Source organism: Corallococcus sp. AB011P, assembly GCF_003611605.1.
In the GTDB taxonomy this organism is placed as follows: domain Bacteria; phylum Myxococcota; class Myxococcia; order Myxococcales; family Myxococcaceae; genus Corallococcus; species Corallococcus coralloides.
The window spans coordinates 1-230,686 of sequence record NZ_RAVX01000012.1 but is presented as its reverse complement, the minus strand read 5'-3'; the positions used below and the strand labels follow the sequence as shown (position 1 = coordinate 230,686).

Genomic DNA, 230,686 nt, shown 5'->3' with positions numbered 1-230,686 from the left:
CGTACGGCCAGCGGCACCAAAGTGGTGCAGTCCCGGCAGAGGGCCTTGTAGAGTCGGGAAGCCCTGGAACGTCTCCTCCTCTCCGCGATGGTCTTGTTTTGTGCCCCGGTCTGGGCGGCTTCGCTGGAGCTGCTCGGCCCGGACGTGCCCGTGCCTCCGGAGGGCTTCACGGTCGCGGTGGTGCGCCGGGACGCCGGGGGCCAACCGGTGGCGTTCACCCCGTCCTCCGTGACGGCGGAGGGCGCGGCGCTCAAGCCCGGACCGGACGCTCCATCGCTGCGCACCTACGTCGTGGTCCCGAAGGCCCAGGCGCGCGAGGTGGTGGTGCGCGTGAAGGGCGACGGCGAGGAGGCCCAGGCCCGCTACGACGTGGGGCCGCCCGCGAGCCACATGGAGCTGTCGCTGGAGCCCGCGCTGCCGGTGAAGGGGCGCGACATGGAGGCGACGCTCACTGTGAAGCGGCTGCGTGCGGATGGGACGCCGGATGACAGCGGCGCGCCGCCGGTGCTGCGCGCGAGCACCGGTCAGTTGGAGGGGCTCAAGCACACGGGGCCGGGTACGTACACCGCTCGCTACGTGCTGCCTCCAACGCGCCTGCCCGAGGCGGCCATCCTGGTGGCGCTGTCCGCGTGGCCGCATCCCCAGTCGGTGCATGGCGCGTACGGGCGGCTGCTGGTGCCGCTGGCGTCGTCGGTGAACCTGCCCGGCAAGAGCGAACCCGGAGGCCAGGTGTCGCTGGAGGTGGCGGGGACGCGCTTCGGGCCCGTGCCGGTGGACGCGCAAGGGCACTTCGTGCTGCCGCTGGTGGTGCCTCCCGGCTATCCGCAGGCCCAGGGCGAGGTGAAGGACCTGTCGGGCCACGTGGAGCGCATCGCCATCGACCTCCAATTGCCGCCCACGGATGGACTGGCGTGCGTGCTCAATCCGCAGCGGCTGCCCGCGGACGGCGTGTCCCAGGCCCGGCTCTTGTGCGCGACCAGCGATCCGAAGGGGCAGCCCGTCGCGGATGCGCGCGTCACGGTGAAGGCGAAGTACGGCCGGCTGGACGGGCCCGTTCGCGACACGAACGGCATGCTCGAGTGGCGCTACACGGCGCCGCGCACGCTCGCGGCGGATGAGCGCATCGAGGCGGCATGGCCTCAGCGGGGCCCGGGGTCGCGCGAGTCGCTGCCGATGCAGTTGGTGCAGGGCGCGGTGCGCGACGTGACGGTGTCGCTGTCCGAGCCGATGGTGCACGCGGGTTCGGTGGCGCGGGTGGTGGTGACGGCGCGGGACGCGGCCGGGCAGCCCCGGCCGGAGGCGAAGGTGGTGGTGATCTCGGCCGAGGGGAGCGTGGGGCCGGCGGTGGAGTCTCCGCCGGGGACGTTTACTGTCCCGTGGACCGCGCCGGAGAACGCGTACCAGGTGAGCACGGACGTGATGGTGCGCGCGTACGGTCCGCTCGGGACGGAGCCCGCGCGGCTCGCGGTGTGGCGGCAGGGCACGGGGCTCGTCGCGGGCGTGGTGGACCTGGCCGGCTGGCCGGTGCCCCGGCAGCCGCTGCTCATGAACGGCCTGACGCGGACGACGGGGGAGGACGGGACGGTGTTCGTGGGTGGGATGGCGCCTGGCAAGGTGCGCGTGTCGCACGCCGTGTGGCCGGGGCTCGACGTCACGGTGCACGTGCTGGGCCCCCAGGGGCCGGTGTTCCCGGGGTCCGAGCCGCTGGTGCCCGCGCGCATCGATGCGCCGGTGAAACTGGCGCCGCGGCTGCCGGTCAACGTGCGGGTCCGCGTGGAGGGCGCCCGGGTGACGTGCTGGGTGGAGGCCCCGAGCGGCCAGGTGCTGAAGGACCGCCCGGTGCACGTCGCGCTGTCCGAGGGCGAGCGGGGTGAGCTGTCCGTGCAGGACGGCCTCACGCGCTTCACCGTGCACGGCGCGAAGGGCCCCGTGAGCGTATCCGTGGCGGACGTGCGCACCGGCGTGACGGCGGTGGAAGAGGTGCGGCCTTGAGGGCTGGGGCGTCGCGGAGGGCCTCGGTGCCGGGCGCCGCCGCGGGCTTCTTGCTCGCGCTGCTCCTGCTGTCGACCGTGGTGTCCGCGCAGTCGCTGTCGTCGGACCTGCCGACGCAGGCGTCGACCATCGCCGGGCGCGTCTGCGTGGACGTGGACGCAGATGGGCTCTGTGGACCCGATGAGCCCGGGCTCGCGGACGTGCGCCTGGTGCTGGCCACCGGCCGCGAGGTGCGCACCGATGCCTTCGGCCGCTACCACCTCACCGGCGTGGACTCACGCGTGCCGGACCTCATCGGCGGCCCGCACCTGCGCCCCGGCCGCCATGCGCTGAAGGTGGATCCGCGCAGCCTGCCGGCGTCCAGCCAGGTGGTCCCCCGCGTCGCGACCGTGGAGGTGCCCTGGGGCGCCGCCGCCCTCCAGGACTTCGCCGTGCGCCCGCCACCCACGCCCCCCCGCGCGGCCCCCACCTCCGCCCCGGGCCGGCCTCCCGAAGCGCGCGCCGCCGACCACGGGAACCTGCGCTTCCTCATCAGCGGCCAGGCCTCTCCCGGAGACCGGGTCCGCGCGGGCGACGTGGACGCCACCGTGCAGGACTCCGGCGCGTGGCTCGCGAGCGTGCTGCTGACGCCGGGCTCGAACGTCATCGCCATCACCACCACCTCGCCCGGCGGCACGGTGGAGTTCGCCCAGCAATCCTTCGACGTGGTTCGGCGTGGTGAGCACGGCTGGATCGTCATCCCTCACGAGAAGGTGCGCCTGGGCGCCGTGCGCGGGCTGTCCCCGGACGTGCCCCTGCCCACGGGAGACACCTACCTGCGTCTGGAGGTGGTCCCCGGCACCCAGGTGAGGACGCCTGACACCCAACTCGTCGCGGGCCCTGAAGGCGAGGTCCGCCTGCCCGTGCGGCTCGTGCCGGGACGCAACACCATCCCCATCTCGATGGCTCCTCCACAGCAGCGCTGGAGCGCCGTGTCCGTGACCGTCGAAGCGCGCGCCCAGCCCTTTGTCGTGGGCCTGCTCGACGTGGAGGCCAGCCTCGCGCCGGCCGGCGGGGGCTTCCGGCTGCGGGGCCGCGGTGCCCTCCACGGTGAGGCCCAGCTGGGACCCGTGCAGGTGGTGGGCGAGCTGGACCTGACCGACACCGACCTGCGCCAGTTGGACGACGCGCCGCTCGTGGACTGGCTGCGTCCCCGCAGGCCCGAGCGCTTCGACCGCTGGCCCGACCCCGACCTCGCGCCGGCGGAGTGGGGCGACAATTCCGTGTCCCTCACGCCCAACCCCGCGGAAGGGCGCCTGCGCCTGGAAGCGCGCCACGAGCAGTACGGCCGCGCGGGCTTCGGCACCTACCGCGCGCTCATGCAGGACCGCGAGGTGGGCCGCTACCACCGCCCCCTCTTCGGTCCCTACGCGGAGTTGCGCGAACAGCTGGGTCCCGTGAGCGTGGGGCTGGACGCGTTCGCTGGCGGGCTCGTGGACCCCACGCGAGGCCTGGCCGCGACGCCCGCGCACGAGGAGCTGAGCGCTACCGGCGGCAGCCTCTACTACCTGGGCGGCGGCACCGTGGCGGAGGGCTCCGAGCTGGTGCGCGTGGAGGTGCGCGACGGCGTCACCGGTCTGCCGCTGGGCGAACAGCACCTCATCCGGGGCCGCGACTACGACATCGACTACCTCGCTGGCCGCATCCTCCTCGCGCGCCCGCTGTCGTTCCTCATCGGAACATCGCTCCTGCGCACGGACGCGCTCTCCGAGGCGCCGGAGCCGGTGCTCGTCGTGGACTACGCCGTGCTGCACACGGGCGACCCGCGCGATTCGGTGGGCGGCGAGGCCTGGGCGCGCTGGCGCGACTCCACCGTCGGCCTGGCCGCCGTGCGCGAGCGCCGGCTGGGTGCGCCGTTTCAGCTCCTGTCGGGGCGGGGGCAGACGAAGCTGTGGGGCTACTCGCTCCTCGCGGAGGCCGCGAGCAGCCGGGGCCTCGCGGTGGAGCCCTCCGTCTTCGGCGTGTCGGACGACGGCGGCCTGTCCTTCCTCCGCCCGGTGGGCACGCAGGACGACCACGGCGGCGCGGTGACCCTGCGCCTGAGTGGACCTGGAGTCCTGGGGCCTGGTCACGGCGGCGCCGTGGCTGCCGTGTGGCGCGAGCGTTCCAAGGGCTTCTCCGATGGCGCGCACCTGGACGTGGCTCGCTTCCGGCAGCTGTCCCTGCGTGTCACCCAGCCCGTGGGTCCGGTGGCGCTCACGCTCCTGGGCGACGAGCGCCGCTCGGCGGATCCGCGCTTGCCCTTCGAGGACACGCCCTTCGGCGCCCGCACGCTGGGCGCCGCCGTGGCCTATGAGCACCACGAAGGAACCGTGCGCCTGGAGCTGCGCGACAGCTGGCTGCGTGCCACGGAGGTGCCCGGCCAGGGCGCCGCGCTCGAAGGCGGCCGGACGTCCCTGGGCGTATCGGTGTCCCGCATGCTGACGTCCCGCCTCACCGTGTCCGCGGGCCACCGGCAGCGGCTGCACGAGCGCGGCGAAGGCCTGGGCCGGATGAACGACACGTTCACCTCCGCGGGCGTGGCCGTGAACCTGGACAACGACACGTCCGTGGGCGTGAAGGGCGGCTGGGGGCCGGAGCTGGGCCCGCAGGCCTGGCTGGACGCGCGCGCGCGGCGCGGCCGCGAGACCTACTACGGCGGCTACTCCGTGGACGTGGACGGGCCGGACTTTGGGGCGGCCCGCGCGGTGACGGGGGCTCGCACGGAGGTGGGGGACGGCACCACCCTGTTCGTGGAGGACGTGAGCGCGCACGACGCCATGGCGATGCGGCGGGCCCGCGCCGTGGGCTTCCAGTGGGCGGCGGGACAGAGCGGCTTCAGCGCGGCTGCCCGCTATGAGCGTGGCGTGCGCAACCCGCTGGACATCGAAAGCGACCTCACGCGCGACGTGGCCAGTGTGTCCGCGCAGTGGTTGCGCGAGCGCTTCCGCGCGGACGTGCGCGCGGAGCTGCGCCACGAGGAGGGCACTCCCGTGCGTGGCGCCTCCGGCCCGGTGGACCGCACCCAGGTGGTGCTGGCGCTGGCCGCGGAGGGCCAGTTGATGAAGGACGTGACGGCCTCCGGGCGATTGGACTTCGCGCACACCGCGGGCCGGGAGGGGCTGGAGGCCCGGTTCGCGCAAGGGTTCGCGGCGCTCGTCTGGCGGCCTGGCCCGTGGCTGGTGGTGGCCCGCTACGGCCTCACGCGCGAGCTGTCCCCGGGTGCCCGCTTCGCGTTCGGAGACCGGGTGCTCCAGACGGTGTCGCTGATGCCGGCGGTGCGGCTGGGCGATCGGCTCTCCGTGGCGTCCGGCCTGCACGTCGGACGCGCCAGCCTGGGCGAGTCCTCGCGCTGGGTGTGGACGGGCACGCTGCGGCCCTCGGTGCGGCTGCTGGGCGGACTGGAGGTCGCGGTGGAGGCCGCCCGGCGCACGTCCGCGGCGGACGACCAGGGCCTGACGGCGCTCCGGCCGGAAGTGGCTTACCGGCTGGACGAGCGCCTGCGGGTAGCCCTGGGGTACACCGTCCTGGGCTTCAGCGGCTTGGGTCTGGAGGCCGAATCGGAGGATGCTCCGGATCGCCTCTATCTCCGGGCGGAAGTGGCCTGGTAGTCGCCGGGCAGAGGGATGACGAACGTGCGAGTCGGGTGGATCCTCCTGGGGCTGGGGTTGTGCGCGGGCGTGGCTCGCGCGGAGTGGACCCACATCGGGACCCAGGCGGGAACCCCGAGGGACGTGACCGTCTTCCGCCCCGGCTTCTTCGCCGTGGCGACCGACGGCCAGCTGTACGTGTCGCGCGATGGCGTCTTGACGACCCTGAACGTGGGCATGGCGGGCAGCTTCCTGCGCGGACCTACCTGTGTGGTGGGCATCCGTCTGGACGGGACGCTCCAGAGCGAGGGGGGCTGCTCGCCCACGGATGACAACAAGCGCCTATTCCCCAATGACGGCAGCGACTACGCGGTAAAGGCCGCACGCGTTACAGCCGACGGGGGCGTGGGGTATGCCGTCGCCGCCGAGGGGCCCTTACAGACACCGCAGTTCCGGACCTCGCTCCTCCCGAAAGAGGGAACGGCCGAGTGGGGCACCCTGCCGCCCCCGCTGCCGGACCTGAGCGCCCAGCCGCATCTCGCGGTGCTGGCCCCTCAGGCGGATGGGCAACCCCAGGCGCTGTTTTCCGTATCCACGGCCAAGGCGAACTTCCTCTGGTACCGGGGCACCAGCGCGGTGTCCTATATCGCCGCAGGCATCTCTGCTCCGAACCTGGCCCAGAGCGTGGTCCTTCTGCCGGGCTCCACGCCGGAGCAGCCGCTCGCGTTCTTCGGCAACGACTCGGGCCTGTTCCGAGGCACGCTGGGCGGATCCGCCTATCCGTTCGAGCCCATCCCGCTGGCGCCGGGTTCGGTCGACGCGCTCGCGCTTGATGTGACGAGCGGCTCCGTCGCTGGGACGGGCTTCGGGCTGCTGCTCCTCAAGCAGAAATCAGACGGCAAGGTGGTGGCATACAGCGCGGAGCCAACGGTTCCGCCTGCACTCCCGGGCACGCTCTGGCGGCAGAGTACGAACTCGCCCGCAAGCATCCCCCATCCCGCGTTGCGGATGGCCTGCGCGGACGCGTCCTACTGCGTGGCCATCCTCGACGGGCCCGCGCAGAACATCCTCATCTACCGGAACGCGAACCCTCCCAACGTGAGCGACCTGCCCTCCACCCTCAGCGTGAACGAGGGCGAGACAAAGGACGTGGAGCTCAAGCTGCGCGACCCGGACGGGGACGCGGTGCGGCTGTCAGCTACGGTGCGTGCGCCGGGCAGTCGGATCACCGTTGCTCAGGCTCCGCTCGACTCGCGCGAGGACAGCGGACTCAAGCTGAGGCTCACCGCGCCCGTGGGCATCTGTGCGTCCGAGACGTCATCCCTGGACGTGGTGGCCTCTGACGGCCTGCGCGCGCACGACACGCTGAAGACGATGGCGCTGGTACTGAACCACTCCATCAAGCCTGGCGCGCCCCAGGTGGAGGTGGAGGGCAACGACTTCTTCATGGGAGGGCCCTCCGGCACCTTCACCGCCACGCGAGGTGTCACCGGCTGCGAGCCCGTCAGGTACACCTGGACGGAGCCCCCCGGGGCACCCAAGCTCGACGTGAAGGCCGGCGTGGCCACGTTCACGCCCCCTTCAACCCTGGCGGACCGCTGCAAACCGGGCACGACCTCCTTCGACTACGAGGCGCGCGCGAACGACGGCGCGCTGACCTCGGATCCCACGAAGGTCCCGGTGCGGATCCACCCGTGGGGCCCTCCCGAGGCCCCGTTCACCAGCCCCTCGCGTGACGTCTTCTCCGGCGCGGCTTTGATTCCCCAGGCGACCCACCTGTGCGGAGGTTCTCCTGGAACGCCAGGACTGCCGCCGGTGTCGACGTTCTGGTCGGTCCTGGATAATCCCTCGGGCGCGACGGTGACGGCCCTCCAGGGGAACGACCGGCGTCCCGTGGGCCAGGACCCCACCGAGGGCCACTCCGTGCTGCTCGCCGGGGCGACGTGCGTGGACACCCTGAAGCTGAAGCTGCGCGCCTTCAACCGCATCACCGTGGACGGCTTCGTCCTCGACAGCCCCTCCTCCGACGTGGAGGTCTCGGTGAAGCCGCGCTGGGTGCCCCTGGAATCGGTGAGGACCCTGGTGGAGCTGGACCCCTCGGAGGAGCGCATGCTGCGCGGCCACGTGAAGACGGATCCGCCGCTCAACTGCACGGGCATGCGTCCCCTCACCACGGTGGTGACGCTGGAGGACCCGGCCGACCCCAGCAAGGTGTTCGACACGTGGACGGCCACCGGAGGCGGAGGCGACTTCGCGCTGGACCTGCCCCCCATGTGCGGCAGCGCCAACTACACCGTGCGCGCGCGCGTGCACGAGGGCACCGTCATGGCACCGGAGGCGACGACGGACTTCCCCCGCCAGGCGCGCGAGGTGGTGCTGGGCGAGCTGAGCGGTGAGCTCATCGCCACCTGCGGCGAGGGCGCCCGGGGCACGCTGCGCCAGACGATTCCGGAAGGGGCCTGCTCGGCGGTGAACCTGAAGTGGAACCCTTCCGGAGGGCCGGAGATGGCGGCGCTCGTCGCCCAGGGTGACTCGGTGTCGCTGGCCACGGTGGACACGCAGCTGGAGTCCCTGGTGGGCGAGCTCGTCACCCTGAACGTGTCGGCCGAGGGCGAAGGCGCGAGCGGGGCGGCGCGCGAGCACGCGGTGCGCATTGGCGCGCGGCCCTTCGTGACGGTGGAGCGGCGCACGGAGACGGGGGAGGGCATCAACTCCAGCCAGGTGGGCGTCACGGTGACGCTGCGCAACAACACCGCCTGCGACGTGAACTCCATCCACTACCGGGAGACCGTCACCGGTGCGCAGGTGGTGCCCCAGAGCGTGACGTTGAATGGCCAGCCGGTGACGCCGGTGGATGTGTCCGGGCAGCACTTCGCGGTGGATCCGGTGCCGCTGCCCGCGGGCGCGACCGCGACGCTCACGTACGTGGTGCGCACGGCGCTCCTGGCTCCGCCGAACTACTCTGGCACGGCGACGCTGCGCGAGGTCGTCGTGTCGCGGGCGGAGCCGCCGCCTCCCTCCACGTCGGGATGCGGGTGCTCCGGTGGGGGCTCGGGCGTGACGGCGTTCGGGCTGGGCGCGCTGGCCTGGGCCGCGCGGCGCCGGCGGGGCGTCAGAGCCCGAAGCTGATGCGCTGGCGGCGGTTGGGCGTCTGCTGCCGCTCCTCCAGCACGCCGGACAGCTCCAGGCCACGCAGGGTGGCCAGGGCCTCGCGCTCGGACAGGTCCGTGAGGGCGAGCAGGTCCTCCACCGTCTTCGTGCCGTCCGCGAACGCGAGCAGCATCGCCTGGGGCCCCGCCAGCTTCAGCTCGTGCAGGCCGTAGGGCGGATCCGCCGTGGGGAACAGGCGGCGTCCGGGCGCCATGCGCTGGCGCAGCGCCACCAGCGTCTCCGTGCGCGTGACGCCCTCCAGGATGAGGTCGCCGGGGAAGAGCGACAGCGGCACCAGGTCCGCGCGCTGCGGCCGCATGGGGCTGAACCCATAGCCGCCCTCCGTCCACGCGAAGGTGGACCAGAGGATGTCCTTCACCTGCTCCTCCAGCAGCTGGCGGCGCTGCTTGGGACTGAGCAGGCCGCGCTTGAGCAGGGCGTCGCCGGTGCGCAGCGAGTGCTCGCGCGCGTAGCCCGCGGCCTCCGCGAGCTGCGCCTCCGTGAGCGCGCCCTTGCGCAGGCAGAAGCGGCCGAAGCGCTCCGGGGCCAGGTTGGAGGCGGCGTACACCACGCGGCCCGCCTCGAAGTAGACGACCTTGAGGACGGTGCCCTGGCGCAGCTTCAGCTCGCCGTGGTGGCGCGCTTCGTAATACGCGTTGAGCAGCCGCGGCACGGACGTGTGCGCCAGGTCTCCGCCGAGCGACCACTCCGGCAGCTGGCGCCGCTGACGCACGGGCGCGGGAGCGGCCTCCGTCCACACCGCGTCGCGCTGCGCGAAGGGCAGGGGCAGGGCCTCCGACACGCCGGGGGCTTCTTCGGGGGGCGCGGGTTCGGCAGGCTCGGACGGGGAGAGGACGGACTCGAGCGCGGGCTCCTTCTCCGCGGACGGCTCCTGGACCAGCTCCTCCAGGACGAGCAGGTCCACCTCGTCGAGCAGCTCTCCGTGCGTCACGGGCGGCACGCCGGCGGCCTCCTCCAGCGCGTTGAGCACGGAGTCCAGCTCGAAGGGCTTCTCGAAGAAGGCGCAGGCGCCGTGGATCTGCGTGGCCTCCTGGGCGAAGCGGTCGCCCTTGTAGACACCGCTGACGGCGATGGCGGGGATGCCGTGCGCGCGCAGGGCTCCCAGCACCTCGCTGCCTCGGATGTCCGGCAGCAGCAGGTCCACCAGCGCCGCGTCGAAGCGCGAGTGGGGGCCCAGGGCCTCCAGCGCGGACTCACCCGTGAAGACGGTGAGCGCCTCATGGCCTCGGGTCTCCGCGACCGTGGCGATGAGGGAGGCGAGTTCCTGGTTGTCCTCCACGATGAGCAGTCGCGCCATGGGCGGGCAGACCCTACCATCAACCCCATGAAGGACGTTCAGGGCTTCCACCACGTGGCGATTCAAGCGAAGGACGTGGAGCGCGTGACGGCGTTCTATCGCGACCTGCTGGGCTTTCCGGAACTGAAGCGCCACTCGCGGGAGGACGGCACCCTGCGCAGCGTCTGGGTCGGCGTCCCAGGGGGCGCCTTCCTGGCCATCGAGTCGGTGGACGGGACGCCGGAAGTGGTGCCGTTCCGCCATCCGGCGCCGGGGCTGCTGATGCTCGTGTTCCGGATTCCCCGCGAGGCGCGGGGTGGGGTGGTGGAGACCTTGGCCCGCGCGGGCGTGCCGCTGGAGCATGAGACGCGCTGGACGCTCTACGTGAGGGACCCGGAGGGCAACCGGGTGGGGCTGAGCCACCATCCAGACGACTAGGGACGGGTGCCCGGCCGGGTGCTTGCGGAGGGTGACGGGGCATGGCTACAAGCGGCCCCATGCGCCTGGGTGAACTGCTCGTGAAGGACGGCCTCGTGTCGGCGGCGGGGCTGGAGGAGGCGCTGGAGTCGCAGGTGGTCCACGGCGGACGGCTGGGGACGAACCTGGTGGAGCTGGGGCTCCTGTCCGAGCAGGACCTGGCCAAGGCGCTGGGGCGGCTGCACAACTGCGCCTACGCGTCCGGGGAGATGGTGCCCGACCCGAAGGCCGTGGCGCTGGTGAACCCCAACGAGGCGGACGACAAGGAGTACCTGCCGATGCGGGCGGACGCGACGCGGTTGAGCGTCGCGGTGCTGAATCCGCATGACTTCACGACGTTGGACGCCATCGCGTTCAAGACGGGCAAGCGCGTGGTGCCGGTGGTCATCCCCGAGTTCCGGATGAACCAGCTGCTCCGGCGGCACGCGAAGGCGTTCCGGCAGCTGCGGGCCATCGACATGAATGCCGTCCGCCCGAGGCCCGCGAAGGGCGCGGCGGCGGAGCTGCAAAAGGCGGCGGAGCGGCCGCCGGACCTGATGAGCGAGGAGGAGTTCCAGTCCGTCTACGCGCAGGCGCTGCGCGGCGGCTCGGAAGCGGAAGCGGACGCGGACGTGCTCGAAGGGGAGATCATCATCACCGGCGAGGAGGTGGTGGAGGCGCCCGTGGCCGCGCCGCCCCAGGGCCGGCCCGCGATGCCGGCGCAGGCGCGTCCTGGAGCGCCCGTGTCGCCGCGAGTGGACATCCCCGCGCACATCGCTCCGTCCGTCCCGGTGCAGGGAGTGCCCGCGCAAGCAGCCCGAGCCGCGAGTGCGGCGGGGCAGGGCGCGGCGAAGCAGGGAGTGCCCGCGCACGTCGCGGGTCAGCCCGGAGCGCAGGGAGTGCCCGCGCATCTGGCGGGACAAGCCGGAGCGCAGGGCGTCCCCGCGCATCTGGCGGCCCAGGCGGGTGCGCAGGGAGTGCCCGCGCAGGTGGCGGCCCAGGCGGGAGCTTCCGCGCACGTCGCGGGTCAGGCTGGAGCGCAGGGCGTCGCGGCGCAGGTGCGTGGCGGACCGGGAGCCGCCGGCGTGCCCGCGCAGGTGGCGGCCCAGGCGGGTGCGCAGGGAGTCCCCGCGCACGTCGCGGCCCAAGCCGGAGCGACGGGCGCGATGCCCCCGGGTGCCGCCGCGACTCAGCCCGTGGCCGCGAAGCCGGTGGCACCTCCTCCCACGCCGCTCACGTTCCCGGAGGCCCAGGCGGAGCTGGGGCGCAGCTCGGACCGCGAGGACGTGGCCCGCACGGTGCTCCGCTTCGCGATGGGCAAGTGGCGCCGGTGCCTGCTGCTGTCCGTGCAGGGCAACCTCGTCACCGGCTGGCACGGCATGGGGCAGGGCGTGAGCGACGAAGGTGTCCGCCGCATCGGCGTGCCGCTGCGCGACCAGAGCACCTTCCGCCTCGTGCGCGACCTGCGCTCCCACTACGTCGGTCCGGTGAAGCGCGACGCGGCGATGGGCATGTTCTACCGCCTGCTCGGCGGAGGGTTCCCCACGACAGCGGTCATCCTGCCGCTGCTCGTGCGCGGCAAGGTCGTGCACCTGCTCTACGTGGACAACGGAGCGGAGCAGTTCACCCCGCCGGACGTGGGCGAGCTGCTCATCCTCTCCCAGGGCGTGGGCCGTTCGTACGAAGCGATGATGCGGCGTCGCAAGAGCGCGTAGCTCAATCGCCGCCGGTAGGCCGTTCAGGTGGGTGCGCCAGCACGGGCATCGCATCCGGACGGTCCCACAGGACGAAGTGGCTGCACCCGTCCAGCTCCACCACGTTGAGTCCTGGCTTCGCGCGCCCGGCGCTCTCCCGCATGGACGCGGACTCCAGCACCCGGTCCTTCCCCGGAACGAGCACCGTGCCGCGCCGCACGTTGCCGAACAGGGACGCATCGCGCGCCTGACTCCACGCTTCGATGTCACGCAGGTTGGCCATCATCGTCGCGACCCGCTTGGGGTTGAACGGGAAGGCCATGATGAGCTCGCGCTTGCGAGCATTCTCCAGCGGTCCCCAGGCGCCCCGGTTGTGCTTCGCGATGGGCGCGAGCCGCCACAGCGGGATGAGGAACGGCAGCAGCCAGAGCTGCGAGGGCGTCAGGCTCCGGTAGGGGCGGGCCTGCGGGAGCACGGGCGCCTCCAGTACGACCTCCACCCGTTCGAACAGGTCCGGCCGCAGCTTCGCGGCCTCCAGGACCACGGCCCCTCCGCGCGAATGTCCGTGGACGCGCACGACGTTCGTCCGGGGCAGGTGCTCCAGGGCCTGCACCAGCACCGCGGCGTCATGGGAGATGGTGCCCTCCGGTTCGGCAGGCACCTTCGCCCAGGGGGCGGGTTGCTCGCGCGGGTCGGTGATGGGCAGGTGGTAGTCGCAGCTCGTCAGCAGGATGAGCTGGAGGTCGGGCTCGCGGTAGTGGTGCGTGAAGTAGCGCATGTCCGCCACGAAGCCGTGCATGACGATGACCGTGGCGCGGGGCTGCTCGCAGCGCCGTTCGGCGATGACGGCCTTGCCCACCCGGTAGACGTGTCCATCGAAGGACTCGCTCGCGCGGGGCGTGCCCACCCGGTGCATCAACCACCAGCGCGCGGTGGGCACCAGCACTGCGACGCCAGCGAGGACTCCAAGAGCGACGGACATGCGTTCACCCGGGACGAAGGGGCACAGGCGCCAGGCGGCGGACGGCCCGTGACACGGCACTATCATATGGACCGTGTCGGCCTCCCGCCGCACTCGCGACGCGGAGCTTGCGATGAACGACGAGCCGGAAGAACGCCTGACCTGTCCCAGCTGCGGAGGGAGCTTCGGGGATTCCACCATCGAGCGTGGCATCGCCTTCACACCCTGTCTTCGGTGTGAACAGGCCATGGCGGCTGCCTGCTGTGCGCCCATCCCTGGGACGGCGTCTGGATGGCGCGTCCAGATTCTCTGGCGCGGGCCCGAACTGACGCTGAAAGAGGCGGCCTCCCTGCGGCAGATCCTCCCCGTCCACGCGAATGAGTCGATTCAGGGTGTGCGCGACCAATACCGAGCTCTGCCAGGGTGGACGGGGCGGAGACTCTCGCACCAGGAGATGCTCGAGCTCCGTGCGGCTGCGGAGGCCAGCGGTTTCACGGTGATCGCGGAGGAGGAGGACAAGCACGTGCCCCGGCTGCACCTGCCTCCTCATCCCGCGACGTTCTATGGCGTCGAGCTCAGCCCCTCGTTCTTCGAGAACGGCGCCCTCGCCACGATTTTCCGCGAAGCCCACGGCACCCTGGTGATTGCCAGCGAGAGCCTGCCCCTCGCGGAGTGTGTCCCGATTCCCCAGGAGCGAGGACGCCAGTTCCTCGATGAAGTCGCAAGCCTGGCCCCGTTGGAGATGACCGACTCGGCCGTCATCGGGATGGATGGAATCAGCCTCTATTTCCGCCTCCGTCATTCGAGCCAAGAGCGCGGTTTCGTCGCGTGGAGCCCGGACGCCCACCATGCGCCCCGGCATCATGCCCTGGTCCTGGCGCTCTTTCGGCTCGCGACCGAGCTGGCTCGCGAGGCCAACAGCATCGCGTTTCTGGAAGGCATCCACGGCTACCTGGATGCGGGGCTCCCCGTGAAAGTGTTCGAGGAGTCGCCGCGCCGCGTTCGTCTCTTTGGAGGGCTGTCGTCGTTGTCGTCCGAGGCCCTGGACTCGCTCTTCGCGGCGACTCCCCCAGAGACACCGCTGTTGATGGATCTGACGGGCTTCGAGGGAATGGGGACGCTGCTCTATCCGCGCTTCGCCCGGTTTCACCAGCGTCCCGGGGGGACGGTGTGGTGGGTCAACCGCATCGCCGCTCGTCAGTTGAAGGAGGCGGGAATCCCCGAGGCGAGCCTCTACACGGACCTGGAGTTGGCGAAGGCAGCCCTTGCCGCGCGCCCTACCTGACGGCGCTGAGGGTCCGGATCTGCATGTTGATCCACGGGATGTAGTTGGAGACGCGCGTGTAGATGCCGGGCAGGCCTGCCCGCGCACAGCCTACCCCGAAGCTCACGATGCCCTGGAGCACGAAGCCTTGGGAGCCGTTGACGACGAGCGGCCCGCCGCTGTCGCCCTGGCAGGTGTCCTTGCCCCCCTGCTGATACCCAGCCCCGAACATGGCACTCTCGTCGATGACGATTCCTTGTGTCCTGTAGCTGTTGGCGACGTCCCGATGGTTGAGGACGGGGACGCCCACTTGCAGCAAGATGCTGGACGTGTCGTAACCCCCCTCGCGTGTCAGGCCCCACCCCGCGACCGTAGCCATCGTGTTGTCAGCGACGCGCTCTCCGGAGGCCGGGAGGCAGACAGGGACGCGCGTGTTGCCGCCCGCGAGCTGAGGGCCCAGGTTGGGGCGCATGCCCGAGGACTGGCCGCAAGCCCCGGCGACGCTCGTGCCGAACTTGATGGGCTTGTCGAGCTTGAGGACGGCGATGTCGTTCAGCGTCCTGTTCGGATTGTACTGGGGGTGGTAGACGGCCACCGTCACCCGGGCTGTCACTTGCGTGGACGTGGGGCGGTACAGGTCATGCGCACCTGCGGACGCAGTGACGTTGGAGTAGCCGTCATAGACGCAATGGGCAGCGGTGAGGACGATGTCGCTCTCCTCCTTGGTGTTGCTCACCCGCACCAGGCTGCCCCCGCAGAAATGGCTGCCGTACTTCTTCTGCAGGCTGACAATCCAGGGGTGGGAGTTCGGCCGGGCCTCGACGCCTCCCACGATCTCCTGGTCCGTGTGACCCACTGTCTCGAAGGGGGCCTGATCGGCCTCCGAACCACCGCACCCGAGAAGACCGACCGCGACGACGACTCCGCTCATGAAGCGCATGCATCCTCCTGGAGTAAGTGCGGAGTGAGATAGCAATCGACATGCCGCGTTCATACGCCCGGGCTGTCGGGACGAGACGCGCACCTGGACGTGCGACGGCACGTCGTCTCCGTCGCCGTGTGACATGTCAGCGGAGGCGCATGACGCGTCAGCCGTGTCAGGCTGGGAGTGTCAGGGCTCAGCGTTCCATGGGGAGGAGCGCGTCGCGTGCGCGGGCCCCGGAAGGTCCGGGCACCACCAGCCTGCGAGCCTTCTGGAACAGCGGCACGGGTGGGTCCTCCGCCACGTACACGCCCCAGGAGTACTCGCCGGGAGCGAGGCCGGGCAGCACCACCTGCTGCGGGCTGCCCTCGCGCATGAGCACCGGATGCCTCAGCTCCCGGTCCCGCGCGACGACCAGCCGGTAGCGCGGCGCTCCGCCAATGGACTGCCACGCGAAGACCAGGTCCTCGTCGGCCTTCGGAGCCTCGTAGCCATCACGCGGCGTGACGAGCAGGCCCCGAGGCCGCTGGCGCTCCACGAAGACGCGGCGGGCGAAGCCGGGCTCACCGGGCCGTCCTTCCGAGTCCAGCGCGGACACGCGCCAGACGAACATGCCGGGCTCCGGCGGGACGAACGTGAAGGCCAGGCCCTCCACCTGCGTGTCCACGATGCGCTGGCGGAAGCCCAGGTCGCGCGCCACCTGCACCTGGTAGCTCCGAGCGTCGTCCAACGGCCTCCAGCTCAGCGGGATGCGCAGCTCCGGGCTCCACGCGATGCGCGCGTCCACGCCGGGGGAGAGACTGGTGGGGAAGGGCGGGCCGTCGTGCTCGGCGTCCTCCAGGCCGCGCGCGACGTCCAGCCAGTTGCCGGCCTCGAGCGTGCGGCGGTGCGTGCCCTCGGACAGCAGCAGCCGTCCGCGGGAGACGCTGAGATGCATGCCGCGAGCGGTGCGGGTGACTCGGAACTCCGTGGGGCCCGCGTGCGCTTCCACCAGCAGAGCATTGCCGCTCGCGATGCTGGCGGACGCCACCCCCATGTCCACCAGCTTCACCTCGCCGTGCAGGCCCACGAGCAGGTTGCCCGGGCTCACGTCGCGGTGGACCAGGTGCAGCGGTCGCCCGCCCAGGTCGCGCTGCCCGTGCAGGTACTCCAGCGCCTTGCCCAGCTCGATGGCGATCGTCACCGCCAACGCCACCGGCGGAGGACGCCCGCGCTGCCGCAGCGCCTGCACCAGGTCCGCGCCGTTGCGGCCGTGCACGTACTCCATGGCCATGAAGGGCCGGCCCGCGGCGCTGCCCACGTCGAACACCTGGATGACGTTGGGGTGCTGCAACGTGGCGCTCAGCCGCGCCTCGGTGAGGAACAGCTCCGACAGGCGCGGGTGACGCGCGTACTCCTGGAACACCAGCTTGAGCGCCACCAGCTTGTCCACGCCCTCCGCCATCGTGCGCCGGGAGAGGATCACCTCCGCCATGCCGCCCGTGCCCAGCCGCTGGAGCAGCTGGTACGGCCCGAACGCGTCGAACGGCCGCAACCCGCCCTGCCACGCCTCCGGGTCGCGCGCGTGCAGCAGCTCCAGGTGCGAATAGTCATTCAGCGCGGACGCGCCATCCACCGTGGAGCGCGGCCGGATGCCCACCGGCGTCGGCTCCTCCCGCCACGAGTCCGCGTTCCCCCCGGGAGCACCGGCGGACGTGCTCGCGGCGGGAGTCCCCACCGTCGCGTGAGCGAGCGGCTCGCGAGGGCTCAGCGGCAGCGGAAGGCAGCCCGCGTCCAGCGCGACGAACTTCGCGAAGTAGCCGCGCACCCAGCCGGACACGCCGTGCTCCATCACCCGCACGCGGCCGGAGACAGCGGGCCCGTCCCCCTGGAAGGCCACCTGGAGCGCGAACTCCGTCCCGATGGGTTGCGGCGTGTCCTCGGGAACGAACAGGCCGTGATCCGTCATGCTCTTCCACAGCCGCGCGCGCGACTCCGGCGCATCCGCGAACGGCAGCCGGAACAGCCGGCCCTTCCTCTTTGGCAGCTTCACGCCTGTGCCTCCCCCCTCGGATTGACGGTGCGCTGCGCGTCACGGCCCGCTTCGCGTCACGGCGAAGCGCTCAACGTCACCTGGATGGGCTCCGGCCGGTCGCCCACCATCACCTCGGCCCGCCACGTGGCGTGGCCCTCCAGCCGGACGCTCACCTGGTGGACCCCGGGTGCGAGCGGCAGCAGCGTCCCCAGGTGCCGCGCGAGCCCCATCGCTCTGCCGTCCACGAAGACGCGCGCGCGGTCCGGCACCACGTCCAGGCGCAGCCCCGTCGTCACCGGGCGCTCCACCCGCACCGCACGGGGCGCCGGCATCGGCGGACGGACGGCCTCCACCCGCAGGGCCGTCAGGGCATCCACGTCCCGCGAGACAGGCGCGCGAGCACAGGCGCAGGTACCAGCCATGAGGAGCGTGATGAGCAGACGTCTCGTATGCGGAGGCATGACAGGGATTGGGCGCGCGCGCGGGGGCCTCCGTCAAGGCACCGGCCCCCGCGTCGCAATCGCTGTTCCCACCCGTACAAGCCGGTGAAAGCAGCGCTCCCGGAGGTGTCTTCCGGACCCACCGGTCCGGGTCATTTTTCAGAGGGAGGCTGGGATGTTTCCAGGTGGACGGATGGCCCCCGTCCGCGGCGGGGGAGCCCGCGCGCGTGAGTGACGGCGCGTGTGTGCCGGGCGACCTGGGAGGTGGCTGGGTTTGAGAGGCATTGGACCCGGGTCCGGGTCCGGGGGGATCCACGCATGTCAGACGCCACCCGTAGCCTGCGACACGTTCCAGCCTGAATCCCACCCATGACGACCCGACATCCCATGCCCGCCACAGCGCCACGGACACCGGCCCCGTCCCTGCCACCCAGACCCTTCACCTCCGCGCGGGACGGCCTCGTGCGCCGTCAGCCCCAGCGCTTCGCGGACATCCGGCCGCTCCGGCTGGAGGACTTCGTGTCCGGAACGCCGCGCCAGCGGGAGTCCTTCGCGCGGCGGCTCGTCACCCACCTGTCCGAGCGCGGCTTCTTCTACCTGGAGCGCCCCTCGGCCTTCCTGGAGCGCCACGCCCTGGCGGGGCTGTTCGAGCGCTACGAGGCAACCTTCCAGCACGCGCTGCTTGCGCATCCGTACCTGCACGCGCTGCTGCCCGCGGCCTCGGTGTTCGAGACGGGCTACAACGCCACCTGGTACCCGGAGTCGCCGGTGGTGCGGCAGCCCATCGAGGCCTTCATGGCCAAGCCCGCGACGTGGACCGTGTTCCGCCGCCGCCTGGTGCCGGAGCCGGTGCGGGAGCTCCTGGAGGCCTCGGAGGACGCGTACGACGCGTGTCACGCCGTGGGCGTCGTGCTGCTGGAGGCGCTGGAGCTGGGCTACGGCCTGCGCGCCGGGGGGCTCACGCGGCTGTTCCGCCGCCGCACGGAAGGGGCGGTGCGGTTCGTGAAGTACCACGCGCCCAGCACCGCGCGGCGCAGGCGGGAGGTGGTGGCGCACGCGTCGGAGCCGCACTCGGACAAGAGCTTCTTCACCTTCAACCTGGGCGAGTCCCGGCCGGGGCTGGTGTGGCTGGACGGGAACACGCCGCGCCTCATGCCCAACGACGAGGGGCACTGGCTCATCACCTCCGGCCGCTTCTCCGAAGGGCTGACGCGCGAGCTGGACGCGCCGGTGCGGGCGTTCCGGCACACGGTGCACAACGACGGCGAGCGCGTGGTCATCCTGGGCTTCGTGACGCCCGAGGGCGACCTGCACGACCTGCCGCTGGACGCGTGGCCCGCGCCGCGGCTCGCGGGAGGCGCCCGTGACTGAGCGCGCGCGCAATGGAAGGGACGAGGGGCCGGAGCACGTCTTCTTCTCCCCGCATCCGGACGACGTGGCGCTGGGGGCGTACGCGAGCCTGCTCGGCGTGCCCCGGGGCATCGTGCCCACGCTCGTCACGGTCTTCTCCCAGAGCTGCTGGGAGTTCGTGCTGCCGGTGGACCCGTCTCGGGCCATGGCGGTGACGTCGCTGCGGATGGGCGAGGACCGGAGGTTCGCCCGGGCGCACGGGTTGGACCTGGTGCACCTGGGCTTCCGCGACACCAGCCTGCGCGCGCCACCGGGCGGCCCCACGGAGTCGGAAGAGGCGCGGTCGGCGCTGGCCTCACGCGTGCTGCTGGCGCTGGGCGAGGTGCTGGCGAGCGTGTCCCCGGACGCGGTCTGCTACGTGCCGCTGGGCATCTCCAGCCACGTGGACCACCTGCTGGTCCGCGACGCGGTGCGGGCCCTGCGCGGAGAGCGGAACGTCGTCTACTACGAGGACCTGCCGTACTCCGCGCGCCACCCGGAGGATGAGATCGTCGACTACGCGTGGGCGCTCGGGCTGTCGCCCCGGTGTCTGGACGTGACGACGCTGTGGTCCGCGAAGCTGCGCGGGCTGTCCTTCTACGCCAGCCAGCTGGAGCCCCAGACGCTGCCCGCGGTGGAGTCGCACGCGCGGCGATTGGGCGCCGGCCGGGGGCTGGCCGAACGCGTCTGGACGGTGGCGTCATGAGCACGAGGGAGCCCTGGGCGGAGGGGGACATGCTGGTGCACCTCTCCTACGAGGCCACGCGCACGCTGGGCGGGATGGGCGTGGTGCTGGAGCACCTGCTGTCCGAGCCCGAGTACCGTCAGGCGTTCCCTCGCACGCTGCTGGTGAGCCCCACGGTGCGGCCGTGCGGCCTGGGGAGCTACGCGCCGGAGGAGTCGCTGGCGCGCGACCTGGAGGCGCACGGCGAGGTGTTCTACAGCGGCCTGCGCCGGGACAACCCGGAGCGGTGGGCGCGCGTCTTCCAGCCGGTGGAGGCGCGGCACGACGTGTCGTTCATCTACGGGCGGCGCGACGCTCCGGGCGGTCCGGTGGAGGTGCTGCTCGTGGACCTCACGGACGTGCTCCGGGGCTACCGGGTGAGGATGGGCACGCTGCCGAAGTTCCTCGCGCGGCTGCACACGCTGCTCGGGGTGGACCTCCCCTTCGACTGCCGTGGGCCGCGTCCGGCGGCGTGGCGGGGGCTGTCGCGCGTGTGGCGCGAGCGCTTCGGCACGCGGCTGGGCGCGGCGCCCTGGGTCAACCGCCTGTTCCGGAAGGCGGTCCGGCACGGCCTCCTGGATGCGCCCGCGTTGGATCACGACGCGATGCTGGCCATCGTGCTCGCGGAGCCCGTCTTCGACGCGCTGGAGCGGCTGCGCCCGAAGGACGGGGCGGGGACGGTCATCCTGGCGCAGGAGCACCTGTCGCTGCCGCTCGCGTACAAGGCGCTGCTCGACGGGCGGCGCTGGTGCCGCACCGTGTATTACGCGGGCGAGGTGCGCACGCCCCGGGTGCTCGTGGAGTACGGCGAGGGAGGGCAGGGCGCGTCCGACGCGCGCTTCTACAACATCCAGCGCCTGGGGCTGGAGCAGGGGAAGACGCTGGACCAGGTGTACCCCGTGGGCACCTGGCCCAACTTCCAGATCCTGCGCAACGGCCACCTGTGCGACCGCGTGGGCGCGGTGAGCGCGTCCGTGGCGGACGAGCTGCGGTTCCTGGATGCGCGCTATGCGCTCCAGCCGGTGGCGGTGGTGCACCACGGGCACCGGCCCATCGAGACGGGCTGGGACGCGAAGGAGGCCGCGCGCGCGAAGGTGCTGGCCCATGCGCGCAAGGCGTGGGGGAAGGACTTCGGCCTGCTGCTCACGCACATCGCGCGGGACGAGGTCTGCAAGGGGCTCTGGCGCGACGTGGACGTATGCGAGCACCTGGCCACGCTGCTGCCACCGGAGCGCAAGCCCGCGCTGCTAATGATGGTGACGGAGTGGAACGAGGCGGAGCCGTCCGACAACCTGCGCGCCCTGAAGGCGAGGGTGGACGCGTTCAACGCGAAGGACGCGGGCCTGCACCTCGCGCTGGTGAACCAGCCCACGTGGCCCGCGGGCCTGGACTTCACGCGGGACGACCTGCACCGCGCCACGGACGTGTCCCTGGGGCAGTCGCTGTATGAGTCCTATGGCCTGGCGCAGCTGGAGGCCCTGGGCTGCGGCGCCATCTGCGTCATCTCCGGAGTCAGCGGCGCCCGGCGTGCCCTGAAGGCGGTGTGCGAGCGGCAGGGGCTGTCGGAGGCCGCGCATCCGAACCTCGTGGTGTCGGATCCGGTGGCGGATGCTCGGGCCGCGGGACTGGCGCACTCGGTGGAGACCTGGAAGGCGCTGCCCGCGGGCGTGCTGCGGGAGCAGGAGCTGCGCACCGCGGAGCGCGTGGCGGAGGAGGTGGTGCGCCGCCTCCCGCGCGACGCGCACGAAGGCCGCCTCCTGCTGGCGACCGGCTGGGCGCTGTCCGAGCGGCTGCGCTGGGAGCCGCTCATCCGCGAGCAACTGCTGCCGCTGCTGCGCTTCCCGAAGGAGGCGGCGCAGGACGTGTCCGACTGGAGCGCGGCCCATGGCTGAGCCTCACGCTCGCCGTCACGTGAAACCGGGTCCGTGCTCATGGCGTGCACGGCGCCCGGCGGAGACAGACTTTGCCCGGCGCGCATCGCCCGGAGCCCTCAACCCATCCCTTTCAGAGTGGAGCGCGGAACATGGCTGAGAACGAGCAGGCTCCGGCGCTCATCGTCGTGGCCCACCCCGAGGACGTCGTGCGGTTGTTCAGCACGGTGGCGCCGGGAGCGGACGTCGCGGTGGTGACGGAGGACGGGAGCGCGGGCCGGGAGCTGGAGGCCGTGGGCCGGGCCCTGGGCGCGCGCGGCACACACCTCTTGCTGTCCCCGTCGGAGGTGGGGCCGTGGTGCCGCGAGCAGCGCGCCCGGAGCGACGCCCGCGTCTACACACACAGCCCCCAGGAGGACGCCCCGCTGCACCGCGAGGTGGCGCTGCTCGTCAGCCGCGTCTTCGAGCGGCTGTGGGTGCCCGCCACGGGAGCCAGGCCCACCGCCTGCACGGTGCTGGACGACGCGGCCTTCCAGCGCAAGCTGGCGCTGCTCAATTCGCTCTACCGGGAGCGTCCGGACGGAGCCGCTTCCGGCGCGTGCACGGACCCCGTGCGAGACGGGCCCGGCATCGAGGCCTTCACCGAAGTACGGGCCGGGGACGTGGTGCGCGCCCTGTCCCTCACGAAGCCGGAGGTCTTCTCGGAGCTCGCGGACCCCTGGGGCTTCGCCCATTCCACCTACGAGGGCGAGCGCTTCGCCCTCACCGCGAAGATCCTCGGGACGCTGCTCCACGCGGGCCCACCCCGGAGCGTGGTGGACGTGGGCGCCTGCGAGGGAATGATGACCGAGCACCTGCTGGCGCTCTTCCCGGACGCGAACATCCGCGCCGTGGAGTCGGAGCCCCGCTTCGTCACGCGCCTGCGCGAGCGGTTGGGGGGGCTTCCGCGCGTGCGCATCGTGGAGGCCAGCGCGGAGGACGTGGCGCTGGAGGCGGACCTGGTGCTGCTGGCGGAGGTGCTCTACTACCTGTCCGATGACGCCAGCCGCGACCTGCTGGACCGGCTGCGCGCGTCCCACCTGCTCACGTCCTATGGCGGCGGCTTCGGCGCCCAGGTGCATGCGGCGCTCGCCAGGCGCGGATGGAAGTGCGTCCAGTCCGCGACTCTTCCAGGCCGCATCGAGCCGGTGGACGGCGCCGCGAGCCCGCTCCTCGTGCGCCGCGCGGGGACTGAAATCCGGCTCTGGGAACGGTGATAACAAGTATTCAGGGGTAGAAGTCCGGGTTTGTCCACAAGGAAGGCGGGCTTCTCTCCTGGAAGAGGCTGACGACGGAGCTTGTCGTGATTCCCGGGCTCGGGGATGTATGGACTTGCCTGCTTGAATACGCGTTGCCATTGGCACGGGAACTCTTCAGCATGACCGTGCATGGCCGCCCCGGTCGTCTCGCATGGCCCCGCGGATGCCCCGGCCCGGGCATCCCTTGAGGAGGGTCTGAAACACAGTGCGCTCCGGCGCCGGGCGTTGCCGTGGCTGGTGGGCGGCTGGCTCGTGGCGAGCGTGCTGGGGCTCGGACTCGTGTGGTCCCACGCGAACGCGGCGGGGCTCGCGGCCACGCCCCCTGTCCGGCTGCCGGAGCGGTTCACGCGGGCGCCGGGCGCCTGGACGCTGCTCGTCTTCCTCCACCCGCGGTGCCCGTGTTCCCGAGCGACGCTGGCGGAGCTGGCGAAGCTCCTGGACCGGCACGGCGCGCGGCTCTCCACGCACGTGTTCGTCTGGGCGCCGCGTGAGGCCCCGCCGGGCTTCGAGCGCTCGGAGCTGTGGACGCGCGCCGTGGCCCTGCCGGGGGTGGAGGTGGTGGCGGATGTGGACGGGCAGGTGGCGCGTGAGCTGGGGGCGCGCACCTCGGGGCAGCTGGTCCTCTTCTCGCCGGACGGCGTGGAGCGCTTCGCTGGCGGCATCACCCCCACGCGGGGCCACGAAGGTGACAGCGCGGGGGGAGATGCCATCCGGGACCTCCTGGACGCGGAGCTCTCCGGCCCCGTCACCGCGCCTGTCTTTGGCTGTGCCCTCGAGACACCCCTCACGCCCGCGGGTGATGACACGTGATGAGAATCCAGCTGTCCGAAGCAGCCGTGTCCGAGCGCGCGCGCCAGCTGTTCGACGCGCAGCGTCTGTCATTGGGCCGGCGGACGGACCGGACCTTCGTGGTCCTGATGGTGTTGCAGTGGCTGGGCGGCATCGCGGCGGCGGTGTACCTGTCGCCCCGGGCCTGGGCGGGATTGCAGAGCACGGTCCACTCCCACGTGGTGGCCGCGGTGGGGCTGGGCCTGCTGCTGGGCGGCCTGCCGGTGGTGCTCGCGTTCACGCGGCCCGGCCTCGAGTCCACGCGGCACGTCATCGCTGTGGGGCAGGCGCTGATGTCCGGGCTGCTCATCCACCTGATGGGCGGCCGCATCGAGACGCACTTCCACATCTTCGGCTCGCTGGCGCTGCTCTCCATCTACCGGGACTGGAAGGTGCTGCTCACCTTCAGCGGCGTGGTGGCGGCGGACCACTTCGTGCGCGGCCTGCTCTGGCCGGAGTCCATCTTCGGCATGCACGCCCGCGAGTCCTGGCGGTGGATGGAGCACACCGCGTGGGTGGCGTTCGAGGACGTGTTCCTCATCGCCTCCTGCGTGCAGGGCCAGCGCGACCTCCGGGAGTCCGCGCGGCGCGAGGCTCAGCTGGAGCTGTCCCGGAGCGCGGTGGAGGAGCAGGTCGTCCGGCCGCTGATGGGCTCCGCGGACGCGCTGCGTGCCTCGGTGACGACGCTGACGGAGTCCACCGGCGAGCAGCGCCATGAGCTGACGCGGCAGGCCCGCGCGCTGGAGGAGACGCGGGCGACGGCGGAGGAGATCCGCCAGACGTCGCTGCTGGCCTCGGAGCAGGCAGCGCGGGTGCTGGAGGCCACGCAGCAGGCCGGGGACGTGGGCGCGGCGGTGGAGGACGCCATCGGCCGGAGCGTGGAGGGGCTGGCGGACCTGCGCGCGCAGACGGCGGACCTCTCCGAGCGCGTCCAGGGGCTCGCGGCGTACACGGAGCGCATCGCCGGCATCACCCGGACGGTGCAGGACCTGGCGGACCAGTCCAACGTGCTCGCCATCAACGCGGCCATCGAGGCGGCGAGGGCCGGGGAGGTGGGCCGGGGCTTCGCGGTGGTGGCGCGGGAGATGCGGGGCCTGGCGTCCCAGTCCGTCACGGCCACGCAACAGGTGCGCGCGGTGCTGGAGGACACGCGCTCCCGAATCCAGGGGGTGGTGGACCTCACCCGTCAGGGCGGCGAACGCATGGGCCGGGGCATCGAGACCATCCGCGCCTCCGGCGAACGGCTGGGCATGCTGTCCGGGCTGGTGAAGGGCAACGCGGACGCGGTCCGCCAGATTTCGGCGTCGGTGAGCCAGCAGTCGGCGGGCGTCTCTCAAATCTTCAACGCAGTGTCGGACCTGACCGCGCTGATGCAGGCCTCGGTGGCCCGGGTGGAGGCCACCCACGCGGCGGCGGACCGCCTCCAGCAGGTCACCGACCAGGTCCACGGCGTCATCGCGCTGTATCAGGAGAGAACCTGAACGGTCACCGACACGCGGCCTGTCTTGGAGTACATGGACGCCATGAACTCCAGACTCCGTCGTTTTCTGTCGTTTTCCTCGGTTCCCCTCCTCCTGAGCTGCGGCGCTGCCGCGGTGTCGGACACGCCGGCTGACGCGCTGGCGGTGCAGACGCAGGAGCTGGCCTCGGGCACGCCCGCGGGCATCGGGGTGGTGCTGTTCCTCAATGAGTACGCCCTGACCTTCAACACGCTGGACACGCAGGTGCCGCTCAACGCGCTGGCGGCGCAGAGCATCATCAACTACCGCTACGGGCCGGACGGCATCCCGCACACGGCGGATGACAAGCGCTTCGTCTCCATCGAGCAGGTGGACGCGCTGCCCCAGGTGGGGCCCGCGGCGCTGGCGGCGCTGGAATCGTACGCCCGGGGCACGGGCCGGGTGGAGCTGCCGGTGGACGGCTGGGTGGGCACGTTCCAGGGCGTGTCGTTCAACGTCGCGGAGGCGCGCCGGGTGCTGGCGGTGGTGAACACGCAGTCGCTGACGGCGCTGCAGTCCACGTACAACGTGCCCGCGGCGGCGGCGAACGCGATGGTGGCGGCGCGGCCGTTCTACGACATCCTGACGCTGGGCCGGCTGCCGGCCGTGAACACGCTGGCGCTCCAGAACCTCAAGACGGCCACGCAGCAGGGCGAGGAAGGCGACCCCTGCACGGGCGTGGGGACGTGCGGGCCGAACCTCCACTGCGAGGGCAAGCCGAATGACGGCTCCAGCCCCTACGGCCGCTGTGTGACGACGCTGCCCATCCCGGGCGACCACACGTCGTGCTCGCGCTTCGTGCCGTGTCAGGAGGGGCTGGCGTGCCACGGCCTGGACTCGGGCGCGACGGAGGGCTGGTGCCGGCCGGCGTGGATGTCCGGCGAGTTCACGGCGTACTCGGACCTGACGCTGCAGGGGAACACGACGCCGCTGACGGCGACGCAGCCGGTGGTGGGCCTGGCGACGGTGCCGGAGGACATCACGGTGGAGCTGGACCTGGCGCACAACAACCCGTCCAAGCTGGTGCTCACGCTGGAGGATCCGGGCGGTGAGACGGCGCTCCTGTGGGACGGCCCCAACGAGGGCACGCCGCCCAAGCGCATCCCGGTGACGCGCGGCATCCCGCGTGACGGCTCCATCAACGGCCTGTGGAAGCTGCACATCGTCAACCCGTCGGGCGTGGGCAACGGCAAGCTGCGCGAGTGGAAGCTGAAGCTGACCAGCCGCTGGGACTGACGCGCATCCTTCGAGCCCATCGAAGGATGATTCGACGCCCGCGAGCCTTGTCCTCGCGGGCGTCCAGAGGGACTCGGGAAGCCTCCGGAGGTTTCCCGATGCCCGCGCCCTCGCAGCCTGTCGACAACGCACGCCTCCGTGGATGCGTGGCGGCGGACCCGTAGCGCGGTGTAGGGCGTTTTATCAGGGAATACAGGCTGTGCTATCACTGGGAGTCCCTCCAACCGGGAGCCTTCCGTGAAAGCACGTCTGTTGATGGTGTTCGCGTCGGTGTCGTTGGGCTTGCTTGCCGCGTGCGGCAACGTGGACATGGACTCCACGTCGCTGGCGCAGAGCGAGTCCGAGCTCGGCTCCGAATGTCCCTGTGGTGGCGTGGGCCCGTGGAACTGTCTGCCGTGTGCCTTCATCTGCGGTGACGGCATCTGTGACACCGCCAACGGCGAGTCCATCAACACGTGCGCCGAGGACTGCACGCCCGCGCCCTACTGTGGCGACGGCTGGTGCAACAACGGCGAGACGAACGCCACCTGCCCGTTGGACTGCGGCCCCGCCACGTGGTGCGGTGATGGTCTGTGCAACGGAAGCGAGACGGTGGCCAGCTGCCTATCGGACTGCGGGAGCCTGACGTGTGGCGATTACCTCTGCGAAGCCCACGAGATGGGCTGGTGCTTGGACTGCGGCCCCATCTGCACCGGTCCGAACTGCCCGCAGGTGCCGCAGGACCCGTAGCCACGGGGGCAGGGCGGCGCCGGGGGAATGTGAATCCCTCGCGCCGTCTGCCCGCCCGACGCCGCGCTTTCATCCAAGAACAAGAACCATGCAACGCATCCATCGTCGTTACGGGTCCGCCGCGGCACTGTCACTGGCGGGATTGCTGACCTTCGCCGGTTGTGAGCCGGAGGCCCGCGAGTCCGCCGCGGTTCCTCGTGAAGCCCTCTCCACCACGGTAGCTCGACTGGCCCTCGGGCTCGGAGGCGACACCTCCTGCGTCTGGGGGAGCGCGGACTGCAACCTGTGCAGCCCTGACGTGCCGCTGCGCTTCCAGGAGCTGAGGGATCACGGCGAGGTACTGGGCTTCCATCCCGGGCCGTTCAACCTCAACGTGGCCTACCCGGGCAGCAATCACTGGCAAGGCATCCAGCGGCTGTCGACCCGCTCGGGACGCCTCCTCGTCGTGTCCAAGCGGGATGACGCCCCCGGGGGCAACGTGGGCCACCTGGTGCACATGGCCACCCGCAACGGAGAGGGACGGCGCTTCCGCTCCAACCGGCTGAGCCCCACCATCAAGGAACCCGAGGACACCTCGCCGCCGGGCGCGGACGCGGCGGTGGCGGCGCTGCCGGTGCTGGACGGCTACCGCCACGGCGGCGGCATGCAGGCGGTGGGCGGCATCCTGGCGCTGCCCATGGAGGAGGGCCCCGGCCTGGGGCGCATCGCGCTCTATGATTACAATCAATCCCTGACGCCGAGCCCGTTCGCCTTCGTCCACGGTGAAACAGCGACCGCGGGCACGGCCTCGTTCACGAAGCTGTCGGACGGGCACTTCCTGCTCCTGCTCGGGCAGGTGGACGCGAACACGCTGGAGGTCTTCCGCTCCTCGGAGACTGACCTCCGCTCCGCGACCAACCAGTGGGTGCGCGTCGACAAGTGGCAGAAGTCGGAGCTGCAGGATGGGCAATGGGGCGCCTTCCAGAACCTCAACTTCGTGACGGACTGCAATGACTCACAGCTCTACCTCGTGGGTACGCGGCTGGGAGGCCTGCGTTGGGGCGCGGTGAGTGACGACTACGCGCACCTGTACCGGGTGCACCTGGAGGGCCACATGCGCCTGGAGCACGTCGCCTCCAAGCACCTGTATTGCAGCAACGACGGCTCGCGGCAGTGCAACCTGGACGCCGCCGCGGGCCTCTTCGTGGGGCCCGACCGCGGCCTCCTCCTCTACGGCACCGAGCACGCGGATGACGGCCCCGGTTCGACGGTGAAGCTGGTGGAGTTCCGCGGCATCTGGGCGGACACCCGCTGCCGCACGGACATCGGGCACGCCTACGTCGACTTCTACGACGACTCCGACTTCAGCGACCGCGGCTTCATCTTCGACTACGAGGACCAGGGCCTGAAGAACTGGGCGCGCTTCGACGACGTCGACAGGTTCAACGACAAGACCTCCTCGGTCCGCTGGTGCATTCCGCCGGGCTACCGGGTGCGGCTCTACGACGACTCGAATTACAAGGGCAGCTACAGGGACCTCGTGGGCGACGGCACGCTCCGCGAAGCCAACCTGAACAGCAAGGCCTGGGGCTTCAACGACAAGGTGTCCTCCGCGCGCTGGCTGAATGAGTGACGCGGAGGGCGGCTGGCGGTGCGGCGCGAGAAGGTGCTATCGCAGGAACCCATGCGACCACGCCTCGCGTTGCTCTTCCCTCTGCTGCTCTGCGCGTGTGCAAGCGGCCCGTCACGGCGCGCGGACGAAACCGGCGGGGAGCCCCTGCCGCGAAAGAGCCCCATGAATCCGGATGCCCCCTCTCTTGCGCGTGGTGAGGCGCTGTTGCGTCACGGCACCCGCAGCGATGCCGTCCTGCCGGCCGAACCGGCCCCCGCCGTCCAGGAACTCGGGGCCCTGGTGGGGTTCGGCCAGACCTGGACGTCGTGCTCGGCCCGGGCATCGGTCTACCTGTTCGACGGCTACTACGAAGCGAGCGCGGCGGAGGTGAGGCTGCTGAAACAGGTGCCCGAAGGACAGAAGGGATCCGGCACGGTCAACGGCGACTGGCTGATATGGGCCACCGCCGATGCGACGGACGAAGCCGGCCGCGCCGTCATCGAGCGGGTGGTCTCCTCCTTCGCGGGCGAGGAGTGAGGCCCTGAGTCATCAGGCGCCAGGGGCCCGCACGGGGGAGGAGGGGCGCTCCCGCCGGAAGTGGTTCTTCATCGCCCTCGGCTTGCTGGCCTGTTCGTGCCTGGGTGTGGTGGCGGTCAACACGGCCCGCAACTTCGCCCGGTTCGGCCAGCGCGCCCGCGCGGCGGAGTGCAAGTCGAACCTGAAGGCCTGGTACAGGCTCCAGCAGCGTCACTTCCAGGACACGCGGACCTACGAGCCGGTCTTCGCGAAGGTGGGCTTCGCGCCCGAGCGGGACAACCGCTACGCGTACTTCGCGGGCACGGGGCCGATGGAGGTTCGCGACCAGGAGCGAAGCGAGGTCCCTGCCGGGGCGGTGTCCATCGGCGTGGACACCTTCCGGTTCACCTACCTGCGCCCCATCGACGTGGAGGCGCTTCATCCATCCTTGAAGGCCCGGCTCGGCGTCACCGGCACGTGCCCCACCTGCGACATCACCCTGGCGTGCGTGGGCAACACCGACGACGACGCGACCCTGGATGTCTGGGTGCTCTCCACCGGCCCCCTGGACCTCCAGGACGTGGACGAAGATGCCGCCGAGCCCGGTGTCCCCGTGCAGCTCGTGGACGACACGAGGGACTGAGGACCCGGCGCAGTCACCTCCGGGGCCTTGCCGCTACAGTTTCATCCAGCGCTGAGCCAGGCTGAAGTTGCAATCCCATATCTGCGTGGCGGCCCCCGTCTCCGAACTCGCGTTGGAGACGTCCAGGCACCGGTCGACGGCGATGTTGCTGACCATCGTCCCCGTCTCAGGGAAGAACTGCCAGTGCTGGGCGAAACTGTCATTGCAGGTATAGATCTGCACCCGGGTGCCCTCGGCGGTGTTGCCGTTCCTCACGTCCAGGCAGAAGGCCGGGTTGACGCCGCTGCGCACCTCGCCGTTGGACGCGAAGTACCACTGCTGGCCGACTTCGTCGCTGCAGTCGAAGGACATGGTGGCCGTGCCATTGGCCGCGGTGTTGTTCCACACGTCCAGGCAGCGGTTCCAGTGCACGGAGCTGCGCAGCCGGACGAAGCGTTGCCACTTCTGCGCGTTGTTGCCCGTGCAGGTCCAGACCTTCACCCGGGCCCCGCTGGCGGTGCTGGAGTTGTGCAGGTCCAGGCACTGGGTCACGTCCAGCGCGGTGCGCAGCTCGTCCCCGACGGGGGGACGCGTCCACCGCTGCCGGGTGCTGCCGTCACACGGGGCAATCACCACGGAGGCGCCCTGGATGGGCTCGCCGGTGTTCACGCTCAGGCAGTAGTTCGTGTCCAGGCCGGTGCGGACCTCGCCGTTCGGCATCAGGTACCAGACCTGCGCCGCCGAATGGCTGCACGCGTAGCTCCACACGGGGTTGCCGTTGGCCACGATGCCGTTCTGCACATCCAGACAGCGGGTGCCCGCCGCCGCGGGGCGCAGGCGGACGCGCTCGGCGTACATCGCGTTGACGTCCGCGATGTCGGTGGCGGAAAGGGCGTTGCGCTGGGTGCTGAACAGGGACCCATTCGTCAGCGTCAGGGTCGGCAGCCCGTTGCGGGAGAAGGCGTAGGGGTCGTACTGCATGATGGAGCCCGTGTCGTAGGGCCCCACGTCGAAGCCGTGATCGCCGGTCTCCACATACGTCTGGAAGTTGAACTCGTTGCCGGGCTGGATGTTGGCCCAGTGGACCGTCAGAGCCGAGTCCCGGTCGTGCCGGCTCTGCTGGTGGAACAACCCCACGGCATGGCCAATCTCATGGATGGTGTTCCCCGTGGAGCAACCATCCCCCATCACGACCAACTGCTCGCCGCCAATGCGCCCGAGATGGGCCGCGCAGCCGCTGCCCCGCGTGAAGCGGACGTAGTCGGTCTGCGCGGTGCGGGCACTGAAGCGCATGGGCGTGCGCGTCTGCCAGTGCGCCATGGCGTCGAGCACCCGCTGCGGGTTGGGGACGTCCGGGTCGATGACATACGGAATGAACGAATCCGGCCAGCGATAGTCAGTCCACAGCTTGATGGCGCCCTTCGCGCTGCGGGTCCCATGGTCCTGGGCGCGGACCAGGATGTCGCCCTCCAGGACGGCGGTGCCGCCGAAGCGTTCGTAGGAGAGCTCCTGCTCTCCGCCAGGCAGGGCGACGGTGCCGCGGACGACCTTTCCCTGCTCGCCGGGAAACGCCAGCTCGGTGGCGAAGCCGGGCTCGGTGGCGAGAGGAGCCGGGGCCTCATCGGTGGAACCACAACCGGAGAGCATCAGGCCCAATGCCCATGACAATGACAGACACAGTCTGCTCGAAATCTTCATGATGCCCCCCAAGGGTTCGCGATGCGCTTCGTATACGTGCGCCATCGCAATTCCTGGTCACGCGCTCCTGCCCAAAGCCGGAGGAGGGACGGAGGCCCTGGGGTCATATAAGGGTTGACTAATATGAGTGCGGGCTGTAGTGAGTCCGTGAACGGAGGAGGTCCGCACATGCTTCACACCCTGATTGGCGCCCAGTTCCGCGCGTGTGTCGAACGCGATTACGAAGGCAAGCCTGCCCACGTGGTCGTCGCCCATCGTGTCTATCCCACCGACATGGAGGACCTGTGGGACGCGGTCACCAACGCCGAGCGCATCCCTCGCTGGTTCGCGCCCGTCGAGGGGCAGTTGCAGAAGGGGGGCCGCTATCAGATCAAGGGGAACGCGGGCGGGACCATCACGCGGTGTGACAAGCCCTCGGCGTTCGATCTGACCTGGGAGATGAACGGCGGCATGAGCTGGGTGACCATCCGCCTGGCGCCGGAAGGGAAGGGCACGCGGCTGACGCTCGAGCACATCGTGCACTCCGCGGACATCGAGCAGTTCTGGAGCCAGTTCGGTCCTGGCGCCACGGGCGTGGGCTGGGATTTGAGCTTCCTGGGCCTGGGCCTCTACCTGGAGACGGGCAAGGACGTGGCCGCGGAGGCCGCCGCGTCGTGGGGGACTTCCGACGAGGCGAAGACCTTCATGCGTGCGAGCGCCCAGGCCTGGGCCGACGCCCACGTGGCGGGCGGAGAGGCGCCGGACGTGGCCCGAGGGATGGCCGAGCGCACGGCCGCGTTCTATACAGGGGGCTGATGCACGCCTTCGACGTCCTCGGCGATCCGGTCCGCCGCCGCATCCTGGAGCTGCTCGCGGAAGGCGAGCACGCTTCGGGCGAGGTCGTGGAGGTGATCCAGCGCGAGTTCGGCATCACGCAGTCCGCCGTCTCGCAGCACCTGAAGGTCCTGCGGGACAACGGCTTCGCGACGGTGCGGGTGGATGGCGCCCGGCGTCTGTACGCCGTGGACGCCGCGCCGCTGGCGGAGGTGGACGCCTGGCTGGACCGCTTCCGTGCGTTCTGGACGCCGAAGCTGGACGCCCTGGCTACAGAAGTCGCGCGGGGGAAGAAAAAGCGGGGTGAGTAGGGAGCAGGCGCCCCCACGGCCCACGCCGTGTCGCTGGACGCGGCGAGCCACCCCCGGCAGCTTCTGGCTCCGGCTCCCTTCCCCCTGGAGCCCAAGGAGTCCAACGGATGAAGCTCAAGGCGCTCTGCATCGCCGTATCGCTGCTGGCCGTCCCTGGCGTGGCCGCCGCGCAAAGCCCCTTCGATTCGATCAAGAAGGCCGCGGGCGACGCCGGCAAGTCCACCGTGGAGAAGCGCGTCAACACGAAGCTCTCGGACGAGGGCCGCAAGAACCAGTGCAGCTTCAAGACGGGCACCGCGGAGCTGGCCCCCGGCTGCGACGCGAAGCTCAAGAAGCTCACCAACGCCCTCGTGGACGCGAAGAAGCAGCTCGTCGCGGCCGGCGTCAAAAGCTACAAGTTCGAGGTCTCCGGCCACACCGACTCGACGGGTGACGCCGCGAAGAACAAGACGCTCAGCGAGCAGCGCGCGGAGGCCATCGTCAAGGAGCTCGTCGCGCGAGGCATCCCCCGCGGCGAAATCACCGCCGTGGGCTACGGCTCCGAGCGTCTGCTGGTGAAGCCGGACAACACGGACGCGAAGAAGGCGCAGAACCGCCGCTACGAGCTCCAGGTCCGGCTGTAATCCCTCGCACGGATGAGAGAGGGCGGCGTCGGTGGCGCCGCCCCGTCCCTCAGGACTTCACCGCATCGAGGATGCTGGTCCCGCTCTGGGTGGGGATGAGGCGCTGGACCTTCCAGCCGGTCGCGGCGAGCAGTGCCTGGAACTCGTTGTAGGTGCGCTCGCGCCCGTTGGCGACCACCAGCATGTTGAGGTCCATCAGGTGGGTGATGTCGGGAGTCCGGTTGTCCGGAATCACCATCTCCACCACGAAGAGCCGGGCCCCGGAGGGGGCCGCCTCATGGAGCCGGCGCAGGAGGGTGGTGCAGGCGTCATCCTCCCAGTCATGGAGGATGTGCTTGAGCAGGTAGGCGTCGGCTGCCGGAATGCCGGGCTCGAAGAAGTTCCCGGCCACCACGTCCACCCGCTTTGCGAGGCCCCGGGACTCCAGGACGGGCTTCGCGCTTTCGGCGACCTGGGGCAGTTCGAAGAGGATGCCCCGGCAGGAGGGATGGGCGCGCAGCACCTGGGCCAGCAGATCGCCGTGGCTGCCGCCAATGTCCACCACGCGGGCGAAGGGGGAGAAGTCGACGTGCCGGGCCACCTGGCTGGCCACCATCTCGGACCAATCCCCCATGGAGCGGGCGAAGTGCTCCGCCTCCTCGGGGTTCCGGGCGAAGTGCTCCCAGATGTCGACGCCCAGCGCGGCCTGGATGGGAGAGCTCCCGGTGCGAATCGCCTCGGGGAGGTGTCCCCAGGGGAGCCAATGCGACGGGCTGCTCTGGATGATGGCCAGCTCCCTCAGTGAGCCAGGGACGTTCGCGCACAGGCCCTCGCCCAAGGGTGTCAGGGCGAAGGTCCGCTCGGCGAAGGCCACGAAGAGGCCCGTGGCGAGGCCGGCGCGCATCAGCCGGAACAAGGCCTCTGGGTGGACGCCCAGCTCGGCCGCCAGCGAATTGCTATCGCGGGCGCCTCCTGAGAGCAGGTCCGCGATTCCCAGGCGGGCCACGGTGCCAATGACCTGGGTGCGCCAGTAGCTGGTGATTGCCAGGTGGAGCTGCTGAGTGGGGGACAGGCTCTCGCCAAGCGTGTTTTCCATGGCGCGAGTCTACCGCCGGAATCACCGGAGTAGACTCTTTCCGTGGAAGGCGGATGCCACGAAAGGTCGTGCGGAATGTCGGCGCAATACGATGACATTGGCGTGAAGGTGGCGGACTGGGATGTCCTGCCCGTGCGTTCGGAGTACATCGAAGGCCACACCTTCTTCAAAGCGCTTGGGGCCGTGACGGGACAGTCCGTCCTGGACCTGGCCTGTGGTGACGGGCTGTACACGCGGCAGTTCCAGGCGCGGGGCGCTCACCGGGTGGCCGGCGTGGACATCTCGGAGGAGATGATTCGTGTCGCCCGGCAACACGAGGCGGCCCAGCCCGTGGGAATCGAGTACCACGTGTCGGACGTGGCGGACATGGCGCCGCTGGGTGTCTTTGATTGCGTGACGGCCGTCTATCTCCTGCACTACGCGAACTCGCCCGAACACCTGCTGCGCATGTGCCGGAACATCCACGCCCACCTGAAGCCCGGGGGCCGCTTCGTCACGTACACCTTCAACCCCGGGTTCAGCGCGAAGGGGCCCAACAGCACCCGCTATGGCATCACGATGTTGGACTTCCCGGAGTCGCCCCGGGAAGGGCAGGGCATCTCCGCGGAGCTGCACACGAAGACGCCCTTCACCATCCACTTCTCCCACTGGAGCCGGGACACGTACGAGCGCGCGCTGCGCGAGGCGGGATTCAACCACCTCACCTGGATGCGCCCGGAATGCTCCCCGGAAGGCATCGCCCGGTACGGCCAGGAGTTCTGGCAGGACTACCTCGACAACCCGCACGCGGTCGCGCTGCGCTGCGAGCGGTGAGTTTCCGCTGCCCGTGTGGCGCAGGAGGGGCGGAAGCGGCGGGAATCGAAGCCTCGTAGGCGGTTTGGTCTCTACTCGGACCGCCTGCCCCTAAACCTCTTCAAACTTCGTTCCCGTGGCGCCCATGCGCTCAAGTGCGTCGCGGATTTCCTCTCGGACGATCAGGACGATGGGCCACCCCCAAGCGCGGAACACCTTCGCGTCGCCTACCTGGGCGGCGTTAATCCGCATTCCCAAAATGTCTCGGTACTTTCCAACCTTCTCAGGGCGCCCGTCCTCCGGCGTCCACTTCTGAAATTCCTCGGTGGCCTTCTCGTCAATGCACTGAATGAGTTGGGTCGCCACGAGAATGAAGAACGGCTCAGGATGGCCCTCTATCTCCACGGGCAGTGTCTGCACTTCCTCGGGGGCTAGCTTCGTGAGCGCGGAAGCCACTCGGGCGTGGACCACCGGGGCCGCGAACGCCGCGAGTGAGAAATCAAGCGCCCTGCCGGGTACATCCATGGGAAGCTTCAAGCGTCCCATGTCTGGAAGTTGCTGGCCCCGATAGAACATCCAGGGGTCGTCCACCTCCCGGCCTTGAGCGTCGGTGGGAGCGCCGAGCACCCACCGGCCTGGAATGGTCATATCGTCGCTCAGATCGAAGTAGCGCCTTACCATGTGAGCCATTGTCGTGGTCCTAGGTGCCGGTGACCAGCTTATTCAGCTTGGTGCCCGGAGTGGCAATCTGCTCCCCCAGTCGGCCGAGTTCGGCTGTCAGCGCTTCGCGGCATTGCTGCATGGTTCGACACCCCTCCGTTGCGTCAGTCAGGCGCCGGAGAATGTGTTGATGGTACGCCTGCGGGTGAGGTCCCTTGTGGCCCTTGACGTGGACGATGTTCGCCGGGTCGTCCAGCGACATGCCCGCCCTATCGAAGATCCTCTGGAACTTGGGTGACCACGGGCCTTCATTGTTCGTGGCCTTCCACCACTTGTCCGTGGCGATGTGGTGGTCGTGGCCCTCCGCGTCCACCGGGGCGGAAGCCGTGCCCCCCAGGGCCCGTGCCGTCATGGCCACTGCATTGGGGGCGAGAGCCACCGTGATGGCCTCGCCCGTCACCGCCACCGCTCCCACTTCGCCCACGGCGGCAAGGCGGATACCCGCGCGGCCCCCGGCCACCGCCGCCGCCTGGGCGGAACCGGGCAGCGTCGGCACCTTCGAGGCAAAGCCCGCGGCCGTGTTACCGACGGCCACCGTCGCCAGCAGCGCGAAAGCTCGCGCCGCGTTCCGGCCCATCACCTTGCCGTAGCGCTCACCCGCATCGCGTAGTTCGTCAAACGTGGTGGCCCGGTCCGCTTCCTCCACCAGCAGTTTGAATCCCGCGATCAGCGTCCAGAAGGTGTCCACCCCGAGGTAGACAATGGCTGTCGCCGTCATCACGGCAGCCAGGCCCTTGCTCACTGGCTCGGGTACCGACCAGAGGACCAGGTAAAGGGTCATGGTCCACAGCGCCGCCGAGAGCGCTGCGTGCGGGTCGGCCATGCCTTTGAAGGCATCCAACATCTCTTCCAAGACAACACCTTGAGCCATGGCCATGGCCAGCGCATAGCGCCCGTCTCCGGTGACGGTGGGGCTCTCCGCCAGCAAGCGCAGACAGTCGCCCTTGCGCCCGGTGCGCTCACACCAACGCAGATATGCCCGTGTCAGCTCCACCTCCGCTGGCGGCATGTCGGAGGCCAGCGCAGCCCCCTCCAGTGGCGTCATCCGCCGGGTGCGCGGATCGAAGAGGTAGGTGCCGCCTCGGGCGTCCACTCCCATCAGGCGCCGCGCGGCCTGCTGGGGATTGGCCGGGAGCCTCACGCCCCGCGCCAGCCTCGCCACGGCCGCTTTGAACTCGCGCCGCTCCACCTCCACCGGCCCGGCTTCGCCGCTGCGAGGCGTGAAGACGACTGGCGGCCCCTTGCCCGTTTCCAAGCGCACCACGCGCCCAGAGGCACAGCCTGTCAGCCAAACCAACAGGAGTAGCGCGACAGCGCGATGTGTCCTCATCAAGTCCCCCAGCGGGAAAGCGCTTCATCCTCCAGGGCGAGGCAGGGCCACGACCAGAACCCAGCGGATCGGGCCTCCCCGAGCAGGTGCTGACCGCTGCTCACCGTCCGCGCTCGACGCGCCCCGAGGTGGCGCCGTGCTCGGATCGTAGCGGATGACTGGGAACCGACCGGGGGCCACGGTCCGAGGTAATTGGCAAGCTCATGCGAATGGACTGTAGAAATCCATGGGCTTGCCATCATCAACATCCTGATATGCCCAAGTGTTCTCGTGGGTCATTGTGACACGCGCTCTGCGTGTTTCCGCGGAGATCGACAGGCACACAAAAGTGAGTCCGCCGAAGCTGCCGAGCGACAAGGCAATGCTTAGCGAATTCGCTTTCTGCTCGATGTCGATCTGTTGAACGACCGTCGTGGCTGAGGTTTCACGAGCGGAGTACCGCTCCGTGAAACGCTGTAGGTCGGCGGACGTTCCGGGAACCCGGTGGAAGCCCGATACGTTCGTGAAGTGGAGACGCAGGAACGATCGATCTGCTCCTGCGCCCCTATCAGGAGGGTCAAGTATCAACACCAATATGCCGCTCAGTGGGTCGTGCTGATAGCTGAACAGGAGACTCTCCTGCGCTCCCTCCAACGCACCCGTACTGTCCTTGAACGGCCGTATCACCTGAGTCCCTCCTGGTTGTCGTGGCGGGAGACTGCCCTTGTCGGCATGTATGCCTGTCAGGGAGCTGAAGCACTCAGGTGCGGAGTCGACCTGCCGCACCGGAGCACGCGCTCCTCCTGACTTGGAGGGTCGTGGACATGCGCGAAGAAGTCACTTCGCCTTGATGAAGAACCGGTGCTCGGACCACCAGTCGAAGTGACCACGGCTGCGTGAGAAGGAGATGCCGCGATTGGCATCAAGGACCTTCTCCCAGATCGGGCCGCCGTCCTTCTTCTTGAGCTCGCCCGTCGGCTTCCCCAGCAGCTTCGACGCCGTGAAGTCGTTCACGCCCGAGGGCAGCTTGAACGCGAGCGGACCGTCGTAGTTCTTGCCGAGATGCACTTCGCGGATCACGCCGCCGCGCCCGACAGTGACGGTGATGCCGCGCTTCGTGTCCTTCAGCTTCCCCTGGGCCTTGGGCAGCTTCGTCGGCAGCTTCAGCTTCTTCAAATCCGCCGGCAGCTTCGCGTCGCTCACATGCCGGCCGAGCAGCGACACCAGCCCACGCGGAAGGGGCGCGAGCTTCTTCACGCCCTCGCTCACGACGGGCGCGGGCGTGGCTTCGCGCTGATAGGTCCGCACGTTGAACGTCGCGGGCTTCGGCGCCTGGACCTCCTCCTTCTCAAGCCACGCGCGCAGTGCCTCGCGCTCGTCGCCCTCATCGAGATCGTCCAGACGCGTCTTCCCCTTGCCGAGCGCGAGCAGGAACGCTTCGAGGCTGGGCGCGACGAGCTTCAGCGCGTCCGACTCCGAATCGAACAGCACCACGGGCGCCGGCTTCACGGTCGAGACGAGCGCGAGCAGCGAACCGTCCGGCAGCGAGAGGAAGCACCACGCGTCGCGCAGCCCGCCAGGCATCTTCGGTGAAATGAGCTCGAAGGTTCCGAACGCGCCGTACTCCTGCTTCGCGAGCCACTTCGCGAAGCGCGCGAGCAACGGCGGAACGGTCTGCCCTTTGGGCGCCTTCAGCTTGACGAAATACCTGCTCATGGAATGCCCCCTGTCCTCAGCGGCCCTGGAACCTGGGCGGACGGCGCTCGGCGAAGGCGGAGAAGGCCTCCGTCAAATCCAGTGACTGGAGGAACGCCGAGTTCCACACCGCCACGTAGCGCAGCCCGTCCGCGATGGACTTGTCCGCGCAGTACTCCATCACCTGCTTGGCGCCCTGGACCACGAGCGGCGGGTTGTCCGCGATGCGCCTCGCCGTCGCCCGCGCCTCCGTGAGCAGGGCCTCGGGGGAGGGGAAGACCTCGTTGACCAGGCCCATGCGCAGCGCGCGCGCCGCGTCCACGTCACCGCCGGTGTAGGCCAACTCTCGCGTGTTCCCCTCGCCGATGATGCGCGGCAACCGCTGGAGCGCGCCCAGGTCCGCGACGATGCCGACCTTCACCTCGCGCAGGGAGAACTTCGCCTCCTGCGAGCAATACCGGAAGTCACACGCGGCGATGAGGTCCATGCCGCCGCCAATGCACCAGCCATGCACCGCGGCGATGACGGGCTTCTTGCACCGGGCCATCCCTTCCGTGGCCTGCTGCATCTCCCCAATCAGCTTGAGCAGCCGGCTGCGCTCCAGCGCCAGGTTGCTCTCGCCGGTGAGCAGCGGCCCCAGGGACTCCATCATCCCCATCAGGTCCAGGCCGTAGGTGAAGTTCTGGCCCTCACCGCGGACCAGCAGCACGCGCACGTCGTCGTCGGCGTCCAGCGCGCGGAGCGCCTCGGGCATCTCCCGCCAGAAGTCGGGGCCCATGGCGTTGCCCTTGCCCGGGCCGGTGAGCACCAGCTCGGCGATGCCTTCGCCCTTCTCGATTCGCAATGACTTGTACGTGCCGTCCATCCGTTCCCTCCCAGGGAAGTGAGCGGATGGCACTTGAGCAGATGCCGCTCAGGCGGGCCAGAACCGGTGGCACTCCGCGCTCCATTCGGCATGGCGGGCGCGGCCGGACGTCCAGGTCTTGTAGCGGTAGTCATGCCGGCTGCGCTTCTGGAAGTAGAAGGACCAGCGCCCCGACTCCCGCACCCCGAACACGGTGCCGAACTGCATCAGCTCGTCCTGGTCCACCTTCCAGAACGACCGGAAGGCGTGGGTGCCCACGTGGTACCAGGAGGCGCCGCTCACGCCGCGTTCGTACTCGAGCTGGGCCGTGCCCGCCGTGCTCAGCATGCCGGGCATGTAGTCATGCATCGCCGCGGAGGCCGACGACTGCTGGCTGCCGCCCATGATCTTCCGGGCGGCGTTGAAGCGGGCCTCCATGACCTGCACCTTCGCCTGGTACCTCGCCGCGTCGTTGGGCGCGTTCGCCCCCGCCGAGTTCGCGTTCAGGTGGTACACCGTCGGCGAGGCGGGGTCGCCGGTGACGAAGATGGAGCACCCCTGGAGGGCGGCGGTGACGAAATAGTTCGCGTGCGAGCCCAGCCGCACGCAGTGGGTGCTGTCGAAGCCCCAGTGCAGGTAGTAGAGGTCGAAGGACTGCGCCACCACGGGGCCACCCACCTCCAGGGACAGCAGGTTGTGGTCCCCGTTGAAGATGACGCCGGTGCCTGGTTCGGTGATGGGGTTCGTGTTCTCCGACAGGTCGGCGGCCTCGTGCAGCGCCCCGCTGAGCACACAGCCCTGCGTGTCGTAGACCGTGGCCTCCAGTCCGTGAGGATCCAGGTTGCGCTCGTGCATCAGGCGCTTCAACCCCACGAGCGACCGCTGCTGGGACGGCGGTGGCGCGACCCTGAGGGCCGGAAAGACGGCCTGCTTCGAGGCCTTCTTCACCAGGTCCTGCGGCTTGTAGAGGGGAACGAGCGCCAGGGGCCAATCTCCGGGTTGGGGGCCGCGGGAGCATAGCGCCCGCGGGGCTGGATCAGGGCACGTCCATGGCCGTCGGGTCCGCCTTCCAGCGCTGGAGCTGTTCCTTGGAGGGAAAGCCCGTCACGCGGTAGCGCTCCGGGTACACGCCCAGCTCGGGCATCAGCAGCGTTCCGGCGTCGCGCACCACGAGATCCCATCGGACCGTCGCCGCCGGGGGCGCGTCCGGGCCCAGCGCCGCGTCCATGAAGACGATGACGTCCGCTCGCGGGAGCAGCGACTCGCCTTCATTGGACCAGACGGCCTGACCGAAGAAGCGTCCCCGGGCGTCCTTGGCCGGCACGAGGCTGGCGACGAAGACCTCGCTGTGCTCCTGCTCTTTCCGGAGCCGCTCGGTCTGTTCCTGGTAGCCGCGCACCCGGCTGGCGAACGCGAGGTTCTCCAGGATGCTCCGCGACGGGCTCTTTGGTCCGGGGAGGAAGGGCTTCCATCCGTCCGCGGTGAGGCGCAGCGCGTGCCCGTCCACGGGGCGCGGCGCCTGGACGCCCTCCAGGGCCGCCTCCGCCAGCGTGAGCAGGCCCGTGGCGTCGTCGGCGCCGGTGATGAGCACCGTGTCCCGGTTGGGGACCACCACCACCGGATCGCCCTTCACCTCGCAGCCGCGCACCACGTCGTCCAGCAGCAGCCGTGAGGCACCGTAGCTGTCATTCGTGAAGATGGCGCAGACACCCAGGGTCAGGTGCCTGAGCGGCGAGGCCTCCAGCCGCCGCAGGTTGGTCACCGCATCGGCGCGGGCCTGCTCGTAGGAGATGCCCCAGCGCGCCAGCTCCTCCGTGGGCACGTAGCGCATGGCGTCCGGAGTGTCCTGGACGAGCGCCTCCGCCAGCACCTCGCCCACCGGCCGCCAGGACACCGGCGCGGCCTCACCGGCCTGCTGGGAGAACGCCTCGAAGGTGTCGCGGGCGCGCACCACGAGCATCAGCAGGGGACGCGCCTGCGCGTAGCTGGCCGGGGCCTCCGGGAGCACGCCCGCCCGCCCCAACCGCGCGAGCACCTCGCCGCGCCGCTCGGGCCGGGTGTCCTGGTACTCGCGGTAGAAGTTCGTGAGGAAGAGGGACATCCCCAGACCGCCGTCCGGGGCGAAGCGCTGGATGAGGAACTGCTCCGGGTCGTACGTCAGCTCGCCCGTGGGGTCCGTGGCGCGGAGGGCCTCCAGGGCCTGCTGCGCGAATGCATCCCGGTCGCTCGCCTCCGGGGACAGCGCCTCATGAACCTCTGGCATTCCGTTGGCGAGGACCAGCGCGGCGACGAGCACCAGGGCCGACACACCGAAGCCGGCCACCTTCCACTGCGTGTTGCGTGACATGGGCCCGGCAGCAGACACCTGCCGGGCCGCATCGCGCAACCTGCCGCGGCGCGCGAAGTGGGGCTCGCGAGGCCCGGACGGATCCAGCAGTCACGCCTTGTGCGAGCCCACGCCCTTGATGCGGATGCGGACGCGCCGCCGCTCAGACGGGGAATACCTCGACGGGGAGTGTCTGCGGCCCACGGACGGTGAGGGATGGCGTCCAGTCAATGCGCTCCGTCCGCAGCTCCAGCCGGTCCACGTGGGACACCAGCTCCTCCAGGGCGACGCGTGCCTCCAGCCGCGCGAGCATCGAGCCCAGGCAGAAGTGGGAGCCATGGCCGAAGGAGAGGCTCGGCGAGCCCTCCCGTTCCAGGATGAAGCTATCACCCTTCGGGAAGTGGTCCTCGTCGCGGGCCGCGGAGGCCAGCGACACCAGGACCATGGACCCCTTGGGCAACTCCACTCCGGCAACCGTCACGTCCTGGGTGCACGTGCGCAGCGTGGCTACGGCGGTAGGCTCAAGGCGTAGGGTCTCCTCGATGAAGCGGGGAATGAGCGTGCGGTCCTCTCGCAGGCGGGGCAGCAGCTCCGGGTGCATCGCGAACATCCGCGCGCTCTGGCTGAGCAGATTGGCCGTCGTCTCCAGCCCCGAAACGAGCAGCAGGAAGAGGAACCCCATCAGCTCCTGGTCCGTCAGCGACTCCCCATCCACCCGCGCCCGGATGAGGTCGCTCACCATGTCAGTCCCCAGCTCGCGCCGCCGGTCGGCCAGCACCCCCTGGAGATACTGTTCCATCTCATCGAGGGTCCGGCGGCACTGCTCCATCAGCGCGGTGTCCTCTGGACGGGCGCCACCAATCGCGGCGATGTCGTTGGACCAGCGCTTGAAGTGCCGCTGCAGCGAGGGGTCCAAGCCGAGGAACCAGCCAATGACGGTGGCGGGAATGGGCATGGCGAAGGCGTCCACGAAGTCCACCTTTCGCTGCTCCACCATCCGGGTCGCGAGCTCCCGGGCGACGGCTCGGATGCGCGGCTCCAGTTGGGTCAGCGTCGCGGGCGTGAAGGCCCGGCTGACGAGCGTCCGCAGCCGTCCGTGCTTGGGCGGGTCCAGGAAGATGATGGACTCCGCGATGGGGTTGGGGCGCCCGAGCCACTCCGGGTCCATGGCCATGCGCAGCGCCTCCGACGAGAAGAGCTGCGTCGACTTGAGCACGTACTGCGCATCGTCATAGCGGGTGACCGCCCAGATGCCCCCCGGGTCCACCTGAACGATGGGGGCGCTGCGCCGCAACTCCGCCAGATAGGGATGGGGGTTGTCACAGACTTCGCGTGCCAGAAGATTGAGTCTGCTGTTCATTGAAACACGACCTCCGCTACCTCGGTTGGGTGCTACGGGAATCTGGGATGCCGGTGGGCCGGCCTTCACTCCATGGGCATCTGCTCCACGTCCATCCGGCCATGGCCTACGGGGTAGTCCCAGGCTGTCTCGGCCATGGCGCCCTCCGCGAAGCGCGTGTCGACGTAGTCCTCGAATGCGATGGGTTTTTCGATGAGCCCGTACTCGTGCATGAGCCCCTGCACGAGCTCGAAGTCGTCCTTGCGGGGGAGCAGGGGATTGAACCTCACCCGGCCCAGGGGACGCGTGAGGGCCCACTTCAAGAGCGAGGGAGGCTGGTTGTAGTAATAGCGCCCGACGAACTCGGCGGCGTACTCCCGCTCCGTCTGGCCTTTGTCCAGCCAGAGGCCGGAGCGGGCAATGCCATCCACCAGCACCTGGACGGCCTCGGGCCGCTTCTCGATGACGTCATCCCTCACGACGAGCACACAGGACATGTAGTCCGGCCAGTACTCGCGGGCATGGAAGAGGACCTCCCCGAAACCGCCCATCTCCGCCTGTGAAGGGAAGGGCTCTCCCATGACGAAGCCGTCAATGGCATCCGATGCGAGGGCCCCCGCGACGTCCGGAGGCGCCATCTCCAGGGTGCGCACGTCCGTGGGCCCCAGTCCATTCGCCTTGAGGGCGCGCAGCAACAACAGTCGTTCGTCCGAGAACCGGCTGGGAATGGCAATGGTCTTCCCCTTCAGGTCGGCCACGTGTTTCACGGAGCCTCCCCGTTTCACCACCATGGCGCTGCCATAGCGGTGGCCCAGGAACACAATCTTGATGGGTACACCCTGCGACCGCAGGGCGATGGCCAGTGGCGCGACGAGAAAGCCCGCCTGAATCCTGTTGGAGATGAGTGCTTCCTTTATCTCCGGGAACCCCTGGAACATCTTGGGGATGAACAGGTACTGCTCAAGCGAGTGGCGGGCGATGTAGTCCGTCACCGGGCACGTGAGGTGTCACGTGACTGGGATGTAGGCCACGTTGAGCTTGCGCTCCTGCTCGGGGCGCAGCTCGTTGACGACGCTGTCCCAGCGCGTGTTGATGGTGAGGTGCAGCACGGTGATGGTCAGCGTCCAGAGGGCCAGGGCCGCGAGCAGCTTGCGAGGAGGCATGGGGGCTCCGAGGGTGGAAGGAAGAAGGGTGGGTCAGGTTTCCCGGTGGTACGCCCAGCGTACGGAGCGGGCGCGCTCCAGCCGGCGCATGAGCACGTCCAGGCCCAGGCCGATGCTGCCAATGAGGAGGATGCCGGCGACGACCAGGTCGTAGCGCTTGCCGGCGTTGCGCGCGTCGATGATGAGGTATCCAAGTCCCGAGTCGACGCCAATCATCTCGGCTGCGACCACCACGAGCCAGGCAATGCCGAAGCTGAGGCGCAGGCCGGTGAGCGCGTAGGGCAGCGCCGCCGGGAGGATGACGCGGCGGATCAGTGCCACCCGGCCGAGCCCGAAGTTCTTCCCCGCCCGGAGGTAGATGGCGGGCACGTCCCGGACGGCGTTCATCGCGGCAAGGGTGAGCGGGAAGAGGGACGCCAGGAAGATGAGGAAGACGGTGGCCGTGTTGGCGATGCCGAAGAGGAGGATGGAGACGGGAATCCACGCCAGGGGGCTGATGGGGCGCAGCAACTGGCTGACAGGCCCGAGGAAGCGGGCGGTCGGGGCGTGCATTCCCATGAAGAGCCCGACCGGAAGGCCCACGGCCACCGCCAGCAGGTAGCCCATCATCACGCGGTGGAGGGAGTCCTGGATGTAGCCCGCCAGCCGGCCCTGACTCTCCAGCTCCCGCACGGCCAGCAGCACCTGCCAGGGAGTGGGGAAGGTGTTCGTCCCGGACAGCCGCACCGCCACATGCCATAGCAGCAACAGCAGCAGCCCGGTGAAGGTGGGCAGCAGCAGCGTCTCCAGCGCCTTGCGGTAGCGGCTCACGCGGGCTGGCTCCTCAGACCTGGTGCGCCACGCCGAGCTCGTCGAGCAGCTCGTCGCGGTATTGGAGGTAACGGGGCGCGCTGATGTCCCGTGGGTGCGGCAGGTCGATGTCCACCACCCGCTGGATGCGGCCCGGCCGTGCCGACATCACCACCACGCGGTCCGCGAGCTGGACTGACTCGTCGATGTCGTGGGTCACGAAGAGGATGGTCTTCTGCTCGGCGGCCCACAGGCGCAGCAGCTCCCGCCGCATGGTGTGGCGGGTGATGTAGTCGAGCGCGCCGAAGGACTCGTCCAGGTAGAGCATGTCCGGGTTGACGGCGAGCGCACGGGCCACTTCCAGCCGCTGCTTCATGCCGCCTGACAGCTCGGACGGGTGGGCGCGCTCGAAGCCCCGCAGTCCCACCAGCTCGACGTAGTGCGCGACACGCTGGCGGCGCTGCTCCGCGGGGAGGTGGTGGAGGCCGAAGGCGATGTTCTCCTCCACGGTGAGCCAGGGGAACACGCCGCGCTCCTGGAACACGAAGATGCGCCGTGGATCCGGTCCGGTGACGGGCTGCCCGTCGATGAGCACCTGGCCCCGGGTGGGCGCCAGGAAGCCGCCAATGACGTTGAGGAGGGTGGACTTGCCGCAGCCGGACGGGCCCAGCAGGCAGATGAACTCCCCTTCGCGGCACTCCAGCTGGATGTCCTCCAGCACCACCCGCTGGGTGCCCTCCATCGGGAAGGACACGGAGACGTCCGTGACACGCAGCTTGACGGGACGGGTGTCCTTGCGCGGCTCCGGAGTCGCGGCCTCCTGCGGGAGGACTCGCGCGGCGGTCGTGCCCCTCATTCGGTGTCTCCAATCATGTCACGCCCCCTCAGGAAGCCCCGGGCGGCCCGGGTGATGCTCCAGTCCAGCAGCAGCCCGATGAGCCCGATGAGCACCATGCCCGCGACGACCAGGTCGTAACGGTTGCCCGCGTTGCGCGAGTCCACGATGAGGAACCCGAGCCCCGAGTTCACGGCGATCATCTCCGCGGCGACCACCACGAGCCAGGCAATGCCCAGCGTGAGCCTCAGTCCGGCCAGCAGGTCGGGAAGCGAGGCGGGCAGCAGGACGCGCAGGAAGAGCTCCCGGGTGCCCAGTCCGAAGTTCTGGCCGGCGTTCACGTACACGGCGGGCACGTTGCGCACGGCGTTCATCGCCGTCAGCAACAGCGGCGTCAGCGAGGCGATGAAGATGATGAAGACGGCCGGCGGATCCCCCACGCCGAACCAGAGGATGGCGATGGGAATCCAGGCCAGGGGGCTGATGGGGCGGAGGAACTGGACGAAGGGGCCAAGCGCCCTGCCCGCGCGTGTGCTCCAGCCCAGGGCGAAGCCGAGCGGGACGCCCAGGCCCACCGCGAGCAGGAACCCCCAGGTGACCCGGAACAGCGAGGCGGCGACGTGCTTGAGCAGCACGCCCCGCGTGAGCAGCTCGGCCAGGCCGAGCGCCACCTGCCACGGCCGGGGCAGCAGTGGCGCGGCGGACAGGTAGAGGGCCACGTCCCAGGCCAGCACGAGCAGCACCAGCCCACCGGCGGAGCGCGCGGCCTCGCGGGCCTGGAGCCCCGAGGGCATCCGGAGCTTCATCACGGACGGTCCACGCCTGACCTCGGCCCGGCATGCCGCAGCACGGCCGCGAGCATCTCGTCGACATGGCGCGGCTCCGTGACGTAGTTGCTGATGGCGACTCGCAGATAGAGCTCGCCGCGCCAGTCCATCAGGGTGATGTAGCTGTGGCCCTCCTCGGTGACGGCGCGCTGCGCGGCGGTGTTCAGCGCGTTGCTCGCCTCGGGCGTGGGGCCCCGCAGGCGGAAGCAGCAGATGGGGAGCGTGGGCTCCATGAGGAGCTCGAGCCGCGAGTCCTCCCGGACGCGCGTGGCCAGGTGCCGTGTCGCCTCCAGCAGCCGGGACTGGAGTGCCTGCAGGCCGCCGCGCCCCAGGTGCTTCAACGTCAGCCACAGCCCCAGTGAGCGCCACTGCCGGGTGCCGTAGGGACTCATCTGGAACAGGTCCAGCTCTCCAAGCTCCTCCCAGTAGTGGCCCGTGGCGGTGAAGCTCTTGTAGAGCTCGGCCCCGTTCCGAACCAGCAGCGCGCCGAGTCCGAAGTGCTGGAACATCCACTTGCAGGGGTCCACCGTGAGCGAGTCCGCCTGCTCCAGCCCCTTGAAGAGCCCGGCGCAACCGGGGTGCAGGCCGAGCGCGCCGCCCGAGGCTCCGTCCACGTGGAACCACATCTGGTGCTCGCGCGCGATGGCGGCCAGCGCATCCAGCGGATCCACCGCGCCCGTGGGCGTCGTTCCCGCCATGCCCACGAGGCACACGGGCTTGAAGCCCTGGGCGACATCCTGGCGGATGCGCTGCTGGAGCGCCTCGGGGTCCATCCTCCCGTCGCGGTCCACCTCGATGAGGCGCACGGACTCCCGCCCCAGGCCCAGCAGGTCCAGCCCGCGCCAGATGGAGAAGTGGCCCTCCCGGGACATGTAGAAGGCGGGCTGGACGCCCAGCCCGGTGAGCCCCCGGGTCTGCACGTGGCGTCCCAGCACCATGTCCCGGGCGAGCTTGAGCGCGCTTGCGTTGGCCAGGGTGCCGCCACTGACGAAGATGCCGCCGGGCAGGGAACCCACGCCCCGGGGATAGCCGACGAAGTCCGCCAGCCAGGCCAGGGTCTCGGCTTCGATGACGGTGGCACCCGCTCCACCCCGCCACGCGCCGGGCACCTGGTTCAGGCCGCTTCCGAGCAGGTCTCCCAGCAGCGGCTGCAGCAAGGGCCGCGGCGACACGTAGCCGAAGTACCGGGGGTGCGCGAAGTTGCAGCAGCCGGCGGTGATGCGCACTTCCACCTCGCGCAGCGCCGCCTCCAGCTGTGTGGCCCCTTCCGGCAGCGGGCCCGGGTGCACGGCCTGCTCCCGGAGCCACTCCTCCGACGTCAGCACGGGCCGCTCCTCCGCGTGCTCGCGCGCGCGGGCAATCAGCCCCAGCACGTGTTGAAGCGCGTCGCCGAACTGCCGCCAGTCGTCATCCAGCGCCAGGGGCACTCCAGGGTCTCGGGTCGGCTCCATCAGGCGAAGGGCTCGATTTCCAGGCGGACGGACTCCTGGATGCGGCGGTGCAGGGCCAGCACCTCGTCCCGTGTCTCGCCACCAATGAGGTAGTAGGTGAGGTGCGGCTGCGCGGACTCGGGCAGCGCGTAGACGCGGTCCCCCGGCTTGTGCAGCACCACGTGGGTCATGAGGCCCGGAATGTCCCGGAAGACCTCCAGCCCGGTGACGCTCCGGAGGGTGCCGCTGTGCGGATAGACGACGCCGCCATAGAGCGCCGCCTTCCGCCGGGGCGTGCTGTTGGGTGCCTTGCCGCCCGACAGCATCCGCGCCACCTCGACGGGCATGTTGAAGCCCGTCAGGTGCTCGATGGCCTGCATGGTGTAACCCCCTCCCGGACGCAGGCCGGCCTCCAGGACGCGGGGGCCCTGCTCCGAGTAGCGGATCTCCACGTGCGCCGCGCCCACGGTGGCGCCCAGGGCCTTGACGGCGGCGATGGCCAGCCGTCCGAGCTCTGCTTCCTTCTCCGCGCCCAGGGACGTGGGGGACACGGACATCGTCTCCGCGAACCAGGGCCCCATGGCGGGGGCCTTCTCGAAGATGCCCGCGACGACGTACTCACCGCCGCCCATGAGGATGTCCACGTTGACTTCCGAGCCCTGGCAGAACTCCTGGGCCAGCACCTTCACGGCGCCGCGCCCGTACGCCAGGCGGTTGCGGTCACTCTGGATGTCGATGTCCACCGGGCGCGACAGCATGGTGCGCAGCCGCTCGCGGTACGCCTCGTACTGCTGGCGGTCGCGCACGAGCCCCACGCCCTGGCTGTTCATGGAGTCCGTCAGCTTGACGATGGCCGGAAAGCCCAGCTCCTGCTCGATGGCGTCCGCGGCGTGGTCCAGCTCCAGCAGGGGGATGGTGCGCGGGGCGCTGACGCCCGCGCGCGCCCAGCACTGGTAGGCCAGGTACTTGTTCCGGCTGGCGTCCGCTGCCTCGGGCGGGTTGCCGGGAAGCTTCAGCCGGGCCGCGATGGCGGCGCTCAGGTGCGTGCAGCCCTCGTACAGCGGGACGACGAAGTCGATGGGCTGCGTGCGGTGGAACGCCTCGACACCGGCGATGACCGCGGCGTCGTCGTGGAGGGGCGCGTCGATGACCGCCTCCACCGGGGCTCCGGGCGGCACGACGTCTCGCGGGCAGACCAGGACGACCTGGAGCCCCGCGCCGTGCAGGCTGTCGATGAGGTAGCGGTTGGGATACGGGTGGAGGACGCAGGCACGCCCTTGCAGCATGGAGGCTCTCCTTCTTCGTGAAACGGCGAGGTGGGGCCTGGGGCTAGGAGGCCGCGTGAGCCGGCTGCGTGGGCGCCCCGCCATTCACATAGTTGGGGTTGACGCCCGGGGCCTGGATGCCCGGCTGCGAGGTGTGGCCCTCGGCGACGTAGCGCGCGATGACGTCGTAGGCCGCGTCGGCCGTCATCTTCCCGTCACCCACGCCCAGCAGCGTGTCGACGATGGCGGGCTCGGGCGCGTAGGGGATGGGCCCCGGTCCCTTCCAGCCGTCGCGGAGCAGCTGCGCGTATTTGACCTCCTTCTCGATGATGTGGTTCCGGTCGATGCCCAGTGCGCCGCAGATGCGGAGGTTGCGGCTCATCCGCTCCTTGGAGAAGTGGGTGTGGCCGTAGCCCCGCAGGCGCTCGGCGACCATCAGCTCGTCGGGGTAGCGGAAGCCGTTGTTCTTCACATCGTGAGAGGTGGCGCTCGTCCAGGCCCCCTCCGGGATGAAGCCATCCTGCACCGCGGCCTCGTAGATCTTCGTCCCGGGCCACATGCAGAGGATGGAGAAGTACGTCTCCGTGAAGCGGCTGCGGATGGCGTGGTCGATGGTGGCCTTCAGCTCCTCTTCCGTCTCGTCGGGGAAGCCGACCATGTAGAAGCCACGCAGGAGGATGTCGTACTGGGCCGTGTAGTCGATGATGGGGTCCAGCTTCTCCATCTTCATGTTCTTCTTGATCCACTTCTGCAGCCGCGGCGCGGCCGTCTCGACGGCGTAGTGGATGCAGACGGTGCCGGCGGCGACCATCAGGTCCACCAGCTCCTTGTCCATGATGTCGCCGCGCAGGCCGTTGGGGAACGAGAAGCGGACCTTGATGCCGGAGTTGATGACACCGCGCATGATCTCCTTCGCGCGGTCCTTCCGGATGTTGAAGATGTCATCCAGGATGGCGAAGTGGGTGACGCCCTTCTCGCCGTGCAGCCAGAAGATTTCGTCCAGCACGTTCTTCACGCTGCGCTCGCGGCTCAGCTTGCCGAAGCCTTCGTGACAATAGGTGCAGCGGTAGGGGCAGCCGCGCTGGGTGAAGAGCGAGGTCCACGTCTCGCCGTTGGCGATGCGCATCGGGTTCTCGACCCTGGCGAAGCGGTCGAGGTGGACGTGCTGGTAGTCCGGGAAGGGAATGGTGTCCACGTCATCAATCCACGCCATGGGCGGGTTGATGACGACCTGATCGCCCTTGCGGTGGCCCAGGCCGCGCACCTTCTCGACCTCGCCGCGGCCCAGCAGGCGCGCCTCGATGAACTGCCTGAGAACCTCCTCGCCCTCCTGGCTCGCGGTGTAGTCCACCCCTGCGTGGTCCTTGAGGATGAGGGCGGCGGAGTCCGAGGCGTACGGGCCCCCGGCGATGATGGGCAGCGCGGGGAACTCCTTCTTCACCGCGCTCGACAGAATCTCCATGAAGTCCCGGCCGCTGGTCAGCGAGCGGATGCCGAGCATGTCGTAGTGCTGGCCGCGCAGCTCCTCGAGCACGACATCCAGCGGGTGCCGCTTCTGCTCCAGCAGCGCGAGCGGGAGCGACATCACCTTGACGGACGAGACCTCCGGGAGGTGCTGCTTGATGTACGCCGCCAGGTACTGCAGGCCAATGGGCGGGCTGGCGTGGGGAAACTTGTAGGCGGTCTGCAACGGAAGGTCGATGTTGTCGACGAGGAGCAGGTTGAGCATGGGAACTCCCTTGGGTTGGACAACAACAACAACGGTGGGGACCTGACGCCGTGGGGCCGGCCGTGTCAGCCGGTCTCGCCCAGGGCGGATGGGGGCTGTGTCTGGGAAAGGGCGGGGCCGTCATCCGACGGCGCGGACAGCCTGAGGTGGAGCCCGCCGCGGGCCCGGAGCACGAGCGTGGGCTCCAGCTCCACGGGGTGCCAGGGAGACAGCTCGAAGCGGAAGCGGGGGAGCAACTCGGCGAAGAGGATCTGCGCCTCCATCATGGCCATGCCCACGCCAATGCACTTCATCCGGCCGCCCCCGAAGGGAAAGTGCGCGTAGCGCGGGCGGTGCTCCGAACGGGACGGGAGGAAGCGATCCGGGTCGAAGCGGAGCGGGTCCTCCCACCACGCCGGGTCCCGGTGGGTGACGTACGGGCAGGTGATGATGTTGGAACCCTTGGGCAGGATGTAGCCGCCCAGCTCCACGTCCTCCTGGGTCTTGCGGTCCACGATCCACAGGGGCGGGTTGAGCCGGATGGCCTCGTTGAAGACGCGGCGGAAGTAGGGCATGTCCGCCGTGGCGGCGCCCCCTCCGCCGCCGTCCGGCAGGGCGCGCACCTCCGCGCGAAGCTTCCGCTGTACCTCGGGGTGGGTCGTGCAGGCGTGGAGCGTCCAGCTCATCGCGGATGCCACCGTGTCGAAGCCCGCGAGGAACAAGCCCTTGGCCTCCGCGAGGATCTCCGCGTCCGTGAGCTTGCGGCCCTCGGGGGTGGGGGTGTGGACGAGGATGGAGAGGAAGTCGCCCCGGTCCTCCGGCTTCAGCTCCTGGCGGCGCTCCTGGACGTGCTTCAGGATGATGCGGGAGATGTCCGCCGTCGCGGCCACCAGCCGCCGCATGCTGGGCGTGGGCAGCCACGCGGGCAGCGGCACCATGGCGGAGAGGCGGTCCGCCATGCTCTGGAGGCAGACGTACCAGGCGCGGGAGATGGTCGCGGACTCCTCCGCGTCGAAGGTACGCCCCACCAGGTAGATGGCCATCACGTCCAGGGCGTAGCGGGTGATCTCCTGCTGGGCGTCGATCTCCCGTCCCTGCATCCGGGCCTGCTCCCAGCGGGCCACCAGCCCCAGCGCGGACTCGCGCATCCGTCCGGCGAGCTGTTTCAGCCGCTCCCGGGCGAAGGTGGGCGCCAGGGCCTGCCGTTGGCGCCGCCACGGCTCGCCGTCGGCGATGATCATGCTTCCCCCCAGCAGGGGGTCGAACAGCGACGCGACGTCACTGCGTCCGAAGGTGCCACCCTCCAGCACCCGGCCCACATGCTCCGGGTGGAAGAGCAGATACAGGTTCACGGGGCCCATCCGGAGCCGGACGACGTCCCCATGCTCCCGCTTGCACCTCATCATGAGGTCCAGCGGGTGGTCCCGGAACTCGCGGGCGTTTCCCAGCAGCAGGTGGCCAAAGGGGCCAGGGGCTACGGCAGGCATGAGGGCGTCTCTTCGTGGGCGGTGGGAGGCCGGTGGACGGCGGCCGGCCTCCCTGGAGCGAGGGAAGGGTCAGCTGACGGCCACGTGCAACATGGCGAAGCTGCCGGTGAAGATCTTGGAGAGCTCCTGGATGGAGGGCGTGCGGTACTCGGGGTCCCCCATCAAGGTGCGGATGGTGTCCGGGGCGGGGAACTGGACCAACTCGAAGCCGTCGTACTGCCAGCCGTCGCGGCGGGGCGTGAGCCCGCTCAGCAGCACCTTGCCGCCATGCCTGGCGAGCGCCGGTGCCCGGGCCTCCACGTAGCGGCGCACTTCGGGCTCGCCCTTGCCCGCGTCCAGTTGGAAGGCGATGAGCAGCACGGCCGAGCCCGTGTCGTGAACCAGGTTGTCGAGCACCGACGTCACCGGCACGGAGGTGGGGCCAGGCGACGTCCGGGACACGGTGACGAAGTTCGCCGCCAGGTTGCCCATGACAGTGGAGGTCACCTTCGCGTGGAGCCTCTCGGGGGGGATGCTCGCGGACTGCGCCTGGTCGGACAAGGTCAGATACATGGTGTGGAACGGCTCCTGCTGGGTGGGGGTGGGACTGCGCTGAGGGAGGGGGCTCAAACGCTGAGCATGAACTCGCGGGTGCCGAGCGGCTCGCCATTGACGAGCAGTTCGATCAGGTGTTCGCCCGCGTAGTAGCGGCGCGTGGTGATGGGATGGATCTTGTGGACGCGCTTGAGCGCCACCTGCTCACCCGCGGCCAGCTGGCGCGTGGTCCATTTGAAGACCTTGGGGGACAGCTCTCCCGAAGCCTTGCGGTGGTGGATGCGATAGTCGATGACCAGCTTCTGGTCGCCACGCGCCTTGGAGTGCAGCTCGATGTGGAATTGAAGTTCTCCGCCAAGCTGGACGGCCTTCGACGACAGCTTGAAGGCCTTGAGCTCCAGGCGGGGCTTGGGGGTGAAGCCGAGCACGTCGAGCGCGCCCGGGTGCCCCTGCTTGACGAGCGTCCTGCTGGCATGGCGGACCAGCCACAGCGTCTCCGGACCCGGTGATTCGCTGGCCCACCGGCGGACAACGCTCACCACGGTGTCGGGGTGGTCCTTGGCGATGTCATTCAGGTTGTTCGCCACCGAGCGGCGGACGAACAGCGCGGGGTCCGCCTTGAGCTTCTCCAGCAACGCGAGCACCGGGGCCGGATCCTTCTGGAAGGCCGGCAGCCTCTGGGCCCAGGGCAGGCGCGGGCGCGTGCCCTCGGAGACGAGCCGGCGCACCGCCTCGTCCGGATCCTGCGACCACCGGTGAAGGTACTCGAGCACCCCTTCCGGATGGCGGAGCAGGAAGGGGCGGATGGCGAACTCGGAGGTGAACCGGGTCGTCAGCATGCGCATGGCGCGCATGGAGTCGTGCAGGTGGTCCAGCCCGTACTCCTCCACGAAGTGGCACAGCGGCCAGATGCGAAAGCCGCGCAGGGGCGTCAGGTGCCCCTGCTCGGAGCCCGCCATGACCTCCAGCTGGCGCAGCGCGGTGGGGTAGTCCTCCGCGAGGTGGCGGCGCAGCGTCCTCGCGAGGTGGCGGACGCGGTCCTTCATCTCCATCGACTCCAGCCCCTGGCTGGCCTCGCGAACGAAGACCTGGGCGTTCAGCCCGGGCACGGCGACCGCGCCGCGCTTGCCGAGGTCGAGGATGGCTTCCCTGTTGAAGAGGTCCTTGAATTGGGTTCCGGTGCTCATGGATGGGGGGTCGGGGTCAGAAGGTGCCCGTGCGCACGCCAGGCTTCTTTTCGAGCGCGTTCAGGGAGACGCCCGCGACCTCCCGCTGGGAGGACTCGAAGGCGTCGAGCATCATGTTGGGGGTCCACTGCTTGCCGCGTTCGCTCAGCTCCCAGGTGCCGGGCGTTTCGTAGATGAGGCCGCTTTCCTGCCAGGCCTTCCACACGTCCGCGGGGATGGTGTCGATGGCGGCCTGGTGTTTCTTGGAGATGCGGAAGAACTTGGGCATGAACACGGCGCCCCGGTTCTCGGGCCGCGCCAGCTGGCCGGAAAGCTTGGCCACGGGCAGTTGCCCCTGCTCCAGCATGGAGCAGTAGGTGTTGACCTCGCCGGTGTTCATGTACGCGACGCCGCTCAGGTAGCCCCGCGCCGAGGCGCCGACGGCCACGGTCTCCGCCGTGTGGTCGCCCTCGCCGCCGCCCCAGAGCAGCCGGAAGTACTCGCAGACCTTGTCGTACTTGGAGAAGACCTGGTCCGCGACGTCGTTGTAACCCAGCTCCCGCATGCGCCAGCGGATGTGCTCGGTCATGGCCATGTGCATGTCCATGCCCGGCTTGGCCGGAATCGTTCCCGCATCCATCGCGGCCCGGAACTTCTTGGGGAACGCGTAGTAGTGCAGGTTGTAGTAGTCCACGCTGTCGAAGTCCGCGGCGCGCAGGGCCGCCAGGTCGTCGTTCAGCGTGGTGAGGTTCTGCCCCGGCAGGTCGTACATCATGTCGACGTTGATGTCGTGGAAGCCCAGCCGCCGGGCATTCGCCGTGACGCGCTCCACGTCCTTGAGCGTCGCGACGATGCGGAACCGCTGCCGCTGGACCTCGTCATACGTCTGCAGCCCGAAGCTCAGGCGGCTGACCTTCCATTCCTTGAGCAGCTCGAGCAGCTCAGGGTTGCCCAGCGTCCGGGGCTCTCCCTCGAAGCTGATCTCCGCGTCGGCGGTGAGCCGGAGGTGGCGGTGGATGGCCTGCAGGATGCGGCCAATGTGCGCCACGGGGAGGATGGAGGGCGAGCCTCCTCCGAAGTACACCGCGGAGAAGGTCCGCTGGGCGATGGCGGGGCGGCGCGCCAGCAGCTCCACCTCCCGGCAGAGGCTGGTGGTGTAGCGCTCGTAGACGTCCTCTCCGCTCGCGATCTTGATGTGGAAGGGACAGAACTGGCACAGGTCGTGACAGTACGGGATGTGGACGTACAGCAGGCTCTCCGCCGGCCGGGCCACCTCCGTGTCCAGCATGGAGTCGAGCAGACCCTTGTGGGCACCCGGGGCATAGTCACCCTGGAGCAGCGGATAGAAGTAGTACGTGACGGGATGGAGGTCTCGGTACATGGGGCGACCCTTCCGGACGTGAGGCTGCTTCGAGGAACGGCTCAGGCCCTGCCGGCACGCGAGAGGATGCGGTCCGCGTTGCCATGGAGGATGTCGCTGGCGATGTCCGGGGGCAGGTGGGCCTGCTCCAGCTGCCCCATGAGCTTGCTGTAGCTGCCGACCACCGGCCAGTCAGAGCCGAACACCACCTTGTGGCGGATGTCGCGAAGGTCCCCGAGCACCGTGGTCAGCTCCAGCAGGGGCACCAGCGCGGTGTCGACGTAGAGGTTCTCGTGGCGAAGGACGAGCTCGCGGGCCTCCTGGTACCAGAGGGGCTTGCCCGCGTGCGCGAGGACGATGGTCAGCCGGGGGAAGCCCCGGGCGATGCGCTCGAAGTCCGAGGGCTGGATGTTCTTCTGCTCGGCGTCACGCTGGGAGGTGTGGCCGGTGTGGAAGATGATGGGGAGTCCGCCGCGCTCGCACTCGCCATACACGTCCCACATGTCCCGGGTGTACGGGTCGAAGGAGTGGTCGGCCGGGTAGAACTTGAAGCCCCGGACGCCCAGCGCGAGGCTCTTCTCGAACTCCTTCCGGGCATCGTGGAAGTTCGGGTTGATGCTGCCGAAGGGGATGAAGAAGTCCGAGCCGCGTGCCTTGCCGGCGATCATCTCGCTGTCGATGGAGAAGTTCGTGCCCGGCCCGCACTCGGCCAGCATGACGGCGCGCTGCACGCCATGGCGGCGCAGGTAGCGCTCCAGCTCGGCCGGCTCGGTGAACAGCCGGGTGATGTCTTCCCCTTCTTCCAGGGGGCGGCGTGTGAGCAGGCCCTGGATGTCGTCGCGAAGGCGGAAGAAGTCACCCGCATGGACATGGAAATCAATCATGGCGGCCTCGGACGGGGTGCGGGGCTAGTGGGATGCCAGCAGGGCAGGGCGGGACGGGGGCGCGAAGGCGGGCTGCGAAAGCACCCGCTGGACGAAGTCGCGCAGGGGCTGCACGTGTTCCTTCTCGCGCCACTCGGCGGCCAGGTCCTCGATGACGTGGTGCTCCTCGACGAGCCGGCCGTCGACGTAGTGGCGGACGATGGGGTGGAGGAAGGCGCTCTCCTTGGCGCGGTTCACGTCGCCGCGGTGGATGCGCTCGCTGGAGAACGGATCGGCGCCCGCCGAGTGCCCGAACTCCATCGTCAGCATCAGCAGCCCGGTGCCCTGGAGCGCCAGGTGCTCACGCGCGTAGTCGACGGAGAACTCCTCGCGCCCCACGCCCTGCCCGCCACCGGTCAGCTCCAGCACGTCACACAGAAAGCCCGGCTGTTGCCAGAGCGAGGACGTGGTGTTGATGCGGTCCAGCAGCCAGTCCGTGATCTCCTCCTGCCCGGAGACGGCCCGGGAGATGGGCCAGGGCTTGCCGTGATACCTGGACTCCAGGATGCGGCTCAGGGAGCGGATGTTGTAGCGGAAGCCGTGGATGAAGCCGGACATGTACTTCTTCAGGTCCCGCATCTGCATGATGGTGCCGGCGAAGAAGAGGCCGGGCACGTTCACCGACTCCCACTCGCTGGTCTGCATGGGAAAGCGGCGGCAGGGTGTCACCGCGGGGCGGCAGGCTTCGTCAAAGAGCGTGTTGTCGAACTTGAAGCCCGTGCAGAGGATGATCCGGTCGTAGCTCAGCGTCTCCACCTCGCCGCCAGCGTGCGAGTACTGGAAGGTGACTTCGTAGTGGTCACCGACGCGGTTGATGCCGAGCACCTGGGCATCCAGCAGCGCGTTCTGCATCTTGAGCTGGTAGGTGTCGAGGAGGTTGTTGTTGACCGCCCGGAGGTCCCCCACGAAGTGCGTGCGCCAGGCCAGGCGGATGGGCCTGGGGCTGGCCAGGTGGAGGACCGCCGCGCTCTCCATGAGGTGGTCCGCGGTCTCGAAGGCGGAGTTGCCCTTGCCGAGGATGAGGACGCGCTTGTTGCGGAACTCGGTGACGTCCAGGCTGACGGAGCCATAGCGGTCGGCGAGCTCCAGGCCGGGGATGTCCGGCAGGTTCTCCCGCGACACGCCGGTGGCGACGATGAGCCGGTCACACGTGAAGGTCTTCCCCTCGGCGGTGCTCAGCTCGAAGCGCTCCTTGCGCCGGATCACGGTGACGTTGACGCCGTACTGGATGTTCAGCGCGTGGCGCGAGGCGAAGGCCGAAAGGTAGGCGGGCATGGTGTCCGCCGGAGGGAAGTAGCTCTGTGAGAACTCCTTGAAGAGCGGCCCTTCGTGATTGTTGGACAGCAGGGAGTTCCAGTCCCAGCGAAGGTTCAGCTCGGGGTCCTCGTGGCCCGTGTAGACCTTGTTGATGGAGATGAGCTTGCGGTGGCGCGGGAAGGACTCGAAGAAGGTTCCCGGCGAGGAGCCTCGCTCGAGGATCCGGTAGTCCCGGCCGTTCTCCTTGAGGAAGTAACCAGCCTGCAGGCCTGCGGGACCTGCGCCCAGAACCAGATACTCGTGGTGTTCCATCGTCGAGGCCTTTCGCGAGTCGGGCAAACGTTCGTCTGGCGGATGTGGAGTCGGCGGAAGGGTCAATCCTTGATGCCGACAACCATGTGCTTCTCGTAGCTGGAGTGGTGGACGGGGCCTGGGAGGAAGCCCGCTTGTCGCAGCAAGCCGTGGTACTGCGAGGCGCTCCGGTGTCTGCCGCCCGTCTCCAGCAGCATGCAAAGGTCCATGAGCGCGGTGGGCAGGGGCCCGGTGCGCTGCTCGTTGAAGAGGCGCTCCAGGATGAGGACCCGGCCGCCCGGGGCCAGTGCCGCGTGGACCGAGCGGAGCAGGCGGACGCTCTGGAGATCCGTCCAGTCCGAGAGGATGAAGCCCAGCGCGTACACGTCCGCGCGAGGCAGCGTGGACTCGAAGAAATCGCCACCGGTGAAGCCCAGCCGGGTGGAGAGCCCATACTCGCTCCGCGTCCGGGCCACGGTGGGCTCCATCGCGGGTCTGTCGAAGACCTCGGCGGTCAGCGCCGGCCAGCGCTGGAGCGCGGCGACAGCGAACGAACCACTGCCACCCCCCAGATCCACGAGGTGACCCCCTCGCTCCAGGCGCAGGTGATCCACCAGCTCCGTGGCGGCCTGGTATCCCAGGCTCCACATGGCCCGGGCAAAGCGCTCCAGGGCCGCCGCATCCTGATACATGATGTCGAAGGGAGCCGCGCCTTCCCCGGGCAGCACCTTCTTCCATTGGGGAGCGCCATCCACCATGGCCTCGCCCAGGTGCTGGAAGGTCCGCGTCGAGAAATTCTTCAGCAGGGGAAAGACACCCCCACAGTAGAGACTGCTATCGCGTCTCAGGAAGGGGCGGACCGGGTCGGGCATGCGGTACCCGTCGCCTTCGCGCGTGAGCAATTGCAGACTGACGAGCGCGGTCAGGAGCCTGTCCAACGCAAGCGGCTCGGTCTTCACCTCCGAGGCAAGCGCTGGGCCCTCATGCGTGCCTCCCTGAGCGAGCCTGTCGAGCAAGCCCAGATCATCCGCTGCGAATAACACATGGCTGGCCATGAAGCCGAAAATGGCCCTCTCCAGCGCGGGCGGCGGCAGATGGCCATCTGGCTTTGGATTCTCAAGCATGGACCCCCCCGTGTCACAGCACTCAGCAACCCGAGCGCCTTCGTCGGTCAGCGGTGCCCCTACCAACTCCTGGCACCCACTGATGGAATGGCTTGATGCGTCAACGGCTGCTCGGGCACTGCGTCAGCCGGTGAACACTGACTTACTACAAGTGAAGGCTGCAATCAACATGGGTTGTCTGCTTTCGCGTGACTGTGAAGGTCGGAAAGGGCTGATTTGCAGGATGGGCGGATTTTTAATGGAGAAGACTCTCTTTGTGGTTGCGCCTGGGTCGGAATGGACAACGGGGCGCTCGGACTGCGGCTGCTTGAATCCGAGCGCCTCACGGAGGGCTTTGTCATCGCAACAATCCCTCGGCCTTCATGGCCTGCTGGACGCACGGTCGCTCCAGGATGCGTGCCTGGAATGCGCGCAGGGCTGGAAATGGCCCCAGGTCGACTTTGAGATAGCCGCACCAACTCAGCACGGTGAAGAGATAGGCGTCGGCGACCGTGAACCGCTCACCCATGAGGTACGGGCTGTTTTCAAGGGTGGGCTCCAGGGCCCTGAAGCGCTGGGCGAGCCGCGCGCGCGCGAATTGCTTCCCTGCCTCGGGGTAGGCCTCATTGACGAGGGACGCGAAGTGGATGTGCAGCTCCGAGGAGATGAAGTGGAGCTTCTCCTGGAGGCGGTAGCGCTCCAGGGTGCCTTGGGCCGGAGCAAGCCCACGCTCCGGGAGCCGGTCCGCGATGAACTGGAGGATGGCGGGGCCCTCCATCAGCAAGCTGCCGTCGTCGAGTTGCAGGACGGGGACATAGCCATGCGGGTTGATGACCTGGAAGTCCGCGCCCGTCTCCGTCCGCTGGTTGCGAAGGCTGACCCGCTCGAGTTGAAAGGGCAGACCGGCTTCGCGCAGCGCGATGTGAGGTGAAAGCGACCCGGTTCCCGGTGTGTAGAAGAGCTTCATGTGATTGGCATCCTCGATTCTGGACGGGAGGGGACGGATTTCTGCACGGCCGAACGCTGTCGCGCCACCTGCCAGTGAGGGGCGCATCGAATGTCCGGTGTATGTGCAAGGAAGCGCCTTGAGGCGCCAGCTCAGGGCTCGTTGAAGATGAGCAGGCCCCGTGAGGTGTCCACGACGTACACGTGGCCGTCCCCGGGAACGCGGATGCCAATGGCGCCTTCGAGCAGATCATCGCCCCGGTGCAGGTCGGACTCGCGGAACGTGTTGAAGTAGGCGATCTCGCGCGGCTGGGGGGGAACGGAGACGTCCAGCACGCGCAGCCCCTCCTGGTAGTAGGCGATGTAGAGCCGCTTGCCCTTGAGGATCATGTTGTGGATGGAGGTCTGCGGGCGCAGCTTGTAACGCCCCATGAGCTGGATGTTCGTGGGGTCCGTGACGTCCAGCACGCGCAGGTGGGCTCCCTGGTACTCGCCTCCCTCGAAAGCGACGGTCTTCCCCGCGAAGGTGCCCACCGCGCTCGCGTGACTGGTCGCGAAGCTGTTGTCGGACTCGAACGTGTAGTGGCCCAGCTCCTGTGGGCTCATGGGGTCCTTCACGTCGTAGACGACGTAGCCCGCGCTGAAGTGGTTGACGTAGAGCCGGTCCTGGTAGGCGAAGGAGTCATGCGCCGAGGGAATCGCGGACGTCGTGTCGGCGGCGGTGAAGCGATTGAGCAGGACGGGCTGGAGCGGCGTGGAGATGTCGAAGATGAGTGTCTCGCCGGTGGGGGCGGGACCCGGCGACACGGCATACAGCCGGTTGCCGTCCACGAACATCGTGTGGACATCGATGGGGCCGCGGCCGGGCACGCTGCGCACGAAGGTCGGGTCCTCGGGGTGGGTGATATCGAAGACGATGACGCCCGAGCTCTTGCTGGCGATGTAGAGCGCATCGTCCTTGGCCCAGGCCGCGTTCCAGTACGAGTCTCCCGGGAGGGTGATCCGCTTCGTGATGACAGGGTGGCTCGGGTCACGGACGTCGACCACCGCGAGCCCTCCTGGTGCCTGGGTGACCGGGTCGTCAATGGAGACGACGTAGGCGTGCTCGCGGTGGACATACACATCCACCGGGCGCACCGTCTGGACATGGGTCTCGGAGAGGAGTCGCAGCCCTCCCGAGGATTCGGACTCGCCCCGCGCCCAGGTCATCCTCGCGGCTTCGAAGGTGCCCGAGGTGGCGACCTTGCCATCGGTGCAGCGGGCGAAACACCCCGTCACCAGCCCGGACCCGGTGACGCCGCAGCCCGCGAAGACCAGGTTCCGGACGGTATCCCGGAAGGTGTATTGCGCGGAGACTCGGAAGCCTCCCTGGAGCTGCTGCCGCGTGACCGGAGCGCTCCGCATCGTCGGGAGGTGGTTCATGGTCGCGGTGCCGCCATCCTCGGGGACCCGGATGCCGGCGAAGTCCGCGAGGCCCGAGGCGTGGCGCATGTCCACCTGGTAGATGCCATGCGGCTCCAGGGTGGCGAGCGAGGCGGGGTCGCACTTCGACAGATCGAAGAGGGATGGGTCGTCGCAGTCGACGACGGTCCCCGGGGGCGGTGTGAACGCGCAGGGCGCGTACTCGCCCCGGTCGACCCAGTCCGTCGGGTCGACCAGGGGCGTATAGGTTCCGTCCCAGGTCTCCTCGGGAGGAGGAGGGGACGGCGGGGGCCCGGACGTGTCGGAGCAGGAGGACGACAGCAGGGCACAACCGAGGATGACCGCACGCAGGGCAGGGGACTCGAGGGCCATGCCCGGGAGTGTATAGCGTTGTGCCGGGTGAAAGGGATTCGCTCCCTGCTTTCGTGGCCCGAGCGTTCAATGGGCAGTCCGGCGTCAATCCGTCATCAGCACCATCAGCACCTGCGTCAGGGACTGTGCTTCGGTGTGCTTCGGATTCAGCCGCAATGCCTCGTCGACCACCGCCTGGGATTCCCCCAGCCGCCCCTCCTCCTTGAGGTGCGCGGCGTACGCGTAGAAGGCGTCCGCCGAATCCGGCTCCTTCGCGATGCGGTCCAGGAGTGGCTTCTCCTCGGCGTCAGGCGGCAGGAAGGCCGAATCGGGAGGGCAGGGGTCGCCGTACTGGCCCTTGATGCTCTTGGAATACGCACCCGGCGCGTATGCCTTCACCGCCTTCATGAGCTTCTTGATGTCCGTGTCGCCGCCCTTGGGGCACAAGCCGAGGACGGCGATGTACAGCCCCTTGTTGAGGCCGGGATAGTCATCCGACTTCGACACGCCCGGGAACCCGGTGGTCGACAGCCGGACCCAGAGCACCTGGGGCTTCAGCTTGTCGAGCGCGGCCTGGGCTTCGGCTTCGGTCTTCCCGCCGCCGACGATGACGATGTCATAGGTCCGCGGCTTGGGCTCTTTGGCCAAAGCCGTGAAGGGAAGACAGACACTGAGCAGGAGCAGGAGTCGTGAGGTCATCCCACGACTCTAGTTCAAACGCTCAGGCCTTCACCGTCTCGATGATGCTGGCCCCGCTCCGGGTGGGGATGATGCGCTCCACCTTCCAGGCGGTGGCGGTGAACAGCGCCTGGAATTCGTCCCGGGTGCGCTCGCGCCCGTCGGCGAGCACCAGCATGTTGAGGTCCATCAAGTGGGAGGGGTCTGGAGTCCGGTTGTCCGGAATCACCATCTCCACCACGAAGAGCCGTGCCCCGGAGGGGGCCGCCTCATGGATCCGGCGCAGGAGGGTGAGGGAGGCGTCATCCTCCCAGTCATGGAGGATGTGTTTGAGCAGATAGGCATCGGCTGCGGGAATGCCGGGCTCGAAGAAGCTCCCGGCCACCACGTCCACCCGGCTGGCGAGGCCCCGGGATTCCAGCGCCGTCTTCGCGCCTTCGGTGACCTGGGGCAGGTCGAAGAGGATGCCGTGGCAGGAGGGATGGGCGCGCAGCACCTGCGCGAGCAGATCGCCGTGGCTGCCTCCAATGTCCGCCACGCGGGCGAAGGGGGCGAAGTCGATGTGGTGCGTCAGTTCGCTGGCCACCAGGCCGGACAGATTGCCCATGGCCTGGGCGAAGTGCTCCGCCTCGTCGGGATTCCGGACGAAGTGCTCCCAGATGTCAGTGCCGAGGGCGGCCTGCACGGGAGCCCTTCCGGTGCGAACCGCCTCGGAAAGGTGTCCCCAGGGCAACCAGTGGGACTTGTCGCTCTGCATGATGGCCACGGCCCTCAGCGAGCCAGGGACGTCCGAGCGCAGCCCTCCGCCCATCGGTGTCAGGGCAAAGGTCCGCTCGGAGGGGGACTCGAAGAGGCCGGCGGTGATGCCGCCGCGCATCAGCCGGAACAAGGCGCCCGGGTGGACGCCCAGCTCGGCCGCCAGCGAATCACTGTCGCGGGCGCCTCCCGCGAGCAGGTCCGCGATCCCCAGACGGGCCACGGTGCCGATGACCTGGGTGATCCAATAGCCATTGATTGCCGCGAAGAGCTGCTGCGTGGGAGACGGATTCTCACTGGGCATGGTTTTCATGCCGCGAGCCTAATCCCGTTCCCATCGGCCGGGGCCGCCTTTCCTCCGGTGGATTGACGTCTGGATTTGACCGGGAGTACGACCGGGGGATGACCTCTCCGACCGTCCATCCGGCGCAGCTCATCGTCGACCTGGGTTTTGGTTTCATCGTCTCCGGCGCGCTGGCCACGGCGGCGGAGCTGGGCGTCGCGGACCACCTGGAGCAGGGCCCCAAGAGCGCGGCCCGGCTCGCGGAGGACGTGGGCGCGGATGCGGCGTCGCTGTACCGGGTGCTGCGGCTGCTGGCGAGCGCTGGCGTGTTCTCCGAGGACGGCGACGGCAACTTCGCGCTCACCCCCGCCTCTGAGCTGCTGCGCACCCAGGCCCCCGGCTCCCTGCGCAGCGCGGTGTTGATGCTCACGCAGGACATCTTCTGGGCACCGGCCGGCGCGCTCACGCAGACGGTACGGACGGGGACGAACGCCTTCGAGCGCATCTTCGGCAAGCCCTTCTTCGACCACCTCGCCAGCAACGCCGCGGCGGGCGCCACCTTCCACCGGGGCATGTCCAGCCTGTCGGACCTGGAGAACGGCCCCATCGCCCGCAGCTATGACTTCAGCGCCTGCCAGCAGGTGGTGGACGTGGGCGGCGGCCACGGCGGCTTCCTCATTGAAGTGCTTCGCTCCACGCCGTCGGTCCGGGGCGTGCTCTTCGACCACCGGCACGTCCTGGACGAGGCGCGCATCGCCTCGGAGGGGCTCTCCGGGCGCTGCGAGCTGGTGGCAGGGGACTTCTTCCAGACGGTGCCTTCCGGCGCGGACGCGTATGTCCTCAAGCGCATCCTCCACGACTGGAGTGATGAGGTGTGCGTGGACATCCTGCGTCACTGCCGCCGCGCGATGGCCGAGGGCGGCCGGGTGCTGGTCGTGGACACGGTCATTCCCCCCGGGAGCGCTCCGCACGGGGGCAAGGTGCTCGACGTGATGATGCTGGCCTCACTCCCGGGCCGGGAGCGCACCGAGGAGGACTTCCGCAAGCTCTTCGCCCAGGCGGGCCTGCGGCTCTCGCGCGTCATCCCCACGCCGGCCGCGCTCAGCATCACGGAGGCCGTGGCGGTGTAGGGCGCCATGCCTCAATGAAGGAGCGCATCAAGCATGCCTGTTGATGCGCTTCAGCGGGCCTACTGTGGGTGTGAGTGTGTTTTTCGATATTGCGAGTCATTCTCGATATCCTCCGATTCAAAGACAATCCGGTCTTGGGAGGATATCGCCATGCGCAGAACCGCTCTTCGTGCCGCTCTTGCCGTCGTCACCGTCGCGGGCATTGCCATCTCATCCACTGCCGCGTTCGCCGAGTCTGCGATCGACTGGGAGTCGGGCCTGACGTTCTACAGCGGCAACTTCGTGACGCCCGTGGCGAACTTCCCGGCCCCTGACGGCCAGTGCCATGCGTTCCCGGCCACCGCCGGCACCCTGGTGGGGTGGAGCAACTTCGAGAACGTGATCGCCTACCGGACGGCGGACTGCACCGGCCAGCAGATCTGGCTCGGCACGCTGCGGTCGTTCCAGCCGGGCGAGTTCGCGAGCTTCTCCGCCTACTGAGGAAGGCGTCACGACGGATGGGCGCCTCTTCCGGGGCGCCCATCTGTCGCGGCACGTCAGCGCAGCAGCCGCACGCAGATGGGCAGGTGGTCGGAGGGCTCTTGCTCCGAGGGCAGGGGCGTCCGCTCGTCCAGCTCTGGCAAAGGGTCCGGCGAGGCTCGCAGCGCGGCGGAGTGGAAGAGGAAGTCGATGGTCTTGGGGATGCCGTTCGCGTTGCAGGTCGGCTGATGCCGCCCCGCGTAGGCATCCCGCAGTCCGGCCGCTTCGAACGCCTGGACCAGCGGCTCTCCAGGCCGGGCATTGAAGTCGCCGCACACGATCCATAGGGCCTCCGGATCCTTGCGGACCCGCTCGTTGATCAGCTCGGTGGCCTGCTGCATGCCCTGGTGTTGCTCCACCGGCCGGTCGGGCCGGTCCCAGCGCAGGTGCGTGCACGCCACGCGCAGCCGCTCTCCGCCGACGTCGAAGTCCATGATCAGCGCCAGATGTCCGGAGATGCGTCCGTCCTCCAGCCGGTCCCGGAAGTAGTGGACCCGGTGGCCTGGACTCCGCTCCAGGCGGTGGAACACCGCGCAGCCATCGGGGCGGCCTTGCTGTTTCTGGGCCATCACGCCCGTGTATCCGTGCGGCGCAAGGCCCTCCTGGAGTGCGGCGAAGCTGTCGGGTTCCACCTCCTGGAGGCAGACGATGTCCGCGTCCAGGGCCGCGATGCGGCGGACCCGCGGTGCGTGTCGGCTTCGCGGCCGGAGCAGGTCCGCGGGCGTGTGCGGGAACCACTCGGGCTTGACGTAGGCATCCGCCAGGATGTTGTACGAGGCGATTCGCAGGTCCACCGTCATGCCGTCCATGCTGCCACGAGCGGCGGACGCTCGCGCTCGGACGTGAATCTTGCGAGGCTCGGGGAGCCCCCTAGGCTTCGCCGACCATGTCCACCCTGTCCCCGCTGCTGGAGCAGTTCAAGGTCCACCTCGAAGGTGAGAAGGGCGCGTCGCCGCACACGGTGCGCAACTACCTCATCGACCTGCGGGACTATGAGCGCTACCTCGTGGAGCGGATGAAGCTGTCGCTGCTCGCGGGCACGCACGCGGCCATCCGTGGCTACCTGGGCACGCTCGCGGTGGACCACGCGCCCACGAGCCGCGCGCGGCGGCTGGCGAGCATCAAGTCGTTCTACAAGTACCTGGTGCGCCAGAAGCTGCTGTCCGCCAGTCCGGCCAAGCTGGTGAAGAGCCCCAAGCTGCCGAAGTCGCTGCCCAAGGTGCTGCCGGTGGAGGAGGTGTTCGCCATCCTCGACATGCCGGACGTGGACACGGTGCTGGGGCTTCGCGACAAGGCCATCCTGGAGATGCTGTACGGCGGGGGCCTGCGCATCAGCGAGCTGTGCGGCCTGGACCTGCTGGGCGTGGACCGGAGCAGCCGCATCGTCCGGGTGATGGGCAAGGGCAGCAAGGAGCGGCTCGTGCCGCTCAACGTGAAGGCCATCCGCGCGCTGGAGGCCTACCTCGCGAGGCGCGGCGAGCTGCTGGCCGAGATTCGCGAGGGCCAGGACCCGGACGCGCTCTTCCTCAACTTCAAGGGCGGCCGGCTGACGGCCCGGAGCATCGCGCGGCACCTGGACGCGTACGTGCTGAAGCTGGCCCTGGCGCGCAAGGTGAGCCCGCACGCGATGCGCCACTCGTTCGCCACGCACCTGTTGGGCGGCGGCGCGGACATCCGCAGCATCCAGGAGCTGCTGGGGCACGCGAGCCTGTCCACCACCCAGAAGTACACCCACGTGACCTTCGAACAGTTGCAGGAGGTCTATGACGCCGCCCACCCGCGGGCGTGAGCAGTTGGGTTCGGTAGCAAACGGCCGCTGAACCCATCCGAACAACGGGAGTCCGGCGAGCGCGACGCCGGCCTACGGTTCCGGCATGACCGACGAAATGAAGTGCCCCGTCGCGCACGGCCCCCGCCGCGCACGCACGAACGCGCAGTGGTGGCCGGACCAGCTCAACCTCGCGATGCTGCACCAGCATTCCTCGCTGTCGGATCCGATGGTCGAGGACTTCAACTACGCGGCGGAGTTCCAGACGCTCGACCTCGACGCGGTGGTGAAGGACCTGCACGCGTTGATGACCGACTCGCAGGACTGGTGGCCGGCGGACTACGGCCACTACGGCCCGTTCTTCATCCGCATGGCGTGGCACGCGGCGGGCACCTACCGCATCTTCGACGGTCGCGGCGGCGCATGCTCGGGTGAGCAGCGCTTCGCGCCCCTCAACAGCTGGCCGGACAACGGCAACCTCGACAAGGCGCGACGCCTGCTGTGGCCCATCAAGCAGAAGTACGGCCGCAAGCTGTCGTGGGCCGACTTGATGATCCTCACGGGCAACGTGGCGCTGGACTCCATGGGCCTCAAGACGTTTGGCTTTGGCGGCGGCCGGGAGGACATCTGGGAGCCGCATTCCATTGATTGGGGACCGGAGTCCACCTGGCTGGGCGACGAGCGCTACAGCGGCGAGCGTGAGCTCTCGCACCCGCTGGCGGCCGTGCAGATGGGCCTCATCTACGTCAATCCGGAGGGCCCGAACGGCCGGCCGGATCCCGTCGGCTCCGCGCGAGACATTCGCGACACGTTCGCGCGCATGGCGATGAACGACGAGGAGACCGTCGCGCTCGTCGCCGGTGGTCACACCTTCGGCAAGTGCCACGGCGCGGGCCCGGTGCACCATGTTGGCGCGGAGCCGGAGGGCGCGAACGTCGAGGAGCTCGGGCTGGGCTGGAAGAGCACCTACGAGAGCGGCATTGGCGAGCACGCCACCACCAGCGGCCTGGAGGGCGCGTGGACGCCCACGCCGACGAAGTGGGACATGACCTACTTCGAGACGCTGTTCGGCTACGAGTGGGAGCTGACCAAGAGCCCGGCCGGCGCGCAGCAGTGGAAGCCCGTGGGCACCAGCGGCGATGGCACCGTGCCGGACGCGCACGTGCCCGGCAAGCGCCACGCGCCGATGATGACCACCGCCGACCTGGCGCTGCGCTTCGACCCTGTCTACGAGCGCATCTCCCGCGACTACATGGCCAACCCGGCGAAGTTCGCCGACGCCTTCGCACGCGCCTGGTTCAAGCTGACCCATCGCGACATGGGCCCCAGGTCGCGCTACCTGGGCCCGCTGGTGCCGAAGGAGGACCTGCTCTGGCAGGACCCGATTCCGGCCGTCGACCATGCGCTCATCGACGCCGCGGACATCGACGCGCTCAAGCGCGAGCTGCTCGGCTCCGGCCTTTCGATTCAGCAACTGGTCAAGACGGCCTGGGCGTCGGCGTCGACGTTCCGGGGGAGCGACATGCGCGGCGGCGCGAACGGTGCGCGCATCCGCCTGGCGCCGCAGAAGGATTGGGAGGCCAACGAGCCCGCCGAGCTCGTGAAGGTGCTCGGAAAGCTCGAAGCCATCCAGCAGAAGTTCAACGGATCGCAGCGCGGCGGAAAGCGCGTGTCGCTGGCGGACCTCATCGTGCTGGGCGGCACCGCGGCCGTCGAGTCCGCCGCGCGCGACGCCGGCCACAAGGTCACCGTGCCCTTCACGCCGGGCCGCATGGACGCCTCGCAGGAGCAGACGGACGTCGACTCGTTCCTGGTGCTCGAGCCGGCGGCGGACGGCTTCCGCAACTACGTTCGCGCGGGGGCCGAAGCGACGACCGCCGCCGCGCTCATCGACCGTGCGAGCCTGCTCACGCTCACCGCGCCGGAGATGACGGCACTCGTGGGCGGCCTGCGCGCGCTGGACGCCAACCACGGCCACACGCAGCACGGCGTGTTCACGAAGCGCCCGGGCAAGCTGACCCCGGACTTCTTCGTGAACCTGCTCGACATGCGCACCGCGTGGAAGCGCTCGGAGAAGGCGCCGAACCTGTTCGAAGGCCGCGACCGCGCCACGGGTGCGCTGCGCTGGACGGCGACCATCGCTGACCTCGTCTTCGGCTCGAGCTCGCAGCTGCGCGCGCTGGCGGAGGTCTACGCGGCCCATGACGGCGAAGCGCACTTCGTGCAGGACTTCATCGCCGCGTGGACCAAGGTGATGAACCTGGACCGCTTCGATCTGCCGGGGAAGAAGACGATCTGAGCGGCGGGTGATGCATTGAAGAGACGAGGGGCCCGGAACCTCGCGATTCCGGGCCCTGATGCACGCCTTGACCTTCGCGGGCGTGAAGAACGTATGAGGATCGCATCCTGCGTTGCACGGTTCCTGGTGGTGCTGCCGCTCCTCGGCTGTCCGGAAAGGACGCCGAAGGAAGCGCACGCGATGAAACCGAAGGATGAGTCCTGTCATGCCCCCAAGACCGCCCGTTCTTTCGTGGAGCAAGCACGGGAGGAACTGGGACCGGGCATGGTGGGCGCGGAGTTCGCTCCCGTGCTGCCGACGCAGTGGCCCCCGAAGGGGGGCGGACTCGAATACTTCGTCTACCGGCAGAGGCCGCTCCCGACCGGGCTGGTGAAATTCGAGGTTCAGGGGCCAACCGAGCGGGTTCATTTCGTCACGCCCGGTGCGAAGCCTCGCGTGGAATCGCTTGAACCCGTGGCGGCGCTCGGGGTCGAAGACATGACCGCGCGAGAGCCATCGGGCTTTTCCCAGAGCCACGTCGAGCGAGCGGAGCAGGCCCTGCTGGACGTGGTCGCCGGTTGCCGCTCCCTGGAGGGGGCCCGGGGCGACCTGGAGGGATACCTCGAATGGGTGGCGCAAAATCCACTTCAAGGCAGGGACCTGGAGCGGCGCGGTGACACGCTGTTCTCGTGGCTGCGGAGGCGCTGAACACCGGGGCGCACGGCAGGTGCGTGATGTCGGCGTGTCCGCCGGATTCCGGGTGACGTAGAGTGCCCGCGCGATGGACACCCCCTTCGACGGGGACTCCGCGAACCCCCCCGCGGCCCCCGGACGGATGGGCGCGCCTGAAGGACTGAAACATGAGCGACACCGCCCCGACCGCGGGCCTGGAATGGAGTGCCTCCCCTCGCGCGTCGTCGGTTGCACGGTGGGTGACCGCGGTGCTCGGCCTGGGCGTGATCCTCCTGGTGCTGCGCGGAAGCTCTCTGCCGGAGCCCGTGCCCGCCTCCGCGCCCGGGGAGCGGTTCTCCGCCGAGCGCGCCCGGGAACACCTGCGCTTCATCGGCGCGGAGCCCCACGCCCTTGGCACGCCCAGGCACGCGGAGGTGCGCGACTACCTGCAAGCGCGCCTGCGTGACGTGGGCGCGGAGGTCCAGCTCCAACGCGAGCCCGTCTTCGCGCCCGCCCAGGGCATCCCGCGGCCCGCAGCGAACGTGGAGAACGTCGTGGGCCGGCTTCGCGCGAAGGACGGCGCGAAGGGCACGACCGTGATGCTGGTGGCCCACTACGACTCCGTGCCCACGGGGCCGGGCGCGTCCGACAACGGCGCCGCCGTCGCGTCCATCCTGGAGGTGGCGCGCGCGCTCCAGCAGGGGCCCGCTCTCGCGGGGGACGTGCTGTTCCTGTTCACGGACGCGGAGGAGCAGCACCTGCTGGGCAGCACGGCCTTCGCGGCCTCCCACCCCTGGGCCCGCGAGTCGGGCGTGGTCCTCAACGTGGACGCGCGCGGCAACGCGGGGCCGCTCCTGATGTTCGAGGTCTCCCCGGGCGGTGGCTGGCTCGTGCGCAGGCTCGCCGAGGAGGCCCCCGACGTCGGGGCCGGTTCGCTCTTCACGGCCGTGTATCAGCGGATGAAGAACGCCACGGACTTCACGGCGCTGCGGCAGGGCGGTTGGCAGGGGCTGAACTTCGCCAACGTGGAGGGCACGCAGGCCTACCACTCGCGCAAGGAGACCGTGGACGCGGTCTCCGATGGACTCCTCCAGCAGCAGGGCGACACGCTGCTCGCGCTCACCCGGCGCATCTCCCGCGAGGCGTCCGTGCCGGAGGGCGAGGAGCTCATCTACTTCAACGCAGGCCCGCTGCGCGTCCACTACCCCCGGTCCTGGGCCGTCCCGCTGGTGGTCCTCTGGGGCGGCCTGTTCATGTTCGCCATCTTCCGGGCGCGCCAGCGCAAGCAATTGCGCCTGTGGGCCGTGCTGCGGGAGTCGGTGGTGCTGTTGCTCGTGGGCTTCCTGGCCAGCAGCCTCGCGCGGCTCGCGTGGCCGCTGCTGAAGGCCCTCCAGCCCGGCTTCCGCGCCCTCAGTCGCTCGGAGACGCAGGACAACGCGCGCTTCATCCTCGCGGTGGTGCTGTGGGTGATGGCGGCGATGGGCGTCGGGCTCTACCTCCGCCGGCGCGCGCCGGTGATGGAGCTGGCGGCGGGGGGCTGCGTGCCGTGGGCGGTGATCTGCATCGCGGTGAGCATCGTATTGCCGGGCGCGAGCGCGCTGTTCCTCTGGCCCTTCGCGGGCATGGTCCTGCTGCTCTTGTGGTTGGGAGGCCGGGGGACGGAGCCGCTCCCTCAATGGCACGTGCCGCTGTGGGGGCTGGCGGCGCTGCCGCTCCTGCTGTTGCTGCCCGGTGTGCTGGCCACGTTCTACACGGTGCTGCCGCTGGAGCGGGCCGCGGTGCCTTCCGACCTGCTGATGCTCGGCATCTGTCTGCTCGCGCCCGGCTGGCTGTGGTTGGCGGGACGGGGGCTGCCGTGGGCTTCGGGCGGGGCCGCGCTGCTGGGACTGGGCCTGCTGGTGTCGCTCGCCGCCGGTCAGCGCTTCGACGCGCGAAACCCGCGCCCCACGGGCCTGCTGTACCTGGTGGACGCGGACGCGAAGACGGCGCGCTGGGTGTCCTCGGATCCCGTGCTCAATGACTGGACTCGCGCGTACCTGGGCGGCGACCCGAAGCGGGAGGCCGTGGACGCGCTGCCGGAGGTGAAGGGGCCGTTCTGGTACGCGCCGGCTCCGGCGCCAGGGGAGGACATGCGGGGGCCCGCGGTCGAGACGCGGCAGGAGGCTGGGGAGGGTGGGCGCCGGAAGGTGTCGCTCCACATCACCCCGTCCCGCCCGGACGCGGCCTTCGTGGACGTGCAGGTGCTGCCCGGAGACGCGGTGGTCTCGGCGCGGCTCGCGGGTCAGCAGGCCCCGGGCGACACGCTGCGGACTCGCAACGCGGCCCAGGGCGTGCTGTTTCGCTACTGGGTGCCGTCCACTGGCGGCTTCGACCTGGAGCTGGAGCTGACGGCCAGCGGCAGCCCCACCGTGAGGGTGGGCGAGCACACCTACGCGGTGCCTGCGTCGGTGACGCAGGGGCTGCCCGCGCGCCCGGAGGACAGCATGCCGGTGCCCTTCGGAGAGGGCCTGGACGAGGGCACGCGCGTCACGCGGACGCTGCGGCTGGATGCCGCGGCGACGGAAGTCTCTCCCAGCCCCATGCCCTGACGGCCCTGGAACAATTTCGTGTCTCCGGAATGACTGACAGGCTCCGGGTGCGGCGGGTGTCGCACGACACGTATTGATTCATTCCGCCTCAATCATAGACACCTCTCGGAATGAGGTGACACCGCAGCGGACAGCCACGGCGCGCTACCCCACCGCGAGCCCTCGGGGCACGGTGGGCTCGAGCGCGGCGTGGAGGCGGAGCGCGGAGTCTCCCACTTCCTTCCTCCAGGCCATCCGCCAGGGCCGCCGCAAGGGCCCGGACGCGAGCCGCTTCACGACGAGGTCGCCCTTGCCCATGTGCGGGGTGGTGATCCACTCGGAGAGCACCGCGACGCCCAGGCCCGCGCGGGCCACGTCGAGGATGGCCTCCGTGAGCGGCAGCCGCTCCACGCGGAGCCGGGGCCGCTCGCGGCCGAAGACCTGCGTCATGAACCAGTGCGACTCCGCCGCGGGCGTCTGCCCCGTGAGCAGGGTGTGCTCGCGGAGGTCCTCCCGGGTGAGCGCCCGGCGGGACGCCAACGGGTGTGACGCGGCCACCACGAAGATGATCTCATCCGAGAAGAGCGGCCGGCTCTCCAGCCCGGCGCGAGGGACGGTCGACGTCGTGAGGAGCGCCACGTCCAGCTCTCCGGCCACCAGGGCGGGGACGGGGTCCTGGGTGTGCTCCACCGACAGCGACAGGTGAAGGCCCGGCAGGCTCTTGCGCAGCGTCACCAGCGCGGATGGCAGCCAGTGGTAGGCGGTGTAGCACTCGCACACGAGGCGCAGGCGGATGGACGGGGCCACCGGCGCGCGCACGCGATGCTCCAGGTCGCCCAGCTCCACAAGAATCCGCGTGGCGCCCGCGATGAGCTCCTGGCCCGCTGGCGTGGGCACGAGCCCACGCGGGGTCCGGTCGAAGAGTCGCGTGCCCAGCCGCTCCTCCGCCGCGAGCAGCGCGCGACTCACCGCCGGCTGCGTGAGGTGCAGCGCGGCCGCGGCCCGGGCCGTGGTGCCGGCGGAGGCCAGGGCCAGCACCACGCGCAGGTCGCGCACGTCGAGGCGAGGGGAGGGCGGGGTGATGTCATCCATGCATCGAGCCTATGCCAACGATGCGTTGGACGCATCCCTCCCGGAAGCGGAGAGTGGCGCTCGCCTTCTCGCGAAGGCCCACGTTCGACGTCCTGGAGGACATCCCATGCAGCTCTACTTCTCCCCCCTGTCTTGTTCGGTCGCGACCCGCGTCTGCCTGTACGAGGCGGGCACGGAGGCGACGTACATCGAGGTCGACTCGAAGACGAAGCGCACGCTCGATGGGAGCAACTACCTGGAGGTGCATCCGCTTGGGCTCGTCCCCGCGCTGCGCACCGACGACGGAGACGTGCTCACGGAGAGCGCCGCCATCCTGCAATACTTGGCCGGGGCGCTGCCTCGGGCGGAGCTCGCGCCGACCGACAACCGGGGGCGCGTGCGGCTCCAGCAGTGGCTGTCCTTCATCGGGACGGAGCTGCACAAGGCGACCTTCTCCCCGCTCCTCGACGCGTCGTCGCCCGAGGGCGCCAGGAGTTATGCCCTGGAGAGGGGGACCGCCCGGCTCGCCTACCTGGAGAAGCACCTCACCGGACGCGAGTTCCTGCTGGAGCGCTTCAGCGTCGCGGACGCGTACCTGGTGACGGTGCTCGGCTGGTGCGTGGCGACGCCCATCGACCTGAAGAAGTGGCCCGCGCTCAGCGCGTACTTCGCGCGCCTGCTGGAGCGGCCCAGCGTCGCGAAGGCCTTCTCCGAGGAGCGGAGGCTCTACATGGCCCAGCTCGAAAAGCGCAAGCCGGCTCCGTGACGGCGGCGGCGCGGTGCACAGGCAACAACTCCCTCCACCTCCTCCTGAAGCGATGGAGGAGGGGAGGGAGTCTCCGGCCCTGGGCCGCGTGTCCGTCAGGCCAGGGGCTGGGTGCCGGTGGGGCCGTTCCTCAGCTCCTTGCGCACCGCCTCGGCGACGCGCTCGCGGACCATGTTCGCCATGCGCTCGCGGAGGTCCTCACCCACGCGCTCGCGGATGGCGGACACCAGGGTCTCCGTGTCCACCGGGCCCGGGCCCTGCGCCTGGTAGCCGCCCACGTGCTGCTCCCCGAACCCGCCCCGCATCGTGTGACCCACCCCGCCCACGGCGCCCAGCGACTCGCGGAGGGCGTCACCCAGCCGGTCGCGCAGCGCCTCCTGCAGGTGCTCGCGGAGGTTGCTGGACAGCCGCTCGTGGAGCGCGTCGACCAGGCGCCCGCGGAGCGCCTCGGCGATGCGCTCGGGGTCCATCATCCCCACGCCCTGCGGCTGGAAGCCCATCATGCCCTGGGTGCGCTCGCTCATCCGGGCGCGCAGTTCGTCGCCCAGCCGCTCGCGCAGCGCGTCGCGCACGCGCTCACGCAGACCGGTCTGGACGCGCTCGCGGAGGGTGTCCGCGATGCGGTCGCGGAGGGTGTCCGCGAGGCGCTCCGGGTCGATCTGGCCCATCTGCAGCCGGCGCTCGGACAGCGCGGAGCGCAGCATGTCCGTCAGCCGCTCCTTCAACGCCTCGCGGATGCGCTCGCGCACGACGATGTGGATGCGCTCGGACACGTTGTCGGCGAGCCGGGTGCGGAGGGTGTCGGCGATGCGCTCGGGGTCCATCCCGAAGCCCTCCATGCCCATCCTCCGCTCCATCATCGCGGAGCGCAGCGCCTCGCCCAGCCGCTCCCGCATCGCGTCGCGAACGCGCTCGCGCACGACGTTGCCCAGCCGGTCGCGCAGGGCGTCCTCCAGCTTGACGCGCACGCGCTCGGCGATGCGCTGCGGGTCGAAGTGCCCGTGCCCCTGCTGCATGCTCATCCAATTCTCGGCCAGGGCGGTGCGCAGCGCCTCGCCCAGCCGCTCGCGGAGCACCTCGCGGGCGCGCTCGTGCACGCCGCTGACGATGCGCTCATGGATGACGTCGGTGAGGCGGTGGTGGATGGCCTCGGCGATCTGCTCCGTGTCGAACGGCATCCCGGCCCCTTCCCCCTGCGGCATGTTCGTCATGCGCTCACGCACCGCACCGCGAATCGCGTCGCCGACGCGCTCGCGGATCTCCGAGCCGATCCGCTCCTCCAGGCCGGACACGACGCGCTCGTGCACGGCGTCGACGATCCGAGCCTTGAGGGCTTCGGCGAACATCTGCTGCCCCTGCATGGAGAACTGTTCCTGATTCATTCAGCTGCCTCGTGGGTACCGCGGGTAGGACGGCGGGCGCGGAAGGTTTCGGCCCGCCGCGCGAGGCGAATGGATAGAGCCCGCGGCCCGGCGCGAACACGGGGCCCGGGTCTTGCGCGAGAGTTGGCTCACGCGCTCCAGACCGTGCTCGCGGGGAGGGCAGGCGTGCGCATCAGCCACTGGTGAACTGTGCGCCCTCCCGGCCATGCAGGCATTGGCTTCATCCCCGTGGAAGTCCCGGGGGTTGCGCGGCGTTCGTTGCCGGAATGAGTAAGTCCTTGCGGTGCGAGAAAGCACGCCCGGCCGTATGGCTGTGTGCCCTCCTGATGAGCGGGCTGCTGACCGGGTGCCCCCTCATGGCGAGCTATTCCGACGCGGAGGGGCCTCGCTACAGCGGGGACTACCGGCCCGTGCAACCCACCGCCGTGGAGGCCCCTTCCTCGGTCACCGTGGTGACATACAACCTCGCCTTCGCCGAGCAGGTCACCGAGGCGGTTGCGTCCCTGTCGAGCCCTCCGCTCGCGAACGCGGACATCATCGCGATGCAGGAGATGGACGCTCCCGCAGTGGAGCGGATCGCCCGGGAGCTGGGGCTGTCCTATGTCTACTACCCCGCCTCCGTGGCCAAGGACGGTGATGACTTCGGGAACGCCGTGCTGAGCCGGTGGCCCATCACCGCGGACCAGAAGATCAACCTTCCCTACGACGACCCGTACCACCAGCAACACCGCATCGGGGTGGCCGCGACGGTGGACATCCAGGGGACCCCCTTCCAGGTGGTCTCCGTGCACGGTGCGACCCCCATCGTCGGGCTGGGCGCGCGGCTGGACCAGGCGGAGACCGTCATCCATGCGGTCGAAGGCGCGGCGCCGGCGCAGGTCATCGCCGGCGACTTCAACACCTCCGACCCGGGGAGCCTGACGCAGACCGTGAAGCTGTTCTCGCAGTGGGGCTTCCAGTGGGCCTCCGAAGGGGTGGGGGACACCGTGGACTCCGTCATCGGCGGCCTGGCGCTCGACTCCGTCTTCGTCCGGGGGCTCACTCCGGTGGAGCGCGGCGTGGACCCGCGTCCCTCCGGGAGCGACCACCAGCCGGTCTGGGTGCGCTTCGCATGGCCGCGATGACGCCGAGGCCCTTCATGCGTGCGCTGTGGATGGGGGCGCTGCTCCTCTGCGCCCCCGGGTGTCTGAGCGGAGCGCGGAACCTGGGCGCGGCGACGACGCCCGTGGGGACGACCGAGGTCGGCGTCTCCGTGAACACGATTGCCTTCGAGCGCGGCCGGGAGCGGGCGTATCTGCCCAACCCCGAGCTCACCTTCCGCAAGGGGGCCGGCGAGAACTGGGATTGGGGCGGCCGCCTCACCTTGCTGGGCCTGGAGCTGGGGACCCGGCATCGGCTGGTGGAGCGCTCACCCTGGACCGTGTCGGTCGCTCCGAGCGCGGGCGTCTGGTACGTGCCCGTCACCAACAACTCCACGGAGCCCGTCAACTTCCGTCTGGGAGCCCAGACGCTGGTCGACTATCGGCTCAATGGAAGGTGGACCCTGACCGGGGGCGCGTCGCTGATGGGGGCCTTCGCGGGCCCGCTCACCGTCTTCCAGGGCAGGCTCAACGGCTCGCACCTGCTGGTCGCGCCGGGCGGTTCTCTGGGCGTGGCGTACCGGCTGAATCCCTCGCTCGAACTGCGGGCGGAGGGTGGCCTCGAGCTTCCGTTCGACGTGAGGGACGGCCGCCGTCAGCCGACCGGTTACGCCGGACTGACGCTCCGCTGGGGACGCACCTCCCGTCGCTGACGTGAGCGTCCGCGCGCGCTCGGCCCTCTTTGGCTGGGGTGTCGCGCGCAAGGTGACAGCGATGCATGGCCCCGGGACGGGTGGCTGGAGGGAGTGGAGGCACCAGCTTGCGCCCACTCTTTTCGCACCCGTTGGAGGGGGCCCATGTCCTTGCCGCGCCGCTGGCCGGATCCATTCGCCATCTGTCTTTGCTTCGGGCTGGGCTGGGTGTTGCTGGCGGGGGCCAGGGCTCCAGAGCCCGCCGCGCGGGCCCTGCCAGGGGGCTTCTCGTCCGAGCTCGTGGTGGGTGGACTGCACTACCCCACGACGTTCGCGCACTTGCCGGATGGGCGCATCCTCGTCGCGGAGAAGGCGGGGGTGGTCCGGCTGGTCAAGGACGGCGTCCTGTTGCCCACGCCCTTCCTGGACCTCGGCGCGCGGGTGAACAACCACCATGACCGGGGCCTGCTGGGGCTCGCGGTGGACCCCGCCTTCGCGCAGAACGGCTACGTCTACCTGCTCTACACCTACGACGACGATGCCACGGATGACGACGGGCCCAAGACGTCGCGCCTGGCGCGCTACACGGCGGTAGGGGACACGGCCTCGCCCGCCAGCGAGTCGGTGCTGCTGGGCACCGTGGTGGCCGGCTCCTGCAACGACCATCCTCCCGGCTCCGACTGCATCCCTTCGGACAGCGCGTCGCACTCCGTGGGCAACATCCGGTTCGCGCCGGATGGCACGCTCTTCGTGTCGCTGGGGGACGGGGCCCGCTTCGACGCGGTGGATGACGACGCGCTGCGGGCGCAGGACCTGGACTCGCTGGCGGGCAAGGTGCTGCGCGTGACGCGCACCGGCGAGGGTGTGCCGTCCAATCCGTTCTGGAATGGGAATGGCCAGGCCAACCGCTCGAAGGTGTGGGCGCTGGGGCTGCGCAATCCGTACCGCTTCAACCTGCGGCCGGGCACCGCCACGCCCTACGTGGGCGACGTCGGATGGAACGACCACGAGGAGATCAACGTCGCGACCCCGGGCGCGAACTTCGGCTGGCCCTGCTACGAGGGCTCGGGTCGCCAGCGCGGCTATGAGCCCAAGGCCGCGTGCCAGGCGCTGTATGCCCGGGGCCCGAGCGCCGTGCGGCCGCCGCTGTACTCCTGGACGCATGCCGAGGGCCAGACGTCCACGGGCGGCGCCTTCATCCAGGACCCGGCGTTCCCGGAGCAGTGGCGGGGCGCCTACTTCTTCGCGGACTACACCCAGCAATGGATCCGCGCGCTGCGGGTGGATGCGAATGATCAGCTCGTGCCGGACAGCGTGGCGCTCTTCGCCACCGAGGCGGGCGGCGTCGTCGACCTGAGCAGCGGGCCGGGCTCCCAGCTCCACGTCGTGGACATCCTCGCGGGTGAGCTGCGCCGCATCCGCTACCCGGCCAACAACACGCCGCCGGTCGCGGTGGCCTCGGCGACGCCGCGCGAAGGCGGGCCGCCCCTGCGGGTGTTCTTCTCCAGCGCCGGCTCTCGCGACATGGACGGCGACGCGCTCCAGTACGTGTGGGACTTTGGCGACGGCAACTCCGTGTCGGGCGTGGCGAACCCGGAGCACCTGTACGAGGTGGCCGGCCTCCACGTGGCCCGGCTGACCGTCAGCGACGGGCATGGCGGCAGCCACACGGCCTCCGTGCGCATCTCCGTGGGGAACCTGTCGCCGGTGGTGTCCATCCACTCGCCGTCGGAGGCGTTCCGCTTCAAGGTGGGAGACGTGGTGACGTTCGCGGGCTCGGCGAGCGACGCGGAGGACGGCGCCATCCCCGCCGACCGGATGGCGTGGACGCTCACCCTGGTGCACTGCACGCCGGGCGCGTGCCATTCCCATCCCTACGCCGAGGGCCAGGGCCCCAGCGGATCCTTCACCATCCCGGACCATGGCGACGACGTGCGCTTCGCGCTGACGCTGACCGCGACGGACTCCGCGGGGCTGACGGGCAGCCGGATGGTGACGCTGCTGCCCCTGAAGGTGCAGGTGACGCTGGAGACGTCGCCTCCCGGGCTGGAGTTGGTGTTCGACGGGACGGCCAGCCCCTCACCGCTGGTGCGCTCCGTGGTCGCGGGCTCCTCGCACGCGCTCTTCGCGCCGTCACCCCAGGGCCCCTACGGCTTCGTCGGCTGGTCCGACGGCGGGCCCGCGGAGCACACCCTCCAGGTGGGCACGGAGGACGTGGGCGTCACGGCCTTCTTCGAACCCGTCGGGCCCGCGGAGTGCCCGGCGGGGCAGTACCGCGCGGAGTACTTCACCAACCGGGAGCTGGCGGGCGTCCCGGTGGTGGTGCGCTGCGAGGGGGCACCGCTCATGAACTATTGGGGGGCGGGCAACCCCGTGGAGGGCGTGGGCGCGGATGACTTCTCCGTGCGCTGGACGGGGCGGTTCTACTTCGCGACGGGCCTGTACTTCTTCCTGGCCCAGGCGGATGACGGCATCCGGGTCTTCGTGGATGGCAGCCGCATCATCAATGGTTGGAAGGACCAATCCTCCACCAACTACATGCAGGCGCGCTGGATGCGCGCCGGTGAGCACACCGTCGTCGTCGAGTACTACGAGCACGACGGTGACGCCGTGGCCGGGCTCCGGTGGTTCCGGTAGCCCGGCGAAAGCGCTCGTGATTGCGCCGCCGCCGGAATAGAGGAGGCGCATGCCCGAGAAGAACGACGTCATCCGGACCGCCACCTGTGCCTGTGGACAGGTGGCGCTCGAGGGGCGCGGTCCGCCCATCATCCACGTCGAGTGCTACTGCGACGACTGCCAGGAGGGGGGCCGCCATATCGAGGCCCTTCCGAACGCGCCGTCGCCTCGCGGCCCCTTGGGCGGCACGGATTTCCTCCTCTACCGGAAGGATCGCCTCCGCGTCTCCCGAGGTGAGTCGCTCCTGTCGGGCTTCAAGCTCAAGGACGCTTCAGCGACGAGGCGGCTCGTCGCGACGTGTTGCAACTCGGGGATGTACATGGACATGGGCCCGGGGCCGCACTGGTTCTCGGTCTACCGGAACCGGTTCACCGGCGAGGTGCCCCCGTTGGAGCTGCGCACCTGCACCCGTTACAAGCCCGCGGGCGTGGAGCTCCCCAACGATGTTCCGAACCATCCGAGCTTCCTGTCGGTCAGGTTCATGACGAAGCTCTTCCTCGCGTGGATCCCCATGCTGCTGAAGCGCTGAGCAGGCGGCCCCCTCAACCCAGGGAGGCGGCGATCTCGAACCATCCTTCAGTCCGCGCCATCCGGCCGCTAGCTCATCGAAGCCCGCCTCCGAATCCAGCTCCACCCGGGAGGCGCGCAGCGCTTCGTTGAGGTCGCGCTCGATTGTCACGGTGCATCCTCCCGACGACCCTGGCGGCGCCACGTTCACCTCACTCTGGCGCCGGGAAGTGTAACGCGTTGGCGGCACCAGCGGGCGACGAGCGCCTCGTAGCCTGCGTAGGACAGCGGCAGGAGCAGGGCGAAGAGGAGGGTGAGCGAGGGCAGGGCGGGGTGGGCCAGGGGATCCCTCACGTGCGAGGCCATGGCGCGCAAGAGGCGGTCCGGCTCCGAGAGCACGTCCCAGCTGTTCCAGCGCTCCACGCGGCCCAGGTAGATGCCATAGCCACACAGGCCGGAGGTGATGGCGACGAAGGCCCACGCCGCCGTGCGGCCCCAGCGCTCTTCCAGCCACCGCTTCCAGATGTCCAGGGACAGCAGGCCCAGCAGCCACCCGGTGGCGGCGAAGAGGGCCAGGAGCGCGGCGTCGAACCAGAGCGGGACCACGGGCCGCTGACGCAGGTGGATGAAGTCGGTGACCAGGTAGGGCGCGTTGGGAAACAGCGCGAGCCAGCCAAGCGCCAGCGGGGCCAGGAGCCACGGACGGCCCAGGCCTCGCACCATGAGCCCGCGTGCGATGAGGGCCAGGGTGTACGGCGCCCAGGCCAGGAACAGGTTCCACGACAGGAAGGCGAAGCTGGCGCGCTCGCTCCAGTCGAGCCGCAGGGCCAGCAGGTCCACCGCGAGGATGCTGCACAGGATCGCGGGCAGCAGTCCGTGGCGGCTCGGGATGGAGGCGAAGGGGGAGTGCGGTCGGGACATGGTGGCGTGTGGCGACCCAGCCGCGCACCGTGGCGGAACGGCCACGGTGCAACGGCTCCGGGAAGGGCGTGGACCCGGAGCGCCGTCATTGGAGCCCTCGGGCCTGCCCTTGAGCAATGCGCGGGCCAGGGCCAGACGCCACCGTCCGCCCCGGCCGCGCCCGGCGCTCAACAGTCGAGGTCGTACGTCTTGACGTCATCGTTCGGCGCGACGACCCGAAGTGTGTTGCTGCCGTCGTACGTCGCGGTGAACGTCCCTTCGCTGGTCTCCACCTGCACCATCCCCGCCGTGGGGCACTGGTGGTCGCAGCGCTGGTAGCCGGACACGGTCGCCGTCGAGTTGAGCCCGCCCTTCGTGGCCTGCGACGTACTGTCCACGGTGATGCACCCGCTGCCCGCCGTCCAGGTGACCGTGCTCTGGGACGTTCGCGAATCGAAGCGATTCGGCGAAAAGCTGTTGGAGGTGACGGTCACCTTGCGCTGGTCGCCATCCGGCGGGGAGCCGGCGATCTGCAGGGAGAGGTTGTACGGCTCTCCGTTGATGGTGAGCCCGCTGGAGTTCGCCGTGGCGGCGAGCTGCCCCTGATTGTCGGAGAGCACCACCTCCACGTTGCCCGAGATCTGCGTGAGCGAGACCGCCGCCGTGCAGTCGTTGAAGGTGTAGTTCACCGTCGCGCCCGTCGCGGTCGCGGTGGCGCAGCCGGAGGGGGTGAAGGCGGTGGAGGCATTCGCCGCGAGCTGGGTGGCCGCGGTGGCCGGGTCGACGGCCATGGCCTGCACCTGGCCGATGGCGTAGTACCAATAGCTGTAGACAGGGTCGACCCAGGCATAGCTCCAGGCCGCGTCATACGCCCCGTAGTACGAATCGTAGTAGACGTCGTCGTAGTAGTACGGGTCGTAGGTGCTGGTGCAGCCCAGGCCTGCGCCCAACGACAGGAACAACAGCGCCGCTTTCATCCGTTTCATCCGCCGCCCCCCTTGCGTGCGTTCATCTGACCGGGCCCAAGGTGGGCTCCGGTGGTGGGCGGGTGTACTGACCCGCGGACCGGCACGACTGCGAGGTGCTGGTCCGCGGCTTCACCTGTCAGTCCGGGCTCCGAAAAACATTTCCCGCCTTGCGAAGGGCGTTGAACAGCTTTTCCCGATCCAGTCGCGCCCGAGCGAAAGCCTTTGGCACGAAGAGCTGTTGGAGCGACGCGTCCGTGGCGTCGAAGTTCCCCGCGGCGAAGTGATGCGTTGCCTTCACCTGGGCTTGCACGTCGTGGTCATCCGCGATGACCGCCTTGGCCTTCAGCACGCCGCCGACCCGGAGCGCAGCGTCGTTGCCGTGCCCCCAGACGACCTGGGCCTCCAGGTCCTGGCCCACGACCAGTTCCCCATCCGTGTCCACGCCGCTCGCGCGCAGCGAGCCGCCCACCACGAGCAGGCCTTCGGGCCCTGCGTTGCTCAGCACGCCCTCCACCGTGAGGTTTCCTGTCACCAGCAGGGGCCCGTCCACCTGCACGTCGCCCTTCACCACCAGGTCCCCGCGCACGAAGCGTGGGAGCTTGGAGAAGGAAGGCGCCTTGGCTTCGGCTGGGAGCACATCCCGGGCGAGCTCCACCAGGGCCATGGCCGTCCAGGGAGGCAGGCCTTGCACCGCCGCCGCGAGCGCGTCCCACGACGTGGCGCCTTCCAGCGCGAGCCGATTCAGGACCTGCTCCACGGAGTCCACGTCCTTGTCCTCGAAGTACCAGGCCTTGAGCAACGCCTTCCGCTTGCGGGCCAGCGCGGCCAGCAGCGGCTGCACGTCCAGCGCCCCCTTCTTCCCCGAGGGCGCCCTGGCGCCCATGAGCTGGGCGAGGTGCGGGTTGCCGTGCTCCAGCGCCTCCTTCACGGGCGTCTGTCCCGCCGCGCTCTTGCGGGCCGCGTCCGCTCCGGCCTGGAGCAGGACCTGGATGACGGGCCCGCGCTCCTGGATGCGCGCGTGCTGGTGCAGCGGCGTCCAGCCCTTGCCCGCGTTGGGGTTGGCGCCCGCGTCGATGAGCGCTCGCGCCACGTCCGCCCGCCGCGCGTCGAAGAGCGCCGTGCGCCCCGCGTTGTCGAGCGCGTCCACGGGAACGCCGCCCTTCGCCAGCAGGGCGATGCAGGCCGTGCTTCCGTGCTCGGCCGCGGCGTGCAGGGGCGTGGACTTCGCTGAATCGGTCGCGTCCGCGGGAGCGCCCAGCCGCAGGAGCTCCTTCACCAGCGATGCGTCGTCCACCATCGCGGCCAGGTGGAGGACACCGCGCTTGTTCTTGTCCCGGGCCTCCAGGTCGGCCCCCAGCGCAATCAGGGCCAGCACCCGGCCCGTGCGCCATTCCCCCTCGAAGCCAGGTCCGAAGAAGGGGGACGCGTCGAGCCCCGCCGCCTGCAGGAGTGCGTCGTCCAGGGCCTTGGCCTTCTTCGCCGGGGGACGCGTCGCGGCCTTCTGCTTCCGGAGCCACGCGTGGAAGCCGTCGTTGGAGAAGGCGCCCTCCAGGCCCTGGAAGGCGAACGGATCCTCGTTGCCCTCGTCGTCGCGGGCGCGCGGGTCGGGAGCGGCCTCCACCCGGGCGAGCAGCTTCCGGTAGCCCTGCTCCGGAGTGCCTCGCCGCAGCGCGTGCCACGCTTCCAGCCCCCGACGCGCGCAGGCGTGGTCCGCGATGTCGCGCAGGGCTTCGGCCTCCACCAGCGCGGCCTCCGCCTGTTGGAGCTGCGCGTCCGTCGGCTTGCGCCGCACCAGATCGTCGGCCCACTGGCTCAGCGCCAGCGCGCGCGCCTTCTGCTGGGTCGACAGCTCTCCGCCGGGCTTCGTCCCGCGGGTCAATTCGAGGATGCGGTCGCGAACCCGCCAGTGCTCGGCCTTCACCTCGCGCTCCCAGCGGTGGGGCTCCATGCGCCGGGTCGGATCCAGGGCCCAGTTGAGCGAGTGCAGCGCCAGCAGGTGCTCCGGATCCGCCTCCACGATTTCGCGCAGGAGCGCGATGGCCTGCTCCAACTGGGGCGGCATCTCATCCAGCAACGCGTCCGCCTTCTTCATCAGCGCGGCGGTGTCAGGCTTCCTGGGCGTCCGGGGGCGTGGCATGGCAGGGGACCTTGCCAGGAGGCGCACGGGGTTGCCCGGGCAAACAGCGGCGTCACACGACAAGGCCCCGGATGCTCACAGGCAATCCGGGGCCTTCGTTCTTCAGCCGCGACGTGTGGCTACTTCACCGTCACGCGCCAGGTGCGGCTCTCTGTCGTGCCACCCCGGCCGTCCTCGGCGAGGACCTTCCAGAAGTAGTCCCTGCCGCCCTCCAGCTTCACCGTCCTGGACTGCTCGGGCACGCCCTTCGTGCAGGCCGCGAAGGTGAAGCGGGTGTTCACGTTCCAGACGCAGTGCCGGTAGACGACGGCGTCCCCATCCTTGTCGTACGCGTCCTTCCACTCGAAGGTCACGGCCGACGAGGTGATGGTGTTCTCCTGAGGCGCCACCAGCTCCAGCGTATCGGGCGGGAGGTTGCGGCCCAGCTTCTCCGTCGTGATGAACGTCTGGGCGAAGCCCGGCTCGCCGGTCGCGGCCACGTCCTGCGCGCAGTCGCGCAGACGCGCCTTCGACACGCCCTTGCACAGCGCCTCCGCCTCCTCCAGCGGAATGGCCTTCAGCGGCTCCACCACCGGGATGCCGGGCGGCGCCTTCTCGATGCGGCACATGTCCGCCTTGTACCCGGGCCATTCGCGCAGCGTGTACGACTCAGGGGAGTAGCCGGAGGCGTAGTCGAAGAGGGACGTGTCCTTGGACACGCGCCAGGACTCGCCGAACTTCTCGTACAGGCCGACGTAGCGGTCCCCCAGGTCCGAGGGACGCTCCCCCAACTGCGAGCCATCCGGCAGCACGGGCAGCCAGTTGCCCGGGGCGATGGGACCCAGCAGGCCCTCCGTGGCGCGCGCCTGCCGCACGTCGATGTTCATGTACCAGAGGCCGTAGTGCGCCCACCAATCCGTGGTGATGGTGATGCGCGTGCCTCCCGCGGATTCGATGCGGATGCCGCCGTTCGTCCCTGTGGACGTGATGCGTCCTCCGGCGGGGAGAAGCAGCTCCTTCTCCAGCGTCACCGGCTTGCCGTCGACGCGCAGCTCCAGCAGCTCCGGCTTCTCCGCGTTCATCTGGTAGCTGACGCGATGCGGGCCGACGCGCGCCGCCACCGCCGTCGTGATGCTCGCGCAGGCCGTCAGGCCGGTGTGTGGATCCGGCCCCACGGGGTGCTCGGTCTGCACGGGTGTGTGGCGCGCCTGGAGCTCCAATCCCGGGTCGCGCAGGAGCACGTACTCACCGGCGCCCTGGAAGTCGTAGCGCACGCCGTCCATCGTCGTCAGGTGCGGGTCGCCCCAGAGGGAGGGATTGCCGCCGATGATCCACCGCTTGATGGTTTCGATGTCCGTCTGGCTCAGCGGCGGCCCGCCACACGGCATCATCCCCAGCCCGTTGCCGCAGGCCTCCGACGTGCGGGTGATGCGGTCGAACAGCGGCGCCGTCAGGCTGGTGGCCAGGGACTCCGCGATGGCATGCGGCGCCGTGAGCGGATTCACGCCGGGGGCGCTCTGGTTCTCGGCCAGGTTCAGGTAGGTGCCGAAGTTCTTGTACGGCGGGTAGTCCAGCCCACCGTGGCACTCGATGCAGGCCTTGTTGAAGATGCGCTGCACGTCCGTGTACGTCGGGTCGGCGCCCGCGGGCGGCAGCGAGGCCAGCGTCGCGTTCACCGCCGGAATCAGGCTGGCGCAGGAGTAGGGCGCCGCCAGGCCGGGGACGGGGTCCGCCGTCAGATTGGCCTCCAGCTCCGTGCGCAGGGCATTGGTGTACGTGCCGAACACGTCGGCGAAGCCATAGGCGCGCGAGCGGCCGCGCACGCCCAGGGACCACTTGTCCACCGACACGCCGAGCGGCTCCAGGAAGTACCGGTACAGGGTCACCAGGTTCGTATTGGGGCTGTACTGCTCCCGGTCCACGAGGATGCCGCCCATGACCGTCGAGTCCGGGGCCGGGTTGTCGATGGGCCGGCGGAACACCTCCTGCCGCAGCCGGGCCAGCGACACGTCCGTCGACGCGCTGGTCGCGGCGCCGTACTGGGGAATGAGGCCGTTCACCGTCGTCCCGGTCGTTACGTAGGGGTCGCCCGCGCGGCTCAGGTTGAGCTTCTCGATGTCGGCCTTGCGGCGCGGGATGCTCTGGGTGCGCGCCAGGGTGTCGTCGCGCAGGGCGTTGATGCCCAGGCCGTTGCGCGACGTGAAGAAGGGCAGGTCCACCGCCAGGCCCGCGGGGTTGCTCTGCACCGTGTTCAGCGAGCTGTTGATGGTGAGGCAGCCATTGGTGATGGCCAGGGCCACCGGGCGCGGGTCGACGTAGACGCTGCCGGTCGCCCAGCGGTGGCTGGCGAGCTCGTCCGCGATGCGCCGCTGGTTGAGGCTTCCATCCAGGCCGCCCAGCAGGTCGAACAGCTGGACGCCGCGCCCCTCGTCCCCGGAGATGAGCGAGTCATGGAACAGCGTGACGGACGGGCCGCCCCGGGTGACGGACGTCAGCGCGCCCACGCCCGGCTGGGCGTTGAAGCCATACGCCGTCGCGATGGTGGGAGCGTTCCCTGACGGAACGGGCTCCGTCGTCACCGGGGGCGTCAGGTCGAAGCTGAAGCGCGGCGTCCCGTCGTTGGGGCCGCCCCGGTAGCGCGTGATGAGATGGGGGCTCCCCGCCGGCAGCCGTCCGGGGGGTTGCAGCCGGAGCTGTTCGATGAGCCGGCGGACCTCGGGCTGCGTCCGCCACGTCCAGGGGTTGAACAGCTTGCGGAACGCGGCGATGTCCACCGAGCCCTGGTAGAGGCGATCCCGGTTGAAGGGGAGCATCCCTCCCCAGTTGTCATAGGGGTCCCAGTTGGGCTTGTTCTTCGTCTTGATGACACCCACCGGGATGCCATCCGTGCCGGGGACGCCCGTGCGGTTCAGCACGTTGCGCGTCGAATGGCAGGCCGCGCACTTCCCATCATCCTTCTCGATGTGGCGCGAGCGCGGCGGGATGGCGCCCATCGGGGGGATGGCCGTGAGGATGATTTCGTGGAAGCGGAAGTTCTTCGTCGCCTCGTCCCACTGCATGTATTCGATGACGTCCGGATGCGAGCCTGGATAGGACGCATGCGGCGCGGGCCCGATGGAGAAGACGGACCGGGCGTCCTTGCTGGAGAGCAGCAGGCGCGGGTGCTCCGCGGTGCCCGTCTGGAGGCTCTCCGAACGCGCCATCAGGATGGGGCTGGCCCTGTACTCGGCCGGCAGGGCGCTGACGAAGCGGGCCACGGTGTTCGTGGCCGCGTTGGCGGGGTTGTTGAGGTACGCCTCGAGCTCCTCGGGCGTGATGGTGCTCGGGTTGGCGACGGGGATGGGGTTGACGGTGCCCGCCGCGAGCCGGAAGACAGGCTTCACGGACCGCGCCACGCCCATGGACAGGGTGCAGAGGGGTGCCGTCCCCGTGCAGTCCGGCGTGGACGTCAGGTCCTCGTCCAGGTCGATGTTCCAGCCCGCGAAGGAGGACCCCGCTGACGGCGTGGCGGTGAGGGTCACGAACGCGCTGGCGGCATAGGTTTCATCGCAGTCGCTGCCGAGGCTGTTGGTGCAGTTGATGCCCGTGCCCGTGACGGTGCCGGAGCCAAGCCCCTGGGGCATGACCCGGAGGGCCGCGGCTTCGGCCGTCGCCGTGTACAGCGACGCCGCGAAAACCAGCTGAAGGGGAAACGAAGCAATGAGTCGGTTGCGTCTCATGCGCGGACCTCCGGGAAGGACGTGAGGCGTTGGGAGCGTCCGGAAGCGCTGCAAGGAGATGGCCGCGTTCAACCGCGCGGAATCACTCCCCAGCAGCCACGTCTCCCGTGGCCCGGGAGGCAACGAAGCCCGCGTGGATGTTGCTTCGCTGGCAACGTCTGGCCCCGTGTACTCTCACAGTGAAAAAGGAGAACACCGTGGCCAGTCCCAATCCCATCATCCGCGTCCTGACCCTCGCGAATCAGACCCTCTTCGTGACCGGCTTCGAGGGGTTCGCGCCAGTGGAGTGCCTCATCCCGGCGGGAACCCGGATCCTCCCCGGCGAGAAGACCTATGCGGATGTCGCACGGCTGGACCTGACCCCGGCGGAGCCACGCCAGACCCTGGTCTATCTGGGGCTGACGCGCGCGAGCCGGGACTTCACCTGTTACATGCGCACGGATGGCAAGAGTCCCCAGCTCCTCTTCGGGCTCTACCAGGGAGCCGGCGCCGCACCCGCGCCGCTGGATGATCAGTGCGGTTACGCCAAATCATTCACAGATGGGCTGCGTGAAGACATCTGGCAATACCAGTTGAGCAAGCTGCCTCCGTTCCCGGCGGCCCATGCCCGGCTCCAGCCGCTCGTGGAGGGCGCGGTGTTCGCAGGCGATATCTTCCAGCTCAAGTACCAGCTCCCCAAGCTGGTGATGGGCGCCATCGTCCGAGGCTCCGATGGATCCTTCGCGAGCACGGTCCTGGGCTGGGGCGGCAAGGATTGCCTGGAGCCGGATGCACGGACGCTCGTGCCGCTCGGCTCCATCACCAAGGCCTTCACGGGACACCTGCTCGCCAGGATGGTCGTGAAGGGGGAGGCCCGCTTCACGACCCAGGTCGTCCAGAATCCGGCCATCCGCCTCATCGACCTCGTCACGCACACGAGCGGCCTGCCCCGTGAGGTCTCACCGGACATCGGGCTCGAAGCGCCGGAGCCGGAGGAGCTGCCGTCCGTCCTGTTTCCGCCGGGAACGGGGGCGCTCTATTCGAACGTCGGCTTCAACGCCTTGTCCCGGGCGCTGGTCGATCAGTGCAACCCGTCGCGGGCCGCGTCCTTCTACGAGCTGTTGAAGCAGGAGGTGCTGGCCCCACTCCAGCTCGAACACACCTCGTACAACGCGCCGCCCTGGAAGGTCGGGTGCACCGACGACCGCACCCAGAACCTGTTCGGCGGCTACCATCCTGACGGCAAGCCGTGGCACATGGCGGACGAAGGCAAGCCGACCCACGACTCCACGCCTCGGGGCGCCAGCGGCCTGTACTCGACTCCTGGGGACCTGCTCCGGTGGCTCCAGTGGCACCTGGAGGTCGGTGGATCCGACACGGAGACGCGGTTGTTGAATCACGCCACCTACGTGCAGCGCGACGGGCTGCACCCCGTCCTCGGCCTCGACGAGTCCGGCCACATGGATGCGATGGGGCTGGGTTGGGTCGTGATGATGCCCAGGGGCGACCGGCCGTTCATCCTCCAGAAGGCCGGGGCCACGCGCGGCGTGTTCAACTACCTGGCGTTCTCACCCGTTCGCGGGGTCGGGTTCTTCATGAGCGTCGACAGGTTCGACGTCGGCGCGGCGACGGAGATGCCGCAGATGATCAACGACCTCATCGCCAGCGCCGCGCCGCGCTGAGCCCGGTTCCCGGGAGGGACGGCGGTGCTCAGGGGCTCCAGCGAGCCCGGCGCACCAGCCATGAGCTGCCGCCGCGCCCGTCCCGCACCACGGCCCAGAACGTCACCTCCTGGGCCGCCGCGCCCTCCGCCGGCTCCCACTCCACGCGGTGGCGCCCCTGCTGGCCACCGAAGTCCGCGCCGCCCGTCTCCGACAGGTTGAACTCTCCCAGCGTGGTGTACCAGGCGATCTCCCACGCCTCCTTGAGGTTCACGGCCTGCAAGCGCAGGCCCGGGACCACGTAGTTCTCCTCCCGGTCCGACACGTCCTCGGACGTCATCACGAAGGGCCCGGGGCCGCGCAGCTCCAGGGGCTCACCTTCCGGCCAGGCCACGTCGTCCACCCGCAGGCCCGGAAGCACGGGCTGCACGTTGGCCGTCATGCCCTCCACCACCGGGCACCAGAAGACCATCAGCTTCTGCGCGTAGACCTCTTCGTCGCCCGCCGACACCCTCAGGACGAGCGGCATGCGGATGCCTCCCAGCCCCTTGTAGGAGTCCTCCGCCAGCACGCGCTCCAGGAGGAGCTTGTCCTGCGAGACCCGGGCCGCGCCGGGACGGATGGGGAGCGTCAGCTCGCCTGCGACGGTGGTGCCCTCCGCGAGCAGGGCGCGGTCCGCCTCGTTCGCGCAGATGCGGTTGTCCTGATCCGCGCAGGCCCACAACTGGTACTGGATGGGCCGTCCCTCGCCGGCGGGGTCCACCAGCAGCGCGCGGTACGTCACCTCCTCCGCCAGCTCGTCGAAGGCCTCCGGCGTCTGTTCGCAGGTGGAGGCGATCAGCTCGGGCTTTTCCGTGGACACGCCGAGCACGCGGAGGTCGTGCACGCTCGACGGCTTGTCCTCGGGTTCGACGCAGGCGAGCGCCGTCAGCGCCATCAGCAGCAGGCTTCCGGTGTTGAGCAGGGCTTTCATGTCAGAAGCTTCCTTTCACGCCCACCACGGGGAGGATGGGGATGCCGGGCACTTCGTACTCCCGGCGCTGCCGGTAGTCGTTGAAGGTGAACTCGACGTTCTCCGCGTTGTAGAGGTTCTGCACGTCGAGGTAGGCCCCCAGCGTCCAGCTCTGGAATTGCCAGCTCTTGTCCAGCCGCACGTCGAGTTGGTGGAACCCTGCCATGCGCGCCGAGGCGTAGGGGCCGTACATGCCGGTGAAGCGGTTGCGGTCCACCTGGTACTGGTCGAACGTGTGGTTGAGTGGCGTCGTCGGGCGGCCGGTGGTGTAGCGGAAGCGCCCGCCCAGCTCCCAGCCGTTGCCCAGCACGTAGGTGCTCACCAGCGTGAGGATGTGCGTCTGGTCGAAGGGGCTGAGGCCATACGTCTCGTCGCCGTTGCCACCGAAGCCCCCGCCGAAGTCGCCACCATTCCCTTCGGGGGCGGAGCCCGTGCGCCCGTCGAGTGACTGGCTGAAGGTGTACGACAGCCAGCCGGACCACTTGTCCGTCGCGGACGCGCGCTGCTTCTTCACCATCACCTCCACGCCCAGGGCGCGGCCGATGCCCTGGTTGGAGTACGGCAGCTGGACCACGCCTCCACCCGGGAGTGAGAGGATGTCGCCGGGCGCCGCGATGTTGTCGAAGCGGCGGTTGAAGAAGCCCGTGACGTCCACGTTGAACACGTCGGTCAGCCGGTGCTCCACGCCCAGGCTGCTCTGGAACGCGCGCTGGTAGGCCAGGTCCGGGTTGCCGTACGGCAGGGAGATGAAGCGGAACGTCTCCGCCGGCTGGCTGTAGAGGCCGAGCGAGCCCTTGAGCTGGGTGCGCTCGGTGGCCGCGAAGCTCACCCACAGCCGGGGATCCAACGCCACGTTCCGCGCGTCGCCCGCGCGCTGGTAGTTGGCTCGCACGCCGGGGGTGAAGGTGAATTTGCCCACCTTCAGGTCCGCCTCCACGAAGAGCGCGCCGTCGAAGGAGCCGAGGCCAATCTTCTCCACCAGCAGCTCGCCCACGGACTCGGCGCCGGGGAACGCCACGTACTCGAAGTTCTCCGGGGCGGGGAACTCCACGTCGAAGGACTGGTGCTCGTAGACGAGGTCCAGGCCGGTGCGCACGGTGAGGCTGGAGGACAGCTCCAGGCCCAGCACCTCGCGCGCGCCCACCGTGTAGCCCACGCCATCCTGCTTCGCGGCGCCGAACTTGAAGCTGGTGCCGTCGTAGCCCACGTACGGCGTGAAGACGGACGTGAGCGCGCCCTTGCGGTACGTCCAGTCACCCTTGATGCGGTGGAAGAGCGTGTGCGTGTCCACCGTCAGGTCGCGCTCGGTCTCTGGGCCTCCGGTCACCAGCCGGAGCTGGTCGTCACTGCCAAAGGCCATGACGTAGCCGGTGCTGCGCGCGCCGCCCGCCAGGGCCTGGGCCTCCTCCTCCGAACGGGCATCCCGCTTCGCGCCGAAGTCCACGCGCAGCTGGTAGTCCCAGTATTTGGGGACGACGGACAGGGTGCTGCCCTCGCTCTTGGGGAGGACGGCGGGCAGAATCGTGTCGATGTACGAGCGCCGCGCGGCGGCGGCCACGCTGATGCCGTCCGTCACGGGGGCTTCCAGGAAGAAGCCCGCGTCCAGCAGGTCCACCTTCACCGAGCCATGGAATGTGTCGGCTGCGCCCTTGCGCGTGCCGACCTCCACGATGCCGCCCACCGCGCGGCCGTACTGGCTGCCGTAGCCGCCGGGGAAGAAGTCGAGCTGGTCGATGAACTCGGCGTTCACCACCGAGGGCCCGCCGAGCAGGTGGAAGAGGAGGGGGATGCCGACCCCGTCCATCATCGTCGCCGTCTGGCCGGGGTTGGAGCCGCGCACCAGCAGCTGGCCGGAGATGAAGGGCGCACGCGCCACGCCCGGCAGGGTCTGGATGACGCGGATGGGGTCGCCGAAGGTGCCCGGCGTCCGCTGCGCCTCCTGGCGCGTGATGGTCCGGCGCACGACCTCCTTCTTCGGCCGGTCGGAGCGCACGACGGTCTCCAGCGCGCCGCCGGTGGGGGCGAGGAAGAAGTTCACCTCCGTCGTCTCGTCCGCCTGGAGCTGCTCCTTCGTCTGGTAGAGCTGGTAGCCGGACGCCACCACGCGCACCGCGCACTCGCCAGGGGGCACGTCCAGGCTGAAGCGGCCGTCCGCGTCGGAGAGGGCCTCGGGCGCCTCCGGGTCGTCACCGCAGCGCACGGTGGCGCCGGCCACGCGCGAGCGGCTGCCGCGCGAAATCAACTGGCCCTTGAGCGTGGCCTTCCGCGCCACTGGGGCCTGGTCCGGTCCGGGGGCCTCCTCCGGAGGGACGTTGAGGGTGAAGTGGTAGATGTATTCCACCTGCACCGGCGCGGGCACACCGTCCACCTCCGCGGGTGAGAAGCGGAACTGGCGCACCGCCGCGATGGCCGCCTCGTCGAAGCCATGGCCCGCGGGCTCCGTGGGCAGCACGTCCGACACGGAGCCGTCCGCGGCGATGGTGATGATGAGGCGCACGGAGGCGGTGAGCCCCTCCGCGAGCGCTTCGGGAGGGTAGGGGGCCTCCACCTGCTGCAGCAGCTCCGGAGGCCTGGTGATGACGGGCTGGGCCTGCGCGGGCGGGGCCGCTTCCGCGGGCGGCGCGCCGTCCTGCGGTGCCTGTGCCAGCGCCGGGGGCGTCAGCAGGAGCGAGGCCGCGGCGAGCGCGCTTCGGGCGTTCAGGTTCAGGGACATGGGGCGCGGAGCATACGGGATGAGGCCTAGGGTTCCGCATGCCTGAAGCAATCACGGGACTGAATGTCACCGGCCCGTGCGCGCCGCGATGCCCGGGTGCCCCTCTCGGAGGTGCTCCGAGGACGTGGACCGCGTAGAGATCGTTCATCCCATGAGGGGACCGCGCGCACCGAGGGCCGTGTCGGCACCCCGGCGAGGTCGAGAGGTGCGCCATCATGGGAAGGGCGCCGGGCGGCGGTAACCTATTCTCGGGGCCACGCATCCGTGTCAGCGAGCCGAGGGAGCGCACACCATGTCCGAGTCGCAACCACGTCCTGCGCAGCCTTCTCGCGAAGCGACGACGGACGCGGAGCGCTCACTCGAACCGGCCCGGGCGGACACCGGCCGGACGCGACTCGGAGAGCTTGGGGTCGCCGTCGCGGCGGTCTCCATGCTCTACCAGACGGGGCTCTTCTACGTGGTGCTGTTGCACGACGGCGTAGTGCACAACCAGTATTCCATCCACCGGCCATCCGCTGAACGGCACGGTGAAGTCGTTGACCTTCACCAGCCCGGTCATCACCACGAAGGTCCGGCTGGTGTGCAAGGACGCGCCGTACTGCCGCCTGCGGGAGCTCAAGCTGATGGGAACGCCGGGCGCCGTCCTGCCCACCGGTCCCACCACCTGCGCCGCCGGCCAGCAGACCGTGGCGCGCGGCCCCCGCTATGACGCGGCGGTGTTCCTCCCGGAGCACTACAACGACGACCGCACCACGCACTGGCCGCTCATCATCGCGCTGCACGGGATTGGCGGCTCGACGCTCAACCTCGAACACACGGCGGTGCTGAGCAACCCCGAGGGTCTGGCGAAGCAGCTCAACTCGGCCAGCTTCCGCGCGGCGATGCAGGCGATCGTCATCTCTCCCAATCAGCGCATGCCCGTCACCAACAGTGGCAATGGCTGGTTCAATGCCAACACGTTGATGGCGCTGCTGGAGGACGCGAAGAAGAACTACCGGGTGGACGCGGACCGCGTCTATTTCACGGGCCTGAGCGGCGGTGTCAACACCAGCATCGAGCTGGGCATGACCCAGACAGCCCACCTGGCGGCGATCGTCCCCATCGCGCTGACCTCCACGCCGACGAACGACCCGAATGTCTGCGTGCTGAAGCCGCTGCCCATCTGGGCCTTCCATGGGGCCCTGGACACGCCCGGACGCTCCACCAACCTCAAGCTCTGGCTGGACACGAAGTGCGGAGCGGGCGCGAGCGCGATGCGGGCCGTCACCGTCTATCCCAACGGCGGCCACAACGGGGCGACCTGGGACACGGCCTACGCCGACCTGTCTCTCTACGACTGGTTGTTGCAGCAGCGAATCAGCGACCGGCAGTAGGCATCCGGCTACTCGCCGGCAATGACTTGCATTCCGAGTGGCCAGCGGCGCAAAGTGAACGCCTCACCCCGATGGGAGGCATCAGATGCGCAAGCTTTTGCGGTTCCTGCTGGCCACCTCCGCCGTCCTCACACTCGCCCCGATCGCCTCAGCCCGTGCGGAATCATGTGAGACCGCATGTACCTGTGCGACTCCCTGCAACACGTCCTGCACCCATGATCAGGGCGGGTGGATCACGTGTAGCCGGTGGGGAGGAGATTGCATCGGCCGCTGCTTCAAGCCGGAACCCACACCTTCGGTGGCCACCCGCGACGAAGAGCCGCGGGACGAAGCATCCGGCCAGGTCTGCAGTGAGGAGCATCCGGAGCAGGAAGGCTCCGCCGCCATCAAGAGCTGAACCCCGCAGCGACTCAACGCCCGGCGCAAGGCAAGGCGCCGGGCCGCGAGCGCACCTCAGTTCCGCTGGGAGACAGGCCGTGCCCAGAGCACATCCCAGGTCCAGTCCGGGAAGGTCTGCCTGGGCGTGGTGATCCGCACCCGCACCTGGGATGCGGCGACCTGGGCACCTTGTCGTCGCGCCTCGTCGAACAGCTGGGTGCGCAGGCCGGGGCCATCGACGTAGCTCGCGAACAGAAAGCCTGACTCCCCCACGGGCTCGGGTGGGGCGGAGAGGGCGGGCTCGGCGGGCTTGAGCCCCCAGGCCTCCAGGACGTCCGGATACACCTCGTCCAGGTCCATCAGCTCGACACGGACGCCCCGGGCCCCACAGGGACAATCCCAGCCGATACCGCCCTCCAGCATGCCCGAGGCGAGCGTCCGTCCGCGCGCGGGTGCGCCGCACAGGCCACACCTCACCGGTGCCACGTCGCCCACCCGCTGGCCCTGTTCATCGAAGAGGAGGTGGAGCACTTCCGTGGGTTCGGGCTTCATGGACGCGGTGAATCAGAGCATGGGGGAGAAAGGCTTCTTGAGGGTCAGCGTGAGGCCAATCTCCCGGCCATACGGGAGGCGGCCCGACAGGTCCCGCCCGTCCTGGAAGGGGAGGCTGAAGCGGACGCCCACGGAGCCGTAGACGAAGCCGAGGAAGGGCGCCAGGTGGAGCGACGTCGTGGGCCGGTGGGCCGCCGTCCCCGTCTCGTGGGCCACGCCGGTCTCCAGTCCGAAGATCAGGAAGGTCCCCTGGACTCCACCACACAGCCGTGCGTGGTCGCCGTCCATCCACTGGCCCTGCCCGAAGACACCCACGGCGCCTGACTTGAAGGAGCGCATGCTGTTGTTGTGCATCGCCAGGTTGAGCGTGGACTCCAGGCCCACGCCCCAGGTGGTGTCCTCCTGGCGGCGGCTCGCGCTCAGCAGCGGGCCCACCGTGAACCAGGGTTGCGGCGAGCCGTCTTCAGGCGACGCGGCAGGGACCACCAGGGCGAGCAGGGCAAGGGCATTCATCGCGCCAGGATACGCGGGAGACTCCCTGTCGCCCGGATTCCCCTCCAGACACTGTCCATGCAGGAGGATGCGTTACGTTCTTCCCCATGGCTCCCTCACCCTTCCAGGCGGAGTTCCGCGTTCTCATCGGTCCTCCTGAGCATGGAGGACCGGAGCGCCTCGGAGAAACCCATCACGCCCCGGGTCGAAGTGGCGTTTCTTCCCTTCGCCCAATCCCTGGCGCGGCAGGGGCTTGCCTTCCTCTCGTGGGCGGAGCGGGTGCTCACGGCGGTCGACGCGCGTGAGCCTCCGGTGCCGGCTGCCCTCAAGACGGAGTTCAGCCGGGCCCTGAACCTTCCCCGCGACGTCCTGGAAGAGGTCGCCTCCAAGGTCGGCGTGACGGCTACCGGGGGATGAGGATCACATCCTCATCCTGTTCCAGCTGGTACGTTCCGTCAGGCTGCTGGCACCGCTCGGCATGCGCGCGGATTCGCGCATCGAGCCTTGCCGCCTCGTCCGGGTTCAGGGCCGCCAGTTGCGCGGCCGTGTAACACCCCTCCAGCACGAGGAAGCGGCAGAGCGTGTACATCTCCTCGAAGGTCTGCGCGGCGAACCCGCTCATCGTCGCGATCGCCTCGTGGGGCAGGTGCTTCCGCCGCAGCTCGGCGACGACCTCCTCGCTGAAGTGCAGGGTGTCGGAGAACTCGCGGCACATCGCATGGGTCGGCCCCCGGGCGGCGGCCATCACAATCAGACAGCTGCCGCCGGGCCGCACGAAGCCGAGCAGTCTGTCAATGAAGCCGCCCCATTCTGAGACAGGCACGTGATACAGGACGTGCGAGCAGACGACCAGGTCATATCTGTCATTGGAGGCGTACCGCTCCAGGGAGGCAGGGATGACCGTCGCCTTCTCATGATGGAAGCCGGAGCTCTGCTCGGGGTGGGGTTCGAGCAGGGTGAGCGAGCCGAAATGCGGCGCGAGCCGTTCCGCGACCTTGCCCGCCCCCGCTCCGACATCCAGCAGGGTGGGGTGCTCGGGGAGACCTGGGAACAGTCGCTCCGTGACGATCTGGTGGATGTTCGTCGGATGCCTTGCGGACGCAGCGAGCAGGCGGAACGCCGTGGCGTACTCCTGCGGTGACATCGTGATTGCCATGATTCCCCCGGTGTCGGGACGACTGCCGGGGGGACGCTATCATTCCGTCGCGCGGGGGGCCCGGAGACCCGGCTCCCTAAGATCTCTTCTGGGCGCGAGCCCGGGTCGGCTCGGGTGCCTTCCCAGAGGCAGCCTTCGATGCGCCTCCGACGAACTCCGCCAGGTGCTTGCCGGTCAGCGTCGACTTCGCCGCGACCAGGTCGGCCGGGGTGCCTTCGAACACGATGCGTCCGCCGTCGTGGCCCGCGCCCGGTCCCAGGTCGACGATCCAGTCCGCGTGCGCCATCACCGCCTGGTTGTGCTCGATCACGATGACGGACTTCCCGGAGTCGACCAGCCGGTCCAACAGCCCGAGCAGCTGCTGGAGGTCGGCCAGGTGCAGTCCGGTGGTCGGCTCATCGAGCACATAGACGCCGCCTTCGTCCCCCATGTGTGTCGCGAGCTTGAGCCGCTGCCGCTCGCCACCCGACAGCGTGGTGAGCGGCTGGCCGAGCCGGAGGTAGCTGAGGCCCACGTCGGCCATGCGCTGGAGGATCGCGGACGCGGCCGGCGTCTGCGCCTTGCCTGAGCCAAAGAAGGCGACCGCATCCTTCACGGGCAGGTCGAGCACCTGGGCGATGTTGAGCCCGCCGAGCTTGTACTCCAGCACCGACGCCTGGAACCGCCGGCCTTCGCAGTCTTCACAGACCGTGGTGACGCCCGCCATCATCGCCAGGTCGGTGTAGATGACGCCGGCGCCGTTGCAGGTCGGGCAGGCGCCTTCGGAGTTTGCGCTGAACAGGGCAGGCTTCACGCCGTTGGCCTTCGCGAACGCCTTGCGGATCGGCTCCAGCATGTCGGTGTACGTCGCCGGGTTGCTCCGCCGCGAGCCGCGAATCGGAGCCTGGTCGATGGACACCACCCCGTCCCGGTTTCCCACCGAGCCATGGATCAGCGAGCTCTTGCCCGACCCGGCCACGCCGGTCACCACCACCAGCACACCGAGCGGGATGTCGACGTCGACCTTCTTCAGGTTGTGCGTGCTGGCGCCGCGCACCTTCAAGACGCCAGACGGCTTGCGCACGGACGACTTCAGGGCAACCCGGTCGCTCAGGTGGCGCCCCGTGAGCGTGTCGCTCGAGCGCAGCGCCTCGACGGTGCCTTCGAAGACCACTTCGCCACCGGCGGTGCCGGCTCCGGGGCCCAGGTCGACGACGTGGTCGGCGATCGCGATCATCTCCGGCTTGTGCTCGACCACGAGCACGGTGTTGCCCTTGTCGCGCAGCCGCAGCAGCAGCTCGTTCATCCGCTGGATGTCGTGCGGGTGCAGTCCGACCGTCGGCTCGTCGAAGACGTAGGTCACGTCGGTGAGCGAGGACCCGAGGTGGCGGATCATCTTGGTGCGCTGCGCCTCACCGCCCGACAGCGTGCCGGCAGGCCGGTCGAGGCTGAGGTAGCCCAGGCCGATCTCCACGAACGATTCGAGCGTGTGCCGCAGCGACGCCAGCAGCGGGGCGACGGACGGCGAGTCCAGGCCGCGCACCCACTCGGCCAGGTCGCTGATCTGCATCGCGCAGGCGTCGGCGATGTTGATGCCCTTGATCTTGGAGGACCGGGCGGCCGCGCTGAGCCGGGTGCCCTTGCATTCGGGGCAGGAGGTGAACGTGACCGCGCGCTCCACGAACGCACGGATGTGCGGCTGCATCGCGTCCACGTCCTTGGACAGGAACGACTTCTGGATCCGCAGGATGAGCCCCTCGTAGGTGAGGTTCATCTTGTCGACCTTCACCTTGGTCTGTTCCTTGTAGAGGAAGTCGTGGAGCTCCTGCTTGGTGTACTTGCGGATCGGCTTGTCCGGGTCGATGAAGCCCGAGGCCCCGAAGATGCGCACGAGCCAGCCGTCCACGTTGTAGCCTGGGATGGTGAGGGCGCCCTCGTTGAGCGACTTGCTGTCGTCGTACAGCTGGGTCAGGTCGATGTCGTTGACCTGCCCCATGCCCTCGCACTTCGGACACATGCCGCCGGTGACGTTGAAGACCTTCTTCTCCGTCTTGCTGCCCTCGCCCTTCTCGACGGTCATCTCGCCGGTGGCGCGGACCGACGGGACGTTGAAGGAGAAGGCGTTGGATGAACCGATGTGCGGCTTGCCCAGGCGGCTGAACAGCACGCGCAGCATGGCGTTGGCGTCGGTCGCCGTGCCGACCGTCGAGCGGGAGTTCGCGCCCATGCGCTCCTGGTCGACGATGATGGCGGTGGTCAGTCCTTCCAGGACGTCGACCTCGGGCCGGCCCAGCGTGGGCATGAAGCCCTGGACGAACGCGCTGTAGGTTTCGTTGATCAACCGCTGCGACTCCGCGGCGATGGTGCCGAACACCAGCGACGACTTGCCGGAGCCGGAGACGCCCGTGAAGACGGTGAGCCGCCGCTTGGGCAGCTCCACGCTGACGTCCTTCAGGTTGTTCTCGCGAGCGCCCTGGACGCGGATCAGGTCATGGCTGTCCGCGGGGTTCGAACGGCGCTGAGTCGCGGTCTTGTCGGAGGAGGTCATGGGTCCATTTTCTCCAGCAGTTGTTCGAGGCGGTCGACGCGCTCCGACCAGAACGCGCGGTAGTGCGCGATCCAGTCGATGAGCGGCTTCATTCCGCGAGGATCCACCCGGTAGTAGGTGCAACGTCCTTCACGCCGGCCCTTCACCAGGCCAGCGTCCTTCAACGCCGCGAGGTGCTGAGAGACCGCGGGCTGCGAGATGTCGAATCGCGCCGTGAGGTCCTTCACCGCCGCTTCGCCACGCGTGAGTGACACGAGAATCGCCCGGCGGTTCGGGTCCGCCAGCGCCTGGAAGATCTTGTTCTCGGCCACGGCCACACGCTGCATGCGCAACGCATAAGTCGATGCTTATGCGTAGTCAAGCCGACCCTATCTCTCCGCCACGGCCAGGACGAAGCGCGCGTAGCCCAGCTCCGCCGCGTTCTTCATCAGCTCCAGGTTCACCCACGCGACGATGTCCGCGAAGGGCCTGCCCTCCAGGGGCCAGCGGGTGCGCTTCGACGCGTGCAGCTCTGCTTCGTCCAGTCCCATGACGGAGGTGCGCCACTGGTCGTGCAGGCGCGCAATCCAGGCCTGGACGCCCTCGGCGGTCCCGGGCCAGTGCACGTCCTCGCGCTTCAGTGCGCCGGTACCGAACGAGTGGTCGTGCACCATCGACCACCAGAAACCCATGTGCCAGGTCAGCCAGGCGATGGACGCGGGCCCGATGTCATAGCCCTCTGACTCCGGCCACTCCGCGCGCCAGACGCCGTCCGTGCCTTGCTCCACGTGCAGGCCCTTCCGCGCAGGCCGGAGCAGGCACTCCCGCGTCGTGAGCCCGTTGAGATGGTATTGGGTGAGCGCCCAGGCCGTATCCAGCTGCGTCAGCAACACGCTTCGAAGGCCACCGCTCTCCTGGTTTTCCATCCAGCGAGCCTTCCATGGCGGAGGACGTGCCTCAAGCAGGGGCTGCCCGCCCTCGACCTGCCTGAACAGCTGGGTCGTGGCGTCCGCCTCCTGTCCTTCATCCGATGGGAGCCGTGCGAACGCCTCCAGCCAAATTGCGGCGATCATCCGCGTGCGGCTCCTCTGGAGATGGGGATTCTGAACTCGCGCTCACAGGGGCGAGGCGGGTAACGAACCCATGAGGTTCTGGTCAAGCGCTATCTCGCACCAGTCATCCAGGGTCGTTTTGTATAGGCAATCGAACGCTAGAATCGTAGCGCGGCATTGGCATGCAATGCATGCTTTCCTGGAGGGGCAGTGGCCAGCTTTCAATATAAAATCAAGGCGGGCGAAACTCTGTATGGAATCTCGAAACGGTACGACGTCGCGATTGAAGAAATCTGCCGACTCAACCGGATCAAGGACGCCAATCTCATCTTCAAGGGCCAGGTGCTGCAGATTCCAAGCAGGCAAGCTTCGGGGAGTCGCATTGCGTCCCAGTTGGCCGGTGGGCGCTCCAAGGGGCCGGGCGAAGTCATCTACGGCTTCCAGGGTGCCTTCCCGTCACCGCAAGAGCTGGCGACACGAATGGCGGGGTTCCATCGATGGGCAATCTTCACCATGGAGCACCCAGTCACCGAGTTGGCACAACATAGGCAGTATGGCGCGATGCCACTCGCTTTCGGGCAGCCCGTCTATCAGCATGAACAAGCGTTTCCGGCCCTCTCCTATGGACGAAATGGGGCGGCAACAGGGGCCCTGATTCATGCCGCATGGCCCTATTACTATCGGTTCCTTGCCTCCTATGATCCCGCGCTCTCCCAGATCATGGCAGGCCAGCCCCTCGTCCCCAAATCTCCGGCGGGCGGTCCCTCCTCGTTCAAAGCCGCATCGAGTCGGGCGGAGATGACCTTCCGGCATACCCGACCGGGTGGCAACGTTCTCAAAGTAGGAACGGACCGGATCTCCACGGGAAAGAATCTGGGCCGTATCATCCAGGGTTCATCGACTCGAGGTACGGGGCAGGTCGTTCGCATCGACCCGCGCGTGGTGAAGCAGGGGGGCGGGACCTTTTTCAGCGCTCGCGAAGTTCTCGCTGACCTGAAGAAGTTCGAACAGGCGACGGTGCGAGAGCTTGACGAGGCGTCCCGTGGGGGGCGGGGACAGAATCATCTTGACAGACTCCGGAAGCGCCTGAGTGCCGTCAATCAGAGCCGCACCCACGTCCGTAGCTATGGTGAAGGCCACGGCGTCAATTCAATCCCCGCGAAGAGCATCAGTCCCATCAAGTCTCTCAAGGCGGAGCTATATGCTTCGCGAGCCACTCAGGGGCTACGATTCACTGGCGGAGTCTTGGTAGTGTATGGCGCCTATGAGTCCGTTGATCGGATCGCGAGTGCTCCAGCCGCTCAGCGCCCGCGGGTTGCGACGCAGGAGGCCGGGGCCTGGGCTGGAGGCTTCGCTGGAGCCTGGGCCGTGGGGCAGGTGTTCGCGGCAGGCGGAGCCGCGCTCGGTGTGGCAACAGGCCCGGGGGCGGTCGTCACGGGGATCATCGGAGGCGTCGTGGGCGGAATCCTGGGAGGAATCGGAGGGGCGATGGGGGCGGATTGGGTCTATGCACGCATCAATGATCAATGAGCCCCTGGCCGCCAGGACGAGCGTTCATGTCGAAGAGCGCGGGTGGTTGTCATGGCGCTGATGGTGGAGGCACGACTGCAGGCCCTCGCGACTCAAGAGCTTGAGGAACTCGGACGTGCCTCTCCCGGTTCCGAGGACCTGATGTCGACGCTGCCGCGTCTGGAGGCACAGGCTCGGGCAATGTTCCTGCTCGAGGAGCGGGAAGTCCCAGAAGTGCGGCACGTCCTCTCGCAGCATCGTCGGGCATGGCTTGAGTTCATTCGGTCAGACCTGCCAGCCGTGATCTGGACGGGCATCGACGCTCCTCAAGCAAGTGAGCAATTGATGGTCGTTTGCGAGCTTTTGAGTGGCGGCTTGCTCTCGGCCATCGCAGCCGGAGATGAAGTGGCGGTCGCCACCTTTCGAACACGCTTCTTCGAACTCGCGCTCCCCGAACCTGACCTCTCACTCGCGACGCTGTTGCTGACGCGGCAACTCTGCTTGCTTGCGGGTCTGGAGTTCGATAGCGCGGCGAATGAGATGGAGGAGGCCTGGTCTGAGTGGGTCGAGGCGGAGCTTGTCCATCCGGCGGATGCATTGTGGAGTGGCTTGAGAGGGATTGCGGTCAATGATGTGGCCCGGGTCCAGGATGCACTCCTCGAGTTGTCGACGACTCGGGACGCGGCGCTGCATCATGCGGCCCAGAGTGGGTGGGTGCTGCGGAGTACACTGCCCGTGGCGCTGACGCTTCAAACGAACGCCGCAGCGCTGGTGAGGCTCGCCCGGCTGAGAGGCATGGGGCCACTGCTGCCCGTCGGACGGTTCTTGGTGCCAAAAGCGGAAGCGCTCTGGCAACTGGATGGATGAGGACCGAATGCCGCGGAGTAGTCTGCCCGGCATGCCGCTGAAGGTGATGACGCTCAACATCCTGATGGGAGGCGAGGAGCGGATGCCGCTGCTCCTGGCCCTCATCGCCCGTGAGAACCCGGACGTGCTCGTGCTGCAGGAGTGCCTGGGTTGGGAGGACGGCGAGCGGCTTCGTCAGGTCGCCGCCGCGCTCAACCTCCCCGCCACCGACGCCCACGTGCGGCTGGGCACCGCGCGGCCCCGCCCCAGCGGCAGCCGCTACCATGTCGCTGTCGTCAGCCGCTTGCCCCTGCGCTCGGCCCGCGCCCACGCCAATGCCCACTTCATCGGCCACTGCCTCCTCGAATGCGAACTGGAGACGGGCGCGGAGCCGCTGACCCTCTTTGCTGCCCACTTCGACTCCCACCATGAGGCCCTGCGCTTCGTGGAGGCGCGCTACCTGCGCTCCCTGATCGAGCCCGCGGCCTTCGGTGCGCTGGACTTCATCCTGGCCGGGGACCTCAACTCCCTGTCGCGCGCGGACCCCTATCCGGTGGATCTGGCCGATCGCGTCCGCCGCGCGCGGGTGGACAAGTACGGCCACCCACCACGCTTCGACGTCATCGACGACCTGGAGGCCTTCGGCTGGCTGGACACGCTGCGCCTCAAGCCGGGCTCGCCCCAGTGGGCCACCGCCCGGCGCCAACGCGAGGGGGAGGTCATCGACTTCCGCACCGACTACGTCTTCGCCTCACCCTCGCTGGCCCGGCGGCTCATCGCGGCTCAAGTCATAGACGCAGGCACGGCCTCCGACCACCACGCCCTCACCGCGAGCTTCAGCGACGCGTGAGGCACTCCCTCACGCCAGCTCGTGGCGCTGGAGGGACTCCGCCTCCGCCACAATGGCCGCGCGGATCTTCCCCTTGAGGGGCGCCTCGTTCTTGAGCACCTCCTTGAGGGCGGCCGTCTTCCCGTAGAACACCCAGGTGGAGGAGTGACTGCCTCCGCTCGGGGTGGAGACCCGCACCTCGAAGAAGCGCTCCAGCTTGCCCTTGTCCCCGCTCAGCGGAGCCACCCGGAGCTCGACGTCGCCCACGCCGTCCACGAGCGCGCCGCCCGCGAAGCGCGTGCTCAGCGCGGTAAACGCCCCCGTGTCGGGCACGCCCTGGAGCGCGCGCCCCGACAGCTCATGGAGCGCGGCGCCAATCGCCTGTTGCAGCTTCTGTTCGTTCAGGACGATCTGCATGGGGCTCCTCAGGGTTACTTGTATTTGGCCTTGATGGCCGCGATGGAGCGCTCGAGCGCCTGGATCCGTTCGATGCTCAAGACCGGACTCAGCCCCGGGGGCAGCGGGGGCGCGTTGGACGCCTGCCCGAGCTCCATCATGCGGGCGTGGATGTAGGCCTGGTTGAGGTACTGGAGGTATTGCGCCTGCTGCGCCTCGGTCAGCGCGGACATGGCGGTCTCCATGGGCTTGACCAGGTTCTGGAGCTCGACCTCCGCGGCCTTCGACACGTTGCGCACGAGCGGCTTGCCCAGCAACACGTCGTAGGGGATGTGCTCGGCGTTGGCGATCGCCAGCACGTCCTTGCCGATGATCTGCAGCTCGCCCCGGACCCCGTTGCCATGCTTCAGGTAGGCGCACACCACCGTGTAGCCGCTCTCCATCAACTTGGACTCGGTGATGCGCAGGGGAGGCTTCCCTCCTTCAAACGCCGCGAGCTGCAACGCCTCCAGGTGCTCGGCGGTGAAGTAGGGCTTCCCCCCGGGCCCATGGAGGTTGTTGATCTCGATGACCTCCACCTCCCCCAACCGGATGGCCTCCGCGAGCCGGTTCACCACCCGCGTCATCGCCGCCGGTGACGTGTCCGACAGGACGAGCCGCGTGCCAATGGCATCCCAGAGGTTGGTGATGGCCTCCTGGACGGTGGAGACCTTCGCTCCGAACCGGTCGACCGCGCGCTGCAACCGGTTGGCCGCGGAGACGGGATCCTTCGCGCGCGCCTGCACCGAGCCCATCTCCTTGAACACCCGTGCAATCAGGTTGCGGGCGGGCGCCAGCTCCTTCTCGTAGAGGGGGGCGGCCTGCTCGGCGAGCTGCGCGATGGTCGGCGTGGGGGGCTTTTCGCGCTCACGCAGGCGTTTGGCGAGCTGGCTGGGACCGGGCACCTTGGACTTGCCCGCCGAGTGATTGGCGGCGCGTTCCTTGAGCCACGACGCCAGGCGGGTCGAACCAAAGGCCTTCTCCACCGCAGTGCCCTTGAGCGCCTTGAGCGCGGCGCCAACGCCCTTGGCCGTGGCCCACATCGCCAGGACCTCGACCAGGACGCCCGCGAGGACCCCGATGGTCTCGGCCAGCTCGCGCGCCGCCTCGTCCAGCCGCTGCGCGTTTCCGCGCGCGTCCCACACCTTGCTGAAGAACTTCCCGAACGCGGAGCCAATCTTCTTGAGTGAGTTGAAGATCCAAGTGGCCAGGAAGGCCAACCCCATCCACTCCAGGAGCGCGAGCCCCACCTCGAACCCCACGGCCGCACCCGGCGCGGCACCCGCTCCGCCCGCGAGCGCTCCCAGCGCCGCGCCCACCGCCGTGCAGATGGCGAGGAAGAGGATGGCGCCCACCGCCATCTCGAGGAGCGCGATGAGGACGGTGCGCAGGGCCTGCTCGACGTGCCGCGTGACCGCTTCGGGGATGTACTTCAGCGACAGCTTGATGGCCTCCCAGATGTCGCTCAGCAGCTCGGCCACCCGCTGGAAGCCGGACGCGAACGCGTCCACCACGTTGGAGCTGTACGAGCCCGAGTTGACCGAGCCGCGCAGCCCCTTGGCGAACTCCTTGCTGGGGATCCAGATGTATGTGTCGGCCTTGAACTCGAGCGACTTCCAGCCCGCCGTGGTGTTGGGAATGGCCCGCCGGTTGACCTGGGCGAGCACGGCCACGAAGAAGCGCAGGTCCGCGCCCCATGCGTGCGCGACGTCGCCGTAGTAGGTCTCCGCGATGGCGATGGCCGTGCCACTCACGCCGCTGACGACCCGGTGGAGCCGGGCGTTCGGTTCGGGCATCGGGTGGCGTGGCGCGGACCAGACGTAGTCGGCGGAGACGAAGCCCACGCGCCCGTCCCGCGTGCTCACCGACAGCCAGCCGCCGGGCATCTGCGCAATCACCTGCACGGGCGTGTTGAACGCCAGGCTCCCGAGGACGTTGTTGCCCTGCTCGGGGCTGGAGCGCAGCTGGAGGGGCGGCGACTTGCTCCACATGACGATGCCCACCCCATGCGCTGGCGGGGCATCCGCGCCCGGCGGACGGACGGGGAGGGGAGAGGCGGGCTTGATGACCGTTGGGGCGTTGGCGCGCGTCAGCCCCACGAGCTTCCCCGTCTTGAACGCATCCGCCAGGCGCTGCTTCATCACGGGGTCGGCCGGCCACGTCGCGGAGCCCGGGGTCGCCGCGCAGGCGGTGTACATCTCCCGGACCGCCTGACGGTGCGTGCGCATCCACCCGTCGAGGCACATCTGCATCACCGCGGGAGCGACCCGGCGGCTCGTGTTCTTCGCCTCCGCGTCGTTCCACAGGACGACAACGTAGGTGGCCCCGCCGCCGGAAAGTACCCACTGCTTCGACATGGCTTCCCTTCAGGTGACGGGGGCGATGGATGCTAGCCAGTTGGGCTGGGGCGGACCAGGGGCGGGCCCGAAGACCTCGTCTCGCCTCGGTTCCAACGCAGAGAACGTTTGACGCGCGCGCCGAGGCTTGATCCTCTCCGAGGATGAGCGCTCACCCCATCGACTTCGACCCTCAGCTGGCCGCCCTCCTGCCCGCGCTGGAGGGGTATGTGCCCCGGAAGATGACGCTGGAGCAGCTGGAGCACTTCCGGGGCTTGAGCCGCGTGACCCGGGAGGACCTGATTGGCGACGCGAAGGTCCACTGCGTCGATTACAGCATCCCCGGTTATCAAGGCGCCGAGATCACGGTCTCGGTCATTGCCCGGCAGGGCCATTCGGTTCCGGGGCCGGCCGTCTATCACATCCACGGCGGCGGCATGGTGATGGGGACCCGCTTCGCGGGAGCGAAGCCGCTCGTGGAGTGGGCGCTCCGGCATGATGCGGTCTGCGTGACGGTCGAATACCGGCTGGCGCCCGAGCACCCGGCGCCGACCTTGGTGGAGGACTGTTACGCCGGACTGGTCTGGATGGCGGCGAACGCCGACCGGCTGCGGTTTGATCCGAACCAGTTGGTCATCTTCGGCGGGAGCGGCGGCGGCGGGCTCGCGGCGGGGACCACGCTCCTGGCCAGGGATCGGCAGGGCCCGAGGCTGTTGGGGCAACTGCTGCAATGCCCGATGCTGGACGACCGCAATGAGACGGAGTCCGCCCGCCGGTATGACGGCGTCGGAGTCTGGGACCGCACCAGCAACCTGACGGCCTGGCGGGCGGTGCTGGGCGAGCGCCGCGGGGGCCCGGACGTGTCTCCCTATTCCGCGCCCGCGCGCGCAACGGACCTGCGGGGGCTGCCGCCGACCTTCATCGACGTCGCGGCAAGGGAGACGTTCCGAGACGAAGCCGTCGCCTATGCGTGCGGCATCCTCGATGCGGGCGGCGAGTGCGAGCTGCACGTCTGGGGCGGAGCCTTCCATGGCTTCTACGACATCGCGCCTCAGTCCGACGTGGCGCGCGCCTGCATTTCGACGCGCGACGCGTGGCTGGGACGGATGTTCGCCCGAGGTGCCGCGGGAAGGGTCACCACGCCTGTCCCGTGACTGTGATCAGGGTTGCGCCACGCCCGTCTCGTACGCCTTGAGGACGGTCTGGGCACAGGCGCGTGACTTCTCGCCCTCCTCGTTGCCGAGCTGACGGCTGCGCGCCAGGACCATGTACCGGGTCCTGGCGGCGTTCACCCACGGATAGAAGCCGAAGGCCCCCGCCGACGAGTGGCCCGTCACGGTCCAGGTGCCACTGACGCTCTCTCCTTCAATCCAGTGCCCGAGCCCGTAGTACGCCTCGCCCGCGCCGGACCACGGCGTGTGGGCCACGTTGGGGCCTCCCGGCCAGGCGGGGACGGAGTCCACGGTCAGCTTGGAGGACAGCGCGTTCTGGTTGTTGAGCAGCTTCAGGAGGAAGACGCGGTACTGCGCCGCGCTGCCGGAGAAACCTCCCGCCACGGCGACGTCGCTGTCGGACTCCGGGAAGGTGGTGCCCAGCAAGGGGTTGAGCCAGTCCATGACGCTCAGGAGGCCCGTGCCCTTGCGCGCGCCGATGTCATCCAGGGCCAGCTTCTGCATGTGCCCGCCGTTGTAGAAGAAGCGGCCGTTCTGGAGCAGGCGGTAGGTGACGTCCTTGAAGGAGGGCCCGTAGCACGCGGAGACGGTCGTCCCGGCGGCGTCACACAGGGTCGTGTTCTCGTCGATATAGCCGCTGGTGAAGTTGAGCCGCTTCTTCTCATCCGCGGTGAGGTTCGCGTACCCCTTGGACTGCACGTAGGCCCCCGCGTACAGCCACTTGCTCGCGGACGCGATGGGCATCACCGTCGTGGCCGTGACGCCGCTGCCTTTCGTGAAGCCGTAGAGCAGCCCGGACCCGTTGCCGAGCTCCCAATAGAAGTTGCCGAGCGGCTTGCAGCCCGCCGCGTTGTGGGCCGTGTCCAGCGCGGCTTGTTCGTACACGGTGAGGGCCGCCTGGGACGTTCCCCAGGTCACGCCATCGCCAGGGTCGAGCGTGTCCTCCGGGCTTCCACAGCCGGCGGTGCCCAGGGTCCACAGCGCGCACGCCCAGATGAACTGCGTCGTTCCGCTTCGCTTCAAGGGGATTTCCTCCAGGAAAGCCCTCATGAACCCGGACCGCGCGCGGAAGTTGCGGTCAGAACTTGAAGTTCCATTGGGCAAGGTGCAGCAGGTCGCTCGCGCCTCCCGTGGGGATGCGCTCCGGCACGGGCTGGCGGTGCGCGGGAGCAGGCACGTCCACCGCGATGCGTTTGACCCCGGTGGTCTTGTCGAGACCTCCGCACCAGGTCTGCCAGCGCTCGCCATTCAGACGATCCCGGAAGCCGATACCCGCCACCTGATCCGCCGTGGGCGGAGTGGGGGAGAGCAGGTCGAGGTACTCCATCCGGCCTCGCGGAATGCCCCGGCCGTCGGTGCGCACCTCATGGCAATAGGCGGCACCCCACAAGTCCTCGCGGAAGCGGATGGCGTACACACTGCCCGGCGTCGGAGGGCCGGTGATGGACTTGGGCCGGGGGCCGGCCGGGCTGGCCGTCTTGCGGCGTGCGGTGGGCGTTGCTGTTGGAGGGGTGGGCTCCGCCTTCGGCCGCTCGAGATGGCCGAACAGCGTGGCCAGGAGCGTCTCCTGGAGGCCCTCCTTCGCCGACCACCACGCCAGCGGCGCCGGCACCTCCACGCGTACCGAGGGTCGGCGGTCGCGCTCGATGGCGGGCGTGAAGCGGGTCATCAGGCCCGGGTGCTCGGGTGTCTGGAGGATGCCGATGAACGCGAGCGCCTCCAGCACGGTCCCGCAGCGCGAGGGACGGTTGGTGCTCAGGAGCCCGGCCTTGTGGAGCGCGGTGCGCGCCTGGCTGTAGCGCGCAGTGGGGGGCAGACCGCGCAGCAGGTCGAGCACCTGATGGAACACCCAGACATCCCGCGGTGTGGGCTTGGGCCAGGAGGAGGGCGGGCTGTCGATGGCGGCGCTCAAGGCGAGAACACCGTTGACCGGTTGGGCGTCGCCCCAGCCCGCGCCCTCCAGGTGACGGAAGTACGCGGCCTGGGTGGTGTCGATGGCGCCTGCCTCGAAGAAGCAGACGCGGCAGCTGCCGCCGCGCATGGACTCCTCGGCGTGGACCGGCATGGCGCGCCCGAGGACGGCGGCGGGCAGCACGGTCAACCAGGCGAAATCGGCGGATACCAGCGAAGCCACGAAGGCATCGGCCGCCGGGCGCAGGTCGACCTTCGTGGCGGACTGGCGCAGCTTGTCGATGGCTTCGTCATGTCCCCACTGGATGAAGACATTAGGCACCAGACCGGCGTCCCGCAGTTGCTGATGCTCCGCTTCCGTGAAGGTGGAGGGGATCCGGTGGCTGTAGCGGCCCTTCGCATCGAAGAAGCTGTTGCGCGAGTCGTAGACGCGGGCCAGCAGGGCCATGACGGCGGAATCGGGATGGATCATCTCAAGGGAGCGGCGCGGGAAGGGGCCCCCGTTCTATCGTAGCGAGATGGATTCCACCCGTGAACGCCAGCGCTACACCTTGTGGCAGCTGAACTCCGCGCGCTTCTTTCTGGCGGCACTGAAGACCGTCGGTCCGTTGACCCTCGTGTGCTCGGTGGGCTTTGGACTGTCGCAAGGCTGGCCGGGGCTCGACGTCATGGCCTTCGCGACCGGGTTGTTCATGTTCGGATTCCTCTTCGGCCTGTTCGGAATCCTCTTCCTGGTCTTCAAGGTGGATGCTCACGGTTCGACCTATTGCAAGGACCCCCTGATGCATCTGGAGCCGTCGGAGCACGACCTCTCCGCGCGAGATGCCTCCGGAGGGCTCCTGGGAAGGGTCTCCAGCGGCACCTTGCGCGTGGTGCACGTGAACGTGATGCAGGGGAAGCGGGGCCTGATGGGCGCGCTGCGCCTGGACCACGCGAAGGGCTCGGTCTGGCTCAGTCCCTACCAGTGGATCGGTGCCTGGCCGGGACTGAGGTCCGAGTCCTTCCACGAAGCGATTCATTACGTCGAGGATCCCCTGTTCGACGCGCTGTCTCGGCTCGCGGAATAGCGGGGCGTCACGGCCAGAAGCGGACCAGCCCCGGCTCCGGCACCGTCTTCGCGAGCAGACAGCCATTCGGCTCGCGGATGAAGCCAGACACGGAGCTCAGCCGGACGTCCAATCGGACGAGGCCTACGTTGCCCGCCCCTCCGTCCCGAACCCCGCGACGGGCCTGCCATCCGCCTCCCACCGCTGCACGGCGTAGACGTAGGGGCCGCTTTGGGTCGGGTCGTAGTACGTCAGGGCCACCGACACCCGGCCCACCTCGTCCACGAGGAGCTTCACGAGGGAACGGGAAGCGGCATTGAAGCGCGTCGACGCGACGCCCTCATCCCCGAAGCTCGTATCGAGCATGCCCGTGGCGAGATGGCGCGAGACAAGAATGGTGCAGGGAGTCGCGTTGTCGCCGTCGTGGCAGTCGGCGGCGGCGCCCGCCACGAGGCTTCCTCCCGTGGGCAGGGTCTTGAACGCAAGCATGCGTGACACTGCCGGACGCGTGTGCGTTACCGACCCGAGCATCCCGAACGTCAGGTCCGGGATGCCGTCCGCATGGTGTCGCTCCAGCACGAAGCCCTGGGGGCCTGGCCAGGAGGCACTGGCGATGGGATAGGCCGTGAGCAGCTTGCCGTCCGCCAGCACGTCGAAGAACCGCGACCCATCCGTCCAGCCCAGGGGCGCCACGGGGAAGGTGGGGTCCAGCGTGAAGGAGGGGCCCGCGACCAACATCCGCAACGGCCGCGAGGTGGACCGGCCCTCCGCCGTGGCCACCAGCGTGGCGTCCAGGCGGGTCCTCGGGCCGACGCGCCCGGACACACTCACGACCAGCGCCGCCGCGTTCGTGTCCGCCGACACCCAACGGTCGGCCACGAAGACCTCGGAGGGCAGGCCGCGAATGGCGAGGGTAACGGGGCCGGTGAAGCCCTCGCGCCGCTCGACGCCCACACGCAGGACCGTGAAGTCGTCGCCGCGCACGAGCAGCTCGGACGGCGCGCGCAGGTCGACAGGGAGGGGCAGGGGCACGTCTGGGCCGGCATCCGGAGCGCCGCCATCCACCGCGCCGGCATCCGTGGCACCACCCTCCGCGGGGCCCGCGTCGGGGGGCTCCTGGACGGTCGTCCCCCCATCGCAGGTGGCGTCGGCACATGAGGCGTCGGGAGTCGCGGTGGACGCATCCCGCCCGCCCGCATCGGCCTGGGGTTCGACGGGGCCGGGCTTCTCGACGGGCTCCTCGTCACCACAAGCGGTGGCGAGCGGGAGGAGGGCGAGCGCCACGAAGAGGGCGCGTCCAGACTGGGGAGGACGGGAGGGCTGGGACCGGTGGGTCATGGACGTGAGCAGGGGCTGTTATGTCTGCCTATACCGTCAAGCCCACCGAGCCCTGGTCGGAGGCCCGGCCGTTTCCGTCCGGCTACGGCTTCGGTGCGATGGAGACCTTCACGCCCTCGCTCCACACCTTGTGCTCGTCCGCGTAGTACAGGTACGCGCGGCTGGACGGGCCCGTGTAGGTGCCGGGCACCGCGGCCACCAGGGACAGCGGCACGTCGATGCGCTTGTGGGGCTCCATGCCACGCCAGTACAGGACGACGTCGCGCCCGAGCACCTCATATGCATCCACCACCTGCCGCTTCACCAGCTCCTTGAGCTGGTCGTGCCGCACTTCCAGTCCACCCGGCACGCCGAAGATGGCCACCGCCGTGGGCAGCCGCTGGCCCGTGCGGTTGGCCACCACCACCCGCGCCTCGGTGGGCTCACCCTCGGTGAGGGCCGTCTTCGCCAGCGCCACCTCCAGCGTCACCGCCGTGTCCTTGGAGCTGTCCGGCGTCAGCATGTTGTAGGTGACCTCCACCGAGTACGGCAGCTCCGCGCCTCCCTCCATCCGCAGCTCCACGCGGCGCTCGCCCGTGCCCAGCAGCGCGCTCACGTCGGGCAGCTTGAGGGCTTCCTGGGAGGAGCCGTCGAAGCGCACCGGTTCGCCCACCGGACGGCCATCCACGTAGACGCGCACCAGCCCCGGGGTGAGCTTGGACGCGCGCGCCTTGTCGTAGGCGATGATGGCGCGCAGCGCGAGCACCGTGCTCTGCGTCGCGCCGTAGCGGCCACCGTCGCTGGACTCCGCGAGGAACTTCATCGCGCGCTCCACATTGCCCACGTAGGCGGGGTCGCGCATCCAGGCCAGCGCCGCCAGCGCGGTGGCCTCGATGTTCAGCGTCTCTCCGGAGCTGCCCACGATGGACTGCGTCGCGCCGCCCACCACGCCGTCCTGCCCCTGCGCGGAGGAGAGCCGGCCCATCAGCTTCCGGGCCTCGGCGGTGTCACCGGCGAGCGCCAGCGCGTTGGCCGCCAGGGCCACCACGTAGCTGTTGGTGCTCTTCGCCGCGGCGGCCTTCACCGAGGCCACTTCGCGCGACAACTCCTTCGCCTGCGAGGCCGGCTGGCCCGCGCTCTCCAGCAGCGTCCAGACGATGTACGCGTTCGACGTGTCCGGGTCCTCCACCCACACGTGCAGCGCGCGGCGCTTGCGATTGAAGCCGCCCTGGCCGTCCCGCTGCTGGAGCAGCCACTCGCGCGTGCGCTCCATCATCGCGGTGTCCACGTCGCGCACCTGGCGCATGTCCGTGAAGTGCAGCAGGCCGAACGCGGTCAGCGCCTCATGGCCGGGGCTCTGCCCGAACCACTCGTAGCCCTTCTCGGACGTCTCGTAGCCCACCAGCCGCTGGTAGCCGCGCTCCAGCTTCTCTCGCGCGCTCGCCACCAGCTCCGGGTTCACGCCGGTGTGCGTCTGGAAGTACTGCTGCGCCATCGTCATGGGGTACGTCGTGGAGCTGGTCTGCTCGAAGCAGCCGGAGGGCTCCTGGATGAGGCGGGCCAGCGACTCCGTCATGTTGGCCAGCGGGCCCGGGTACACGGCGATGGACGTCCGCACGGTGCCGGGCACCAGGCTCCTGGGCAGCACCACCTGGTGCGCCGCCGGTGCCTTCGAGGACAGCAGCCCGCCGTAGGACACACGGCCCGGGAAGCCCCGGGGCTTGATGGACAGCGTGCGGGTGACGACGTCCGTGTACTCGCCCGCGCTCGCCGTGAGCTTCACGTCCACCGGCCGCGCCTCCTGGCCAATCTCCAGCGAGAAGAGCTGCCGGCCCCGCGCCTGCGAGGCCAGGTCCAGCGTGGGGCCGCCGGAGACCTTCACGTCCCCCTTCAGGTCCACCTTCACTCCCGCGCCTGAAAGCCGCGCCTCCGTCCCGTTCACCAGCGCCACCGGCAGCCGCACCACGTCTCCCGACGTCACCTCGAGCGGCAGCTTGGGCTCCGCGTAGAACGGCTGCACGGACTCCAGCTCCGCCACCGCTGAACCGAGCGCGCCGTCACCGCCCACCGCTCCCGCGAACGCCTTGAACGTCGTCACCGAGTCGCTCATCGCGAAGGACACCCGAGCCTCGCCGGTGCGGGCATCCGTGCGCACCCCGGCGTTCCAGTAGAGCGTCTCCGCGAAGTCGACCCGGTCTCCCGCCTTGCGGTTGGGCCGCGCGGTGTGCGCGAACTCGCGGAGGTAGATCATCTGCCCCTGGATGACCTGCTTGTCGTCGAAGCGCATGTCCCTCTTCGCGCGAAGGGCCCTCCGCTCCATCGGTGCCTCTTCCTCCTTCGCCACCTGGAGCACGGGGGCCGGTGCCTCCACCTCCTGGGCCGCCTCCGCCGGGGGCATGGGAGGCGGAGCCGCCGCGGCGACGGGGGCCATCTGGGGGACGACCGCGCCCTCGGCCTGGCCGGCGAGGGCGTCATCCTCGTTCACGACGTTCCGGTCCATCAGGGGCTTCTCCATTCGCGGCATGCCCGCCACGCCAGCGCCGCGTCCGGCCTTGCTGATGGACGACGGCCGGGGCTTGCGGACGGGCTCCTGCGGCCAGCGCACCGCGAGCACGCGCATCGCCGCGTCACCATGCCGGGCGAGGAAGCCCTGTGTGTCGGTCAGCGCGAAGCGCCGCCAGCCCTGCGTCCCCAGCAGCAGGTCCACCGCCAGCTTGGACTTCGGATTCTTCGCGTCGAGGTAGAGCTGCGCGTCGGCCAGCTCCTTCACCTCCGGCTCCAGCAGCACCATGACCGGGAGCTGCGGCGCCTGATCGCGCTTCTCCTGGAGCTCCAGCACCGCGTCATCCGTCACGGTGAGCATCACCAGCGCGGAGACCGGCTGGCCACCGCGCGTCGTCCGGGCCGTGAGCCGCACCGGGCCTCCGGGCACGTAGCGCGTGCGGTCCGCCTTCAGCTCCACCGACAGCTCCTTCGAGGGCTGGCGGAACACCAGCCGCTCCGCGACGGGCCGCCCGTCGTGGTCCCACACCGTGGCGACGAGCACTCCGTCCGCCTCGCCCGGATCCAGCGTCACCGGCCCGCCCTTCACGTCGCCCAGCACCGCGGAAGCGACGCGCACCTCACGCTGGCTCAGCGTCACCGTCGCGCGGCCGACGCTGTTCAGGCCCACGACGAGCTGCACCAGCTTGCCCGCCGGCACCACGTCCTCGCGTACGCGGATGACGGCGCCCCTCGGCTTCACCTCCGGCAGCGGGAAGCTCTTCCGGATGCCCGACGGCGAGTCGATGCGCAGCGCGTACCGCACCCCCGCCTGCGGAGTCAGCTCGAAGCGGCCACGGCCCTCGTGCTCCGAGCTCACGCGGGCGACCACCCGGCCGCTGTCCACCTCCACCACCCGGCCCATCAGGTCCGCCGGCTTGCGCGCGGGCGTGCGCGCCTCGAAGTAGACGCGCGAGGCGAGCCCCGCCACCAGGTCGCCGCCCTCCGGGTACAGGGCCAGGTCCAGCGTCTGGAGGAGGATGGGAATCGTCTTCGCCGCGGACTCCACCACGCCCCCGTCCTCGATGGTGAAGGCCAGCGTGCCCTCGCCGCGCTCCATCGCCGCGGGCAGCGGGAAGCGCACCGTGCAGCGGCCCTTCGTGTCCACCGTGCAAGGCACCTGCGCCACGGTGACGCCATCCACGAGCGCGTTGGCCGTCACCTTCGCGCCCTCGGGCACGCCGCCCTCCGCGCGCTTCACGTCCAGCGTGGCGGTGACGGTGTCGCCCGGCCCGTAGCCATCCCGGAGGAACTCAATCTGGGACTTGAGCCGGGGGGCCCGGTAGGCGCGCACGTCGAACTTCCGCTCCGCCGGGGCCGCGCCCGTCCACGGGTAGGTGACGCGCAGGGTGTACTCGCCGCCGGGCTGGCCAGCGGGGATGGGCCAGGCGTAGCCCCAGACGGCATCCGCCGTGGACGCCGTGCTGGTGGTGACGACGTCCCCCTTCGGGCCGCGCACCTCCACCTGCGCCTGGAGTGAGCCCGCGTAGGGCTTGCGGCTCAAGGCCTCCAGCACCAGGCCCCGCACCAGCACCTGCTCCCCGGGGCGGTAGAGCGGCTTGTCGGTGGTGACATGGGTCAGGTAGCGGTTTTCGCCACCCAGGGAGCGCGTGGTGGCACGGGCCGCGAGGACCTGGGGCGACAACATCACGAAGACGGCGGCGAACCCCAGCGGCAGGAGCGCGCGCAGGGCAAACGGGACGAGGTGGGCCATGGCGGCATTCAACGGACGACCCCGCCAGAAGTTCTGGTCCTCCCCCGGAGGTACTGCCGGTTCCGCGGCGCTCCGCGGGGAGTGCCACGGAACCGGGGCGACTTCGGGTCGCCTAGCGGTCGTCGCCGTCGCGACCCGCGGAGGCGTCTACCGTGGGACTGACCTCCTGGCGCCCGCCCGTCAGCAGCCAGGCGCGCTGACTGGGGGCGAAGCGAGGCGCCAGATAGCCATCGTTGATCTCGCGAGTCACCGCGAAGCGATTGAACGCCGTGGCGGGGATGAACAACCGCGAGTTGTCCGCGAAGCCATCCGAGGCGGCGTCGACGTCTCCCTCGGCGGCCGAGACGACGCCGTCACCATTCTGGTCGACCCTCGCGACTTCCCGGGCGTAGGCCTGGAAGAGGCGGCGGTTCAGGTTCTTCTCCCAGGGCATGAACGACGCCAGCCGGACATAGACATCCAGGAAGATTTCGTTGGCGAGCCCGCTCGGGATGAAGCGCTGGCGGAACTCCCGCTGGGACTCGATGTCCGCGTCAAAGAGGTCCGGATCGCGGGGGCGGTACGGGCTGTCTCCATACTCTTGCGGAAAGTTCTTCACGCCCAGGGGCCCCGAGCCCGGGACGATTGACTTCAGCAAGCCAATCTCCCCGTCCTCGAAGGCGTCAGGAGGTGCCCCAATCTTGTCGGGGAAGCCACCGGTGAACGGCAGCTCGTAGAGCGGGTGGACCCAGTTCGTGGTGTAGTTGAACTCCCAGTAGTTGTGCACATCCAGCTGCTGCATGGCGTTGTACGCCCCCATGCTCAGCTGGATGGGGACGACGTTGCTCTGGATCCACGGGAAGCGATCGTTCTCGCTCGGGAACCGCACGGCCTTCCCATCCGTCGTGAAGAGATTCCCGGGCACATTGTTGTGGTGTCCGATCTTCGCCATCATCGCGGCATCGGCGGGGGTCATCGTGCCGAACTGGGCACGCCCGTCAGGGCGCGCGGGCGCGACCGGCGGGACGACCAGGTCGTGGATCATCCAGCCCTCGTACCACCCGCTCTCGTTGTTGATGACGAAGAGCCCGGAGATGTCCGTGAAGACGTCGATGAAGGCACGGACGTTGTTCGGGTCGGTGGGAAGCCCGGGCTTCGGCTCGACGACGAGCCGTACCGACGCGATGGTGGGCAGCCCGCAGTTGCCGCCCGTGGCCGTCAGCATCGCGGTGTCATTGACGCCGGGAATGATGCTGACGAAGACGTTGCGCTCGAAGCCATTGGTGTCCAGCAGGTAGTACTGGAAGAGCTGGCTTGGCGTGTCCGCCTCCGCGTAGGCCTGCATGGGGAGGAAGGTGTGCGGCCGGCTTGCGAGCCGGAGGATCCGATCCTTCAGCGGCGTGGGCAGCGCGACGATGTCTCCACGTTTGGCCACGGTGGCGACATCCGCGTTGGCATTCGGGTTGGGATGGCACGGCGGCGGCGGTTGCTCCGCGTGAGCCTGCTGAAGCGGGAGCCATGGGGTGACCAGCGCGAGTGATGCGAGCGCACCCATGGCGCGTCTGCGCACCTGCATGAATGGGGAGACAATGTAGGGAGCTTGCACTTCGATCCTCCTTCGGGCGGTGTGCCGACCGTGCACGAAGGAGGGCAAGCGGATGCCTGCCCTCCTTCCTTGACTGCGCCGTGGATCTAGGCCCTGTTCCGCTGGACGCTCAGTGTCCGCACGTCGTCTCCGCATGAGCAGAATGCAACGACCAGGGGACCCGATCGTCTCAGGAGCGCAGGCCCCTCCCTCTCACGTTGCGCGCACTCAGGGGTCGTTGAAGATGAGCAGCCCGCGCGCGGTATCCACCACGTAGACATACCCATCGCCCGGGACGCGCATGCCAATGGCGCCCTCGTAGACGAAGCCCAACCGCTTCGGGTCGGTCTCACGATAGGTGTTGAAATAGGCAATCTCCTGGGGGCGTGTGGGATTGGTCACGTCGAACACGCGTACGCCTTCCTGGTACCAGGCGACGTACAGCCGGGTGCCCTTCAAAATCATGTTGTGGATGGAGGTGGTGGGGCGCAGCCGGTGCTCGGCGATGAGCTGGATGTGGGCCGGGTCGGTGACATCCAGCACGCGAAGGTGCGCGCCCTCCTGCTCACTGCCTTCGAACGCGATGGTGCGGCCCGCGAAGGTCCCCACCGCGCTGGCATGGCTGTATTGCCGGTTGTAGTGGTACCGGCCCAGCTCCTTGACCTGCATGGGGTCGCTCGGGTCGGTGACCAGGAAGCCGATGTCCGTGTGGTTGATGTAGAGGCGGCCCTCGTAAGCGAAGGCGTCGTGCGGATAGCTGGTGACGAACTCCTCTGACGAGAAGGTGAAGCGGTTGAGCAGGACGGGGGCTTGCGGTGACGTGATGTCGAAGATGATCGTCTGCTGGGGCCGCAGCGCCATGGCGTAGAGCCGGTTGCCCTCCACGAACAGGGTGTGCACATCCAGGGGAGCGCCGCTGGGCACGCTGCGGAGGTAGGTCGGGTCCCCCGGATTCGAGATGTCATAGAGGATGACGCCGGAAGCGCGGGTGGCGATGTAGAGGACGTCGTCCTTGGCCCATGCGGCGTTCCAGTACCCGTCGTCCGGCAGGGCAATGACCTTCTTCAGCACGGGGTGGCGGCGGTCGCTGACGTCGAAGACCGTCAAACCTCCCGAGGGCATGTAGTTCTTGAGCTGGATGGACACCACGTAGGCATGGTTCTTCGTCACGTAGACGTCCGCCGGAAAGCCAAGCCCGACGAAGGACTCGGAGACGAGGTCCAGGCCCCCGGAGGACTCGGCCTCACCGCGGCCCCAGGTCATGCGCTCCGAGTCGAACGTGCCCTTCTCCGCGAGCACGCCGTTGCTGCAAAACGCATAACAGCCGGTGATGTGGTTGCGTTCGGGAGCGTCGCAGCCCGCCAGCGCATACTTCGTGACCACGCCCCGGGTCGTGGTGAAGGTGTTCGCGAGGAACAGGCCCCGCTCATCGAACTGCTGCCGGGTGAGGGGCGTGAAGTTCAGGGTTCCGGCGCCGCCATCCTCCGGGAGCAGGATGCCGGCGCCGCCCCATGGGTACTCGCCGGAGGTCGAGCGCAGCTCCGTCTGGTAGATGCCGTGCCGTGCCGCCGTGCTGAGGGCCCCCAGGTCGCACTTCGACAGGTCGAAGAGGGCAGGGGTGTCGCAGTCAAGCGGGGTACCGACTGGAGGGGTGAACTCGCAGGGAGCGAAGACGCCGCGGTCAATCCAGTCGCCCTTCTCCTCGATGGGGGTGGAGGTGCCATCCCACCCCACGACAGGGGGCGTGCCGGCATCCGGTGTCCCCTGGGTGTCGGCGCAGGCCGTCAGCAGCAGGGGGCAGGCAAGCAGCAGTACTCCCAGACCACGGGGAAGACAGGTCATCGATGGGCTCCCTTGCTGGCAGAGGCGGTCACTGACTGGATAGGAGACCCGCACGGCCGCCGTGATGCATCCGGTTCCAGGATTGTGTCCTGGCGAGGTGTCACCGGGGGGGAGTATGAGCAACGGCCATGAGCAATGAGCGCACGCCGGCCGAACCCGAAGTGATGGAGCCCACGTTCTGGCGGAAGAACGGGTGGACGGCCAAGGTCATCAAGAACGAAGACGACGACGGCTGGGCCGTGGAGATCCGCAAGCAGGGGCTCTCCGAGCCCGTCCTCATCAGCCCGTGGGTGATGGGCCGCGACAAGAAGAATCCCAAGCCCTTCGATGCGACGGCGTTCGCGACCTTCGTGAAGACGGCCTCGGAGGTCCTGGATCGCTCCGCGCGACAGCACGAGCAGGCGATGACCAAGAAGCTCTCCATCGCCTGGGAGGGCCGCTGGTACGAGGTCCGGCTCGAGATGGTGGCCGACGAGTACGAACCCCACGCGCTGCTGTCGGCCATCGACGACGCGGGCGCGACCGTCGTGAAGCATCGCGTGCCGGTGAACTTCAAGTTCACCCGGGACGTCGCCAACGAGTGGGTGCGCGGCGGCTTCCGCGAGCCCTGAGTACGCAATCAGGACGCAGGACGACTTCGAGCTCGCCGTCCTGCGGACTTGACCGACAGGGTTTCATCATCACCCTGAGCCAGCAGACTGGATGGGTTGGGAGCTGCCCTTCCAGTGTCTCCATTATGTTTTGATCTTCTTGCAATGCCTGGGTTGCTGCCTCAGGCTGGAAGTCAACGAACACCCGATATCCTGTTTTCGAGGGGGGTGTTGCAGAGGGGGAGACTTCCATGCCGATGCGTCTCAACGTTGCTCCGCGGAACCTGTTTGACCTGGCTTTCAATGGCGGGGGCAGCCGTGACTTTCCGTCGTTCACGGTGGATCAAGCCCTCTCACGGCTGGACCAGATGGGGCTCATTCAAGACAACGTCCGCTACTACAATGCCGCTCGGCAAGCCCATGCCGAGGTGGAGATCGTGGGGGGGAAGATCGTCCGCGCCAGGGATCGCCACTTCTGGAGCAGCACCCGGGAGTTCCTCAATTACAATGGGCTCTTCGCGGTTGGAATGGACGGCCGGGTCCTTGTCACGCAGGACGAAGGGGCGAGGGGCGTGGGCGCGGCCACGAGGAAGAAGCACAGCAGCATGCTGGCGGGAGGCCAGGCGCTGGCTGTCGGTTGTTTCTCGACGAACGCCCAGGGATACCTGACCTCACTCGACAACAACTCCGGGCATTACATGCCCAGTGCTCAATCCCTGAACTGGTTCCTCGCGCAGTTGATCCAGCAAGGCCTCAACCAGATGAACCTGGCTGGGGTCCGCTACGTGTATTCGATTCCACATGGTCAGCAGGCGAGTGTGGTGGTCAACCTGATCCGGTGGAATGCCCTTCAAACAGCGATGAGGTTCAATCAGCCGGCTCAGGTGGCCATGCCCGGTGGGATGTTGAGGTTCGATCGGGTCGCGCAGCCGCGCGTGGTCAACGCTCAAGGTGCGGCGCCCAGGCCGGGCATGGTGGATGCCTGCTTCTACGCATGTGACATTGACCTGGCGAGGGAGTGACCGCGATGGAGGCCATGCCATCCGGACGCTCAGACATTGTGAGAGGAGCAGCGGCGATGAACATGTTCAGGTTGATGTGTGTGCTTGGCTGTGGAGTCCTGATGTCGTGCGGCGCCCCGATGCAGGACGAAGAGGCGGCGGTGCTCGGCACGCGGCAAGAGGGCCTCGCCCAGGTCTTCACCCAGCAGGCGGGTTTCACGGCGGCCACTGGGGCCACCCAGCTCGCGTTCCCCGCGATCGCGTTTGACGCGTATCCCGACCATCCCTCAGGCGCGGGGTCGAGCTGCGGCCATACACCGCCGGGCGCCGACCTGCCGTGGGGCTCCAGCGCGCCCACCGTCAACGTCCTGGCGCCTCATGCCAACAGCTGGCTCTGCTTCATGGGGCCCGGCTGGAATCACAGCAACAACACGAATCCCCTGCCCGTGAAGCCCACGATCATCGCCAACGGTGAGGACGACTTCGAGATCGCCTTCCTGCGACCCGTCTCCGCCGTGGGCCTGGAGTTGCTCACGAACGGCGTGGCCCAGCACAAGGTGACCCTGACCTTCACGGACGCCACCCAGGAAGTCTTCGAAGACGCGGTGCTCGATACGGGTGCCAATGCCTTCGAGTTCGTGGGGTTCCAGTCCTCCAAGCGCATCCGGTCCATCTTCATCGACACCACGGGCGGCGCCTCGCAGAACGAGGGCATCGCCGCCATCTGGACCGCGCCGTGACGGACCGCGGCCCGTAGCCGTGGGCAGATCGAAAGATCCGCCGATGCCATCCGAAGCCACGCCCTTCCGGGGTCGGCGCGAGCTGCCTACCGTCGGTCGCATGGACAATGTGGCGACGATGACGGAGAGGCTGCTGGCGGACGCGGGACTCCGGGTGGGAATGCGGGTGCTCGATGTCGGCTGTGGAAGGGGCGACGTGACCTTCATGGCCGCGAGCCAGGTGGGCACGCAGGGGCAGGTCGTGGGCGTGGACCGCGATTCCGGGGCGATTGAGCTGGCCCGCGTGAGGGCGCGGGAGCAGGGCCTGTCGAACGTCACGTTCGTGGAGGGAGACCTCCTTGCGATTCCGAAAGAGCAGGGCCTGTTCGACGCGGTCGTGGGACGGCGGGTGCTCATGTACCAGACGGACGCCGTTGAAGCCGTGCGGGGGCTCGCGAGGGCCGTGAAGCCCGGGGGGCTGATGGTCTTCCAGGAGCACGACTCGACGGGGGGACCGGCGAGCCTCATGCCCTTGCCGCTTCACGTGAAGGTGCGTGAGTGGATCTGGCGCACGGTGGAGCGCGAAGGCGCGAACATCCACATGGGCTTCGACCTGGCGTCGGTCTTCACGCAGGCGGGACTCACGGTCGAGCAGGTCCGGGCGGTGGCCGTCGTGCAGACGCCGACGCAGGCGCATCCCACGGGCGCCATCGTCCGCGCCATGTTGCCCCGAATCGTGAAGCACGGTGTGGCGACGGAGGCGGAGCTCGATGTGGATACGCTCGACCAGCGGCTCACGGAGGAGCGCGTGAAAGCGGGTGCGACCTACATCGGGGAGCTGGCCTTCGGAGCCTGGGCGAGGGTCCCCGGGTAGGCGTACCTGGGCTCCCAGTTCTGTATGCTCGTGAGATGTCCCCGTCATTCCTGGTGTTGCTGTTGATCGCAGTGGTCATGGGAGCCCTCGTGGGCTTCTGGTTGCGCTCCTCCAATCGTGAGCAGCCATCGGAGCCGCTCCCCCAGTTGTCTTCGGAGGAGGGGCAGAAGAGCCTCGCGGAGTTGATCGAGTCCGGGCAGATGATCAACGCCATCAAGCTCTACCGGCAGATTCATGGCTGCGGCCTGAAGGAGGCGAAGGACGCCGTGGAGGCGATGCGCGATGGCCGGGCGCGCATGGAGCCTCTGGAACGCCGTGAGGTGTCCGGTTCGGAATCGAACGACGCCATCGAGCGCGCCGTTCGAGACAACAACCTCATCCAGGCCATCAAGCTCTACCGCGACCAGCACGGCGTGGGCCTGAAGGAGGCCAAGGACGCGGTGGAGGCAATGCGAGCCGAGCTGCTCCGGCGGGGATGAGCTGTCCATTGTCACCTGGTGCCCGGTCCGTGGCGACACGCAGCCAATGAAAGCCAAGTACCGGCTCCACCGGATTTTTAACCGGCATTGAGCGGGTGGGCGGGCGGTCCGAGCTTCACGCGCGAGCGGCTTCACCGTCTTCTTTGTGGGAGGAATCTCCCACATCCAAGGAGCGATGACCGTGAGCGGTGACGACAAGCAGAAGCAGTATCCCTTCTTCTGGGGCATCTACTACGGCCTCGCGAGCAAGCCTCCCCAGCTGTTCGTCGGTGGGCTTCGCACGCTCGGGCAGCTGGGATTGCAGGGCCCCCAGCAGCAGCAGGTGATCCAGTACCACAACCTGCTCACGGCCCGGGCGCTGAAGGCCGGGTTCCGGTACGCCTCGGGGTTGAACGTCGATCCGGCGCTCGTCGCGACCCTCTGGAACGCGCTGCCTCCCGAGGCTCAGCAGAACACCCTCGACTGGACGAAGCAGCAGGTGGGGCAGTTGATCGGTGGCTCGGCGTTCAGCTGGGTCCTCGGCAAGGGGCTCGTGAAGTACCTGCCCAAGCAGATCGTCACCCCCGCGCTGTTCTTCCTCAGCTGCCAGGGCGCGATGGGGCTCTTCTGGAAGGATGGCTGGGACAAGGGGCCTCCGCCGCCTCCTCCTGGGGTGGGTGGGGGAGGCCGGGAGATCTCGGTCTGAAAGTCCGCGCGGGCTGAAGGACGCCCTGCCTCCGAAAACTCGGAGGCAGGGCTTGCTGCCCGTCACGCCGCGCGCACGAAGCGGGCCTTGTTGCGTTCGAGCCACCGGGCCAGCGACTGCACCTGGGGATTCAGCTCGCGCGTGAGCCCGGGGTCCCTGACGGCGCAGTACTCCGAAGAGAAGTCCCGCATGAACTGGAACATGTTCGCGAGCTCCGGCGCGCCGGGGAAGTTGAACGTCCGGTAGACCTCCGGCTCCATGGAGTGGAAGCGCACCTCCTGTCCCAGCACCTGCTTCAGTGTCCGGGTGATCTCCTCGCCCGTCAGGTGCTCGCTGGCCAGCCCCACCGTCCGGCCCGCCCAGGCCTCCGGCCCGCGTTGGAAGATGCCGTGGACGCATCCACCCACGTCCTCCGTGGCGATGCCGGGCAGCTTCTGGTCCTCCGTGGGCAGCACGAAGTCGAACGTGCCGTCGGTGTTGCGCTTTCCTCCCAAGCCGAACGACAGCAGGTTCTCCCACGAGAACGAGGTGCGCACGAACGTCACCGGCAGGTCCAGGCCGCTGAAGTACGCATCGCTCGCGCCCTTCACGTCGAACTGCGGCACGCGGTAGTGCCCCTTGAGCATGGGCATCCGCTTGTCTTCGGGAGGGATGAGGCGCCGGGTGTCCTCCTGGGTGGACCAGATGACGTGCGCCACCCCCGCCTCCTTCGCGGCGTGCGCCTGCGTGCGCGCCTGTGCCAGCTCGCGCTCCGGGTCGGGCTTCTCCCAGTAGCTGGTGACGCAGAAGGCGCCGTGCGCTCCGGTGAACGCGGCCTTCAGGCTCTTCGCGTCGCTCACGTCCGCCGCGACGACCTCCGCGCCCAGCTTCGCCAGCCGGCGCGCCAGCTCCGAGCCTGGCTTGCGCGTGAGCGCGCGCACCGTGAAGCCTCCCTGCGTGTCCGCGAGGATGGCGCGCGCGAGGCTGCCTCCCTCTTCGCCCGTTGCTCCCACCACCGCGATGATCTTCTTGTCCATGGTCATGTCCTGTCGTCCTGAAGGCTGGGAATGAAGCCGGCTCATCCGCCCACGGCGGGGCCGGGCGGGGTGGGGCTCAGCGCGGGGAGGAAGGCGCGCGCGAGGCCCGCGTAGGCCTGCAGCAGCCGCTTCTCACCGCGCCGCAAGAGCAGGCAGTTGCGCGCGTTGCGCGACAGGTCCGCCCCCTGGAGCAACTGCTCGTCCTCCTCCAGCGTCGTCTCGAAGCCCGCGAGCCGCGCCTCGCACACGTCCTGGAGGTACTGGAAGACGCGCTCCTCCGTCTCCGCGCTCAGCGGTGGCACTTCGCCCAGGCCCTGCTCCTCCCGGGCCTCCTCGGCGAGCCGGGCCAGCTCCCGCGCGTTCGCGCACGCCACGCGCAGGAAGGAGAACATCGCCACCGTGGAGGCATGCCCGTAGTGCAGCGGCACCTCGAAGCGGCGCCGCGACGGCGGAGTCGCCAGCGCGAGCAGCTTCCGCTTTCCCTCCGCCTCCACCGCGTCCTCGGACACGCCCAGGTAGAGCACCAGCGTGTCATCCGGGTTGTCCTCCGGCACGAAGCCATAGCTCAGCAGGAACCGGCAGCTGGGCTTGATGCCATAGCTGATGTGCAGTTCCTCGCCCGCGGCCACGGGCTCGTGCGCCACCAGCACGAAGGCCTCACCGTCCTCCGTGTTGCCCCACACCAGGCGCGGCGAGGCCCGGTGGTTGAGCATGTCCGCCACCGGCACGAAGCACCGCGTGAGCTTGCCCGCCACCGTCAGGCCGAAGCTGCGGCTGATCAACACGTGCTGCGCCCAGAGGTACGCGTCGGGCGTGAAGCGCTCGAAGCCCGGCACCCGCTGCGCCAGCATGGCGTAGCGCGCGAGCAGCAGCTCCTTCCACCGCGCCACCTCGCGCAGCGCGGAGGAGCCCTGGAGCAGCGACAGCTCCTGCGCGTCGAAGAACAGCGGCAGGTGCGGGAAGGACCGGGGCAACACGTCCAGGTACGGCTTCCAGGCCGAGTCCTCGCGCTCCTTCTCCTGGAGCAGGAACGCCGCCAGGTAGCACTCCTCGCTCGTGTCCGGCGCGTGCGCGGCGATGAGCCGGCCGATGTCCGACGCTCTCGCGACGTCCAGCGTCACCAGGCACGCGCGCGGCACCCGCAGCACCTCTTCTCCCGCCGCGATGGGCACCTTGGCGAAGACGCCACGCTCGTCGCCCTCCAGATGACCCACCCACAACTTCGGGAAGCTCGCGCCCGCCTGCCTGCTCCACTGGAGTGCGAGGTGTTCCTTCAGGGGGTTCTCTTCCTCGAGGGTGTCCTGCTCCGCTTCCTGTCGCGCGCTCATTGGCTCCGCCATGCGTTCGGGGGGTGAACGCCAGGAAGACGCCGGCCGCTACGGCTTGTGATTTCCCGTGGATTTCCGGGCTGCCCTTTTTGGAGTTGTTCAAGGGTTGTTCACAGACATCTCGCTGCACCGTTTCCAGATGCACTTTTGGAGCACTGGAAACCGTGAGAGAAAACACCAATCCCTCTTTCTGGCGTGTGTGGGAGCAGCACAAGGAGCCGTTGTTCCAGCAGGCGCTGCGGCTGATGGGAGGGAACGTGGTGGACGCGGAGGACGCGGTGGACACCGCGATGCTCCGGGCCCACCAGAACTACGTGTCGCCCGGGAAGATCCTCAACCCGAGGGCCTGGCTGGGCCGCATCCTCCACAACGTCTGCATGGACATCCACCGCGAGCGCCAGCGCTGGGGCGACGCCGAGGAGTGGATGGAGGACTTGGAGTCGGCGGAGCCTCAGTCCCAGGAGCTGCTGCCCGACGCGGGCCTGCTCCGGAGCGAGAGCGCCGCGGCGGTCCGCGAATGCATCGAGGCGCTGCCTGCCAATCTGAGGGTGCCCCTGGTGATGCGCTACCTCCAGGACATGTCCTATGCCGACATCGCTGAACAGCTCCGGTTGACCAGTTGCAACGTGAGAAAGCGCATCCAGCTCGCGTACGGAATCCTTCGGACCACCCTTTCGCAAGAGCCGTGCCCCCGCTGAGCGCAGGTCCGTGCTCCGCCAGGCAGGCCGGCGGAGCACGGCTCGCGCTGCTCACTCCGGGAGGATGCGCGAGCGCACGTAGCGCCCCGGAGCCGCTTCAATGATGCGAAGCCCTCCCTCGCCGGGGATCCGGGCAGGGACGCGTTCTCCCGAGCGCTCGGATTGCCAGCACTCCCAGTCTGTCCACCAGGACCCCGGGTGTTCCTCCGCGTCCTGAAGCCACGCATCCGCGTCCGCGTGCGACGCAATCCCATCCGCGTCCACGAAGGACGCAGATGCGTCCGGTGTCGACGCAATCACATCCGTCTTTCCGCGGGGTGCAATTCCATCCGCGTCCAGGGAAGACGCGGCTGCGTTTGAATGCGACGCAAACACATCCGCGTTTGGGGCGGACGCAGGTGCGTTTCCAGGTGACGCGGTTGCATTCCTGCATGACGCGACCGGACGGGGCTTCGGGACCCAATAGCGATACCGGTTCGCGGACGGCGGGTTGATGACGCCGGCGACATGGCCCGAGCCCGCGAGCACGAACCGCACGGGACCCCGGTAGTGCCTCGCTCCCCGGTACACCGAGCGGAAGGGCGCGATGTGGTCCTCCCGGCAGGCTTGCACGTAGAGGGGCGTCTTCACCCGGCCCAGGTCCAGGGGGACGCCCGCGAGCGACAGCGCGCCCGGCTGGACCAGGCGGTTGTGCAGGTACAGCTCCCGCAGGTACGTCGCGTGCGCGCGTGCGGGCATGCGCGTGGGGTCGGTGCTCCACGCGAGGAAGTCGCTGGGGGCCGGCTCCCGGCCGAGCAGGTAGTTGTTCACCACGAAGGGCCAGACCAGGTCCTTCGCCCGGAGCAGGTTGAAGGTGGTCATCATCTCCAGTCCCTCCAGATAGCCGCGCTCGCGCATGTGGGCCTCCAGCCGCTCCAGTTGCGGCGCGTCGACGAAGGCCCCCAGGTCCCCTGGTTCGCTGAAGTCCACCTGTGTGGTGAGCAGCGTCGCGCTGGCGACGAGCGGATCATTCTGGGCGGCGAGCCACGCGAGCCCCGACGCCAGCAGCGTTCCTCCGATGCAGTAGCTCAGCGTGGAGACCCGCTCCTCGCCGGTGGCGCGGGAGACGGCCTCCAGCGCGGCAATCAGTCCGTGCACGAGGTAGTCCTCCCAGTCCACGTCCGCGTGCGTTTCGTCGGGGTTCACCCAGGAGATGAGGAACACCGTGTACCCGCGCTCCACCGCCCAGCGGACGAACGAGTTCTCCGGGCGCAGGTCCAGGATGTAGAACTTGTTGATCCACGGCGGCACCACCAGCAGCGGCTGGCGGTAGACGGTGGGCGTGGTGGGCCGGTACTGGATGAGCTGGAACAGGCGCTCCTCATGGACCACGTCGCCCGGCGTGGTGGCCAGGTTCTCCCCCAGCCGGAACGTCCGCCGGTCCGTCATGCGCGTCGCCAACTGGCCCTGGCCTCGCGCCAGGTCCTGGCACAGCGCCTCCAGCCCCTTGAGCAGGCTCAGGCCGTGGGACTCGCGCGCGGCGCGGAGCACCTCCGGGTTGAGCGCGGGGAAGTTGGACGGCGACAGGGCGTCGGTGAGCTGGCGCGCGTAGAAGCGCGCCTGGTGCGCCGTGTGCCGGTCCACGCCCGGCGCTTGGGCCACCAGGTCCTCCAGCCAGCCCGCGCCGGTGAGGTACGCGCGGCGCAGGCCGTCGAAGAAGGGCTGCTCCCTCCACGCCGGGTCCCGGAAGCGGCGGTCCGGCGCGGAAGGGGCGGGCTCCGGTGGGACGCCCCCGCGCAGGGAGCGTTCCCACACGTCACTTCCCGCCGCGAGCATCCGCTGGGGGTCCATCGCCAGCCGGAGGAGGACTTCCAGGAAGGCGCGCCGCATGGGCTCCAGGGATGCGTTCATTCGCGGCCTCCTTCAGTACATGTGCTGCCCACCATTGATGGTGAGCGTGGAGCCGGTGATGAAGCCGGCCTTGTCGGAGGCGAGGAACGTCACGGCGCGGGCGATTTCGTCGGCGCGCCCCAGGCGGCCCACGGGGATGCGCGTGCGGATGCGCACCAGCTCGTCCGGAGGCACGGTGCGCACCATGTCCGTGTCGATGTAGCCCGGCGCGATGAGGTTGGCGGTGACGCCGCGGGCGGCGCCCTCGCGCGCCAGCGCCAGGGTGAAGCCATGCATGCCCGCCTTGGCCGCCGCGTAGGCCGTCTGGCCCAGCTGGCCCGTCTGCCCGTTGATGGATCCGATGTTGATGATGCGGCCGAAGCCACGCTCGCGCATCGGGCCCACCACGACGTTGCACAGGTTGAAGCACGAGGTGAGGTTCGTCTGGATGACCTCGTTCCACTGCTCGGACGTCATCTTGTGCAGCATGGCGTCCCGGGTGATGCCGGCGTTGTTCACCAGCACCTCGATGGGACCCAGCGCTTCGACGATCTTCTTCACGCCCGCGACACACTGGGCGGTGTTGGCGGCGTCGAAGCGGAACGTCGGGATGCCGGTGCGCCCCGTGAAGTTCTGCGCCGCCTGTTCATTCGCATAGTAGGTGACCGCCACGCGGTAACCCTGCTGCCGGAGGGCGTCGGCGCTCGCCGCGCCAATGCCGCGCGTTCCTCCTGTCACCACTGCCACGCGTCCACTCATGTCTGTCTCCAGGGGTTGAAAGCTGCGCCTGAAGGACGCGGACGCTCGCCGGGTGTGAAAATCGTGACCTCAAAGCCGGCGTGGATTCACAACCGCCCGGGCGCGGACGTCCCTGGAGCGCTGCCTCGGGGAGCGGGGGACTGGGAAGGGTGGATTGGGATCCATCAGCCCCCCGCTCCTCCGGGGCGGCACTCCACCGCAGCACCCGCGAGAGGACATCCATGACACAGCCGCAAGCACCCCAGGAGCGCCCGCAGGTCATCGTCGTCTTTCAAGGCGGCGGGGCCCTGGGCGCCTACCACGTGGGGGCCTATCAGGCCCTGGAGGAGGCCGGCCTGCATCCGGACTGGGTCTCCGGCATCTCCATTGGCGCCTTCACCGCCGCGCTGGTCGCGGGCAACCGCCCGGAGCAGCGGCTCGAGCGGCTGGAGGCGTTCTGGCGCGAGGTGTCCTGGCCGGGCAGTGAGTGGGGCTCGCTCTTCAAGGGCCGCCTGCGCCAGCTCTTCAACCTGGGCAGCCACATGACCAGCCTGCTCTTCGGCCAGCCCGGCTTCTACGCGCCCCGCGCGATACCCCCGCAGCTCGCGCCGCCGGGCTCGCCGGAGGCGCTGAGCTTCTACTCCACCCGGCCCATGCGCTCGACGCTGCGGCGGCTGGTGGACTTCGACTACATCAACTCCCGCGCGACGCGGCTGAGCCTGGGGGCCACCCGCGTGAGCGACGGCCACCTGGTGTTCTTCGACAACACGCGAAGCGCCCTGGGGCCGGACCATGTGCTCGCCAGCGGCGCGCTGCCGCCCGCCTTTCCGCCCAGCCTCATCGACGGGGAGCTGTACTGGGACGGCGGCTGCGTCACCAACACGCCGCTCAACGCCATCCTGGACGACCCGCCCCAGCGGCACTCCCTCGTCTTCATGATTGATTTGTTCGAGGCGCGCGCGCCGCTGCCTCGGAACCTGGACGAGGCGAGCTGGCGCATGAAGTCCATCCAGTTCGCGGGCCGCACGTCGCAGCAGGTGGACCAGTTCGCGACCGTGTGGAACCTGCGCCGGACCGCGACCCGGGTGACGCGGCACATGTCCGCGTCCTCGCCGCTCGCGTTCAGCGACGAGCCCCTGACGAAGCCCGCGCCCCGGCTGGACATCATCCACCTGACGTACCAGCGCGGTGAGCACCAGATCTCCAGCAGCGACGCGGAGTTCTCCCGCGCCTCCATCGCGGAGCGCCGGGCGGACGGCTACCGGGACATGAAGCGCGCCCTGGAGACCTCGCCGTGGACGCAGCCCTTGGCGAACGGGCCCCAGGCGTTCGGTGACGAGGACCTGTCGCCGGCCGAAGGGGGCGCCGTCGTCCACCGCCTCTAGAAGCACCCACCTGTCTTGACCCGAAGGAGCAACGCCATGACCGAAGCGAAGAGAGTCGATCCGTATGCCCACCTGATGGACCTGGGGCGGGGCGCCCTGCACCAGGCCATCGCCGCCCAGCGCTCCGCGCTCGAATACTCCCGCCAGTTCGTGGAGGGGGACGCCGCCGCGCGGCCGCTGCGCTCGCAGCACGAGGAGTGGGTGCGCAAGGCGCTGGAGACCCTGGCGCCGTTCTACGCGCTGGAGCAGCTGGCGCGCGACCAGCTGCTGAAGGCGCAGGCCAGCCTCTTCGAGCTGGCCGACGACACCCTGCGCAACCTCACGCTGCACGGTGTGGAGCGCGGCGGGCACCGCTCCGCCTGAGCCCTGCGCGTCGCGAAGCTCGAACCCCGGGGGGCCTTGCACGCCGCCCGGGGTTTTGTTGTTTCCAACCGTCAGCGCGGAGCCAATGGCAGACGCACGGCCGGGTCGCCCAGCAGCACGTAGCCGCCCAGGTCCTGCCGGAGCATCCACAGGTGCGAGCGCCGCAGCGGATCCACCGTGGAGGGCTTCCCGGCGCTCCGGGCCGCCTCCTCCTGGTCATACAGCGTGGTCAGCTCCAGGTTGGCCTGGTGGCCCCCGCGCAGCAGCCAACTCAGGCCCAGGCCCACGCGCCGGCCCCGCGCCAGTTGCTGGAGCGGCTCCATGAAACGGGACACCTTGCCCTGGCGGTGGTCGCGGTCCTGGAAGCCATACGTCCACGCCAGGTCCACGTGGCCGATGACCGCCAGCGGTCCCTGGGGGTTGGCCAGCGCGGACTGCGGCAGCGCGGCGACGAAGGGTCGCTCCCCGGGCCGGGGCAGCGCCGCGGTGAGCGACTCCAGTCTCCCGCTGAACTGGCCTCCCGCCTGCAACTGCTTCAGCCAGTGATGGAAGGCGCTGCGCGACGGCGTGCCCGCGCCGAAGCACGCGAAGAGGAACCAGATGCCGCCGGGCAGGAAGGGCCGCTGGGCCAGCGCCGCGCCATCCAGGTGCTGGCCTTCGCCCAGGTTGAGCGCCCCCTGGAGCGCGAGCTTCGCGTCGGTGCTCCGCCAGCCCGCGCGGGGACTGCCCAGGCCGTGGCTCATGGAGAAGAGCAGGGTGGTTTCCTGGAGCGCGGCCTGCTCCAGCAGTGCGTTGGCGCCGGGCTCTCCCGGCAGGCCCAGCTCCAGCACGTCCCGCGCGGGGAATCGGCCCAGCTCCCGCGCCTGCCGGGCCGACGCGATGGCCGGGGCCACCAGCGAATGATAGCCCGTTCGCGTCGCGGCGGTGCCGTCGTGGACGGTGAAGAAGAGCGAGCGGGGCTGGCGCTCGACGGAGGGCGCGTTCTCCCAGCGCAGCACCTTGTCCACGTAGGCCGCGTAGTCCTCGTCGCGCCGGAAGGCCAGCCGCCCCACGTAGGCGTCGTGGGCCGCGGCCTGCTGCAGCTCGAAGGGCACCTGGTGGAAGTCCCCCAGGAAGAGCAGGTAGCGGGGCCGGTCCGCCACGGGCACCGCTTCGTCGTCCAGCACGACGCGCACCCAGCGGGTGAAGTCCTCCAGGTTCCGCCCCTCCGCCGCCAGCTCCGGGCTCACCCGGTAGATGCGCACCGGGTGGCCGTCCTGCTGCTCCTGCCGGTGCCGGCGCAGGGGCTCCATCAGCGCGAGCAGCCGGTCTCCTTCAGGCCCCTCCGGCGCGACCAGCCCCCAGCGCTGCGCGGGCAGGGAGTTGGGGTCTTCGCCGTCGTCCCACAAGTGGCGCTCCTCGCGCCCCTGCGCGTCGTCGTCGCGCGGGACCCGCGCCGCGGCGTCGGCGGGCAGGCCGTCGGGGGCCACCGGCTCGTGTGAATCGGCGTGGGACAACAACAGCTCGACGTTCTGCGTGCTCATGTTTTGGGAGGGCTCCTGGCGTGCGCGCCCGGGAAGTCGTGCGCGTGACGGCAGGACGCGCCGGGTGGCGGCCGTGTGAGCCATGGATGTCTGGCGTTGGCATTCACACACAAATGGCGTGCGGCGTCCTGTGGACGCAGTGCCCGGCATGTCCGCCGTCAACCCAATCCCAGGAGCACTCCCATGCAGTCCGCCGCCCAGCTGTCCGCTTACATCATCGCCTTCGCGGGTGCCGCCCGCACCGCGCAGCGCCTCATGTCGTCGGGCATGGATCCGATGACGATCGCCGAGTACTACTTCGAGGTGAACCTCACGAGCGACTTCGAGATCAAGAGCGAGACGGACGTTGCCCTCAACGTCTGGCGCATGAGCATCAAGGAGAAGCTCACGCTCGACTACAAGGAGCACATGGGGCTCACCGTGAAGTGCACCATCAAGCCCGCGGCGTTGCTCGCGGCCCAGGGTGGCAGCACCGGCGGCGGCGCCTGAAGCCCGCCGTCTGTCTGAGCAGAACACGCTGAAGCAAGACACACCCGTCGCCGCCGGTGCTTCGTTCTGGAGCACCGGCGGTGGCGGCTCGCCTTCCACCCTTCCGCCGCCCATCCCATCCCATGGCAAAGCCCAATCCCACGCCTGACCACGCGCAAGTCCTCATCCACGACCTCATCCTGGCCGTCCAGTCCTCGCTGGACATCGCGGAGGAGACGGCGCGCAAGCACTACTCCTTCTCCGTGGCGGAGCTGGAGGTCTCCGCCAGCTTCGAGTTCGAGATGACGGAGCAGGACAGCGACATCCCCGAGGACAAGCCGCAGCCCAAGCGCTGGTTCTCCATCTTCGGCGGCGGCACCAAGAAGGAACACACGCGCCTGCACGACCTCAACGAGAAGGACTCCAGCAAGCTCACGGTGCGCATGCTGTTCCGTCCCGGAGGCAAGCACCTGGCAGGCGGCACCGTCGAGTCCTCCGACGGCAGCACCTCCACGGAGGAGGAAGCGACGACGGAGCCCGCGTCCACTCCGTCCAAGCGCAAGTAGACGCCATGACGACAAAGGAGCCCGCGGCCTTCTTCAGGTCGCGGGCTCTTCGTGTTTCAGGGGGCGGCAGGACGCGCCCGGGGGCGCGTCACTTCTTGTCCAGCATCCGCAGCGCGCGCTGGTAGTAGGTGTCGCGCGAGGCCTTGCCGTTGTAGCCGCCGTTGATGCGCCGGGTGATGGCGTCGAACTCGCCCTTGTCGGCGTGCTTGTTGAGGCCGCGGCTGTTCCAGAACCAGGCGGCGGTGCGGAAGCCCACGTCCAGGTCGGCCGCGCGGGCGGGGTTCTCCTCCAGGTCCAGCTCCAGCGCCTTGCCCGCGGCGCGGTAGTTGGTGCGGCCGGTGATTTGGATGGGCCCGCGGCCCTTGTAGCGCGCGCCGTCACCCGGCTTGACGTTGCCCAGGTCCTTGCGCCGCTCGTAGGCGCGGCCGGTCGCCAGCTCCTCGAAGTACCGGAACTCGGCGCTCTCGTGCGCCAGCTGCGCCAGGAACGCGGCCTGGCGGCGTGGGGTGTTGATGCCCGCCTCGGACATGGCGTCGTTCAGGTGCGGCAGCACCTCTTGCGCGCGCGCCTTGGGCAGCCGGGTCAGGAACGAGCGCAGCTGCTCCAGCGTCAGCGCCTGGAATGTTTCGCCTTTCGGCTCGGAGGCTTCGTCGGACTGAGAGGATTTGGAGGACTTGGGGGACTTGGAACCAAAGCCAAAGAGGGCCATCGGGCGGACTCCCGGGTTGCCGGCCCCGGCGGAGGCCGGGCCGTGGGTGTCTGGAAGACGCCGGGTGGCTGGGAGTTGTGAGCGCCGCTGGAAGGCTTCAGGGCTCGTCCGGGAGTGGTGGGCGTCCATGCCGCTGCTCACACGCGGCGTTGGCCTCCAGGGCCTTCGCGGGCAGGTCGCCCAGCAGGCCGCGCCGCTCGCCGGGCGTCAGGCACGCGGAGCTGGTCGCCTGGAGCTTCTCCTGGAGCCGCTCGATGGGGAGCGGCTCGCGCGGACGCCACACCCGGGCGCTGCCGTCCGTGGAGCCGGTGACGAGCCGGGGCTCCTCCGCGCGGGGGCTGAACACGGCCGAGGTCACCTCGCCTTCGTGCGCGGAGAGGATGAGGTACGGCTCGCCGGGCGCGTCCGTGAGCCACACGCGGGCACGGCCGTCCGCGCACGCGGTGACGACGCGGCTACCCTCCGGGCTCCAGGTGGCCCAGGGCACCGGCGCGTCATGGCGCAGGAGCGCGCGCACGCCTCGCACCCGGCCGTTCTCCACGGTCCAGAGGCGCGCCGTGCCGTCCTGCGAGGAGGTGAGCACCTGGGTGGGATCCTTCGGGTGGAAGGCGGCGGAGAGGACCCAGTCGTCGTGGCTGTAGAGCGTGGCGGTGAGGCGCCCCTCCGCGCTCCAGATGCGGGCGGTGCCATCTTGAGATGCGGTGATGAGGCGCTGGCCGTCGGGGCTGAAGGCCACGGAGCGGACCTGGTCGCCGTGGCCCTCCAGCGCGACGGGCGGCCGCGTCCCATCCACGCTCACGATGCGGGTGGCGCGCGGGCTGGATGCGAGCGCCACGCGCTGGCCATCGGGGCTGAAGGCCGCGCCGAAGAAGGGCTCGCGCTGGGACGCCAGCACGCGCCGGCCCGCCGTGCTTCCGTCCGCCGGCCACAGGCGCGCGGTGCCGTCCAGCGAGGCCGTCAGCAGCCACCGGCCATCCGGACTGAAGGCCACGGAGCGCACGTCCTGCGCATGGCCCCGGAGGACGTGCGTGGCCCGGCCGTCCTCCGACCAGAGGCGCACCGCCCCGTCCTGCGACGCCGTGGCCACCTGCGTGCCGTCCGGGCTGAAGGCCACGGACCAGAGGAAACCCGCGGACGTCTGGAGCGGGAGCGAGTCCTGGGGCGCGTCCAGGCGCCACACCCGCGCGGTGGCGTCGACGGAGGCGGTGACGACCTGCTTGCCGTCCGGACCGAAGCCGCCCCACAGCAGGGTGGACCGGTGGCCGAGCAACAGCCGGGGCGGCGTGTCCTCGCGCGCGGACCACAGCCGCGCGGTGGTATCCGAGGAGACGGTGAGGATCCACTCGCCCAGCGGTCCCCCGAAGGTGGCCAGGCGCACGGCGCCCTGGTGGCCGCGCAGCACGCGAGGCTCGCCTCGCCCGTCGGCCCGGAAGAGGCGCGCGGTGGTGTCCACCGACGCGGTCACCACCTGGTGCCCATCCGGGCTGAAGCGCGCGGTGGTCACCTCGCCCTGGTGTCCCTTCAGCGCCACGGGGGCGGTGGTGCCGTTGACGGGCCAGACGCGCGCGACGCCGTCCCGGGCCACCGTCAGCACGTGGGTGCCTTCCGGGTCGAACGTGGCGGAGGTGACGGGGGCGGGGTGGGGCAGCTCGCGCGGGCCTTCCGTCCCCTCCACGGGAGTCAGGCGCGCGGTGCCGTCCAGCGACGCCGTCAGCAGCCACCGCCCATCCGGGCTGAAGGCCACGGTCTGCACGGCGCCCCGGTGCCGCACCTCGCGCGGCTCGCCGGTGCCGTCCACCCGCCACAGCCGCGCCAGCCCGTCTCGCGAGGCCGTGGCCACGCGCTGGCCGTCCGGGCTGAAGGCGCCCCATTGCACGACGCCGCGGTGCCGGAACGTGTGCAGCAACACGCCGTCCGCCGTGCTCCACAGCCGCGCCGTGCCGTCGTGCGAGGAGGTGAGCACGCGCTGCCCTCCCGCCGGGCTGAAGGTGGCGTGGTAGACGGGCCCCGCGTGGCCCGTGAGCACCACCGGCGCTCCTTCGCCACTGGTCCGCCACAGCCGCGCGGTGCCGTCCTTCGACGCCGTCACCACGCGCTGCCCGTCCGAGCTGACCTCCACGTGGACCACGGCCTGGGCGTGGCCGCGCAGCACCGCGCGGCTCAGCGGCTCCTGGAGGACCCCGGACACGTCCTGGGCCCAGCCCCGGAGCCGGCCGGGCTCCTGGACCTCGCGAAGCATGAGCAGGGCCAGCGTGGGATTGTCACGCCGCAGCTTCCGGGCGACGTCCAGCAGCACCAGGTCCCGGGCGCGCTGGGCGTAGTGCCGCGCCTCCTGCCGCTCCCGCCAGGCCCGGGCCTCCAACTGGCGCGCGTTCCACGCGAGCGCCGCCATCCCCCCCGCCACCACCAGCGCGGCCACCAGCATCCGCACCAGACGCTGGCGCGCCGACGCGTCCTGGGCCTCGGCGGAGGCCACGCTGGCGTCCAGCAGTTGGAGGACGTCCTCGCCCGGCTCCTCGCTGTAGCGCCGCAGGATGTCCTGCGCGTAGCCCAGCCGGCTTCCGGACAGGAGGTAGGGCGCGCCGCCGTCGGGAGCGCTCCGGTGCGCGATCCAGTCCTGGGCCCAGGACTCCAGCTCGCGGAAGTGTTGGATGCGCTCGCGGTCCGCGCGGGCCCACTCCGCCAGCTCCGGCCAGGTGCGCAGCAGTGACTCGTGCGACAGCTGCAACCACTCCACGCCCGACGCGTCCTCTTCCCGGGTCAGCAGCCGCGCGGTGAGCAGCACGCCCAGCACCCGGTCGAAGTCGGCGCGGGGCTCCGGTGGGGTGGGGCGCAGCTGCTGCGAGCGCACCCGCCGGCGCCTGCCGTGCGACGGCCCGCCCTGGAAGTCCACCAGCTCCACCAGCAGCCGGCGCGCCTGCCCCTGCGCGCTCGGAGATAACAATTCATAGAGCCGGTTCGCCGCCCGCTTCAGCGCCCCCGCGACGCCGCCCAGGGCCGCGTAGGCGCGGTGGGTGAGCTGCTGCCCCTCGCGCTCCTCCCAGAGTTGATCCAACGCGTACTGGAGCAGCGGCAGCGACCCGGGCTCCTGCCCCACCTCCTGGAGGAGCCGGTCCACCAGCCCGGCCTCGAAGCGCAGCCCCACCTTGTGCGCGGGGCCCTCGATGGCCGCTCGCAGCGCATCACCCTGGAGCTCCGTGACGAAGAGGCGGTGGGCGTCCGAATACACGGCCGCGTCCAGGCGCGTGCCCTCCGCGTCCACCAACAGGTCGCCGCAGCGTCCCAGGTAGTCCACCTGGAGCGTGGCCAGCACCACCACCCGGCGCTCAGGGTCCTTCGCGAGGCTCCACAGCGCGGTGGCCAGGTCGCGGCGCGCCGGGGACTCCATCGCTGTGAAGAGGTCCTCGAAGGGGTCCACCAGCAAGAGCTGCCGGCGCTCCGGTGGGGCCTGGCGCACTTCCTGGAGCGCCTCCGCCGCGCCCTGTCCGGGCTTGAGCAGCCGCACCTCCCAGTCCGCGGCCCGAAGCTCCTGGGGAAGGCCCGCGAGGGCGAGCGAGGACTTGCCGCTGCCGGAGACACCGGCCAGCACCTGGAAGCGGGGACGCTGGCCCTCCACCGCCTCGTGGACGCGCTGGAGCAGCTCCTGCTGGAGCGACTCGCGGCCGAAGAAGAAGCGGCGGTCCTCCTGCTGGAAGGGCAAGAGGCCCCGGTAGGGCCGGAGCGCCACCGGGCGCGTGTCTCCGCCGTGCTCCGCGCGCGCGTAGAGCTGGAGCGAGACGTGGTCCAACGCGGTGGTATCCAGCGCCAGCAGGCGCCGGGCGTGCCCCACCGCCTCCTCCAGCGATGCGGGCTTCACCAGCAGCGCGCGGTAGAGGGCGCGCGTGAGCACGACGGAGCCCGGCACGGAGAGCAGCAGGCGCGAGGCCACCACCGCGGGCAGTCCCGCGCGATGGAGCGCCTGGGCCACGCTGCCCAGGTGGTTGTCCGTCGCGCCCGCGCCACTCTGGCACGCGCACAGCACCACCAGCCGCAACGTCGCCGCGTGGGGCATGAGCAGCTGGCGCAGCGTCGCGCCGTCCACCAGCTCCGGTTCGCCGCCCTCCCACGACGCGTCCCAGAGCAGTCCATACGTCTGCCCGCGCCGGCCGCCGTGGCACAGCAGGTGGAGCACGGACACGGGTTCACCGGGCCGGTTGAGCGCCTCCGCCAGCGACGCCAGCGAGACGTGTGGCAGGACGTCCCGCTCCGGCTCGAACGGGTACGCGCCCTGCCGGCAGGCTCCGCTCACCTCCTGCTGATGCGCCCGGGCCGGCACCTGGCCTCCGGCGGCGGACCAGGCGAAGAGGACGCGGCCCTGCTGGGAGGTGCCCGGCGCGGGCAGGTCTCCGGACGCGGGCCATTCGTAGCGGATCAGAACGCCGGGCAGCTCCGCCACGGTGCGCCCGGAGGTGCCCAGCGTGAGCAGCTCCCAGGGCAGCGCGAAGAGCTCCGCCGCGGCGAAGCGGAAGGTGAGGTGCACCGGGCGCCCCACCTGGACGGCGGCGGCGATGTCGTTCGCCTGGGCGTCCCAGCCCACGCCTTCCAGGAACGCGCGCAGCCGTTCCCCCAGACGCTGCACCACGTTGCGGTCCGGCTGGGGCTTCTCCAGCTCCGCGAGGTCCGACAGGAGCGCCGGCTCCCAGTCGAGCGCCGCGCGTGCGTAGCTGCCCCGGGCGCGCCGCAGGAGGTACTCCTGCGGCTCCATCCGGAAGTGGAAGGGGTCGCCCGCCTCCTGCGCGCGCACCAGCTCCAGCAGCAGCTCCAGTGGCGCGGGCTTCGCGACGCCAGCGCTCATGGCGAGGCCGCCGGGGCGGACGCGGCGGGCTGTCCGTCCTGGCGCACCAGCCGGCCATCCAGGTCGTAGAGGGAGCTGGCCTGCTCCAGGAAGTGGAAGGGCAGCTTGATGTCCAGCTGCCGCGCCCGCCGCAGGTGGATGGCCAGGTCCGGCGGGGAGATGACCCCCATGGGCAGCCGCGACGCCGGGAGGCGCGAGCCCAGCACCTCCAGCATGTAGCGCGCGCCCAGCTGGCCGGCGCTCTTGAAGGGCACGCCAATGGACATGACCGCGCTGGAGTTCCCCTCGCGCACGGCCTCGCGCACGGAGCCCAGCACCGGAATGCCCTCGGAGTACCGGTCGATGCGCTCCAGCTCGTCGTACACCGCGGAGGAGGTGGTGACCCAGAAGAGGCTGTGCCGGCCGTCGGGGTCTATCTGCCGCATCGCGCGGGCCATGCGCGGAAGCTGTTCGGAGAGCGTCTCCTCCGCGCCGCGCTTGCCCTCCACGGCCAGCTCCAGCAACTGGAAGCCGTCCCGCGCGGACAGCCGCCGCATGGCCTCCGCCTCCACCTCCACCGTGCTCTGGTTGCGGCGGTCGTACACCACCGTCAGCACCTTCAACGGGCCCAGCAGCTCCTGGAGGTAGTGCAGCTGCACGTCGGGGGAGAGCGACAGCGAGACAAAGGCCATGTTGTCCGGCTTGGCCTGCTGGGAAGCACCTTCCTCGAAGCCCAGCCACAGCTCCGGCGACTTGCACAGCGCCACCACCGGCGTGGGCTGGTTGCCGAAGCGGTTGTAGAGAAAGCGCGTCGCGTCCGAGCCCATGGCGACGATGAGGTCGAACTGGCCGGAGTCCGCCAGCGCGAGCATCCGCTCCTGCTCCTCGCGGCCCGTGCCGAGCTTGTAGAGCGTGAGGTCCACCCGCACGCGCTGATTGCGCAGCACGGGCAGCATGCCCTCCAGGATCCAGTTGAGGCTGCTCTGGGCCACGGTGAGCAACACCAGCACCTCGCGCACCTGGAGCTGGGGCGTGGGGGGCTGTTCAGGGGTGATGAGGATCCGCTGCGCGGTCGCCTCCACCCGCCAGCCGCGAAGCGTCTCCGGCGGCAGGGCCACCCAGGTGGAGATGTCGTCCGGTTGTGCCTGGACCGGACAGGACACGCACAGCAGCAGCAGCAGGCCCAGCAGCCAGTCACGCATGGCGCACCTCGCGACCGGGCGGGGCCCGGGTCATCCAGGAATGGGCGGCCCCCAGCAGCAGCACCCCGACGCCCAGCCCTCCGAGCACCGGGAGCGGATCCTCCGGGGGTCTCCAGAAGGCGCTGACGAGGAGCGGCCCCACGCACTGCCCGAGCGCGCCGAGCAGCGGAGTGATGGAGGCCCAGGTGCTCCCGCGCGCGCCCTCCGCCGGCTGGCTTTCGACGTGGTGGTCGAGCGGGACGTGGACGAGCCCCAGGGACATTCCCAGCAGGCAGAGCGCCAGCGCGCGTACGGGCTCCAGCGAGCCGAAGGCCGCGAGCGCGAGCAGTGACAGCCCGGTGCCCAGCACGCCCCCCTGAAGCAGCCTCCGGCTCCCGTCGAGGCGCGCCGGCAGGGCATGGGGAAGCAACGCGCCCAGCGCGACGAGCGCGAGCAGCTGCCCGATGCGGTCCGTGTCCTTGCCCTCGCCCACGAGCCACAGGGGCAACACGAGCCCGAGCACGCCCCCGCGCGAAAGCCACGACGGCAGCCCGACGAACAGCAGCGCCCGGCGGTGCTCGCGCGGACTCCACGCCCCCGGAGGCTGGGGCGGAGGCGTGAGGGAGGCCCGGAAGGCACGAGGCGCGGCGGACCGGTTCCGCGCCTCCAGGGGGGGCAGCCAGTGCCGCGAATACGCGAGCGCGCCCAGGCCACAGAGGGCCGCGAACAGGAACACCGGGGACGGGCCCAGGTGGGCCGCCACGAGCGCGCCCAGCACCGTGCCGGCGAGCAGGCCGCCACCCCGGGCCAGGGTGAGCCTCGCGAGGCGCCGGGGCGGCTGTCCCGGGGGAAGCGCGGCGAGCAGATACGCCCGCGTCCCGGCGGCCAGCGCCCCCAACCCGAACCCGCAGAGCCCGCGCAGCACCAGCCACGCGCGCAGGTCCGAGGTGAACGCCATCAACACGAAGGCCGCGGTGGACACCCCCAGGGCCACCACGAGCCAGCGCCCGAGGTGACCCTGCCGCGCGTAACGCTCGGCGGGGACGAACGCGAGCGCGCAGGCCCCCTGGAAGGCGACGGCGAGCAGCGCGGCGCCGCCGCCCGGGAGGAGGGCCTGCGCGGCGACGGGGAGGAAGGCGAAGGGGAGCCCCTCCAGGAAGCCCCCGAGGAAGGCGAGGGGCTGGAGCCGGCCCACCGTCCGCTGCTCGAAGGCGCGCGAGCCGGAGTTACGCCGGGGCAGGGGCGCCAATGCTCCGAGCACCAGCAGGCCCAACAGGCTGGAGGCGGCGAAGAGGAAGAGGAAGCCAGGGGCCGTGCGCCAGAGCCGCGCCTGGAGCGCGCCCTTCGCGGCGCCCACCTCCAGACGCACGGGGAGGTTCCACGGGCCCTCCGTGAGCTCCAGGTCGATGGTGTATTCGAAGCGCTCGTCCCCCGTGCGCTCCGCGCCCGCGTCCACCTGGACGAGCACCCGTTCATCCGCGATGAGCGCCAGCGAGCCCAGGTCCGCGTTGGTGCGCTGGTACTCCTCCAGCAGGGTGTCCAGGCCACGCAGGTGGGAGAGCGTCAGGCCCAGCCGCGCCGCCTCGTTCAGCCGCCGCGCCAGCGAGTGCGCCAGGCTGCTGGTGCGCTGGTGCAGCCCGTCGGAATAGAGGTCCGCCAGCGCCAGGGACGTGGCCAGCGTCAGGCCCAGGAAGCTCAAGGAGAACGCCGCGCCCAGCCAGCGCCGGGGACGCCGCATCCACAGCCGCTGCGCGCCCGCCACGAAGGCCCCCAGGAACAGCAGACCTCCCCCCAGCAGCGTGAAGAGGGGCTGGCAGCGCCGCAGCACCCGCTGGGACACCGCCTCCCGGGACATCACCAGCTCCAAGCGGCCCACCTCCCCGAAGCGGTCCGACAGCGGCAGCGACACGCGAAAGGAGCGCGCGTCCTCCGTCACCGCGAAGCGCTGGTGGGGCAGGGGGGGCACGCGGCGGGCCGCGGGGGCGAGAACCTCCGGGCCGGGGGGCTCGGAGAAGAGCAGCCGGCCCTGGTCGTCCAGGACGCGGACCGCCTCCAGCGTGGGGTCCGTCTGGCGCAGCGTGCGCGCCAGCTGGGTGAAGCCGGTGAACTGCTCCAGCGCCATGCCCACGCGCAGGAACATCTCCACCGGCCCCTGGATGATCGCGCCCTGCGCCGCGAGCCGCTCGAACTGGAGGCGGGCGTCCCCGCGCCACGCCTCGCCCAGCCCCAGGGCGACGACCCCTCCGAGCGAGGCGGCCAGCACCAGGAGGAGGGCGCCAAGCCGGGCCCGGCGCAACCCGCGCCCGTGCCGGAGGGAATGGACAGACATGGTTCACTCGCGAATGAGCGGCTTCATGCGCCGCGCCCTGTCTCCAAGGACGGCCTGGCCCCTCCGGTGTGAACGGTTCACAAAGACATCCATGTCGCCGTCCCACGGGCATGCCCACACCCCAATTGCGTGCCTTTGTCTTGTTGTCTGTTTTTGTATCAATGATCCTGCTGGCCCCCCGGGCCCGCGCGGAGCCCCCGCCGCCCACGGGGGCCACCATCCTCCAGAGCCGCGACGGCCGGTCCACGCTGCGCGTGGGCATGGGCCTGCAGACGGACCTTCGGCTGACGCCCACCGACGATGGGCTCGCGAGCACCTTCCTTGTCCGCCGCGCGCGCATCAACCTGTCCGGCACGCTGGCGCCCTTCGCGGACGTGCGGCTCATCACCGACGTGGGCCTGCGTGACACGCCCCTCTACCAGGACGCGTGGCTGGAGTTGCGCGCCGCGCCCTGGCTGCGGCTGCGCGCGGGCCGGCTCAAGGTCCCCTTCGGTTACGAGTGGCTGGAGACCTCCTCCACCTTCCTGGACTTCGTCGAACAATCCCTCCTCTTCTCCCTGGTGCTGCCCCGGTACGACCAGGGCCTGGCGCTCCACGGAGAGTTGGGCGGCAACCGCGTGGAGTACTGGCTGGGCCTCTTCAACGAGGCGAGCAGCAAGGCGCGCGACGAGGACCGCGGGAAGATGCTGGCGGGCCGTATCGCCGTGGTGCCCGCGGAGGGCGTCTCCGTCGCGGTGAGCGCCACCCAGGCCCTGGGCGACAACCTGCCGGAGGAGGCGCGCGGCCGGCTGGCCACGGGCTTCTCCTTCCTGACGGCGCCCCAGTACAAGCTGACGTACGCCACGGGCGCCACGGGCCTGTTCGTCGTTCCACCTGAATGGCGCCTGGGCGCGGACTTCGTCTCCTTCCAGGGGCCCACGTCGCTGAAGGTGGAGTACGCCCGCTTCTTCTCTCCCTCCCGCGAGGGCTGGCTCACCGCCGCGGACCTGGGCAGGGAGGACCGGCGGGTGCACCTGGCGGGGCTGCGCTCCCAGGCCTTCTACGCGTCCGGCACGTGGGTGCTGACGGGCGAGAAGAAGCAGGAGCGGGGCGTGGAGCCGGAGCGGCCGTTTGATCCGGGCGCGGACAGGTACGGCGCGGGCGCCTGGGAGCTGGGGCTGCGCTACGGCTTCGCGCGGCTGCGCTTCGAGGGACTGCCCGGCCACGACGGGCCTTCCGAGGAGCGCCTCCAGGAGCTGACCGCCGGCCTCAACTGGTACCTCAACTCCAACACCCGCTGGATGTTCAACGCCAGCCGGTACGTCTTCGCCGGGGGGCGCGCGCCCTACGACGAGCTCCTCATGCGCATCCAGTGGTTCTTCTAGAGGGGAGCCCGGGGCCATGAGTCTGTTCTTCAAGCTGGGGGCCGCGACGGCGGCCATCCTGTGCTTCTCCATCGCGCTGGTCGTCCTGCTCAACTTCGCCAAGTTCGAGACGACGCTCGGGGAGCTCCAGCAGTCCCGGCTGCGCGTGCTGGCACTGGACGCGAAGGCCTCCACCGAGGCGGCCATCGACCTGGGGCTGGCCCTGCCCGCCGTCCGCGACGCGCAGCAGATCCTCACCCGCGTGTCCGGCATGGACCCGGACATCCGGGGCGTCGCCATCCTCGACCGCCGGGGCACGGTGCTGTTCCAGAGCGGGCTGCACGCCACCACCCATCTGCCCGGCTCCGCCCGGGAGCGGGCCGCCTGGTTCGAGGCCGCCGCCGCCGCGCACGGCGGCACCTGGAGCCATTCGGACCGCGAGGCCCTGCTGGTGGGCGCGCCCATCCTCAACCCCTTCAGCCAGCCCGTGGGGTTGGTGCTCATCGCCTATGACCGCAAGGCGCTGGATGCGCGCGCGAGCGCCTTCCTCCACACCTTCGCCCGCCAGGCGCTGTGGCCGCTGGCCGTCGGCTTCGCGCTCGTCTGCGCCCTGATGTGGATGTTGCTCCGGCCGCTGGGCCAGCGCTTCCAGGCGATGGAGCAGGCCTTCCGGAACATGGACGGGCCGGCGCACGTGCCCCCGGCCGACGAGGCGCTGCGTGCCTTCGACGCGAGCTACCAGGAGGCCTCCCTGGCCCTGGCCCGCGCGGAGCGCTCTCTGGAGGGCCCGGCATGAGCCCCACCACGAACGACGGAAGTCTGTCCCGGGGCCGCATCTGGAAGGTGAGCCTGCTGCCCACGCTGCTCATCGTGGCGACGCTGGTGGCGGCGTCGCTCCAGGCCTCGCGCCTGTTCGAGGAGTCATTGCGGCCGGACCTGCGCGCCAAGGCGGAGACGCTGGCCCAGACCGTGGCGCTCCAGTTCCACCGCGCCGCGGACCTGGGCATCCCGGTGAACCGGCTGGGCGCGGCGGATGCCTACCTGGATGACGCGGCCCTGGGCCACGAGGAGATCCGCTACATCGGCTTCGCCTCGCCAGACGGCCACCTGCTGTACGCGTCCAGGGAGCTGAAGGCGAAGCCCGCGTCCTTCTTCGACAAGGTGATCAAGGCCCACGCGCTCGAGGAGGCGCGCGGTCTGGCGCGCCTGGACGGGGACCTGGACCTGGTCCACCCCGTGGAGTCGCGGGGACGCGTCATCGGCCAGCTGCACCTGGGCATCGACGCGACGTACGTCGAACAGCGGCTCCAGGAGATCCACACCGACATCCTCATCACCCTGTTCGTGACGGCGCTGGTCACCGTGGAGGTGCTCATGGCGCTGATGGGCCTGCTGGTCATCCGGCCGCTGCGGCTGTTGCGGCGCCTGCTGGAGCTGGGCGGCGCGGGGGACTTCACGCGGCAGGCCCGGGTGCGGCTGCACGATGAGGCCACCCGGGCGCTGGCCGCCGCGGGCAGGCTGGTGCGCGGCCTCAACCGCCGCCACGCGGCGCTGGACGAACGCGCGGCGCCGGAGCTGGCGACGCTGGGCGAGCGCTTCCGCTTCGGAGACCCGAAGGCCCCCACCGCGCTGGAGGAGCCCGGGACAAGCGACCTGCGGCTGCCGCTGTTCGTCTTCCTCTTCGGCTCGGAGCTGTCGCGCTCGTTCTGGCCGCTCTTCGTCAAGCGGCTGTACCAGCCCGGCCCCTACTTCTCCGAGAGCTTCATGGTGGCGCTGCCCATGTCGCTGTGGGTCACCGCGATGGTGGTGTGCACGCCGCTGGCGGGGCGCCTGCTCAACACCCGGAGCAGCCGCGTGGCGATGCTGGTGGGCATGGTGCCCGCCGGCCTGGGTCTGTTCATGACGGGCCTCGCATCCAGCCTCACGGAGCTCTTCCTCTGGCGCGTCGTCACCGCGGGCGGCTACGGCATCGTGACGGCCACGGCGCTCCTGCACGTGGCGCGCACGTCGAAACAGAGCCACGGCGCGCGGAGCATGGGCGTGTTCGTGGGCGCGTCCACGGCGGCCAGCGTCTGTGGCACCGCCATCGGCGGCATCCTCGCGGCCCGCATCGGCTACTCGGCGACGTTCGGGGTGGCCGCGGCGCTGGTGGGCCTGGCCATGGTGCTGGTGCTGCTGCTGGCTCCGGACCTGGGGCCTGTCCGGGCGCGGGAGGAGGGGGGGGCCCGCCCGACGGCGGCCTCCGCATACCTGGGCATCCTCAAGCGCGGGCGCGTGCTGCTCTTCATCCTGCTGGCGGCCATGCCGGCGCGCCTGGTGCTGACGGGCTTCCTCTTCTACCTGACGCCCCTGCGCCTGCATGAGATGGGCTTCACGGAAGCGGCCATCGGCCGGTTGATGATGGGCTACTTCATCGTCACGGTGTTCGCCACGCCGGTGGTGTCGCTGCTGGCGGACCGCCACGGCTGGCACCGGGGGATGATGCTCGTGGGCGGCGGGCTCTCCGGGCTGGGCGTGCTGCTGTTCGCGTCGGCCGGCGGCTCGTGGCCGCTGTTGGCCGCGGTGCTGCTGGTGGGCCTGGGACAGGCGCTGGCGGCCACGCCGCTGCTCGCCAGCATCCCGCCGCTCTTCGCCGAGGAGTGCGCCGGGTTCGGCCTGGACTCGCTCCTGTCCGTCTTCCGGATGATCGAGCGCGTGGGCAGCCTCGTCGGCCCGCTGCTCGCCGCCGCGCTGCTGGGCGCCAGCGGCTTCGTGCGCAGCACCCACGTCATCGGCGTCGGGATGCTCGCGCTCACCGCGGGCCTCGCCGCCTACCTCTTCCTGCGTTCCCTTCCACCCACCACTCCCACACCGAAAGCCCCATGACCGCCACCCCCCAGAACCTGTTGAAGCTGACGCCCACGCAGCGCGAGCACCTGGACGTGTTGTTCCTCGCCCAGTACGCGCCGGACCCCGGAGCCCCCTGGCCCGAGCTGCACCCGGAGCACGGCGTGCTCCCGCGTTACAACCACGAGCTGTTCCACACGCTGACGGGGCTGGGGCTGCGGTGCACGCCGTGCCGCTCGCTGGAGGACCTGGTCCACATCCGCAGCGAACCCAACTACGTCTTCACGCTGCTCAACCGCGCGCCGGTCCGCAACTCGGAGGTCTTCACGTCGGCGTTCTGCGAATGGTTGCAGGTCCCCTACCTGGGCGCGCCGCCCAACATCCGCGCGCTGGCGGAGGACAAGCACCTCACCAAGCTGATGGCGCGCTCGCTGGGCATCCCGACTGCGCCCTGGGTGACGTGCCCGGCGGAGGGGAAGCTGCCGCCCGCGCCGGACTTCCGGGGGCCGTGGATCATCAAGCCGCGCTTCGGCGCCGCGTCCGTGGGCATCTCCGAGGACAGCGTCCAGGAGACGGAGGCCGGGCTGCACGCGCGCCTGCGCCTGTTCCAGGACCTGGGCCAGGCCTGCCTCGTGGAGGCGCTGGTGCCCGGCCTGGACCTGACGGTGCCGGTGCTGGGCGGCGAGGAGCCCATCGTGCTGGGCGTCGCGGAGGAGACCTCCTCGCTGCCGCACGGCATCGTCACGCACCGGCAGAAGCGGATGCTGGACGGCGGGCGTGAACGCCGCATGGCGCCGCGGGGGCCGCTGGCGGAGACCCTGCGGACGTACGCGCTCCGGCTGTGCGCCGCGGTGCGGGACTTCGACTACCTGCGCGTCGACTTCCGCCAGCACCGCGACACCGGCGAGCTGTTCCTCCTGGAGTTCAACATCGGCTGCAACCTGGGCAGCCACGCGGCGGTGATGTTCACCGCGCGCGACGCGGGGCTCCAGCAGGCGGACGTCATCGAGCACATCCTGCGGCACAGCCTGGACCGGCAGGGCCGGATGTGGCGGAGCGCGTCCGCCCGGACGGAGGCGGGGCGATGACGGCCCGCGCCTTCCTCGCGGCGCTCGTCCTGCTGTCGGCGGCCTCCGCCTCCGCCGCGCCGTACCGCGTCTTCATGGTCATCCACCGCACCGGCGCGGAGGCGGACCAGGGCTTCCGGGACTACCTGCTCAGCGCGGGGCTGGAGGTGGAGTTCACCGTCCGCAACATCGAAGGCGACGCGAACCGGCTGCCGGCGGTCATCCAGGAGATTCGCGCGCGGCGGCCGGACCTCATCTACGCCCAGAGCACGCTGGTGACGGAGGGGCTCGTGGGCCGGCTGGGCGAGGTGGACCCCGCGCGGCACATCACCGACGTCCCGGTGGTCTTCTCCATGGTGTCGGACCCCATCGCCTCGGGGCTGGTGACGCGGCTGGAGGGCTCCGGGCGCAACCTCACCGGCGCCATCCACGTGGCCTCGCTGCCCGTGCAGCTCAAGGCCATGCAGTCCTTCATGCCGCTCAAGCGGCTGGGCGTCGCCTACAACCCGTCCGAGCCGTCCCAGCGCAACATGTTCGACAAGCTCAAGCAGCTCACCGCGCAGGCGGGCATCGAACTGGTGGCGGTGCACCCGCTTGGCAAGGACGGGAAGCCGGACGCGGCGCGCCTGCCGGGGATGATGCAGGCGCTGGCGGCCCGGAGGCCGGACCTGGTGTACCTGCCTCCGGTGAACTTCTTCGCGCCGCACAGCCAGCTGCTGATGGACGAAGCGATCCGCCTGGGCCTGCCCACCTTCTGCGCCATCGAGGTGCAGCTGGAGGCGGGCGGCATGATGGGCCTGGTGGCGCCCTTCTACAACGTCGGTGGCCTGGCGGGCTTCAAGGCCACGCAGATATTGCGTGAGCACCGCTCACCGGCGGAGCTGCCCGTGGAGACGCTGTCCCGCTTCTCCTTCGAGGTGAACATGCCGGCCGCGCACGCGCTGGGGCTGTACCCGCCCATGCACATCCTCAGGTACGCGCGGATCCGCGAGCGGTAGCGCGGGCCGCCTCCACGGTCCCCAGGTGCAGCAGCTCCTGCAGCAGGTCGAGCAGGAGCTGCTGTCCCAGGTCGTGGCCCACCGCGTGCGAAAAGCAGTACGCCAGCCGCAGGGTGTCCCAGCGCTGCGCGAGGGTCGCGGGCGCGAGCGCGATGTCCGTCAGCCGCTGGCACAGCGCCTCCAGCGGCGAGGCCACCTGGGACCCGAAGGCGATGCGGCGCAGCAACTGGCGGGTCAGCTCCAGGAGGAAGGGCGCGTCCTCCCGTGACGCGTCCAGCGCCAGCGTCTCCGCCTCCGTCAGGTGGGCCTCCAGCCCCGCCGCCAGCAGCACCAGCTCCAGTACGCGGGCGTGCCGCGGGTGCTCGGGCTCCGCCGCCAGCGCGACGGGGGACAGGCCATCCAGGATGCCCAGGCGCATGTCGCGCGCCTGGGCCGGGGTCAGTCCCAGTTCGCGGCACAGCCGGGCCAGCGGCGGCTGCACCGGCCCCGGGTGTTCGCCGTGCGCGGTCGCGGCCCGCAGCGCCAGTCCGTAGGCCAGCAGGCGGTTGGGGGTGTCCGGCAGTCGCACGCGCAGCGACGCGAAGAGGGCGTCGCCCTCCAGCGGGGCGCCGGTCCGGCGGACCAGGCGCTCCACGAGCAACTCGCGCCGCGGGTCGAGGACCTCCGGGTCGCCCAGCACGCCGCGCCAGGCCTCCCGTTGTTTCGTCTGGGTGAGGGGCTCCTTCGTCCGGATGACGAAGAGCACCGCGTCCAACAGCGCCAGGTCCCTTGCTTCACAAGCCTCTGAGATGTGCGTTCGGATCATGCCGCCAGGACGGCACCGGCGGCGAGGCTGTGATTCCCAGCGGAAATAAAAGAAGCCCCACGGGGCGGCTGCCCCGTGAGGCCTGTCGGAAGTCACCGGCCTTGAGCCGGGAACCACCGCATGCGTGTGATTACTTGAGGGTCCGGTTGACGCGATTCACCTCGTGGTCGTGGACCGTCACGGCGTCGAGGATGAGGTTGGCGTAGGCCTGGGCCGCGGTGGCCGGCGTCTTGTTCACCCCGTTCGGCCCGTTGAGGAAGGCCTCGAGCGCGTTCACGCTGGCGCTCCAGTCCGCGTTCACCTGGGCGGCGCCCTTCTTCAGGCACTGGAGCCCGGCATCGAGGATGGTCTTGCAGTAGGCCTGCCACTGCGCGTTGCACGCCTGCCAGGCCTTGTGCTGCGTGGTGGTGGAATTGGGGGGCGGGTACAGGGGGCTCCAGGATTCGCCGCGGCCCAGGTGCGTGGAGGAGGCCGGGTGCCCGGTGGCCTCCATGAAGATGCTGCACGGGAAGCAGGAGGCGAGCTTCGTGGTCTTCTCGCCCACGGCGATTTCATACGGCGTGCCGGGGTTGTAGGGCGTCTTCTTGTTCGGGCTGGTGTCGTTGGCCAGCTGTTGGAAATGCACGTCGTAGATGGCCTGGATCATCCCGTGCGTGTACGCGCAGATGTCATGGCCGCGCTGGGGCGCCGGGCCCTCGAAGTGCATGCCCTGCTGCTTGAGCCCTGGCTTTGCCGGGTCACTGTTGTCCTGCTCGGCGGCGGAGCCGATCATCCCCCAGGGCTTGTCCGCGAGCGCCTCCGGGGGATGCCACCGCCGCCCGTAGGTGATGTCGAACGGCACGTTGTGCCGGAAGGTGCTCATCAGGCCGGTCTGGCCATCCGTCCGGCCATCGATGAACCCCGTATAAGCGCCGCGGCCCTGGTAGCCCAGCCTGTCCGCGGTGGCCGGGTTGGTGGCCATCCGGAACAGCTTGTCGGCATAGCCTTCCGGCAGCGGCGGGTTGTAGCGGTAGCGGTCGTTGGGGCTCTTGTCGCCACTGCCGCCGGTGATGCGGCCACCGGTCGTCCAGATGGGCGTCGTGCCCAGCTCCACCTTCTGGTCGGGCTTGAGCCCCGCCGCCTGCAGCAACTGGTTGAGCTTCTGGATGGCGGAGAGGTGGGTGGGGTCCACCGGCTTCTCCCGCAGCGCCTGCTCGGTCAGCTTGTGGCCGTCCTCCACCTCGAAGTCGACCCGCGCGTGCCGCTTGTTCGCGTCCGCGTTCGTGAGACGGCTCCATGCCCACCCAAGGACCGCCGCCGTCATGATGACGTCCGCGTCCTTGGTGTATTGCGTACCCGGGCTCAGGATGCCCTGCTGTTTCACCAGGCTCATCGAAGACCTCTCCCTCTGGAGCTTTGAGCGCCCGCTCCGATAGGCGTTGGAGCCAGGACGCGGAGCTGGAGCCCGTTGTGAAGGAGTTGCCTCGACGTCGCAGGCCTACGTCACGGAACAAGCGTCGGAGCGTCGACGCCTTGGACGCGCACCAGACTCTTCATCGTCTGGCTGTCGAACACCTGTGCCGTGCGGCCCGTCTCGTTCAGGGACACGATGAGCACCATCGCGCCCCGCGCTTGAAGCACCAGACGCTCTCCCTGCTGAGCGGCCAGTTGCTCGGGCGCCACCAGCGCCCCGTCGCGTTCCCAGCGCAGGGGGAGGCTCGCGAAGCTTGAATCATCCTCGGGATCCTTCGCGACCCGGTAGTGCAGGACCGCTCCCGGTGTCGGCAAGGTCCGCCAGGCCTCCTCCTCGGCCGGGTCTTCGATCAGGGTCGTCTCCAACGTGTGCGCCATGGCCTTGTCCGCGGGCTTTCCTGGCAGCTCGCTGGACGACGACAACGTCTGCTGAAGCATCTTCTTCGCGGCATCGAGCTCGCTGACGTCGGGTGCATCCTGTGAGCCGAAGCTGCTCACCTTGGTCTCGACGCGCTTCCACGCCGGTCCCTCCATCCGGTAGGCGAATGCGAGCCCCGGGGCGTTCTCACCGTTGGAGCTCCCAGCCGCGACCGGATAGCGCTGGCCTTCGAAGGTCAGGAATCGCGCACCCCCTTCGCCCGACTCCGGTGCGCGCTGAACGTAGACGTCCGCGATGAGCGCCTGGGGCCGGCCCTGTGTATCGAATCCCAGTTGCACCAGCGACGGCCCCTCCTTGCCCTCAACGGGCGCTCCGCCAGGCAGGGAGGAGAGATCCAGCTTCTTGATGCTCCTGGCCGTGAAATCCACGAGCCAGGCGAGGGGCGCGGTGCGCTCGCCCATGGCGGCGCTGAACGCGAGCCCCTCGGTCGCCGCGGGGTTCCAGGACAACCCTGTCTCGTCGCACGCCGCGTCAAAGGCGAAGCGCTGGGGCTCCCCCGTGGGGAGAGGTTGACGCACCCATGCACAGCGCTGGGGCCCCACGGATTCCAGGTACGACAAGGCTGGACCCAGCGCCGGCTTGTTCGCGGGCGCGGGAGCGGAGGCCTTGGCGGGCGCGGGAGCGGGTGCGTTCGAATCCGCCGTGGAGGGTGGATTGGATTTGCATCCGGACAGGGCAACCGTGAAGGCAACCAAGATGCGAGACCAGCGGTTCGAAGACATGGATTTCCTCTACCCAGGAAGCGCCTCCGCGCCTGGCCAGGGATTGGGTCTTGATGTTATACTAGTAAGAATTCCGCGAGGTTGTTGTATGACTCTACTCAATACGTCCATATCACTGTTCCTGCTGGCCGCCGCGCCCGCCATGGCGGACTCCGCGTCCCAAGGCCTGCGGCTGCACGAGGGCCACCCTGCGGGCTTCAAGGTGGACGGCGCGCTTGGTGAGTGGAAGGCGTTGCCTCCTTCGCTGTCCCTTGGGAGGGAGCAGCAGGTGGCAGGAACCTCGCAGGTCACATCGCCGCAGGATCTTTCCGCCCAGCTGTGGGTGGCGGTGGGGCCTGAAGGACTCGCCGTGGCGGGCGAGGTGCGCGACGACCGCGTGTTCCTGTCCGCCACGCCCGAGCAGATCCACCACGACCACCTGGAGCTGTGGCTGGCCCTGCCCCAGCCCGAAATGCCGCCGCTCGCCTTCGTCAACCAGTTTGGAGAGCACCCGCTCGCGACCGTCGACGCCTGCGATGATTCGGAGGTCGTGACCTCGGGCGACCCCGCGGCGTGCCGCGCCTGGTGGAAGAAGCAGACGGAGCGCCGCAAGCAGTTGGTGCGCCCCTTCATCGCCCAGTACGGGCTGATGTCTGGAGGGGTGGTGCATTTCGGCAAGAAGGGGACGGTGGGCCCCGTTCGCTACGAGTTGATGGAAGGCGGCTACCGCTTCGAGGCGCTCATTCCCGCGAGCGCCTTTCCCCGCTCGGCCGAGGCCCCGCTGCGCGACCTCAAGGTCCTGGTGAGCCTGGTCGATAACGACGAGAACAAGAACAAACTCGAAACATTCTTGTCGTCCGTCAAGGGCCAGCGCTTCGGCGATTCCAGCACCTTCCAGGCGGTGAAGCTCGCCCAGCCACTGCGCTTTGGCGCCTGGCCGGAGTTGTTCGAGCGGGCCTTGAAGTCCAATGAGCGCAGCTCCTATCAGCCGGGACCCGACGTGCGAACGTTCGAGGTCTGGCTCAATCCCGCCAGGGGTTATCAGTACTCGCCGGAGCTTCCGAGCCCGGAGGTGGTGAGCGTCGACCTCTCCAAGATGGAGCCCCAGGCCTCGCTCAACGACATCGAGGTCTTGACGGTGCCCGCGCAGGTGGAGCCCACCGGGAGCCTGGGCCACTGGCTGGTGTCCCGCCGCGACAAGGCACTGCTGGACACGCGATACAGCGGCACACGAACCGTGCTCAATACGCGGCGCCCCCCTGGACTGCACCTGCTGCTGGTGACCGAGGGAATCCAATCGCTCCTGGGGACCGGGACCTGCGGTGCCTGCCCCATGGTGTCCTTCGAGGTCGTGCCCATGGACGAGCGCGGCAGGTTCGCGCAAGCCATGTCGCTGGAGGGCGCCGCGAGCCAGGGTGAGAAGGTGGAATGGGATGCGTCGCTGGACCTGTCGCGCATCGACGCCTTCATCCTGGGAGCGGAGGGCAAGTCCAGACAGCTAGACGCCCGCTATACGTGGAACCCCAAGACGGGACGCTACGACGAGAAGCGCTTCGAGCCGCCCGCCACGCCGTAGCGCGGCGCGGGGGCTTGAAAGGCCCGAAGCAAGTCATGCAGCAATAAAAGGGAGGGGACTGCAGTGACCTATCGGATCGCGAACTCGCTCGACCAGCTGCGAAACGAATTGAACCGGTGTGCGCCCTCGCGCAGCAAGTCGTGTGATGGCTGGATTGGCGATGCCGCCCATGCAGCTCGCGAGAGTGATCACAACCCCTGGGTGAAGGATGGCGCCACGGGGATCGTCACCGCGTGTGACTTCACGCACGACCCCGCGGGCGGCGCGAACATGGACAACTTCGTGGCGCAACTGCTCGAGCGCCGCGATCCCCGCATCAAGTACATCATCTGGAACGAGAAGATCTGGCGTTCCTATGCCAGGCGTGACGTGGCTGCGTGGGCCCCGCAGCGCTACACGGGGCAGAACCGCCACACGAAGCACGCTCACGTCTCCGTGAGTGAGAAGAAGACACTGTACGATTTGACCACGTCCTGGGGCATCACGCGGATGTTGAAGGTCGAGGGCACCAAGAGCGTTGCCCCCCCTCTTCAGCCTGAGCAAGAGCCCTCGCAGCCTGCCCGGCCCGCCACGGCGCTCACCGTCGAGGCCTACCGCGACGGCATGACCCTGGGGGCGCGAACGCTGAAAGAGGGCCTCGCGGGCAGCGATGTCAAATGGCTCCAGGCGAAGCTGGGGGTCCGCGCGGATGGTCTCTTCGGGCCCATCACGGATGACTCCGTCCACGAGTGGCAACGCGCACATGGCCTGGTGGCGGACGGGCTCGTGGGGCCCCTGACGTGGAAGGCGCTCCTGAGCGGGCAGTCGCGATTCGCGAGCAGCACCCCGAGCGCGGGGACGAAGCCTCGACCTCTGGCACAGGTCCATCCGCCGGCCGCCGCGACTCCGGGGGCTGTCGCGGGCAAGTACTTCACCCGGAGTGGGCGTCAGTTTCCCAGCCGTGATGGATACCCGCTCTTTGCCCAGGGGTACAACAGCGCCACGGGGAAGGACGAAACCTGGGGCGGCATCGTCATCGCGAGCAAGAGCGGGAAGAACGTCCGTCAGATTGGCTGCGCCATGACCGCGGTCACCATGGCGGTCAGTGGCATCACCGGTCAACTGTATACACCGGCTGACATGGCTCAGTTCCTGCTCAAGAACCACGGCTTCGGTTCAGGCGGAGACATCCTCGACTGGGACAGGTTGGGCCGGATCGCAAAGCCAGAGGTGGACCTCAAGCGCCTGACGGGTTTCAAGGCTCCGGAGATTGACCGGGAGCTGGCCGCGGGCCGGCCCGTGGTCGTCCATGTGGACTACTACACGCGGAACGGTGGCAAGTCCCAGGACAAGTACGATGGCAGGGGGGATCACTGGGTTCTCATCACCAGCCGTACCGCGAACAATCACTACCAGGCCAGTGATCCCGCTGGTGGCAAGTTCTTCACGCTGCACGCGATGAAGGATGGCCGGCTGGAAGGCGACGACCCCACCAAACGTGGCACTCGCTACCGCACCGTCGGCAACGCCGTCACGTTCAGCCGGGGGCTGGACCGAGCGCGATGGATGGCCGACCTGGTGAAGGCCACGGTTTCCGTGGCGAGCCTGGCTGGGCAGCCCAAGCCCAAACCCAAGGTGGTGGCTCCAGTTGCCAGGCAGCCCGCTCCCTCCACGGTCCGCCCTGCCACGTCCAAGGTCTCCCTGCCTTCGTTCCACGGGGCGGACAAGTGGGGGACCGTTCGGGCCATCCGGGAGGAGTGCATCCGCCAGGGCGTGAAGCTGCCGACCCAGATTGCCTATGTCCTCGCCACGGTGGAGCACGAGACGGGCGACACCTTCAAGCCCATCGAAGAGGCCAGCTACATGACCAAGAAGGAGGCCGACGCGTACCTCAGGGGCAAGAAATACCATCCCTATCACGGGCGCGGTTACGTGCAGTTGACGTGGAAGAGCAACTACCAGAAGTACAGTGACATCCTCGGTCTGGACCTGGTCCGTCACCCCGAGCTGCTCTTGCAGCCCGATGTGTCGCTCTTCATCCTGGTGCACGGGATGAAGACGGGGGCGTTCACCTCGAAGAAGCTGTCGGACTACCTCACGGCGTCCCACGCCAATCTGCACGACGCCTTCCGCCGTGCACGCGCCATCATCAATGGCACGGACAGGGCATCCGCCATCGCGGATCTCGCCATGGCCTGGATGAAATCCAACGAGCTCAAGAGAGTGGCGTAGGGCATCACGCCAGCTCGCCGCATCCTGGCGTTGAGGAAGAACGGGTGGCCGGAGCGGCGCGCGGAGGCATCAGGGGGCAGCGGGCCGGGTGGGTGGCACGCAGGTGTTGAGGGAGTAGGGGCGGCTGCGCGCGCACCAGTCCGGCCGGCCCGCGCCGGTCCAGGAGAGGACGAGGTCGGAGGCACCTCCTCCCTGGATGTCTCCAGGCCAGGTCTCCACGCGTTGGAGGCCCTGGTCCGCGCTCCAGCGGTGCAGCTCGATGGGCGGCCCGTCGTGGAGCGTCGAGAGCACGAGCGCCACCGTGTGCTCGGGGCCGCAGAGGACCCGGGGCACGTGGCGCGGGCCCCGGTAGACGGTGGCGCGGTGGACCTCCGTGCCCTGTTCAATCCACACGTGCTCCAGGTGGGAGTCCCCGCTCTCCCCGGTGGGGCCGGAGAGGACGAGCTCCGCGTCGCCGCACCACTCCTTGACGCTGGTCTGGGCGGGCAGCGTCGCGCGGACCGCTCCAGAGCGCGTGTCGACGAGCAGGCTGTCCCCCTGCATCACGTTCACGAGGGCCAGCTCCCCGTGAGGGCTCGCCGAAGTGAAATAGACGCCCTCGATGCGCCGGGAGCCCGCCGTCATCACGGAGTCCACCCGGCAGGAGTTGTTCTCCCAGTCCATCCACTTGCAGGTCCTCACGTGGCGGACGGTGGCGGAGCCCACGGCTTCGGTGCTGTCGGACTCCACGCGCCGGCCACACGCCGCCGCGAGCAGCAGGCAGGAGAGGAGGGCGGCACGGTGGGGAAGGGGCTTGGGGCGCGGAGGCGCTCCTTGGCCTGGGACTCCTGGTTTGAGCTGAGGCGGACGCCCCGTAGGATGAGAGCCTCGTCGGTGTCGGCGGTTCATGGAGGAATCATGTCAAAAATGCTCAAGGGATTGTTCGCGGCGGTCCTGCTGGTGGGCTGTGGTGGCACGGAGGCGGATGTGGATTCGCCGGCCGAGCTCGCGTCCCGGGAGGACGCCATCAACGTCTGTAACGTGGGGGCCGCGCCCTATTCCCTCTGCAATGGGGGCAACGGGGTCTGCGTCTATCCTTCGGCGAGCAGCCGCAACGCGGATTGCCGCCCGAAGTGTGGCCTCGCGTGTGGAACCAGCGCCGACGAGTGTTGCATCGGCTATGGCCCCCTCAACTTCTGCGAGATGAACCGGGGCTGCGGCGGCGGGCAGGGGCCCATCATCGACTGAGCTCCGGGCCATCAGGAGCGACCCGTTGGGGCACGCCGCGGTCCGTCTCCGCGACGTGCTTGCCCTGAACTGGCGCCAGCATAGAACACCATTCAGAACCTCTGTGCCGGCGTACCAGGCCCTGGCTTCAGCACGCTCTTCACCCCCAGCTCGTTGCCGAGCATCCAGAAGAGGTCGAAGAGTTGCTCCAACTCGAAGGAGATTCCTTCGCCTGCGCGTGGGGCGAGCGGGTCGCGGTCCCCGATGCCCACGGTGGGATCCGGCACCCGGCCAAAGGGGGGAATGCTCCCGCCCTCCACCGGTGCCTCGCGTAGCGCCTCGAAGTGGGCCCCGCGACACAGGATGTGCAGGGCCACCGTCGAACTCATTCAGGCCAAGCCAAGCGGTCGCGCCCCCACCCGCGACAGGGGCTCCTCGCCCCCGGAGCACCAGGCGGTCGCTCTCCCTCCGCCGCGGCGGTTGCGCCTCCGCGCCCCGGGCGCCAGCGTCAAGAATTGATCATGAGGCATACGGGAGCCAACGCAATGGCGGAACAAATCACGCAGAAACAGAAGGCCCAGAAGCCTGTCGTCCCGGCGCAGCTGGGAATCCAGACGAACCGCAGGATCGAGGACCACGCGCTCATCGGAAACATGCGCTCGGCGGCGCTGGTCGCCCGGGACGGGACCATCGACTGGTTGTGCTTGCCAGACTTCGACTCGGACGCCTGCTTCGCGAGCCTGCTCGGGACGGAGGAGAACGGCGAGTGGGCGCTCGCACCGAGGGAGCCCATCCAGAAGATCACCCGCCGCTATCGGAAGGACACCCTGATCCTCGAGACGGAGTTCACCTGCGCCTCGGGCTCCGTCCGGTTGATCGACTTCATGCCCGTCAGCCAGGAGTTCCCCAGGATCGTCCGGACCGTCGTGGGGGTGAAGGGGACGGTGGCGATGCACTCGAAGCTGACGCCACGCTTCGCCTTCGGCCGCTCCATCCCCAGGGTGGAGAGCGTGGGCGGCTCGCTCCGTGCGTTCGCCGGCCCTGACGCGTTGTTCGTCCGGCGCACGGACAGGGATACCGCGTCCCCGCTGGTCTCGAACTTCGAGGTGACCGAGGGCCAGCGGTTCTCCTGGGTGATGAGCTGGAACTACTCGTGGTTGGATCAGGTCCCGCCGAACCTGGATGCGGACCAGGCCGAACAGGAGACCCACCGCTACTGGACCCAGTGGGTGTCGAAAATCGTCCCGCCACCGAGGTACCGCGACGAGGTCGTCCGCTCCCTCATCACCATCAAGGCCTGCAGCTACGAGCGCACGGGCGGAATCGTGGCCGCGCCCACCACGTCGCTCCCGGAGACGCCGGGAGGCGAACGCAACTGGGACTACCGCTTCACGTGGCTGCGCGACGCCGTGCTCGCGCACAACGCCCTGAACCGCGCGGGCCTGAGCGATGAGGCGTCCTCGTTCTGGAAGTGGGTGATGCGTGCCATCGCGGGAGACCCCGCCCAGATGCAAATCATGTACGGAATCCGAGGCGAGCGCCGCCTCACGGAGTCCACGCTGGACTGGCTCGACGGCTACGGTGGCGCGAAGCCCGTGCGCATCGGCAACGGGGCCTACAACCAGTTCCAGCTCGACGTGCTCGGCGAGGTGGCCGCGGTGCTCTACGCGGGCGCGAAATACTTCGGCGAGGTCGGCCCCGTCGCGCAGCGCGCGCTGCTCAACGTCGCCGAGCACGCGATGAAGGTCTGGCAGAATCCCGACAAGGGCATCTGGGAGATGCGCGGACCCAATCGCCACTTCACCGCCTCCAAGGTGGCCGCGTGGGCGGCGCTCGACCGGGCCATCAAGGCCTCGGATGAGACGAAGATGTCGGCTCCGATGGAGCGGCTGCTGGAAGCCCGAGAGAGCATCTTCGAGGAGGTCTGCGCGCAGGGGTTCAATCGCGAGCTGAACAGCTTCGTGCAGTACTACGGCGGCAAGCAGATGGACGCGAGCCTGCTCTACATCCCGATGACCGGCTTCCTTCCGGCAACGGACCCGCGGGTGGTGGGCACGGTGGAGTGCATCGAGCGCGAGCTGCTCCAGGACGGGCTGGTGCTCCGCTTCAAGCCGGACGCCTCCGGCTCCGTGGACGGGCTCAGCGGAGAGGAGGGCACCTTCCTCGCGTGCTCGTTCTGGCTCGCCGACACGTACCAGATGATGGGGCGCTTCGAGGATGCCCGGCGGCTGTTCGAACACCTGCTGTCCTTGAGCAACGACCTGGGCCTGCTCGCCGAGGAGTACATGCCGAAGCTGCACGCGCAGTTGGGCAACTTCCCGCAGGCGTTCAGCCACTTCTCGCTCGTCAACGCGGCCTACATCATCACCGAGCCCCGCGCATGACGCGGCTCCCGGGCCTTCTTCGAAGGCCCGGGAGCTTCATGGCGCGAGCCCTCAGTCCGGCCAGGTCCAGTCCGCGACCTCGGGCCGGTCCCGGCCGTGCTCGTGCGCGTAGGCCAGGTTGTCGAGGATGGCGTTCTTCATCTCCTCCTTCAGGTGCCCCGCCTTCGCGTGCAGCCCGGGCACGCGGTCGATGACGTCGATGACCAGGTGGTAGCGGGACGTCTCGTTGAGGATCGCCAGCTCGAAGGGCGTGTTGATGTTGCCCTTCTCCCGGTAGCCATGCACGTGCAGGTCTTCGTGGTCGATGAAGCGATAGGCCAGCTTGTGGATGAGTGACGCATAGCCGTGGAAGCTGAAGATGATGGGCTTGCCCGGCGGGAACAGGCCCTGGAGCTCGCGTTGGGTGGACCCGTGCGGGTGATCCGCCGACGACTGGAGCTTGAACAGGTCGACGACGTTGACGAAGCGCAGCTTCAGGTTCGGTGCGCGCGCGCGCAGGATGGAGGCGGCGGCCAGGGCCTCCTGCGTCGCGACGTCACCGCAGCAGGCCAGGATGACATCCGGCTCCGCGTCCTCGTCCGTGCTGGCCCGCTTCCAGATGCCGAACCCCTTGGCGCAGTGGGCGACGGCCTCGTCGATGCTGGTGAACTGCAGGTGCTTCTGCTTGTCCGCGACGATGACGTTGACGCAGTCGGTGCTGCGCAGGCACTGGTCCGCCACCACCAGCAGCGTGTTGGCATCCGGCGGCAGGTAGATGCGCGTGACCGTGCCGGACTTGTTCGTCACCAGGTCGATGAAGCCCGGGTCCTGATGGGAGAACCCGTTGTGGTCCTGACGCCACACCGTCGAGGACAGCAGGATGTTCTCCGAGGCAACGGGCGCCCGCCATTTCACGTGGTTCTTGCTGATGTCCAACCACTTGGCGTGCTGGTTGAACATGGAGTCCACGACGTGGGCGAACGCCTCGTAGGTGTGGAAGAGGCCGTGGCGCCCCGTGAGCAAGTACCCCTCCAGCCAGCCCAGCAGCGTGTGCTCCGACAGCATCTCCATGACGCGGCCGTCCCGCGCGAGGTAGCCCCCGTCGGCATCCTCCGGCACCATGCTGGCCATCCACGTCTTCCCGCTCACCTCGTAGATGGCCTGGAGCCGGTTGGAGGCGGTCTCGTCCGGACCGAAGACGCGGAAGCTCGTCGGGTTGTCGCGCATGATGTCGCGCAGGAACTCGCCGAGCGGCTTCGTGTTCTCATGCAGCGTGGTGCCGCGCGTGCCGACCTTGACCGCGTAGTCGCGGAAGTCAGGCAGCCTGAGCGCCTTGCGGAGCAGGCCGCCGTTGGCGTGGGGGTTCGCGCTCATCCGCCGGGCCCCCTTGGGCGCGAGCGACCGGAGCTCCGGCATCAGCCGTCCCTCCGCGTCGAACAGCTCCTCGGGCCGGTAGCTGCGCATCCAGTCCTCGAGCGCCTTCAGGTGCGCCGGGTTGCCTCGCACGTCGCCGAAGGGGACCTGGTGTGAGCGCCAGGTTCCCTCCAGCTTGTGCCCGTCCAACTCCTTCGGACCGGTCCAGCCCTTGGGCGAGCGCAGGATGATCATGGGCCAGCGCGGACGCGTCGGGGTGTCCGTCAGCCGTGCCGTCTTCTGCAGGGCGCGGATCTCCTCGACGGCCTGCTCCAGGGTCTGCGCCATCTTCTGGTGCATCTGGGCCGGGTCGCTGCCCTCGACGAAGTAGGGCTTGTAGCCGTAGCCGACGAACAGCGCCTCCAGCTCCTCCGGGCTGATGCGGGAGAGGATGGTCGGGTTGGCGATCTTGTACCCGTTGAGGTTCAGGATGGGCAGCACGGCGCCGTCCCGCACGGGGTTGAGGAACTTGTTCGAGTGCCAGGCCGTCGCGAGCGGCCCCGTCTCGGCCTCGCCGTCACCCACGACGCAGGCGACGATGAGGTCCGGGTTGTCGAAGGCCATGCCGTACGCGTGGGAGAGGCTGTAGCCCAGCTCGCCGCCTTCGTGGATGGAGCCTGGCGTCTCCGGGGTGACGTGGCTGCCGATGTGCCCGGGGAAGGAGAACTGCTTGAAGAACTTCCGCATCCCCTCCGCGTCCATGCTCTTGTCCGGATAGACCTCCGAGTAGGTGCCCTCCAGGTACGCCGGCCCGAGCACGCCCGGGGCGCCGTGGCCCGGCCCGGCCACGAAGATGACGTCGAGGTTCTGCTCGACGATGAGCCGGTTCAGGTGGACCCAGGTGAACGAGAGCGCCGGGCTCGCGCCCCAGTGGCCGAGCAGCCGGTGCTTCACGTCCTTCGGCACCAGGGGCCGGTGCAGCAGCGGGTTGTCCTGGAGGTAGATCATCCCCACCGCCAGGTAGTTGCACGCCCGCCAGTACGCGTTCATCAACTCGACTTCCCGGGCGGTGAGCGGTCCTCCGCCCCGGGTCCGCTCGCGGCCTGGAGCGGAGGGCCCCTGGCCGTGCTCCCTGGCGGACAACGGCGACCCATACTCCGACGCTTCCGTTCCTTCGGGGTGTGCCATGACATGCCTCCCATCAGTGGTGGGTGTGGAGTGTGGATTCGGATGGGGCGAAACCCGCTTCGCCCTCCATGTCCGCGCTGTACGCGCCCTGGGCCGCCGCGCTGTCGCACCAGGCGCGGTGGTGGAACGCCCGCTGGGCGGCGGGCACCTGCGCGCCCTGGCCCCGCCAGGCTTCGAGCGCCTCGTCCTGCAGCGCGCGTCCGTAGGAGAAGCTCAGCGTCCAGGGCTTCGGGCCTTCCAGCGCGTTGATGGCGTTGAGGTGCTCCGTGGCCAGGACCGCGTCCTGTCCGCCGGACAGGAAGACGATTCCGGGGACCGCGGGCGGCACGTGGCGCGTCAGGACGCGCAACGTCGCCTCCGCCACCTCCGCCACCGGGACGTGCCTCGCGAAGCCGTGGCCAGCGGTGATCATGTTCGGCTTGAGCAACATCCCTTCCAGGGACGCCCCCGCGGCGAAGAGCTCATTGAAGACCGCCTGCAGCACGCGCCCCGTCACGTCCTCGCATTGCTCGAGCGCGTGCGCGCCCTCCATCAGGACCTCGGGCTCCACGATGGGCACCAGGCCCTGCTCCTGGCAGAGGACGGCGTAGCGCGCGAGCGCATGTGCGTTCGCGTGGATGCACGCCGCGGTGGGCAGCCCGGCGCGGATGACGAAGACCGCGCGCCACTTGGCGAAGCGCGCGCCCAGCTCGCGGTACTCCTTGAGCCGCTCGCGGAGCCCGTCGAGCCCCTCCGTGACGGACTCTCCCGGCGCGCCGGCCAGGGGGTGGACGCCGGCGTCGACCTTGATGCCGGGGATGATGCCGCGGTCCGACAGCAGTTTGACCAGCGGAATGCCAGCCGCGCTGTGCTGATGGATCGTCTCGTCCTGCATGATGGCACCGCCGATGAACTCGGTGATGCCGGGCGTACTGAAGAGCAGCTCCCGGTAGGCGCGGCGGCTGTCCGCGGTCGACTCGATTGCGCGCGCGGTCAGGCGCTTCGTGATCGTGGAGACAGTCTCATCCGCCGCCAGGATGCCCATTCCGTCTGCAATGATGGCTCGCGCGGTTTCACCGAGCCCTGGCATCGTCGGCATGTGTTCCTCCCATTCCCTGGAGGGAAACCTGAGGGCGTCCCGATGCGCAGACAACTGGCGGTGGGGCGCCTGGCAACGGGTCTGCCTTTGAGCACCGGGCTGGATGGTGCGGCCCACGTCGCGATGCCATCTTGATGCAGGCCCCCGCTGTCACGGATGACGCCCGGTGTGCGGACGCGGCGGCGAGCGGGCGGGCGGGCAGGCGGAGACAGCCATGACCATCAAGTTGCTCATCGCGGACGTCGACGGGACCATGGTGACGCGGGACAAGGTCCTCACCCCGCGAACCTGCGAGGCGGTCGCCCGGCTGCGCGCCAGCGGCATCCAGTTCACCCTGACGAGCGGGCGGCCGCCGCGTGGGATGGCAGCGCTGGTGGCCCCGCTGAAGCTCACCGCTCCCCTGGCGGCCTTCAACGGCGGCGTGTACGTCAAACCCGATCTCACGACAGTGCTGGCGCAGCGGACCCTGCCGCCCGCCATTGCCAGACAGGCCGTCGACTTCATGCTCCAGGCGGGCCTGGATGTCTGGGTCTACCAGGGGGTGGAGTGGTTCCTCCGCGCCCCCGAGGCCTTCCGCGTGGCGCGCGAGCGGAGCAACGTCGGGTTCGACCCGGTCGTCATCGCGGACCTGCACGGCGTGCTCGATGCGGTCATCAAGCTCGTCGGGGTGAGCGAGGACACGGCGCGGGTCGCGCGCTGCGAGGCGGAGCTCGCCTTGCGGCTGGGCACCGACGCGTCGGCGGCGCGTTCGACGCCCTATTACGTCGACGTCACGCACCCTGAAGCGAACAAGGGGATGGTCGTACGCGAGGCCGCGCGTCTGCTCGGGCTTCCCCTGGAGCAGATAGCGGCCATCGGGGACATGGCCAACGACCTGCCCATGTTGAGCATCGCCGGCATGGGCATCGCCATGGGCAACGCCAGCCCGGAGGTCCAACGGCCCGCGCGCCACGTCACGCGCACCAACGAAGAGGAGGGGTTCGCCCACGCGGTGGACACCTTCATCCTGGGCCAGCCGCCCCTCGCACGGACGAAGCTGGGGCTTCCGCCGCGCGCGCGCGCCTGCCTCTTCGGCCTCGACGGCGTCCTCACCCAGACCGCCAGCCTCCACGCCCGGGCCTGGAAGCAGCTGTGCGACTACTACCTGCGGCAGCGGGCGCGGTCCTCGCGGCAGCCCTTCATCCCCTTCGACCTGGTGCGCGACTACAGCCGCTATTTCGACGGCAAGCCGCCCCTGGAAGGCATCCACGCGTTCCTCGACGCCCGCGGCATCGAATTGCCGGAGGGCACGGTCCACGCGCTGAACGACCGAAAGGGAGAGCTCCTGGTGGAGCTGCTCCGGCAGGAGCGGGTGGAGACGTATGAGGGGACGGTCCGCTACGTCCAGGCGGCGCGCGCCGCGGGACTCCGGACCGCGGCCGTCTCCGCGAGCAGGCACGGCGCGGAGCTGCTCCAGTCCGCCGGCATCCCGGACCTCTTCGACGCGCGGCTGGACGCCACACTGCCCCCCGAGCTCTACCTCGCGGCGGTCCGGGCTCTCGGTGCCGACGCCGAGGAGGCGGTCATCTTCGAGGACACGCCCACCGGCGTCGCGGCCGCGCGGGCAGCGCACTTCGCCTATGTCATTGGCGTCGACAGGGTGGGCCGGCCCGCCGAGCTGCGCCGCCACGGCGCGGACCTCGTGGTGGCGGACCCCGCCGTCCTCCTCGGGCAGGACGAGGCCTCCTGAAGGCACGCCTCGTCCCACCTATCGCCCGAGGCGCGGGAGAAGAGATTGCTGGGCTTCTCGGGATGGAGGCGGAGGGAATCGAAGCCTCGTAGGCGGATTTGGTCCCTATTCGGGCCACCGGCCGCCCACCCGGTTTTCCCTCTAAGAATGGGGGCACCGTCCCGTCCGGGGGAGTCCAGGCCCGTCCATTGGGTTTGGTTCTTTTTTGGTCCCTGCGGGGTGCCCAATCGGCCGGAGCGCAGCGCCGGAGAGGGGCCGGGCACTGCGCCGCTTTGCGGCCATGGTGCCCGTCTGCCGCCCGGCCCGGTGGTGGATAGTAACCGTCCGGCGGCCGCCGTGCTTTGCCGAGCTGAGCGGTTCCGGTCATCCGTGGACGGATCCCGAAGAGAGTCGAGAAGCCGGAGTGGCTGCGGGTCGCCGAGGAGTTCGAGGCCAGCGAGCTGGCGCAGCGTGAGTTCGCCGGGCGCCAAGGGCTGCGCCTGAGCACCTTGCAGTCGTGGGTCTACCGGCGCAGGCTCCAGGTGAGCGCCGTAGTCGAGCCGACTGTGCGCCTGCTGCCGGTGCAGGTGAGCAGCGCGCCCGCCCCGGCCACGACACCGCTGGAACTCGCCCTACCCAGCGGCGTACGGGTGCGGTTCGGACCGGACGCGAACGTGGAGTACTTGGCCCGGCTGGTGGCCGCCCTGGAGCGCGGTGCGCGCTGGCGCTGCCCGCCTCGGTGCGAATCCTGCTGGCCATCCCTGCGGTGGACATGCGCAAGTCCATAGACGGACTCATGGCGCTGGTGCGCACCGGCTGGGGGCGAGGACGTCTACTCCGGCCACCTCTTCGCCTTTGTCAGTCGGCGCGGAGACTGGGTAAAAATCCTCACCTTCACTACCCCCAGGGAGAGTCGCCTGGAACTCAAGGTGGGCTGACGCTGTGAGGGGCGCCCCAGAGATGTGTCTCAGCAGTCTTGGGGCAAAGCGCATCCATCAGTCTGCTAAACGCAACAAAAGATACGCCGCAACGACCACCACTGCCGTGATTATGAATGCTGTGAAAGTTAGCGGAATCTTGTCGCGGAAAAGACGGAAATTCTTCTGCTCGTTGATCCAATCGATCTGGTGTTGCCAGAAAAACTTGTAGTGAGCATACCAATCACTGAATAGAATCTGCTTAGTGATGCCTTTGGAGTAATAGGCGTCTTCTATGGCTCGGAGGCGTTCCGCTTCGGCGGTGAATTGTGTCGCCGAACTGGACTGCACACTGCGGTAGAGGTCGCGCAGTTCATTGTAGATTTTCGTCAGCTCAATACCGACCCGCTCATACTCCATCTTTTTTGGGTCGTAAAGATAGATATAGAGGCCGACGAAGCCAAGTATGACCAAGGTTGCGGCTAGAGTCTTGTCCGACAGCTTTTCATGCACAAGCCCAAGCACTCCGAAGCAAGTTGATACAAAACTGATCCAGCCGGGAATCTTCTCGACAATATCATAGGTGGCGAAGTGCTTTTTCGCCCCATACCCGACATTGTAGCCCGTTTCGGCGATCGAGCGCAGCAGCCTATCCTTGTCCATCACTGTCCTCATCAATGGGTACAAGAATTCGGTCGGTTGCTACAACGACGCCATTCTTGACGGCGACGCACTCCACAATGTGGTCCCCGTAGAAATCGGTAGTTTCAGTCCGCTCATGATGGCCGGCGTCCCTCAGGATTTGCCCTCGGATCATATTCCGTCGAATCGCCTCTGGCCCTCGATTAAGCACCTTCCAGTAGAGGTCGAAGGGCTTGGGCACGTCGTGCCATTCAACGAAGAACTTAAGCGACTTCTTGCGCTTAAGTCGCATGCGCTTGCTGAGCCAATCACTGAGCGCAAATTCTCGAAAGCCATCCTGAGAGACCTTGCATTCGAGCTGGATGTTGTATCGGACGTCGTAGGGGAAGCGGTCCTCGAAGAACTCTTCGGAATTAGTCGCGTGGCGGGCATCCTCAACGAGAGCCGACTTCTTAACCTCTGCTACAGCGTCAGCCGGAAACTTGCGTCCGTAAACCTTTCGCCATTTTGCGTTCTGCGTCGCGCTTCCCTCTGCGGTGATCGCCTTTAGGCACAGTTCATGCGTCTTCTTTGCCTTCTTCTGAAACTTCTTTTTGACCTTGACCCACTGGCCACTTCCAAGTGCCTCAAAGTAATCTTGGTCGGGCAGCTCTGCGAGGTAGGCAAAGAAGTCACGACTCATATAGTCGCAATAGAGAAAGCTCGTCTCGTCGTATTCCTTCGTCGAATTGAGGAAGTTATGTGCAAGGGTGTCGATCAGCAACCCTCCAATGCCGACGCCGTGCTTGTTCTTCCACGCTCGCGCCATCTTCGCGAGGCGTCTGAGGTTCCCGTTCTTCTCCTCGTCGACCTCGGACATGGCATTGATTTCGGCGCGCGGCTTGGTGATCTTCCATTTCCCATCGCCATAGGTGTCGGGATACTTGAAGCTGCCGTCCTTCAATTCGAAGACAGGCTGAACCTCGACGTGGAAGCTCTCGTAGAGCACACGGACAACCAGTCGATCCACGAAGATTTCGGTTGTGGGGTAACGTTTCTTGATTGCGCTACTGGCAGCGTCGAGCAGTTTGTACTGCCCCTTGTCCCATTTGTAATCATCCCAAGAATCGTCCGGCATGATGTAGAGCATGTCGAGGTCAGAAACGCCCTTAATCGCTGAATCCCGGCCATACGAACCAACCTGGAGTCTGTTGGCGGTCTTCGACTCGGTATCGCGGAACTGCTTGTTCAAGGCCGCTGTGATCTCCCCGTACCGCAGTGAGATCGTTTCGGCATTGTTGATCTTGAGGTTAGACAGAAACTCCTCAAACGTTTCGCCCAGTCCCAACACTGACTCCTTCGGCATCCGCTAAATGAACAACGCCCGGACACATATTGCGTGGACATATATGCGCGCGGCGAGCACGGCCTTTGTGCTTACGGAAATGAGCCTTCCGGCTTCGTCGACTTGTCTCTTTTCTCCTTCTTTTCCATGTCCGTAGTAAAGACGCCTGATTTGACTTTCTTTCGGGCAAATGCAAAAGCCGTATTTGATGTCTGAGGGCTTGACTCGTTAAGTTTATTGTAGCGATCTCCCAAGTCGGCGACTCGCTTTTTCAGCACAGCAAGTTCCTCATCTATCGAATATATTTCCCAGGCACGCCGCGCGTCGTTTTCCAGGGTCTTATATGCTGCGCCGGCAGCAAAGTGCATCATTCTCCGCTCGGCCCAGTTCCAGAATGCTAATAGGCTCCCAGAGATGCCGGCCAGAAACGAGAACACTGGAACCCAAACTGGCGACTGCACGCCTATTACATGCGGGTCACTCAACCCCTTCCATCCACTGATGGCACCAAAAATTATCGGAAGGGTGCCTAGAAAATAGTGCAGGGCTCTGAATTGATCAGTCAGCCTGAAATGCGTTGTTGCGGTGTAAAGGCTGTTCTCCTGGAGTCGCTTGCATTCGCGCACGAGCGCCTCCCGGCTCCTTTCGCTGATGTCTGTCATAAAATCGCCGATGCCGCCGGAAACGGAGCGCCAAAGAAGCGCTGCCACCGTGCAATCGCCTTTGAAACATCGCTCACTTCAAAAATCCTCCACGCCTCACTGCCTTGCTCCTGAAGGAACTTGCCGATTTCAATTAACTCACTAGGTGGTTGCGCTGAATCTGTAGGTGGAGAGTAGCTGCCTGGAAGCGCTATAGGGCCCCGCAGCCGCTCTCCCACTACCGAAAGAAAGTGCGCAACTGCTTGGGGGTAGCCCCAGGGAAGCCCACGTTGCTCCCATGCGGCAAAGGCATCTGGAAGGATATGGGCGGCGAGGATTTCTATGTGAAAGGACTTAAGCGGCACCTCGCGAGAACGAATCAGGTGCTTGAGCATCTTGATACATGGAACAAGAAATCCCTGCACAGATTCATGCTGATTGAGGCTGCTAATCAGCTTGGCATCATAGTCATAATCGGCGGGACGCCAACTGCCACGCTCTCCAACGACGTAACAAGACGGCCCCCCGTGCCTAGGGTATTTGCCTGTCAGTTCAACAAATCCGACGGCGGCCTCCATCTTGAAGCCATCCGCGTATTCCAACACAACAACAGGCGCATTCGCCTGCGGCTGCATAACGCGATAGGTCTCGTTTCGCTTGAGCGCACCAATGACCTTCTGGATGGCTCCTGAAGGACTTAGGCCCTGCCCGGAGCGCGCATACTGTCTCGCCTCGCCCATGACAACAAGCGCGTCAACATCAAGCGCATCTGACAAATCTCGTGGCCGAATCTTTGTTTTGCGCTGGAATGAACCGATCTGCCGCACCGTCGCGTTTTTGAGGTTTGCCTCGACAGTATCTTTGACTGCATTGTAGCGCTGCGATGCAAGCGCGACTCGCGTCGGGTTAAGCTCGATCCGTCGAAGGAACTCATTGAATGCATCGTGAATGGTTCCCATGGACGTTTCACCCGTGTCCGGGTTCCTTGTCGTTAGTGCCGGGACTGTTTGCCGTCAACTGGCTAACAACCTTTGCTGCTACAGAAAGTAGAATTGGGAGTCCCACAACAACCAGGGCGACGCCGCCCAGGACATTCCACACCGTCTGATTGAACTTCCATTCCGGGTACGTCATCAAAGCACCTCACATTCCTACAGGAGCACCAAGTAGCCTAGTTCTCCATCATCCACCCGACCACTAAGTTTTGCTCGGCTGAGTCATCGCCCGAAAGCCTGATTCCTTGACGGGCGGGGATAACTTGCCATGGCGCAATGTGGGGCCTGATGCCACCTGGCCGCGCGTGTGGCGGGCTGGCCCGGGGGCCCGGGCGCGTTACTTCGCGCAGGGACATCGCGCGGTGGCAAGCACCTCAGGCTGTGCGCGCCGCAGCGGCGGGGCCGGCTATGCCGAGCGCCACCTCGGGCGGTGGATCACGCCCGGTGCAGTGGCGGCTACCACGTGTAGAGCACCACCTCGGGCCGTGGCGCCTGCCCGGTGCGCGGTGACCGCCAACGTTCGTGCCGAGCACCACCTCGGCGGCGTGCTGCCTGCCCGGCGCGTGGCTACCATCGTCCGCGCTAGCTCGGAGCCGTAGAACTTGCCCGTGCCGGGTGCCACCTCGGGCCGTGGTGCCTGTCCGCTGCGTGGCCACCAGGGCCCGAGCACCACCTCGGGCCCTGGTGCCTGCCCGCGCCGAGCACCACCTCGGGCCGGGGCCCACCCGGCGAGCAACGGTAGCCAGGGCCAATGCCGAGCGGTGCCACGGGGGCGTGGCGCCCTCCCAGCGCCCGTAGTGGCCAGCGCCCGTGCCGAGCACCGCCTCGGGGCTGGAGTGGCCACCCGGTGCGCGGCGGTAGCCACGGCCCACGCCGAGCGTTCCCTAGAGCTGTGGCGCCTTCCGATCCGGCGCGCAGTGACAGCAGCAGCCCACGTTGAGCATCACCTCGGCCCATGGTGCCTACCAGCCCGGCGCGTAGCGGCAGCCACGGCCCACGTCGAGCACCACCTCGGGGCCGGACTGCTCACCCGATACGCGGTGGCAACCCACGGCCTACGCCGAGCACCACCTCGGAGCCGTGGAATATGCACCTAAACCTCTTCAAACTTCATTCCCGTGGCGTCCAGGCGCTCTAGCGCATCGCGGATTTCCTCACGGACGATTAAGGCGATGTGCCAGCCCCAGGTACGGAACACCTTGGAGTCGCCCACCTTGGAGGGGTCAATGCGCAAGCCCCATATATCCCGGTACTGTCCGACCTTCTCAGGTCGCCCATCCTCTGGCGTCCATATCTGGACCTCTTCGCAAGCCTCGTTGGCAATGCAGCGAATCAACCTGTTGGCCACGAGGACGCAGAACGGCTCGGGTTGGCCCTCAATCCCCACAGGGAAGAGCTGCACGTCCTCGGGAGCGAGCTGAGCGAAAACGGGCACGACCCTGGGATGTACCACCGGGGTCGCGATGCCCCCATAACTAAAGTCCACCGCCCTTCCCGGTCTGGTAACGGGAAGCGTCAAGCGCCCCGGGTCGGGAAGGCGCCTTCCATCCGTGAACGCCCACGGGTCGTCCAACTCCCGGCCCTGAAGATCAGCGAGCATTCCCAGCGACCAACGGCCCTTGACGGACATATCGACAGCAAGCTTGAAGTACCGCTTCGGCATGTTGACCATTCTGGCCCCGCTAGGTGCCCGTCACCAGCCTGTTGAACTTGGTGCCTGGAGTGGCGATTTCCTGCCCCAACTTGCGGAGTTCGGCTGTCAGCGCCTCGCGGCATTGCTGCATGGATCGGCACCCTCTTGTTGCATCAGTCAGCCGCTCGAAAACTCGCTCGTGATACTCCAAGGGGTGCGGCCCCTTGTGGCCCTTGACGCGAACGATGTTGGCCGGGTCGTCCAGCGACATGCCCGCCTTGTCGAAAATCTTCTGAAACTCAGGCGACCACGGGCCGTCATTGTGGGGGGACTTCCACCACTTGTTCGTGGCGATGTGGTGGTCGTGGCCCTCCGCATCCACCGGGGCGGCAGCCGTGCCCCCCAGGGCTCGTGCCGTCATGGCCACAGCATTGGGGGCGAGTGCCACCGTGACGGCCTCGCCCGTCACCGCCACCGCTCCCACTTCGCCCACGGCGCCAAGGCGGATACCCGCGCGGCCCCCGGCCAGTGCCGCCGCCTGGGCGGAACCGGGCAGCGGCGGCACCTTCGAGGCGAAGCCCGCAGCCGTGTTTCCGATGGCCACCGTCGCCAGCAGCGCGAAGGCTCGCGCCGCGTTCCGGCCCATCACCTTGCCGTAGCCCTCACCCGCATCGCGGAGTTCGTCAAACGTGGTGGCCCGGTCCGCCTCTTCCACCAGCCGTTTGAAGCCCGCTATCAGCGTCCAGAAGGTGTCCACCCCAAGGTAGACAATGGCTGTCGCCGTCATCACGGCAGCCAAGCCCTTGGACACGGGCTCTGGCACCGACCAGAGGACCAGATAGAAGGTCATGGTCCACAGCGCCGCCGAGAGCGCCGCATGCGGATCGGCCATCCCTTTGAAGGCATCCAGCATCTCTTCCAGGACAACACCTTGAGCCATGGCCATGGCCAGCGCATAGCGCCCGTCTCCGGTGACGGTAGGATTCTCCGCCAGCAAATGCAGACAGTCGCCCTTGCGCCCGGTGCGCTCGCACCAACGCAGATATGCCCGCGTCAGCTCCACCTCCGCTAGCGGCATGTCGGAGGCCAGTGCAGCCCCCTCCATTGGCGTCATCCGCCGGGTGCGCGGATCGAAGAGGTACGTGCCGCCTCGGGCGTCCACTCCCATCAGGCGCCGCGCGGCCTGCTCGGGATTGGCCGGGAGCCTCACGCCCCGCGCCAGCCTCGCCACGGCCGCTTTGAACTCGCGCCGCTCCACCTCCACCGGCCCGGCTTCGTCGCTGTGAGGCGTGAAGACGACTGGCGACCCCTGGCCTGTTTCCAAGCGCACCACGCGCCCTGAGGCACAGCCTGTCAGCCAAACCAGCAGGAGTAGCGCGACAGTGCGATGTACCCTCATCAAGTCCCCCAGCAGGAAAGAGCTTCATCCTCCAGGGCGAGGTAGGGCCACGGCCAGAACCCAGCGGATCGGGCCTCCCCGAGCGCCACCTCATGGCGTGGCATCTGCGAGGTACGCAGCGGCGGCGAGGATTTATGCCGAGCACTACCTCGGGGCCGTGGCGCCTGCCGGTGCGTGGTGGCCGCCAACGTCCGTGCCGAGCGCCAAGGCGGGGCCGTTGAGCTTGCCCGCGCCGAGCACCACCTCGGGCTGTATAGATGACCCGTGCCGAGGAACACCTCGGAGCCGTGGTGTCCTCGCCATATGGAGTGACTGCCAGCCTCCGCGCCGAGCACCACCCGGGCGCCGTGGAGCTTGCCCGGTGCGCAGTAGCGGCCAGAGCCCGTGCCGACCACCACCTCGGGGCTGCGGAGTTTGCCCGGTGCGCGGCGGACACTCGCGCCGAGCGCCACCTCGGCCCCCGTGGTGCCCATCCCGTGCGCAAGGGTGGCCACAGACCCAAAGTCCCGGGCCACCTCAGACGCGAAGCGCTGCGCCGGATCGGCCTATAAGGCAGGCCGACAACGCAAAGCTCGCTATGAACACCGCGTGCGCAGAGGTTTTTCGGCCCTACTCGGCCAACGGGAAGAGGTGTCCAAGGGGATGAACCACCGTCAGGCGAAGAAGACAGAACACGAGCCCGTTGGCGCACTGGAGAGTTGGAGGCTTCACCTCTCAAAGACGTTCAACGCATCCGGCGGATGGCCGGATGAGAGACAAGTGCCCCACGGGCGCGCTAGGCGCTTGCCACTCCTGCGCGCCGGGCGGGCTCCACGAACTCAAAGCGGCGTGGCGCCCCCCCCCATGGCACTGGCCGTTGAGAAGCAGGCTCATGCCGGGCTTGGTTCCGTCGTGATGAAGTCTTGATGCCTCAAACTCTTTGGGCTTTCCTCATCCTCGGCCATCGCTTGGCCAGCTCCTCGCAGTGCCGCTTGAATCTCCTGCGAAGCCATCCTGGCGGTGAAGCTCCCGCGCGCGCGCAGCACCTTCGCCAAATCGTCTTGCAGTGTCAGCGCGGACATGTGCCGCTCTGCTGGTTTACGCCGCAGCAGCTTGCGGAAGACAGCCCGCGTGGGCTCTGAAAGCGTTTGTGTCGCCGCTTCTACATCGGCCGGGGTGAAGGTGGCCGCACGCAATATCGTCTCCTCCGGATCCACCCCGTGCCATGCGTTCCTCATCCGTGCGATAGCACTGCGCAGCGGCTCCGTTTCCCCTTCCGGGACCAGCACCCATAAATCCTTTGGCAGCAGGTTGTAGGCACTGAGCAGGTGTTTGCCGGTGGCGAATTCCAGCAGCACCATTCCCAGCATGAACAAGTCCGAACGCGCGTCCTCGGGCTGGCCTAGCAATGCCTCCGGAGAAGCCCAAAAGACTTCGCCCCGCGTGCCGGGACGACGCGTGGTGCGCTGGCCGGGAAGTCGTGCGGACGCCACGCCAAAGTCCGTCAATTTGACCTGTCCATCGAAGGTCACGCGGATGCGTGTCGGGTCAATCGCCCGGTGGACGATTTTCAGCGGATCCCCCTGCGCACTCCGGCAGGTGTGCGCGTGCGCCAGGGCCCCCGCAATCTTGGCCCCGACATACAGCATGAAGGATTCGGGGAAGTAGCTCCCCCGCGCTGCCGCGACGTCAAGGAGTGTATTCAGCGAGAAGCCGGCGACAGCTTCCGTAATGACAAACAGAGTGCCCTTGGCTTTGTGCGCTCCATGGACGCAGGCGATGTTCGGGTGTCGGAGGAAGGTGGCCAATTGGATCTCTTCCTCCAGTCGCTTGCGTGCCTCCTTCCACACTGCCGCAGAGTCAGACAGCGGCAGCGCTTTGAGGATGACTCGGCGGACCACCTTGTCCTTGACGCGCTGGAGGGCCGATAGGACGCGCTCGCCATGATGGCCGGGGCCCAGGTCTTCCAGCATTTCGTAAGTGGCACCCTTGAGCGAAAAGAGCACCAGTCCTTCGGGAAACAGGGAAGTACCAGAGTACGGCATAGGGCCATCTCCTTGCGGGCGAGCGGGAGCGGACGCCGCGCCCACGCAGGAAGGAAATTACTGGCAGGTAGGCCCGAAAGAGAAGGATGCCACGGGTTGAAGACTCGGCATTATTGCAACCCTGTGGCTGAAGTCATTGGGGACGGTTTTCAGGCGCCTTTCTGTAACGCGCCTTTACGCCCCAACCTCATCACTTTGGCCCTCCGAAGAAGGTCGCACCGTCTCTTGGACGCACGAGCGCGGCACCGGGCTTGGAACCGGGCAGCTTGTCCAAGCCCCCATTGAGCGAGAGTGACACGCAGACTTCGTGTTCTGCGCCATTTGGCAGACGCGCCCGGGTGTAGCGGCCCACCACCGTCGCCCCTTCCGTCCACACCCGGCCGTAGAGCCGCGAGCCCTCGGGCAACCTGCTCAGTGTGTCCTGAGTTTCGGATTCGAGCTTCCCATCGCCCAGCAGGGTCAAGCACTCACCCATGTCGTCGCTCCACATGCGGCCTGCGGCCTCGCATTCGTCGGGCGATCTCAAGAAGGGCTGCTTCGCGTCAACGAGGATTCCGACCTGCGAGCCGTCATCGAGACCGAGCCTCCGCATGCTTTCATATGCCGCTGCGGAGCACTTCTGCTGCGTGGGCTGCACCTGCTGCGCGGGACAGCCCAACAGCGCGGCGGCCAACGCCCCCGCCTCCGCGCACTTCTTGAGGAATCCACGACTGACAGCGGGCGCGGACTTCGTGGGCGGCATCGCGGCTGGCGGATTCGAGGACGGATTCGTGGGGGCAGGCACAGAGGGACTTTCCTTCACGGCGGGGGGCACCTCGGACGGGGACGGTACTGCACTGGCGGGCGGTGCGGGCGGTGAAGGGTGTGCCTGGAGAGCCTGCGCACGAGGGTCGCTGGAGGATTCCGGCACGCCTGGGACGGGCGGCGCTTCGCGTAACGGGGCTTCGCGCAGCAAGGCGAAGGCGCCGACAACGAGCACGACGGCGGCCACGGCCCCCGCCAGCACTCGCCGCCGTGACTTCGCTGGAGGGTGGCCCGTGGCTTCCAGGGCAACAGCGCCCGTGTCCGGAGGCGCCTGCACGGGGGCCAGCCATTCCGCGCCCTCCTGGGCCCCCAGCGCTTCCAGTGCCTCCCGCATGGAGGCCAGCGAGGGACGCCGCTTCTCGAAGTCACGCGCCATCCACTTTTCCACCCACTCGCTCAACGCCTCGGGGACGCGAGGGTTGGCGGTGCGTGCGGACGGGGGCGCCCACATGGGGCTGTTGACGTCGATGCGGGGCGCCTTGCGCGCCTCCCACCCACCGCGCGCGGGCTCGGCGTCGGTCAGCGCGTCATAGAGGCACACCGCCAGTGAGTAGAGGTCATCCTCTGGCGGGAAGGGGTAACGCGCGTCGGGGTTGTTCTGGTTCTCCTTGAAGAAGCGCGCCGCTTCCGGAGAGCGGTAGCGGTTGGTGCCCGGGGGCAGGGGCGCGTCCGTCAACTCCTGCGCTCCCGAGTATTCCCCCGCGCCCAGGTCGATGAGGACGGGCTCGCCGTCCACCTTGCGCACCATGACGTTGGAGAGCGACAAGTCTCGGTGGCGCACCCTCCGGCCGTGCATGTGCTCCAAGGCATGGGCCAGCTTCGCGAAGAGGCGTACCACTTGCTGGAAGGTGGGCCGCGCGTTCTGGAGCCACTGCGCCAGCGTCCAGCCGTCCACGTACTCCAGCACCAGATATCCGCGCCCCTGCGGCGTGCGCGCCCAGCCCTGCACCTTGGCGATATGGGGGTGGTCTACGTGAACGAGGCACACCAGCTCGCGCAGCAGGCGTTCATCCGTCTTGCCCGGGTCGGCGCTGTGCTGCCGGTGCTTGGAGAGCTTGAGGGCCACGGGCTTGCCGTCCTTCACGCCCCGGTAGACATCGCCATAGGCACCCCCGCCCTTCCACTCGCGGACGCGGTAGGCCCCCAGGCGGGAGCCGGGCTTGAGATAGCTGAAGACTTCCGCCGTCGTCATGGTCCGTTCTTCTCCTGCGCTGGAGTCCCGTCCTCAAGCACCACGCCCGGAATGGACAGGGGCCGGGCGCCGTCCGCCGCCTCCTGTATCACCAGCCGGAAGGCTTCTCCGTTCGGCCCGGACTCCCCCTTCTTCCAATCCAACTCCACCGCCACGCGGCCCGTGCCGTTGGGCGGCAGCACGTCCGGCGCCATGACCACCGTGCGCGCCTCCACGCGGCGGCCGGTGGACGGATTCTCCAGCCATGCCTTGCCCGGCCTCCAAGGGGGGCCGGAGCGGTTCGACACCTGCACGGCGAGCACCACCCACGCATCCGCCTTGAAGCGGTGGACGGACGCTACCTCCAGGCCCGTTGTGGCACTGAGGGGCGGCGCACGGAGTCGCTTGACCTTGACGCCGGTGCTCGCTTCCACCTGCCCCGAGAGAATCCAGCCGGAGGGGCCCGTGGCTGTGCCGCGCTCGCGTTGCGCGGTGAGTGCCGCCTCACATGCGGAGCAGCGTGCCTCCAACGCGGCCAGCCGGGCCTGCATCAACTCCGGCGCGCTGGCGTCGCGGAACACCAGGACTTGCGCGTCCACCACGTCCGCCGCCGTGGTGAGTTTGAAGACGGGCGCCGTCAGGATGGATTCGTTGAGAAACGGCACGCGCAACGTCACCGCTTCGCTCAATTCCTCCAGCGCCCGGAGGGTGAGGGAGCGCTCTCCCACGGCCAGGATTTCGACAGGCGCTTTTTCGCCCAACTTCACGGCCTGCGCGTTGATCGGCGTGTCGAACGTGAGCGTTGTAGGAATGCGGGTGGAGACGCGCACTCCCTCGGCTTTCGTGGTGAGCGCGACATTTCGCATCCGTAACCTGGGCAGGGCGGAGTCCTCCGCTGCCGCTGCCCACGCCGCGAAGGACAAGAACGCCAACAAGAGCCCGGAGAGTCGTGGCAAGGGGCGAAACCTCATGCGTTGACCCTAACAGACGCCCATCCTGCCCGAGCGTGCGCCCGCCCCTGGCAACGTGCGATTGCGAGGGCCAGGTCTGAAGGTGTGCCGAGCAGGTGCGAGCCATTGGATGCACTCGCAGGGTTGCCCTGAGGTGGCGTGCGGCGGGTGCTGACTGCTGCAACTTGGCCGGGCTCCACAGCCTCCGAGGTGGTGCTCGGCGTGGACGCTGGCTGCTGCGCACCGGCCGGACTCCACCGTCCCGAGGTGATTCCAGGTGCGGGTGCTGGTCCGCCGCACCGGCCGGGCTCCACGGCCTCCGAGGTGGTGCGCGGCGCGGGGGCTGGCGGCTGCGCACCGGCCGAACTCCACCGCCCCGAGGCGATGCTCAAAGCGGGCGCTGGCTGCTCCCCATCAGCCGGACTTCACGCGCCCCGGTAGAGCACGGCGCGATATGGGTCCATGGCCCCAGGCGATACTCGGCGCGGGTGTTGGCAGCCGCCATGCCCTGGAGGACTTCCACGGCCTCCGAGGTGAGGCTCGGAGTGGGTGTTGGCGGCTGCGCACCCGCCAGACTCCACGCGCCCCAAGGTGGCACGGCGCGAAAGGACTCCACGGCCCCCCAGTTGACGCTCGGCGCGAAAGGGCTTCACGGCCCAACGTGGCGCTCGGCGTAGTTGCTGGCTGCCGCTGTGCCCCGGGTGGGCTCCACGGCCCGAGGTGGTGCTCGGCGTGAGTGCTGGCCGCTGCGCACCCGCTACCCTCCACGGCCTACGAGGTGGCTCGGCGCGAAAGGACTTTACGGCTTCGACGTGGCGTGGTGCTCGGCTGCTGGCAGCCGCCATGCCCTGGCGGATTCCAGGGCTTCCGAGGGGGGGGCCGGCGCTGGCTGCCGCTGCGCCTTGGCGGACTTCCAGGCCCGAGGTGGAGCGCGGCGAGAAAAGGCGCCACGCGCCTGAGCTGGTGCGCGGCGCGAAACGGCTCCGACGGGGTGCGCGGCGCAAAATGGCCCCGAGGGGTGCGGCGCGAAACGACTTCCCATCCCGGAGGGTGCGGCGCAAAACGGCTCCGAGGGGCACGGCGCGAAACGACTTCCAGGACTCCGAGGGAGGCGGCGCTCGGGGGTGGGTGGCTGCCGCGCACCAACCGGCTCCATAGTCCCCGGGGAGATGCGCGGCGCGAAAAGACTCCACGGCCTCCGAGGGGGTGCTCGGCGCGAAAGGATGCCCGGCCCGAGGGGGTGCTCGGCGCGAAAGGATGCCCGGCCCGAGGGGGTGCGGCGCGAAAGTGTTCCAAGGTCCCGAGGGGATGCGGCGCGAAACGGCTCCACGGCCCCCGAGGGGGTGCGGCGCGAAACGGCTCCCACGCGCCCCGAGGTGGCGCGGTGCTTGGGTGCTGGCGGCTGCGCACGGACTAGGATCCACGGACCGAGGTGAGACTCGGCGTGGCCGGTGCTGGCTGCCGCCGTGCCCTGGCGGACTCCACGGCCTCCGAGGGGTGCTCGGCGCGTCTGTTGGATGCTGCGCACCGGCCGGACTCCTCGCACCCGAGGGGGCAGCGCGAAAAGGATGTACGGCCCCGAGGGGGCTCGGCGCGGGTGCTGGCGACTGCGCACCACGGCCTCCGAGGTAATGATCGCCGCGGCTACTGGCTGCGGCGCACTGGCGGACTCCACGGCCCCAAGGTGGCGTTCGGCGCGGCGGCTGAACGCTGCACACTGGCCTTGATCCACACTCCACGGCCTCCATGGTGGGGCGTGGGGTGAGTGCTGGCGGTTGCGCACCGAATGGACTCCACATGCTCCGAGGGATGCTCGGCGCCGCTACTGCGCACTGGCCGGGCTCCATGTACCCCGAGGGGGTGCTCGGTGCGGATAATGACCGCTGCGAACCGACCGGGCTTCACCGCCCCGAGGGCGTGCTTGGCGCGCGTGCTGGCCGGGCTCCGCATGCCCCGAGGCGGTACGGTGCGAAAGGGCTCCACGGGCCCGGGGGTACTCGGCGCGCGTGCTGGCCGCTGCGCACCGGCCGGACTCCGCGCGCCCTGAGAGAGTGCGGCGCGAAACGGCTCAGCAGACTCCGAGAGGGCGCTCGGCGCGAAATGGCTTCCCGGACTCTGAGGGGTGCGCCGCAAAACGCCTCTACGGCGCCAAGGGGGCGGCGCGAAACGGCTCCATGGGGCTCCAAGCGGGGCAGTGCTCGGGTGATGGCCGCTGCGCACCGGCCGGCTCCGTAAGCCCCGAGGTAAAGCTCGGCGCGAAATGGCTCTCATGCGCCCCCGAGGGGGCGGCGCGAAATGGCTCCACGGCCCAGAAGGTGAGGCTCGGCGCGAGATGGCTCCACGGCCCAGAGGGATGCTCTGTGCGAAATGGTTTCCATGCGCCTGAGGGGGGACGGCGCGAGAGGGCTCCACCGCCTCCATGGTGAGGCCGGCGCGCATGCTGGCCGCTGCTGCGCCTTGGCGGGCTCCACGCGCCCCGAGGTGAGGCTCGGCGCACGTGCTGGCCGCTGCGCACCGGCCAGACTCCACCGCCTCCGTGGTGGGGCTCGGCGCGCGTGCTGGCCACTGCGCACCGGTAGGACTTCACCGCCTCCGTGGTGAAGCCCAGCGCGGAGACTGATCACCGCTGCGTCTTGGCGGACTCCACTCACCCCGTGGTGAGGCTCGGCGCGCGTGCTCGCCGCTGCGCACCGGTCAGACTCCACCGCCTCCGAGGTGGGGCTCGGCGCGGAGACTGATCACCGCTGCGTCTTGGCGGACTCCACGCGCCCCGTGGTGAAGCCCGGCGCGAAACGACTCCACGGAACGAGGGGGGCTCGGCGCGAATTGGCTCCAAGAAGGCTCCGAGGGGATGCGGCGCGAAACGGCTCCACGGATCCCGAGGGGATGCTCGGTGCGAAACGGCTTCACGGATCCGAGATGGCGGCGAAGCCATGCCCGGTACGGCGACCATTGACACCGAGCGCATGAAACCGAGGGATCGAGCAATTGCGGAATATCGGAGGGCTTTCGCAGCCGCCTCACCGGTTGCTTGCCGATTGAGTCCCCCAGAGCGCAGCTCCTACGCACCGCCCCGTAGCCCTTTCGCACCGCACACCACTTCGGGCCATGGAGTCGGCCAGGGCACGACGGCAGCCAGCACCGAGCCGCGCCCGATCATCACCTCGGTCCGTGGAACCGTTTCGCGCCGCCCTTCCTCGGAGTTCGTGGATCCATTCCGTACCGAGCACTCCTCGGAGCCGCCTTGGAGCCACTTTGCGCCGAGCCCCCCTCTCTCCGTGGAGTCGTTTCGCGCCGAGCGTCACCACGGGGCGCGTGGAGTCCGCCAAGACGTAGTGGTGATCAGTCTCCGCGCTGGGCCTCACCACAGAGGCGGTGGAGCCCGCCAAGGAGCAGCAGCCAGCACGTGCGCCGAGCCTCACCACGGAGGCGGTGGAGCCCGCCCAGGCGCGGCAGTGGCGAGCACGCGCGCTGAGCCTTACCTCGGGGCGCGTGAAGTCCGGCCGGTGCGCAGCGGTGTGCATGCGCGCCAGGCCTCACCATGGGGCGGTGGAGCCCGCCAAGGTGCGGCAGCGGCGAGCACGCGCGCCGAGCCTCACCTCGGAGGCGGTGGAGTCTGGCCGGTGCGCAGCGGCGAGCATGCGCCCCGAGCCCTACCTCGGGGCGCGTAGCGCCCGCCAAGGCGCGGCAGCGGCGAGCACGCGCGCCAAGCCTCACCACGGAGGCGGTGGAGTCCACCAAGGCGCGGCAGTGGCCACCATGCGCGCCGAGCCTCACCACGGAGCGGTGGAGCCCTGCCGGTGCGCAACGGCGAGCACCCGCGCCGAGCCTCACCTCGGAGGCGGTGGAGTCCTGCCGGTGCGCAGTGGCGGTCAGCACGCGCGCCGGGCCACACCTCGGGGCGTGGAGTCCTGCCGGTGCGCAGTGGTGATCAGTCTCGGCGCCGAGCCTCACCTCGGGGCGCGTGGAGCCCGCCAAGGCTCAGTGGCGAGCACGCGCGCCGAGCCCCACCTCTGCGGCGCGTGGAGTTTGGCCGGTGCGCAGTCGCCAGCAGCCGTGCCGGGCGCCCCGGAGTCCGTCCAGGCGCAGCAGCCAGCCCCAATCAACGTGCCCTCTCGATCCGGCCCCTGGAGCACGGCGCCATTTCGGTGCCCGTGGAGCCTCAACACCCACACCGAACGCCAACGAGAGCGCGCCGAGCCGTACCTGATCGCCCTGCCCGTCGGAGAAGAGGAGAGGGAGCGGTCTGCCGATCCGGGGCGACCACGACGGCGGAGACCTGGGACTCCGGTCGAGCGATTACCGAAAACACGCGCTCTCGGATGACCATCAACACTGGTGTCCAACCCGGGCGTGTTAGGGAAGCTGCACGCTCAATCCGCTGTTGGGCCCCGGTGGCAGACCCAGCGCGGTATCCGTTCCAGGATTCGCCTGGAGGTCCTTTAGCAGCCGATGCGGATCCTTGGCGGCACCAATCATGGCCTCTGACGCAGGGCGCGGGTTGCTCACCTCCTTAGCGCGGAAGACGATCACTTCCTCTAGGTCGTCCGCAATCGCGCAACGGCAGACTGCGCGGATGTAGAAGCGATTGAACTCACCCTCTGCCAACGTCTCAGCGGCGGTGTGCGGCACCTTGGCCGGTCCAGTGCTTCTCATCTCCATGGTCTCAATCTGGCCGGGCTTCCGCAGCGCATCGGTGAATGTTCCTACATCACCCGCGCGGGCTGCCTCCTGAAGATTTCGTGCGTAATCCCGCTCGCCAGCGGAAGTGAGCCGCTTGCTTAAGTAGAGGGTGCCCTGGGCGATGTCGCGCTCGATCTCTTCGAGCATGAAAGCGCGGGTGCGCGCGTCAAGGTTCGGAAAAGTAAACATCGAGATAGTCTCCATGTGGATAAAAGGGAAAGGAACTACGACCGCGCCTTCGCCTCTACCACATCGCGCTCCCAGGAGGTAGGGCGCCTCCCGTGCTACCCGGCGCAGAAGGCGAGCCTCGACGCGCGAGGGCTCCACGGGGCCCGGCTTCACCTGTCCGACACGCGGGGCTCCACTGTCCCAGCAGGTGATCCTGGAGGCGGGATGGTGAGGGGGCTCCCGCTCATGGCCCCTCAGCCGGAAAGCTCCGTGCCACTCGGGGTGGGGCCGGAGCGCGGAGGACTCTGAGCGCTGTCCATCTGGCGCACTCCACCAACTCGGCAGGCCGCTCCCTCCCCTCTCCTCACACGGGGCACGGCGATCAATTACGCCGAGCCCATCCGCGCGCATGGAACGGGGCACGGCAGCCGCCTGGAGGGACAAGCGAGCTAGCTGGCAGCATCCTCACGAACGCGGGCGAAATGGCGGGACGGGAGCGCCCGCGTCAGGCCCAGCGGCGCAAATTCGCTCGGGTCCTAACGCGTCTGGGGGCGCCGTTGGCGAAACCCTGCACGGCGCGCGAAACGCAGCGCGTGGGGACGGCTCACGCGGCGAAATGTCCCCACCAGACACACACCAGGGCCACACGGGGCCAATTCGCGCCCTCGGCGGGTGCGTTTCGTTTCGCCATCGGCGCCGCTGCTCGCGGGTCGGCGCGAAACCCCGGCAACGGCTGGAGGTGCGCCCCTACGCGCCGCGAGGTCCGCCCGACTGAGACGCAGCAGAGTGGGGCCGGGGGAAAACGCGCCGTCCCTGTGGGCGCGTTTCCGGATCCGGAAACGGCGCGAAACGGGCCGCGCGGCGCCATTTCGCCCGAGGACGCGCCCGCCGTGGCGCACGCGCGAAAATGGCGCCGCTGTGGCGCCGCACGGCGCGAAACGTTTCGCGCCGTGTGGCGCAATTACATATCGCCATTTCGCGCCCTCTGCGGTGCAATTGCAGGCGGCGAAATGATTCGCGCCGAACGGCGAAACTCCGGCGCGAAACTGTCTCCCTCAGAGCGCGAAAATACATGCCTCAATACGGCGAAACTCCCGCCATGCAGGGAGGGCAGTATTTGGGGGAGGTGTTTGACAATTGTTTGTCTTATGCGAGAAAATTAGGGGACGCAGTGAGGCTGCGGGGTGCCTTCCACTTGGAAGGCGGGCCCTCGGACGGAGAAAACTCCGACGCTCGGCACTCCTCACTACGGACACCGCCAGGACGCCCCACGGGGCATCCAGACGCCATCAGGTCGGCACCCATGAAGGACACAAACGAGGACACCAGCAACACGCAGCATCCCCCCGCCATGGACAGCGGCACCGAGTCCACGTTGCTGCGGGAGATCCACCATGAACTTCGCAGGCTACGGGAGGCCGTGGGCGTGATTCAGGCTCGCATCACCCAAGCAGCTCCCGTCCAGGCCGCCCGCGCCGTCACCGTGGACGCAGCAAGGGCCCTTCTCGGCTGCGGGCGCTCCCAGGTCTTCGCACTCCTCAAGGCGGGCGCGCTGAGTCGCGCCCCCAAGGTGGGCAAGACGGCCATGGTGACGGTGGAGAGCATCGAAGCACTCCAGGAGCGCTTCGGCCGCGAGCCAACCCCCAAGCTCAAGCGGCAACCCGCCCGGAGCACTTCCACCGGGCGGGAGACACGGGAAGCGATTCTCAGGATGCTGCGGCAGCCTTGAGCGGCAGCACTGCCGGATCCTCGGGATGCTCCAGCCGGAGCGGCACCTTGATCATGGGCGGCACCGCAACGTTTTCGTAGAAGCGCTTGGTGGTCGCGGGCGACGTGTGCCCCACCACGGCGGCAATAGCAGCAAGCGGCAGCCCTCCCGATTTGGGCCGCACTTCCTGGCCGCATTCAGAAGCCCAGGTCACAAAGCTGTGCCGGAGTTCCCCAAAGCGCACCAGTTCCATGCCCAGGGACTTGCAGGCCCGCCGCACCACGCGCCGGATGTGGCTGTCTACAGGCGCAGCACCGCGCGCCTGGAGCCGTTGCGCTGCCGCGAGCGCTTGACGGTCGATGCTCTGGACGTGAACACGCCCGCTCTTGTGGACGAACCGAAGGGTTGCGGCGATTTCGCCCGGCTCCTTCAACACCGTGACCTTGCCCTCGCCTTGGGCAAGCCGCTCAATCTCCGTGCCGTGCATCCCCGTCTTGGCGTGGAGGCACAGCACGTCGCGCACGCATTGAACGTCCGTCACCCGGCGCATGTCCTTGCGGTCGAAGTTGGTGAACTCCCACCCGGTGATTGCTCGGTAGAGCCGTTCAATGGTTTCGATGCTGTAGCCCTTTTCACGCACCGACTTTTCGGGACGACTGACGGGCACCTTGAGGGAAATGGTGGCGTCCTCGGCCACCGTCAACGTGCCCTCTTCCTCGCGCAGCCACGCGCAGAATGCCTTGAGGGCCGTGACCCGGTTCTTGCGCGCGGTGGCCTGCCGGTTCAACTCGCGTAGAAGGTCCTGGAGGGTGACGGTGCGCAAGTCGCGGCCCGAGAACGCTTCCGCCCACGCGGCCAAGTAAAAGCCAACGCTGCTCACGTAGCGCTTCGTCGTTCCCGCGCGTCGCATGAAGTCCAGGTAGCGGCCCACGGTCGGCGCGTCCAGGTAGACGGCGGACTCTTGCTTGAGCTTCTGGGCTTCGCCCTTGGTCCGGTAGCCCTCGGGATCTCGCATGAAGAGGGCCAGCTCTGCTTCGGCTTCCGTCTCGCTGCGGGCGTCGAGGTGGACCGTGTACGTCTTGCCCGCGACCATCTTGCGCAGCACGTACACCGGGCGGCCGTCCTTCGCCGTGAACGTGCGCCCGCCCTGCCATTTGCCTGTCCAGACCTTGCCGCTACCCATGCAGAAAGACTCCAGTTTGGTCCAATTTCGGTCCCAACTGACCGGATTTGGTCCTTGGAGTCAAACCGCGCCCCCTCGGCAGGAGGGGGCGCGGCTCAAGGCGGTGGGTTGCTTCTTGTGGAGGCGGAGGGAATCGAACCCGCACCGGGCGGTGCGAAACTCCCAGCAGGATCGCGCCCTTACCTCGCTGCCGCTCGGAGCGACCCGGATTCGATATCCCGCCGCATGACCTGTTGTCCCGCCGTGTTCCATCCCATGCCGCAGCTTCATGCGACATACGTGCAACATGGCGGGACTGGAGTTGAGCCTCCTCGCAGGCAGCGTGGCTAGTTCGTGCTGATCTCGTCCTGGGACACCTGGAGGCCACGGGGGCGCCGCATGCCCAGCTCGACCATCACCTCGCGGGATCGCTTCGCCATCTCGTGCAGCTCCGACACCGCTTCCTTCCGACCGTAGGCGTCTCCCTCTCCGAGCCAGCGGCGCAGGTCAGCCGCCAGTTCCCTCGCCGTTTGGTAGCGGGCTTCCGGGCGGGGCTGGAGGAGCTTGCGCAGAGCCAGGCCCAGTCCCTGCGGAAGCGGCTCCGTCAACGCTTCCAGGTCCGCTTGCGAGTAGGTCGCCGCGCGCCAGATCGCGTCCTCCACGCCAACAGGGCTTCCAGCGAGCCGAGCCCGCCTGACGGCACGTCGGACCCGCACGCGCTGCCTGCCTGAAAGCGAGTCCTTCACCTCTTCGGTCAAGGCGTCAGGGGCATCCAGGAGGTTCTTCCCCGTCGCGAGTTCAAGCAGGACATTGCCAAGCGCGAAGAGGCCCGAGCGCGCATCCACGCGGCCCGTCAGGAGCATTTCTGGGGAGGAGTAGAACGCATCCCCCTGTGGCTGGCGCACCGTGGACGAAACGCGGCCCGGCAGGTCCGATAGGGCGAGTCCGAAGTCGGAGACCTGCACGTCGCCGTTCCAATCGACGAAGATGTGCTCAACGTCGAGCGCCCGGTGGACGATGTTGAGGGAGCGCCCCTGTTCGTCCTTCGCCGCGTGGGCATGCTCCAGGGCCTCGGCGACGCGCGCCCCGACATGGAGGGCGAAGAGGGGAGAGAACCGGCGACCGCACTCCCCCGAGAGCGTCAACAGGGTGTTGATGCTGTGCCCCGACGGATGCTCGGTGATGACGTACCAGCACCCCTCCGCCTTGTGCAGCCCATGGACACGGAGGATGCCCGGATGGTCGAGGTACGTCGCGAGGCGCACCTGCTCTTCCAGCTTCGCCCGCGCCCGCTTGATGCGAGGCAGCTCCATCAACTTCGGAACGCCCACCGCCTTGAGCAGCACCTTGCCCCGGATGTTGCCCTCGGAAGTACGGCGCCGGGCCAGCAGGAGACTCAACCCGTGGTGGACCTCTCCCAGGTCTTCGCGGAACTCGTACTGGAAGCCGTCCCGCGTGAAGAGAATGGCTCCGCGTGGAAGCCTGAACTCACTTTCCGACATGCTCTTTCCTCCTCTTCGCGCAGGCATCCGAAGGCCGACGCGTCGTGGACGACGTTACCTGTGGGATGGGCCGTCGTGGAACGACCCTGGGAGGTCATGTCGAGTTTGAGGAGGAGGGGGCGAAATCAAGCACCTACCCACCACGTCGCCCGGGCGCGCTCAGGGCCAGCGGTCCACCACTGTCCCGGAGCCTCGATTGACCGCCATCACCTTGCCGTCCTTGAACGCCACGGCAGTTCCCTCGTGCACGAAGCAAATGGGGTACTCCTCCTGCCCCGGGAGCTTCACGCGGTCGTACCGGATGACGAGTGCCGGCCCCTCCGCACGCCCCATCTTGTCGGAGAGGTAATAAGCCTTGCCGTAGAAGCGTGTGCCCTTGGGGGCGACCGCCGCCTGCCGGTCATTGTTGACGCCTTTGGGGACCACCCCCACCACCTCCGCGCCAGCGGTGAACCATACATTGTCAAAACCCGCTTGGCGCTCATCGAGTTGAAGGGAGAATCTGTCCCCTTCCTCCCAGTGAAGTTGCTCCCGCATGGCCTCTTCCGCCCCAGCCGGGCAGGTGAAGCGCTCTGGACGGATCTGGGCACCCGGACAACCCGCCGCCAGCGCCGCGACGAGCGACAGCGACGCGCACTCGACGGCGGCAACGGACTTCTTCGGCAGGCGGGGCGCACGTCCTGGGGGCGAGGCTTCGGGGGCTGGGGTCTTCAAGGCGGATCCTTCCTTCGGGGCAGCGGCGATGGCTGGCCCCGGGACTGTCGCGGACGAAGGGCCAGCAGGTGTCATAGCAGGAGGGTGTGTTTCGGGCGGTGCGGAATGGGTTGTGGCAGGAGGAGGGCGTGGGGCTGCGGCGTCGTGCGGCCCGGCAGGCCCGCCGGTGGCGCTTCCTGACGAGCGCCAGAGGGCCGCAACCATGACGAGCGCGACGATACAAACGACGCCTGCAAGCCACCTTCCCGCGCGAAGCGGTCGCTCCATCATGGCCACATGCCGCTTGAGGGATTGCGGCGTGGGGGGCATCGCCAGTGCCCCAGGTGTTGACCCTCCGTGACGCTGATCAGCGGGTGGATGGGCCGGCACATCATACTCAGCGGAGCGCTCGCCACGGAGATCCGCCAGTTCGCGGCGCAGCGCCTCGGTATCGACCGGACGCCCCTTGGGGTCTCGGGCCAGGATGGTCTCGACGAGGTCGCTCAGGGCCGCTGGCACCCGCGCATTCGCCAATCGAGGGGGCGGCGGTGGGAGGGCAGGGCTGTTCAAGTCGAAGCGCGGACGAAACTCCGTCGGGCGTGGGTCGGTCAGTAGTTCATGGAGCATGACGCCGACCGCGAAGATTTCGTCGGCGACCTGGAAGGCGTAGCGGGCCCGGTGCTCGTCCTTGTGCTCGCGCAGGAACTTGAACTGCTCGGGCGCACGATAGCGGTCTGTCCCTGGAGGCAACCCCCCATCCGTCAGGTCTTCGGCGAAGGTGTAGGTCGCGCAACTGAAATCGATGATGACGGGCTCACCGTCGCTCTTACGGATGAGCACGTTGGACAGCTTCAAGTCCCGATGCAGGATGCCCCGGCGATGCATGTATGCCAGCGCACCGGCGATCTTCTCGAAGACCCCGAGGATTTCGCGAACGGTCGGGTGCTTACGCTCCGCCCACTCTGCGAGCGTCCAGCCGTCCACGTAGTCGAGTGCGAGGTACAGGTTCCCACTCTCCGCCAGGCCGTACCCCTGCGGCCGGACGATGTGGGGGTTGTCCAGCATGAGCAGCGCCGTCAACTCCCGCAGCGTCCGGGCATGGGTCTGCTTGGGGTCGCCGCTGGACTCCCGGTGCTGGGCCACCTTGATGGCCCGGTGCCTGCCGTTCTTTTCGCCAAGGAAGACGAACGCAAAGCCTCCGTCACCGAGTGGCTTGGAAACCTGCCACCCGTCAATCAACGTACCGGGCGGAACGTGAAGCAGCGTCGCGCTCATTGGGCATCCTCCGCGGCGGGCTTCGGGAAGCGCACGTCTGGAATCGTGAGCCGACGCTCCCCATCACCACGCACCTCCAGGGTGAAGACGAGGTCTGCTTTCGTCTTGGGTACTTCCACGACCGCCAGCACTCGCCCGTTCTCCCCCGGAAGGATTGCACCCGGCTTCTCGGCTACGAGTCGCGCCCGCAGGGGCATGCCGACTCGCCCCACGAACATCGCTTCTCGTGGTGTCCAAGCGGGATGGTCAGGGCGGTTCACAATCTTCACGTCCGCCAGAATCCAACCGGCGCCCCGAAAGGCTACAATTGAGTCCAAAATCAACCCCTGCACAGCATCAAGCGTGCCTTTGCTGCTGGACGTCGTGACGCCCTTCGCGTCCACGTAGCCGAGTAGCACGAAGTCTTCCGGCCTCGGCGCCGGGACTTGAGCCGTGGGCTGGCAGGCCGTGTTCGGCGGCTCAGGGCGCTGCACATCGATCCGAGAGTCCACTTCGGCCGGGTCGGTCACGAGCACGAACGCTGCCCGTGTCGGCGCTCGGCCGTCAGCGAAGAAGACCCCGATCTCTTGACGCTCGCCCGCAGCGAGATTGGCCACGGGCTGAACGATGACGGAACGCTCGCCCGCGTCCAGGACGCGGATCCGCGATTCATCAAAGGTCAGGGTCTTCTTCTGGATCGGCGAAGAGAAGAGGAACACCGTCGGGGTGTCCCCCGCAACGCGGACGATGGGCAACGGTTCGGCGGACGTGCTGGCGATGGCGACGGAACGTTCCCGCCTGCCCCGTGCCCCCGGTGCCGGCTCAGCCCTCGTAGCAGCACCCCACACGAGCGCGAGCGCGAGAGCCAATCTGAAAGGTTGGAGCAATGGTGCATGACCTCCCGGATGGGAAGGCTACCATCGCCGATGTCCGCGCAGTGGGGCTCTTTCCTACAGCCGGAGCGATGCACCGGGCTCCTGACTCGGGTCAAGGCGCTGCACGTCCGCCGATCTCGGGGAACCGCTCGTAGGTCCGCTTGAGTGCATCCAGGTGGGCGGGGTTGTCGTATGCGAGCGGCTCAGCCGTGAGCTGCACAACCCACCCATTCGACGCCGTACGCCGCGCCCGCGTGAGCAACTCGGCATCGCGAGCAGGATCCGGGAACCCGATGGTCTTCGCTGTGGCAGCAGACCAATAGTTCAGCCACCCAAGGAACCAGGGAGTCGCAGGCGTGGGGAGCTTCTCTGGAAGGTTGAGCATGGGAAGCCCACGGGGTGAGCGCTCCGGTCCATGAGGCGAACGGCGAAACTGCTGTGCGACCTCCGAGCCGTAACCGTATGGCGAAACATGCCCCCAGTACGCGTGAGAGCCCTCGGCCACGGCCTCAATCACAGCCGCCGCTGCCGCGATCGCGGGTGCGTCCAGTGGTATTTCCGCATGCACTTCAAGCCGCGCTTGTCTACCCGGGCTGAGGCGCCCCGACCTGCCCCTCCCCGAAATCGTCACGGGGTAGCTCTCATCCCCGTTGCACAAAAGGGGGAATTCCCCGTCTTGTGTCATTTCCGCGAGCCATGCGTCGCGATGCGGCAACGCAATGAGGGGGCCGCTCTCGGGGATGTGCCACGCCAGGCGCAAACCGGGAAGTGCCTTTTCCATCCCATGGATGACATCCAGCGTGCGGCCATCGTTGCCCACGAGTGCGGGCGCGTAAACGATGAGGGTGAGGGAATCAGGCGTGGTCATCGTTTGCACCCTGTGACGACGACATCAAGTAGGGGATCTGCTTCAAGCAACGCGTCCTTGTGCGCTTGGGTACTCACCCCAATCACGTAGCCATATCCGCATGCCGCCGCCGCGTCTTGCTCCTTTTCTATCTGCGCCAGCTCCTTCTCGATCTCCCGCCTCCGGATGAAGTTGGAGTACGTGTCGAATTGATGCGTCTTGATCTCCCAAAGCTTGCGCACGCCGACTTGCAGCGCATCGAAGCGCACACCACCAACGAGCACGTCCATCCCGGGGTAACGGTTGGGTGGGAATTTGTCGGCACATTCATTGTGTGGGTCATCCTCGCCCGCGTGGGGCACCGGAACAGGTTCGCAACTGGCGCGCCCCGTCCGGTCTACGGGCACAGGTGGCACCGGGGGCTGCCAGTCCTGCCCCGCTGGCTCGGGCTTCAACCTGGGCTTGCGTTGCGCTTCAGCTTCCCGGGATGCCACCTTCGTTCCTCGCGAGGTCCCTGCTTCCTCGGGGTAGGCGTGGCGGAGTTCATACGCGTCCAGCGCTTCTTTGATGGCGACGCCGACCACCACCACTCCAAGCACGATCACGGCTCCCACGGCAATCTCAGGAGCCGCCAGCACGCAGAAGCCGATTCCCACGGCAGCGGCGTCAGCGGAGGCGACCGTGCATCTTCCCGTGGTGTCATGGAACTCGAGCCGGTCATGGTCGAGAGTCCGATAGCACTTCTCCACCAGCACAGGCCAAGGCTGGGAAGCCTCACGGACGACGCACCGCCCCCCGTCAGTCCACGGCAGCGCCGCCGCACGCTGGAGATTGGCGATCCTCGGGTTCCGGGACGCGCGCTCTGCTGGGCTCGGTGCCGACGTGGCGCAAGCCGAGAGGAAGAGTAGGAGTGCGGCGTAGGCGCGGAGTCGCATGGTCACGTCCTTTCAGGCGAGCCAGCGAGCTGCGGGGCAATGCTGGACGCATGTGGAGCATGCCAGTATTCATTAATTCCATGAATAACACGAATACAATGGATATCATGAGGGCGCTGAGGCGTGGCCCGGAGCGCACCGGCGTGCGGCCCATGGGCTCCCCGTCAGCGTCCCTCACTTCCCGTTCTGCTCCCGCCCGCTACGCCGAAGAGGGCTCCTGGCCTTCCCATGCTCTCTCGGGGGGAGGCGCAGGGTGGGCAAGCCGCCGGGGCTGGGGACGGGGGAGTCGCCGGACATGGCGGTATGGACTGGCACTGAAGCGCGCGCTTCGCCCCTGACGAATCGTATGGGCTTCTGCCGTGTTCGCGCGCGGCCGACGGCCCGCCGCGGCCCCTAACCGTGGGCCGCGCCGTTCCTGGGGGGCAGGAACTCGCCGTGGAACGTGGGCGGCAGGCCGTGTTCGAAGTGACAGCGTGCCACGGGCCCCGCGTCCAGCCGCTCGGCGTCCAGCACGGCCACGTGGGTGGTGTCCGTCTTCGTGTCGTAGACCTGGGTGAGGACCCAGCCATCGTCCTCGGCCTTCGAGCCGGGGCGGGGCACGAAGACGCCCTCGGAGGGGTACTGGCCCTCGCCCAGCTCGGCGCGTGTCACGCGGCCGGTGGTGACGTCCACGCGCACCATCGCGTCGTACATGCCGCGCCGGGCCGCGCGGGTGGAGTGCGCGCCCATGTAGGCCGCCTGGTACGGCCGGCACTCCACGCTGGGGGCCACGCGGGGGAACTCGCAGCTCAGGTCCATCAGTTGCTCGCTGCGGAACGTGCGGGCCTTCAGGTCGATGATCGCGCGGTGGAGCATGCCGTCGGCCTCGATGGACGGGGTGGCGCGCACCAGCTCTCCCAGCCACTGGTTGGAGGCGAAGTCGGGGTAGCGCACGTAGTCCACCACCAGCGTGTCGCCTTCCTCGTACGCATTGCAGAAGTGCCAGTTGAAGAAGGAGTCGGCGGGGATGCGGATGGGGTGCGCCACGTCGTCGATGGGCACCACCACCACCTCCGCCGCCGCCCCTGGCCGGAAGGAGACGTTGTCCGAGAATGCGCCGATGCGCAGCAGCATCTTCAGCACGTCGATGCGCATGGCCGGCAGGAAGAAGACGAGGTAGCGGTCCGTGGCCATGAAGTCATGGACCATGGTCGCGCCGGGCAGCGGCACGGACCCCAGGTGCCGCGCTCCGGCGCCGTCCGGCAGGGCGTACAGCTCCAGCGTGTTCACCCGGCCGTGGTGCTGGCCGAAATTGTAGAGGGTCTTGCGCGAGTGGACGCGGCGCGGGTGCGCGGAGAACGACTTCATCACCACGCCGTCGAGGTTCGTCTCGCCCAGGCTGGACAGGTCGTCCGGGGACAGCTCCACGGGGAGGTTCGGCTCGTGCAGCGCGTACAGCCGGCCGTTCCACGGCATCACCGCCGTGTTCGCGTTGTTCTTCTGGGGGTTGAGCAGCTTGTTGCGCAGCGGCGTGGGCATGGCGTAGCTGCCGTAGAGGTGCCGACCCGCCTTGCGCTCCGTGACCATGGTGCGCGTGTCCAGGAGCTTCGCCGCGCCCTGGACACCGTCTGGCCCGAAGCGCACGCCCATCACGCCGCCGTCGCCGTCGAACCAGTGCTGGACCGGCAGCCCGTGCACGTCGAACGTCCACGCGCCCGCGCGGAACAGCGTCCCGCGCAGTCCTTCGGGAATCCGTCCCTCCACCCGCAGGGGCTGGAAGTCATGCTGACGGGAGATGTTGCGGAAGGCCCGTTTCCAGGCTGGAAGGGGAGCAGCGGCCGGCGGAGGGAGCGCGGTGGTCATGGCGGGTCCGGGAAGAGCAGGGCGAAGGGTCAGGGCGAGGGCTGGGCGATGACCTGCGGTCCGAGCGCCCGGGCCTGCTCCTCGGCCTCGTCACGGCGAATCCCCACCAGCGTCCACATGCCCCCGCTGAAGTCGATGCATCCGAAGAACATGATGATGGGCTCGCACAGGCCCAGCACCGTGCAGACGATCAGCACCAGCGTGATGAAGGTGCGCCCCATCACCGCCCAGACGAAGAACTGGCGCAAGTTCAGGACGGCGGCCTGGTGGGACATGAACGACATGGACACCAGCAGTCCGCCCGCCATGCGCATGAAGAACAGGTTCCCATCCGCCGCCCCGGGCGAGATGCCCATCACCTGGAGGAACAGGCCCGGCACCAGCAGCAGCGTGAAGGCCAGTGGGAACGTGTAGAAGACCCACACGTACATGGACCGGCCCGCGTGGCTCAGCGTGGATAGCTTGGGGAACACCTTCGGGGCGAACAGCATCATGTGGACGGACTCCGGCGGTCAGGCTCGAGGCGGTAACGGCAGCGTAGTGGAAAGCACAGGCGGCACGCATCCCGCACAGGGGGGCGCCAACCCCTCTCTTGACACAGCGCCTGACTGTCTCGTTCACATGGACAGGGTTCCGCGGCCCGCTCTCGCGGCTCAGCCATACAGCTCGCTCAGCGGTCCCGGCGCGATGCGCGTGCTGCCCTCCTGCCCGAAGGTGTTGAAGTCCGCGTCTCCGAACGCGTGGCCGAGCGTGTTGAAGAGGTTGGAGACCTGCCGGTTCCGGGCCGCGTCGTACTTCGGGTACACGACCGTGCGCCCGTCGGTCTTCAGGCCCAGCGCGTTGCCGCCCACCACGAGCTTCGGCCACTCACGCGAGGTGGAGTGGTGCTGCTCGCCGTTGTCGGACATGAAGACGATCGCCGTGTGATCCAGCATCGAGCCGCTCGCGCCGACCTCGGGCGTGGCGGCCAGCGTCCTCGCCAGGTTCGCCACCAACTGCACGTGGCGGCGGGTGACCTCGGCGACGCGCTCCCAGTTCTGCCCCGCATCCAGGCCGTGCTGCAAGCTGTGTCGCGGGACGTCGCTCACGTCCGGGCCGTAGGCCACGTCGAAGCCCGAGGTGCCCGTCGCCAGCACGACCGTGTTCGTCAGCCCGCCCAGGAGGGCCGCCGTGGCGATCTGGAACTGCGCCTCGAACCACTTCAGCGAGTCGGGCGGTGAGCCCGCGCCGGTGAGGAGCGGGTTGTCCTTCGGCGCCAGCGGCAGGTAGGGCCGCACGCGGTCCGCCATGCCCGCGAGCTGATCCTCCCGCGTGCGCAGCGACTCGAGCGAGGAGAGGTAGCGCTCCAGTTTCAGCCGCTCGTTGGAGTTGCCCTTGAACTCCGCCAGCGCCTTGCGCGAGTCGGCCAGCGCGAAGTCGAAGAGCATCTTGCGATCGCGCCCATTCGTCGAGCCGCCGAGCAGCGAGCCGAAGGTGCTGTCGAACGCGAGCGACGGGTTGACGATGATGCCTGCGGGCTTGCGGGGTCCGAGCGCGCAGGTTTCGTACACGATAGACACGCGCGCGGAGCTGGTGCCCAGGCGCAGCACGTCGAACGGTGCACCCCGGCGCAGGCGAGGTGCGATCACCGCGTCGAAGGTCGCGCCCGCGCCGTTCACCGCGCAGCTCAGCCCGCCCGTCCCGCTGGAGTGCCCGCCGCCCGCGATGAGGTTCGAGAGCCCCAGCAGCACGGCGGAGCGGTTCACCAGGTCGAGGTTGCCGGAAGACGCCGCCAGCGGCCCGAGACTGATCGCGCTGGCGAGATTGTCGCCCTCACGCACCAGCGGCGTGTCCTTGTACGCGTCCCAGAAGAGGCGGTCGGAGGTGTTGGCGCGTCCCCCCAGCGCCGCGCGGGTGCCCGTGCTCAGGAGCGCGCGGGGGTAGACGCCATTGCACTCGAGGACCAGCACCACGCGCGCCGGCAACGCTGACGACTGGGCGTAGACGTCGTGGAAATAGGGCGCGAAGAGGCCGGCGGCCATGCCCTTCAGGACGGTTCGTCGCGAGAACATGGCAGTCACTCTCCAGCCTGCGGCACACGCCGCGTCTTCCAGGTGTCGCTTGTCATCAGCGTGGTCAGCATCTTGGAGAACGAGCCGTTGTTCTGATCATAGGCCTGCTCCATCTGCGTCAGCGTGCAGGCGTCGCTCACGTTCTCCGGGCGTCCCATGAAGTAGCGGAAGGCCTGTCGCACGAAGCAGCGTTTCACGTGCCGCGAGGCCGCCAGGCGCTCGCTCAACTCCACCGCGTCGCGCACCGGACCGTCCAGCGCGGGGTCCGGCATCGACGTGAGCGTCGAGCTTCCGTCCGGCGTGGTCCAGCCTCCGCTGGTCGAGTGATCCCGCGCGCGCAGGAAGCCCGCGTGGTTGTAGATCTCGAAGGGCAGGCCGAGCGGTTCCATCAGACGGTGACAGCCCTGACACTGCGATCCGGCGGTCGCCTCCTGCAGGCGGCGGCGCGCGTTCTTGTCGGCGGCGTGAGCGCCGACCTGGGCTGCCACCTGCACGCTGCTGAGCGGCGGGACGAAGCCGCACAGCAGGTTCTCGCGCACCCACTTGCCGCGGTGGACGATGGACGGATCGTCCTCGAAGTTGCCGCCGTGCGCGGCCAGCCACACCGGGTGGGTCAGCACCCCCGCGCGCTCCGTGGCAGGCAGCGTCTTCCAGCGGCCCGCGACGGTCGCCGGGAGGATCTCGCTGACGTTGTAGGGGTGCGAGAGGCCCTTATGCGAGTCGTATGCCGCGTTCTGCATGGAGGGCACGTAGAAGGTGCGCGTGGTGAGCAGGTTCGCCAGCACGTCCTGATCCTCGACCACCACCCGCGCGATCAAATCGTCGAACTGCTGGATGAAGGTCGGCTCCAGCGGATGGAAGTTGGTGAGCAGGTTGTCGTACGAGACCGAGCTGATGTAGCCGAGCCCCTCGAGTTCGAAGCGCGAGGTCGCCGCCGGGGACTCCTTGAAGACCGCGGACACGTGCCCGTAGCCGAGCCACTCGCGGAAGAAGCCCGCGACGCCGTCACCCAGCCAGTACTGCCCGCGCTTGGAGCGCTGCTCCTCGTTGTAGTCCTGCACCAGATCGAAGCGCGGTGTCCCGTTCTGGTTGGCGTCGACGCCGCCCAGGTGCTTCTTGATCAGGGCGGTGGTCGTCGCATCCTGCGTGAGCGAGCCATCCTTCGCGGCAATGGCCACGTCCGCCAGATGCCCCTCCAGGGGCGCGGAGTAGTACGGCCACACGAAGCTCGGCGTGGCCGAGGGCGCGCGCCCCGCCAGCGCGTAGGCCAGCTGCGAGCCCAGCTCCAGGCTGGTCAGTTCCACGCGCCCGTCGGCCGGATCGCCGCCCAGCTCGCGGCGGAACATGGCGCCGGTCATCATCCACGCGGCGTTGGAGATCCGCGTGATGGAGTCCGCGCGGTTTCGCGGGGAGTAGCTCGGTTCCTGCGCGATGACCGAGGTCGCGAAGGCGGTGATGCGGGTGAGCTCATCCTCGGTGGGCGGGCGGAAGAAGACGCCGAACTCGAGCATCTGGCCAAGGTGGAAGCGCTTGCAGGTGTCGCTCGGGTTCGCGTCGTTGAACATGCAGCTGAAGCGGTTGTTGGTGAAGACACGCTCCATCCGGTTGCCGTCCGGGTAGTTCATCGTCCACGGCGAGGCGGCCGCGCCGACCACCGGCAGGAAGAGCTCCACCGTGGCCTCGTCCAACGTCTCGTCCGTGGCCCAGGAGCTGTACTGCTCGATGGCGCTGGGATCGAGCGGGTTGTCGTAGAAGCTGAACCCGGTCCAGCTGCGCTCGACCGAGCCACCGACGTTGCGGGTGAACTCGCGCCGGTTCATGCGGCGGATGCGTGTCGGCGCATCCGAGCGCACGCCTTCGGTGCAGGTGAAGAGCGCGGACTGATCGAGCAGGTTGGGCTCGGGCACCACGGTCACGGGCGGCCCGTCCGTGCCACTGCAGAGGGGCATCCCCTCATTGATCCAGGTCTCGAGCGCGGTGCGCTCGGCCGCGCTCGCGCGCTCATGCGGGGCTGGCGGCATCGGAGACGTGTCGTCGCGCATGCGGCTGAGCGCGCGCTGGGCGTTGCTGAGCTTCCCATCCATCGCCGAACTCACCCGCATGTCGTGCAGGGTGCGCAGCGGCATCGTCGCACCCTGGGTCGGCAGCGCGCCGTGACAGCTGGCGCAGCGATTGGTGAGCACCGACTGCACCACGCACGCGGCGCCCACGGGCCCACCGGGATCCCCGGGGTCAACTGGATCCACTGGATCCACTGGCTTGTTGGGGCCTCCGTCGTTGGTGTTTGGCCCGATGTTGCCCTTGCACGCAACGAGGCTCAACAGTCCGGCCAGCAGGAGCACGCGGTTCATCCGGCCAGTCTGGCACGGACGGCGGGTGAAAGAGCAAGCGGGTCCTGCCAAACGGGCTTAGCCGGGACTGGCTCCCATCCTGATCAGGCGGAGCGCGGCCTGGGCAGGCGTGTACCCCAAGGGGCTCACGCGGCCTGTCCACCGGCCGGGAGCTATGCGCCTCGGCTGTGCAGGGGGCTTCACACCCGTGTGCCAGGCGCTGCACGGGGGGCTGGGCGAGCGAGGTTGCGTCCGGGCGGGAGCGGGCCTTCCCGGCTGGCCTCAAGGATGCATTGCTAGCGCACATGGGCCGGGACCGAGCTGTTTCCCTGATGGACGACCTTCGCGCCGCCAACCCCAGCGAGCACACGCGCTGGCTGGCCGAGCCCGATGAGCCGGCCTTCCGTGAGCTGCTTCACGCGCGCTATGCGGAGACGTATTCCTACCCGTTCCTCTACGAGCCCGGCGGCGCCGTACGGCTCTGGAGGGACGGGGCGCTGCTGAGCCTCGGCGAGTTCGACGCGCGGGGGGCGCTGCTGTGGCACACGGGCCTGTGGAGCAAGCCGGGGCGGGACTCGCTGGACTCGGGGCTCTCCGTGGCGCTGCCGAGCCGCCGCACCATCATGGGCCGCGCCGAGCACGAGGCGCTGTGGGGCTCGCTGCTGGAGCGGCTCGGGCGCTGGGTGGGCTTCCTGCACCAGAACACCTCCACGCTGCACGTCATGGCGCAGCGCTACGCCTCGCGCTTCATGCGGGCGAGGCCCATGGGCCTCGTCGTCAACTACACGCGGGGCGAGACGGTGATTGGCGTGGAGGAGGGCTTGGGCGTGCCCATGCAGGCACTGGCGATGACGACGGTGCTCGCGCCCCCGCCGCCACGCCGGCGCTACCTGCCCGAGGGCCCGTGGGGGGAGTGGCTCGCGTCCATCCTGGCCGGGGCGGGGCTCGCGGAGTCGGTGGCCTTCACGCCGCTGGAGCGCCGGGCATGGAGGGAGGGCGCAGTGCTGCGTCCGCTCGACTGGAACGCGTCGCTGCGTCTGGAGCGGCGGGTCCTCGTGGGCTTCAGCGCGGAGGGCACCCCGGCGCTCACGTCGGAGCGGGCGCGCGTGGACCTCATCCACCTGCCCATGGGCGAGCCCCAGTGGGTGGCCGAGGGGACGCCGGTGCTCCTCGCGGCCGGCTTTCTTCCGACGGGCATCCGCCTCCGCCAGCACGAGCCGGATGAACTCGTCTTCCAATACGTGGCGGACCCGAGGGCCGCGTGCGAAGTCGTGAGCCGCGCCCGGCTGGACGGCGCGCGGGCCCGGGAACTCTTCGCGGGATGGATGGAGCGATGCGCGCGAACTTCGTGGATACGGTGATGGCGCGGCTGGACGGCGAGGTCGCCACCATCTGGGCCTCGGTGCTGCTGCGGCTGGCGGACAGGCCCGACGTGGCGCTCCTGCGCCGGGGGCTGCGCGCGTTGGTGCGGGAGAGCGAGCGCCTCAACGTGGCCTGGAACGACGCGCGCCGCGCATGGGTGCCCGCGGTGCGCGGGGACGCGGAGGTGGACGCGGCCCTGGTGGAAGGCGCAGAGCCCCTGTCCGAGCCCGAAGCCGTGGCGCGAATCATCAACACGCGGGTGGATCTCACGCGCGACGTGCCGCTGCGGCTGCACCTGCATCCCATGGTGGACGCGGCCCAGGGGCCCTGGCTGCTGGGCATCCAGTTGCACCACGCCATCGGGGACGCGAAGGCGCTGGCGCACCTGCTGGAGCGGCTGTGGTTGCTCTGCGCGGGACGCGGGTCGGAGTCGCGCCCGCTGGAGCCCTCGACGCTCACGGATGGCAAGGTGCTGCTCGCGGCGCTGCGCCAGCCTGGCCGGGTGCTGGGGCTCACGAGTCCGCGCCGGCGGCTCCTGGCGCGGCGGGGAATGGGGCTGCGCCGCAGTGGGGACACCGCCGGACACGCGCTATCGGCCACGGCGCGGCTCACGCTTCCCCAGGGCGACACGGACCTCCAGGAGTCGGAGGTCTTCTTCTCCGCGCTGCTCGCGGGCGTGGCGCTGCGAGAGTCCCCGGTGGACGGACTCATCCGCCTGCGCATGCCGGTGGACCTGCGGCGGATGCTGGGGCTCGGGCGGACGCTGGGCAATGGCTGCTCCGCGGTGCCGATTGAGATCTCCCTGAAGGAGGTCCGCGCCCGGCTCAAGGCCCCGCGCGAGCTGGCCCGCTTCCTCCGCTCCGAGGTGCAGCGGGTGCTCGATGAGGGCGTGCACTGGACGACGGCGCTGGAGTGCATGGCGGTGGCCCGGCTCGCACCGGCGCGGGTGCTGCGCAAGAACGCGCGTCCCGCGCTCATCGCCGAGCCCCGGACGAACACGCTCGTCGTCACCTACCTGGGACGGATGGACAAGCACTTCACGGAGGCGCCGTTCCGCATCCGCTCCATGCGCAGCCACACGGCCACCTGGGGCGCCACGGGCCTGGCGTTCGCGGACACGCTCAACATCAACACGGCGGCCTTCGAGGGCCTCTGGACGCGCGAGGAGTTGCGCGACTTCACGGAGCGCGTCGCCGGGTGGGCGTCCTCGGGCTTCGGCCTGCGGGCGGAGGTGCTCGCGCCATGATGGGGCTGCGCGAGGCGCCCGGGGTGTACCTGGGCTTCATCTCCCTGCACGTGCTCGCGGGGCACCTGGGCTCCAGCCTCGTCTACCGCCTGCGCTTCGGGCGCAGCCCGCTGGCCTACCGGAGCGCGGCGGCGGATTCCGCGCACACGCGCGTCACGCGGCGCATCAGTGGCGTCTCGCTGCTCTGGGCCGGCTCCGTGCTCGCGGCCGCGTTCTGGCCCGCGTGGTCCGTCATGTCCTGGGGACGGCCGCTGCTGCCCATTCCTCCGCTCGCGGGTTGGGTGCTCGGTGTCGTGGGGCTCATGGGCATGCTGTGGGCCCAGTATGGAATGGGCCCGGCCTTCCGCATCGGCGTGGACGCGGGGGAGTCCCGGCCCGAGCTGCACGAGGGGGGGCTCCACCGCTCCTCGCGCAACCCCATCTACGTGTTCTCCTACCTGTACCTCGTAGGGGCTTCGCTCTGGGCTCCGTCCGTGGTGACGCTGGGCGCCTGTGCGGCGCTCGGGGGCCTCTTCCATCAACTGGTGCTCCAGGAGGAGCGGTTCCTCGCGGACCGCCTCGGTGAGCCCTACGCGCGCTATTGCCAGCGCGTCCCTCGCTACTTCTGACGCGCCATGCAGCCAGCCCTCTCGCGTCCCGCTGATTCGCCCGGTGCCGCGCCCCCGGAGCCCGGCCTCTCCCGCGCCGAGCTGGTGGAGCTGCTCCGCATCCGTCCTCTGCGCGCGGTGGGCATGGCGGCGCTGCACCTGGGGGTCTGGGTCGCGGCGGCCGTGGCCATTGCCCGCGCGGACAGCGTCTGGGTGAAGCTGCCGCTGTGGATGCTGGCGGGTGGGGCGGTGATGGGGCTCATCCAGCTCGACCACGACGCGTGGCACGACAACCTCTTCCCGAGGCCGTGGCAGAACCGCCTCTTTGGCAACGCGCTTAGCCTGCTCGTGGGCATCGCCTACGAGCCCATGCGCCATGACCACCTCGCGCACCACCGCTGGAACCGCACGCAGAAGGACCCCGACGCCTACAACGCGGGCCGCCGCTCGCTCGGGCTGTGCGCGCTCTTCTACGCCACCGTGCTGCTCGGCATCCCGCTGAGCCTCATCTACTTCAACGTCCTCTATCCGCTGCAGCACTTCTCCCGCGCGCGATTGCGCCGCCATGGCGCGGTGCTGCTCTGCTACGCGGGATTCTACGCAGGGCTATTCTGGCTGCTGTCGCGGCACGGGCTCGTCCCCGGCGCGGTGGAGTGCTGGCTGCTGCCGGTGCTCTTCGCCAGCCCCCTCAACGGCCTCAAGTCCATCGCGGACCACTACGCCAACACGTGGCGCGGGGACCGCTTCCACACCGCGACGACGGTGCGCGGCACGCGGCTCGTCACCTTCCTCTGGAACGGGCTCAACTACCACCTGGACCACCACCTCTATCCGCGCGTGCCCGGCTACAACCTCGCCAGGCTGCACACCCACCTGCGCCCCGGGCTGCTCGCGCGCGGCGCCCCCGTCTTCGACAGCTACCTCGACGTCATGGGACGCGCGCTGCTCGCCGGCCCCACCGTCGTGGACGAGGACGTGCGGCTCGTCACCCTGGAACGAAAGCGCCCATGAACGCCCTGCGCCAGCTGTACGCGGACATCCGCTACGAGGACGGCCGCTGGCCGCTGTCCCGCTGGGACCTCAACCTGCGCTACATCGCCAAGAGCCTCCTCCACGTCCCCGAGCCGCGCCGCACCGAGGACGCCGAGCACTTCGCGCGCGTCGCCCGGCACCTCGCCTCCGGGAGCTGGAAGCCCGGCGCGCCCGCGGCGCTCAACCTGTGCGCCGTGGGCGATGTGATGTGGATTCGCAGCGGCTTCCGCGAGGCCCTCTCCCCGGGCGTGCGCGCGCTGATGGCGGACGCGCACGTGGCCTTCGCCAACCTGGAGACGCCCGTGGACCCGGCGAGGCCCGTGCCCCGGCTCGTCTACGAGACGCTCCACTACAACGCGCCGCCGGGCTACCTGGACGCGTGGGAGGGCACCGCGCGCCACCGCGTGTTCTCGCTGTGCAACAACCACGCGCTGGACCAGGGCGCGGAAGGGCTGGAGCGCACGCGCCAGAGCGTGCTGGCCCGCCCGGAGCATCGCTGCGTCGGAGGCCCCCGGGCGGAGGACGCGGTGGCGGGCCTGGAGGTGGCCGGGGTGCGCCTGGGCATTGCCGCGGTGACGTATGACATCAACCACCTCGCGGGGGCGCCGCCCGAGGGCGTTCCGGTGACGCGCCTGGGCAACCCGCGGCATGCGCCCGACTGGGAGCGGCTGGGCGCCCTCATTGACGCGGCGCGCGCGGTGGGGCCGGACCTCGTGGTGCTCATGCCGCACTGGGGCTTCGAGTACGAGTACTGGCCCGAGTCCCTCCAGCGCGAGCACGCCTACCGCCTCATCGAGCGCGGGGCGGACATCCTCCTGGGCTCCTCGCCGCACGTGCTGCAGCCCGTGGAGCTGGTCTCCATCGACGGCGGGGACCCCACGTGCCCCGCGCAGGTGCGCCGGGGAGGGCCGCCGCGAGTGGGGCTCATCGCGTACTCGCTCGGCAACTTCCTGAGCATCATGCCCACGCGGGCGTGCCAGACGGGCGCGGTGCTGAAGCTCGCGCTCGCGCGGGACGCGGGGGGCCCCCTGCGCCCCGTGGACGTGCGCGCGGTGCCCACGGCGTGCGGGCGGGGCCTGGGCGGCGAGCGCTTCCTGGACGCGGGCGTCGTGGCGGTGGACGAGCTGGGCCTGGAGCGCGCGGCGCCGCACCTCGCGCACGCGTGGCGCACCCTGGGCGGACTGATTTCAACCCGGAGGGACTGAGATGGTGTCGATGCGGGAGCAGTTGGAGGCACTCACCGTGGGCATGGCCCGGCAGGTCGCGGGCTGGCTGCCGGCCGTGACGCCCGAGCGATACGTGGCCTTCCTGGACATGATGTACCACTACACGCTGCGCAGTGGAGACCGGCTGCGGCTCGCGGCCGAGCGCGCCACGCTCCCCGAGCTGAAGGCCTTCTTCGCGGAGCTCGCGGCGGACGAGCAGTCCCACTACCAGCTCGCGAAGGCGGACCTCGCGGCCTTCGGGCGCACGCCGTCGGACGCCACGCCCCGCGAGGTCTCCGCGTTCCACGCCTTCTGGGAGGGCATCCCGGCGGAGCGCCAGCTCTCGTTCCTCGGCGCGCTGTACGTGCTGGAGGGCGTGGCGCGGCACCTCGGGGGCGACACACGCCAGGGGTTGGGGCGGCTCGGCCTGGACAGGACGCGGGCGCGCTTCCTGCTCGTGCACCTGGACGTGGACGTGGAGCACGGCGCGCGGGCCCAGGCGCTCTGCGAGTCGCTCGGTGCGCACGGCCCCGAGCCCCTGCTGGACGGCGCGCGCCAGGCGGCGGACTTCTGGGTGGCCATCCATCGCCGGGCGCTCGCGGAGGCATAGGCCGGGCCCCCGCGGGCCCGCCAGTGCGTCACTTGTGCTCGGGTGACCTGGGCATCTCCGTGGCGTAGAGGGCGTGGGAGCCGTCCCGGATCTTGGCCTTGCTGCCGAACACGATCGACTCGTCGTTCTGATCGAAGGTCTTGTTGGGGACGTGCATCCCCGACCCCGACCAGTAATGCCCGAACGCGTTCGTGGGCAGGATGAGCTTGTCGCCCAGCCTGTTCGCCGCCGCCTCCAACACCATGGCGCAGGTCCGGCAGGGGGTCTTGACCCCGCCGATGAACGCGGGCTGCAACGAGGTCAGGCTCCCCGCCCCATCCAGCGCCGTGAGCACCGGGTAGAAGAGCTCCTCGGCGTGGATGTCCTTCTTGGTGAAGTGGGTGCTCCCCGTGCCCTTCCCGAACTTCTTGGGGAGCACCACGTAGACCTTGCCGGCCTGGACGGGGGCGCCCTCCAGCGTCCAGTGCTTGAAGCCATTCGCGTGGTTGGCCACCGTCAGCCCCAGCGTGTTCGCGGAGCCGAACGTCAGGGACTGCGTGAGCGCGTTGAACACGTACGGCCACTTGTAATGGAAGTAGGACGGATAGAGGCCGCTGTTGAACTCCCCCTGGTACTGGGGGAGCTTGTTGGCGTGCAGCTTGCCAATCTTCCGCATCTTCGTCGCGTAGGCGCCGGACGATGACTTGGGCAGCTTGATGTCCGCGAGGAACGTCTTGAGCGACGTCTGCTTCTGGAGCGCGCTCAGCAGCGCATCGGAGTACGTGATGTTGTTGGAGGCCAGGAAGAGGGAACCCGCGGCCCACATGGCCTGGACCTCGACCGGGACGTTGGTGTCGCCTCCGCCGTTGAACTCAATGACGAACAGCAGCGCGCTGAGCCTGCGCAGGAACGAATTGGGCCCCAGCTCCCGGTAGTCCCAGGTGACGTCGCGCTCGATGAGCTTCGCCGCGTTGACGATGGTGGGCATGGAGCTGCCCCCGCGGGGGTAGGACGTCGTGCCAATCGTCTCCGAGTCACCCAGCTTCTTCTTGTACGTGGAGAACGGCACCACCTTGCCGCCGTGAAGCTCCGTCTTCAGCGGGTTGGACGTGTCGTTGAGCGCGCCGTACTTCGTGTCGAACTTCCGCCGGAAGCGCTTGCGGGACTGGTACACCGCTTCGCTCGTCGCGAGCCGCGCGCTGTCGGACGTGCCCTCGAACTCGAACGCCTGATCGTAGACCGTCGCGTCCTGCGGCCCCAGCTCCAGCTTGCGCTTCTTCTTCGTGTGCTGCTCGAACGCCTCCAGCATCGAAGTGTCCACGTCCTCCGTGCCGTAGAGGCCCAGGTCGTTCACCTGGGTCGGGTCCAACTGCCCCGGCTCCTTGCGCTTGCCCAGGCGCGACGGCTTCTTCGCGACGTGCGGCTTGAGGAGGAACACCTCGTCGGCCTTGCCGCACTTGGGGCACAGGGGACGCGCGCCCTTGAGCGTCGGATAGTCGTCCGCGGAGCACAGCCCGGAGGTGTAGGCGCACCGCCGGCAGTTGAAGATGTAGGCGTTGATGGACTTCTGGACGGCGGGCGTCGCGCCGAACTTCTTCGCGCACTCGTTGCAGGGGGGCGGCTGCGTCAGCGCCTCCCCGGCGTTGAACAGATCACTGACCCGCTTGCAGTGCTGACATTCGTAATAGAAGAGCATCCGCGTCCCTCGTCGGATCCGGATGTTCTCCAGCTTCCGAGCGGACCGTCAAGCGAGCGGGCTGGCGCGGCGCGGTCGCCAATTCAATGGAAAAGAGATCCTCGCCAAGTCCGCTTCGTGACAAGGGAGCTCCCTCAAGCCGGGGCGGAGCCGGTGCTTGAGGAGGGAGAGCCCCGCCTTTGCCGCGACGGTGGAGGAGCCGAGGAAGGAGCGCACACCCCGTTTGGACTGGGCCGGACTGCTCAAGCAGGACGTTCGCCCTGGATGTGTTCGCGTGCTTGAGGTGTGGAGGCAAGCTTAAGGGTGTTGGCGTGCGTGAGGGGAGCAGGAGAGGCCTGCTCGATTCAGAGGCACTTGGGGTGATGAGCCGGTCTCATGCCCTCGTTCAAAAGGGCGTCTGGTCTGAAGCGGGCTTCGCCACCGAAAGCCCCTGTCGGCGGATCAACTCGTCCAATTCGAAGCTCGGGGCCAGGCCGTCGGTGAAGCGCATCTGCCGGTAGCGAACGTAGGATGGCCCTAAAGCCTCGACATAGGTCAGGGTCACTGCGTCCCCGCTGGAGCCGCCCTCGGAGGTTTCCATCAGGCGCCGCAGCCGTCGTACGCCCACGCGCTCCGTCGATCCAGCATCCGGGGCGGGGCCCGCGATGATGTCGACATCGATCTGGATTGGATCGCGAGTCTCGTGGGCATCTGAATCCGGCGTGACCAGCCAGCCGTGCTCGCGCGCCTTGGCCGCATAGTGGGAGGCAAGCCTGAGTTCGTAACCCGCTACGGGTGGATGAATGGGTAGCGCGGTCATGGGGGGAGTCGCTTCTCGGCAACCGAACATACAAAGCACAAGAAGAGCGAAGACCCCCACCGCACGGTAGATTGGAACATGCCTCCCTGAATTCAAGGAAAGACCCTCGCTGCTTTCACGTCGCGATATGCTTCGTAGCCGGGTGGAGGGGGGCGTTCAGCCGCGAATGCGCTTGCCGAATGGAGCGAACGCGACCATTCCGAGCTTGAGGTGCTGCAGCGCGAACGGAATGCCGATGATCGTCAGCGCCAGGCTGACTCCGATGACGACGTTGGTGAGGAAGATCCAGATTCCAGCGAAGAGTGCCCAGACGATGTTGAGCCCGAAGCTCATCGCGCCTGCGCTGGGAAGATCCTCGATGTCCTTGCCGAAGGGCATCAGCGCGAGGCCGGCCATCTTGAAGCACTGCACGCCGAACGGGATGCCGACGAGGGTGAGGCAGAGCACCAGTCCACCGAGCAGGTACTCGAGGCAGAGCACCAGACCTCCGCCGAAGATGATCCACAACAGGTTCAGAAGCAGGTTCATGATCGGCTTATACGTTGGAGTCGTCAGTCGATGACATGAGCCCGTCTGAATTTCGCCAGGCCTCGATTTCAGGAGCCGCGCGCGCTGCTATCGCTTGAGCCAGGGCGCGGGGTGTCTGTCCATCCCCGAGCCCCGTCGCGGAGGCGTCCCGCCAACTGGCGCCTACTCCTCCGTGGCCTCCTGCGGCTCCTGGAAGTCCACGTCGAAGTTGACGCGCTGGCCGGGCTCGATGGTGAAGGTCTTCTGCCAGTGCGACGGGCCCACGTTGACGTTGAGGCGGTGGTAGCCCTCGAAGACGTCCAACTCCTCCACGGGGACCGTGCCCACGGGCTTGCCGTCCACGGAGACGTTGGCGCCAGCCGGGCCGCGCACGTTGATGAAGGCCTTGTTGAGGAAGAACTGGTAGGCGGAGCGGCCCGTGGGGGCCACCGTCACCGTGCGCGACACGGAGATGCCGAGCGCGCCGTTGGTGAAGGTCAGTAGGTGCTTGCCCGGCGGCAGCGACGCGGACAGTGGCGTCCGGCCCAGCAGCGCGTTGTTGAGCGTGACCTCCACGCGCGGCTCCACCGTGAGGTCCAGGATGCCCATCGTCGGGCCCGCGTCCACACCAGCGTCAACGCCCGCGTCCTCGACGCCCGCGTCGAAGGGCTCGGCCACGACGATGGGCAGGCCCGCGTCGAAGGTCTCCACCGTCATCGTGCCCTGGAGCTGGCGCTGGACGATCACCGCGCCCGCGCCGAGCGTCAGCACGAGCCCGCCCACCACGAACGGGACCCAGGAACGCGAAGGCTTCTGCGCGGCCACTGGCCGCGCTGCGGGGCTCGCCGCTCCGCCGAAGATGGGGCCCGCGGGCCGCGTCTCCGTGGATGCCGTTGGAGCAGGGGAGGGCGTCACGGTCTGAGCCGTGGCCGGGCTCGTGGTGCTCGGGACAGCGCTCTGCACCGGAGTCGCGACAGGGGTGCTCTGCGGGACCTGCACCGCTGCCGGGGCCTGAGCGGCCTGCACCGGCGCCGTCACCACAGGCTGCACGGGCGCGGCAGTCTGCGGTGCAGTGGTCACGGCCTGCACGGGAGCCGGCTTGCTGCTCTCCGCCGAGGAGAACTCCGGCACCTTGCTCTTCACGGGCTCCGCGAGCCCCGCGCCGTTCGCGATGATCTCGGCGATCTGCGGCGTCGGCATGCCCGCCTTCGCCAGCGCCTCCGCGATGCCCTTCTCAATCGTCGCCCGGCGCGCCGCTCTCGCGTCGCTCTCCGGCGGGAACAGCTTCGCCAGGTGCTCCGCGAACTCCTCGTGCGTCGGCAGCTTGCCAATCGCATCCACCAGCGCCTCGCGGAACGCGAGCGCCGACGAATAGCGCTCCAGCGCCCGCTTCGTCGTCGCGCGGCGCACGACGGCATCCAGCTTCAGCGGCACGTCCGCCGGCATCGGGGGCAGGGCGCGGTTGAGCACCGCCTTGTCCGGATCCGCCGACTCCTTGAACGGCATCTTCCCCGTGAGGCACTCGTGCAGCGTGAGCCCCAGCAGGAACACGTCCGACTGCACGTTGACCGCTTCACGCCCGCCCAGCAGCTGCTCCGGGGACGTGTACGCGCGGCGGTTCTTCACGCGCTTGCCACCGCGCTCACGCGGCGCCACGGACAGCGCGCCGTAGCCCGTCACCTTCGTGTAGCCGCTGAAGGACACCATCAGCGTCTCGGGCCGGATGTCTCCGTGCACCAGCGGTGAACCGTCGTCGTTGCCCGCCACGTGCGCGTAGTGCAGGCCCATGGCCGCGTCCGCCACCACCAGCGCCGCGAACGCGGGCGACATGCGCGGGTTGGCTTCCAGCACGCGCCGCAGCGGCTCGCCGTCCGCGAACTCGGTGACTCGCGCGAGGCCCCCGTCCAGCTTCTCCAGGCCGTGCACGCGCAGGATGTTCGGGTGCTCGAAGACGATGGCGCGGTTCGTCTCGCGCTCCAGGCGCGCCACCAGCTCCGGGTTCTGCGCGATTTCAGGCGGTGCCCAGATGAGCACCACGGGGCGGGGCGTGGCGCCTTCCTCCAGCGACAGTCCGAGGAAGGCACGCGAGCCCTCTCCGGCAAGGAGGGGGCCGAGTGACTGATAGCGAGGCGAACTCATGGGAACGGCATGCTAGTGCCCTTCCCGTCGATCCTGGAATCCCCGGGTCGCGCCTAGAGTCGCTGGCCTTCGAAAGGCAGCGTCAGGTGGTAGCCATAACGCCCGCGCCGCACGAGCAACAGCACGCTACGTCCCCGTCGCGCCGTCAGCAGGGCTTCACGGAAAGTGTCACCCGTGGGGACAGGCTGATTGTTCATCCGCAACAGCACGTCCCCCGGCTCCAGCCCAATCTCCGAGGCAGCCGACCCCTGCCGCACGGACGCAATCGCCATCCCGCCCTTGGATTCCTTCACGCGGAGTCCCAGCTTCTCCCACGCCAGGTTCTCAAGCAGGCGAGCTGGAAATTCGACCGGCGTCACCTGCACCGTGCGGTTGCCGCCTGCTCGGAAGAGCACCAAGGGGAAGACCGAGCGGGCGGGGTAGCCGCGCACGCGCGAATCGAAATCCTCCGCGTCCTGGATGCGCGAACCGCCCAGCTCCGCGACCAGGTCTCCGCGCTGCACACCGGCCTGCGCTGCGGGGCTGTCCGGATCCACGTTCGTCACGATGACACCGTACGTGCGGTCCCACCCGAGCCGCGCGGCCACCTGCGAGGGCAGGTCCGCCGTGTCCATGCCCACCCACGCGGGGCGCACCTTCCCGAAGCGTGTGAGCTCCTCCACGATGCGCCGCACCTTGTCCGCGGGGATGGCGAAGCCGATGCCCTGCCCGTTGGCGTAGATGGCCGTGTTGATGCCGATAATCTCTCCGTCCACGTTGAGCAGCGGCCCGCCGGAGTTGCCCGGGTTGATGGCCGCGTCCGTCTGGAGGAAGTCGTTGTAGACGCGGCTGTCCGCACGGAAGGTGCGGCCCGTGGCGGACACCACGCCCGCCGTGACGGTCTTGCTCAGGCCGAACGGACTGCCGATGGCGACCACCGTCTCGCCAATCATCAAGTCACTGCTGGTGCCCAGCTTCGCCGTGGGCAGGGGCTCCTTCGCGTTGACCTTGAGGACCGCCAGGTCGTTGTTCGCGTCACTGCCCACGACCTCCGCGTCGAAGGTGCGCCCGTCCGCGAGCACCACGTGGATGGCGGACGCGCCCCGGATGACGTGGTCGTTGGTGACGATGATGCCGGACGGGTCGATGATGGCGCCGCTGCCCAGGCCCGTAATCCGCTGGCGCGTCTCCGGCTGCGCCATCCCCTGGCCAAAGAACTCCTCCAGGGGCGAGCGGGGCCGGCCCCGGAAGCGCGACTCCACCTCCTGTTCGGTGCCGATGTAGACGACCGCAGGGGAGACCTTCTGCACGACCTCCACCACGTCGCTGCGGCGCCGGGACAGGTCCGCGTGCGCCGGGAGCGCCAGCACGAGCCCCCACAGCAAGAGCCCCCACCGGATGTGTGCTGCCCTCATGCCATTCCTCCGTACGCCGCCGGGAATTGTCTCCCGGAAGACAGTCTGAATGTCGGGAAGGCCTCAGCCATTCCCTGGGTGTCTGGAAGCGGCGTCCGGCTCTTCATAGACCAGATGCCGCAGCCGTGATCGAACGCACTTTCAGGCAGAACGTCCTTGCCCTGGGCCGATTGCGGCGTTGGGGGAGCAAGGGCAGCCCTGGGAGTCCCGGCGCGGCGTGTTGCTGGCTGCCCGCGGGGGCCTTGGGAGCGGTTGCGCATGAGTCTCGTCCTGGTCGCGGATGACGAACCCGCCGTGCTGGAAGTCCTGAGTCAGGTGATTGAGGACCTGGGGCACGACGTGGTGCGCGCGCGGGATGGCGAGGAGGCGCTGGCGCTTGCCCGGGCCCACCGTCCGCGGCTGGTGGTGACGGACCACATGATGCCGCGCATGAGCGGCATGGAGCTGTGCAGCCGGCTGAAGCAGGAGCCGGGCCTGCGCGAGGTGCCCATCATCCTGCTGAGCGCCGTGCTCCAGCAGGGCTCGCCGGATGCGTCCGCGTTCCTCAACAAGCCCTTTGAGATCACCGACTTCGAGACGCTGGTCCACGACGTGCTGGAGAAGGCCCCCGCCGCGCCCCCGGAGCCCACCACGCCCGTGGAGGCGCTGAGCCGGTGGGTGGCGCAGTCGCTCCAGGGCCCGCTGGAGGCCGCGAGGGATCAACTGCGCACGCTTCGAGACCTGCCCCCACCGGGCAAGGGCGCGGTGGAGGCGCTGGGCGCGCAGCTCCAGTCGCTGGAGCGGATGGGCCGCTACCTCCAGGACGCCGCCCGTCTGAGCGCGGGCAGCGTGACGTTGCGGCCGGTGGAGGGCGACCTGCGCCAGCCGCTGGAGGCCTCCGTCGCGCGCTGCCGCACCACGGGGCCGGGCGTGCCGGTGGAGGTGACGGTGCCCCCGGAGGCGGTGGGCCTTCGCTTCGACCCGGAGCGCCTGGAGCAGGTGTTCGACGTGCTCCTGTCGAACGCGGCCCGGCAGGGCGGGGTGCGCGTGGAACTGGAGGCGTCCGCGGAGCAGGTGCTGGTGCGCGTGAGCGACCCGGGGCCGGGCATCCCGGATGCGGAGCTGCCCCGGCTGTTCCAGCCCTTCCCGGAGGGCCCCGCGCGGGGAGATGCGCTGGGGCTCTACGTGGCCTCGGAGCTGGCGAAGCTGCACGGCGGCGCGCTCTCCGCCGAGTCGCGCCCCGGGCAGGGCGCGACGTTCAGCGTGTCATTGCCGCGCGTGGCCTGACGCCTCAGGCCTTCTGCGACTTCAGCATCCAGCCGATCATCTTGTAGAGCAGGCGGGCGCCCACGTTGGCGTCCCACTCGCTGCCCTCCGGGTCGGGGGCCACTTCGGTGAGGTCGAAGCCGACGATGGTGCGGCCCGAGCGCACGACGCCCGCGACGAGCGCGATGGCCTCCGGGAAGGACAGGCCGCCGGGGACGGGCGTGCCGGTGTTCGGGCACAGCACGGGGTCCAGGCCGTCGATGTCGAAGGACAGGTAGACCTGCTGCGGCAGCTTGTCGACGATCTGCTTCACCTGCTGGTTCCAGGGCAGGCCGTCGAAGCGGTTCTGCTGGAGGACGGCGTCGTAGAAGGCGTGGATGCGGCCGCCGGAGTCCTCGATGTAGCGGTGCTCGTTCTCGCTCATGTCGCGCAGGCCCACCTGGACCAGCGTCTTCACGCCCGGGATGCGCTCGCACACGTTGTAGAAGATGGACGCGTGCGACCAGGTGAAGCCCTCGTACGCGACGCGCAGGTCGGCGTGCGCGTCCAGGTGCAGCACGCCCATGCCGGGGTACTTCTCCGCGTGGGCCTGGACGATGCCGAAGGAGATGGCGTGATCGCCTCCCACGGCGGCCACGAGCTTGCCCTGCTCAATCCACTGCTTCGCGGTGCGGTAGACGTGGTCGTTGAGCTTCTCGCTGAAGCCGTTCACGTCCTTGGCGGCGAGGAGCAGCTCGGCCTCGCCGGAGTCGATGCCGCCGGCCTCGATGACGAGCTGGGCGCGCTCCTTTGCGCGCTCGTTCCACTCGTGCAGCTCAGCGGGGGCCTCCAGCATGGCGATGCCGCGCTCGTAGGGCCGGCCGGTCTCCACGTCGAAGAGGTCCACCTGCTTGCTGGCCTCCAGCAGAGCGGCGGGGCCGTTGGACGTGCCGCCGCCGTAGCTGGTGGTGGCCTCGAAGGGCACGGGGATGACGACGACGTGGGCGTCGTCGGGAGAGTGGGGGAGGCCGAAGATGCCGGAGCCCGGCTGCGCGGCGGCGGCGGGGTCGAAGTGGGTAGCCATGGCGGCGCAGGATACGGTTCCGCATCCGGGGCGCAATGGCTTCGGTGGTGCCTGGCGGCAGGGCAGGGAGGAAACGGATGGCGACGCGGAAGAAGACGGTGGCGAAGCGCAAGGGACGGCTCACGGTGGACGACGTGCGCGAAATGGCGCTGGCCCTGCCGTCGACGGAGGAGCGCCCCTCCTACGGAACGCCCGGGTTCCGGGTGAGCGACAAGCTCTTCGCCCGGGTGCTGGATGACGACTCCATCGTCATCCAGGTGGATTTCGACCACCGCGAGGCCCTGCTGGATTCCAAGCCAGACATGTTCAAAGTGACGCCGCACTACCAGGACTGGCCCATGGTCATCGTGCGTCTGAGGACCGTGAATCGGCGCCTGCTGGAGGTCCTGCTCAAGGAGGCCTGGCGCAGGTGCGCTTCCGCCAAAGTGCTCAAGGCGGAGGAGCCCGCTGTGACTGCTCCCAAGCGAGCGGTGAAGAAGGCTCCCGCCCGAAAGCGGAGCGTGTAGCGGCTTCAGTCCCAGCGAACGACGATCTTGCCCACGGTGCTGTTGCCCGCCATCCGCTCCAGCCCGGAGCGGAGCTCCGTCATGGGCAACACGGCATCCACCACGGCCTTCAGCGCCCCGGAGTCGAACAGGGGCAACAGCTGCCGCTCCGCCACCTGCGTGAGCAGCATCTTCTCCTCCGCGGGCCGGCTGCGGAGCACCGTCCCCTTGAGCGTGAGCCGCTTGCGCATCACCGGCCCCAGGTCCAGCTCCGCTCGCGCGCCCGCCACCGAGCCCACCTGCATCAGCCTCCCGCGGGGCGCCATGGCCTTCACGGACTCCGGCAGGTAGGCGCCGCCCACCAGGTCCAGGCACACGTCCGCGCCCCGGCCTTCGGTCGCCTTCAGTACGGCATCCGCGAACACCGGCGGGTTGCTCTCACACAGCACCGTGTGGCCCACGCCCCATTCGGAGGCCCGCGCCAGCTTCTCCGCGCTCCGCCCCGTGCCCACCACCCGCACGCCCATGGCCCGGCAGAGCAGCGCCGCGGCGGAGCCCACGCCGCTCGCCACCGCGTGCACCAGCACCGTCTCCCCGGGCCTCAGGTCCGCCTGGAGCACCAGCGCGTCGTACGCCGTGAGGTACGCCTCCGGCAGCGCCGCCGCGTCCGCGAAGTCCAGCCCGCGAGGCATGCGCAGCACCTCGCGCTCGTGCGTGGTGAGCACCTCGCTCCACGCGCCGCCACCCACCAGCCCCATCACCCGGTCGCCTGGCTGGAACTTGCGCGCGCGCGGGCCCACCGCCACCACCTCGCCCGCGTACTCCAGGCCCGGCACATCCTGGGGTACGTCGGGCGGCGGCGGATAGGCACCCCGTACCTGGAGCAGGTCCGCCCGGTTCAGCGCGCTCGCCCGCACCCGCACCTGCACGTCGTAGGGCCCCGGCACCGGCTCCGGCCGCTCGTCGAACGCGAGGACCTCCGGACCGCCCGGCTTCGTGATGCGCACGACCTTCATGACCTGCCCCCTTCCACGTGAAAACCTGCCACACCGTTACAACAACAGCCGCGTCACCAATCCGAAGTACGCCAGCAGCGTCACGTTGTCGGACACCGCCAGCACCAGCGGCGCCGACGCCAGATGCGGATCCACCTTCAACCGCTTGAAGAGGAACGGCAGCACGCCGCCCAGGCACGACGCCAGCGTGGCGGACACCGTCACCGCCACGAACAGCGCCAGGGGAAAGCCGAACCCCGGCGAATAGACGCGCCCCAGGAGCGCCACCACCGCCGCCGCCATCAACCCGGCCAGGCTCGCGGCCAGCACCTCGCGCGCCACCACCTTCCGGTCCACCTCTCCGTGCGTCACCATCGACGCGGCCACCGCCGTCGTCTGCACGCCCAGGCTCTCCGACAGCACCAGCACCATGGGGATGAAGGCGCTCACCACCACCAGCTCCGCCACCGTGCGCTCGAACAGCCGCGTCGTCGTGGCCGCCAGGAACCCGCCGCCGATGTTCACGAGCAGCCACGGGAAGCGCTTGAGCGCCATGCGCCCGGGCCGCGTCTCGCGCGCCTCGCCCTTGGGCAGGCCCACGAAGCGGTAGACCTCGTCGCGCACGCGGCCCTCCACCTCGTCGAAGAGCGTGTCGGAGAACGCGTCCACGAACTGGTTCATCTCCACCACGCCCACGATGCGCTCTTCCGCGTCCACCACCGGAAACGCCAGGAAGCGGTAGGTGACAAAGAAGTCCTCCACCAGCGCGTCGGAGGCGTCCACCGGCAGCTTCACCACCCGCGTGAACATCAGCGACGCGATGCGCTCGTCGGGCGCCGCGCGGATCAGCTTGCGGATGGGCACCACGCCCACCAGCCGGCCGGCCGGGTCGCACGCGTAGCAGTAGAAGATCTCCCCCGTGCCGGGGTGGGCGCGCAGCTTCTCCAGCGCCTGGGCGACCGTGTCCTCCACGCCCACGGCGGTGAAGTCCCGGGACAGCCGGTCGCCCTGCAACAGCGTGTGAGCGGTCTCCGGAGGCATCTGCACGGGGCCGGGCACGAAACGTCCTGGCCCGCCGGAGCGTCAAGGCTTATCTAGGACTCCATCCGCCATGCCACTCGCGCCGTGTCCCATCTGTCAGAAGCCCGTGCCTCCGCGTCCGGAGAACACCTCCCATCCCTTCTGCTCCCGCCGCTGCCGCGCCGTCGACCTGGGCCGTTGGCTGGGTGAGGAGTACCGCGTGCCCGACCGTCAGGCCGAGCAGCAGGAGGACGAGCTCCCCTCCGACGGCGAGCCGCGCCGCCACCACGACGCCTAGCCGTTGCCGGCGTCCGAAGCTGGAAGATTCCCGGACCGCGCGAACGACAGGGCAGGGGAGCGTGCCACCGGAAGGCCCGCGCCCGTGCGCCCCGGAGGGCAGGGGGCGGGCGTGCCGCTGGAGTCGCGGGGAGAGTGACGCTATACCCGCCTGCCGTGAAACGCGCCGTCAACCTCATCGCCAGCCTGCTCGTCACCGTTGCCTTCATGTGGTGGGCCTTCCGGGACACGGACCTGTCCACGCAGGTCGCCAGCCTCAAGGCGGCCAACTACGCGTGGATCTTGCCGTACTGCGTGTGCCTCACCTTCGTGCACATCTTCCGCACGTTGCGCTGGGGTGCGTTGCTGTCCGGCCTGGAGCGCGTCCCGTTCCGCAAGCTGAACGAAGCGTCCGGCATCGGCTTCATGATGCTGCTGGTGCTGCCGTTCCGGCTGGGTGAGTTCGCGCGGCCCTTCCTCATCGCCCAGCGCAGCTCCATCCGCCGCAGCGCGGCCATGACGTCCGTGGTGCTGGAGCGCATCGTGGATGGCCTCTTCGTCGCTGCGCTGTTCCGGGTGCTGCTCTTCTTCGTCCCGACGGAGACCCCCGAGGTCCGGTACGTGAAGCTGGGCGCGTGGCTGATGTTCGCCGTGTTCGGTGGCGGCCTGATGTTCCTGCTGCTGGGCCTGTGGCAGCAGGAGCGCACGGTGCGACTGGTGCGCGCCACCGTGGGCCGCTTCTCGCCGGGCATCGCGGACAAGGTGGCGGACGTCGTGGACACCTTCGTGGGGGCCATGCGGCAGCTCCCCGACCGCAAGCACATCGCCCTCTTCTTCCTCTACACGGTCGCCTACTGGGGCGTGAACGGCCTGGGCATGGCGCTGCTCGCGCGCGCCTTCGACTGCTCCGGCGCGGCGGCGGGCACGGCCTGCGAGCCCATGAACCTGACGCTGTTCCAGTCCTACATCGTGATGTGCGTGCTGGTGGTGGGCGTGATGATCCCCGCCGCGCCCGGGATGATGGGCACCTTCCAGGCCGCCACCAAGGTGGGCCTGGGGTTGTTCATGCCCGCCGCGATGGTGAACGCGCACGGGCTCGCCTACGCGAACGTGCTGTGGATGTGCCAGACGTTCCAGCAGATCGCCTTCGGCCTCATCCTGCTGTCCATCAGCCACATGTCCTTCCGTGAGCTGGCGGGGAAGATGAAGAAGGACGACGACACCTCGGTCACCCGCTCGTCGGTGGCCTGAAGCCCGTCCGGCGCTACGGGGCGGGCTGGGTGGCCTGCCCGCCGTCGGTCGGTGGCGGGGACGCGGGAGGCACCTGCTGGGCGCGCACGCTGTTCCTCACCTGATCGGTGACGGCGGCGGGGTCCACGGTGCCCTTGAACGTGCCGAAGGGCGTCTCGATGCTCTGCTCGCGCTTGCCGTCGGTGCCCGGCGGACCGCACCAGGCCTTGGCGGCGTCCTTCAGCGAACCCACGGGCGTGCGCACCGCAGTGCGAGTCTCGGTGGTGGACTTGGCCACCAGCACGTGGTCGCGCATCAGCACGCAGTGGTCCTCGTCGAAGTACCAGGCCGCCGAGCCGTCCGCGAACTCCTGCGCCCGCTCCGGCCCCCTGCCCATGGTGTCCGCCACCTGGGCGGCCGTCATGCCGGGGTAGAGCTTCTCGAAGCCGGGGGTGGCGCAGCCGGTGGCGGCCAGCGCGAGCAGTGCGGACAGCAGGGAGGGACGCATCCGGGGCGCGACTCCTGGAAGGAGAGGCGAACAACCCTAGCGTGTTCCTCCCGGACCGCTCCAGGTGGGCCTGGAGGCGATGACGGGAGGATTACAGCTCCTGCTCCAGCCAGCGCCACAGCCGCTCACTCAGCAGGCGGGCGCGGCGGCGGAGCAGGGGGCCGCTCACGACTGGCCCTCTGTCTTGGCGGGGATGCGGCCGTACTTGGACAGCAGGTCCTCCACGGCTTCACGCAGGTACTCGCTCTGGTGGATGCGGGTGCGCCGCGCCAGTTCGCGCAGCTTGTGCACCTGCTCCTCGGGAACGAGGACGTGGGTGGAGACGATGTCGGCCTCGGGGCTTCGGACCTCACCGGGTTCCACCGCGGACGGGGACGACGGAGCGTCGGGGCTCAGCGGGCTGGCGCTTCCATCCTGCATCGGGCTTCCTCCAGGAATGCTGCTACAGGCCGCTACCGACCTGGCGTGGGCATTAGGGGGCCGGCCTCTCGTGCCGTCAAAAAAAGGAACACGCGACGGGCCGGGTTGACTTGGAACCCGGTGCGCTGTTACTCGCGCATCCACGTAAGGGGAGTAGTTCCCGCCCGGCAGCGAGGGGCGGAGGGGCGCTCGACACACTGGCTGGTGACAGCCCGGGCCCCCATCTCGTGAAGCGCGCGAGACGAACGAGACCTTCGGACAGGGATTCAACGCTCCCTGGCCGAGGTCCGTCGTGCGCGCTCCTCCCTGAAGCGCTCCACCCCACGACATCCTCCGCGCCAGGAACTGGGATGGGGTGCCATCGTGTCTTTGGAAGCCATTGTCGGATCATTCGTCCTCGTCGCCGCCAGTGAGATGGGGGACAAGACGCAGCTGCTGGCGTTCTCGCTGGCGTCCAGGTTCCGCAAGCCGTGGGTGGTGCTGGGCGGCATCTTCGTGGCCACGGTGGCCAACCACGCGCTGGCGTCGTCGGTGGGCACGTGGGTGTCCACGCACGTCCCCGCGCGGGTGATGGCGCTGGTCCTGGCGGTGTTGTTCCTGGGCTTCGGCCTGTGGACGCTCAAGCCCGACACGCTGGATGAAGACGGCGGAAAGCCTCCGCGCTTCGGCGCCTTCCTCACCACGGTGGCGCTCTTCTTCATGGCGGAGATGGGGGACAAGACGCAGCTGGCCACCATGGCGGTGGCCGCGCGCTACCAGGCGCCGGTGCTGGTGACGCTGGGCACGACGGCGGGGATGCTGGTGTCGGACGGCCTCGCGGTGTTCCTGGGCGACCGGCTGTCCGGGCGGGTGAACATGAAGTACGTGCGCTGGGTGACCGCCGCGCTCTTCTTCCTCTTCGGCCTCGTGTCGCTCTGGACGGCCTGGCGCGGCTGAGGCTTCACGAAGGGCCCCGGCGTGCAGGGACGCCGGGGCTTCGCGGTGAGGACTACTTCAGGCTCGCCGTGTCGATGACGAAGCGGTAGCGCACGTCGTTCTTGAGCATGCGCTCGTAGGCGTCGTTGATCTTCTGGATGGGGATGACCTCCACGTCGGAGGCGACGTGGTGCTTCGCGCAGAAGTCGAGCATCTCCTGCGTCTCACGGATGCCGCCAATCATGGAGCCGCCCAGTTTGAGCCGGCGGGGGATGAGTGAGAAGGCCGCCAGCGGCGTGGGAGTCTCCGGCGCGCCGACGATGATCATCGTGCCGTCCGTCTTCAGCAGGCTCAGGTAGGCGTTGTAGTCATGCTGGGCGGAGACGGTGTCCAGGATGAAGTCGAAGGACCGCCGCAGCTTCTTGAACGTCGCCTTGTCGGACGTGGCCTCGAAGTGCGTGGCGCCCAGGGCGAGCGCGTCGTCGCGCTTGGACGGCGAGGTGCTCAGCACCGTCACCTCCGCGCCCATCGCCTTGGCCAGCTTCACGGCCATGTGGCCCAGGCCGCCCAGGCCCACGACGGCCAGCTTGCTGCCGGCCTTCACGCCGTAATAGCGCAGCGGCGAGTACGTGGTGATGCCCGCGCACAAGAGCGGCGCGGCGCGGTCCAGGGGGATGCCCTCCGGGATACGCACCACGTACTTCGCGTCCACGGTGATGTGCGTGGAGTAGCCGCCGTAGGTGGGCTGGCCGTCGTATTCACGGCCGTTGTAGGTGTTCACCGCGCCGCGGTCGCAGTACTGCTCGTCGCCCGCGAGGCACTGGGGGCACTCGCGGCACGAGTCCACGAAGCAGCCCACGCCCACGGCGTCACCCACCTTGAACGTGGTGACGGCGCTGCCCACCTGGGACACCTTGCCGACGATCTCGTGGCCCGGGACCATGGGGAAGAGGGCGCCGCCCCACTCGTCGCGGGCCTGATGGATGTCCGAGTGGCACACGCCGCAGTACTGGATGTCGATGAGCACGTCCTGGGGGCGCGGCTCACGGCGCTCCACGGTGAAGGGGCCGAGCGCGGCCTTCGCGGTGGGGGCGGCATAGGCAGGGGTCGTGGGCAAGGAAGGCTCCTGATGGGAAACGAAGTAGGGGCGGCAATCTAACGACGCCGGGGCCATCGTGCCGGGGAACATCGGGAGAAGTGGACCTGCCCGGGGGGCATCCGGGAGACTCCGCGCCCATGAGCCAGGAACGTCTGCAGCAATCCCTGTCCGCGGGTCCCCATCACCTCCTCTCCCGCCTGGTCGGCACGTGGGAGGGCGTCGCGCGCACGTGGTTCCAGCCCGACAAGGTGGAAGATGAGTCGCCCATCTCCGGCACCTTCCGGAGCGTGCTCGACGGCCGCTACGTGGTGCACGAGTACACGTCTGCCTTTGGGGGCAAGCCGCTGTCCGGGATCGCGACGCTGGGCTACCACCTGGACGGGCGGCAGTTCACCATGTCGTGGGTGGACACCTTCCACGTCGGCACGGACATCATGGCGCTGCAGGGGGAGGCCGGGGTGAGCGACCGCATCTCCGTCACCGGCAGCTACTCCACGGGTGAGCAGTCGCCCCGCTGGGGCTGGCGCGTGGACCTCGAGTTGACGGGTCCGGATGCGCTGGTCATCACGCACTTCAACATCGAGCCGGGAGCGGCACCGCAGAGAGCCATTGAGATTCAGTACAAGCGGCGCTGAGCCAGGATGCGCGCCTCGTGACGTCCGGCGTCCGTCCAGTCCTCGGTGAATGAGAGGGATTGGAGCCCCTGGAGCAGGGTGGGCAGTTCACCCTCCTCCAGGAGGAAGCGCGCGGACGGGTGCGGATGGCGTTGCAGGTTGCGCCGGGTGGGCTGGGCGAAGACAAACAACCCGCCCGGTGCAAGGAGCTTCGGCACAGCGGCCAGGAGCGGCCGCCAGAGGTAGTTCAAGCACACGACCAGATCGAACGGACCGGGAGGCAATGCATCTGTTTCCAGGTCCAGGCGCAGGCGCGTGAGGGACACGCCCGCGTCGCGCGCCAGGGTTTCCGCCTGCGCCAGCGCCACGTCGGAGATGTCCACCAGGGTGACGTCCAGCCCGCGTCGCGCGAGCCAGCACGCGTCGTGTCCCGCGCCGCCGGCCAGGTCGAGCGCCCGGCCCTTTCGGGGCAGCCGGTCCTCGAGCGAGCGGAGGAATGCGGACGGCTCCCGCGGCGCGGTGGCCTGCTGGTACTTGTCGTTCCAGCGCTGGCGATCCTCCTGGGACATGGCTTGGGTTCCTACTTCCGGGTCATCAGCGCGTTGAGGGTCGGGTAGCTGGCGGCGGCTTCGAACAGGCTCGCGGAGTGTCCCTCGCGGAGGAAGGCGGAGGCGAGCGCCCCGGCCCGGCCCCAGATGGCCTCCGGGATGGCGGAGCCGGAGCTGAGCCGCCGCACCCCCAGCCGCTGCAGCTCCGCCGGGGCGGGGAGGTCCTGCCGCGCGAGCACGTTCACGGGCAGCGAGGTGCCCCGGGTGATGGCCTGGATTTCTGCCGCGTCCGTGATGCCCGCGGCGAAGAGGCCATCCGCGCCGGCCTGCTGGTAGCGGGCAGCACGGGCCAGGGTCTCCTCCACGCGGCGCTCGGGCGGCACGAGCTTGCGAAGGTAGACGTCCGTGCGCGCGTTGACGAAGACGTCCACGCCCAGCCGCGCGCCGGCCTGCTTCACGCGTTCAATCTTCGCGGCGAGCAGCTCCGGAGGACCGCTGCCGTCCTCCAGGTTGCAGCCCACGGCGCCCTCGGACAGGAGGCGGGCCACGTTCTCCGCGGCGGTGGCCGGGTCGTCGGAGTAGCCCGCTTCGGCGTCCACGGTGAGGGGGACCTGGATGGCGCGGGCGATGGTACGAACCGTGTGGACGAGCGCGTCCACGGGCAGCGCATTGCCGTCCGCGTAGCCCAGGGCCCAGGCGATGCCGGCGCTGGTGGTGGCGATGGCCTTCGCGCCCAGGCTCTCGAAGAGGCGGGCGCTGCCGGCGTCCCAGACATTCGGGAGCACGAGCAGGTCAGGGCCCTGGTGCAGCGCGCGGAAGGTGGGGGCGGTGTCGGGACGGGCGGTCATGCGTGGGGGCTCCGGTGACGGGTGAGAGGGATTCAGGCGTGGGTCTGCTCATGGTCGAGCAGCCAGCGCTTGCGTTCCAGGCCTCCTGCATAACCTGTGAGCGAGGCATTGGCACCGACAACGCGGTGGCACGGGACGACGATGCTGATGGGATTGGCGCCATTGGCCAGGCCCACGGCGCGGATGGCCTTGGGACGTCCGATGCGTTCGGCGAGCCGGCCGTAGGTTGTCGTCGTTCCCACGGGAATCTCGCGGAGGGCGCGCCAGACCTCGCGCTGGAAGGGCGTGCCGCCGGTCTCCACGGGGAGGGAGGCGATGGCGCCCAGGTCTCCGCGCAGATACGCCTGGAGCGCGGAGGTGCGGCCGGCGGGGTCGCGCGCGGTTTCGAGGACGCAGCCGTTCTCGCCGTAGTGCAGGCGCAGGAGCCGGTGCATGCGGGCCTCGTAGCCTTCCCAGTCCAGCGCGCGCAGGCGGCCTTCCTCATCACAGACGAGGAGCGCCACTCCGGCGGGGGTGGGCGTGGAATCGATGAAGAAGCGCAGACGGTCAGGCATGGGTTTTCCGGCGGGAAGGGGTGAGGGCCGCCGCGGTCCAGAGGTGCTGGGCGGCATATGCGCGCCACGGGCTCCAGGCTTCGGCGCGCCGCAGGAGTGCTTCGGGCGTGGGACGTGGGCCTCCGCCTTCCGTCGCGGCGCGAAGCAGGGCGACGTCGGAGGCGGGAAAGGCATCCGTCTCGCGGACGGCGCGGAGGGCGATGTACTGGGCGGTCCACTCGCCAATGCCGGGCAGGCGCGTGAAGCGGGCGACGGTGTCCGCGAGTGACGGGCCGGGCTGGAACAGCGAGGGATCCGCCGCGACAGCCGCGGCGAGCTGGGAGATCGCCCGGGCTCGGGCGGCCGGCATGCCCAGGCCGGTGAGGTCCGCTGATGCGAGGGTTTCGGGGCGGGGGAAGGCGCGCTGGAGCCGGGCATCGCCGGTGAGCGCCGGGTCCAGGCTTTCGCCATGCATGGCGAGGAGCCTCTGTCCCAGCTGCCGCGCGGCGACGGTCGTCACCTGCTGGCCCAGGATGGCGCGGACCGCCAGCTCGAAGCCATCCCAGCCGCCCGGGGCGCGAAGGCCGGGACGCGCGTCGAGCAGGGGCGCGAGCAGGACATCCGTCGACAGGTGGGCACGGATGGCCTCCACGTCCGCGCCCACGTCGAAGACGCGCCGGACCTGGGCGACGACGGAGGGCAGCATCCGCACATCGCTGACACGCAGGGTGGCGCGCAGGGCGTCGAGCCCCGGTGCGGGCGACACCTCCACGGCGCCCTGGCCCCAGGCGTTCGTGAACGTCCGCAGATAGCGGCCGGGCTCGACGTGCTCCATGCCGGTGAATGCGCGGGCCGTCAGCCAGGCCTCCATCGCGTCCCAGTCGTAGGGCGGCCGGTAGGGGATGAGAAGCGTCACCTCGGGACCGGCGGACGTCACTGGCGCCGCCCGGGAACGGCGGAGGGTGCCCGGAGGCCGGCCGTAGAGCGACTGGAAGACGGCGTTGAAGCGCCGCACGCTGCCGAAGCCGGACGCGAGGGCGACCTCGGCCATGGGCAGGGAGGTCTCGTGGATGAGCTGACGGGCGAATAGCACGCGGCGCGTCTGCGCCACGGCGACCGGTGATGCGCCCAGGTGTTGTTGAAAGAGCCGTCGCAGCTGCCGGTCCCCCACGCCGAGCCTGTCAGCCAGCACCTCGACGCTGGCCTCGTCGGCATCCAGCAGGCCGTCCGCGATGAGCGCCAGTGCGCGCGAGACGGTGACGGAGGTGCCGCGCCAGGGCGCGAGTGAGGGCGAGGCCTCGGGCCGGCAGCGGAGGCAGGGCCGGAAGCCTGCTTCCTGGGCCGCCGCGGCAGTGGGGTAGAAGGTGCAGTTCTCGAAGCGGGGCGCGCGGGCCGGGCAGATGGGGCGGCAGTAGATGCGCGTCGTCTTCACGGCGGTGAAGAACCGCCCGTCGAAGCGGGAGTCCCGCGTCGTCAACGCGCGGTAGCAGGCGGTGGGGTCCAGGCCGTCCATGGGGTGAAGGTCACACGGCGGACCCTGGATGTCTGGCCGTTTTCGGACGTGGACGTGCTTTGTTGGATGGTACGGGTACTTGATGTGAAGAGCCGACCTGGTTTCGGGGGCAGTGGTCCGGCATTCAACCATCCTGATTTATGGGGCGCCCGGGGGGAGTCGAGCCTTACGCCGCAGTGAGGCGCTCAAGCACTTCCCATGCCTGTTCCCAGCCGGGTGCCCTTCGCGCAACGCTTTCGTATGCCCATGCCACCAGCAGGGCGCGCGGAACATCTTGTCGAGACAGTCCGGCCGCCACGCGATGGATGACCTCGGCACTCTGGGCCTCCGGCGGTGACCACGCGAGGTCGATCGCCTCCCTCCAGCGTCCCTCGTCTATGAGCAGGCTGATGTCCTGCGGAACTTCGGCTGGAATCCGCAGCCAGAGCTGATTGCGCGGCTCGTGGTCATAGGCAGTGAACACACCATTCGTGAGTGCCTCGCGTAAGATGTCGGAAGGGACTCTGCGCCAGAAGGATGCAGTGCGGAAGAGATGGTCCATCAAGTTCCCCGTCTGGGCCCGGGAGCGGAACAAGACACGCCAGTGCTCCGGCTGGAAGTAGTTGAAGGCTGTGCGCCGGTTGGTCAGGACTCCAGGAAAAAGGGTGATAAGTGGAGTGATGGCCTCGATTGGCAGCGCCCCCCACAAGGCAGGCGTCCAGGGCTGTTCTGGCCAGAAGAGTTGAGGCATCTCCTTTGACTCTGGCCCCAGTGCGTCAAGCCACACCTTCCAAATCACTCTGGCCATGGCGTCCCAACTGGCACCCCGGCGTTCAACGTACTCGGGCATCAGCCGGAGCACTTGTTGGACATGCAGTTCGTCGCGAAGATGCTCCCACGCGAGCCTGCCCGCCTGGAATTGCTGAAGGAGCCACTCCGGAAGCTGAAGCCAGCTGATTGGCTCGGTGGTCGTGCGAATCGGGCCGAGTCCATGGAGCAGGCGGCCGCCGAGTTCGAGCGCCCCGAGTTGCCTGTGTTTCGCAAGGCCATCCGGATCCAGTCCAACGTGCGTGATTTCCCTCAGTAGGTTTTGGAGGCACTCCGGGGACATGTCTCCGCGCCATGGAGCCACCCGGGAGGCGCTCGCGGGGAGCTGTGGCGCGAGCGTTTCCGCGAGTGCGAAGGCGGCGAGGTACCATGTCCCTCGAGCCAGCAGGGGCCACCGGGTGCTCCAGGCAGGCTCGTAGCCGACACGAGGAACTGGGTGGTCGTCCCATCGCTCGACGAGCAAGGGAAGTTGCTGGTGAAGCACTTCCAATCGCAGTGACTCCGGTACCTCTCCGCCTTCGATGAGCGTGATACCCAGTGCGCGCAAGGCGCCCTCCAGCGCCGCGACCCACTCTGGCCTTCGGGGCTCGGGAGCGGCCAGCAGTGCCTGGATGGGCGTGTAGTCACCCCGATGGCAGCGTGCCACCAGGTGCTCCAGCACGATGGCCGCACCGTGCTGGTGCAGCAGGGCGGTTCCCCATGCGCTCGGGCCTTCGTCCAGCAAGTGGTTGCCCGTGGTTTCAACCAACGCGGCGAGAAACCACCGGGGGCGTAGCGTGAAGTGTTGGGACGCCTCCGCCCGGAGCATCTTCAGCTCCTTCAGCACCTGCACCGTGCGAAACACATTGGGTGGCAACTCGCTCGCGGCCCGCTTCAGTTCCTCCGCGGCTTTCGGCCCCAAGCTGCCCCGTGTACGCAATGATTCCACCCAGTGGAGGTCCATCGCATCCGGGCGCGCATCCGCCAGCGAGTACCACTCGTCCAGGGTCCTTGGGGCCCTCCAGTCCCGGGCGCTCCGCATGAGCAGCCCACGCGCCAGTCGCAGCAAGCCCTTCCAGAGATCGTCTCGCTGGACTTCGGCATCGAGGAGCTCGATGCGTCGCAGGCGCATTCGAAGGAAGAGCCGGGCCAACCCCGCGAGGTCCGTGGCCTGGTCCAGTGGACGCTTCACGCGCGCGGAGCGCCGACCGCCAAACTCGGCGAACAGTCCGATAAAGCCCAGTGCTGCGCCAAACCCATCGATCAAGCCCAGCTTGAGAGGGGTCGCCTGAAGCCAGTGCAGGCATTCCTCAGGGTTGAAGGCACTCTCGCCTGGGAGCCGGCCTGCGGCCCAATACACCAACGAACCCAACCAGGACTGCAAGGGCTCGGGCTCTGCCAGCGACCAGCCGGAAATGGGAGGCGGGGTGTGGAACGGGAACTCCATTTCAGGATCGAGTGGGGGGCGGGGAGGCGACTCGTCCGAGGCGATGCAGATGGCGAGGTTGGCGGGAGGCTCCACCGGTGGAGGAGCCGTCTGGGCCGAGTGCGTCAACTCGACGAAGACCGCGCCACGCGCTGGAAGTCGCTGTTCAGCCTCGGCCCATGTCTCCGCGGTGATGACCGTGGCGAGCCCACGTGCTTCGAGCCACCTGCCCACGAGGCTGCGGCCCGAGCCACTTGGGGCCTGCCACCAGCGCGGCCAGGTCCGCGGGTCCATCGCTTCCGCCGGAATCCCCGGCGGGAGGGGCTCGCGCCGCAAGTCGAACGGCGCATCCAGGTCCCACAGCGTGAGGCGCACCTCGGTGATTCGCGCGGGCTCGTGGGCCCCGCTTTTCAGGTGTTCCTCCAGATCCTCAGGCGCCAGTTCCAGTACATCTGCCAGGGCCCTCCGCGCTGCCGGCCGGGAATCGAGCCACTCCACCCCGCCCGTCTTGTCGAGCCTTCCCAGGTAGATGGCCAGGGTGGCCAGATGATTGAGGCCCTCCTCCTGCCTCCAATGACGGGACTTCAGCATCCGGCGCGCAACCTCGCGGTCCGAACCCGGCTTCATCCCCAGCTCTTCCACCCGCACGCGGAGCCAACCCATGGCTGCAATCTATCCAATTGCGGTGCAATTGCAGCGTGCCTGGACGTAGACGACGGCCCTGCGGATGATTTCGCTTGGAGTCACGGGAGGTTCACATGACCGGAAGCATCCGTCGCAGACAGCTCCGCAGCTCTCGGAACTGGCGCAGGCCGCGCTGGCTCCGCGCTCTGCCGCCAGCGTTCCAGCACATCCTCCGCGAGGTCTACGACGCCCTTGAACACGACGCTCGGGCTCTACCTGCCATGGGCATCCGAACGCTGATTGACCAGTTCGCCACGAGCGTCGTGGGGGACCTCGGGCCCTTTCAAAGAAAGCTGGAGGTGCTCCAGCACGAGGGCATCCTCGGGGAGGAGGACAGGAAGCGACTGTCCGTGGTTATCGACGCAGGGAGCGCCGCTGCCCACCGGGGGCTCCGCCCTACGCCGACGGCTCTGCGTTACATGATGGAGAGCGTCGAGCATCTGCTCTGGGGACAGTTCGCCTGCCGGGCCTCCACCCGGAAACTGCGCAGCGCCATTCCTCGACGAAGACGGGGTCGTCGGCCGCGTCGCTCTTCCAGCCCGTGAGCGAAGGCCCAAAGAAAAAGCCCCGGAATCACTTGGGAAAGTGACTCCGGGGCTGCTTGATGGCCAGGGTCAGACTTGAACTGACTACCTGCGGATTATGAGACCGCCGCTCTAACCAGGTGAGCTACCTGGCCGTGAAGCCCCGCCCGTATACCGGGCCAGGGCCGTGACCGCAAGAACTTCGGACGGGGTGCCCGGGCCCTTCCTGACAGGGCTGCGGGAGGGGGGCGCCTTCCGACTTTCGCCCCTGGACCGGCTGCCTGCTTGGGCGACAGGGCTACTGGTAGCGCGCGACCCAGAGGGTGTCGCCATCCGCGGCTGTCTCAATCCACACCGCCGTTGCATGCCCATTCAGGTCGATGGCCCCCGTGATGGCGCCCACGACAGCTCCCGGCGCGGACCGCAGGGGTTCCGGGGCCCGGAAGTTGCCAGGGGCATATTGGTAGCTCGCCCAGGCCGTGTGGTCGGACTGTGCCCAGAAGGCGACCTGGTCACCGGCCGGGTCGGAGGCGAGCACGGGATATCCGCCCAGCACGGTGCCTCCGAGCCGCGGGTTGTTCGGGTCGACGCTGCGGTCGAAGCGCGGGCGGATGTCCCATTCCTCCTTCGACGCGAGGTACACGCGTCCCTCGGCGGCCCCGGTGAGGGGCGGGGGGTGGGGGAGGTACAGCCAGCCGGCCAGCGCATCGCCGGTGTTCGTCGCGATGACGATGGACGGGTTGAACATGCCTCCGTAATCGGAGATGTGCGAGTCGATGCGCTCGGCGGGCTGCCATGTGTTGCTCTCACGGTCGTAGCGGCGTGCGTCGATTCCCTGCATCAGTTTGCCGGTCAGCGTCGCGACGTGCTGGGGCCAGACGGCGAGCGCGTTGCCCGCCGCGTCCATGGCGATGGCGGGCGTCGTGGCCGCGCCGTAGTTCGACCGGCTCAGGATGGAATCGCCACACCACTGGAACTTGTCGGCGTTGTACGCGCTGCCATGAATGGCCTGGGTCCCCCGGGCGTCCGCCTGCTGCCATTGCACGAGCGCGCTGCCGTTCGCGTCGAGCGCGGCGGCGGGCCAGAGAGACGGGGTGTCACGCGCCGTGTTGAGGGGCACCGGCGGCTGGACCCACCGGTTGCTGGCCGCCCCATAGCGCATGGCCATCACCCGGTGCTCAACGGGTTTGCACAGCGTCTTGCAGAGCGTTGTCCAGACGAAGACCGCGTCGCCCGTGGGGGACATGGCCAGACGCATGGTGGGGATGTCGTCAACGGGGAACGTGAGCTGTAGCGCGAGGCTCCACTGGCCCGTCGCCGCTGAAAAGTGGCTCGCGAAGAAGGTGTTGCCCGCCGGGGTCTGCTGGAGCCAGACCGCCATGGCATTTCCCTGCTCATCCGCGGCCAGACTGCTCCGCAGAAGGTTGCCGGGTTGGGATTGGAGCGGCTGCTCGGGCGTCCATGTATCGGACGTGGCGGTATAGCGGCTGGCGTAGAGCGCCGTGTAGTCGTGGGGCGCGTTCTGGGTCGTGACATGCGCGAAGATGGCGAAGGCGCTCCCGGATGGGCCCGCCGCCACGCGCGTGTGCTCCCACGAAAGCGACGGCCCGGTGGAGAGCCGCTGGGGCTTGCTCCAGCTCATGATGCTCGCAGCCCCCGCGATCGGATTCCGCGGGGAGGGGGCCGCCCCCAGGGTGCAAACCGCGCAGCCGAACTCACACAGGAGCAGTCCCATCACGAACAGCGAGACGCAACGGAAATGGAGGCTCATGTATCTCCGGGCTCATCTGTTCGCGGTGGGAGGCGCCGCGCACGCTTGCCCCCTCTCTGGACAGCGCCTGGATCTATTCCCTGTCCCCCTGGCGGGTCAGTGTCCGCAAGTCCCTTCCGTGCGATCAGAATGCGACGGCTGACGCAGGGAACCGCTTAATCTCCACCGAGAATGAAGAGCCTGGAACGGTGGAGACAGAAGGTCCGGCAGCTCAAGACGGAGGTGGCGGCGCTCTTCATCGCGGCCCGGCATCCTGGAGTCCCTGTACCGCACCGGATTGTTGAGACACCAGGTTGGTTGTAATCAGGCCGCCTGCTTCGACTGCATCAGCGCTCGCCGGGCCTGACTCGGCGAGCGGAAATGGTGGCGCTCCAGCAGCCAGTGCTCGTTGTACCGGTGGGCCCACTCCAGCAGCGCCTGTCGGAGTGCCTCCACGGTGGAGAAGGTGCGTACCCAGAGCAGTT

At 69.0% G+C, this 230,686-nt stretch carries 185 protein-coding genes and 1 tRNA gene; 75 read left to right on the top strand and 111 right to left on the bottom strand.

The window, feature by feature from the left end:
* The first annotated feature begins 87 nt into the window (after positions 1-87).
* From D7X30_RS27155 to D7X30_RS27145, 3 genes are read left to right on the top strand one after another with little or no spacing between them, the layout of a single operon-like run.
* Entirely contained in the window at positions 88-1,992 is a 1,905-nt protein-coding gene (locus D7X30_RS27155; protein ID WP_120565877.1) for a hypothetical protein, read from the top strand.
* Positions 1,993-2,018: 26 nt separating this feature from the next.
* Positions 2,019-5,621, top strand: a complete 3,603-nt coding sequence (locus D7X30_RS27150) for a flagellar motor protein (RefSeq protein ID WP_120565876.1) — start codon at positions 2,019-2,021, stop codon at positions 5,619-5,621.
* Positions 5,622-5,645: 24 nt separating this feature from the next.
* On the top strand, positions 5,646-8,729 hold the full coding sequence (locus tag D7X30_RS27145) for a hypothetical protein (RefSeq protein WP_147443332.1): 3,084 nt from the start codon (positions 5,646-5,648) through the stop codon (positions 8,727-8,729).
* Here D7X30_RS27145 and D7X30_RS27140 read toward each other — a convergent pair.
* Positions 8,713-10,068, bottom strand: coding sequence for a DUF4388 domain-containing protein (locus D7X30_RS27140; protein WP_120565874.1), 1,356 nt, complete (start codon positions 10,066-10,068; stop codon positions 8,713-8,715). The two genes, D7X30_RS27145 and D7X30_RS27140, sit on opposite strands and share 17 nt — an antisense overlap.
* Positions 10,069-10,095: 27 nt before the next feature.
* Between D7X30_RS27140 and D7X30_RS27135 the strand changes: the two genes are divergently transcribed.
* Together D7X30_RS27135 and D7X30_RS27130 are read left to right on the top strand one after the other, a co-directional pair.
* Positions 10,096-10,485: a VOC family protein gene (locus D7X30_RS27135; RefSeq protein WP_120565873.1), complete on the top strand. Its 390-nt coding sequence runs from the start codon at positions 10,096-10,098 to the stop codon at positions 10,483-10,485.
* A 59-nt stretch (positions 10,486-10,544) separates the two neighbouring features.
* The gene (locus tag D7X30_RS27130; protein WP_120565872.1) at positions 10,545-12,218 is read left to right on the top strand and encodes a general secretion pathway protein GspE; all 1,674 of its coding nucleotides are present in this window, start codon (positions 10,545-10,547) and stop codon (positions 12,216-12,218) included.
* Position 12,219: 1 nt separating this feature from the next.
* On the opposite strand, the gene D7X30_RS27125 is transcribed toward D7X30_RS27130, so the two are convergent.
* Entirely contained in the window at positions 12,220-13,179 is a 960-nt protein-coding gene (locus D7X30_RS27125; protein ID WP_120565871.1) for an alpha/beta fold hydrolase, read from the bottom strand.
* 112 nt (positions 13,180-13,291) lie between these two features.
* Here D7X30_RS27125 and D7X30_RS27120 point away from each other — a divergent pair, with 112 nt between their 5' ends.
* Complete coding sequence (locus tag D7X30_RS27120; protein ID WP_147443331.1) at positions 13,292-14,443, top strand: hypothetical protein; 1,152 nt, start codon at positions 13,292-13,294, stop codon at positions 14,441-14,443.
* On the opposite strand, the gene D7X30_RS27115 is transcribed toward D7X30_RS27120, so the two are convergent.
* The 3 genes from D7X30_RS27115 to D7X30_RS27105 form a co-directional block, all read right to left on the bottom strand.
* Positions 14,436-15,362, bottom strand: coding sequence for a serine protease (locus D7X30_RS27115; RefSeq protein WP_120565869.1), 927 nt, complete (start codon positions 15,360-15,362; stop codon positions 14,436-14,438). The genes D7X30_RS27120 and D7X30_RS27115 overlap by 8 nt on opposite strands.
* A 178-nt stretch (positions 15,363-15,540) precedes the next feature.
* Entirely contained in the window at positions 15,541-17,376 is a 1,836-nt protein-coding gene (locus D7X30_RS27110; RefSeq protein WP_120565868.1) for a serine/threonine-protein kinase, read from the bottom strand.
* Positions 17,377-17,432: 56 nt separating this feature from the next.
* A complete protein-coding gene (locus D7X30_RS27105) occupies positions 17,433-17,780 on the bottom strand; it encodes a PEGA domain-containing protein (RefSeq protein WP_233591800.1) in 348 nt (115 codons plus the stop codon).
* A 480-nt stretch (positions 17,781-18,260) separates the two neighbouring features.
* Between D7X30_RS27105 and D7X30_RS27100 the strand changes: the two genes are divergently transcribed.
* From D7X30_RS27100 to D7X30_RS27050, 11 genes are all read left to right on the top strand, one after another.
* A complete protein-coding gene (locus D7X30_RS27100) occupies positions 18,261-19,169 on the top strand; it encodes a hypothetical protein (protein ID WP_120565866.1) in 909 nt (302 codons plus the stop codon).
* Positions 19,162-19,893, top strand: a complete 732-nt coding sequence (locus D7X30_RS27095) for a PIG-L deacetylase family protein (protein ID WP_120565865.1) — start codon at positions 19,162-19,164, stop codon at positions 19,891-19,893. The genes D7X30_RS27100 and D7X30_RS27095 overlap by 8 nt, the downstream gene beginning before the upstream one ends.
* A complete protein-coding gene (locus D7X30_RS27090; protein ID WP_120565864.1) occupies positions 19,890-21,803 on the top strand; it encodes a glycosyltransferase in 1,914 nt (637 codons plus the stop codon). The genes D7X30_RS27095 and D7X30_RS27090 overlap by 4 nt, the downstream gene beginning before the upstream one ends.
* A gap of 131 nt (positions 21,804-21,934) precedes the next feature.
* Positions 21,935-23,038, top strand: a complete 1,104-nt coding sequence (locus tag D7X30_RS27085; protein ID WP_120565863.1) for a class I SAM-dependent methyltransferase — start codon at positions 21,935-21,937, stop codon at positions 23,036-23,038.
* 171 nt (positions 23,039-23,209) lie between these two features.
* Entirely contained in the window at positions 23,210-23,890 is a 681-nt protein-coding gene (locus tag D7X30_RS27080) for a RedB protein (RefSeq protein ID WP_147443330.1), read from the top strand.
* Positions 23,890-25,389 (top strand): methyl-accepting chemotaxis protein, encoded by a 1,500-nt coding sequence (locus tag D7X30_RS27075; protein WP_120565861.1) that lies wholly within the window; start codon positions 23,890-23,892, stop codon positions 25,387-25,389. Before D7X30_RS27080 ends, D7X30_RS27075 begins: the two co-directional genes overlap by 1 nt.
* Before the next feature lie 42 nt (positions 25,390-25,431).
* The gene (locus tag D7X30_RS27070) at positions 25,432-26,643 is read left to right on the top strand and encodes a proprotein convertase P-domain-containing protein (RefSeq protein WP_120565898.1); all 1,212 of its coding nucleotides are present in this window, start codon (positions 25,432-25,434) and stop codon (positions 26,641-26,643) included.
* 237 nt (positions 26,644-26,880) lie between these two features.
* The gene (locus tag D7X30_RS27065) at positions 26,881-27,372 is read left to right on the top strand and encodes a tenascin-X (RefSeq protein ID WP_120565860.1); all 492 of its coding nucleotides are present in this window, start codon (positions 26,881-26,883) and stop codon (positions 27,370-27,372) included.
* A gap of 88 nt (positions 27,373-27,460) precedes the next feature.
* The gene (locus tag D7X30_RS27060) at positions 27,461-28,984 is read left to right on the top strand and encodes a hypothetical protein (protein WP_147443329.1); all 1,524 of its coding nucleotides are present in this window, start codon (positions 27,461-27,463) and stop codon (positions 28,982-28,984) included.
* Between the two features lie 162 nt (positions 28,985-29,146).
* Positions 29,147-29,500 carry a hypothetical protein gene (locus D7X30_RS27055; protein ID WP_120565858.1) on the top strand — a complete coding sequence of 118 codons (354 nt, stop codon included), beginning with the start codon at positions 29,147-29,149 and terminating at the stop codon, positions 29,498-29,500.
* A 109-nt stretch (positions 29,501-29,609) separates the two neighbouring features.
* Positions 29,610-30,122: a fimbrial protein gene (locus tag D7X30_RS27050; protein WP_158619402.1), complete on the top strand. Its 513-nt coding sequence runs from the start codon at positions 29,610-29,612 to the stop codon at positions 30,120-30,122.
* 33 nt (positions 30,123-30,155) lie between these two features.
* Here the strand turns inward: D7X30_RS27050 and D7X30_RS27045 are convergent, their stop codons facing one another.
* The gene (locus D7X30_RS27045) at positions 30,156-31,799 is read right to left on the bottom strand and encodes a ricin-type beta-trefoil lectin domain protein (RefSeq protein WP_158619401.1); all 1,644 of its coding nucleotides are present in this window, start codon (positions 31,797-31,799) and stop codon (positions 30,156-30,158) included.
* Positions 31,800-31,967: 168 nt separating this feature from the next.
* On the opposite strand from D7X30_RS27045, the gene D7X30_RS27040 reads away from it, so the two are divergent.
* From D7X30_RS27040 to D7X30_RS27030, 3 genes are all read left to right on the top strand, one after another.
* Positions 31,968-32,594, top strand: coding sequence for an SRPBCC family protein (locus tag D7X30_RS27040; protein WP_120565855.1), 627 nt, complete (start codon positions 31,968-31,970; stop codon positions 32,592-32,594).
* Positions 32,594-32,923, top strand: coding sequence for a helix-turn-helix transcriptional regulator (locus tag D7X30_RS27035; protein ID WP_120565854.1), 330 nt, complete (start codon positions 32,594-32,596; stop codon positions 32,921-32,923). The genes D7X30_RS27040 and D7X30_RS27035 overlap by 1 nt, the downstream gene beginning before the upstream one ends.
* Before the next feature lie 107 nt (positions 32,924-33,030).
* Positions 33,031-33,546 (top strand): OmpA family protein, encoded by a 516-nt coding sequence (locus D7X30_RS27030; protein WP_120565853.1) that lies wholly within the window; start codon positions 33,031-33,033, stop codon positions 33,544-33,546.
* A gap of 49 nt (positions 33,547-33,595) precedes the next feature.
* Here D7X30_RS27030 and D7X30_RS27025 read toward each other — a convergent pair whose 3' ends face one another.
* Positions 33,596-34,621 carry a methyltransferase gene (locus tag D7X30_RS27025; protein WP_120565852.1) on the bottom strand — a complete coding sequence of 342 codons (1,026 nt, stop codon included), beginning with the start codon at positions 34,619-34,621 and terminating at the stop codon, positions 33,596-33,598.
* A gap of 75 nt (positions 34,622-34,696) precedes the next feature.
* On the opposite strand from D7X30_RS27025, the gene D7X30_RS27020 reads away from it, so the two are divergent.
* Complete coding sequence (locus D7X30_RS27020; protein ID WP_120565851.1) at positions 34,697-35,434, top strand: class I SAM-dependent methyltransferase; 738 nt, start codon at positions 34,697-34,699, stop codon at positions 35,432-35,434.
* Between the two features lie 90 nt (positions 35,435-35,524).
* Here D7X30_RS27020 and D7X30_RS27015 read toward each other — a convergent pair whose 3' ends face one another.
* From D7X30_RS27015 to D7X30_RS26895, 27 genes are all read right to left on the bottom strand, one after another.
* Positions 35,525-36,103, bottom strand: coding sequence for an imm11 family protein (locus D7X30_RS27015; RefSeq protein WP_370038677.1), 579 nt, complete (start codon positions 36,101-36,103; stop codon positions 35,525-35,527).
* A gap of 10 nt (positions 36,104-36,113) precedes the next feature.
* Positions 36,114-37,394: an AHH domain-containing protein gene (locus D7X30_RS27010; RefSeq protein WP_370051688.1), complete on the bottom strand. Its 1,281-nt coding sequence runs from the start codon at positions 37,392-37,394 to the stop codon at positions 36,114-36,116.
* Between the two features lie 270 nt (positions 37,395-37,664).
* Positions 37,665-38,129, bottom strand: a complete 465-nt coding sequence (locus D7X30_RS41730) for a hypothetical protein (protein ID WP_147443328.1) — start codon at positions 38,127-38,129, stop codon at positions 37,665-37,667.
* A gap of 150 nt (positions 38,130-38,279) precedes the next feature.
* A complete protein-coding gene (locus D7X30_RS27005) occupies positions 38,280-39,158 on the bottom strand; it encodes an SMI1/KNR4 family protein (protein WP_120565850.1) in 879 nt (292 codons plus the stop codon).
* 16 nt (positions 39,159-39,174) lie between these two features.
* A complete protein-coding gene (locus D7X30_RS27000) occupies positions 39,175-40,002 on the bottom strand; it encodes a crotonase/enoyl-CoA hydratase family protein (protein ID WP_120565849.1) in 828 nt (275 codons plus the stop codon).
* Positions 40,003-40,050: 48 nt separating this feature from the next.
* The gene (locus D7X30_RS26995; protein WP_147443327.1) at positions 40,051-40,929 is read right to left on the bottom strand and encodes a hypothetical protein; all 879 of its coding nucleotides are present in this window, start codon (positions 40,927-40,929) and stop codon (positions 40,051-40,053) included.
* Between the two features lie 88 nt (positions 40,930-41,017).
* Complete coding sequence (locus D7X30_RS26990) at positions 41,018-42,328, bottom strand: hypothetical protein (RefSeq protein WP_120565847.1); 1,311 nt, start codon at positions 42,326-42,328, stop codon at positions 41,018-41,020.
* Between the two features lie 142 nt (positions 42,329-42,470).
* The gene (locus D7X30_RS26985; protein ID WP_120565846.1) at positions 42,471-43,667 is read right to left on the bottom strand and encodes a cytochrome P450; all 1,197 of its coding nucleotides are present in this window, start codon (positions 43,665-43,667) and stop codon (positions 42,471-42,473) included.
* A gap of 65 nt (positions 43,668-43,732) precedes the next feature.
* Positions 43,733-44,638, bottom strand: coding sequence for an ABC transporter substrate-binding protein (locus D7X30_RS26980; RefSeq protein WP_120565845.1), 906 nt, complete (start codon positions 44,636-44,638; stop codon positions 43,733-43,735).
* A 15-nt stretch (positions 44,639-44,653) separates the two neighbouring features.
* Positions 44,654-44,809, bottom strand: a complete 156-nt coding sequence (locus D7X30_RS42405) for a hypothetical protein (protein WP_199724557.1) — start codon at positions 44,807-44,809, stop codon at positions 44,654-44,656.
* Positions 44,810-44,842: 33 nt separating this feature from the next.
* Positions 44,843-45,619 (bottom strand): ABC transporter permease, encoded by a 777-nt coding sequence (locus tag D7X30_RS26975; RefSeq protein WP_120565844.1) that lies wholly within the window; start codon positions 45,617-45,619, stop codon positions 44,843-44,845.
* 13 nt (positions 45,620-45,632) lie between these two features.
* Positions 45,633-46,454: an ABC transporter ATP-binding protein gene (locus D7X30_RS26970; RefSeq protein WP_120565843.1), complete on the bottom strand. Its 822-nt coding sequence runs from the start codon at positions 46,452-46,454 to the stop codon at positions 45,633-45,635.
* Positions 46,451-47,239: an ABC transporter permease gene (locus D7X30_RS26965; protein WP_233591804.1), complete on the bottom strand. Its 789-nt coding sequence runs from the start codon at positions 47,237-47,239 to the stop codon at positions 46,451-46,453. The genes D7X30_RS26970 and D7X30_RS26965 overlap by 4 nt, the downstream gene beginning before the upstream one ends.
* Positions 47,239-48,711 (bottom strand): aminotransferase class V-fold PLP-dependent enzyme, encoded by a 1,473-nt coding sequence (locus tag D7X30_RS26960; protein ID WP_120565841.1) that lies wholly within the window; start codon positions 48,709-48,711, stop codon positions 47,239-47,241. The genes D7X30_RS26965 and D7X30_RS26960 overlap by 1 nt, the downstream gene beginning before the upstream one ends.
* Positions 48,711-49,976 carry an ATP-grasp domain-containing protein gene (locus D7X30_RS26955; RefSeq protein WP_158619400.1) on the bottom strand — a complete coding sequence of 422 codons (1,266 nt, stop codon included), beginning with the start codon at positions 49,974-49,976 and terminating at the stop codon, positions 48,711-48,713. The genes D7X30_RS26960 and D7X30_RS26955 overlap by 1 nt, the downstream gene beginning before the upstream one ends.
* A gap of 43 nt (positions 49,977-50,019) precedes the next feature.
* Positions 50,020-51,684, bottom strand: coding sequence for a B12-binding domain-containing radical SAM protein (locus D7X30_RS26950; RefSeq protein ID WP_120565839.1), 1,665 nt, complete (start codon positions 51,682-51,684; stop codon positions 50,020-50,022).
* A 65-nt stretch (positions 51,685-51,749) separates the two neighbouring features.
* A complete protein-coding gene (locus tag D7X30_RS26945; RefSeq protein WP_120565838.1) occupies positions 51,750-53,150 on the bottom strand; it encodes a cytochrome P450 in 1,401 nt (466 codons plus the stop codon).
* A gap of 69 nt (positions 53,151-53,219) precedes the next feature.
* A complete protein-coding gene (locus D7X30_RS26940; protein ID WP_120565837.1) occupies positions 53,220-53,702 on the bottom strand; it encodes a DUF1330 domain-containing protein in 483 nt (160 codons plus the stop codon).
* 53 nt (positions 53,703-53,755) lie between these two features.
* Positions 53,756-54,871, bottom strand: coding sequence for a DNA alkylation repair protein (locus D7X30_RS26935; RefSeq protein WP_120565836.1), 1,116 nt, complete (start codon positions 54,869-54,871; stop codon positions 53,756-53,758).
* Positions 54,872-54,887: 16 nt separating this feature from the next.
* Positions 54,888-56,231 (bottom strand): coproporphyrinogen-III oxidase family protein, encoded by a 1,344-nt coding sequence (locus D7X30_RS26930; RefSeq protein ID WP_120565835.1) that lies wholly within the window; start codon positions 56,229-56,231, stop codon positions 54,888-54,890.
* Between the two features lie 41 nt (positions 56,232-56,272).
* Positions 56,273-57,094 carry an amidohydrolase family protein gene (locus D7X30_RS26925; RefSeq protein ID WP_120565834.1) on the bottom strand — a complete coding sequence of 274 codons (822 nt, stop codon included), beginning with the start codon at positions 57,092-57,094 and terminating at the stop codon, positions 56,273-56,275.
* A 24-nt stretch (positions 57,095-57,118) separates the two neighbouring features.
* Positions 57,119-58,702: an NAD(P)-binding domain-containing protein gene (locus D7X30_RS26920; RefSeq protein WP_120565833.1), complete on the bottom strand. Its 1,584-nt coding sequence runs from the start codon at positions 58,700-58,702 to the stop codon at positions 57,119-57,121.
* A 62-nt stretch (positions 58,703-58,764) separates the two neighbouring features.
* On the bottom strand, positions 58,765-59,805 hold the full coding sequence (locus tag D7X30_RS26915; protein WP_120565832.1) for a methyltransferase: 1,041 nt from the start codon (positions 59,803-59,805) through the stop codon (positions 58,765-58,767).
* A 337-nt stretch (positions 59,806-60,142) separates the two neighbouring features.
* Positions 60,143-60,751 carry a glutathione transferase GstA gene (gene gstA, locus D7X30_RS26910; RefSeq protein WP_120565831.1) on the bottom strand — a complete coding sequence of 203 codons (609 nt, stop codon included), beginning with the start codon at positions 60,749-60,751 and terminating at the stop codon, positions 60,143-60,145.
* 131 nt (positions 60,752-60,882) lie between these two features.
* The gene (locus tag D7X30_RS26905) at positions 60,883-62,523 is read right to left on the bottom strand and encodes an LVIVD repeat-containing protein (protein ID WP_120565830.1); all 1,641 of its coding nucleotides are present in this window, start codon (positions 62,521-62,523) and stop codon (positions 60,883-60,885) included.
* A gap of 84 nt (positions 62,524-62,607) precedes the next feature.
* A complete protein-coding gene (locus D7X30_RS26900; RefSeq protein WP_120565829.1) occupies positions 62,608-63,201 on the bottom strand; it encodes a hypothetical protein in 594 nt (197 codons plus the stop codon).
* Between the two features lie 22 nt (positions 63,202-63,223).
* Positions 63,224-64,249 carry a methyltransferase gene (locus tag D7X30_RS26895; protein ID WP_120565828.1) on the bottom strand — a complete coding sequence of 342 codons (1,026 nt, stop codon included), beginning with the start codon at positions 64,247-64,249 and terminating at the stop codon, positions 63,224-63,226.
* An 89-nt stretch (positions 64,250-64,338) separates the two neighbouring features.
* Here D7X30_RS26895 and D7X30_RS26890 point away from each other — a divergent pair, with 89 nt between their 5' ends.
* Both D7X30_RS26890 and D7X30_RS26885 read left to right on the top strand, forming a co-directional pair.
* Entirely contained in the window at positions 64,339-65,349 is a 1,011-nt protein-coding gene (locus D7X30_RS26890; RefSeq protein WP_120565827.1) for a methyltransferase, read from the top strand.
* A 150-nt stretch (positions 65,350-65,499) separates the two neighbouring features.
* Positions 65,500-65,829, top strand: a complete 330-nt coding sequence (locus tag D7X30_RS26885) for a hypothetical protein (protein WP_120565826.1) — start codon at positions 65,500-65,502, stop codon at positions 65,827-65,829.
* Between the two features lie 56 nt (positions 65,830-65,885).
* Here D7X30_RS26885 and D7X30_RS26880 read toward each other — a convergent pair whose 3' ends face one another.
* Entirely contained in the window at positions 65,886-66,677 is a 792-nt protein-coding gene (locus D7X30_RS26880) for an endonuclease/exonuclease/phosphatase family protein (protein ID WP_120565825.1), read from the bottom strand.
* A 77-nt stretch (positions 66,678-66,754) separates the two neighbouring features.
* On the opposite strand from D7X30_RS26880, the gene D7X30_RS26875 reads away from it, so the two are divergent.
* The 4 genes from D7X30_RS26875 to D7X30_RS26860 all read left to right on the top strand — a co-directional run bounded on the left by D7X30_RS26875 (position 66,755) and on the right by D7X30_RS26860 (position 73,174).
* Entirely contained in the window at positions 66,755-67,657 is a 903-nt protein-coding gene (locus tag D7X30_RS26875; protein ID WP_120565824.1) for a tyrosine recombinase XerC, read from the top strand.
* A gap of 85 nt (positions 67,658-67,742) precedes the next feature.
* Positions 67,743-69,935 carry a catalase/peroxidase HPI gene (katG, locus tag D7X30_RS26870; RefSeq protein ID WP_120565823.1) on the top strand — a complete coding sequence of 731 codons (2,193 nt, stop codon included), beginning with the start codon at positions 67,743-67,745 and terminating at the stop codon, positions 69,933-69,935.
* Positions 69,936-70,028: 93 nt separating this feature from the next.
* Positions 70,029-70,622 (top strand): hypothetical protein, encoded by a 594-nt coding sequence (locus D7X30_RS26865; protein ID WP_147443326.1) that lies wholly within the window; start codon positions 70,029-70,031, stop codon positions 70,620-70,622.
* A gap of 152 nt (positions 70,623-70,774) precedes the next feature.
* Positions 70,775-73,174 (top strand): M20/M25/M40 family metallo-hydrolase, encoded by a 2,400-nt coding sequence (locus D7X30_RS26860; protein ID WP_147443325.1) that lies wholly within the window; start codon positions 70,775-70,777, stop codon positions 73,172-73,174.
* 144 nt (positions 73,175-73,318) lie between these two features.
* Here the strand turns inward: D7X30_RS26860 and D7X30_RS26855 are convergent, their stop codons facing one another.
* Entirely contained in the window at positions 73,319-74,245 is a 927-nt protein-coding gene (locus tag D7X30_RS26855) for a LysR family transcriptional regulator (protein WP_120565820.1), read from the bottom strand.
* Between the two features lie 106 nt (positions 74,246-74,351).
* Between D7X30_RS26855 and D7X30_RS26850 the strand changes: the two genes are divergently transcribed.
* Positions 74,352-74,990 carry a glutathione S-transferase N-terminal domain-containing protein gene (locus D7X30_RS26850; protein ID WP_120565819.1) on the top strand — a complete coding sequence of 213 codons (639 nt, stop codon included), beginning with the start codon at positions 74,352-74,354 and terminating at the stop codon, positions 74,988-74,990.
* Between the two features lie 95 nt (positions 74,991-75,085).
* On the opposite strand, the gene D7X30_RS26845 is transcribed toward D7X30_RS26850, so the two are convergent.
* Positions 75,086-76,372 carry a hypothetical protein gene (locus D7X30_RS26845; RefSeq protein ID WP_120565818.1) on the bottom strand — a complete coding sequence of 429 codons (1,287 nt, stop codon included), beginning with the start codon at positions 76,370-76,372 and terminating at the stop codon, positions 75,086-75,088.
* Between the two features lie 356 nt (positions 76,373-76,728).
* Between D7X30_RS26845 and D7X30_RS26840 the strand changes: the two genes are divergently transcribed.
* From D7X30_RS26840 to D7X30_RS26825, 4 genes are all read left to right on the top strand, one after another.
* Positions 76,729-77,496, top strand: coding sequence for an endonuclease/exonuclease/phosphatase family protein (locus tag D7X30_RS26840; protein WP_233591799.1), 768 nt, complete (start codon positions 76,729-76,731; stop codon positions 77,494-77,496).
* Positions 77,497-77,510: 14 nt separating this feature from the next.
* Entirely contained in the window at positions 77,511-78,164 is a 654-nt protein-coding gene (locus tag D7X30_RS26835) for a hypothetical protein (RefSeq protein ID WP_233591798.1), read from the top strand.
* 144 nt (positions 78,165-78,308) lie between these two features.
* A complete protein-coding gene (locus D7X30_RS26830; protein WP_120565816.1) occupies positions 78,309-80,780 on the top strand; it encodes a PQQ-dependent sugar dehydrogenase in 2,472 nt (823 codons plus the stop codon).
* Positions 80,781-80,829: 49 nt separating this feature from the next.
* Positions 80,830-81,348: a GFA family protein gene (locus tag D7X30_RS26825; protein WP_120565815.1), complete on the top strand. Its 519-nt coding sequence runs from the start codon at positions 80,830-80,832 to the stop codon at positions 81,346-81,348.
* 185 nt (positions 81,349-81,533) lie between these two features.
* On the opposite strand, the gene D7X30_RS26820 is transcribed toward D7X30_RS26825, so the two are convergent.
* The 4 genes from D7X30_RS26820 to D7X30_RS26805 form a co-directional block, all read right to left on the bottom strand.
* Complete coding sequence (locus D7X30_RS26820; protein ID WP_120565814.1) at positions 81,534-82,247, bottom strand: DUF1361 domain-containing protein; 714 nt, start codon at positions 82,245-82,247, stop codon at positions 81,534-81,536.
* Positions 82,248-82,414: 167 nt separating this feature from the next.
* Complete coding sequence (locus tag D7X30_RS26815) at positions 82,415-83,212, bottom strand: hypothetical protein (RefSeq protein ID WP_147443324.1); 798 nt, start codon at positions 83,210-83,212, stop codon at positions 82,415-82,417.
* Positions 83,213-83,330: 118 nt separating this feature from the next.
* Entirely contained in the window at positions 83,331-85,331 is a 2,001-nt protein-coding gene (locus D7X30_RS26810; protein ID WP_233591797.1) for an ankyrin repeat domain-containing protein, read from the bottom strand.
* 119 nt (positions 85,332-85,450) lie between these two features.
* On the bottom strand, positions 85,451-89,029 hold the full coding sequence (locus D7X30_RS26805; RefSeq protein ID WP_120565812.1) for a VWD domain-containing protein: 3,579 nt from the start codon (positions 89,027-89,029) through the stop codon (positions 85,451-85,453).
* A gap of 197 nt (positions 89,030-89,226) precedes the next feature.
* On the opposite strand from D7X30_RS26805, the gene D7X30_RS26800 reads away from it, so the two are divergent.
* Positions 89,227-90,690: a serine hydrolase gene (locus D7X30_RS26800; protein WP_158619399.1), complete on the top strand. Its 1,464-nt coding sequence runs from the start codon at positions 89,227-89,229 to the stop codon at positions 90,688-90,690.
* Between the two features lie 28 nt (positions 90,691-90,718).
* On the opposite strand, the gene D7X30_RS26795 is transcribed toward D7X30_RS26800, so the two are convergent.
* Together D7X30_RS26795 and D7X30_RS26790 are read right to left on the bottom strand one after the other, a co-directional pair.
* Complete coding sequence (locus D7X30_RS26795; RefSeq protein ID WP_120565810.1) at positions 90,719-91,642, bottom strand: hypothetical protein; 924 nt, start codon at positions 91,640-91,642, stop codon at positions 90,719-90,721.
* Position 91,643: 1 nt separating this feature from the next.
* Positions 91,644-94,394, bottom strand: coding sequence for a TonB family protein (locus D7X30_RS26790; protein ID WP_120565809.1), 2,751 nt, complete (start codon positions 94,392-94,394; stop codon positions 91,644-91,646).
* Between the two features lie 527 nt (positions 94,395-94,921).
* Here D7X30_RS26790 and D7X30_RS26785 point away from each other — a divergent pair.
* Positions 94,922-95,767: a hypothetical protein gene (locus D7X30_RS26785; protein ID WP_120565808.1), complete on the top strand. Its 846-nt coding sequence runs from the start codon at positions 94,922-94,924 to the stop codon at positions 95,765-95,767.
* A 453-nt stretch (positions 95,768-96,220) separates the two neighbouring features.
* On the opposite strand, the gene D7X30_RS26780 is transcribed toward D7X30_RS26785, so the two are convergent.
* The gene (locus D7X30_RS26780; RefSeq protein WP_120565807.1) at positions 96,221-96,697 is read right to left on the bottom strand and encodes a hypothetical protein; all 477 of its coding nucleotides are present in this window, start codon (positions 96,695-96,697) and stop codon (positions 96,221-96,223) included.
* 12 nt (positions 96,698-96,709) lie between these two features.
* Complete coding sequence (locus tag D7X30_RS26775; protein WP_120565806.1) at positions 96,710-97,210, bottom strand: hypothetical protein; 501 nt, start codon at positions 97,208-97,210, stop codon at positions 96,710-96,712.
* 141 nt (positions 97,211-97,351) lie between these two features.
* On the opposite strand from D7X30_RS26775, the gene D7X30_RS26770 reads away from it, so the two are divergent.
* Positions 97,352-97,606: a hypothetical protein gene (locus D7X30_RS26770; protein ID WP_120565805.1), complete on the top strand. Its 255-nt coding sequence runs from the start codon at positions 97,352-97,354 to the stop codon at positions 97,604-97,606.
* Here the strand turns inward: D7X30_RS26770 and D7X30_RS26765 are convergent.
* The 4 genes from D7X30_RS26765 to D7X30_RS26750 form a co-directional block, all read right to left on the bottom strand.
* Positions 97,593-98,345, bottom strand: a complete 753-nt coding sequence (locus D7X30_RS26765) for a bifunctional 2-polyprenyl-6-hydroxyphenol methylase/3-demethylubiquinol 3-O-methyltransferase UbiG (protein ID WP_120565804.1) — start codon at positions 98,343-98,345, stop codon at positions 97,593-97,595. The two genes, D7X30_RS26770 and D7X30_RS26765, sit on opposite strands and share 14 nt — an antisense overlap.
* Before the next feature lie 76 nt (positions 98,346-98,421).
* Positions 98,422-100,872, bottom strand: a complete 2,451-nt coding sequence (locus D7X30_RS26760) for an excinuclease ABC subunit UvrA (protein ID WP_120565803.1) — start codon at positions 100,870-100,872, stop codon at positions 98,422-98,424.
* Entirely contained in the window at positions 100,869-101,198 is a 330-nt protein-coding gene (locus D7X30_RS26755; protein ID WP_120565802.1) for a helix-turn-helix transcriptional regulator, read from the bottom strand. The genes D7X30_RS26760 and D7X30_RS26755 overlap by 4 nt, the downstream gene beginning before the upstream one ends.
* Before the next feature lie 42 nt (positions 101,199-101,240).
* Positions 101,241-101,777 (bottom strand): DinB family protein, encoded by a 537-nt coding sequence (locus tag D7X30_RS26750; protein ID WP_120565893.1) that lies wholly within the window; start codon positions 101,775-101,777, stop codon positions 101,241-101,243.
* Between the two features lie 336 nt (positions 101,778-102,113).
* Between D7X30_RS26750 and D7X30_RS26745 the strand changes: the two genes are divergently transcribed.
* From D7X30_RS26745 to D7X30_RS26735, 3 genes are read left to right on the top strand one after another with little or no spacing between them, the layout of a single operon-like run.
* The gene (locus D7X30_RS26745; protein ID WP_158619398.1) at positions 102,114-103,433 is read left to right on the top strand and encodes a LysM domain-containing protein; all 1,320 of its coding nucleotides are present in this window, start codon (positions 102,114-102,116) and stop codon (positions 103,431-103,433) included.
* 51 nt (positions 103,434-103,484) lie between these two features.
* Entirely contained in the window at positions 103,485-104,279 is a 795-nt protein-coding gene (locus D7X30_RS26740; protein ID WP_147443323.1) for a hypothetical protein, read from the top strand.
* Positions 104,280-104,286: 7 nt separating this feature from the next.
* Positions 104,287-105,108 carry an endonuclease/exonuclease/phosphatase family protein gene (locus D7X30_RS26735; protein WP_233591796.1) on the top strand — a complete coding sequence of 274 codons (822 nt, stop codon included), beginning with the start codon at positions 104,287-104,289 and terminating at the stop codon, positions 105,106-105,108.
* A gap of 9 nt (positions 105,109-105,117) precedes the next feature.
* On the opposite strand, the gene D7X30_RS26730 is transcribed toward D7X30_RS26735, so the two are convergent.
* Positions 105,118-105,504, bottom strand: coding sequence for a hypothetical protein (locus tag D7X30_RS26730; RefSeq protein WP_120565798.1), 387 nt, complete (start codon positions 105,502-105,504; stop codon positions 105,118-105,120).
* A 14-nt stretch (positions 105,505-105,518) separates the two neighbouring features.
* On the bottom strand, positions 105,519-107,879 hold the full coding sequence (locus D7X30_RS26725; protein WP_120565797.1) for an SH3 domain-containing protein: 2,361 nt from the start codon (positions 107,877-107,879) through the stop codon (positions 105,519-105,521).
* Positions 107,880-108,022: 143 nt separating this feature from the next.
* Between D7X30_RS26725 and D7X30_RS26720 the strand changes: the two genes are divergently transcribed.
* On the top strand, positions 108,023-109,012 hold the full coding sequence (locus D7X30_RS26720; protein WP_120565796.1) for an alpha/beta hydrolase fold domain-containing protein: 990 nt from the start codon (positions 108,023-108,025) through the stop codon (positions 109,010-109,012).
* Between the two features lie 6 nt (positions 109,013-109,018).
* Here the strand turns inward: D7X30_RS26720 and D7X30_RS26715 are convergent, their stop codons facing one another.
* Together D7X30_RS26715 and D7X30_RS26710 are read right to left on the bottom strand one after the other, a co-directional pair.
* Complete coding sequence (locus D7X30_RS26715) at positions 109,019-110,053, bottom strand: hypothetical protein (protein ID WP_120565795.1); 1,035 nt, start codon at positions 110,051-110,053, stop codon at positions 109,019-109,021.
* Positions 110,054-110,108: 55 nt separating this feature from the next.
* Entirely contained in the window at positions 110,109-111,389 is a 1,281-nt protein-coding gene (locus tag D7X30_RS26710; RefSeq protein ID WP_233591795.1) for a hypothetical protein, read from the bottom strand.
* 70 nt (positions 111,390-111,459) lie between these two features.
* On the opposite strand from D7X30_RS26710, the gene D7X30_RS26705 reads away from it, so the two are divergent.
* On the top strand, positions 111,460-112,008 hold the full coding sequence (locus tag D7X30_RS26705) for a hypothetical protein (RefSeq protein ID WP_120565793.1): 549 nt from the start codon (positions 111,460-111,462) through the stop codon (positions 112,006-112,008).
* A gap of 123 nt (positions 112,009-112,131) precedes the next feature.
* Here the strand turns inward: D7X30_RS26705 and D7X30_RS26700 are convergent, their stop codons facing one another.
* The 4 genes from D7X30_RS26700 to D7X30_RS26685 all read right to left on the bottom strand — a co-directional run bounded on the left by D7X30_RS26700 (position 112,132) and on the right by D7X30_RS26685 (position 120,965).
* Positions 112,132-113,271: a hypothetical protein gene (locus D7X30_RS26700; RefSeq protein WP_120565792.1), complete on the bottom strand. Its 1,140-nt coding sequence runs from the start codon at positions 113,269-113,271 to the stop codon at positions 112,132-112,134.
* 136 nt (positions 113,272-113,407) lie between these two features.
* Complete coding sequence (locus D7X30_RS26695; protein ID WP_120565791.1) at positions 113,408-117,559, bottom strand: MG2 domain-containing protein; 4,152 nt, start codon at positions 117,557-117,559, stop codon at positions 113,408-113,410.
* 112 nt (positions 117,560-117,671) lie between these two features.
* Positions 117,672-119,144 carry a hypothetical protein gene (locus D7X30_RS26690; RefSeq protein ID WP_199724555.1) on the bottom strand — a complete coding sequence of 491 codons (1,473 nt, stop codon included), beginning with the start codon at positions 119,142-119,144 and terminating at the stop codon, positions 117,672-117,674.
* A 207-nt stretch (positions 119,145-119,351) separates the two neighbouring features.
* Positions 119,352-120,965 carry an LVIVD repeat-containing protein gene (locus D7X30_RS26685; protein WP_120565790.1) on the bottom strand — a complete coding sequence of 538 codons (1,614 nt, stop codon included), beginning with the start codon at positions 120,963-120,965 and terminating at the stop codon, positions 119,352-119,354.
* A 128-nt stretch (positions 120,966-121,093) separates the two neighbouring features.
* Between D7X30_RS26685 and D7X30_RS26680 the strand changes: the two genes are divergently transcribed.
* From D7X30_RS26680 to D7X30_RS26655, 6 genes are all read left to right on the top strand, one after another.
* Positions 121,094-121,576, top strand: coding sequence for a hypothetical protein (locus D7X30_RS26680; RefSeq protein WP_120565789.1), 483 nt, complete (start codon positions 121,094-121,096; stop codon positions 121,574-121,576).
* A 230-nt stretch (positions 121,577-121,806) separates the two neighbouring features.
* Positions 121,807-122,577, top strand: coding sequence for a hypothetical protein (locus tag D7X30_RS26675; RefSeq protein WP_120565788.1), 771 nt, complete (start codon positions 121,807-121,809; stop codon positions 122,575-122,577).
* A 101-nt stretch (positions 122,578-122,678) separates the two neighbouring features.
* On the top strand, positions 122,679-123,296 hold the full coding sequence (locus tag D7X30_RS26670; protein ID WP_147443322.1) for a hypothetical protein: 618 nt from the start codon (positions 122,679-122,681) through the stop codon (positions 123,294-123,296).
* A 43-nt stretch (positions 123,297-123,339) separates the two neighbouring features.
* Positions 123,340-124,149 (top strand): class I SAM-dependent methyltransferase, encoded by an 810-nt coding sequence (locus D7X30_RS26665; RefSeq protein WP_120565786.1) that lies wholly within the window; start codon positions 123,340-123,342, stop codon positions 124,147-124,149.
* Positions 124,150-124,184: 35 nt separating this feature from the next.
* Positions 124,185-124,628, top strand: a complete 444-nt coding sequence (locus D7X30_RS26660; RefSeq protein WP_120565892.1) for a hypothetical protein — start codon at positions 124,185-124,187, stop codon at positions 124,626-124,628.
* Between the two features lie 181 nt (positions 124,629-124,809).
* A complete protein-coding gene (locus tag D7X30_RS26655) occupies positions 124,810-125,313 on the top strand; it encodes a hypothetical protein (protein ID WP_147443321.1) in 504 nt (167 codons plus the stop codon).
* Positions 125,314-125,375: 62 nt separating this feature from the next.
* Here the strand turns inward: D7X30_RS26655 and D7X30_RS26650 are convergent, their stop codons facing one another.
* On the bottom strand, positions 125,376-126,335 hold the full coding sequence (locus tag D7X30_RS26650; RefSeq protein ID WP_199724554.1) for an NmrA/HSCARG family protein: 960 nt from the start codon (positions 126,333-126,335) through the stop codon (positions 125,376-125,378).
* A gap of 35 nt (positions 126,336-126,370) precedes the next feature.
* A complete protein-coding gene (locus D7X30_RS26645) occupies positions 126,371-127,657 on the bottom strand; it encodes an SET domain-containing histone-lysine N-methyltransferase (protein WP_158619397.1) in 1,287 nt (428 codons plus the stop codon).
* A gap of 164 nt (positions 127,658-127,821) precedes the next feature.
* Between D7X30_RS26645 and D7X30_RS26640 the strand changes: the two genes are divergently transcribed.
* The gene (locus D7X30_RS26640) at positions 127,822-128,355 is read left to right on the top strand and encodes an RNA polymerase sigma factor (RefSeq protein ID WP_147443320.1); all 534 of its coding nucleotides are present in this window, start codon (positions 127,822-127,824) and stop codon (positions 128,353-128,355) included.
* A 51-nt stretch (positions 128,356-128,406) separates the two neighbouring features.
* On the opposite strand, the gene D7X30_RS26635 is transcribed toward D7X30_RS26640, so the two are convergent.
* Together D7X30_RS26635 and phbB are read right to left on the bottom strand one after the other, a co-directional pair.
* A complete protein-coding gene (locus tag D7X30_RS26635) occupies positions 128,407-130,245 on the bottom strand; it encodes an alpha/beta hydrolase (protein WP_120565782.1) in 1,839 nt (612 codons plus the stop codon).
* Between the two features lie 12 nt (positions 130,246-130,257).
* Positions 130,258-130,983, bottom strand: coding sequence for an acetoacetyl-CoA reductase (phbB, locus tag D7X30_RS26630; RefSeq protein ID WP_120565781.1), 726 nt, complete (start codon positions 130,981-130,983; stop codon positions 130,258-130,260).
* A gap of 221 nt (positions 130,984-131,204) precedes the next feature.
* On the opposite strand from phbB, the gene D7X30_RS26625 reads away from it, so the two are divergent.
* Both D7X30_RS26625 and D7X30_RS26620 read left to right on the top strand, forming a co-directional pair.
* The gene (locus D7X30_RS26625) at positions 131,205-132,347 is read left to right on the top strand and encodes a patatin-like phospholipase family protein (protein WP_120565780.1); all 1,143 of its coding nucleotides are present in this window, start codon (positions 131,205-131,207) and stop codon (positions 132,345-132,347) included.
* Between the two features lie 36 nt (positions 132,348-132,383).
* Entirely contained in the window at positions 132,384-132,710 is a 327-nt protein-coding gene (locus D7X30_RS26620) for a hypothetical protein (RefSeq protein WP_120565779.1), read from the top strand.
* Positions 132,711-132,781: 71 nt separating this feature from the next.
* On the opposite strand, the gene D7X30_RS26615 is transcribed toward D7X30_RS26620, so the two are convergent.
* Positions 132,782-134,233: a hypothetical protein gene (locus tag D7X30_RS26615; RefSeq protein WP_120565778.1), complete on the bottom strand. Its 1,452-nt coding sequence runs from the start codon at positions 134,231-134,233 to the stop codon at positions 132,782-132,784.
* A 183-nt stretch (positions 134,234-134,416) separates the two neighbouring features.
* Here D7X30_RS26615 and D7X30_RS26610 point away from each other — a divergent pair, with 183 nt between their 5' ends.
* Together D7X30_RS26610 and D7X30_RS26605 are read left to right on the top strand one after the other, a co-directional pair.
* Positions 134,417-134,722, top strand: coding sequence for a hypothetical protein (locus D7X30_RS26610; RefSeq protein ID WP_120565777.1), 306 nt, complete (start codon positions 134,417-134,419; stop codon positions 134,720-134,722).
* Positions 134,723-134,844: 122 nt separating this feature from the next.
* Entirely contained in the window at positions 134,845-135,267 is a 423-nt protein-coding gene (locus D7X30_RS26605) for a hypothetical protein (protein ID WP_120565776.1), read from the top strand.
* 88 nt (positions 135,268-135,355) lie between these two features.
* Here the strand turns inward: D7X30_RS26605 and D7X30_RS26600 are convergent, their stop codons facing one another.
* The 4 genes from D7X30_RS26600 to D7X30_RS26585 form a co-directional block, all read right to left on the bottom strand.
* On the bottom strand, positions 135,356-135,976 hold the full coding sequence (locus D7X30_RS26600) for a glycoside hydrolase family 19 protein (RefSeq protein WP_233591794.1): 621 nt from the start codon (positions 135,974-135,976) through the stop codon (positions 135,356-135,358).
* A 97-nt stretch (positions 135,977-136,073) separates the two neighbouring features.
* Positions 136,074-140,810: a CHAT domain-containing protein gene (locus D7X30_RS26595; RefSeq protein ID WP_120565775.1), complete on the bottom strand. Its 4,737-nt coding sequence runs from the start codon at positions 140,808-140,810 to the stop codon at positions 136,074-136,076.
* Complete coding sequence (locus D7X30_RS26590; protein ID WP_120565774.1) at positions 140,807-141,991, bottom strand: ABC transporter substrate-binding protein; 1,185 nt, start codon at positions 141,989-141,991, stop codon at positions 140,807-140,809. Before D7X30_RS26590 ends, D7X30_RS26595 begins: the two co-directional genes overlap by 4 nt.
* Positions 141,984-144,299 (bottom strand): MFS transporter, encoded by a 2,316-nt coding sequence (locus D7X30_RS26585; RefSeq protein WP_147443319.1) that lies wholly within the window; start codon positions 144,297-144,299, stop codon positions 141,984-141,986. Before D7X30_RS26585 ends, D7X30_RS26590 begins: the two co-directional genes overlap by 8 nt.
* A 161-nt stretch (positions 144,300-144,460) precedes the next feature.
* On the opposite strand from D7X30_RS26585, the gene D7X30_RS26580 reads away from it, so the two are divergent.
* Genes D7X30_RS26580 through D7X30_RS26560 form a run of 5 tightly spaced genes read left to right on the top strand, consistent with a single transcriptional unit; the run spans position 144,461 to position 150,533 of the window.
* Positions 144,461-145,663, top strand: coding sequence for an OprO/OprP family phosphate-selective porin (locus D7X30_RS26580; protein ID WP_158619396.1), 1,203 nt, complete (start codon positions 144,461-144,463; stop codon positions 145,661-145,663).
* 16 nt (positions 145,664-145,679) lie between these two features.
* Positions 145,680-146,438 (top strand): cache domain-containing protein, encoded by a 759-nt coding sequence (locus D7X30_RS26575; protein WP_120565771.1) that lies wholly within the window; start codon positions 145,680-145,682, stop codon positions 146,436-146,438.
* Positions 146,435-148,507 (top strand): MFS transporter, encoded by a 2,073-nt coding sequence (locus D7X30_RS26570; protein ID WP_120565770.1) that lies wholly within the window; start codon positions 146,435-146,437, stop codon positions 148,505-148,507. The genes D7X30_RS26575 and D7X30_RS26570 overlap by 4 nt, the downstream gene beginning before the upstream one ends.
* Positions 148,504-149,556 (top strand): hypothetical protein, encoded by a 1,053-nt coding sequence (locus D7X30_RS26565; protein ID WP_120565769.1) that lies wholly within the window; start codon positions 148,504-148,506, stop codon positions 149,554-149,556. The genes D7X30_RS26570 and D7X30_RS26565 overlap by 4 nt, the downstream gene beginning before the upstream one ends.
* Positions 149,553-150,533, top strand: coding sequence for an ABC transporter substrate-binding protein (locus D7X30_RS26560; protein WP_147443318.1), 981 nt, complete (start codon positions 149,553-149,555; stop codon positions 150,531-150,533). Before D7X30_RS26565 ends, D7X30_RS26560 begins: the two co-directional genes overlap by 4 nt.
* On the opposite strand, the gene D7X30_RS26555 is transcribed toward D7X30_RS26560, so the two are convergent.
* The 3 genes from D7X30_RS26555 to D7X30_RS26545 form a co-directional block, all read right to left on the bottom strand.
* Positions 150,505-151,338, bottom strand: coding sequence for a hypothetical protein (locus tag D7X30_RS26555; RefSeq protein ID WP_147443317.1), 834 nt, complete (start codon positions 151,336-151,338; stop codon positions 150,505-150,507). The two genes, D7X30_RS26560 and D7X30_RS26555, sit on opposite strands and share 29 nt — an antisense overlap.
* Before the next feature lie 130 nt (positions 151,339-151,468).
* Entirely contained in the window at positions 151,469-152,710 is a 1,242-nt protein-coding gene (locus tag D7X30_RS26550) for a hypothetical protein (RefSeq protein WP_120565766.1), read from the bottom strand.
* Between the two features lie 110 nt (positions 152,711-152,820).
* Positions 152,821-153,747, bottom strand: a complete 927-nt coding sequence (locus D7X30_RS26545) for a hypothetical protein (protein ID WP_147443316.1) — start codon at positions 153,745-153,747, stop codon at positions 152,821-152,823.
* A 292-nt stretch (positions 153,748-154,039) separates the two neighbouring features.
* Between D7X30_RS26545 and D7X30_RS26540 the strand changes: the two genes are divergently transcribed.
* Positions 154,040-155,506, top strand: a complete 1,467-nt coding sequence (locus D7X30_RS26540; protein WP_120565764.1) for a hypothetical protein — start codon at positions 154,040-154,042, stop codon at positions 155,504-155,506.
* Between the two features lie 63 nt (positions 155,507-155,569).
* Entirely contained in the window at positions 155,570-157,717 is a 2,148-nt protein-coding gene (locus D7X30_RS26535; protein ID WP_147443315.1) for a peptidoglycan-binding protein, read from the top strand.
* Positions 157,718-157,786: 69 nt separating this feature from the next.
* On the opposite strand, the gene D7X30_RS26530 is transcribed toward D7X30_RS26535, so the two are convergent.
* A complete protein-coding gene (locus tag D7X30_RS26530) occupies positions 157,787-158,446 on the bottom strand; it encodes a hypothetical protein (RefSeq protein WP_120565762.1) in 660 nt (219 codons plus the stop codon).
* 168 nt (positions 158,447-158,614) lie between these two features.
* Between D7X30_RS26530 and D7X30_RS26525 the strand changes: the two genes are divergently transcribed.
* A complete protein-coding gene (locus D7X30_RS26525) occupies positions 158,615-158,944 on the top strand; it encodes a hypothetical protein (protein WP_147443314.1) in 330 nt (109 codons plus the stop codon).
* Positions 158,945-159,036: 92 nt separating this feature from the next.
* Here the strand turns inward: D7X30_RS26525 and D7X30_RS26520 are convergent, their stop codons facing one another.
* Positions 159,037-159,312 (bottom strand): hypothetical protein, encoded by a 276-nt coding sequence (locus tag D7X30_RS26520; RefSeq protein WP_147443313.1) that lies wholly within the window; start codon positions 159,310-159,312, stop codon positions 159,037-159,039.
* 156 nt (positions 159,313-159,468) lie between these two features.
* On the opposite strand from D7X30_RS26520, the gene D7X30_RS26515 reads away from it, so the two are divergent.
* Positions 159,469-161,307, top strand: coding sequence for a glycoside hydrolase family 15 protein (locus D7X30_RS26515; RefSeq protein ID WP_120565759.1), 1,839 nt, complete (start codon positions 159,469-159,471; stop codon positions 161,305-161,307).
* Positions 161,308-161,358: 51 nt separating this feature from the next.
* Here the strand turns inward: D7X30_RS26515 and D7X30_RS26510 are convergent, their stop codons facing one another.
* Both D7X30_RS26510 and D7X30_RS26505 read right to left on the bottom strand, forming a co-directional pair.
* A complete protein-coding gene (locus D7X30_RS26510) occupies positions 161,359-163,827 on the bottom strand; it encodes a phosphoketolase (RefSeq protein ID WP_120565758.1) in 2,469 nt (822 codons plus the stop codon).
* Positions 163,828-163,840: 13 nt separating this feature from the next.
* Positions 163,841-164,905, bottom strand: coding sequence for a class I fructose-bisphosphate aldolase (locus D7X30_RS26505; RefSeq protein WP_120565757.1), 1,065 nt, complete (start codon positions 164,903-164,905; stop codon positions 163,841-163,843).
* Between the two features lie 214 nt (positions 164,906-165,119).
* Here D7X30_RS26505 and D7X30_RS42400 point away from each other — a divergent pair, with 214 nt between their 5' ends.
* Positions 165,120-166,634, top strand: a complete 1,515-nt coding sequence (locus D7X30_RS42400; RefSeq protein WP_199724553.1) for a Cof-type HAD-IIB family hydrolase — start codon at positions 165,120-165,122, stop codon at positions 166,632-166,634.
* Positions 166,635-167,608: 974 nt separating this feature from the next.
* Here the strand turns inward: D7X30_RS42400 and D7X30_RS26490 are convergent.
* The 10 genes from D7X30_RS26490 to D7X30_RS26445 form a co-directional block, all read right to left on the bottom strand.
* A complete protein-coding gene (locus D7X30_RS26490) occupies positions 167,609-168,193 on the bottom strand; it encodes an SLATT domain-containing protein (protein WP_120565756.1) in 585 nt (194 codons plus the stop codon).
* On the bottom strand, positions 168,180-169,499 hold the full coding sequence (locus tag D7X30_RS26485; RefSeq protein ID WP_120565755.1) for a nucleotidyltransferase: 1,320 nt from the start codon (positions 169,497-169,499) through the stop codon (positions 168,180-168,182). The genes D7X30_RS26490 and D7X30_RS26485 overlap by 14 nt, the downstream gene beginning before the upstream one ends.
* Before the next feature lie 89 nt (positions 169,500-169,588).
* On the bottom strand, positions 169,589-170,206 hold the full coding sequence (locus D7X30_RS26480; RefSeq protein ID WP_120565754.1) for an SLATT domain-containing protein: 618 nt from the start codon (positions 170,204-170,206) through the stop codon (positions 169,589-169,591).
* On the bottom strand, positions 170,155-171,096 hold the full coding sequence (locus D7X30_RS41725; RefSeq protein ID WP_147443312.1) for a hypothetical protein: 942 nt from the start codon (positions 171,094-171,096) through the stop codon (positions 170,155-170,157). The genes D7X30_RS26480 and D7X30_RS41725 overlap by 52 nt, the downstream gene beginning before the upstream one ends.
* Before the next feature lie 1,129 nt (positions 171,097-172,225).
* The gene (locus D7X30_RS26470) at positions 172,226-172,795 is read right to left on the bottom strand and encodes a hypothetical protein (protein WP_120565888.1); all 570 of its coding nucleotides are present in this window, start codon (positions 172,793-172,795) and stop codon (positions 172,226-172,228) included.
* 19 nt (positions 172,796-172,814) lie between these two features.
* Positions 172,815-174,098, bottom strand: a complete 1,284-nt coding sequence (locus tag D7X30_RS26465) for an AHH domain-containing protein (protein ID WP_370051663.1) — start codon at positions 174,096-174,098, stop codon at positions 172,815-172,817.
* A gap of 935 nt (positions 174,099-175,033) precedes the next feature.
* The gene (locus D7X30_RS26460) at positions 175,034-176,188 is read right to left on the bottom strand and encodes a protein kinase (protein WP_120565752.1); all 1,155 of its coding nucleotides are present in this window, start codon (positions 176,186-176,188) and stop codon (positions 175,034-175,036) included.
* A 190-nt stretch (positions 176,189-176,378) separates the two neighbouring features.
* On the bottom strand, positions 176,379-178,184 hold the full coding sequence (locus D7X30_RS26455) for a serine/threonine-protein kinase (RefSeq protein WP_120565751.1): 1,806 nt from the start codon (positions 178,182-178,184) through the stop codon (positions 176,379-176,381).
* Complete coding sequence (locus D7X30_RS26450) at positions 178,181-179,119, bottom strand: DUF2381 family protein (RefSeq protein ID WP_158619395.1); 939 nt, start codon at positions 179,117-179,119, stop codon at positions 178,181-178,183. Before D7X30_RS26450 ends, D7X30_RS26455 begins: the two co-directional genes overlap by 4 nt.
* Before the next feature lie 4,350 nt (positions 179,120-183,469).
* Positions 183,470-183,985 (bottom strand): hypothetical protein, encoded by a 516-nt coding sequence (locus D7X30_RS26445; protein WP_120565886.1) that lies wholly within the window; start codon positions 183,983-183,985, stop codon positions 183,470-183,472.
* Positions 183,986-185,267: 1,282 nt separating this feature from the next.
* Here D7X30_RS26445 and D7X30_RS26440 point away from each other — a divergent pair.
* Positions 185,268-185,693 carry a hypothetical protein gene (locus tag D7X30_RS26440; protein ID WP_147443311.1) on the top strand — a complete coding sequence of 142 codons (426 nt, stop codon included), beginning with the start codon at positions 185,268-185,270 and terminating at the stop codon, positions 185,691-185,693.
* Here the strand turns inward: D7X30_RS26440 and D7X30_RS26435 are convergent.
* From D7X30_RS26435 to D7X30_RS26390, 10 genes are all read right to left on the bottom strand, one after another.
* On the bottom strand, positions 185,671-186,855 hold the full coding sequence (locus D7X30_RS26435) for a site-specific integrase (RefSeq protein ID WP_120565748.1): 1,185 nt from the start codon (positions 186,853-186,855) through the stop codon (positions 185,671-185,673). The genes D7X30_RS26440 and D7X30_RS26435 overlap by 23 nt on opposite strands.
* Before the next feature lie 326 nt (positions 186,856-187,181).
* Positions 187,182-188,336, bottom strand: a complete 1,155-nt coding sequence (locus D7X30_RS26430; protein WP_120565747.1) for a protein kinase — start codon at positions 188,334-188,336, stop codon at positions 187,182-187,184.
* Between the two features lie 159 nt (positions 188,337-188,495).
* The gene (locus tag D7X30_RS26425; RefSeq protein ID WP_120565746.1) at positions 188,496-190,304 is read right to left on the bottom strand and encodes a serine/threonine protein kinase; all 1,809 of its coding nucleotides are present in this window, start codon (positions 190,302-190,304) and stop codon (positions 188,496-188,498) included.
* Positions 190,301-191,170, bottom strand: a complete 870-nt coding sequence (locus tag D7X30_RS26420) for a DUF2381 family protein (protein ID WP_120565745.1) — start codon at positions 191,168-191,170, stop codon at positions 190,301-190,303. Before D7X30_RS26420 ends, D7X30_RS26425 begins: the two co-directional genes overlap by 4 nt.
* 100 nt (positions 191,171-191,270) lie before the next feature.
* Positions 191,271-192,026, bottom strand: a complete 756-nt coding sequence (locus tag D7X30_RS43085) for a DUF5953 family protein (RefSeq protein WP_120565744.1) — start codon at positions 192,024-192,026, stop codon at positions 191,271-191,273.
* Positions 192,023-192,940 carry a DUF6310 domain-containing protein gene (locus D7X30_RS26410; protein WP_120565885.1) on the bottom strand — a complete coding sequence of 306 codons (918 nt, stop codon included), beginning with the start codon at positions 192,938-192,940 and terminating at the stop codon, positions 192,023-192,025. Before D7X30_RS26410 ends, D7X30_RS43085 begins: the two co-directional genes overlap by 4 nt.
* Before the next feature lie 393 nt (positions 192,941-193,333).
* On the bottom strand, positions 193,334-194,782 hold the full coding sequence (locus tag D7X30_RS26405; protein WP_120565743.1) for a carotenoid oxygenase family protein: 1,449 nt from the start codon (positions 194,780-194,782) through the stop codon (positions 193,334-193,336).
* Positions 194,783-194,811: 29 nt separating this feature from the next.
* The gene (locus D7X30_RS26400; protein WP_120565742.1) at positions 194,812-195,276 is read right to left on the bottom strand and encodes a hypothetical protein; all 465 of its coding nucleotides are present in this window, start codon (positions 195,274-195,276) and stop codon (positions 194,812-194,814) included.
* Positions 195,277-195,435: 159 nt separating this feature from the next.
* Positions 195,436-196,833, bottom strand: a complete 1,398-nt coding sequence (locus D7X30_RS26395) for a DUF1552 domain-containing protein (protein WP_120565741.1) — start codon at positions 196,831-196,833, stop codon at positions 195,436-195,438.
* A 5-nt stretch (positions 196,834-196,838) separates the two neighbouring features.
* The gene (locus tag D7X30_RS26390) at positions 196,839-199,184 is read right to left on the bottom strand and encodes a DUF1588 domain-containing protein (protein WP_120565740.1); all 2,346 of its coding nucleotides are present in this window, start codon (positions 199,182-199,184) and stop codon (positions 196,839-196,841) included.
* Positions 199,185-199,495: 311 nt separating this feature from the next.
* Between D7X30_RS26390 and D7X30_RS26385 the strand changes: the two genes are divergently transcribed.
* The 6 genes from D7X30_RS26385 to D7X30_RS26360 are packed head-to-tail and all read left to right on the top strand — an operon-like array spanning position 199,496 to position 205,205.
* Positions 199,496-200,524, top strand: a complete 1,029-nt coding sequence (locus D7X30_RS26385; RefSeq protein ID WP_120565739.1) for a hypothetical protein — start codon at positions 199,496-199,498, stop codon at positions 200,522-200,524.
* On the top strand, positions 200,497-201,771 hold the full coding sequence (locus tag D7X30_RS26380; protein WP_120565738.1) for a hypothetical protein: 1,275 nt from the start codon (positions 200,497-200,499) through the stop codon (positions 201,769-201,771). The genes D7X30_RS26385 and D7X30_RS26380 overlap by 28 nt, the downstream gene beginning before the upstream one ends.
* On the top strand, positions 201,768-202,379 hold the full coding sequence (locus D7X30_RS26375) for an isoprenylcysteine carboxylmethyltransferase family protein (protein ID WP_120565737.1): 612 nt from the start codon (positions 201,768-201,770) through the stop codon (positions 202,377-202,379). The genes D7X30_RS26380 and D7X30_RS26375 overlap by 4 nt, the downstream gene beginning before the upstream one ends.
* A gap of 6 nt (positions 202,380-202,385) precedes the next feature.
* Positions 202,386-203,369 carry a fatty acid desaturase gene (locus tag D7X30_RS26370; RefSeq protein ID WP_120565736.1) on the top strand — a complete coding sequence of 328 codons (984 nt, stop codon included), beginning with the start codon at positions 202,386-202,388 and terminating at the stop codon, positions 203,367-203,369.
* Complete coding sequence (locus D7X30_RS26365; protein WP_120565735.1) at positions 203,366-204,595, top strand: CapA family protein; 1,230 nt, start codon at positions 203,366-203,368, stop codon at positions 204,593-204,595. The genes D7X30_RS26370 and D7X30_RS26365 overlap by 4 nt, the downstream gene beginning before the upstream one ends.
* A gap of 1 nt (position 204,596) precedes the next feature.
* Positions 204,597-205,205 carry an iron-containing redox enzyme family protein gene (locus D7X30_RS26360; protein ID WP_120565734.1) on the top strand — a complete coding sequence of 203 codons (609 nt, stop codon included), beginning with the start codon at positions 204,597-204,599 and terminating at the stop codon, positions 205,203-205,205.
* A 28-nt stretch (positions 205,206-205,233) separates the two neighbouring features.
* Here D7X30_RS26360 and D7X30_RS26355 read toward each other — a convergent pair whose 3' ends face one another.
* From D7X30_RS26355 to D7X30_RS26335, 5 genes are all read right to left on the bottom strand, one after another.
* The gene (locus D7X30_RS26355; RefSeq protein WP_120565733.1) at positions 205,234-206,880 is read right to left on the bottom strand and encodes a hypothetical protein; all 1,647 of its coding nucleotides are present in this window, start codon (positions 206,878-206,880) and stop codon (positions 205,234-205,236) included.
* A 385-nt stretch (positions 206,881-207,265) separates the two neighbouring features.
* A complete protein-coding gene (locus D7X30_RS26350; RefSeq protein WP_120565732.1) occupies positions 207,266-207,679 on the bottom strand; it encodes a Tsi3 family protein in 414 nt (137 codons plus the stop codon).
* 156 nt (positions 207,680-207,835) lie between these two features.
* Complete coding sequence (locus D7X30_RS26345; protein WP_120565731.1) at positions 207,836-208,207, bottom strand: YccF domain-containing protein; 372 nt, start codon at positions 208,205-208,207, stop codon at positions 207,836-207,838.
* A 162-nt stretch (positions 208,208-208,369) separates the two neighbouring features.
* Positions 208,370-210,325 carry a serine/threonine-protein kinase gene (locus D7X30_RS26340; RefSeq protein WP_120565730.1) on the bottom strand — a complete coding sequence of 652 codons (1,956 nt, stop codon included), beginning with the start codon at positions 210,323-210,325 and terminating at the stop codon, positions 208,370-208,372.
* Between the two features lie 53 nt (positions 210,326-210,378).
* Positions 210,379-211,719, bottom strand: a complete 1,341-nt coding sequence (locus tag D7X30_RS26335; RefSeq protein WP_120565729.1) for a trypsin-like peptidase domain-containing protein — start codon at positions 211,717-211,719, stop codon at positions 210,379-210,381.
* 258 nt (positions 211,720-211,977) lie between these two features.
* Here D7X30_RS26335 and D7X30_RS26330 point away from each other — a divergent pair, with 258 nt between their 5' ends.
* Positions 211,978-212,985 carry a hybrid sensor histidine kinase/response regulator gene (locus D7X30_RS26330; protein ID WP_120565728.1) on the top strand — a complete coding sequence of 336 codons (1,008 nt, stop codon included), beginning with the start codon at positions 211,978-211,980 and terminating at the stop codon, positions 212,983-212,985.
* Between the two features lie 4 nt (positions 212,986-212,989).
* Here the strand turns inward: D7X30_RS26330 and D7X30_RS26325 are convergent, their stop codons facing one another.
* A complete protein-coding gene (locus tag D7X30_RS26325) occupies positions 212,990-214,027 on the bottom strand; it encodes an agmatinase family protein (protein WP_120565727.1) in 1,038 nt (345 codons plus the stop codon).
* 77 nt (positions 214,028-214,104) lie between these two features.
* On the opposite strand from D7X30_RS26325, the gene D7X30_RS26320 reads away from it, so the two are divergent.
* The gene (locus D7X30_RS26320; protein WP_120565726.1) at positions 214,105-214,533 is read left to right on the top strand and encodes an MmcQ/YjbR family DNA-binding protein; all 429 of its coding nucleotides are present in this window, start codon (positions 214,105-214,107) and stop codon (positions 214,531-214,533) included.
* A gap of 5 nt (positions 214,534-214,538) precedes the next feature.
* Here D7X30_RS26320 and D7X30_RS26315 read toward each other — a convergent pair whose 3' ends face one another.
* Positions 214,539-215,528 (bottom strand): NAD(P)H-quinone oxidoreductase, encoded by a 990-nt coding sequence (locus tag D7X30_RS26315; protein WP_120565725.1) that lies wholly within the window; start codon positions 215,526-215,528, stop codon positions 214,539-214,541.
* A gap of 36 nt (positions 215,529-215,564) precedes the next feature.
* Positions 215,565-216,566: a magnesium transporter gene (locus D7X30_RS26310; RefSeq protein ID WP_120565724.1), complete on the bottom strand. Its 1,002-nt coding sequence runs from the start codon at positions 216,564-216,566 to the stop codon at positions 215,565-215,567.
* Positions 216,567-216,618: 52 nt separating this feature from the next.
* Here D7X30_RS26310 and D7X30_RS26305 point away from each other — a divergent pair, with 52 nt between their 5' ends.
* Positions 216,619-216,825, top strand: coding sequence for a DNA gyrase inhibitor YacG (locus tag D7X30_RS26305; RefSeq protein ID WP_014396283.1), 207 nt, complete (start codon positions 216,619-216,621; stop codon positions 216,823-216,825).
* Positions 216,826-216,980: 155 nt separating this feature from the next.
* Entirely contained in the window at positions 216,981-218,054 is a 1,074-nt protein-coding gene (locus D7X30_RS26300; protein ID WP_120565723.1) for a lysylphosphatidylglycerol synthase transmembrane domain-containing protein, read from the top strand.
* 13 nt (positions 218,055-218,067) lie between these two features.
* On the opposite strand, the gene D7X30_RS26295 is transcribed toward D7X30_RS26300, so the two are convergent.
* Positions 218,068-218,541 carry a hypothetical protein gene (locus tag D7X30_RS26295; RefSeq protein ID WP_120565722.1) on the bottom strand — a complete coding sequence of 158 codons (474 nt, stop codon included), beginning with the start codon at positions 218,539-218,541 and terminating at the stop codon, positions 218,068-218,070.
* Positions 218,542-218,706: 165 nt separating this feature from the next.
* On the bottom strand, positions 218,707-218,961 hold the full coding sequence (locus D7X30_RS26290) for a ribbon-helix-helix domain-containing protein (protein WP_120565721.1): 255 nt from the start codon (positions 218,959-218,961) through the stop codon (positions 218,707-218,709).
* Positions 218,962-219,330: 369 nt separating this feature from the next.
* Between D7X30_RS26290 and D7X30_RS26285 the strand changes: the two genes are divergently transcribed.
* Positions 219,331-219,897: a TMEM165/GDT1 family protein gene (locus D7X30_RS26285; RefSeq protein WP_120565720.1), complete on the top strand. Its 567-nt coding sequence runs from the start codon at positions 219,331-219,333 to the stop codon at positions 219,895-219,897.
* Positions 219,898-219,949: 52 nt separating this feature from the next.
* On the opposite strand, the gene D7X30_RS26280 is transcribed toward D7X30_RS26285, so the two are convergent.
* The gene (locus tag D7X30_RS26280; protein ID WP_120565719.1) at positions 219,950-220,993 is read right to left on the bottom strand and encodes an NAD(P)-dependent alcohol dehydrogenase; all 1,044 of its coding nucleotides are present in this window, start codon (positions 220,991-220,993) and stop codon (positions 219,950-219,952) included.
* A 119-nt stretch (positions 220,994-221,112) separates the two neighbouring features.
* Here D7X30_RS26280 and D7X30_RS26275 point away from each other — a divergent pair, with 119 nt between their 5' ends.
* A complete protein-coding gene (locus D7X30_RS26275) occupies positions 221,113-221,610 on the top strand; it encodes a DUF1579 domain-containing protein (RefSeq protein ID WP_120565718.1) in 498 nt (165 codons plus the stop codon).
* On the opposite strand, the gene D7X30_RS26270 is transcribed toward D7X30_RS26275, so the two are convergent.
* The 5 genes from D7X30_RS26270 to D7X30_RS26250 all read right to left on the bottom strand — a co-directional run bounded on the left by D7X30_RS26270 (position 221,592) and on the right by D7X30_RS26250 (position 227,906).
* Positions 221,592-222,158: a bifunctional 2-polyprenyl-6-hydroxyphenol methylase/3-demethylubiquinol 3-O-methyltransferase UbiG gene (locus D7X30_RS26270; RefSeq protein WP_120565717.1), complete on the bottom strand. Its 567-nt coding sequence runs from the start codon at positions 222,156-222,158 to the stop codon at positions 221,592-221,594. The genes D7X30_RS26275 and D7X30_RS26270 overlap by 19 nt on opposite strands.
* An 11-nt stretch (positions 222,159-222,169) precedes the next feature.
* Entirely contained in the window at positions 222,170-222,985 is an 816-nt protein-coding gene (locus D7X30_RS26265) for an isocitrate lyase/phosphoenolpyruvate mutase family protein (protein ID WP_120565716.1), read from the bottom strand.
* Positions 222,986-223,017: 32 nt separating this feature from the next.
* Positions 223,018-223,539 (bottom strand): methylated-DNA--[protein]-cysteine S-methyltransferase, encoded by a 522-nt coding sequence (ogt, locus tag D7X30_RS26260; RefSeq protein WP_199724552.1) that lies wholly within the window; start codon positions 223,537-223,539, stop codon positions 223,018-223,020.
* The gene (locus D7X30_RS26255; protein WP_120565715.1) at positions 223,532-225,031 is read right to left on the bottom strand and encodes an AlkA N-terminal domain-containing protein; all 1,500 of its coding nucleotides are present in this window, start codon (positions 225,029-225,031) and stop codon (positions 223,532-223,534) included. Before D7X30_RS26255 ends, ogt begins: the two co-directional genes overlap by 8 nt.
* 166 nt (positions 225,032-225,197) lie before the next feature.
* Positions 225,198-227,906, bottom strand: a complete 2,709-nt coding sequence (locus D7X30_RS26250; RefSeq protein ID WP_120565714.1) for a hypothetical protein — start codon at positions 227,904-227,906, stop codon at positions 225,198-225,200.
* A gap of 95 nt (positions 227,907-228,001) precedes the next feature.
* Here D7X30_RS26250 and D7X30_RS43845 point away from each other — a divergent pair, with 95 nt between their 5' ends.
* Complete coding sequence (locus D7X30_RS43845; RefSeq protein WP_120565713.1) at positions 228,002-228,472, top strand: DUF4145 domain-containing protein; 471 nt, start codon at positions 228,002-228,004, stop codon at positions 228,470-228,472.
* Positions 228,473-228,532: 60 nt separating this feature from the next.
* Here the strand turns inward: D7X30_RS43845 and D7X30_RS26240 are convergent.
* Both D7X30_RS26240 and D7X30_RS26235 read right to left on the bottom strand, forming a co-directional pair.
* Positions 228,533-228,606: transfer RNA gene (locus tag D7X30_RS26240), tRNA-Ile, on the bottom strand.
* 143 nt (positions 228,607-228,749) lie between these two features.
* On the bottom strand, positions 228,750-230,093 hold the full coding sequence (locus D7X30_RS26235) for a hypothetical protein (protein ID WP_147443310.1): 1,344 nt from the start codon (positions 230,091-230,093) through the stop codon (positions 228,750-228,752).
* Positions 230,094-230,686: the final 593 nt, after the last annotated feature.

Coding starts and splice junctions, on each gene's coding strand:
- D7X30_RS26425 (WP_120565746.1), bottom strand. CDS start 190,304: ATGAGCGCGACGCTGCTTCACGTTCCGCCCGGTACGTTGATTGACGGG.
- D7X30_RS26740 (WP_147443323.1), top strand. CDS start 103,485: ATGGCGCTGATGGTGGAGGCACGACTGCAGGCCCTCGCGACTCAAGAG.
- D7X30_RS26590 (WP_120565774.1), bottom strand. CDS start 141,991: ATGCGTGACTGGCTGCTGGGCCTGCTGCTGCTGCTGTGCGTGTCCTGT.
- D7X30_RS27075 (WP_120565861.1), top strand. CDS start 23,890: ATGAGAATCCAGCTGTCCGAAGCAGCCGTGTCCGAGCGCGCGCGCCAG.
- D7X30_RS26815 (WP_147443324.1), bottom strand. CDS start 83,212: ATGAAACGGATGAAAGCGGCGCTGTTGTTCCTGTCGTTGGGCGCAGGC.
- D7X30_RS26940 (WP_120565837.1), bottom strand. CDS start 53,702: ATGTATCTGACCTTGTCCGACCAGGCGCAGTCCGCGAGCATCCCCCCC.
- D7X30_RS26320 (WP_120565726.1), top strand. CDS start 214,105: ATGGCGACGCGGAAGAAGACGGTGGCGAAGCGCAAGGGACGGCTCACG.
- D7X30_RS26460 (WP_120565752.1), bottom strand. CDS start 176,188: ATGCCGTACTCTGGTACTTCCCTGTTTCCCGAAGGACTGGTGCTCTTT.
- D7X30_RS26660 (WP_120565892.1), top strand. CDS start 124,185: ATGTCCCCGTCATTCCTGGTGTTGCTGTTGATCGCAGTGGTCATGGGA.
- D7X30_RS26595 (WP_120565775.1), bottom strand. CDS start 140,810: ATGAGCGCTGGCGTCGCGAAGCCCGCGCCACTGGAGCTGCTGCTGGAG.
- D7X30_RS26865 (WP_147443326.1), top strand. CDS start 70,029: ATGAGGATCGCATCCTGCGTTGCACGGTTCCTGGTGGTGCTGCCGCTC.
- D7X30_RS26650 (WP_199724554.1), bottom strand. CDS start 126,335: ATGACCATGGACAAGAAGATCATCGCGGTGGTGGGAGCAACGGGCGAA.
- D7X30_RS26435 (WP_120565748.1), bottom strand. CDS start 186,855: ATGGGTAGCGGCAAGGTCTGGACAGGCAAATGGCAGGGCGGGCGCACG.
- D7X30_RS26375 (WP_120565737.1), top strand. CDS start 201,768: ATGATGGGGCTGCGCGAGGCGCCCGGGGTGTACCTGGGCTTCATCTCC.
- D7X30_RS26945 (WP_120565838.1), bottom strand. CDS start 53,150: ATGCCTGCCGTAGCCCCTGGCCCCTTTGGCCACCTGCTGCTGGGAAAC.
- D7X30_RS26345 (WP_120565731.1), bottom strand. CDS start 208,207: ATGAACCTGCTTCTGAACCTGTTGTGGATCATCTTCGGCGGAGGTCTG.
- D7X30_RS26360 (WP_120565734.1), top strand. CDS start 204,597: ATGGTGTCGATGCGGGAGCAGTTGGAGGCACTCACCGTGGGCATGGCC.
- D7X30_RS26410 (WP_120565885.1), bottom strand. CDS start 192,940: ATGCGACTCCGCGCCTACGCCGCACTCCTACTCTTCCTCTCGGCTTGC.
- D7X30_RS26550 (WP_120565766.1), bottom strand. CDS start 152,710: ATGAGCCTGGTGAAACAGCAGGGCATCCTGAGCCCGGGTACGCAATAC.
- D7X30_RS27105 (WP_233591800.1), bottom strand. CDS start 17,780: ATGGCTGGTACCTGCGCCTGTGCTCGCGCGCCTGTCTCGCGGGACGTG.
- D7X30_RS26400 (WP_120565742.1), bottom strand. CDS start 195,276: ATGATGCTGTTCGCCCCGAAGGTGTTCCCCAAGCTATCCACGCTGAGC.
- D7X30_RS26665 (WP_120565786.1), top strand. CDS start 123,340: ATGCCATCCGAAGCCACGCCCTTCCGGGGTCGGCGCGAGCTGCCTACC.
- D7X30_RS26825 (WP_120565815.1), top strand. CDS start 80,830: ATGCCCGAGAAGAACGACGTCATCCGGACCGCCACCTGTGCCTGTGGA.
- D7X30_RS27035 (WP_120565854.1), top strand. CDS start 32,594: ATGCACGCCTTCGACGTCCTCGGCGATCCGGTCCGCCGCCGCATCCTG.
- D7X30_RS26775 (WP_120565806.1), bottom strand. CDS start 97,210: ATGAATGCCCTTGCCCTGCTCGCCCTGGTGGTCCCTGCCGCGTCGCCT.
- D7X30_RS27025 (WP_120565852.1), bottom strand. CDS start 34,621: ATGGAAAACACGCTTGGCGAGAGCCTGTCCCCCACTCAGCAGCTCCAC.
- D7X30_RS26780 (WP_120565807.1), bottom strand. CDS start 96,697: ATGAAGCCCGAACCCACGGAAGTGCTCCACCTCCTCTTCGATGAACAG.
- D7X30_RS26585 (WP_147443319.1), bottom strand. CDS start 144,299: ATGTCTGTCCATTCCCTCCGGCACGGGCGCGGGTTGCGCCGGGCCCGG.
- D7X30_RS26735 (WP_233591796.1), top strand. CDS start 104,287: ATGCCGCGGAGTAGTCTGCCCGGCATGCCGCTGAAGGTGATGACGCTC.
- D7X30_RS27020 (WP_120565851.1), top strand. CDS start 34,697: ATGTCGGCGCAATACGATGACATTGGCGTGAAGGTGGCGGACTGGGAT.
- D7X30_RS26720 (WP_120565796.1), top strand. CDS start 108,023: ATGAGCGCTCACCCCATCGACTTCGACCCTCAGCTGGCCGCCCTCCTG.
- D7X30_RS26990 (WP_120565847.1), bottom strand. CDS start 42,328: ATGTCACGCAACACGCAGTGGAAGGTGGCCGGCTTCGGTGTGTCGGCC.
- D7X30_RS26380 (WP_120565738.1), top strand. CDS start 200,497: ATGCGCGCGAACTTCGTGGATACGGTGATGGCGCGGCTGGACGGCGAG.
- D7X30_RS26515 (WP_120565759.1), top strand. CDS start 159,469: ATGGCGGAACAAATCACGCAGAAACAGAAGGCCCAGAAGCCTGTCGTC.
- D7X30_RS26835 (WP_233591798.1), top strand. CDS start 77,511: ATGCGTGCGCTGTGGATGGGGGCGCTGCTCCTCTGCGCCCCCGGGTGT.
- D7X30_RS26505 (WP_120565757.1), bottom strand. CDS start 164,905: ATGCCGACGATGCCAGGGCTCGGTGAAACCGCGCGAGCCATCATTGCA.
- D7X30_RS26970 (WP_120565843.1), bottom strand. CDS start 46,454: ATGAGGGGCACGACCGCCGCGCGAGTCCTCCCGCAGGAGGCCGCGACT.
- D7X30_RS26880 (WP_120565825.1), bottom strand. CDS start 66,677: ATGGACGGCATGACGGTGGACCTGCGAATCGCCTCGTACAACATCCTG.
- D7X30_RS26330 (WP_120565728.1), top strand. CDS start 211,978: ATGAGTCTCGTCCTGGTCGCGGATGACGAACCCGCCGTGCTGGAAGTC.
- D7X30_RS26270 (WP_120565717.1), bottom strand. CDS start 222,158: ATGTCCCAGGAGGATCGCCAGCGCTGGAACGACAAGTACCAGCAGGCC.
- D7X30_RS26445 (WP_120565886.1), bottom strand. CDS start 183,985: ATGTTTACTTTTCCGAACCTTGACGCGCGCACCCGCGCTTTCATGCTC.
- D7X30_RS26430 (WP_120565747.1), bottom strand. CDS start 188,336: ATGTCGGAAAGTGAGTTCAGGCTTCCACGCGGAGCCATTCTCTTCACG.
- D7X30_RS26335 (WP_120565729.1), bottom strand. CDS start 211,719: ATGAGGGCAGCACACATCCGGTGGGGGCTCTTGCTGTGGGGGCTCGTG.
- D7X30_RS26340 (WP_120565730.1), bottom strand. CDS start 210,325: ATGAGTTCGCCTCGCTATCAGTCACTCGGCCCCCTCCTTGCCGGAGAG.
- D7X30_RS26255 (WP_120565715.1), bottom strand. CDS start 225,031: ATGGACGGCCTGGACCCCACCGCCTGCTACCGCGCGTTGACGACGCGG.
- D7X30_RS27015 (WP_370038677.1), bottom strand. CDS start 36,103: ATGGCTCACATGGTAAGGCGCTACTTCGATCTGAGCGACGATATGACC.
- D7X30_RS27125 (WP_120565871.1), bottom strand. CDS start 13,179: ATGTCCGTCGCTCTTGGAGTCCTCGCTGGCGTCGCAGTGCTGGTGCCC.
- D7X30_RS27140 (WP_120565874.1), bottom strand. CDS start 10,068: ATGGCGCGACTGCTCATCGTGGAGGACAACCAGGAACTCGCCTCCCTC.
- D7X30_RS26890 (WP_120565827.1), top strand. CDS start 64,339: ATGACCTCTCCGACCGTCCATCCGGCGCAGCTCATCGTCGACCTGGGT.
- D7X30_RS41725 (WP_147443312.1), bottom strand. CDS start 171,096: ATGGGAACCATTCACGATGCATTCAATGAGTTCCTTCGACGGATCGAG.
- D7X30_RS27120 (WP_147443331.1), top strand. CDS start 13,292: ATGAACGACGAGCCGGAAGAACGCCTGACCTGTCCCAGCTGCGGAGGG.
- D7X30_RS27005 (WP_120565850.1), bottom strand. CDS start 39,158: ATGAGCAGGTATTTCGTCAAGCTGAAGGCGCCCAAAGGGCAGACCGTT.
- D7X30_RS26540 (WP_120565764.1), top strand. CDS start 154,040: ATGACTCTACTCAATACGTCCATATCACTGTTCCTGCTGGCCGCCGCG.
- D7X30_RS26930 (WP_120565835.1), bottom strand. CDS start 56,231: ATGTACCGAGACCTCCATCCCGTCACGTACTACTTCTATCCGCTGCTC.
- D7X30_RS27030 (WP_120565853.1), top strand. CDS start 33,031: ATGAAGCTCAAGGCGCTCTGCATCGCCGTATCGCTGCTGGCCGTCCCT.
- D7X30_RS26820 (WP_120565814.1), bottom strand. CDS start 82,247: ATGTCCCGACCGCACTCCCCCTTCGCCTCCATCCCGAGCCGCCACGGA.
- D7X30_RS26350 (WP_120565732.1), bottom strand. CDS start 207,679: ATGACCGCGCTACCCATTCATCCACCCGTAGCGGGTTACGAACTCAGG.
- D7X30_RS27055 (WP_120565858.1), top strand. CDS start 29,147: ATGAATCCGGATGCCCCCTCTCTTGCGCGTGGTGAGGCGCTGTTGCGT.
- D7X30_RS26265 (WP_120565716.1), bottom strand. CDS start 222,985: ATGACCGCCCGTCCCGACACCGCCCCCACCTTCCGCGCGCTGCACCAG.
- D7X30_RS26900 (WP_120565829.1), bottom strand. CDS start 63,201: ATGACCTCACGACTCCTGCTCCTGCTCAGTGTCTGTCTTCCCTTCACG.
- D7X30_RS27130 (WP_120565872.1), top strand. CDS start 10,545: ATGCGCCTGGGTGAACTGCTCGTGAAGGACGGCCTCGTGTCGGCGGCG.
- D7X30_RS26395 (WP_120565741.1), bottom strand. CDS start 196,833: ATGTTCTCGCGACGAACCGTCCTGAAGGGCATGGCCGCCGGCCTCTTC.
- D7X30_RS26915 (WP_120565832.1), bottom strand. CDS start 59,805: ATGCTTGAGAATCCAAAGCCAGATGGCCATCTGCCGCCGCCCGCGCTG.
- D7X30_RS26520 (WP_147443313.1), bottom strand. CDS start 159,312: ATGAGTTCGACGGTGGCCCTGCACATCCTGTGTCGCGGGGCCCACTTC.
- D7X30_RS27070 (WP_120565898.1), top strand. CDS start 25,432: ATGAACTCCAGACTCCGTCGTTTTCTGTCGTTTTCCTCGGTTCCCCTC.
- D7X30_RS27040 (WP_120565855.1), top strand. CDS start 31,968: ATGCTTCACACCCTGATTGGCGCCCAGTTCCGCGCGTGTGTCGAACGC.
- D7X30_RS26580 (WP_158619396.1), top strand. CDS start 144,461: ATGATCCTGCTGGCCCCCCGGGCCCGCGCGGAGCCCCCGCCGCCCACG.
- D7X30_RS27090 (WP_120565864.1), top strand. CDS start 19,890: ATGAGCACGAGGGAGCCCTGGGCGGAGGGGGACATGCTGGTGCACCTC.
- D7X30_RS26790 (WP_120565809.1), bottom strand. CDS start 94,394: ATGTCCCTGAACCTGAACGCCCGAAGCGCGCTCGCCGCGGCCTCGCTC.
- D7X30_RS26575 (WP_120565771.1), top strand. CDS start 145,680: ATGAGTCTGTTCTTCAAGCTGGGGGCCGCGACGGCGGCCATCCTGTGC.
- D7X30_RS43845 (WP_120565713.1), top strand. CDS start 228,002: ATGACCGGAAGCATCCGTCGCAGACAGCTCCGCAGCTCTCGGAACTGG.
- D7X30_RS42400 (WP_199724553.1), top strand. CDS start 165,120: ATGACCATCAAGTTGCTCATCGCGGACGTCGACGGGACCATGGTGACG.
- D7X30_RS26675 (WP_120565788.1), top strand. CDS start 121,807: ATGCCGATGCGTCTCAACGTTGCTCCGCGGAACCTGTTTGACCTGGCT.
- gstA (WP_120565831.1), bottom strand. CDS start 60,751: ATGAAGCTCTTCTACACACCGGGAACCGGGTCGCTTTCACCTCACATC.
- D7X30_RS26510 (WP_120565758.1), bottom strand. CDS start 163,827: ATGGCACACCCCGAAGGAACGGAAGCGTCGGAGTATGGGTCGCCGTTG.
- phbB (WP_120565781.1), bottom strand. CDS start 130,983: ATGAGTGGACGCGTGGCAGTGGTGACAGGAGGAACGCGCGGCATTGGC.
- D7X30_RS26565 (WP_120565769.1), top strand. CDS start 148,504: ATGACCGCCACCCCCCAGAACCTGTTGAAGCTGACGCCCACGCAGCGC.
- D7X30_RS26875 (WP_120565824.1), top strand. CDS start 66,755: ATGTCCACCCTGTCCCCGCTGCTGGAGCAGTTCAAGGTCCACCTCGAA.
- D7X30_RS26695 (WP_120565791.1), bottom strand. CDS start 117,559: ATGGCCCACCTCGTCCCGTTTGCCCTGCGCGCGCTCCTGCCGCTGGGG.
- D7X30_RS26315 (WP_120565725.1), bottom strand. CDS start 215,528: ATGAAGGTCGTGCGCATCACGAAGCCGGGCGGTCCGGAGGTCCTCGCG.
- D7X30_RS26850 (WP_120565819.1), top strand. CDS start 74,352: ATGCAGCTCTACTTCTCCCCCCTGTCTTGTTCGGTCGCGACCCGCGTC.
- D7X30_RS26840 (WP_233591799.1), top strand. CDS start 76,729: ATGGCGAGCTATTCCGACGCGGAGGGGCCTCGCTACAGCGGGGACTAC.
- D7X30_RS26885 (WP_120565826.1), top strand. CDS start 65,500: ATGCGCAGAACCGCTCTTCGTGCCGCTCTTGCCGTCGTCACCGTCGCG.
- D7X30_RS26805 (WP_120565812.1), bottom strand. CDS start 89,029: ATGAGACGCAACCGACTCATTGCTTCGTTTCCCCTTCAGCTGGTTTTC.
- D7X30_RS26305 (WP_014396283.1), top strand. CDS start 216,619: ATGCCACTCGCGCCGTGTCCCATCTGTCAGAAGCCCGTGCCTCCGCGT.
- D7X30_RS26490 (WP_120565756.1), bottom strand. CDS start 168,193: ATGGACAAGGATAGGCTGCTGCGCTCGATCGCCGAAACGGGCTACAAT.
- D7X30_RS26370 (WP_120565736.1), top strand. CDS start 202,386: ATGCAGCCAGCCCTCTCGCGTCCCGCTGATTCGCCCGGTGCCGCGCCC.
- D7X30_RS27155 (WP_120565877.1), top strand. CDS start 88: ATGGTCTTGTTTTGTGCCCCGGTCTGGGCGGCTTCGCTGGAGCTGCTC.
- D7X30_RS26355 (WP_120565733.1), bottom strand. CDS start 206,880: ATGCTCTTCTATTACGAATGTCAGCACTGCAAGCGGGTCAGTGATCTG.
- D7X30_RS26770 (WP_120565805.1), top strand. CDS start 97,352: ATGGAGGACCGGAGCGCCTCGGAGAAACCCATCACGCCCCGGGTCGAA.
- D7X30_RS26645 (WP_158619397.1), bottom strand. CDS start 127,657: ATGAGCGCGCGACAGGAAGCGGAGCAGGACACCCTCGAGGAAGAGAAC.
- D7X30_RS26440 (WP_147443311.1), top strand. CDS start 185,268: ATGAAGGACACAAACGAGGACACCAGCAACACGCAGCATCCCCCCGCC.
- D7X30_RS26895 (WP_120565828.1), bottom strand. CDS start 64,249: ATGAAAACCATGCCCAGTGAGAATCCGTCTCCCACGCAGCAGCTCTTC.
- D7X30_RS27045 (WP_158619401.1), bottom strand. CDS start 31,799: ATGAAGATTTCGAGCAGACTGTGTCTGTCATTGTCATGGGCATTGGGC.
- D7X30_RS26235 (WP_147443310.1), bottom strand. CDS start 230,093: ATGAGCTGGAGCAAGCCCCAGCGGCTCTCCACCGGGCCGTCGCTTTCG.
- D7X30_RS26560 (WP_147443318.1), top strand. CDS start 149,553: ATGACGGCCCGCGCCTTCCTCGCGGCGCTCGTCCTGCTGTCGGCGGCC.
- D7X30_RS27000 (WP_120565849.1), bottom strand. CDS start 40,002: ATGGACGGCACGTACAAGTCATTGCGAATCGAGAAGGGCGAAGGCATC.
- D7X30_RS26755 (WP_120565802.1), bottom strand. CDS start 101,198: ATGCAGCGTGTGGCCGTGGCCGAGAACAAGATCTTCCAGGCGCTGGCG.
- D7X30_RS26525 (WP_147443314.1), top strand. CDS start 158,615: ATGTCAAAAATGCTCAAGGGATTGTTCGCGGCGGTCCTGCTGGTGGGC.
- D7X30_RS26760 (WP_120565803.1), bottom strand. CDS start 100,872: ATGACCTCCTCCGACAAGACCGCGACTCAGCGCCGTTCGAACCCCGCG.
- D7X30_RS26925 (WP_120565834.1), bottom strand. CDS start 57,094: ATGATTGATTTCCATGTCCATGCGGGTGACTTCTTCCGCCTTCGCGAC.
- D7X30_RS26950 (WP_120565839.1), bottom strand. CDS start 51,684: ATGCTCAACCTGCTCCTCGTCGACAACATCGACCTTCCGTTGCAGACC.
- D7X30_RS26705 (WP_120565793.1), top strand. CDS start 111,460: ATGGATTCCACCCGTGAACGCCAGCGCTACACCTTGTGGCAGCTGAAC.
- D7X30_RS26810 (WP_233591797.1), bottom strand. CDS start 85,331: ATGCCACGCCCCCGGACGCCCAGGAAGCCTGACACCGCCGCGCTGATG.
- ogt (WP_199724552.1), bottom strand. CDS start 223,539: ATGCCTGACCGTCTGCGCTTCTTCATCGATTCCACGCCCACCCCCGCC.
- D7X30_RS26295 (WP_120565722.1), bottom strand. CDS start 218,541: ATGCGTCCCTCCCTGCTGTCCGCACTGCTCGCGCTGGCCGCCACCGGC.
- D7X30_RS26365 (WP_120565735.1), top strand. CDS start 203,366: ATGAACGCCCTGCGCCAGCTGTACGCGGACATCCGCTACGAGGACGGC.
- D7X30_RS26795 (WP_120565810.1), bottom strand. CDS start 91,642: ATGAAAGCCCTGCTCAACACCGGAAGCCTGCTGCTGATGGCGCTGACG.
- D7X30_RS26935 (WP_120565836.1), bottom strand. CDS start 54,871: ATGAGCACCGGAACCCAATTCAAGGACCTCTTCAACAGGGAAGCCATC.
- D7X30_RS27080 (WP_147443330.1), top strand. CDS start 23,210: ATGGCCGCCCCGGTCGTCTCGCATGGCCCCGCGGATGCCCCGGCCCGG.
- D7X30_RS26605 (WP_120565776.1), top strand. CDS start 134,845: ATGGCAAAGCCCAATCCCACGCCTGACCACGCGCAAGTCCTCATCCAC.
- D7X30_RS26390 (WP_120565740.1), bottom strand. CDS start 199,184: ATGAACCGCGTGCTCCTGCTGGCCGGACTGTTGAGCCTCGTTGCGTGC.
- D7X30_RS26830 (WP_120565816.1), top strand. CDS start 78,309: ATGTCCTTGCCGCGCCGCTGGCCGGATCCATTCGCCATCTGTCTTTGC.
- D7X30_RS26730 (WP_120565798.1), bottom strand. CDS start 105,504: ATGCAGATCGTCCTGAACGAACAGAAGCTGCAACAGGCGATTGGCGCC.
- D7X30_RS27060 (WP_147443329.1), top strand. CDS start 27,461: ATGCAACGCATCCATCGTCGTTACGGGTCCGCCGCGGCACTGTCACTG.
- D7X30_RS26625 (WP_120565780.1), top strand. CDS start 131,205: ATGACACAGCCGCAAGCACCCCAGGAGCGCCCGCAGGTCATCGTCGTC.
- D7X30_RS26860 (WP_147443325.1), top strand. CDS start 70,775: ATGAGCGACACCGCCCCGACCGCGGGCCTGGAATGGAGTGCCTCCCCT.
- D7X30_RS26290 (WP_120565721.1), bottom strand. CDS start 218,961: ATGCAGGATGGAAGCGCCAGCCCGCTGAGCCCCGACGCTCCGTCGTCC.
- D7X30_RS26845 (WP_120565818.1), bottom strand. CDS start 76,372: ATGAATCAGGAACAGTTCTCCATGCAGGGGCAGCAGATGTTCGCCGAA.
- D7X30_RS26985 (WP_120565846.1), bottom strand. CDS start 43,667: ATGAACAGCAGACTCAATCTTCTGGCACGCGAAGTCTGTGACAACCCC.
- D7X30_RS26710 (WP_233591795.1), bottom strand. CDS start 111,389: ATGGCCCTGCTGGCCCGCGTCTACGACTCGCGCAACAGCTTCTTCGAT.
- D7X30_RS26765 (WP_120565804.1), bottom strand. CDS start 98,345: ATGGCAATCACGATGTCACCGCAGGAGTACGCCACGGCGTTCCGCCTG.
- katG (WP_120565823.1), top strand. CDS start 67,743: ATGACCGACGAAATGAAGTGCCCCGTCGCGCACGGCCCCCGCCGCGCA.
- D7X30_RS26620 (WP_120565779.1), top strand. CDS start 132,384: ATGACCGAAGCGAAGAGAGTCGATCCGTATGCCCACCTGATGGACCTG.
- D7X30_RS26405 (WP_120565743.1), bottom strand. CDS start 194,782: ATGACCACCGCGCTCCCTCCGCCGGCCGCTGCTCCCCTTCCAGCCTGG.
- D7X30_RS26750 (WP_120565893.1), bottom strand. CDS start 101,777: ATGGAAAACCAGGAGAGCGGTGGCCTTCGAAGCGTGTTGCTGACGCAG.
- D7X30_RS26855 (WP_120565820.1), bottom strand. CDS start 74,245: ATGGATGACATCACCCCGCCCTCCCCTCGCCTCGACGTGCGCGACCTG.
- D7X30_RS26275 (WP_120565718.1), top strand. CDS start 221,113: ATGAGCCAGGAACGTCTGCAGCAATCCCTGTCCGCGGGTCCCCATCAC.
- D7X30_RS26250 (WP_120565714.1), bottom strand. CDS start 227,906: ATGGGTTGGCTCCGCGTGCGGGTGGAAGAGCTGGGGATGAAGCCGGGT.
- D7X30_RS26600 (WP_233591794.1), bottom strand. CDS start 135,976: ATGGCCCTCTTTGGCTTTGGTTCCAAGTCCCCCAAGTCCTCCAAATCC.
- D7X30_RS26610 (WP_120565777.1), top strand. CDS start 134,417: ATGCAGTCCGCCGCCCAGCTGTCCGCTTACATCATCGCCTTCGCGGGT.
- D7X30_RS26960 (WP_120565841.1), bottom strand. CDS start 48,711: ATGGAGCCGACCCGAGACCCTGGAGTGCCCCTGGCGCTGGATGACGAC.
- D7X30_RS26470 (WP_120565888.1), bottom strand. CDS start 172,795: ATGCCGAAGCGGTACTTCAAGCTTGCTGTCGATATGTCCGTCAAGGGC.
- D7X30_RS26725 (WP_120565797.1), bottom strand. CDS start 107,879: ATGTCGAAGCAGTGGGTACTTTCCGGCGGCGGGGCCACCTACGTTGTC.
- D7X30_RS27115 (WP_120565869.1), bottom strand. CDS start 15,362: ATGCGCTTCATGAGCGGAGTCGTCGTCGCGGTCGGTCTTCTCGGGTGC.
- D7X30_RS26680 (WP_120565789.1), top strand. CDS start 121,094: ATGAGCAATGAGCGCACGCCGGCCGAACCCGAAGTGATGGAGCCCACG.
- D7X30_RS26635 (WP_120565782.1), bottom strand. CDS start 130,245: ATGAACGCATCCCTGGAGCCCATGCGGCGCGCCTTCCTGGAAGTCCTC.
- D7X30_RS26615 (WP_120565778.1), bottom strand. CDS start 134,233: ATGAGCACGCAGAACGTCGAGCTGTTGTTGTCCCACGCCGATTCACAC.
- D7X30_RS26965 (WP_233591804.1), bottom strand. CDS start 47,239: ATGAAGCTCCGGATGCCCTCGGGGCTCCAGGCCCGCGAGGCCGCGCGC.
- D7X30_RS26685 (WP_120565790.1), bottom strand. CDS start 120,965: ATGACCTGTCTTCCCCGTGGTCTGGGAGTACTGCTGCTTGCCTGCCCC.
- D7X30_RS26325 (WP_120565727.1), bottom strand. CDS start 214,027: ATGGCTACCCACTTCGACCCCGCCGCCGCCGCGCAGCCGGGCTCCGGC.
- D7X30_RS26385 (WP_120565739.1), top strand. CDS start 199,496: ATGGACGACCTTCGCGCCGCCAACCCCAGCGAGCACACGCGCTGGCTG.
- D7X30_RS26455 (WP_120565751.1), bottom strand. CDS start 178,184: ATGACGACGGCGGAAGTCTTCAGCTATCTCAAGCCCGGCTCCCGCCTG.
- D7X30_RS43085 (WP_120565744.1), bottom strand. CDS start 192,026: ATGACCACGCCTGATTCCCTCACCCTCATCGTTTACGCGCCCGCACTC.
- D7X30_RS42405 (WP_199724557.1), bottom strand. CDS start 44,809: ATGCCTCCTCGCAAGCTGCTCGCGGCCCTGGCCCTCTGGACGCTGACC.
- D7X30_RS27135 (WP_120565873.1), top strand. CDS start 10,096: ATGAAGGACGTTCAGGGCTTCCACCACGTGGCGATTCAAGCGAAGGAC.
- D7X30_RS26920 (WP_120565833.1), bottom strand. CDS start 58,702: ATGGAACACCACGAGTATCTGGTTCTGGGCGCAGGTCCCGCAGGCCTG.
- D7X30_RS26955 (WP_158619400.1), bottom strand. CDS start 49,976: ATGCTGCAAGGGCGTGCCTGCGTCCTCCACCCGTATCCCAACCGCTAC.
- D7X30_RS27085 (WP_120565863.1), top strand. CDS start 21,935: ATGGCTGAGAACGAGCAGGCTCCGGCGCTCATCGTCGTGGCCCACCCC.
- D7X30_RS26905 (WP_120565830.1), bottom strand. CDS start 62,523: ATGGCCCTCGAGTCCCCTGCCCTGCGTGCGGTCATCCTCGGTTGTGCC.
- D7X30_RS26570 (WP_120565770.1), top strand. CDS start 146,435: ATGAGCCCCACCACGAACGACGGAAGTCTGTCCCGGGGCCGCATCTGG.
- D7X30_RS26555 (WP_147443317.1), bottom strand. CDS start 151,338: ATGATCCGAACGCACATCTCAGAGGCTTGTGAAGCAAGGGACCTGGCG.
- D7X30_RS26670 (WP_147443322.1), top strand. CDS start 122,679: ATGTCGTGCGGCGCCCCGATGCAGGACGAAGAGGCGGCGGTGCTCGGC.